Genomic DNA, 230,686 nt, shown 5'->3' with positions numbered 1-230,686 from the left:
TGATGTTAAACGGTTTTTAGACTGGTTTGATGCTTTACAGGTAGGTATCGCTGTTTAATCGATCAGTTACTTTCAAAGAAGAGACGGATCAATTAGATTTTTTAACGTTTCCGCATTAGTGTTGTGGATAGCTAGTTTGAGATGAATTAGCTTTATCTAGTCAAACGCATGCTTTTTTAGACCTTCAAGGGCGCTATTAATCTAGCGCCCTTTTTGTTTCCAGCCACTAACACGGTATATCGAGGTAAACCGTTGAATCAAATGTCTCTCAATGGGATATAGTTGGTATGGTTTGCCCCTCTCATTCCCTGTGTTTTGGGTAAGGGCGCTGCAATATTGATCGCAATCAACGTGATTAGCTGTTTGGGCTGACAAGCTTAAGAGACGTTAAATGTAGTTTATGCACAGTTAATTCTGTTGCAATAAATGAGATGTCAAGTTTTAGGTGGATTTCATGCATCAAAAATTACGCAAATCCAATTTGTTGATATTTAATAAAAAAATTATTTTTGTATAAAAATACTACAATTCAACGAAGAGTTAGGTTTTATCGAATCTGGGCGGTGTTATTTATAGCTTATGCACAAAGTTATACACAGGAATTGTGGAAAACAGTACAGACGGTTGATTGGCAAATTTGAATGCTGAAGCCAGCGGAAAAATCCAAAAAAAAAGGGTGCCTAATAAACGATTAAGCTCCCGCTTACCACAAGTGGGGGTAAGTAAGAGCGCATATTGATATGCTATCAACGAGAAAGCAAAACGATAATGTGACATAGTGTCACATATAATAAATATGGTTATTTAGCTAACGAATTGAATAAATCCCGGTAAGCTGTCAATCAAGCAGATCATTCGTTTAAGGAGCTATGATGTCTGAGCAAGCAAATTATATCCGTTGGTTTAATGAATTAACGATTGAAGATGTATCTCTCGTAGGCGGCAAGAATGCCTCGTTAGGCGAAATGTACAGGGAATTGACGCCGCAAGGCATCCAAGTTCCAAACGGTTTTGCCGTGACCGCGGAGGCTTACCGCTATGTGTTGGACCAAACGCATAGCTGGGAGGCGCTGCATCAGGCATTGGATGATTTAAATCCTGACGATGTCGCCGATCTTGCCAAACGTGCACGTAAAGCAAGGGAAACAATCTACGCCGCACCTTTTCCTGAAGACCTTGAGCAGCAAATTATCGAGGCCTTTAATCAATTGAAAAAACAGTATGGCGATGATTTAAGCGTTGCGGTGCGCAGTTCCGCCACCGCCGAAGATTTGCCGACCGCCAGTTTTGCCGGACAACAGGATACTTACCTGAATATACGCGGGGATCAGGCGCTGTTGGATTCCTGCAAGCGCTGTTTTGCCAGCCTGTTCACCGACCGGGCCATCCACTACCGGGTCGATCAAGGATTCGATCATTTCAAACTGGCCTTATCGATAGGTATTATGAAAATGGTCCGCTCGGATCTGGACGCCAGTGGCGTGATGTTTTCGCTGGACACCGAATCGGGATTCAAAGATGTGGTGTTTATTACCGGAGCCTATGGCCTGGGTGAAAATGTCGTGCAAGGCGCGGTAGACCCCGACGAGTTTTATGTGCATAAACCCACTTTTGAACAAGGCCATCGAGCGGTATTAAGGCGGACCTTGGGTTCAAAGAAAATAAAGATGGTTTACAGCGATGGACGCACCCGCGAATCTACCCGCAATATCGTGACCTCTGCCGAAGAACGCAATCGCTTTTGTATCAACGATGCCGATGTCCTGACTCTTGCCGATTACGCCATTAAAATAGAAAAGCATTACAGCGCCAAAGCAGGTCAGGCCAAACCGATGGATATGGAGTGGGCGAAAGACGGTCTTGACGGTACGTTGTATATTGTACAGGCGCGTCCAGAAACCGTGGTTTCCCAATTACGCGGCATGGTTCTGGAACAATACAGCCTTAACCAGAAAGCAGAGCCGTTGATCACGGGGCATGCGGTGGGCAGCAAGATTGCCACGGGCAATGCGCGGATTATCGATAATGTCGAGCAGCTAAGCAGCTTTAAAGCCGGGGATGTGCTGGTTGCCGATATGACGACGCCGGATTGGGAACCGGTCATGAAAATAGCTTCGGCGATAGTCACCAATCGTGGCGGGCGTACTTGTCATGCAGCGATTATCTCGCGCGAATTGGGCGTCCCGGCCGTTGTCGGCTGCGATAACGCCACGACGATGATTAAAAATAACAGCCCGGTTACGGTGTCGTGTGCCGAAGGCGATGCGGGCAAAGTTTATTCCGGTATTCTCGGTTTCGACATTAAAACCACTGATCTGTCGGAGCTGCAACGCCCGAAAACCAAAATCATGCTCAATATCGGCAATCCCGAACTGGCCTTTAAAACCAGCTTCCTGCCGAATGACGGTGTGGGATTGGCTCGGATGGAGTTCATCATCACCGAATACATCAAGGCGCACCCTATGGCGCTGATACACCCGGAGCGAGTGCAGGATGCCGGTGAGCGGGAGCAGTTGGCCCGATTAACGCGCAATTATGCCGGCGCTGAAGATTACTTTGTCCAGAAGCTGTCGGAAGGCGTCGGAACCATTGCCGCCGCGTTTTATCCCAAACCTGTCGTCGTGCGCATGTCTGATTTTAAAACCAACGAATACGCTACCTTGCTCGGCGGGCGCTGGTTTGAATTCGATGAAGCCAATCCGATGATTGGTTTTCGAGGCGCATCGCGTTACATCCACCCCGCTTACGCAGAAGGTTTTGCGTTGGAATGTAAGGCCATGAAACGGGTGCGCGAGCAGATGGGTTTAAGCAATGTGATTTTGATGATCCCATTTTGCCGCCGCGTACAGGAAGCCGAACGAGTGCTCGATTACATGGCGCAGCTCGGTTTGAAACGCGGCGAACAGGGACTGGAAATTTACGTGATGTGTGAGATTCCCAATAACGTCATTCAAATCGATGCTTTTTCCAAGTGTTTTGACGGTTTTTCTATCGGTTCCAATGACTTGACCCAGCTTACCTTGGGTGTAGACCGCGACTCCGCAATCATCGCCGAAGATTTTGACGAGCGCGACCCCGGCGTTAAGGAAATGATCCGTCTTGCCGTTGACGGTTCGCGGCGCAACGGCCGGCATTGCGGTCTTTGCGGACAGGCACCGTCCGACTATCCCGAGATGGCGGAGTTTTTGGTGGAGGTCGGCATAGACTCTATGAGTCTGAATCCAGATACCGTGCTACAGACGACGCAACGGGTGTTGGAAACTGAACGGCGTTTGGGACGGTAGTGATTTTTTTTCTGGGTCGGCCACATACTGAATTTGTCTATGCGTTTAGTTTTGATGCGAACGTCCAAACGGATACTTTGGAGTTTTAAACGCCTCTCGCGGCTGGAGAATCGTTCTCAACCTAAAACATTGGATTTGGGCGCTGTTGATTCATACTGAAAGTCGTCGGCGTTGCTGTTATTTTTTGTCGGACAGCAGAACAACTCTGTTCCTGCCTTCATTTTTTGCCCGGTACATAGCTTGGTCGGCGGCTTCGATCATGTCGGCGTATCGACCATAGCGCGGGCTATACATGGCTACGCCGATGCTGACCGTCATTATTTGACCATGAAACCGCTGACTTAGAATCTTGCCGCGACGCTCAATTTCCGATCGGATGCGTTCGGCGTAACCTTTGGCCCCGGCCTCATTGGTATTTTTAAGTACGAATAAAAATTCTTCTCCTCCATAGCGGCCGATGAAATCTCCTGGGCGGATTGAATGGCGCAAAATATCGGCAACAATCTTTAATGCATCATCCCCAGCCTGATGTCCGCAGTTGTCATTAAGCAGCTTGAACTTGTCTATATCGATAAAGCCAACGGCGATATTTGCCAGAATGGACGCATCCTCTTGAAAAGTCTCGACCAGGAAATTGTTGACCATTCGTTTATTGAACAATTGCGTTAAGTGATCGAGTTGCGCGTGCTTTTTCTCCTGGCCATATTGTTTGGCATTAAACATCGCAATCCCCAATTCATAGGCAATGGGCATGATTTCCGGCAGTAATTGTTCATGCATCGGTTTTTCTGACAGTGAATTATCGGCGTAAAGCAAACCGACCAGATTGTTATGATGTAACACGGGTATAGCGATAAACTCAGTAGTCTTCAAGCGTTGAATGATGGAATTACCAGGCTCTGTTTTGGCATTGATGATGACGGCTTTTTTTGCGCGTAAACAATTTAACAACAAACCGGAAATGCCGCTAATGTCGACTTCAAAGGGTTGCAGTTCCGTCGGCAATATTGATTTCGGCCACCAGTATGATGCAATCAGACAGCGGCGCTTAGGATCGATCATGAACATCATGCTGCGATCAAAAGAAAACTCGTCCTGTAATGCTTCTAACGTTCGGGGTATAAAGTCCTTAGGGTTAAGGCTGTGATGGGGCGCTGTCAAACAGGATGATTTCCTGTTGGATGTGTCGGCGGTAAAAGCTTTAGCCTCGCTTATCTGGCTTAGATTAATGGTTGCTTTGACCAGTGTGGCCCGTAACGTGGTTAAACCGGGCAGATGGGTATCATAGAATTCTTGAGTGCTTTGCATGTCCTGATCTACCTGTTGCAGTAGCGTTTCAAGATTCAGCCGGTCAATGCCAAGGGTTTGGAGCAAAGCGCTCTGTAATGTCGGGTGGCTATCGTAGTTAGCCGAGCCAATGCCCTGTATCCAGGCTATATAGTTTGCAAAGGCAACGATGGCGATTTCCGTTTTAAATTCTGCGAACCGTGAGGTTTCAGTCGGCTGGTTATGGTGACAGGCAACGATTGCGGTGACGGATGCCGGCAATTGCCATTCCAGACAAAAAACATGGCCCATGTCGGTATGCGTTATTCCGAAAAAGCTGCGTTCTTGTTCTTGGGTCGAATGTTTGTTATTGCCAATCGAAGCAATAAAATCACTGTAAGTCACGCGGCCATGGTTTTCCAGAACCACTTTGCCAATATCGTGGATAAGTCCTCCCGTGTAAACCAGATCCGGGTCAGGGTACTTAAGTGCGACGGCTATTCTCCTGCTCAATAAGGCTACATACAGGCAATGTTGCCAGAAAAATAATAAATCGAATGATTTTGTTGAGTTTTGTTGTGTCAGCTTGCTGTGAAATTGCAGGGTTAGTGCGAGTTGGCGCACGGTAGAAAATCCCAGCATGCTGACTGCGCGGTTAATCGAGGTTATTTTAGTAGGAAGGGCGTATGCAACGGAATTAACCTGATTTAGAATTTTTGCGGCCAACACCGGTTCTGTTTCTATCAGCTGGGATAAGCTCTCGATCTTGGTGTTGTCGTCATTGCTTAGCCTTAATAGCTTAAGGGCGACAGGAGATACAATGTTAAGGTGTTTGATTTCATCCTTCAGAATTGATTGAGCCGCTTTTTTTATGAGTTTGATATCGTCCTTGTCTTTGTCGGTCATGACATCTTCCTTATAGGCTGCGGTTTTATTGGTATGATGTAAGCGAAATCTGATGAATATTCAGGAAGATGCTGAGAGCGGCCGGTCAAATTTGAATGTTGGTTTGATCATAACATCAAAAACCAATTGCGATAACTGCCAAGTACAAAATTTTCTGAATACATAGCGATAGTTTACAATACTGACGATTATGTGGCCCTTACCGCTGGGGCGTAAGTAGAACGGATATAAATAATCGTATGAGAAAATTAAAATGCGCTGTTATCGGTACGGGTTACCTGGGCAAGTTTCACGCACAAAAATATGCGTCGCTGCCTGACTGTGAGCTGGTTGCCGTGGTCGATATAAATGAGGCGGCAGCGAAGGAAGTCGCCGAACAGTACGGTGCGACAGCGTTGACAGACTATCAGTCTCTGTTAGGTAAAGTCGATGCAGTCAGCATCGTTGTCCCTACGACGCTGCACCACAAGGTATCCAGGGATTTTCTGAATGCGGGCGCTCATGTGCTGGTTGAAAAACCGATTACCGTGACGGTTGCAGAAGCCGACGAATTGATCGCCATTGCCAAGGAAAAGAATCTGATTTTGCAGGTGGGGCATCTGGAACGCTTTAATCCGGCGGTATTGGGCCTGGACAAAGAAGAAAAGCCGCTGTTTATTGAATCCCACCGGTTGTCGCCGTTTAATCCGCGCGCCAACGATGTCAGCGTCGTGCTGGATTTAATGATCCATGACATCGACATTATTTTGGCCTTGGTCGATTCCGAGGTGGAACGCATCGACGCCAGCGGCACCGCGGTATTAACGCAAGGCACCGATATTGCGAACGCCAGGCTGCTGTTTAAAAACGGTTGTGTGGCCAATGTGACGGCCAGCCGGATCAGCATGAAGATGGAGCGCAAAATGCGCATGTTCAGGCCGTCTTCCTACGTCTCGGTGGATTTCCAGAACCGTATTTTAACCAAACACCGCACCGGTAAAGGCGAAATGTTCCCCGGTATTCCTGAAATAGAAACCGAAGAGTCGGTTTTTGAAAGCGGCGACGCCCTGCTCGAAGAAATCAAGCATTTCGTTAACTGCATCCATACCGGCGACAATCCGCTGGTTTCCGGTGAGGCGGGAAAAAGAGCGCTGGAAACAGCGATAGCCATTACCCGGTTATTAGGCGATAAATAACCAATTATAAAATTCTGTAACATGTTTTGTTAACCACGAAGAACACGAAGAACACGAAGTTTTATATTTCATTTTTCGTGGACTCTGTGCTCTTCGTGATAAATATATAGAACATATCAACGAAAGATTTCAAAAATAGATAATAGGCAACGAAACATGATACCAATGGTAAATCTTAAGGCTCAATACGCCGAAATTAAAGACGAAATTGAGCGCGGGCTGGCTGAAACAATCGAAAATTGTTCGTTTATATTAGGCCCTAATGTTCAAGCCTTTGAAAAAGAAACAGCCGAGTATCTGGGTGTTAAACATGCGATAGCCGTGGCGTCGGGAACCGATGCGCTACATCTTGCATTGATTGCCGAAGGCATCGGTGCAGGCGATGAAGTAATCACCACCGCTTTTACGTTTATTGCTACCGCGGAAGCCATCAAATATGTCGGTGCGATTCCCGTTTTCGTCGATATAGATCCAAAGACTTTTAATATCTCACCGGAAGCGATAGAAAAAGCCATTACGCCAAAAACCAAAGCGGTTATGCCGGTGCATTTGTTCGGCCAACCGGCGGATATGACGGCGATTAAGCAACTATGCGACCAACATAACCTGAAACTGATTGAAGATTGCTGCCAGTCGTTCGGCGCAAGCATCAACGGCAAACAAACCGGCGCTATCGGTCATGCTGCCGGCTTCAGTTTTTTTCCGAGCAAGAATCTGGGTGCATTCGGCGATGGCGGGCTGGTCGTCACCAACTCCGACGAGACCGCGAAAAAACTTAAAATGCTGCACAATCATGGTTCGGATGTCCGTTATTACCATGATGTGATCGGCTATAACAGCCGTCTTGATGAAATGCAGGCGGTGATATTAAGGGCCAAATTAAAACGTATCGACCAATACAATCAAGGCCGCCGTCATGTCGGGCGTCTTTATTCGGAGTTGATGGCCGATTTGCCGCTGACTACGCCGTTTGAAAATAGTCTGGGTGAACACGTTTATCATCAATACACCTTGCTGTGCGACCGTCGCGACGAGGTGATGAAGGCTTTGCAGGATAAGCAAATCGCCTGTGCCGTGTATTATCCCGTGCCTTTGCACCGGCAGAATGTGTTTAAACAGGAATATGCCAACGTCAGCTTACCGGTGACGGAATTTGTTGCGGCCAACTGTATGTCATTGCCGATTTGCCCGTTCCTTGAGGATGACTCGATCAGGGAGATTGTGAGTGTTATTCGGGATGTTTTGACGGCAGCGTAATAACAGTTGTCAACGAAAGACGCATAAAAACACGAAAACTAGGGTTGCAAAACAGTCAATCGCCATTCGGGTGCTGATTCCCAAAATGTTATTTATTTTTACCATGAAGATCGTGAAGGACTTGAAGATATATGTATTTGCTTCAGATGTTATATTGAAACGAATTCATAAAAACTAAGCTTTGCTTTGAGCAGGACACATAACCAATCGTCTTATACGAAAAATCGATTGGTCTCTTTCTTCATTATCTTCATGTCCTTCATGGTAATTAAGAATAAGTCATAAATTCTAATTCGTGCTTTTTGTGTCTGTCGTGGACGAAATGATTTTTCATATGAGCCTTGAACCTTGAATCCTTTAAAAATCCTATTCAGCGCCGGAGAGTCATCCGGCGACCAGCATGCCGCCAATATGTTCCTCGAACTGAAAAAACGGCAGCCGGACATTAAAGGTATCGGCATGGGCGGCGCAAAAATGGCTCAGGCGGGCATCGATATTCGCTATGACTCAGCCAATATCGCCGTCATTGGCGTGGTTGAAGTCATCAAACACTATGCCGAAATCCGCCGCGCGTTAAAATTGATGCAACAACTGGTTGCAAGCGAACGCCCCGACTTGCTGGTTTGCGTGGATTACAAGGAATTCAACTTCAAACTGGCGCGTTACGCCAAACAGCAGGGCATTAAAGTCTTATTTTACGTAAGTCCCCAGATATGGGCGTGGCGTCCGGGGCGGGTCGTGGCTTACGGCAAAGTTATCGATATGATGGCGGTGATCTTCCCGTTCGAGACGGCTTATTACGACGCCGAAAAAGTGCCGGTGCGCTACGTGGGACATCCCTCGGTAGATAAAGTCCATGCCCGTTACAGCAAAGATGAAGATTTAACCCGTTTCGGATTGGACAAAAACAAGCCGATAGTCGGTTTGTTGCCCGGCAGCCGCGCCAACGAAATCAAGCGCATGTTGCCGGTCATGCTGGCGGCTGCCGAAAAAGTGCAGTCCGGTTTACCCGGATGCCAGTTTATCTTGCCGCAAGCCGATTCAATCAGCGATGCGTTGCTTGAAAGCTATATCCGCCAGTCTCCGCTTAAAATCACGGTAATAAAAAATCAGCCTTATGACGTCATTCAATGCTGCGACGCGGTGATGACGACCTCAGGAACCGCGACGTTGGAAATTGCGTTGTTGACCGTTCCGATGGTCATTGCCTATAAGCTGTCTTCGGTCACCTACTGGTTGGGCCGATGGCTGGTGAATACGCCTTTTATAGGCCTGCCGAATATCGTGTCGGGCGGAAGCATCATCAAAGAACTGATCCAGCACGATGCAACAGCCGAAAACCTGTCGGTTGAAGTATTGCGAATCCTGACCGATAAAGCCTATGCCGATCAAATGCGCGAAAACCTGAATCAGGTTAAACGGCAGTTAGGGCAGGGCGGCGGTTCGAAAAACATGGCGCTGTTGGCCTTGGAGATGCTTTCGGTATCGGATTAGCGAGGGAGTGCAAGGCTTTGCCTGCAACACTGCGATGTGCTGCCCGCAGGCGAGGCAAAGCTTGGAATCCAAAATATGACAAAGTGCGAGCAAGCAAAATATAGAACAAAACGAGGGGGTAACTATGGAAATTTGGACTGCATTGAAATTGCTGGGCTATATGTTTTGGCCGTTTTTACTGATTTTTTTATACTACCTGTTTGATAGGAAAGGCTTTAAGAAGCAATTGGAGAAGTTCAAGCAAGACGGTTTTAAATAAAGCGCTAAACGACGCATTGAACGGTTTTATCTCTGATGCGTTGCCGTTATCTAATATCGGGGTACTGAGCTGTCGCAATCGCAAGACCAGGCATCGATTCCGCCGGTCAAATTTGCAATATTCTTAAATCCTGAATGGGAAAGATACATGCAGGCCTGTTGGCTGCGCACGCCATGATGGCAAATCACCACAATTTCCTGTTGTGGGTTCAACTCCCCCAGTCTTTGCGGAATTTGATTAAGCGGAATTAAAACGCTGTTTTTTATCCTGGCGTATTCAAACTCATTGGGTTCCCTGACATCCAGCAAAAACAGATGCGGTTCATTTTCGATTCGGGTTTTTAATTCTGATGCTGATACTTGTCTTATGGACATAGTCATCCCTTGTTAATAAATTTTTCTAAACGTTGCATGGCAACGGACATTCTATCGATAGACGTCGTATAAGCAAACCGGATATGGTGGTTTGCTTCATTGAGGCCGAAATCTTTCCCCGGCGTTACGGCAACGCCTTCAGCTTCCAGCAGATCCAGCGCGAACTGATAGCTGTCATCGGTAAATTTGGCGCAATTGGCGTAAATATAAAATGCGCCATCGGGTTTGATCGGGATTTCAAAGCCCAGGCGCAACAAGGCGTCATACAGAAAATCACGCCGCATTTCAAATTCGGCGCGTCTATGCTCCAACTCGGCCTGCGTGTGCTCGTCAAACGCCGCTAATGCGGCATATTGCGAATGGGTTGCGGTGGCGATAAATATATTCTGCGCCAGTTTTTCGGTCGCATCGACAAATTCCTCCGGTACGATCAACCAACCGACGCGCCAGCCGGTCATGCCGAAATACTTGGAGAAACTGTTGATCACAAACACATTGTCACTAAATTCCAGCGCCGATGAAGCATTTTCATCATAAACCAGGCCATGATAAATCTCATCGGAATAAAAGCAGCCGCCTAACTCGTTCACGGTGTGTACGGCCTGTTTCAATTGATCTGGAGCAATCAGCGTGCCGGTCGGGTTTGACGGCGATGCAATCAACGCACCTTTGGTGGCTTTGGTCCAATGCTGTTTGATCTGTGCCGCGGTCAGTTGATAACGGCTAGCCGCATCGACCGGAATGGTTCTGGCTTGGCCGCCGAACAACTTAATAAAATTGCTGTTACAGGGGTAACAGGGGTCGGCCATCAACAGTTCTTCTGCCGGATTAAGGCTTGTTCCCAGCGCCAACAGAAACGCCCCTGAGGCGCCTGGCGTTACGAAAATGCGTTCCTTGTCTACAGCGGCTGAATAACGCTGCCGATAAAACTCGGCTATTTTTTCACGCAGCTCGGACAATCCTGCCGCCGGCGTATATTTCACCTCGCCGGTTTTAAGTTGCCTGACGCCCGCTTCAACAATGGCCTGCGGCGTAGCAAAATCAGGTTCGCCGATTTCCATGTGAATGACATCCTTACCCTGTGCCTCCAATTGTTTTGCGCGCCGCAACAGCGCCATCACATAAAAGGGGGTGATCTCCTGAGTCCGCTTCGCCAGCCGTAAGTTCATTATAATTGACACTAATCACAAAAGAGGTGGATCATACCAATAAACCTTGCTATCCGGTTGCTATTCTGCTAAAAATGCGCGGTTTTATTTAATCTTGTCTTAGGAGTTAATGGATGACCGATAGTTCTAAAACTGGCGCATCACCTTTCAGTTTTAAGCCTTACCAAGAAACAGGGGGCGAAGAATATATGAATAGCGCTCAATTGAAACATTTTGAGACTATTCTTAAAAACTGGAAAGCTGAGTTAATGCACGAAGTAGACCGTACCGTGCATCACATGCAGGACGATGCTTCTAATTTTCCTGACCCTAATGACCGTGCGTCCCAGGAATCGGAATTCAGTCTGGAATTAAGGACCCGTGATCGCGAGCGTAGGCTGATCAAGAAAATTGACGAAGCCCTTAAAGAAATTGAATCGGGAGATTACGGTTATTGTGAGTCTTGCGGCATTGAAATCGGCATACGCCGTCTGGAAGCCAGACCTACCGCCACGTTGTGCATCGATTGCAAAACACTCGATGAAATCCGCGAAAAACAAATGGGTTAAGTCTGGATAAACAACCCATCATCGGCCGGTTTGCGCCTTCGCCTACCGGCCCTTTACACCTCGGTTCTCTTTACACGGCTCTTGCCGGTTTTCTTCAAGCCCGCTCACAACAAGGCCAGTGGCTTTTGCGCATTGATGATCTCGATACCCCCAGAAATGTACAAGGTTCCGCCGATGCGATTTTGGAAACTCTGGAAATCTTTGGTTTGCATTGGGACGGTACGGTTTATTACCAAAGCCGGTATATCGATATTTATAACGACATTATCAGCGACTTACAAAAAAACAAGCTGATCTATCCTTGTACATGCAGCAGAAAAGAACTGACAACCGGCGGTAGAGAGCAGGCGCGGCCCGATATTTACCCCGGCATTTGCCGAGACCGGCAAGCCCCGCCCGATGTCCCTCACGCATTGCGTATTAAGGCTGACAGCCGCATCATTACGTTTCAGGATGAGCTGCAAGGCCTGATTTCCCATAACCTTGCCGAGCAGGACGGCGATTTCATCGTAAAGCGCAAAGACCGGATTATCGCCTATCAATTCGCCGTAGTGATTGACGATGACCTGCAACGCGTTAACCATATCGTCCGCGGTTTCGATTTGCTGGATGCAACACCCAAACAGATCTACTTGCAGCAATTACTGGGGCTTTCCACGCCAGGCTATATGCATGTCCCGGTTATTGTCGACGAGCAAGGCTATAAGCTCAGCAAGCAGACGCAGGCAACGGCAGTCGACTTAACTGCTCCTCATCGCGTTATCTTTAAGTTGTTGGGCTTATTAAAGCAAAATCCGCCGGTTGAATTGCAACAAGCTCCGCTAAGCGACCAGCTTGGCTGGGCAATTGCGCATTGGAATCCTGATTTATTGAAACATGTTCATGCCGTTACTTCGGTTCCGCACAGGGCAGTTTAGCGGGAGAACAATATCTAAATTTAGGTTATGTGTGGATAGGACAGTAGAAGCCAATCGAGCGGCTTTTTTATAGGATTGAGGTGCCGCAATACTAAACAAATAAATAAGCAGAATACATCATAACCCGATTGCGGCCTTCCTGTTTGGCCCGGTACATTGCCTGGTCGGCGGCGGCTACCAGCGCGGTGAATTCCAATCCGGCATGAGTTGAATCAGCCACACCGATACTGATGGTGCTGCGCAAAATCTCGCCGCCGAATTCCATCACCATTCCTGCATAAGTTTGGCGCAGGCGGTCAGCCAATATCCAGGCATCTTTTTCGATGGTGGACGGCAGCAGAATACAGAATTCCTCGCCTCCGTAGCGGGCGAAGTAGTCGTCGCTGCGGATCGTTTTTTGCGCCACCGCAGCCAGACGTCTCAATACCTCGTCGCCCGTCTGGTGGCCGTAGCGGTCATTGATGGACTTAAAATGATCGACATCGATCATCATGATAGCCAGCGAATCGCCGGTACGGGTACAACGCGCCGACAGACGAACAGCTTCCTGTTCCAGGCTGCGCCGATTCAGCGCTCCGGTCAGCGCATCGCTTGCCGCCAGTTTTTGCAGGTCCGCGGAAAGCCGGTAATTCAGCATCAGCACGAATCCGAAAGCCAAGCACATTTGCGCCATGCTGCCGATAAAAAACGATATCGGATTGATCGGAGTTTGCAAATAAAGGCCGTAGCTATTCGGGGGGGAGAAAAAAACTATTATCGCTCTGATCAAAAACAATGTTGAAAGTATCGCGAATGTCGCGCCGGTAAACCAATACGCGGTACGCAACGGTTGTTCTATGCGGATCAGCAAGGCATGGGCGCAGGCTGCGTTGCACAAACCGAAAATCAAAGAATTGGCGACGGCGCGGGCTTGAATGTCGGGATGGAGAACAACGAACCAGATGCCCAGGATAAGCGCCAGTCCGGCCAGCAACCACGGAAGGTATCCATTGCATCGTCCCGTCTTGAATGTCTGGATGCCGTTGAATTGCAAGCCTACTCCCGCCATCGGCAATGTGGCGCCAAGCACCAGAGCCCAAGCGTCGCCGGGCGGTTCCATCTGGCTATAGGAAAAGCTTAGCCCCAACCCGATGCATAGGCTCCCCATTGCCCAGTGCTGTACTCCGCGGACGTTGCCGGCATGTAATCCCGCCAGGGTCAGCAGGCCGGAAAACATCAGGGCGAGTGCCGACATCATCACCATCATTGTGCGGATGTCGAGATTCATTGAGTTATCCGATAGACGGTGGAAATCCTAAATTGAGTATGCACAATATTCCTGATTACGCCCGTATTACAGGGCTTATGTTTCTGTGAAAGTTGTCGGCCCATTGATGCCCGGCGATGTGGGACGACATACCCAAATGACAGTAGGTTTGCCGTGTACATGACAGTTTCATTATATAGCAGGCGATTCATAATGACATGACAGAATAATGACAATGTGTAGGTATTAAAGCACATCTCGCATATTGCTGAGAATTAAACGGCTATAGCATACAATGATGTTTGGGCATCGGGTTGGCGCTTACTTTTTACTTTTTTGAGTCACGGGCATGAATGATTATTTAGGAAGTACACCGATACGTCGGCTGATTCCCGGTATTTTACTGGCCGGCCTGTTATGGCTGGGCTTTATGGTGCTGCGCGAGTTTTTGCTGACTCTGATCTGGGCGTTGATTATCGCCTATGTGGCATGGCCGCCATATCGCTATCTAAGACATAAGTTCAAAGATAATGCCGCGCTCAGTGCGGCGGTAATGACGGCGATTATTGCGACAGTAATCTTACTGGCCGTTTATTGGCTGGTCGCCATGTTGCAGAATGAACTAACAATTGCTTATCAAACCCTGATCGACGGCTTTAACCAGGATGCTTACCGCCTGCCGGATTTTATCAGACGCATTCCGGGACTGGGTGGCACGGCGCAGGAATGGTTGGACCGGGTGGCTGGCGACAGGGCGGCAGTGCTGGCGCAATTTGCCGCATGGGCGCAGCAGTGGTCGGGCGAATTCGCCAAATTCCTCGGCGGTATCGGCCGTTACGTTATAAAGTTAGGCGTCATCCTGGTTACGGTGTTTTTTTGCTTCCGTGACGGCGACGAGGTTGTTAAGCAGCTGCAACAAGGCCTGGTGCGGTTTTTGGGGGCATATCAGCACGTCTATCTGCAAGCCGCCGGACAGACGACCCGAGCCGTGGTTTACGGCTTGGTGCTTGCCGCGCTGGGGCAGGGTGCGCTGGCCGGATTGGGTTATTATGTCGCCGGAGTCCAGGCGCCGGTATTGTTTGGCGCGATGACCGCGCTGTTGGCTATGGTTCCGATGGGGGCGACACTGGTATGGATGCCGCTAAGCGTCATGCTGATATTGACAGAGCAGCATTGGCAGGGAATAGGATTGTTTCTCTGGGGATTCCTGGTGGTCAGTACGGTGGATAATGTGATCCGGCCGTTGGTCATTAGCGGCGCGGGCCGGATACCTTTTCTGGTGGTGTTGTTCGGCGTTCTTGGTGGGCTCACGACCTTCGGCGCAGTTGGGCTCTTTTTGGGGCCGGTGATTTTAGCCGTCCTGCTGGCCGTGTGGCACGCCTGGTTGAAGCAACAACAGACTGAAGAGCGGAAACAGGACGCGCCAGCTTCCCCGGATAGGGATGTTCGGCCCAACTGGCATACCCTGTCGGTTGAAAAAGCGCTCTCAACACAGGCTTCGGACGCCGCGGCCGGTTTGAGTTCAGGCGTAGCGACGGACCGGCAAAAGCGTTACGGGTTCAACCGGCTGGCCGAAAAACCGCCGCGCTCCGCCTGGTATGTATTGCTGGCCCAGTTTAAAAGCTTTCTTATTGTGGTACTGATAGCGGCGGCTGTCTTGGCCGCCGCTATCGGTGACTTAACGGACGGCATAGTGATTCTGGCCGTTGTGGTCATTAACGCATTGTTGGGGTTTTATCAGGAGTTCCAGGCCGAAAAATCGCTGGCGGCGCTTAAGAATATGCTCGCGTTGCGTGCCGAGGTGCGCCGTGACGGACGCACCGTTGAATTGCCGGCCGACCAGCTGGTGCCGGGCGATATAGTCATTCTGGAACCCGGCGACAAGATCCCGGCAGACGGCCGTATTATTTCCTGCCAAACGCTGGAAGTCGACGAGTCTTCATTGACCGGCGAGTCGGTGCCCGTTGCCAAATACGAGCAGGGGCTCGAACAGGCAACGATGCCGCTGGCCGAGCGCGGCAACATGCTTTATATGAACAATACCGTCACCCGCGGCCGAGCCAAAATGTTGGTGACCGCAATCGGGATGGATACCGAGATCGGTAAATTGGCGGGCCTGTTGTCGGAAGAAAAAGACGGCGAGACTCCGTTGCAAATACAGCTCGACAGCCTGGGCAAGCGGCTGGCCTTGATTGCGCTGGGGATCATCGGGCTCCTGATTGCGGCCGCCTTGTGGCGCGGAGAAGCCTTGGTGCGGATAGCATTCGACGCGATTGCATTGGCCGTGGCGGCGATTCCCGAAGGCTTACCCGCAGTAGTCACCGTCACCCTGGCTTTGGGGATGCATCGCATGGCCCGCCAACGCGCTATCGTCAAGCGTCTGGCCGCCGTGGAAACCTTGGGCTGCACCACGGTGATCTGCACCGACAAAACCGGAACCTTGACCGTCAACCAGATGACTGCACGGTCAATTTTCTATAAAGGCCGAAGCTATAAGGTCAGCGGCGAAGGCTATGAAACGGCCGGCCGGATTTTACCGGTTGGCGGCGGCAATGCAGTCGACGATTTGGCGGATTTACTGCTGCCGCTAGCGTTATGCAACAACAGCCGTTTGCAGGGCAAGCAGGTGGTGGGCGATCCGATGGAAAGCGCATTATTGGTGCTTGCGGCCAAAGGCGGTATCGACAAGAAACAGGCTCACTTGCAACTGCCGCGTATCGCCGAACTCCCTTTTGATGCCGAACATAAATTCATGGCGACCTTCCATCAAGACGGCGACCGGGTCAAAGTATTTATTAAGGGCGCGCCGGAAGTCTTGCTCAAACTGTGTAACTCGGTTGTTGATAGCAGTGGGAACCCGTTGCCGGTTGAGCCCGAAACGTTGCTGGCCCAAAATCAAATCATGGCGGGCACCGGTTTGCGGGTGCTGGGCGTCGCTGTTCGCACATTACCGGCGGGCGAGTTTAACCAGGATAATGACCTGTTCCAATATGTTCAGGAGCTTAGCTTTATCGCTCTGGTCGGTTTAATGGACCCGCCAAGGGCCGAAGCCCGCGAGGCCATCAAGCTATGCCAACAGGCCGGTATCGCGGTCAAAATGATTACCGGCGACCAGAAAGTGACGGCTTTTGCGATTGCGCAGGAACTGGGCTTGGCCGGTGAGGTGATCGAAGGCGAAGAACTGGCTCAGATGGACGACGGCGCTCTGGCGGCGCGTATCAATGCGATCGCCGTGTTTGCCCGCACCGCGCCGGAGCAAAAAGTACGGATCATCAAAGCCCTGAAAGCCGACGGTCATGTTGTGGCGATGACCGGGGACGGCGTCAACGACGCGCCCGCGTTAAAGAGCGCCGATATAGGCATCGCGATGGGCGTCACCGGCACCGACGTTGCCAGGGAAGCCGCGTCGATGATACTGACCGATGACAATTTCGCCACCATCGTCAAGGCGGTCAAAGAAGGGCGGGGCATTTACGACAACATGATCAAATTCGTCCGCTTCCAGCTGTCTACCAATATCGGCGCGATACTGACCGTCGTCGGCGCGCCGCTGCTGGGCATGCCGGTGCCGTTTACCGCCGTGCAATTGCTGTGGATCAACATCATCATGGACGGTCCTCCGGCCATGTCGCTGGGCGTCGATCCGGTTCGCGCCGGCAGCATGGACGAAGCGCCGCGCGACCCCGACGCGCGGATACTGTCATTACGGCGTTTCGGTAATCTGCTCGGTTATGGGCTGACCATGGCTGCCGGTACCTTAGGGATTTTGTATTACGGCCTGCAAACCGGTGAAAGTCTGCATGCCGCGACTTTGGCGTTCACCACCTTCGTGCTGTTCCAGGTGTTCAACGTGTTTAACGCCCGGTCGGAAAAAGGCACGAGCTTCAATCGGCATTTTTGCGCCAACAGATGGCTCTGGCTGGCACTATTTACGGTGATGCTGCTGCAAATACTGGTCATACACTGGCCGCCCGCGCAGCTGATATTCCATACCACGGCATTGACGCAGACGGATTGGCTGATGGCGACCGGTGTTGCCGCGTCAATACTGGTGCTTGAAGAACTGCGCAAAATGTTGCGCGCTGGGAGCGTTATGCGCGGACTGCAAATCCGTTTCTAAGGATCGTGCATGAAATAACTTGAGCAAATTTTATTTTTAAACCATGAAGCGCATGAAGGACATGAAGGATTTAAGTCGTCATGTCCTTCATGCGCTTCATGGTGATTGCTTAAATTAATTTATGCATGTTCCTAAGTTTTTTGCGGGTCTTGGCAAGGCTTATCTTTTTGCCCATGCAGTGTAAGCAATGGACTACATTATTTTCCTTAAAAAACAGTATGATGCTTGATGTTTGTTTGCTATAACATTCCGGCTGCCGGGTCGGTCTTTGTAAGCGTTATATTGACCGCCGGGACCATCAACCACTGACACTAAGGAACTCACTATGAATCCATATCGCACACTTCTGTTGAATCTCGGCAGTACCGCTTTGCTGTTGGCCTCGGCAACCGCATTCGCGGATCAGAACGCATTGCCGTCCGGCGGCTCGCCCACTAGCGTGTCGATCACCAATAGTTCAAACGCGCCGGTATACGCCAATATCGTGCTTGGACAACCGCCGGCCACATTGCCGCCGAATTGCAGCAACCTCGGCACGCAAATCCAAAGCCTTACCGACAGCAATCTGGTGTTCACTTCCAGCGTTGCCGGCAAGACTGTCAGCTTTACCCTGGTGCCCGGCGTCAACGACAAAGGCTCGTACCAAATGGCTGCCGGCGAGACGATTACCTATACGCCGCAGACCATCAGTTGCGGCAGCGCAAGTTGCAGTCCAGCCGTGACGTTCAACTATTTCTTTACCCCGACCGACGTGGGCTTCAAAGACAACAACGGTTGCAGCAACAGCACTTTCCCGAACGCCACTAACTTGGCCGAGGCTTCGATCAACTTCGGCGTCAACGGTTCTGTCGGCGCCGGTTGCGCCAATGCCGACGACACCGACATCAGCGCCGTCAATGGCGTCAACTCAATTCTGCAAGTCTCCACCCAGGATGCCGGGGGCAATCCGCAAACCGGCTGGCCCGCGTCCACCAGTCTTGCGAAGAACGCAGTGCTCGGCAAGAATGCCAATCTCCCCGGTGTGTTCGGATGGGCCGCCACCAACTGTAGCGGCAATCTGGCCAACTCCGGCTACCCCAATCCGACCAAGGCCTGCGCCGCACCCAAAATGGCGCCGCGCGCATCGAAAAAACATACTTGTACCACGCCAAACGGCACTCAGTACAAGGCGATCATTGGACCCAAGAAAACCTACTACTGCGATGAACGCAGCGACGCCGGCACCTGCAACAACCAACGTCAAGCCTACGTTACCGGCGGCAATGTGCAAATCCTTTATATCGGGCCGGCTTATTGAGTTAGTCCAGTCGGGTATGCTGTTTATGCCCGACATTCCCATGTTCCGAACATGGCGGCGGGCGTTCGCTTTTGCCCGCCGTCCCACGAAGCAATCAATCAGACAGTCCTACCGTCATAGCGGCGATCAATGCTCCAGATCCTGTTGCAGGGCCTGCTTCAATTCGTCTTTGGCATTTGTGTAGACATCAAACTGTCCGGGTGTCAGAACGCTGCGCAAGGTATCATCTTTCTGTTCCAAAATGGCTTTGATGTCGCGCATTTTAAGGAAACTGATGCCTGATCCTTTCAACACGGGTTCTATTTTTTCCGCATATTCCCGGTTGATTTCCTGTATCTTGGTAACCTCATCCTGAGAGAGGTTCAGCTTTGTTTTCATGAAGCGAGTTTGTGAGGCCGCTCTTTCTGTCGGCGTGGAGTTGAGCAGGTATGCCATATCTTCGGCATTTGCAATGGGAATGAACAGCGAAAGAAATAACGCAATTGCCAGTTTTGATGTGCGCATCATGTCTCCGCGTAGTTGATATTTATGGAAAAATGTTGATGTATCATTAGGAATATCCAAGACAATCGAGTTTGGCTTCTAATCAGCTTGTGACGATGAGCTTAAAAATTATTTTTACTGCGCCGTATAAAACCGTTTCCTGAAGAAAAACGCCACATTCACCAATGCAATCATCGCCGGCACCTCGATCAACGGCCCGATCACAGCCGCGAACGCCGCGCCGCTGTTGATGCCGAACACAGCCACGGCGACCGCAATCGCCAGTTCAAAATTGTTGCTGGCGGCGGTAAACGCCAGCGTGGCGCTTTTGCCGTAATCCGCGCCGATGGCTTTGCCCATCAGAAAGCTGACCAAAAACATCACCACAAAGTAAATCAGCAGCGGGATGGCGATTCTCAAAACATCCAGCGGTAATTGCACGATCAAATCGCCTTTCAAGGAAAACATCACGACTATCGTAAACAACAGGGCGATCAGGGTCAGAGGACTGATTTTCGGCACGAAACGCTGGTGATACCAATCCTTGCCTTTGGCCTTGATCAACACGAAACGGGTGGTGAAGCCGGCAATAAACGGAATGCCCAGATAGATGAACACGCTTTCGGCAATCTCAGCGATCGTGATGCTGACCATGCTACCCTGCACGCCGAATAACGGCGGCAATACGGTGATGAACAGCCAGGCATAAACACTGTAAAACAGCACCTGGAACACGCTGTTAAACGCCACCAAGCCTGCCGCATATTCGTTGTCGCCGCGCGCCAGTTCGTTCCAGACGATCACCATCGCGATGCAACGGGCCAGGCCGATCAGGATCAGGCCGGTCATATAATCCGGGTAATCGCGCAAAAACACGATAGCCAGTGCGAACATCAATACCGGGCCGATAACCCAGTTTTGCAGCAGCGACAGCGACAATATCCGCCAATTGCGAAACACATCGCCCAGTTCTTCGTAATGCACTTTGGCCAGCGGCGGATACATCATCAGGATCAAGCCGACGGCAATCGGGATATTGGTGGCGCCGACCGACACGGCGTTATTGACCTCGACGACCTCGGCCGGAAACAGAAAACCGATGCCGACGCCGATCGCCATCGCGATAAAAATCCATAGCGTCAGGTAGCGGTCAAGAAAAGATAAGCGGGCATTGGGGCAGTTGGGTGGGTTCATCAGGGTCTCCGAATAATGTGGCTTGCGCTTTGCTTTTGCAAGGGGTTGTTTGGTGTCATGCCGGTTTGCAACAGGCCGGGGCCGGTTCAAGTTGTACGACCTGATCTTCGCCAAACATCGGAATGGCATCCAATGAGTGGAAAGCTTCCCAGGCGATGCCTTGCGGATCAATCGTCCAGTATTTATCGGATTGCGCATAACAGCAGGCGGCTTGCATTTGGGCGGCGACAGGCAAGACCGCTGCGGTTAAGCTTTGCTCCACGCTATCCAGTTCAGCGCTCGATTCTACCTGTATGCCCAAATGATCCAGTCCCGGTTTGCGTCCCCGGCTGGAAATGGCGAAGTTGATGCGCGGATCGTCCAGCATCCATTTGGCGTAATCGGTTTCTAAAATGCCGGGCTCAGTTTGGAATAACGCCGTGTAGAAACGGATGTTCTCTTCAAGATCATTAACGGCGATGTGTATATGGAATCGTTTCATAGCGAATGCTCCGGGAAATTAAATTTGTAGGCTGCCGATTTTAGACGCCTGTTTCATGCACAAGACCGATGTCGTCGATGTGACGTTTCATGGTTATCGCGTCCAATTTGTCGATCGGCAGGCTGCAAAATAGCGATATACGCCGCTTGAGCAATAAATAAGTAATAAAGAAGGCTTTTTGTTGTTGCTCGACAGATCTAAAGAATCTTACAGGGTCCTCGACACCCCATTGGGCCGGCATTGGCTGACCGGGCCAATCCGGGCAAGGTTCGCCGGCGGTCTTGTCGCAGACCGTGAAAACGAAATCAAAGTGGGGCGCACCGTCGGAGATGAATTCATCCCAATGTTTACTGCGCAGGCCGACTGTATCGTAATTAAGGCTTTGCAGCAGATGGATGGATAACGGATTGACTTCACCGATGGGGTGACTGCCGGCGCTAAACGCCCGAAAATATCCGTTGCCCATCTGATTGAGGATAGCTTCAGCCATGATGCTGCGAGCCGAATTCCATGTACAGATAAACAGAACGTTGTAGCTTTTTTGAGTCATGTCAGCGTTCAGGATCGATTCGATTGTTACTGATCAATTCAAGCAAGCGTGCAACACCTACAGGTTCTTCTCTAAGCAGCGGCACGACGGCGTAGCGCGGGGCATATTTGTCGGCTACGTCCTCGATTTCCCGCAATTCATTGGCGGCGCGTTGGCGCAGCAGCGGCGAATGCACGGTCGTAGCCGCAACGCTGCTGTTGACCACCCAGGCCCAAGGCTCGATTCCTGCCCGGCGCAAGTCGGCTTGCAGGTTGGCGGCTTCCAGCACCGGCGTGGTTTCCGCCAAGGTGACAATCAGCACCTTGGTTTGCTTAGCGTCCTGCAATTTCATCATCGGCGTGCTGTAATGCAGACCGGAGTCGCCGATCTGGCGCGACACTTCGCGATGATACGCGCCGGTGGCGTCCAGCAGCAGTAAGGTATGGCCGGTCGGTGCGGTGTCCATCACCACGAACTTATGGCCGGCCTCGCGAATGATGCGGGAGAAAGCCTGGAAGACGGCGATTTCCTCGGTGCAGGGCGAACGCAAGTCTTCTTCCAGCAACGCTCGGCCGTGGTCGTCGAGCCGTTTGCCCTTGGTCTCCAGTACGTGTCGGCGGTAATGTTCGGTTTCGACGTGCGGGTCGATCCGGCTGACGGTTAGATTATCCAATGCGCCGTTCAGGGTTTCGCTCAAATGCGCGGCCGGATCGGAGGTGGTCAGATGCACCGGCAGTCCCCGACGCGCCAATTCAACGGCCAGCGCGGCGGCCAGCGTCGTTTTGCCGACTCCGCCTTTGCCCATCAGCATGATCAGGCCGTGGCCGTCGACCGCTATGTCATCGACCAGCGCTGAAAGACTGGGTTGGTTAATCTCGATCGGAGAATCGACAATGATTTGCCCTTGGACCGGCGCGTCAGACAGCAGTTGGCGAAGGGCGTCCACGCCCATCAGGTTAAACGGCTTCAACATGACTTTGTCGCAAGGCAAGGCCTGCAAGACTTCGGGGATGGCTTGCAGTGCGGATTGTTCGCGCTGGTAAATAGCCGCGGCCAACGGGTCGTTGGCGGTTTCGATATGAGGCAGGATGCCGTTGATGACCAGATACTGGCGCTGAAAGCCGATCGACGCCAGTTCTTCATGCGTGCGTGCGACTTCGCGCAAGGTGGCTTGCTGGGCGCGGGCCACCAGAATCAGCCGGGTGCATGTCTCATCCGCCAGCGTATCCACGGCGGACTTGTACTGTGCGCGCTGTTTTTCAAGTCCGGCCAGCGGGCCAAGGCAAGAGGCGTCGCCTTTGCCTTCTTCCAGAAAGCCGCTCCAGGCGCCGGGCAGTTGCAGGAGCCGGATGGTATGGCCTGTCGGTGCGGTGTCGAAAACGATATGATCGTAAGCGGCGGTTAGCGTTGAATCGGTCAATAACGCGGTAAACTCGTCGAACGCGGCTATCTCGGTAGTGCAAGCGCCGGACAGCTGTTCTTCAATGCCTTTAACGACCGAGTCCGGCAATATCTCCCGCACCGGGCCGACGATACGGTCACGGTAGGCTTGCGCGGCCGCTTGCGGATCGATTTCCAATGCCGCCAGCCCCGGCACCGACGCAATGGCGGCGATCCGGTTGCCGATACTGACGCCGAATACCTGGCCGACATTGGACGCCGGATCGGTGCTGACCAGCAGTACCTGTCGCCCGGCATCCGCCAGTTGTATGGCCGTGGCGCAGGCGATTGACGTCTTTCCGACGCCGCCCTTGCCGGTAAAAAACAAAAAGCGGGGCGGTTGCTCGAGAAATTTGCAATCGCTCATCGGCGTATCTCCAATAATGAGTTAACAGCAGCTACTGCCGCTGCTGCAACAACCGGACTGGCTTTTTTCTTCCACGGTGATGGCGGCCCAGCGGGCCAGTTCGGTACGGTTGGGATAGCGGCCGGCTAACGCGACTTCGCCATCGACCAGAATCAACGGTAAGGCCTCGGCGCCCGAACGCTCCAAAAATCCTTTGACTACGGAATTTTCGGCAAAGGCCATAGGTTGCTGCGCCAGATTGTAGCGCTCGATATTTGCGCCATTTTGCCTGGCCCAGTCCACATCGGCGGAAAAGCCGACTAACTGTTGATCGACGTCCACGCCGCAGACGCCGGTGCTGCAACATAATGCAGGGTCAAATACTTGAATTGTCGCCATGACAAACTCCTTAAAATTAGGGTAGCAGGGTGCCGATACGGTCCAGCTCGGCTTTCAGGCGCTCGCGGTCTTGCTGCAATTCATCCAGCGGTAAGGCCAGAAATTGCTCGATGCGATGACGCAGGATGCGGTAAGCGGTCATGAACGAAGCGTTGATTTCGTCTTCGCTGCCGGTAACGTGGGCCGGGTCTTCGACGCCCCAATGGCTGCGCAGCACCGGGCCCAGATAGGTCGGGCAGGTCTCGTTGGCGGCATTGCCGCAGACGCTGATCACGATGTCGGGTGTTACCGGCAGGTCGTTCCAGGATTTGCTGTAATAGCCTTCGGTCGAGATGCCTTCCCGGTTTAGCAGTGCCAGCGAGCGAGGATGCACCTGGCCGGTGGGTTTGCTGCCGGCGCTCATTGCCCGCCAGCCTTCAGGCGCCAGGTGGTTGAAAGTGGCCTCGCCGAGGATGGAACGGCAGGAGTTGCCGGTACAAAGAAATAGGACGTTCATAGTGATGGTTTATTGAGTGAGTCAAAGAAATTAGTCGGTGTCGCAGCAGGTTGACGCCGAACCGGCATCGAAACAATGCTCGGGATGACCGGTGCAGCATTCGGCGGTCAGATAATCGATCAGCGTCTGCATCACGGTTAAATTGGCCCGGTAACGCTGGTAGCGTCCTTCCTGGGTGACGTTGATCAAGCCGGCATGGGTCATCGCTTTCAGGTGAAACGACAGGTTGGTTGACGGCAGGGCCAATAACGAGGCGATTTCTCCGGCAACCAGACCGTCGGGCGCATGTTTAACCAGCAGCCGGAAGACATCCAGTCGGATGCCGGAGGCCAGCGATTCAAAAAGTGTAGTAGCAAGTTGTTTATCCATAGATTAACTATACAACAATGTTTGAAATATTAAAATAATAGTATTTTGGCAGGGCTGTAAGCGATCTGATTGGTTTACAAAAGAAGGGGGCAGAGCGGAGCAATGCTCCAGAGTGATCAAGCTTGAAGCCGGTTTACAGGAAGATCGCGGAGAAGTCGGCATTGCGCTGACTTTTTTGGCTATCAATTAAAAGAATCAACCGGGGGCGGACAACTCCAAAAGATCCAGCACATTCAATTTAATCGCCAGCCGCGTCAATTCAATATCGCTGGCAACGCCGAGTTTGCGCTTGATCAGGTAATGGCAATTACCCGCGGTTTTTGGGCTGATGTTCAGGGTTTGGGCAATTTCATCGTTGCTCCGCCCGTCGACCAGCAAACGCAGTATCTCGAATTCACGCACCGTCAATGTTTCCAGCGCGATACGTTCGCTGCCGAGTTTTTCCAGGGCCAAGGCCTGGGCGATGTCGGCGCTCAAGGCGTGCCGGCCGGCATATACCTCGTGTATCGCGCGTAACAACTCCTCGGGCTGGCTGCTTTTGGTCACGTAGCCCAAGGCCCCGGCCCGCATGGCCTGCCCAGCAAAACCGGGGTTTTGATGCATGCTGAACACCAGGATTTTGGCATCGGCGCGGCGTTGCCTGATACGGGCAATCAGTTCCAGGCCGCTGCTGCCGGGCAGGGAAATATCGGTAATTACCAGATCCGGCTGGAATTCCTTAAACAACCGATAAGCCTGAGCGCTATCGCCCGCTTCCGCAACCACTTGCAAACCGGGCTGCTTTGCCAGCAAAGAGCGGTAGCCTTCGCGGACGATGGCGTGGTCGTCGACCAGCAGAATGCTGATCATATGCTCGCCTCAGTCATCGGCAACCGGACTTCAACGATCAGGCCGTGAGGCTCTGCAATCGCCAAGCTCAGTCGTCCGTGCAAAGCGGCAGCCCGTTCACGGATGCCCAATAAGCCGATGCCGCCGGTATCGGTAAACGGTAATTCCGTGGCGATGCCATCGTCTTTGACGGTCAAAACCGCCGCCTCCGGGCTGATAGTTACGCCAATGCCGACGCCGGATGCCGCCGCATGTTTGGAAATATTGGTCAGGCATTCCTGGGTGATCCTAAACAAGGTTACCGCCTGGGCTTCCGGCAATGCTGCGCAATCGCCGTCGATGCTTAAACGGTAGCGGGTCTTGCCGCCGCCACGCCCATTCCAGCCTGCAACCAGGCTGTTGAGGCTGGCGGCCAAGCCCAACTCGTCGAACTCGGCCGGACGCAGCCGGCCGAGCAAGTCGCGCACACTACCCAGCATATGCGCGGTGATGCGGCTGATGTGATCGGCTTCATCGACCAAGTCTGGGCATTGCTGTGCCGCCGTTTGTTTGATGGACGCAGCAACGGCGTTGATAGCCGCCAGACATTGGCCGAACTCATCGTGCAGTTCCCTGGCCAAATAACGGCGCTCTTCTTCCTGAACATTGATTGATTTCACGATCAACTTTTGCCGCTCTTCCAGCAGCTGTTGCTGACTGGCCGCCAACTGGTTGATCGCTGAGCCAATACGTTGCCATTCATTCAGTTCAAACGGCGGCAGGCGGTAAGCCAGACGGCCTGTTTCCATGTCTTCCAAACCGGCGACGATGGTTTGCGCCGGTTTCAAGGCCCTGCTGATACTCAGATAGACCAGCAGGCAGACCGCCGAAACCGTAACGGTGGACAGCGTCATCAGGTTGCGGGTTTTATTCCAGGCTTCCGCTATTTCCAGCTCGGCGCTAGGCGTCACCGTTAGCGAGCCGTAAACCCGGTCACGCAGCATGATCGAGCGTAGCCCCGGCCTGCCGGGATTAAAAATCCGCCGGTAAATCTTTTCAAAGCCTGCCGGCCAATCGGCATCCACCGTTTTTGCGCCGTTGCATACGCTGTGCGACGCCGCACTGTCGGCAGCCGCATAAGCTACGCAAATGCCGGGCTGGCTGCCGTTTTGCTTCCATAGTTCGAAATCCGGAAACGGATTGGTGCGGCCAATGCCGGCCTCGATCAGCATCAATTGGGACTCCAGCTGCCTGCCCAGACCTTCGGCCATCTGCTTTGTCGCTTGTTCGGCCTGCCGGTGGCTTTGGTACAGCGAATAGGATGCGATCACCAGCAAGCACAGCAAGGCAACCATCGCGATACGGTACAGTAAATGCAGTTGTAGATTCATGGTATGCCTATGTGAGTGAATCCCGGAGCGTTGCATTCTAATGGTCGGCAACCCCGCTGAAAAGCATCGTCCGACAAGCGGGCAAATTGCCCGTGTTTTTCGGGCAAATGTCTGCTTACGACAAACCGGATAGTGCATAAGCTGTAGTTGTCTGATCAGTTCGGCAAAAACTACCTATTTACAACTTCTTTCAAGAGGACGCACACATGCCCAAACATTTTTTCGACGACAGCCACATCCAATGGCAAAGCCTGGCGGGTTTCGACCATTTGCACTATTCGATTCTGGATATCGACGAACATAACAAAATCATCGACGTGCTGTTTAAGTTTGCCGCGGGTCAGCAGATCGTTTTGCACAGGCACAAAGCCCTGAATAATCTCTTCGTAATCCAGGGAGAACATCGCATTTACAAAGCCGATGGAGAGCTCAAGGAAATACGGGCGGTCGGCAGCTACACCATCAGCTTGCCCAGCGATGAACCGCATCGGGAAGGCGGCGGCGATTGCGATGTCATCGTCTTTTTCAGCATTCGCGGCAGCGACGGCGTTCTCTACGAGATTCTTGACGACGAGCTGAATGTCATTGCGACGCTCGGCATGCAGGACTTTATCGGCTTACACAAAAACCAAATTCAGGGGTAAGCATTCAAGCGCTATCGATAGGGTTGAAACATTGTATGTAACTGATGTTACGCAGTTATTCGAATTTAGACTGCATTAACATTTTTATTATTAAAAGTGTCGCTACCGCGACAATTATCTGAATCGGGTTCTCGCACCCGAAGGCGAGTTACTTTCTTTTGCTTCGCCAAAAGAAAGTAACCAAAGAAAAGGCGACCCGGTTGCCGCTTACTTCCTGTGCTCCTCGCTTTTATCGAGGGTCAGCAGAAGGGGCTCTTGCCCCTCTGCTGACGTGCGGCATCCCTGCCGCACCCCTACGGGCTGTTCTCGATAAAAGCTCCGGTGCTCGGCGCGGCAGACGGGAGAAATACTATCCGTGCGTAACATCAGGTATGTAACTAAAATCATTCCCCAAAGAGATAAGGCACGGCTGGCAATCGCTCAAATCGGCGGCCTTGAATGCGATTTAACCGCTCATTAAATAGAGGAGTTCGCTCATGAACATCAATAAATTGGTTCTTTTCATTCTAGTCTTTAGCGTCTTGTTAACCGATGCGGCGACTGCTGCGACACGGATTGCCGTGCTTGATTTCGAGCTAAACGACATCACCTCCTTGCCCAATGCGCCGGCGGAACTGAAACGGACCGCATCGATGGCCCCCTTGTTGAGCAAGGCGTTAAGCCAAATAGATGCTTACGAGATCGTTCCTGTCGAAACCGGCATGCAAAAAGCCGCCAATGACAGTTTTGGCTATCTATTCCGTTTTCATGATCTGGCTGCGCAATTAGGCCGGCGACTCGGCGCAGACTGGATAATCGTCAGCCAGCACAGCAAACCCAGCTTTCTATTTTCTTATTTGTGGGTTTATTTAATCGACGTTAAAAAACAGACGGCCGTTGCCCGCTATGACATTGAGCTGAAAGGCAGTCATGAAAAAGTGACCGAACACGCGGTTGCGTCACTAGCCGGGAAAATCCAGGCGACGATTTCCGGTATTGACAAAAGATAGATCGAAACAAATTTTCAGGAAAGCGTGTTTAAAGGGTTCTCGCAAAGGAGATTGCAGATAAACAAGGCGCTATCGCTCACTGCGATCAACAAAGTCAGCAGCGGTCTTGGCGGCGATTTCGTAAGGCGCTAATGTAGAAAAGCGCTCAATCAAACCGCCTAAGTTGATTGACGAAACTTCTGGTGACGGCGATTTGCAACTGCTAATCTAAATTCACTATCTGCTACTGGAGAATGTGATGTTTAGCGCCCCCGAGTTTACTCCCGATCCCGTGCGTGAACGGCTGCTCAAAGCCGCTCTCGACAGTTTTCTGTCCGACGAATATCACAAGGTCACGACCCGCCTGATCGCAGAAAAGGCCGACGCCAATATTTCGATGATCCGTTACTACTTTGGCAACAAGGAAGGCCTGTACGAAGAGATGATCCGCGATACCCTGAATCCGCTGCTTAAGGCCTTGGACGGACAAATGCTGGACTCCGTTAATGGGTTTGAAGACTTCTTCAGGCTGTATTACGAAACGATGTCCAAATACCCTGAGTTTCCGAAGCTGATTCTGAAAATTCTGGCGCTTAACCAAGGACCGGGGAGGCGCTTTATCCAGCAGCTGTTGGAGCGCGGGCGCACACGCGGCGCTCAGAAAGTGCAAGACCTGAAATCCACCGGGCATGTCACCGCTTCATTAGACCCGGACATTGTGAGGATGGCGTTTGTCAGTCTGGCTATGATGCCCATGCTGCTGAAAGATGTTTTTGAAGAGCAGAGGGGGAAAGCAATGGATGCAGCATTTCTTGAAGAATTGGCTGGGTTCAATGGCCGTCTGTTTTTTGCCGGCTTGATGCCGACAACGACGGAATAACGGGAGACTTCCGATGTCGTTACAAAAAAATTCAGGTGCGGTTCGCCGCTTTGCAAAACTGATGAAGCTTGCGGCCTGGCTACAGGATATTCCCAACAAGATCACGCCGCCGCCATTCCGGCTCATCCAGATCGGTTCGGCGTTTTGGCAGTCTCGGGTGCTTTATGTCGCCACACGCCTGGATATAGCATCCGTGCTGGCGGATGAGTCTCTGGCCGTTGAAGCGGTTGCGCCACGCGTCTTCGCACAACCGGATGCGCTTTACCGTTTGCTGCGCATGCTGGCGTCCATGGGGATATTTGATGAAGTGTCGCCGCGGGTCTTCAAAAACAATGCGCTTTCCGCTTATTTGCGGGAAGACAACCCGAAGAATGTCAGAGCCATGATCCTGATGCACAACTCGATTGAGATGAGCGGGCCCTGGTATGAGCAACTGGAGCATGGAGTGCGTAGCGGGGAAGTTCCGTTCCAGCTTTCTCACGGCCGGGAACTTTATGCCTACATGGACGACCATGCCGAATTCGATGCGCTGTTTGCCCGCGCCATGGACAGTGTTGGCGCATTGACCGGCGACAGTTTCGCTACCGACTTCGATTGGCGGCGGTTTGATCGAATCATCGATGTTGGCGGCTCGAACGGAAGTAAATCATTGGCCCTGTTAAAGCGGTATCCGCATCTCACGGCTCTGGTGTTTGACCGGAACCGGGTTGTTCAAACGGCGGCAAGCCATTGGATTGGCAAAGAATCGCCGACTCTTCTGTCCCGGTTAACCTTCCAAGCCGGGGACTTGCTCGATTCGGCTCCCGCAGCCAAAAGCGATAAAGACATCTACTTGCTGAGCGCCGTTCTGCATGGGATGGATGACGGGAACTGCGTCAAAGTGCTGCGCAATCTGAGCACTGCAAGTGCCGGTACCGGTGCCCGCATTGCACTGATGGAATTGGTTGTTTCGGAATTGAGCGTCGATTTTTCCAGTACGGCTTTCGATATGCAGATGTTCATGGCTACCCGAGGTAGGGAAAGAACGCTTTCTGAATGGCAAAGCCTTTTCGATCAATCAGGATTGGCGCTTGAGGAGTTGGTAAGGCTCCAATCGCTTGGCAAGATACTGGTGCTGAGACCGAAGAATGGAATCAGCGCTTTCTAGGCATGGACCAACCGCCTTTTCCGGCTTGTCAATCAAGCAGGCTGACTTTATCGCCGACTTGGATTTGACCTCCCGCGCCGCAGGGAATCATCGCGATTGCGAAAGTCGGCTTATCCTGATTAAAAGCACGGGTCAGGGTTTTAAGGATCGGCAAGTCCCGTTTGCCGGAGCTGGGATTCGCCTGGGTAGCAAGACATCGGGTCTTCGGCATCGCAACGACGAAGTCAACTTGGCCGATACGAATCTTACGCTCCGTCCAGCTTTGCTCTTCCCAGGCAGCCAGGCCGTCGATAACGATGTTTGAGCGGAAACGAAGCTCGCTGAGATCGTGGTCGCCGACGGCGTCGCCGACAGCCGCCAAGCTTGCGCGGCTGTGCAGCGTTATCTGGCCCGCCTCGCTGTCCTGATAGCGGGGCGTAACGCCGTTGCCGACCAATCGCAACGGCAGCCGGTCCGGGTGAGCGGAAAGCGGATTTTCGTCCAGCTTGAGCACATACTTTTCGATAGCGGCGGCAATGTTCTTGCGGCCTTGTTGATCCAGAACGTCATTGACCAAAACGGTGTTATCCAAGCCGATGCTTAATCTGAGCGCCTTATGGTCAAAGCGGAGTCGAAGGCGAGCTATGCCGGGCGTGTTTACCAGGGCAATGAATTCGTGCTTTTTACTCCAGGCGTCATCCGTTGCGGTTGAATTGGCGAAGCGGAAGCCGAGAACCCGGTCGCCGGCGATTCGGCCTTCATCGAGGACGTCGACAACGTTACACGCTTCGGGCGTGAAACCTTTTACTGGATAACGATATAAGGCAACGACACGGGGCATAAGCCGGTTCCAGGGAGAGTAGTGTAGGTTGTGATAAACGAAGGATGCTAGGATTTAGAAAACCGGCTGATTTTTGTCTTCTTCAAGCCGTGTTTTTTCATCCAATTAGACAAATTAGCCCCGGTGGTGTTGTAGCGCTCCGCGATGGCTTTTTTGGTCATGCCGCTTTCCAGCAGGCGCTCTATTTCCGCCCGAAAGGCGTCCAGTTTACTCTTGCCGGGGCCTTTCGGGCGGCCAATCTTGATCCCTTGTGCTTTTTTTCTACACAAGCCTTTCTTGATTTTATAGGAAATCAAATCCCGCTCAATCTCTGTCGCCATCGAAAATGCCAGTGATATTTTGCTTTGAAGGCTTTGATCGAGTTGCCAATTGCCTTTGACGGAATAGACGTAGATTCCTTTGAATGTTACCAGCGATAAAATTTCCATGCATTCAAGCATGCTGCGGCCCAATCGAGAGAGTTCGGTCACGATGATGACATCGTTGGCTTGCAATTCGCCCAACAATCTGGCGATTTGGCGTTCCCGCCAAGGGATGCCGCCCGCGACAATCTCTTCAGTAAAATGCACTTTCCCAAGATCGTGCTGATTGGCAAAGTGGAGGATGTCCGTTTTGTTTTTTTCGAGGTTTTGAGCGCACGTCGATACCTGAGGCAAATAAGCAACAGTCTTCCGTGCTGATGATGCGGTCTGGCTTGGCATGTTTCACCTGATTCTCTTGTTGTTCATTCGATCGTTTCCGGTCAACTAAACAGTCAGGTCGAAGACTGACTGACATTGAACGCATCGGCATAAATATCCTTCATCGATGCGCCGGCCATAAAGGCGTTCCGCTTGGCGGTTTTGACCATTTCAGGATGCCCGCAAAGAAACACACGCCAGTTCTTCAGGTTGGGGATGTGCCGAAAAGCCACGTCATGAACCCGGCCGGCAGCAAAATGATGGGCTACGTCTCCGCCTGAAAGGCAAGGGATATAATCGAAATTCGGGTATTGCCTGACCAGATCGCGCAGCTCTCCGGTCAGGTAGAGTCCGTTTTGGTCGCGGCTGCCGTGGAACAACCGGATAGGGCCGGTATGACCCTGGCTGAGAGCGTCGCGGATGATGCCGTAGAGCGGCGCAAGCCCGGAACCGGTGCCGATCAGAACCAGACCCTGTTCGGCATTGCCGGGCGTGTAAAAACAGTCGCCGCCGGGACCGCGAATCTGGACCGTCTGGCCGGGACGCAATTCCTCATGTATCCAGCCGCTTACCCGGCCTTGCGGCAGGCGGCGGACATGGAGGTGAAGGTGGTCGTCTTCATGCGGCACGCTGGCCAGCGAGTAACTGCGGCCAACCGACTGATCCTGGAACAGGTTGATGAATTGACCGGCCCGGTAATCGATCGGCGCATGGCATTCGAGAGCGACATACATGATTTCCGAATTGAGCAATTTCAGGCTTTTGACGGTGGCCGGAATAACCGCCTGGATGTCATCGTCGTCAGGCAGCGCGACTTCAAGATCCGTGTCAGGATGACAAACGCAAGCGAGAAAATAGTTCTGGAGCTTCAGCGTATCTTTCAAGCCTTGCTGCGAAGCCTCAGGCGGCTTAGTGCCTCCGGTGGCGCGCATCAGGCAGGTCTGGCAGACGCCGCTGCGGCAGGAAAAAGGAACGGGTACACCGCGGTCGGTTAAACAATCCAGAACGGATTGGTTTTCACCCAGTTCGAAGTTGTCTTTTGCATAACGAATATTAGCCATGGCGGCGCACCTGTTTCTAGGGTCAAGACTTAGGATTTGGTTAGTTCATTTCCCGACATCGGGCGGGTAAAATTTTTCCGTTCGCCCTTCGATAAGGCTCTCCTGAACGTAGTCTAAGGGTTCAGCACGAACGGTTTAGGCCGAAAATAGTGATTTCGGGAGGTTTTTAACCAAGTCCTTAACGGTTCAGCACGTCGTTTCGTGTGCTTTCGGCGATGGCGGCAACCTGGGCTATCAGCTCCTCTTTTACGCCCAACTCGCGAAGCGTCGCGCCGAGGTCTTCGATCACCGCATCGACATGGCTGTCATTCAGGCCGCGCTCGACCAAGTGGGCATGACCGCGACGCATATCCAGGCCGCTGTAATTGTGCGGTCCGCCGAAAGCCATGGTCAGGAATGATTTTTGTTTTGCTGCCTGAGTTTCCATATTCACGCCTTCGAAAAAAGAGCTGATGCGGTCGTCGCTCAACACTTTGCGGTAAAAAATATCGACGGCGGCATTGACGGCGGCTTCGCCGCCCAATTTCTCGTACAAGGATTCTTGTTGTGACATATTTTTCTCCAAATAATTAAAAAGGTGTTTAAAATGCATCTTAAAAGTCACAGCTTGCAAAGGCGCTGTGGCAACTTGTGGATATAAGATGTATTTATAATGTATCTTATTGTCCGATTATTAAATCGTCAAGCTCTATCTTTCAGTTTTTTTAAGCATTAACTGAAAAGCGGGCTTGATTTGAAGGAGTATCAACTATGCAGCTTACGCAATTCACCGATCTTTCACTGCGCCTGCTGATTTATCTTGCCCGCCTGCCGGAACCGGGTATGGCGACGATTTCAGAGATCGCCGAGTATTATCAAATTTCCCGCAACCATTTGGTGAAGGTGGCGAATAGCCTGGCCAACCAGGGATTCATTATGACGACCCGGGGCAAGGGCGGCGGTATCCAGTTGGCCCGGCCCGCGTACACGATAGGCGTGGGCGAAGTGGTGCGGTTGACGGAACTGAACATGAATCTGGTGGAATGCTTCGACGCCACGACCAACCAGTGCCGGCTCACCCGCAATTGTTTCCTCAAGGCTACTTTATATGAGGCGCAGCGCGCATTCATGGCTGTGCTGGACAAATACACATTGGCTGACGCGGCCCGTTTCGGCTTCAACGTCGATCTGTCAATGGTGTCCGGCGATACGCCGTCATCATCCGCCTGACGCGCAGTATTATTGCGGCGCGTTAGCATTTTTAGCGCTTACTGATTCGGGAGCTTTGCAATTTGGCTCAACCGTATCGTTGTTTTGAACTAAATTGTTCCTAATGATCTCTTCTGCCTCGGCTTGCGCATCGGCCAGTTCAGCATTGTAGATGTCGGTCCGGTATTCCTGGGTGGAAACTGCTGCAAGCGACGCGCTCGGAGGCTGCTCCGATTTTCTGACGTCGATTGAGGTCGTGGTTGAAAGTCCGGGTCGAATCGGATTTTTTACTATCTCGTCTTCCCTCAATGCAATGCGCACGGGGATGCGTTCGACGATATGGATAAAATTTCCGGCGGCGTTGTTCGGGGGTAATAAGGCGAAAACACTGCCGGTACCGGGTACCAAACCTTCTACCGTTCCATGATAGATCTGGCTCTTTCCGTACAGGTCGACGGTAATCTCCGCCGGTTGGCCGGGACGCACCTTCGCTATTTCGGTCTCCCGCAAGTTCGCCTCTACCCAAAGGTGTTCGAGCGGCACAAGCGTCATTAACGGATCGCCGGGCTGAACCCGGTTGCCGACCTGGACCTTGCGCATGGACACATAGCCTGAAACCGGAGCATGGATTTGCTGCCGCGAATAGTCAAGATAGGCGCTGATGTATTTATATTTGGCGGCTTCTACGTCGGGGTGCAGGGTCCTGTCAGTCCCTCCCACTTTGGCTTCCACGGATTTGAGCTCGGCCTCGGCCTCCCGCATCTCGGCTTCCAGAGCCGCCATCTGGTCCTCGGCATTTTGCATGGCCTGCTCGGATACGGAACCGCTTGGCAGCGCCTGCCGTAATCGAAGCACATCGTGGCGCACCTTGGCCAGCCGGGCCGAATGAGCGATCAATTTTTGACACATTTGCCGGTGTGTCGCAAAAACAGCGCCTATCTTGCGCACTGCCTGCCCCAGTTCGCCGCGGCTTTGGCCTAAAACGGTCTGGGCGCGATGCTCATCGAGACGGACCAGCAGATCGCCTTTGTTCACATATTGGCTTTCCTCGACCAGGACCTGGGTGACGATACCCGTCGCATCAGCCTCGACAGGAATAAGGTTGCCGCTGATGAACGCATTATTGCTTACAACCCGGAAGCGGCAGTAGCGCCACCAATAACCGGTATAAATTAAAGCGCATACAGCCGTTACCAGCGCAACGGATAATAAATAACGGTTGCGGCGGGTACGAATAGTCTTGGGATGATTTTTCATAGGTGTTGTCGTGAAAGTTGTAAAATCCATCTCGTTTCCGCTCCGGGGCAAGCCATGATGACTTGAACACGGTTATTGCCGCCGGAGTGCAAGCTTTGCTTGCGCTTGCAGGCGAAGCCTACATTCCACAGTCTTTGCGTTGCCCCTTCTTCACGAGGCGTGGGCGTCTTAAAGATAGAATCGCCCACGACTTCGATTAAATCCGCCATGACAACCAGCCGGACTGTTTTGGCTCGGGTGTCTGTTCGGGCGTTTTAAGGTCGTTCACGTACCCGCCGCCTAAGGCTTCCACCAAATCGACGACAGCGGCCCGCTGGTCCGCTTCCAGAGCCTTCAAGGCGTATTCCTGGCTCAGTACGGCATGTTGATGCGCCAACAACGCCCGGCGATCATCCAGGCCGCTACGAAACCGTTGTTGAGCAAGATCCAGGTTTTCGTGTTGCGCAGACAGCAAGCGGCCATGCGCTTCGAGGATGGCCTGCGTCTGCCGCCAACGGCTCAGGCTGTCGGCCGCCTCCTGTACCGCATGCAGCAGAGTTTCATTGTATAGTTCGACCGCGCCGTCGTATTCCGCCCGTTGCGCGGATAATTCGCCGCGCAGGCGCCCGCCTTCGAACCAGGGCAGGCGCAGGCCCGGCGCGATTCCGTAGGAAAAACTGGAGCCGGAGAACAGCAGGTTGGCCAGAGAACTTGCCCCTTGCGTTGTAAACCTGAGGGCGTTGACGCCGACGAACGCCGTCAGGTCGATTGTCGGCAGGAAGGCGGCTTTGCCGGCCTTGATCCGTTGCGCCGACGCCTCGGCCCGGTACAGGGCCGAAGCAAGGTCCGGCCGATGACGAAGCAACTCCAACGGCAGCTTCGCCGGAAGCTGCATTTTTTCCGCTTTGATCGTCGTGTCTGTGAACAAGTTTTTAGCCGAATCCGGGTCGCCGCCGATCAGCCGGGCCAGCAGGTTGCGCTGAATATTCAACTGATCCCGTAATCCGGCTTCTCGTTTGTTGGCCTGTTCCAATTCAATGGCCGCCTGCTTCGCTTGATCGGCCGAATCCAGTCCCAGCCGCAGTCTGGTCTCGTCGATATCGAGCAAGCCGCGCCGTAACTCAACCATGGCATGCGTCAGATCGAGCTGCTGCCGCAACGCTATGCCATGGATGTAGGATCGCGCAATCGAGCCGGTCAGTTGAAGCAGGACTCCGGCTTGTTCCGCTTTCTCGGCGTCCGCCTCGCCCAGCGCCGCTTCCAGTAGAGCGCGGTTTTTCCCCCAGAAATCAAACTGGTAGCGTAAGCTTAAGGGCGTGATGAAAGCCGCAACGATATTCTCTCCACGCAGGGCCACGTTGTAACCGTTACCCGAAAAGCGCCCTGTTTCCACGCCCGCCGCCGCATCCAGGAACGGCAGCAGCCTCGCGCCCTCGACGCGCACCAATGCCTGCGCCTGACGCAAGCGGGCTGCCGCCGCTTTCAGGCTGGGACTATCCTTTAGAGCGGTAGCCATCAGGTTGTTGAGTTCGGCGTTGCCGAATTCCCGCCACCAGCGTTCATGCGGCCAATGTCCGAGTTCACTCCGGCCTGCATGGGATAACGCGTGTTCCATCGATGGGGTGTTCAGGAATTCGGCGGGCTTATCTCCGGGCGGTATCCAGGCGCAACCGGATATCATGAGCGTAAGCCCCGCGTAGCACCCAATAAGAAACGGTTGATTTGGCATGAATCGACGCGTCATAAATCCTCGATTATTTCTTCGGACCGGATGTCCGCCTGTTCCTGCTTCGGCGTTGGATGAGGCGCTTGGTAGGTGGGGTAAGCCAGCCACACCAGTCCAGCCAGTCCGATGAACAGGTAGCTTGCCAGCAGAAAAGCATCGTTTAATGCCAGCAGGGTCGATTGTTGCTTGATGACGGCCATGAGTTTGCCGTTGACCATGCTTTTATCGAGGCCTGCGGCGGCCAGCCGCGAAGAAAATCCTTGTATCGCATCGATGGAGGCGAACTGTCGTCCGCCGAAATGATCCGCAAGATCAAGACGATGAAAAGGCGTGCGGCGAAACAGCACGACCCCTTGCAGAGTGATGCCGATTGCACCGGCGGCAAGCCGCAGGAATCCCGCTTCTTCGGCCGCGCGTATCTGTTTATCGCCATGCAGCCCGTGCAGGGTTAGTTTGGTCAGCGGGGTGAAAAACCAGCCCAGAAAAAAGCCGAGCAGCAACATGGGCCAAAAAAGCCGGTCGAATGAGCCGGGATCATCGAACAGGCCTATCCAGAAAAAGGTAGCAGAGAACCCCAGAAGATTGAGGCAGGCCAAAAGGCGGGCATCCAGGCCTTGGGGCAGCTTGTGCATCAACAGATTTACCGGAACCGCAAGCAGGATCATCGGCAGGTAAGCCATGCCGGCCAGGAATGAAGAATAGCCCAGCAACACTTGCAGTTGGACGATGAACACCGACATAAGTCCCTGGATGGACAGGAATCCCATGAACAGGCAAATCACGCCTATCGTAAAATTACGGTGGGCGAAAAGACTCAGGTTGAAGACGGGATGGGCTTCATCGAGCTCCCAGATAATGAAACAGGGCGCTGCCACGATCAGGATGGTCAACAGCGTGGACAGCAGCGGCGAATCCAGCCAGTCGACATCATTGCCCTGGTTCAGAATGGTCTGTACGCCGCCGAGAATCAATGCCAACAGCGCAAAGCCGATGCCGTCGAAATGCGCGGGTTTGTGTTCAAATCCGCGCCCGGCAAGCAATGAGCCGGTAATCCCGGCGATAGCCAAGGCAAGCGGGACATTCAGGTAAAACAGGTAACGCCAGCCCAGTTCGTCGGCGATAAGGCCGCCTATCGGAAAGCTGATCGTAAAAGGCATCAGCGTAACCAGGCCCCATATTCCCAAGCCCAACATTTTCAGCTGATCGGAATATTCTTTCAGCAGCAGGGACTGTCCGGTATAGAGCGTAACGCCGCCTGAAAATCCGAGCAGAATGCGGGCCGGAACAAACAATTCTAGGGTATCGCTGACGGCGCACAGATAAGAAGCAAAGGCATAGACGACAAACGCCGCGACAAACAGGCGGTAGCCGCCGACAAAGCCTGACAGCCAGCGGGCGATGGGAAAGGCCAGGGCCAAAGCAATGATGAAATAGGTCTGGCCCCAGGTGGTAAAACTAAATAATACCCCGCCCAGGTCGCCGGCAACATGAGGCAGCAGCGCAATATAGGCGCCGACATTGAACAGTACGATCATGTGCCCGAGGCTGAGCACGACATTAAACAGGATGAAACGCCAACCGCGCAGGCGTTTAGCGTAGGCGATGGTCATGGGGCGAATCCGCGACGGTTGGTTGGACAGGCATGTTCAGCGGTAGACCGAGTTCGTTGAAATCCTGGGAAATCAGTTGCGCGCCCATCAGGGTGACGAGCCGCTTGAACTTTTCGGCGTCATGGTCGAGCAAGGTTTGCGGCGAGTCCTCGACAGAATAGGTTTTGGCGTTGATTCTTCCGATGACTTGCCGGGTGTTCGGGTCGACCAGTTTGACCAACACCTGCAAAGAGGATTGGGCGTCAAAAATTCTATAGTTACCGATGCCCACTTCCAATACCGCATCGACATGTTCCGGGGCAAGCCGCCGGTAATCAACGGACGATATGTCCTGGTTGTACCATTGTCCAATCGCGTTATGCCAGTTGGCGGGCGTTGCGTCACGGTCTTTTTCCGCGATAGGAAGGGGGTAGTAATGATCGCTGATAACCGCCTTGGCCTGTTTTGCCTTTAGCTGCGACACGGCTTCCTGCGCCAGCGCCAGAGTCGGCGACCAGTCGCCTTGGGCTGAGGTTATCGGTGCCAAGTGAGTTGCATCCAACGCCGGGTGGGAATCCGCGACGGGCATGCCGTCGTCATTGCCGACATAGCCGGCGATTGCCACGCCTCCGGGATTCCGGTAAACCTTTTTCTCCAGCAGCAAGGGTAAAGGCATGCTTTGAAACGGGAACTGCTCGTAAACGGGGCTCCGGGTTTCAATCAGGTCGGGAATGACCTCAAGGGGCGGCGATTCTACCGGCATCACCAGGAACGAGTGAATTTTCTGTAAATCAGTTGCCGACGGTTTGATTGCTGCGGCAAGGCAACCGCTCAATGCCAAAACCAATACCGGCAATACGCCGTAACTTATTAAATGCGTTATGCGAGGCTCAGGAAGCGGTAAAAAGGGTCGTCCAAAAATATGTTCATCGTCCGGGCTGATGGAAATAACGTCATGCTTGTTAGACAAGGATTGCTGAACATGAAACATTTTTTCTCCAGGCGGCTTAAGAGCGCCGGCATTTAAAGTAATAGGAATGATTTACCGACAGCTTTTTTTCAGGGCATCGGTTTCGATGCGGCTAATATTGGAACTTAGTCGAGTATTAGACAAACGATTTTTATTGGACATTAATATCGATATATCCGATATTAATGGGATGGACATAGATCAGATTAAAACCTTTTTGAGCGTGGTCGCCAATGGCAGCTTTCTGGAAGCGGCCGGCAGGCTGTATGTCACCCAATCGACCGTGAGCACCCGAATACAGAGATTGGAGGCCTATCTTGGCGTTACCCTGTTTGTGCGCAATCGCTCCGGCGCGGTATTAACGCTCTCAGGACATCGTTTTTTGCGCCATGCCAAATCCCTGCTGTTGACATTGGAACAGGCGCGGCATGATATTGGCTTGCCCAGCCGTTTTCGCGCCAGTATTACCGTGGGGACACGGATCGCCTTATGGGAAGAGCTGATGCCCAGATGGGTTGGGGAGATGCGCAAGCAGGCGCCGGATATTTCCATTCGCAGCGAAATCGGCTTTGAAGAAGATTTAATGCGCTCACTGGTTGAGGGCAGGATGGATGTCGGCATCATGTACACGCCGCAACATAGCCCCGGCCTTCAGATTGAGCATTTATTCGATGAAACGCTGGCGCTGTTCACGACCGACCCCGACAAACCCTGGCCGAATGACGATTACATTTACGTGGAGTGGGGACCGGCGTTTTACGCGCTGCACAGCAGCAGGTATCCCGATCTGGAAAGTCCTCCCCAAACGGTTAATATCGGCTGGCTGGGCGTGCAGTTGATCCTCTGCAACGGCGGTTCATGTTTCCTGCCTACGCGCATGGCCGAGCCTTTAGTCCAGGCCGGAAAATTGTTTCATGTAGCTGACAGTCCGCAATTCAGATTGCCGACTTATATGGTTTTTCCACGCAATAGCGACTCTATTGTGTTGCAGCAGGTGCTGGATAGCTTACGTTTATTGGCCGGGCGACAAAAGGCTATGAATTGAATCCAGTCCGGCCGATGGCGTCGGGGTTTGGCTCGTAAGATAAAACGGATTAGCCGGCTCCGGTACATAAAATGTCGCCTTATATTAAAGTGTAAAGATACGCGGAAAAACCAAGGTAAAAAGCCCGTTTACACTAATTTAGATTACAAAGTTGTGAAAACCGGAAAAATTCCACTAGAATTGTCGGCTAGTAAAAGACGGGACGGACTAGAATAATAAAAAACCGCGTCCTGATGTGTTATTTCACCCAGATAAGGAGATTTTCCTTTGCAAATTTCAAACGGATTTTTTATTCAATTCATTCGGTTAGCCGGGCCTTTTTGGCATTCTGAAAACAAGTCCACTATTCGCAGTCTGGCTCTGGCTTTATTGATGCTCACCGTGATGCAGATCGGCATTGCCGTCGTTATCACAATTTGGAGCGCGGATCTTTTCAATGCGCTTGAGCAGCGATCCATGAGCAGGTTATTTACCCAGATCGCTCTTATCGTGCTGATTTTTGCAGCCAATATAGCGGTTACCACCGCGCACTTTAAAGTTAAGCGGCGCTTGCAACTCGATTGGCGAAGCTGGTTAACACATCGCTTGATTAGCCAGTGGATGACCGATGGCCGTCATTACTTGGTTACACACATTCAGGGGGAGGGGGCGCACGATAATCCTGACGGCAGGATTGCCGAAGATATACGCATTGCGACCGAAGCCGCTATCGATCTTTGCCACTCCTTAATCTATTCTGTATTACTCCTTATCAGTTTTACCAAAATTCTTTGGACGCTTTCCGGTACCGTTACGCTTGATCTGCTGTTCTTTGAAATTCCCATTTATGGGCATTTGGTCTGGCTGGCTATGTTCTATGCGGCTTGTGCTTCTTCATTGGGTTGGTGGCTGGGCCGCCCCTATACCCTGGCGACGGACGCCCGGCAAACCGTAGAAGCCAATTTCAGGTTTGGTTTGGTCAGTGCGCGGGAAAACTCTCTGGCGATTGCGCTGGTGCATGGTGAAGCCAATGAAAGGACCAGATTTATCGCGCTTTTTAAGGATATTGTTCACGCTTGGCAGCGGCAAACCCATGCGTGGTCGCACCTGTTCATGCTCACTTCCGGTTATTCGGTGTTGTCGATGGCGTTCCCGATTCTGGTGTCTGCGCCGCGCTATATTCTGGGGGGGATCACGCTCGGTGCTTTGATGCAATCGGCCCAGGCATTTCAGCAAGCGGCTGGGGCCATGTCCTGGCCGGTCGATAATATGGCCAAGGTTGCAGAATGGCGGGCTTCGGTTGAGCGGGTGTTGGGGTTGGTTAATGGGTTGAGCCGTCTGGAGCAGGAAATCGCCCGCTATGATCCGCATCGCATTATTTTGAAAAAAACCGAACAGGATATTTTGCGTTTATGTGATCTGTGTATTATCCGGCTCGACGGCGTGGTGTGTGTATCGTCGATCAATACCGAAATCAGGCCGGGAGAGCGCGTATTGATTACAGGCAATGCTTTTACCGGTTCCAAATTGTTCAAGGCGATAGTCGGGCTCTGGCCGTGGGGGGAAGGCTCTATCGAGCTGCCGCGCGAGCCGGTGTTTTTTATGCCGCCGCGGCCTTATTTGCCGACTGGAACCTTGCGGGCGGCGATCTGTTATCCGTCGACCCATGCAGAATATACCGAAGCTGCGATTGCAGAAGCGCTTGAACTGGTCGGCCTGGAAGAATTGAAAGAGCAGCTCGATCACGAGGATAACTGGGCTGCTGCGCTTTCGCGCGAACAACAGCAGCGTTTGGGCGTGGTTCGTTTGTTGTTGCAGCGACCTAGTTGGATTCTGCTGCAAGAGGCAATGGACTCGCTGGATTCATCATGGGAAATGAAAATGCTGCGTTTGATAGCCCAAAGACTTCCTGAAGCCGCGATATTGACGATTACCAACGAACCGATGGCTGAGGACTTCCATCAGCGGCGGATTGCGTTGTAATTCTCCTGTCTTGTGTCCGGTTTAATGTAGCTACATCACCATACAGCTGAGCCGTTCGGAATTTAGCTAAATCTGGTTAAGTCTATGCTTACCGAAAGTTAAGCATAGGCTGACATACAGTGGACGCTTTTTTTGCCACAATCATTCCGCCACTCAATACAAAACCGGTAACTTGTGTTAGATATGAACTAGCCCCCTGGATAACGCCAAGCGCTTTAAACAGACTCTCAACAGACAAGTTATAGGTTAGCCAGTCGCCGTCAGAGCGATGTATGTTGGCTCCATTTAACTTTCAGAGGGGAATAACATGTCAGAACAAACTACACAGGAAAGGCTGGGCCTCGGGCTCTCAGGAGGCGGTCTTCGCGCCTCGTTTTTCCATATCGGCGTTTTAGCGCAAATGGCGGAACTCAATCTGCTGCGCCATGTAGAAGTTATTTCTACGGTTTCCGGCGGCTCGATTATCGGCGCGTTATATTACCTGCATCTCAAAAAACTGCTGGAGAGTAAAGCGGATGCGGATATTACCGATCGGGATTATGTGGAAATCGTTCGCAACATAGAAAAGGATTTTTTGGCGGCGACGGAAAAGAATATCCGCATGGCGACGTTTTCCAGTTTCGCTGCCAACTTCAGGATGCGCTTTCTGAACTATTCGCGTAGTGACCGCATCGGCGAGCTGTACAATGAATGGCTGTACCAAAACGTTCTGCAAAATGTGGGGAAGCCGGTAGAGATGCGAAACCTGAAAATACATCCCGGCGGCCGGATGGATTTTCACCCCAATAAGCACAATGCAGGCAGATCCGCAAAAGTTCCCATCCTGGTGCTCAATGCGACGGCCTTAAACACCGGACGCAACTGGCAGTTTACCGCCCAGACGATGGGCAAGCCTCCGATTCCCCCGAATGATCCTATCGATACAAAACCCATTCGTCTGCTCCAGGCGGAAGCTTATGACGACATCGTACCCCACCAACAAGACTTCCCGTTAGGTCTTGCGGTGGCGGCCTCGGCCTGCGTACCCGGACTATTCGATCCTATGGCCGTCAGCGGCCTGTACAATGATTTGCTGGAGAAGCAGGAAATACGCGCTCAGTTGGTCGATGGCGGCGTAAACGACAATCAGGGTATAAACGGTTTAATAACTAACGGTTGCACCTGCTTTGTGATCAGTGATGCTTCTGGGCAAATGGGTATTAAAAATAACCCGGATACCGGCGCTGTTTCAGTGCTGTTGCGTGTCTCCAGTATTCTGCAAGATCGTGTGCGTATCGAAGGCCTGCGACACCTGATGGACAGTCGAGGTACGCATAACGTTGCCTTCATGAATTTACGCAAGGGCGTAGAGATTAGGGAGATCCATTGGGTCGATCAGGATAGCAAGCAAGCGCCGGACACGGTGATCGAATCAACGTCTCCGAGTTTTGGCGTTGATCCCGGTGTGCAGGACAGCTTGTCGCAAATGCGCACCGATTTGGACGCGTTTACCGAGGTGGAAGCGTACTCCTTGATGTTGGATGGCTATCGCATGAGCCGGGAAGATTTAGAGCATTTTAAAAATAACGCACACTGTATGCGCGCCGCAAACCCCGGCAGTAACAGAACGCTGCCGGAAACACCGTGGAAATTCATGGAAATAGATCCTTGGATCAAAAATCCGACGCCCGATTATTGTCGGCAGCTGGAAATTGCCCAGTCCACCTTTGGTAAGGCTTTGATGTGCTTTGTTTGGCTTAGGATTGCGCTGTTGCTGTTTGTCGCCGGCGCGTTGTATTTCTGTTGGCCGTACCTTAAAGAGCTGCTGCTCAGCACCGTTTCGGTATATGTTCTGGTTGGTGCTTTTATTGTCTGGTTAATCAATAACCTGGCGCCCAAACTGGCGAGCACGTTTAGTTTTCTGGAGACTTTGCGTCCTTGGGCGGAAATAACCAAATCAGCCGTCAAAGCCGCTGTGCTGCTGCTGGGTACCATTTTCATCAAGTTTTATTTGTTATTTATTAACCCCTTGTATGTTGAGCAAGGGCGGGTCAGCAAACTTACCAAGCCCGGCAGCTGATTTCTCACCGCAAGTTGCCCCGTTCTCACGCGGTGCGTGGAGCGGGGACGCCATCAATACTTTTCCCCGTCTTTGTGCTCTAAGGTTTGACGATATATTCGTTATAACGTCTAATGTAGCCTTTCGCTTACATTAGACTTTATTCACGGCGTCGTTTTTACGCTATTTTCCCGCCAAGTCAGAGAGATTTAGAAATGAAAACACAGTTTCTATCAACTTTAGCCAATAACCCTCAAAACAAAAACAACAAAGGTTCGGCAACGCGAATATTCCGGTTTTGGACTGTTTTATCAGTATTGTTTTTAAGCATGTCGTTTTCTGCGCCCGGCTACAGCCACAGAGGCGCGCTTGATGAGGTTGATGTTTGCCGTATCCGGGTCGGTACCGAAAAAATCCACTTTACCGCTTATACACCGACATTTACCCAAAGCGAGGGTTATTGCCGGTTTATTCCCAATGTAGGTCTGACTAATCTGATTTTCGATTATGAAGGCAAGAAGCTCAGGGACGTGTCCGTAGAGTTTGAAGTGACTAAAGAGCCCGAAGGCACGCGCATTTTTTACCTGGAGCCGCAAAAAACCAAATCAGGATCGGTCAAGGCGGATATTGATTTTTCCAAATACGGCGCCGGCGATTATCTTGCCCATGTGACTATCCTTCATGACGGCGAAAAACTGGATACGCATTTGCCGTTTGTGGTCGGCGCCGAAGAAGACAAAACGCATTGGAAGCGGTATTTGTATATGCTGGTAGCCGTAGTGATATTGGTCGCTATAGGTATTACCGTATTAACTCGCAAATACGGGGATAAAGAAAATACCGGCCTTTGATAACCCGTCATTCCGATGCGATTAGCGTCACCAAATCGGTGACGCCCACGTCCAATCCCTGTTGCGACAGCAAGGTAGTCGCTTGGCCTCTGTGATGGGTCTGGTGGTTAAAAAAATGCAGCATCAGGCTGGCCAGGTTTTTGACCGCCGCTTCGCCTTTCATGTTGCGATAGGCGAGCTTATATTCCAGGTCTGATGTGTTGAGTTGTTCGCACCAGCCTATGATTGTGGTGTCCAAGTTCCGGCGTTCCGCGCTTAACGCCGTAAAATCGTCGAACAGTGTTTGCGCCAGGGCTTGCGGTTTTGGCATTGCGCGAATCTGATCCAGAGCGGGATGTTGCGCTGGATGTTCGGAAAAACGTTGCAGCCAGATAATGTCCGCCACCATGATATGGTTCAAGGTACCCAGCAGCGAACCGAAAAACGCCCCCCGGTCCCTGCCCAGCTCGTCGGCTGGCAATTGCGCGGCGGTGCTGTAGAGTTTGTCGTTCATCCATTGGTTGTAACGGCTCAATAAGCGTAAATGTTCAAGCATGGTTTTGCTCCTGTTGGTAAGTTCTGCAAAGGGTTTTTGCGGTTTCCCAATCTTCAGAGACGGTGAAAGTATTAAGAATTGGGCGTGCAAACCTAGGTTTTTACTCCAGTACTCATTTTAAAATCAATGGCTTAAAAATAATGGGGTGATTCTTAAGGCGGTTTTCACAGTCTTTTCAGATTGGGAGCTAGCGAAAGCGATGAATACTTGGCCTGCACCAGCAAATTAACCAATATCTGCTCATAAATATCGGACAGAATCTCCAAATCCTCTACGCCGATATGTTCATTGATTTTGTGGATGCTTTCATTGAGCGGCCCGAGTTCGATAACCTGGGCGCCGGTCGGGGCGACAAAACGCCCGTCAGAGGTGCCGCCGCCGGTATCGTCCAGCGTTTCAAAGCCGGTCACGGTTTTGATTGCGGCATGGGCCGCATCGATCAATACACCGGGCCCAGTCAGGAACGGATTGCCGGACAAGCGCCATTGCAGTTCGTAGTTAAAATCGTATTTGTCCAGTATCGCGCGGGTGCGTTGCTTGATGGCGTCTTCATCCAGTTCGGTGCAAAAACGCAGGTTGAACTGTACGTTGACGCTGCCGGGGATGATGTTTTCCGCGCCGGTTCCGGCGTTAATATTGGAAACCTGCAAGCTGGTCGGCGGGAAAAACGCGTTGCCGTGATCCCAGACTTCTTCGGTCAGGTCTTTTAGGGCCGGGGCGAAGCTGTGTATCGGATTGTCGGCCAGCTCGGGGTAGGCGACATGGCCTTGTATGCCTGCGATGGTCAATTTTGCGCATAAAGAGCCGCGCCGGCCGACGCGGATCACGTCGCCGATTTTTTTATCGCTGGACGGCTCGCCGACCAGGCACCAGTCTATTTTCTCGTTGCGCCGCTCCAGCACTTCGACGACCTTAACCACGCCATTGGTGGCGACGCCTTCTTCGTCGCTGGTCATCATCACCGCGATAGAACCCTGATGATCCGGGTGCTTGGCAATAAAGCGCTCGACGGCGGTGATAAAGCAGGCGATGCCGCCTTTCATATCGGCGGCGCCGCGGCCGTATAGTTTGTCTCCGATAATGGTCGGCTCAAATGGCGGCGAGACCCAAGCGTCCACAGGGCCGGTAGGCACCACATCGGTGTGGCCGAGGAAGGTCAGCAGCGGCTTGGCGTCGCCTCGTCTAAGCCAGATGTTTTGGGTGTCTTCAAAGTCCAGTCTTTCTTCATTGAAGCCCAGTTTGGTTAAACGCGCCGCCAGCACGTCCTGGCAACCGGCGTCTTTTGGTGTGACCGATTCGCGGCTGATAAGGTCTTTAAGCAGTTCCAGTGTGTCGCTCATATTCATTCGGTTTATTAGTTATCGGTTTTCGGCAAGCATCAACAACTTAAAACATATCACCACGAAGACACGAAGAACACGAAGAAAAGCAAGCTAAAAACTTCGTGTTCTTCGTGTCTTCGTGGTGAATTTATATGTTATTGAGCCGTAAGCCATATCCTATGGTTTTTTGTGCGTGGGAAGGCTTGCGGCATACCCATCATCCTTGGCGCTAAACCCCAGGATTAGCTTGTCGCCGACGTCTAAAATCGGGCGTTTAATCAGGGTAGGGGTTTCCAGCATCAGCTGCATGGCTTTTTCTTGGGTCAAGTCGCTTTGCTGTTCTGCGCTGAGCTGACGCCAACTGGTGCTGCTGCGGTTGAGCAGTTTGGTCCAGTCTAAATGCTCGGCGAAATGCTGTAACAGCTCAGGCGTCAAGCCATCGGTTCTAAAATCGTGGAACCGGTAAGCTATCCCGTTTTGATCCAGCCAGGTGCGCGCTTTTTTAACGGTGTCGCAGTTTTTTATACCGTAAAGTGTGTGGTTTTTTAGGCTTTGCAATTTACAATCTCCATGCGGAAGGCGCGTAACGCCTCACGAATTGCTGTTGTAATAGACGGATCGGCAATAATCCCGTGTTCATCGAGGTGTGAGCCGATAATGGGTAAGGTAATCGAGGCGGCTTCAACGACCTGAGCCGACATGACGGTCAGCGTTTCCTTTAGCGATGCCTGGGCGATAGTTGCTCGCGGAGACGCATTAAGTAAAGCAACCGGCTTGCCGACAAAAGCCTCGCTACCGACCATCCAGTCCAAGGCATTCTTCATGACTCCCGTTACGCCGTGAGCGTATTCCGGGCTGGCGATAATAACGCCGTCGGCTTCGAGCAGGCGGGCGTGAAAATCCGCAACCGGGGACGCATCGGTTATTTCAATATCGGGGTTGAATAGCGGCAGATTGTTCAGTCCGGTATAGAGTTCGACGCGAATATCGGCAGGCGCCAGGCAAACAACGGCTCTCAGCAGTGCGGAGTTCAACGATGCGGCGCGTAAGCTACCTGAAATAGCCAAGACTCTGACAATCGGCATCGCTGACTCCATAGAGATTTTACAATTGGCTGTTCAGTAATTCGTCAATGCTGGGCAACTGTTTGTCGGACTTGCAGCGGTTTTTATAAAGATCGACAAATTCCATAAAGGCTTGTTCCAGATCGGCCAGGATTTCCTCTTCGTTTTCACGCTCATCTTCGGGAACATCGGGCGAATCCAGGTACTCGTGTTGCAGGGCGACTTCGCTGTTTAAAGACAGCAAGGCGTAAATGACGGCATTGTTTGATATTTGTTCGCTCATAGTATGGGGCCTAGTTAAGTTATGGGTGGAAGTGTGCAGGTTAGCGTAGCGTAACCCAACATTTTGTTAAGTGATGCACTTTTAATCTGACGCGTTAGGATCTCTAAAACGAATGGTAAGGCCTTGTAAAAAGTTTCTTAAAATCTGGTCGCCGCATTCCCGGTGGTGTTTATGGCCTTTTTGCCGGAAAAAAGAGCTGAGCTCGCCTTTGGACAATTCAAAATCGGCCAACTTCAATGTGCTGAGCATGTCCTCTTCTTTAAATTCCAGCGCGATACGCAGTTTTTTGAGTATCGCGTTATTGGTTAACGGCTCCGGTTTTTTCACTTGTGCAGGCGGATTCTCCTGCTTGCCTCTTCGATAGATAATCAGGCCGTCTAAAAATTGCTCCATCAGCTTATTGTTAAGCGGAACGTAATCGGCTTCATTATCTTTTTTGAGCAGCTTGAGCAACTCGTCCCGGCTTATCTCAGCGCCGCTTAAGGCGAAGATTTCGATCATGGTCTGGTCTTTAAGCTCTAAAGCGTAGCGTACCCGGCGTAATACATCGTTGTTAATCATGGTTTGGTATCGGTGGGTTGTGTCGGTTGGGACGGCGGAAAGGATATTTGAGCCATCCGCGAGATGAACAGGGAAGGGTGCATGACGCAAACGCTTATGCACCCGACACAATTAATCCCTCAACAACTCATTGATGCCTGTTTTACCGCGGGTTTTTTCATCAACCTGTTTGATGATAACCGCGCAGTACAGGCTGTATTTGCCGTCCGCAGAAGGCAGGTTGCCCGAGACGACGACCGAGCCGGCCGGAATGCGGCCGTAGCTGATTTCGCCGGTCATGCGGTTGTAGATTTTGGTGCTTTGGCCGATGTAAACGCCCATCGAAATGACCGAGCCTTCTTCGACGACCACGCCTTCGACGATCTCGGAACGCGCGCCGATAAAGCAGTTGTCTTCGATGATGGTCGGGCCGGCTTGCAAGGGTTCCAATACGCCGCCGATACCGACGCCGCCGGACAGGTGAACGTTCTTGCCGATTTGCGCGCAAGAGCCGACTGTGACCCAGGTATCGACCATCGTGCCGCTATCGACATAGCCGCCGATGTTCACGTAGGACGGCATCAAGATAGCGCCGGGTGCGATGTAGGAACCGCGCCGGGCAACCGCGTTCGGTACCACGCGCACGCCGGCCTTGGCGAAATCGTCCTCGCTGTAGTTGGCGAATTTGCTGTCGACCTTGTCGTAATAGCGCGTGTTGCCGCCGTCCATCAGCCTGTTTTCGTTGATCCTGAACGACAACAACACGGCTTTTTTCAGCCATTGGTTGGTGACCCAATCGCCGCTGGTTTTTTCGGCGACGCGGGCCTTGCCGCTGTCCAATAAGTTGATTGCTTCTTCAACGGCAGAGCGCACTTCACTGGAAACAGTCGCTGGCGTAATGTCGGCACGGTTTTCAAAGGCGTCGTTAATGATTTGTTCTAGTTGTGACATGGTTCTTCTTATAAAGAGTTAAGGAAATTTTTGATGCGCTGCGCGGCTTCTATGCATTCATCCAGAGGCGCAACCAGTGCAATCCTGACATGGTTAAGGCCGGGATTAACGCCATCGCAGTCGCGGGATAAGTAACTGCCGGGCAGTACGGTGATGTTTTGCCTAGCAAACAGCTGTTTGGCGAATTCGGTATCGGAAATCGGTGTTTTCAACCAGACATAGAAACTGGCCGGCGGCTGGGTGACGGTGCAAACATCGCCGAGAATATCGATGAAAGCCGCGAATTTTTCGCGGTACAAGCGACGGTTTTCGACGACGTGCCGCTCATCCTGCCAGGCTTGGATGCTGGCGTGCTGGGTAGGCAAAGGCATCGCGCAGCCGTGATAAGTCCGGTATTGGAAATAGTGTTTCAATAGCTCGGCGTCGCCTGCGACAAAACCCGAGCGCAAACCCGGCGCGTTGGAGCGCTTGGACAAGCTGTGGAAAATGACGCAGCGCTTAAATGCCGTATTGCCCATGTTGTAGGCCGTTTGCAGCAAGCCCGGCGGCGGGTTGCTTTCGTCGTCGTAGATTTCGGTGTAGCACTCGTCGGAGGCAATCACGAAGTCATGCTTTTCGGCCAATTTCAGCAGCTTCTCGTGGCTGGACTGGTCGATCACCGAGCCGGTCGGGTTGCCGGGCGAGCAAATGTAAATCAGCTGGCAGCGTTGCCATATCTCATCCGGCACCGCGTCAAAATCCGGCAAATAACCGGAGTCTTCCAACGTGTTCAGATAATAGGGTTTAGCCCCTGCCAGCAAGGCCGCGCCTTCATAAATCTGGTAAAAAGGGTTCGGCATAACGACCACGGGCGCAACCTTAGTCGAATCGATCAGGCACTGGGCAAAGGAAAACAACGCTTCACGCGTACCGTTGACCGGCAAAACCTGAGTTTCAGCATTAACCGCATCGGCCGGGATCTGGAAGCGTCGGCTGATCCATCCGGCAATCGCCTGCCGGAGTTCCGGTATGCCTTTGGTGGTCGGATAGTTAGCCAAACCGTGCAAATGGGTTAACAGCGCTTCCTGGATTAAATGCGGCGTGGCATGGGTCGGCTCGCCCATAGACAGGGCGATATGCGACTTGTCTTTAGGCGGAACGACGCCTTGTTTAAGTTGCGCCAGTTTCTCGAACGGATAGGGATGTAAATGTTTTAAGTTCGGAGTCATCAACTTAGTTGCAATGCGGTTGTTTGCCTTGTGATTGGGCTTGCTGGAACAGTCCCATGGCTTGCGGCATGTGTCTTTCCAGGTCTTGAATGCGAGTGGCATGCGAAGGGTGAGTGGACATGAATTCTAGGGGTTGCCGGCCTTGCGATGCCTGTTCCATTTTTTGCCACAAGTTGATGCTTTGCCTTGGATCAAAACCCGCTTTGGCCATTAAATCGACGCCGATCATATCGGCTTCGCTTTCATGGGTGCGGCTGTAAGGCATCAGTATGCCGTATTGCGCGCCGAGGCCCAGCATACCGAGCGCCGTTTGGCCTAAGGCGGTTTGCGGTGCGCTAACTGCCTGGATGATGCCCATGCCTTGGCTAACCGCGAATTCCTGCGAGGCGCGTTCATTACTGTGCCGGGCGAGCACATGGCCGATTTCATGGCCGATGACCGCCGCCAATTGGTCCTGATTGTCGACCAGCGTGAGCATTCCGGTATGAACGCCGATTTTGTTGCCGGGCAGGGCGAAAGCGTTAGGCGAGGCGTCTTCAAACACCACGATTTCCCAGTTGCCGCCGGTTTCCTGGGTAATTGCCCCGGCAATGCAGTTCGCCAGTTGATTGTATTTACTGCTGGTGCTGATAGGTTTTTGTTTCTTCAGGTTATCGAAAGCCTGCAAGCCCATTTGATTGATTTGCGCATCAGGCATGAAAACAAGTTGGCTTCTGCCTGTAGGGCTGGTGACACAGGCGCTTAGTAAACAGGTAGCCAGAACGTGGAGTATTTTTTTGAACATAAAAAATGACCGGTAGTTTCTGATATAGCGGCCATTTTAACGTAAGTTTTTATCCGGGGTTTAAAAATGTAACTTCCCGTTAAGAAAAGCTTATCACCACGAACGACTACATGGGCAGATATTTTGCTCCATGCAAAATCTGCATTCCCCACATCCCTCTGGGTTATGCAGGAGGTAGAGCACCAACAGTAGGCGCTTTAGGCGATACAGGACACGAAGGACACGAAGAAATAAAACTTCGTGTCCTTCGTGTCTTCGTGGTGAATGATAAAAATCCGGTTGGTTAAAGACTTATTCCAGAATTTTGGCGAACATCGCATCATAATCTTCTTTCGACAACACACCGCTGACGCCTGTGCGTTGATGGGCCTTGTCGAAGAAATAGGTTCTGGGCAGTTCGCCATACCATTTAGGATCGATTTCAAATTGCAGTTTTTGGCTGTTTTCCTCGGCATAGACCCAGTTTTCAATCTCGGATAATTGGTTTTTTTCCAGGATTTGCTGAATCTGCTCGCTTGCTGATAATTCATCCGCCGCCAGCATGATCATTTTAAGTTCGGGCCTGCTTTTATGGATGCTGCTTAACAGCTCCATGTCTTTCAGGCAGGAAGGGCAGTTGATGGACCAGACCACCAGCATGAACGGCTGGTTGGCGTTGCTGGCCAATATTTGCTGATAACTTCCCGAGGTAAATGCAGCCGGAGCGGCTTGCGCCTGAATATTAAAAACGGTTAATAAAATAAACGTCAAGCCAGGGAAAAGTTTTTTTAAAGTCATGATTTGATTCCATGTGTCCAGATGAAAGAGTCTTTTTCGTATTCGTAACTGATCATTTTTTGCCCTTTAAGCGTGCGATTCGGTATCTTTCTTGACGATGTCTTTGATGTAATCGTTCAGGGATTTTCCTATTTCACCGGCTCGTTTTACCGCTTTTTCGTGTAGCTCTTCGCCTATCCGCACGTTGAAAGAACCTTTAAAGGTTTTTTTGGGTTCCATGCCGGTTTCTTTGCAGGTTTCCAGATAGCTGTCCACGGCAAGCCTGAATTCTTTTTCCAATTGATCAACTGTTTCGGCTTCGTAATTCACCAAGTCGCTTATGAATTCAATTTTGCCATGTAAACAACTGTCTTCTACGCTTACTTTGACGCTGCCTTGATAGCCTTTGTACTTAAAGTATTTCATTTGATAACCCCTTGCTCTTTTAACTTTTTGATGATGTCTTTCTTGATATATGTTTTTATGGTGTTCTGTGGGTGCGGACGGTGTAATTCGATGATTATTTTCTTTTCAAGATTTACGAATTTTATTCTGGAGCCATCGCCTTCAAGTTTTTTGTAACCCAGTCTCTTCAATAGGGTTAAAACCTCGCTCCATTTTGGAAATGGAGTATTGATGAATTGTTCTAATAGTTTTTCTAATTGGCTCATGTTTTGAGTTCGCAACTAAATTTTAGTTGCAAATATAGCATTTATTTTGACTGTCATCAAAATTCGATCTTGACTCTGATATAAGCATTGGTGTGTTTTGCCCGTGCTGTTTGTCTTTCATGTTGAAATATTCTTCCGGCTTTTTACCTCAGCGGGCATCGGCAATATGTGGTACAACATAATTCGACTGATTCTACCTGCTATGGCGGTTGGAAACAGAGCGTCTATTGCATCGAATTTTGATTTGGAAGATCATTGGGTAAACACAACCACCGGATAACACTATGGCGATAAATACCAACAGACCCACATCCCCGCATTTGCAAGTCTACCGACTGCCGTTAACCGGCATTATTTCCATCACTCACCGCATGACCGGGGTCATGCTCTCAGCCGGTTTAATTTTGTTCGTTTATGTTATTTCGGCGCTGGCGGGCGGCGCGGATTCATACGCCGCAATGCAAACTGTAATGAATCTGTGGTTGCTTAAACTGGTATGTTGGGGATTTGTTTACGCGCTGTTTTTCCACTTGTGTCACGGCGTCCGCCATTTGATTTGGGATGCCGGTAGTAGCTTTGACCTGGATACGCTAAACCGCTATGCCGTGATTGAACTGGTCGCTTCGCTGGTACTGACTTCGATAACTTTGGCGTGGGGGGCTTATGGACACTAGAACGCCTTTATCCAGGGTTCGGGGCTTGGGTTCTGCAAAAAGCGGAACCGCTCATTGGTGGATGCAGCGCGTCACCGCCGTGGCGTTGATTCCGCTGTCTTTTTGGCTGATCACGTTTCTGGGTTTGAGTTTGACCGCTCCTTATCAACAAACCGTAGACTGGCTGGCGTCGCCCGTTAACAGCGTCTGTATCGTGGCGTGGATTATCGCCGCTTTTTACCACGCCGCGTTGGGCTTACAGGTCGTTATCGAAGATTATGTCGCCGCCGAAGGCCCCAAGATTATCTCGATCTGGGCCGCCAATCTGGCTTTCTTGTTTTTGGCGATTGCGGCCTTGCTGGCCGTGTTTCGCATCGTATCGGTAGGGTGATTCATGGCCGCAGATTATAAAATTATTGAACATGCTTACGATGTCGTCGTGGTCGGTGCAGGCGGCGCGGGACTTCGGGCTACCTTAGGCATGGCGGAAAGAGGCCTTAAAACCGCCTGCATCACCAAAGTATTTCCCACCCGCAGTCATACCGTCGCCGCGCAAGGCGGCATCAGCGCCGCACTGGGAAATATGGGCGAAGACGACTGGCGCTTTCACATGTACGACACCGTCAAAGGCTCCGATTGGCTGGGCGATCAGGATGCTATCGAGTATATGTGCCGCGAAGCCATTCCCGCCGTGATCGAGCTGGAGCATTACGGCGTACCGTTTTCGCGCACCGCCGACGGTAAAATCTATCAGCGCGCGTTCGGCGGCATGACCACGCATTACGGCAAAGGACGGGCGCAACGCACTTGCGCTGCGGCCGATAAAACCGGCCATGCTATCCTGCATACCTTGTACCAACAGTCCCTAAAACATAAGGCCGAATTCTTCGTCGAATATATCGCGTTGGATTTGATCATGGAAGACGGCGAATGCCGAGGCATCCTGGCTTGGTGTCTGGACGACGGCTCTCTGCATTTGTTCAAATCGCAGATGACCGTGCTGGCGACCGGCGGTTACGGGCGCACGTTTTTTTCCTGCACCTCGGCGCATACCGTGACCGGCGACGGCAACGCGATGGCCTTGCGCGCGGGTTTGCCGTTGCAGGATATGGAGTTCATTCAGTTTCACCCGACCGGCATTTACGGCGCAGGCTGTTTGATTACCGAAGGCGTAAGAGGCGAGGGCGGTTACCTGACCAATTCGGAAGGCGAGCGCTTCATGGAACGCTATGCGCCGTCCGCCAAAGACTTGGCTTCGCGCGATGTGGTCAGCCGCGCGATGACTATTGAAATTGCAGAAGGCCGGGGCGTAGGGCCGCTGAAAGATCACATTTATTTACATATCGAGCATCTTGATCCGGCTATTATTCACGAACGCTTGCCGGGCATATCGGAAACTTCGAAGATTTTCGCCAATGTCGATGTGACCAAACAGCCGATTCCGGTGTTGCCGACCGTACATTACAACATGGGCGGCATTCCGACCAATTACAAAGCCGAAGTCGTAACCCTGAAAGACGGCGATCCCGATGCGGTGGTGCCGGGCCTGATGGCGATCGGCGAGGCGGCTTGCGTTTCCGTGCATGGCGCGAACCGCTTGGGTTCGAACTCGCTGCTCGATCTGGTGGTGTTCGGCCGCTCCGCCGCGATACGCTGTGCGGAATTGATCAAACCGGGCTCAAGGCAGAAACCGTTGGCGAGCAATGCCTGCGACAAAGCCATCGCCCGTTTCGATAAAATCCGCAATGCGAACGGCAGCCGCTCGACCTCCGACATTCGCCTGGACATGCAAAAAGTCATGCAAGCCAAGGCGGCGGTGTTCAGGACCGGTTCCACGCTGACCGAAGGCATCAACGCGATGGCGGAAGTCAGAAAAACCTTTGCCGATGTCAAAATAACCGATAAATCGTTGATCTGGAATACCGATTTGGTCGAAACGCTGGAGTTGGATAACCTGCTGAGCCAAGCCACCGTGGCAATCAACGCCGCAGGCAACCGCACCGAAAGCCGGGGCGGCCATGCACGGGAAGATTACCCGAAACGCGACGACGAAAACTGGCTGAAGCATACCTTGACCTGGCTGGACGGCGATCAGGTCAAAATCGATTACAGGCCGGTGCATATGTACACCTTGACCGACGAAATCGACGTAATTCCACCAAAAGAGAGGGTGTACTAATGGCTGAATTTACCCTGCCCAAAAACTCGGTGTTAATCAAAGGCAAAACCTTTAAAGCGCCGGAAGGCGCAACCAACATCCGCCGGTTTGAAGTGTACCGTTGGGACCCCGAATCGGGCGAAAACCCGCGCATCGATGCGTTCGAACTGGACATGGACAGCTGCGGCCCGATGGTGCTGGACGCGATCCTGAAAATCAAGAATGAAGTCGACAGCACCTTAACCTTCCGGCGCTCCTGCCGCGAAGGCGTGTGCGGCTCCTGCGCGATGACCATCAACGGTAAAAACTCGCTGGCCTGCACCAAAGCCATCGACTCCTATTCCGGCACGATCAAAATTTACCCGCTGCCGCATTTGCAAGTCGTTAAAGACCTGGTGCCGGATCTGAACCATTTTTATGCGCAATACGCCTCGATCAAACCGTGGATAGAAACCCAAACCCCAGCGCCTGCCGATTCCGAGCGTCTGCAAAGCAAGGAAGACCGGGAAAAACTCGATGGTTTATACGACTGCGTGCTGTGCGCCTGTTGCTCGACCAGCTGCCCCAGTTATTGGTGGAACAGCGAGCGTTACCTGGGCCCTGCTATTTTGCTGCAAGCCTACCGCTGGCTGGTCGACAGCCGCGACGAAAGCACCGGCGAACGGCTGGACGAACTGGAAGACCCGTTTAAATTGTACCGATGCCATACGATTATGAATTGCACCGATACCTGTCCTAAGGGCTTGAATCCGGCTAAGGCGATTGCCGAAACCAAGAAGCTGTTGGTGCAGAGAAAATTGGGCTGATGGACGAGCTGGCTCGATTAAAGTGGCAATGCCGACGGGGGACTAAGGAGCTGGATTTTTTGTTGAACCGGTATTTGGAAACGGGGTATTTGGTTGCGGATCAGGCGGAGAAGGCTTTGTTTGTTGAGTTGTTGGGATTTGAAGATGATGAACTGTCCGCAGTTTTAATGGCTGAGGCGGAAGTGCCGGAAGAAATGGAGGTTTTGGTTGGGAAGATACATAGTCAACTCTGAAAAAAGCGCCCCAACCATGCTTACAGACACCGAGACTCCGATCTCAGTCGGTAACAAGCTGTTAAACGGAAGCCATCTCAACGTTATGCATTTTACGTTCGGCTTCAGGATCGAATAGCGGTTTTAAGTAACAAATTTCATGCAAATGTTTTGATCGATGCCGAAGCTAAAATAGAGATTTATACTATGTCTGAAACCCTTATAGAAAAAATAACATCTGAAGTTTCCTCTTATTACGCCGCCGTTACTCAGTATCGTCCAAATAATGATCTTGCATTTCGAACTAAACTTCGCAGGACACTCCAAGCAAAGCTCGAACCTTACTTAGACGGCAAATTAATAGATTCGTTTACAGTTATCTGTGATGAAACTAATAACGATACGCGTGATGTAAAGCAACCTGTAAAGCTGGATGTTATCGTAAGAATATCCAAATCTTCGCCAAAACATATCATTTCGTTGCCTTCCGGGAAACCGAATCAGCAGGATCAAATGGCACTGAAAAAACGTAGTTCGTTATGGTACAAATCAATAGATAGCGGGGAATCATTATGGAATAAATTATTCGGTAAACCGGCGGAAAAAAAGAGTTAATATGGATTACCGGGTAGGGCGCATCGAGCCCCATTTCGAAGCTTAACCGTACTGGGGATGTTGATCCCCGACATGGATTGTTCGTTGGAATATTTTAAAATAACCTGTTGATTCTGGTATTTGTAAATGAAGCTGCAAAAAGGGTCTTGCGCATTTTCGTGACCGTTCAGGCTGTTCGGTAAGCATTGAACGTGAATTACACATTAAATTAGGTACTTATATGCAAACATTAAAAAAACAATTAAAACAAAATATGGCGTTGATTTTTATCAGTATTCTGCTTCCTGCTAATATTGCAATGGCGGCGACAGACCAAGCAGACCAAGAAAAACTGCTTAGGGCGCGCGTAAAGAACCTTGAGCAAGATACCGATCACTCAGCTCATGTAATGCCTATCGATAAGAAGCTGGAGTTTCATGGCGTTTTTTACGGTTATCTTCCTTGCAAAGACTGCGACGGCATTAAAGCGACACTGTCGTTAAAACAAAATAACAATTATCTGTTGGTGACTCAGCCGGCAAAAGAATCCTCAAGGGAATTTTATGAGAAAGGAAAATATACTTGGGATGAGGAAACCCATACCGTTGTTTTAACGCCGCGCACAGAGTCAACCATACGGCAATATCGTATTGAGAACGAAGGAACGCTGGTTCAGCTTAACAGCGATGGAACGAAGGTGGCAGGAGAGACGGATCGCTACACTTTACGCAGAAGCGATACGGTGAAGTCACGTGAGGTGCATATTCACTAAGATCAATATAGCTTGTTCCTGCCCGGCGCGAGGGAACAAGAAAAACGCCTCTATAGCCGAACAACAAGCCGGATAGGGAAGGCAGGAAATTATGCAAAAAAACAGCTACACAATAAGAACAATGGCCCGGCAAGAACTCGACATCGCGCTCGACTGGGCTGCCGAGGAAGGATGGAATCCGGGGTTGTACGATGCCGATTGCTTCTATGCCGCCGATCCAGACGGTTTCCTGGTTGGATTGCTCGACGATGAACCGATTGCAACGATTTCAGTCGTGAAATACGGCAGTTCGTTCGGCTTTCTCGGGTTATATATAGTCAAGCCGGAGTATCGCGGCAACGGCTACGGCATGCAGATATGGGATGCCGGGCTGGCGTTGCTTAGCGGCCGCACTATCGGCCTTGATGGCGTGCTCGCCCAGCAGGACAATTACAAAAAGTCGGGATTTACATTGGCCTATAGCAACGTTCGCTATCAGGGAGCCGGCGGCGGCCATTATCCGGCTGCTTCCGGTATTGCGCCGTTGTCCGCGCTGGCTTTTGATGATATTTGCGCATACGACCAGGCTTTTTTTCCGGGCAACCGCAGGGAATTCCTGAAGTGCTGGATAGCTCAGCCGCAAAGTACGGCGTTAGGCATTCTGCGCGACAACAAGCTGGCCGGTTACGGGGTTTTGCGTAGCTGCCGTTCAGGATACAAGGTGGGGCCGCTGTTTGCAGACAGCCCCGAGTATGCTGAACAGCTGTTCCTGGCTTTAAAATCACATGCCCCGGAAAACGCTCAGGTTTTTCTGGACATACCGGCAATCAATGCGGCGGCAGTCGATTTGGTGAAGCGGCATCAGATGATTGTCTCGTTCGAGACGGCGCGCATGTATACAGGGCAAAGCCCAGATTTGCCGATAAATCGGTTGTTCGGCGTGACCACTTTTGAGCTTGGCTGAGCGCAATTAGCAAAAATAGCCAGATCGGGTTTGTAAAATGCAGGGTTTCGCGGCAATGACCTAATCGGTTCCTCTATCTCTATCTTCCTGTGCCAAGCTCTCGGCTTCCGCGTTTTCGGCTTTGAACAGTTCGGAGATCAGCTCAATTTCAGCCGCGAATTGAGGCAGTGCGGGAATTTTCCAGGCTTTCCCTGAAATGCGGGATAGCAAGTTATTCAACCAGAGCCGGTTCGATCTCGCTTGTTGAATGATCAGTTTGCGGGATGCCTCGTCGTCGCTGACAATGGCAAAATCTTCCAGCCAGACTTCAATCGCTTCCGCTTCGCCGAGAAGCAGGATTTGAACATAAGCTGTTCGCGCGTCGAGGTCGAAATTAAAATCCTTTAATTCTGCAATGCCCTTAAGAATGATATTGGCTACCCATATGATCATCATATTGGGTGTCCATTTTATGGCTATTTTTATTAAACCGGCTTTAAAACTCATTTTTATCCTTTATTAGTTGCGTGTTAAGTTCTATAAGAAAGCGCTTCCCCAAGCAGCGTTCTGTGATTCGGCCGCTAAGCATAACTTAAAAAAAACTCATTGCAATCCTGCGAATGAACTTGCCAAAATCCGGGGTTACAGGCAATCGATTCCTTTCTCTGAAAACAAAGAAAAGTTTTAAGCAGGGCGCTTTTCGTCAGTCCGCCGGCGCATCGCATCATGTTCCGATTCAGGCGCAGAGCCGGAGTGTATACGGCGTCAGGCAGTTATTTAAGTCAAGATTGGCATTTTGCGGGCCGTCATATTCCTGTAATGAATATGTCATATTCTGGAGCAATACCTATCCGAACAGTCAGAATAGCACATGTCAATATTGCATAACGAACTCACCAAAATTCTCGACGGTAAGCAATTAACCCCCCATTTCCAGCCTATTGTTTCTTTATCCCAAAAGAAAATAATGGGTTACGAAGCGTTGATTCGCGGCCCCTCCGATAGCCCGCTGCACAGTCCGTTTAATTTGTTTGATACGGCTGAACGTTTTGATTGCAGCATAAAACTCGAATACATCTGCCGCGAGCTGACTATAAAGCGCTACGCCGCTTTAAATATTAAAGAGAAGCTGTTTATTAATGTAAGTCCTTCCGTTCTGCTGCAACCGGATTTCAAAAAAGGAGAAACACTTAAGTTTCTGGATCAATTCGGCGTCGATCCCCGCTTTGTGGTTATTGAGTTGACAGAGCATCAGCCGACTGATGATTTTCAATTAATGCGCGAAGCGGTCACCCATTACAGGAAAATGGGTTTTGAAATAGCCATTGACGATCTGGGCGCCGGCTACTCGGGATTAAGGCTCTGGTCGGAGTTACAACCTGAATATGTAAAGATAGATATGCATTTTATTCAAGGTATCAATAACGACCCGGTCAAGCTTAATTTTGTTCGATCTATTCAAAACATCGCCAGTTCTTTGAATTGCAATGTGATAGCCGAAGGCATCGAAACGGAAGAGGAATTTAAAGCGGTGGAACAACTCGGCATTACACATGCCCAAGGCTATTATTTTGCCAGACCCACGGCGATTCCATTGGAAAAAGTCGATGAATCGTTATTTGTTGTCAGCACCCAACCCAGTCAGCTTAACGCGACTAAAGCCTCTCATATCGCCCAATACATAAGGCCGGTTTCAGCGGAAACGGCCATCAGCGAAGTGATGAGTTTGTTTCATAACGAGAGCGACTTAACGATCTTACCCTTGGTTGATGACAATGTGGCGGCCGGCATTATTTTTCGCGACCACTTTCTATTCAAATTGTTTTCCAGCCGCTATGGCATAGAGTTGTACGGCAAAAAACCGATAAAAACATTCATAGAAAAAACGCCGTTAAGTTTCGACCAAAACACGCCGATTGAGTCGGTCAGTAAACAACTGACCGACTCAATGCGCAACGATCAGGCTTTTATTATCAGCAGTGACGGGAAATACATTGGCGTAGGAACGATACTGAAACTGCTTGAAGAAATTACCCGTCAGCAGATCCGCAATGCCAGACACGCTAATCCGCTGACCCTGTTGCCGGGCAGCGTACCGATCAATGAGCAGATCGACCAATTACTGGCCGCCAACATTCCGTTCAGTTTCGGCTATTTCGATCTTGATCACTTCAAGCCGTTTAACGACGTTTACGGCTACAGCGCAGGCGATAACATCATTAAGGCGGTTGCCGACACGCTGACTCGATACATACCCGCAGAGAGCGGTATGGTCGGACACATCGGCGGAGATGATTTTATTGTCATTTTCATGGGGCATGACTGGTTAACGCGTTGTGAAAATATTCTGGAGTCATTTGAAAACACGGTTCCTGCTTACTATACCGATGCCGATGTCAGAGCGGGCGGAATTCACGCTGAAAACAGGGCCGGAGAAAGCTGTTTTTTCCCGTTGATAAGCCTCTCAGTCGGCTTAGTCGACTCTATGTCAACCGCTCAGTGCCAATCCCATGTCGATATAGCCGATCTGGCGTCCGAAGCGAAAAAACAGGCCAAAAAAATTGATGGCAACAGTTACTTTATCAATCATCGCATAGCGCCAAAAACGCCGGAAAACCCTGAATCCTTTGCGCATAACCCCGTCGTAAAACTACATGTTGTCGGTTAACCCTGAAAACGCTTAAGTCCCGCATCAAGGTGTGGGAGCAGGTAATAATATTTAAAAAAGGATCTTAAAATGTCTGGTCATATCAGTTTTAAAGTTCGCATCTTATTCGGTTTTCTTGCCATCATCGGTTTGATGGCCATCATTGTTGCGGTAGGTTTGTTTAATTTCTCGCAGACTCAGCGCGACGTGGCGAGAGTCGATGAGGTTTTTCTGCCCAATGCGTTGCTGGCTGAACGAATGGCGATTTATACCGTACAGGTACAACAACTGTTCACGCAGATTTCAATTAACCAGGATCCCGATGGATACCGGGATGCGGAGAGGGCGGCCGAAGACTTTAAGCAGGGTATCGCCCAGTTCCGTGAGCGTCTGGCCGGAGAAAACCCGGCAAAAACAGCGAAACCGGCGGCTGATGTAAGCGTCCAGGCTACAACTCTGAATAACGTCGCCTCAATCGAAGCAAAAATGAAAGAATTGGCGGCTCTTGAGGCCGCCTTCGACTGGTATTACAGTGAAGGCAAGCGTATGAGTACGGTTTACGCTACCGAGGGAACCGATGCCGGCAATTTGGTCATGAAAGATTTCAATAAATTGGCGAAAAACTTACGAACGCAGCTGAACAGAATTAAAAACCAGGGTGTAAACGACGCAAAAAACAACGCCCATGCGATCACCGAATCAACCCGGCATGCGTCCACGATCATGCTGGTCATATCTTTGGCCGGTATCGGCCTGGGGTTGGGCATTGCTTTCTACCTAACGCATTATCTGGACAAGCGGCTGGGCATAGATCCTTATTTTGCCAAAGGAATTGCTTTGGAAATCGCCGAAGGTAACTTAACTCGGGATATTCAGCTTAATCAGAAAGACAGCAGCAGTTTGTTATATGCAATGAAGCACATGCAGCAGCAATTGTTGGACCGCATTACGGCGGAGCGTAAAGCGGCCGACGAAACCCTGCGGGTCAAGATTGCGTTGGACAGCGTCAGCACCGGGGTCATGATTGCCGATAATGACCGCAACATCATTTATGTCAATAAGTCGGTAATCGAAATTCTCGATAAATCCGAAACGGGAACTGACCGGCAGGCTTCAAAATTTTCTATCGATAAGCTGGTCGGCGCCAATATCGATGATTTCCATAACGATCCGTCCAGTCAGGCAAAAATGCTCGGTTCCTTAGCCGGAACCTATGAGGCCGAAATAATGATGGGCGGCCGTTCAATGGTCGTGATAGCCAACCCGGTCATCAATGAGCAAGGCCAGAGGCTGGGTACGGTGGCTGAATGGCATGACCGCACCGACGAGATCATGGCGGAAAATGACGTCGCCGCGATTGTCGGAGCCGCAGCGAGCGGTGACTTCAGTCAGCGCTTCGATCTGGAAGGCAAGGAAGGCTTTTTCCTCCATTTGGGCGAAGATATTAACCGTCTGATGCAGACCAGCGAAGCCGGACTCAACGAAATCGCGCGAGTATTGGGGGCGCTGTCCCGCGGCGACTTGACTGAAACTATCACCAGCGATTATTCGGGGACTTTCGGGCAACTTAAGGATGACGCCAACACCACAGTAGAAAAACTCAAAGACATTATCAGCCAAATCAAGGACGCGGCTGACGGCATTAACACCGGGGCCAAAGAAATCGCTTCAGGCAATAACGATTTGTCGCACCGCACCGAACAGCAAGCCGCCAGTCTGGAGCAAACCGCCGCCAGCATGGAAGAATTGACTTCCGCCGTTCGACATAATGCGCAAAACGCCCAGCATGCCAACCGGCTTGCCGTCGATGCATCCGATATCGCGGGAAAAGGCGTTGAAGTGGTTGATCGAGTCGTTGTGACGATGAATGACATCAATGAATCGTCGCACAAAATCGGGGATATTATTTCGGTCATCGACGACATTGCGTTCCAGACCAATATACTCGCCCTCAATGCCGCGGTAGAAGCGGCTCGTGCCGGCGAACAGGGCAGGGGCTTTGCCGTTGTGGCGGTGGAGGTGCGCAATCTTGCGCAACGCGCCGCGACCGCCGCCGGAGAAATTAAAGACTTGATTCACGATTCGGTAGACAAGGTTTCAGACGGCAGCAAGCTGGTTACCCAGGCGGGAACAACCATGAAAGAAATCGTTGCATCTATCAGCGGCGTTACAGACATGATGGCCGAAATTACCGCAGCCTCCGCGGAACAAGGTTCCGGCATCGAACAGGTCAATCAGGCTATCGCCCAAATGGACGACGTAACCCAGCAAAACGCCGCCTTGGTGGAACAAGCCGCGGCGGCAGCGGAATCGCTGGATGAGCAGGCGCAAAACCTGGTGGAAACAGTGAGCAGCTTTAAAGTGGATCATAGCTTCAGCAGTTCTTACCGGCTTATCGCTCATCCGGCTCCCGTCGCGACAAGCCGTAAAACGCCGCTGTTAACCACGGATGCCGATGTCTGGGAAGAATTTTAAGGAAAGACTGCAAATTGCTGCAAACAGGATTAGACCTGGGAATATCGGTCATCAGCCGGCCTGCTTCAAAGAAGCAAGAACGATAAGGGTATGTAGCATCTTTATATTAGATATTTTTATCTAATATTATCGTTTTATTGAATGTTGAGCCCTGTTTAAACTTTGCTCCGAGGTAAGCGATACGATTCAGGAGCCTTTGCACTGTGCGTAAATAGCCGTATCACAATTCAAGAAACGCATTAACGTAACTTCGCCGTGTTTTTTCCAAGGCTGAGGGGATTAGTAAAAAGAGTCTTGTTGGTGCAAGTTAACGAACATGCGCACAAAAACGAATTGCACGTGTCAGCCAAATGTAAGCAATCGCACACGTTTAATTTCATGGTAATGTTTATAACTAATTGTAATTTTTAGATAAATTTGAATGTTATTCTTGCCGGTTCTTTTGGCACAATATTCGCTTTAAATACTACGGAGGTTCCTGGAAATTGAATCGCGGCCTTATGAAATCCAGCAGCTTGAGGATGCAAACCGGCTCGAATCAGAAGAACCCTATGTTGTCATGAAACCTTAAACAGACGTTCATGCCTTTGTTATGTCGATAAGTTCTAATTTGTATTTGAAAACCCAACGCCATTTAAACGGAAAAGATATGTTTTCTATATGGCTTTCTCTAGGAGAATAAAAATGAACCTACTCAATTTTATCCAAAAAGAGCTGCATGCAGCATGGTATGAAGCGACTTATCCGTTATTTTCGGTCGACTCTGTGGATGACTGTTTTTATACGGAGCTGTCTAACTACTACCAGTCGATCAAGGGGAAAACTATCGATACCAATAGCGGCGAGTCGCTATTTTCAGCAACAACCGGTTGACTCAAAGATCCGGCGTCAATGGGTCCTAAGCACCGGTCCCGGTCGCCGGTTTTCAGTTAAGGACTTGGCTGCCGTTTAAATCTATAAGAATCAGGCGTCCGCATTAAAGCGGGGTCCTGATTCTGCGCGTTTGACTAAGGCTATGCGGGCGTTTTACCAGGATGCTTATTTTATCAAGGCTAGCTTGAGCGCCATAATCCAGTATACTTCGCAGGAACAACACGAATGAGTTATTGGGAGGTATCATGAAGCGCACGATCTTATTTATACTACTGCCGGTGGTCTTGGCGGGTTTGGTCTCGGCTTGCGATCAGGGGCGGAAAACGGAAAAGACGGGTTCGTCCGTAGTCAAAAAATATGCGAAAGCGACTCTGTTGGAAGGTACGGTCAGCAATGACAAGGGCGTGGTTAAAACAGGCACGGTGGAGGTAAGCGATGAAAACGGCCGTATTATCGCCCATGCGGCTGTGGATAACGGCCATTACAGTGTGGAAGTTCCGGTTAATACGATTTTGCCGATTCTGTTGACGTTTTCTTCCGAGTCGGGCGCGGAAAAATTAGTCGCCGCAGTCGTTCATGACTCGATTACGAAATATGAGATTAATCCATTAACGACTGCGATTGCAGCCGCCGCCAAAACGATGGGCGGTTATACCCACGCCAATATGATCCGCGCGGCGGAATCTGCGGCGCATGTTCCCGACGCCAACAAAACCACAACCGGCTGGCGCGGCGATCCTACCACCCAATACGGCGGCTGGCATTAACCCGGTTCAATTCTTCATGACTCCCAGAATCATTGCTATATGAGCCAGCTCGGCGGCGGTTGATACGTTAAGCTTGCTTCTTATTTGCGTACCGTAATTGGCGACGGTTTTATAGCCAAGGCAAAGTTCGTCGGCGATTTTATGGGCGGTCAGGCCTTTCGCCAGCAGCAGGAATACGTCGAACTCCCTGGCGGACAGGCTATCGACAATGGTCTGATAATCATCTGCGTCGCTATTGTGCAGAGGCGCGTTTTTCATCAAGCCCTGTTCGATATAAATCTCGCCGGCGGCTATTTTCTGTATCGCCTCTACCAGTATTCCGGGGGCGCTGTTTTTGGTGATATAGCCTTTGGCGCCGGCATTCATGGCCCTGTCCACATAAACCATTTCATCGTGAACGCTAAACACCAGTATTTTGGCGTTACTGTGACGGTTGCAGATACGGCGTATACTCTCCAGTCCGCCGATGCCGGGCATGGACAAGTCCAACACCATGACATCCGGCTGTTGTTCCAGATACAGCTGGCAGGCGGCCTCGCCGCGCTCGGCTTCGGCGATGACTTCAATGTCGTCCTCTGTCGATAACAGCATCCGAAAACCGGCGCGGACTACGGCATGGTCGTCGACCAGGATGACTTTTATCTTGTCTTTCATGATAACGGGATGGTTGCGATGATGCTCGTGCCTGATTGCGGTTGAGAGTGGATGGTCAATTCCCCGCCCAAACTGTTGATTCTTTCCTTCATGCCCAACAAGCCAAAACCGGTTTTTATCGTGTCGGCTGCACAGCCATGTCCGTCGTCGATGACTTGTAGCCGTAGCTCCGCTCCGGTTTTGGCTTGGTGATCGATTTTCAGGCTGATGGCGGCCTGCTTGGCTTGTGCGTGACGAACAATGTTGGTTAAGCATTCCTGCACGACCCTGAATATTTGAATGGTGATTTTTTGCTCCAGATGATCGACTTCGTCAGGGCAGGCGATAGTGAGTTTTAACTCGGGATTTCTAATCGCCCAGTGGTTTAACAGGTCTTCCATAGTGGCTTTCAGTCCCAGTTCTGTCAAGATCAAGGGGTGCAGTTGATGCATCATGGAGCGTACTACAGTCATTAAATGATCGCAGATAGAGACAATACTGTCAGTGGTTTGTTTGATGCCGGCAGATCCGGCTTGGGCGCGCCCGGCAGTCACAGCCATCACTTTAATCGCGGTCAGCGATTGGCCCAGTTCGTCATGCAATTCCTGCGACAGTCGTTGCCGTTCGTCTTCCTGTATTTCCAGGGTATGCTGGGTTAATGCCCGGTTTTCTTGCTGGCTTGCACTCAGCTCGCCGGTCATGTGATTGATGGCTTTGGCGATACTGTCATATTCCTGGATGGAAAAGTCCGGCAGTTTTTGGCTGTACTGTCCGGTCTCAATGACCTTGAGCGCGTCAACGATGACGGCGATGGACTTAAGCGCTTTATTGAAAGCCAGATTGACGGCCAAAAAGGTAAATAGCGTCAGCAGAAACAGAGAGCTGAAAAAGGCAATGCTTTCTTGCCAGACTTCGGTGATTTCATCCAGCGGGTTGGCCTGAATAATCAGGGTGATTTGTTCGCCGTTGAAGCTGGTGATTTGATGCTCAACTTGAGGATAATCGGTTGCAACCAGATTGATAAACCACTGCGGCGGCTTTTCGTCATTATTGGTTGGCCGGCTTTTATGAGCAAAACTGATGATTCGCCCGGAAGGCTCTTTGAGTTGAATGCTTAAATGCCGGGTTTGGTTCAGCGAATTGAATTTCGGCAGCCATTCGGTCTCATTAAACGGCGTTTGCGAGGCTTGGGAAAAACCGAAGGTTATCAGTTGTACGGCCAAATTGATTGATGAATCGACTTCTTTATTCACCGCATCGCGAGCCTGCCAGATGGCTATCGAGCTGCCCAGCATCAGAATACACAGGGTAGAGATCAAAATTCGTATGTTAATTTGGTAGCGTAGGCTCATGTGCGGGTGCTGAGAAATTTTGACAAATAGCGGTATTATTCATTTATAGACGTTTATTAGCCATAGGAAAAATTCTCTTTTGCAGTCATGTTGTTTTTAACTTTATTGTTATATCAGGATTTTCTGTAATTGAAAGGTAAAGCTAATACCCTTGAAAGCAACCTCCACATGCTAATACTTCAAACAATGATCAATTTAGAGTTGACAGTGGGGCGAGTAATCAGCATAATACGCGTCTCAGTAAGGCGCCCGTAGCTCAGCTGGATAGAGTACACGGCTACGAACCGTGCGGTCGGGAGTTCGAATCTCTCCGGGCGCGCCATACTGAGATAAAGTTTATTCCCCTGTAGCTCAGTCGGTAGAGCGGATGACTGTTAATCATTAGGTCGGCGGTTCGAGCCCGTCCGGGGGAGCCAAATAAGAGAAAGCCTTGCATGAAAATGTAGGGCTTTTTTTATGTCTCCAGTTTCCCTAGCAGTCCTGGCGGATTCAGGGCAATGACTAAGCCAATATTTTTTTTGTATCAGGTAAAATAGGCCTTTTTTGAATAAAGCAGTTTTCCAGTATCCAAAGTAAATGCCCTATTTTGTTTGAAATCGTTAAATATTCCGCCAATATTCTCATGATAATGATTTTTGCCATTCCGGGTAGGGAATATTAAAAGCCGTTTATTGTTTTATATTAATCACCTGTAAGTTGGAGTTTGAAATGATTGAGCTGAAAAAGAGTAAGAATTTTGCCGGTTCGGAAGGTCCGGTGGTGTTGGTGATTATGGATGGGATCGGGATTGGTAAAAATCCGGAAAGCGATTTTGTGAAACAGGCGAAGACTCCGAATCTGACTTGGCTGCATGAGAATGCCTTGTACACGGAGTTGCGGGCGCATGGCGTTGCCGTGGGACTGCCGGACGACGGGGATATGGGTAATTCCGAAGTCGGCCATAATGCGATCGGCTGCGGCCGTATTTTTGAACAGGGCGCGGCTTTGGTCGGCAAGGCGATTGCCTCGGGTGCTATGTATGCCGACGGTTCGGTTTGGCAGGAGCTCGTTTCCAATGTAAATCACAAAGCGTCGACGTTGCACTTTATCGGGCTGTTTTCGGATGGCAATGTACATTCCAACCTGAATCATTTGGAATCGATGTTGCGAAAGGCGAAGGAACAGGGTGTGAAGAAGGCGCGGATCCATGCGTTGATTGACGGGCGCGATGTGCCGCCGACGTCGGCATTGGACTATGTCGAGCGCTTCGACGCCTTCCTGAAAGAAATCAATGCGGACGGCACGGTCGATTATTGCGTCGCATCGGGCGGCGGGCGCATGAATATCACCATGGATCGTTATGACGCCAATTGGGATATGGTGAAGCGCGGCTGGGCGACACATGTGAAAGCGGAGGGCCGGACCTTTGCTTCCATGAAAGAAGCGGTGGAAACTTTCCGTGCTGAAAATCCGGGCATTTTGGACCAGGATTTACCCGCGTTTGTCATTGAACGCGACCGCGCGCCTGTGGGCCCGATTGTGGATGGCGACAGCGTTATTTTCTTTAACTTCCGCGGCGACCGGTCGTTGGAAATTACCAAAGCCTTTGAAGCGGATGAATTGAAGGAATTCGATCGCGGTCCGAAACCGGACGTGCTGTATGCGGGCATGATGCAATATGACGGCGACCTCGGGGTGCCGGCGCGGTATCTGGTGACGCCGCCTGCGATTGACCGCACGATGAGCGAGTATCTCTCCAATGCGGGAGTCAAACAGCTGGCTATTTCGGAGACGCAAAAATACGGTCACATGACCTATTTTTTCAACGGCAATAATTCGGGCAAGTTCCCGACTGAGACCTGGAAGGAAATTCCGTCCGATGTATGCCCGTTCGAGGATGCGCCGCGGATGAAAGCGGATGAAATTACCGATGTGGTGGTTCAGGCGATTGAGAGCGGGGAATATAAGTTTATTCGCCTGAATTTTCCGAATGGCGACATGGTCGGGCATACAGGCGTAGTTAACGCGGTAAAATTGGCTGTCGAAGCCGTGGATGAAAATGTCGGCAGGATTATGGAGGCACTGAAAAAGGCCAATGGAATTATGGTTTGCACGGCCGATCACGGCAATGCGGACGACATGTGCGAACTCGATAAAAAGACCGGCGCGCTGGTGCTGGATGAGCAGGGGCGGTGTAAACCGAAGACGGCTCATTCGTTGAATCCGGTACCTGGGATTGTGTACGATCCGTCGGGGGCGGCCAACGCCCGTTTGGCTGATGTGCCGGAGGCCGGCATTGCGAATCTGGCGGCGACGTGTATCACGCTGTTGGGCTTTGAGCCGCCGGAAGATTATGCCGCAAGCCTGGTGAAAGTCGGCTAAACACCTGGTGGGTTGGGCTTATAGCTCCAATTAATGGGCGCCCGCTTGCGGCCAGAACCGGCCATTCATTGAAGATTAACTTTGAATGGCTGGTGTTCGGAAGCTGTTTCTTATGCGGGTTGGCGTGTTATCCGATTTAGATCTTCGTTGTTCAATAATATCCGGCTCGGTTTTAGGGATTAGTGACCGCTTAGAGCCTCGGAACTCTTTCAGTAATATTTTTTAAGAAGCAATTCGGCTCATGCTGGAAGTCCCATTCTCTGTAATTAGATACGACTGCCCGCCTGCACGCCCCCTCTACCGGAAAGCTCTTGCCTGGCGGTCGTCTCGGGTGTTTCGGCACGCCTCTCCTTATTCCCGCTTTTGCTTTCTTGGGGCGGTACATGGCTCGCCAACATAGGCTCGGGCGCCTTCTGCATTACCGTTACCGGCAGGCCCAGAGCGGCCCAATGATAAAGCCATCCGGCATCCTCGGAAACATTCGGCCATCGCTTGTTTTGCACTTTGGTGGCCATGTTGACGCAGCCATGGCTGGCGGGACGGCCAAAACTATTGTGCCAAAACGCGCCGTGGAAGGCGTAGTCTTTATGGAAGAACTGCGTATACGGGACATCTTCCACTTCATAGAAACCACGCTGTCCCCGGCCGACATCGCTACGCATGGTCTTGTGGAGGTAGCGGTCATAGATGTAAAAAGAACCCGTCACCGTGGGGGTTTTGCTTTTGCCCGTGCTGACCTTGAAGGTACGGACCACTGCGCCATTTTCCACGGCGTCCACACGCTGGTTGTCCAGGTAAACGAAAAGCCGCCGGTCCGTGCCGGTGTCGAATTGCTCGATCAGGGCTTGCTGCAGCGCACCGCCTCGCACGCTTCTTAAGTTCTGCCTGTCGGCGCTGACTTCTATAGTGCTTGAGGCAGGCCATGCCGGATTGGGGGTGAATTTAAGTTGGTGCTGCCCAATCCAACTCCATTTTCCAGGGATAGCTTTGCCATCGCGGGTTCTCACCTGAAGATTGGCCGCGGTATTGGGCCGATCGGCCAACGGTTCGCTAAAGGTCACTTGCAATGGCAAAATTAAGCCTAAATTGGTCAATCCCCGGACATTAGTTGCGGTGGTAAGCGGAGGGGCGGTCGTCAATTCAAGGTTTAGCGGCGGCAGAGGGACGCCGGTGGTGGATTTATAGTTCAACTGGATCGCATAGCTGTGGTCTTGCGCATAATCGCCGGCCAGTAAACGGATGTTCTGTCCGGTAGCATCGGGTTCGGCACTCAATGTTATGTCGGCCGAAGCCGTGACTTCGGTCACTGGTCGGTCGAAATGCAGGGTTATTGATGCGTCTGGTTCCAACATTCTAAGCAAGGGTCCATCCAACTTCGGCACGGCGACCGTTGTGAAGTTAAATTCGTGGGTTTCGGACTGTCTGGACCAAGATCGCTCCGCCGTTACCTTAATCGTATGGCGAGTCCCGAAGGCCAGGGGAGAGGGCAGAGAGAGACGGGTTTTGTCCTTCGCCTCAAACAGGACTTTTCCGGTGTCGTCGAGTAGCTCGACCTTGGACAAACGGGCGCCCAAGCCCACCGCCTCCAAGGTGATGGTCTTGCGCGGATCGACTTCGTTGACGCTTTGAAAGGACGTCATGGAGAACCCGTAAGGCAGCATGTCTTGGCTGACAAAGGTTGCGTTCGGCTTGGTTTGCACGACTACCGCCAAAGCCATGGCCGCCGCGGCCAGCCAGAAGAGAAGTAATTTGACCTCACCAAAATAAGTGGCCATCTTCATAAAGTCATCTCGTACCCAAACTAGGTATATTCATTATTTAAGGCATCCCGTTCGGGGTGTCCAGGCAGAAAGCCGGTATTCAGTTAGTTTTATGCCCATTTCATCGTTCGTATTTTACAACAACTATCTCTGTCAGAAGAAAACCTTATAAACTAACCTGGCCTGCAATTCACATCGGATGGTTTTGGCATTCACCGGCAGTATACCCACGGCAAGAGGCCATCCCGTCTCAACGGCTATAGCCAATACGCTCCAGCCTTGGCTGCGAAGCTCCCGAACTTGCGGATATTTGGTGATTTTATCTAAACTATACCGGTGTTCACTTCGATTCCAGCGCACATTATGCAATCAACAACCAAAATCGTTGCCGGCTTGGCCTTGGCGGCATTGCTCGAAGCTTGCTCCGAACATAAGCCACTCATCGTCACGACTCCCACCGTCAAGCCCCAAATCCGGGCCGAACCGAAAATTTATTATACTCCGCCTTCCACGTTGCCTGGTCAACGGACTGTAGAGGATATACTGCAAGTTTACGGCGGATATGCGGCGCGCCAACTCATTCCCTACTTTGCCAAGGCTAGGGTCTCCTACCCTCCCAGAGAAGTCACCTTTATCGCCTTGAAACAGGAAAAGAAACTGGAACTATGGGCCAGAGACAGCGGCGAATTCCGTTTCATCCGTGACTACGATATCCAGTCCGCCAGCGGCGTGGCCGGCCCCAAACTGCGCCAAGGCGACAGGCAGGTGCCGGAAGGTATTTACCGTATTGAGGCGTTGAATCCCAACAGCCATTATCACTTGTCGATGAAAATAAATTACCCCAACGAATTCGACATCTTACATGCCTATCAGGAAGGGCGCGCCAATCCGGGTTCTGATATTTTCATCCACGGCAGGGCCGCCTCCATCGGTTGTCTGGCCATGGGCGATAAGGCGATAGAGGAACTTTTCGTCCTCACCGCGCAAGTGGGAGCCGAAAATGTGAAAGTCGTAATTGCTCCGCACGATCCGAGGACCTACCCTTTGGATGCTGAGTCCAAAGAACTTCCGAAATGGACCTCGGAACTTTATTCGATTATCTCCAGAGAAATTAAAGCGCTATCGACAGCGATGAAGTCGGCAAAAGTCGGGTTATGACATCATTGGTTAGCCGGTCTTACAGGGAAAGTCCGGCATGCGGATGCAGGGCTTGTTTACGCTCTTTGATCAGGGCTTTCCCGTCTTTATGCGGATGCTGCTTGGGTGCTGGAACAATGCCGGCATCAAATAGGCCCCGCCACGCGCCGTGAAGCGCGTAATGGCGTATTAATATCTTTGTTACGCAATTTTTAGCCGTCTTTCGTGAACGTTAGTCAATAGGCGAGCCGCTTTTCAAGCGGCATGAAACAGAATCCGCGGCTTTTTGTTGGAGTTGTTCCGTCAGCTCCATGATTTGCTGATCCAACATGAACCGCAGTTCCCATTCCATTGCCAGGTCGGCCGGCAGGCTGTCGATGCGGTGGTGTTCGGTGTAGCTTTGCTTAAGCAGCGCGTGGATGTCGGCAACCCCTGTCTGGGACTCCGGTTGCCGGCCTTGCAGTATTAACGCGGTATTCTCCAGAGCGCTTGTCAGCGCCGCGTCGAAAGCCCGGCTATGTTGTTGCAGCTCATCGGGAAAATTGCCGAATTGCTGGCCGCTTAGCAATCGATAGCGCCGCCTGATCTGTAACAAGCCGGACAAATTGCCGGCCCCTGTAATAACCGCGCTCAGCGCCGTTCTTTCGTTGACTTTGTGGGGCAATCTTGCATCCGGTTCCAGTATCGCGTGAACCACCAAATCCTGGGCGACAGCCAGATCTTTTTCTGTCGATAGGCGCAACGGCAAGGTGGACTTAAGCATCAGGCTCAGGTCCGGCAGCCGGGTTGTGAACTTGGCGAGTGTATGCAGTGCCGCTACGCTATGGTGGCGGGCAAGCACAACCGAACGTCGCGGCCATAGTGCATAGTCGAGTATTCCCATCACGGCTATGCCCAGCAAGATGCCGATCACCCGGTCGCGCGGCAGATAAAGATCGGTGACCTGGCCGAAATCGTGTAAAACGAACATTGCGAACGAAAACCCGAGCTGCCTGCCCATGTAGGCTATGCGTTCACTGCCGGAGGAAATCCAAGCCGCAAGAGCCCAGATCGGGGCTGTTGCAAGCGCAAAGCCGGCGATGGTGTCGAGCTGGGATTGGAACACCAGCACATAAAAGTAGGCGCAGAGTCCGCCGAGGATAGCGCCCGACACGCGTAATATCGACAGCCGGTAGTCGGCGCCCAGACTGGTTTGCGCCGCGACCAGGCAGGTTGGTATGGCGGTGTTGATATCCGGCCAGCCCAGGCTTTCCACGATCAGCGTGCAGAGTATGGCGCCCAGAGAAAATTTAATCCCGAATTGCAGACTGTCGGCATGCGTCGCCCAGAATTCATAACCCAACCAGGCCGGAAACCAGCCGGCTGTTTCGTTATCGTCGGTTTCGGCCTCGATGGCTTTAATGTCAGGCGAAGCTCCGGGATCATGCAAGTCGCGCATCAACCCGGCGATACGTTGCAGCGCGCGCCAAACGGCTGTTAACAGCGAAGGGTTGGTTGCCGGCGAATAATTGTGCAGCACGTCATCGACCAGCAGCGTGTCTATTTGCCCGGAAACATCGCGCGATTCTTCCACACCTTGCCGCAGCGCTGCACAGGCGCTTTGCAGCGCCAGATAGACATTTAATTTTTCCTGATTCATCGGTTGGGCGCGGTACTCCGCCGTCAATACCTGATCCAGCCAGATTGCCATCTGCCGCAGGCCGTCGATTTCAAGCAGCAGGGCAAGATAAGTATCATGCCGTTTATGCATGGCCGGATGTATCAGTTCCGCGTTTGCCAGCAAGCCCAGTACTTTGCCGAAGCTGCCGGGGCTGGAAAGTGTCGAGATGGCCCGCTTATGGATTTTCACGCCGCTGTCGGCCAGGCGCGCACTCAAGATGTGTTCCACTGCCGTGAGCTGTTCCGCGATATTCGCCTTCAGCTGCTTGCGCGGGTCTTGCGGTTTGATAGTCAGATGCACCGCTGTCCATGAGCCGATAGCGAGTACGCCAATGATCGGGATATTCCACAAGGCGTTATAGATGCCTTGGTCGGGAGCGCTTGGGCTATACAGCACAGCCACCGAATACCAGAGTGCGATGCCGGTAGGCCAGGCGATCAGGCGGGCATGAAACAGGGCGACAGCCAGTATGATGAAAGACAGGGGCAGCAACAACCAGGCATCGTTACCGGCCAACATCAGCGTAAATGCCGAGATCAAGGTGGTGACGAGGATATAGCCCAGCTGGCGCATGCCGAACGCCAGCGATTGACCGGTATTCGCATAGGCGTCGTAACTCAAGCATATCAGCAGCGCAATCGCCCCCAGCGGCGGCACATGCAGGGTTTGGCCGACCAGGACAATGATCAGCGAAACGATGAACAGGCGTAATGCGGCTACCCGACGTTCTGGAGAATCTTTGAGTTCAACCTTCAGGAATTGCGCCAGGCCGGTTCCGAACCAAAGTCTGCTGCGCCTTTTGTGAGGAACCGAAGCGTCGCCGCGGTTCATTGCGCAATCCGGGCTTTGCTGGTTCCTTGCTCATTGGTTGGCGAAAGCCCCGGAATTTCGGCGGGGCGATCCAGAACGGTGACAAAGGCGGTCATGCCCATGCGCAACGGATGTTCGGGGTCGCGTTCGTGTATTTCGATCCGCACCGGGAAACGGGACGCCAGGACGACCCAGTTCAGGGTGCGCTGAACCTCCGGCAGTACCCCTTGCTGCTTGGTATTATCGGGATAATTGGCCCAGCCGATACCGGTAACCACCCCACGGTAGCGCTTTCCCGGATAACCGACCAGGAACACGTCGGTTTCCTGACCGGGGCGGATGGACTGTAGATAGGTTTCTTTGAAGTTGGCGATGACATACCAGTGGCGGTCATCGACCAGCGCGAACATTTGCGTCCCGATCTTGGCGTATTCGCCTTCGCGTGTGTTCAGGTTGGTGACGTAGGCGTCGAAAGGCGCACGCACCGAACAGTATTCGACATCCAGTTCGGCGGCGGCAACGACCGCTTTGGCCGCTTCGATGCGGGCATTGACGTTGCCGACCTGGGCAATCAGCGATACGGCGCGGCGGCTATCGCTTTTGGCCTCGTCTATCGCGCTCCGGGCAGAAAGCTCCTTGGCTCGTGCATCCGCCAGCTCGGCGCGGGATGCGGCGTACTTGGATCGGGCCTGCTTGAGCTGGTCCGCCGTTACATATTGTTTCTCCGCCAATGGCTCAAGGCGTTCCAGATAGCTATGCAGATATTCATCCTCAGCCTCAATCCTGTTGACCTCAGCCTCGGCGGCGGCGCGTTGGTGTTCCAGCCGCTCGATGGCCAGTTCGGCGGAACCGCTGGAGGCTCGTCTTGAATCGACCTCTTTTTCCGCCACCAGTAATTCGGCCTTGGCCTGGGCCAGTTTGGCCTGGTAGGGGCGGGGATCGATCACATACAGCAGGTCGCCCTGTTTGACGTACTGATTGTCTTCGACGTGCAATTCTACGATGCGACCGCTCACTTCGGGCGCGATACCGACGATGTTGGCCCGCACCATCGCATCGTTGGTGCGGGGATGCTGGTAGTTGATGTGCCAGACCAACATTCCGGTCGAGAACGCTCCGAGCACGATTAATGTGCCGATGATGCGTCCCAGCATGATCCGTTGTTTAAGATTTACAGAATGATCGTTGTTTTCCATGATGGACGGCGCCCGTGTTTACGTCGAATAAAATAACAACCAGATGGCAAAAGTGCATAAGGCCCACAGGCTAGGCACAATTAACAGTGGCGGCCCCAGATACGGCGCCAGCCGGTGTCGCACCAATTGCCACATCAGCACCATGCTTGCCATCAGTCCGGCAAGGATACAGATAATCCAGGCAGGCCAGAACGAACCTTCAATACTCAACATCGGGTCGCAAGCCGTTAAAAGAACACTGAAAACGGCCGGAAGACCTATTTTCCGCAATCCCGGCATGAATCTCATAATTTGCACCCGAACCGGGAATTGAGCTGGAATAATCTTCGTAACAACATTTGATTTATTTTAGGCAGCGTATTAATCGGGTCATTAAGAAATCAATCTTTAGATGAAATTTAAAGGTATTAAATAAATTATTTGAGCACCCAATTTTGCTATTTTGAGTCCTCAATTGCCGGCGTCCTCTTTCAGGTAATGTCTGGTCTACAGGTATGCGGACTATAGACGACGAGGACTGTGTGAACAAGGGTTCCAGCGTATAAACTTTTTATTCTACACAATAAAGATAATGATACAGTGCATAAATGAATAATATATAAATGATACGCGTATTCCCCGGTATCATTGCTTTATTAAAGCAATGATATTGTTGAGCGGATATTAACTTAACTTTCCAAAATATAACTAAACTGACGATTGAACTAAGGTGTTTTTAAGTTTGCGAGAGTTACAGCGTTGTAAGTGCGCTAACGTTCTATCATTGTTGCTAGGCCTGCCGCGCAGTGCCGGCAGATTGGCGATACCCGCAATGATGGCGTTGACGGCTTGCGTGCCGCCGAGTGCGGTGCAGTTTGATGAACCCTATGTTGGGGTTCCGGTTGATCGTGCCGTTAATTGGCGCGGTTACGAAGCCGGAACAGGCGCGGAGCAGATAGCCATGTCTGGCCGCCTGCGCGAGGAAAGCCCGATCGATACCAAGACAATCTACGACCTGCCTGCGCTGGTCGATCTTGCCTTGCATGCCAACCCGGAAACCAGAGTTAGCTGGGAAGAGGCGAAAGCCGCCGCAGCCAGGCTGGAAAGGCATCGTAGCGCCTGGTATCCGACGCTGACGGCTATGGCGTTCGGGCAATATTTCAAAACCAGTTTTCCCATCCCCGGAAGCGCGTTGGTTAGCACGGGTTACTCCTCTGTCGGCAGCCTGGATCTGGCATGGACGCTGTTCGATTTCGGACGCAGGGAGGCCTTGGTCGATGCGGGCGCGCAGCGCCTCCGCGCCGCTAATTTTGCGTTCAACCGCAAGCATCAGGAAATTGCCTATCGGGTTGCCAGCAGTTTTTTTGCCTATCAGGCTACCCTGGCCAAGGTCACGGCGGCGCAGCAAACATTTGACGCAGCACAGGCGAATTCAGCTTCGGTTCAGGCGAAACTCGACAAAGGCCTGGCTACACGCCCCGATTTGTTGCTGGCGGTTCAGGAGCAGGCGAAAGCCAGTTATGACCTGCAAGATGCACGCAGCTCGGTGACTCAGACACATGCGGATTTAACTGCTAATTTGGGCATTTCGCCTTCTTATGCGCTGCAACTAATCGATTTAAGCAAGCTGCCGTTACCGGCAAAGCTGGTGCAGTCGGTCGAAAAAATTGTCGATCAGGCATTGGAACAACATCCCGATCTGATGGCGCGGCTTGCGGAATTGCGGGCACGCGAAGCGGAAGTCAAGAAGGCCAGGGCAGAGTTCTTGCCCAAGTTTTCCCTGGGCGGCAGTCTGGGTAATCAATACTGGGGGAATGTGCATACAAATCCGCCCGGCAATGAGAGTTATTCGGCAAGTAATGGGGTCGGCACAGCGATGCTGACGATGGAATGGACCTTGTTCGACGGCTTTGAACGCAGCAATGCGGTGCATGAAGCCGAGGCCAGGAAAGAGGCTTCGAAGGCCCAACTTGAGGCATCGCGCCTGGAAATCATGCGCGATATCTGGAAAGCTTATGCCGACACCAAAACCGCATTGGAAAAACGCGAGTTTGCATTAGCCTTGTTGAAAGCCGCCGAAGAATCTTATGCCGCGACAGAAGAATCTTATACCCACGGCTTTTCCACGGTGATAGAGCTGCTGTCCGCGCAAAAGGATTTGGCGCGTGCCCGTTATACCGAAATCGACAGCCGCGCCACCTTGCTACGATCCGCGGCAACCCTGGTTTATGCTTCAGGAGGACAAAGCCGGGAAGAGTCGAATATCGACAGCGAAACGATTGGCCGCCGTATTCCGTAACAAGCGGTGTGGCGGGATTCATTGATTTGAGCCGCTATCTAATACTGTCCTTTATAATGGCAATATCTTTCTCGAATATTTCTTGAGCCATGCCCCAAAACACATCTTTCCAACGCGCAGCAGACGCGCCCTCTTTGCCCACCGGAACCGTTAAGTTCATTTTGTACTGCTTGTCCGGTTTTCGGGGCTGGATCGTTTTAATGTTGCTTATGGAAACCGGGCAGGCGGCATCCAGCATTCTGGTGCCTTATGCGATAAAAGCCATCATGGATGGTGTTGCGCATTTGTCGGGTGCATCGGTGCTGGAAACTTTGCGTGCGCCGCTGTTGTTATTGCTGGGTTTGAATGTAGCGGAAATTCTGTTTAGCCGGGGCAGCGGTGCGGTATTGATTATTATGGGGCCGCGCTTGCGCCAGCGCACGACCAGAGCGATGTACGCCTATCTGCAATACCATGCGCCACGCTATTTCGGCAGCCATTTTGCGGGCGCTTTAGCCCATCGTATCAGCGAAACGGCGATGAGCGTCAATCACACGACATGGTCGGTGTTGTGCGATTTTTGGCCTATTCTGGTCACTTTTTCGGTTTCTATCGCGCTGTTATTAAACGTGCATCAAGGTTTGGGCCTGCTGGTTGCGGGCTGGGTATTGGCCTATGTGAGTCTTTCGTATTGGTTGGCGACGCGCTGCCAGCCTTATGCCCAGAGTTACGCGGCGACGCGCAGTTTGGTGAACGGCAAGATTGTTGATGCGGTGACCCATATTTTGAATGCCAAGTTATTTGCGCGCCTGCATTTTGAACGGCAGTATCTGGACGGTTTTTTGGAAACGGAAGTCCGGGCCGGGCGGCGCACTTTTTGGTATATGGAACGGGTGCGCTGGTTCCAGTTTATCGCCGCTGCGGCGCTGAAAATCGGCACGATTTACTATGCGCTGACCTTGTGGGACGGCGGCGTAATCGGCGTCGGCGATTTCACGATGAGTGTTGGACTGGCATTGTTGATCATCAGCGATGCGCGCAATCTGACCCGGCGTTTTTTGGAGTTTTTCGAATATGTGGGCAATGTCGCCAATGGCGTGGACACGATCGTTCAGCCCCATGAGATTATCGATGCGCCGGATGCGAAGCCGCTAAAAATCAGCCTAGGTCGGATTGAGTTTCGTAATGTGCGTTTCGGTTATGAGCCGAATCAACCCGTGTTCGACGGCCTCAATGTAGTCATTGAGCCGGGGCAGCGGGTCGGGCTGGTCGGTTTTTCCGGTTCAGGCAAATCGACTTTCGTTGGGCTGATGTTGCGCAATTATGAGCCGCAAAGCGGCCGGATTCTGATCGATGGCATGGATATTCAGCAAGTCCGGCTGGATTCGCTGCACGAACAGGTCAGCCTGATCCCGCAAGATCCCAGCTTGTTTCACCGCAGCCTTAAAGAAAATATCGGTTATGGCCGCCTGGAGGCCGACGATGAAGCTATCCAGGCGGCGGCGCGCATGGCGCATGCCGACGATTTTATCCGGGTGATGCCCGAGGGTTATGATTCGTTGGTCGGCGAGCGCGGGGTGAAGTTATCCGGCGGCCAGCGCCAGCGCATCGCCATTGCGCGGGTGATGCTCAAGGATGCGCCGATTTTGATTTTGGATGAGGCTACGTCCAGCCTGGATTCGCTAACTGAGCAAACCATTCAGGAAAACCTGGATCGCGCTATGGGCCGCAAGACGGTGATCGCCATTGCACACCGCTTGTCGACGATTGCGTATCTGGATAGGATCCTGGTGTTCGATCAAGGCCGTATCGTCGAAGATGGCGGGCATGATCAACTCCTGGCTCGGCAAGGCGTTTATTACCGTTTGTGGAGTATGCAGGCGGGAGGTTTCTTGCCGTTAACGTGAACTCCGGCGGCTATTGCTCGGCCGCTTTGCGATACCAATAGGCCGCCTTGGTGTCGTCCTGCGCTACCCCTTGACCGGTTTTGTATTTAACGGCGACATTGTATTGAGCATTTGCCTCGCCTTGTTCCGCGGCCTTGAGATACCAGTCAAACGCTTGGACGTAGTTTTGCGCTACGCCTTGACCCAGTTCGTACATAACGCCTAATTTGAACTGGGCTTTTGCGTGGCCTTGTTCCGCCAAGTCCCGATAAAGCGATAACGCTTCCTCATGCCGGCCCCGTTCTTGCAAATCATAGGCTCGTTCAAAGATAACGTTAGCATCCTCCGTGCTTGATGGAGGCGGTTGCTGTGTGTATTCGTCTGGTGTGCTTTGTTCTTGATCATCCTGCTGTTCGGTTTCGTTAAACCGCGTGCTTTTACTCTGCCGTCCGGCGTTAGCTTCCTGTTCCCGAATCCAGGCGTTATGCGCATTGCGTTTAACGGGATCGATTAATACCGCATAGGAAGCATTCACCAGCTTTATGATTCTTTCAGCTTCCTCATTGTCGCCTTGGAATTTATCAGGGTGAAAAGTCTGGCAAAGGGCTTTATAAGCCGCCCTGATCACACTGATGGGGGCGTCTCTTGTAACTTTCAGATTGTCGTAATGGGTGCGTATCTTGGCCATAACTGATTTCTTATTATTATTTTATTGTGAACAAATATCTTTGTGATTATAACTGTTTTCTATTGCCGTATTAACCGCAAAAACGCGGGGGTTCGGGGTCTGATAGATCGGATTTCCCTGCCGTCCAAGCCGCGCCGGTTGAATGCGCGTTGCGCAATATACCAATGATATTGTCTGCGTTTCAAATCAAGAGCCATCTATTAAAGATCGGGTCTAACAAGGGGATGCCGAGGTGGGCGTTTTTCCGGCTGATGAAGGCGGTCATGTAGGGTCGGCAACAAGTCAGGCCCGGCCGAATGTCCGCGCTGTTGCTCTCCTCGCTGGTATTCTAATCAACCGTCCATTGCACTAAGCCGCTGTATGACGTGGCAATAACAATCAAGCCGAAGGCTATGCGGTACCAGGCGAAAACAATGAAATCATGATGGCTGATGTAACGTAATAACGCCTTGATCGCCAATAGCGCGCTGAGAAATGCGGCGGCCAGTCCTGCGGCAAAATAAGGCGTGTCGGCCGCTAGGTCCAATAAATCGCGGTGTTTATACAAATCATAGAGGCTGGCGACAATCAGTGTCGGAATCGCCAAGAAAAATGAGAATTCGGTTGCGGCTTTGCGCGAAAGCCCGAACAATAAGCCGCCGATGATGGTTGAGCCGGACCTCGAAGTTCCGGGAATCAGCGCGAATGCCTGCGCGACGCCGAGTTTTAATGCATCCAGCGGCGTTAAGTCGTCGACTTCAAAGATGCGGGTTTTATGTTCCCGTTTTTCCGCCCAGATAATCACGAATGCGCCTACGATAAACGCCAGGGCTACCGGAATAGGCTTGAATAGCACGGCTTTGATGTATTTGCCGAACAACAGGCCCAGGATCGCTAGCGGCATGAAGGCAATTATCAGGTTAAGGGTGAATTTTTGCGCCTGTTTCGATCTGGGTAGACCGATAATGACTGTGGAAATTTTCGTGCGATATTCCCAGCACACCGCCAGGATTGCGCCGACCTGAATCACAACTTCAAATAGCTTGCCCTTGTCGTCATTAAAACTCAGCAAGTCGCCGACGAGGATTAAATGTCCGGTGCTGGAGATCGGCAAGAATTCGGTCAGGCCTTCAACAATGCCCAGAATGATGGTTTTAAGCGTTAAAATTAAGTCCATGTTTCATTAGTAATGTGGGTGGAAAATCAGTCGGTTCCGGTTTCGGAGGTTCTCTATTCATAATAAACCGCGAGGCCTTAAAAAAACAAACATCCGGCGAACAAAACCCGGATCGGTTCCCCCGCTTTCGGCGTCAAAATGACTAAAACGGGTGCATTGCCCCCTCCGCATTGTTTATACTATGTTCAATTACCGGAGTGCTTCTGGCCTTATTTTCACTATTTTAGTAAGATGCCGGGTTGCGCTATGCTCATACGCCCTATGGGTAAATTCAACTTATACCCAAAGGGCATAAGTTTCGTTTGAGCGGGCGAGCTGCTCAACTCAGCTTTATAATTTTTTAATCCGTGCATATCCGCCGTAACAGGATCAATCAATGACCAACAGTTTAATCTCAAAAATCACCGGACAGAATGACATCGATCCCGCAGAGACCAGGGAGTGGATTGAAGCGCTGCAAGCTGTGCTGGAACATGATGGCAGCGAACGCGTACACTTTCTGATTGAGCAGCTGGTCGCGGTCACCCGGCATGCGGGACTCGACATCCCTTTCAGCGCCAATACCGCCTATCTTAATACGATTCCAGTCTCTAAACAGGCGCAGTTTCCCGGTGACGTTACTATAGAACACAAGATTCGCGCCTATGTCCGTTGGAACGCGATGATGATGGTGTTAAGGGCGAATAAGCACACCAACGTCGGCGGCCATATCGCCAGTTTCGCTTCGGCGGCCACTTTGTATGATGTCGGCTATAACCATTTCTGGCATGCGCCATCGGATCAGCATGGCGGCGACCTGGTTTTTACTCAAGGGCATTTAACGCCGGGCGATTATGCCCGAGCCTTTTTGCAGGGACGGTTGACGCTGGAACAGATGGATAATTTCCGTCAGGAAGTAAACGGTAACGGCTTGCCGTCTTACCCGCATCCCTGGCTGATGCCGGATTTCTGGCAATTCCCGACGGTCTCTATGGGTCTTGGCCCGATTATGGCTATTTACCAAGCGCGTTTCATGCGCTATTTACAGGATAGAGGGTTTGCCGATACTTCGAATCGCAAGGTCTGGAGCTTTCTTGGCGATGGCGAAACCGACGAGCCGGAATCGTTGGGCGCTATCGGCATGGCCGGACGGGAAAAACTGGACAATCTTATTTTTGTGATCAACTGTAATCTGCAGCGCCTGGATGGGCCGGTGCGCGGCAACGGCAAGATTATCCAGGAACTGGAAAGCGAGTTCCGCGGCGCCGGTTGGAATGTGATCAAGCTGGTTTGGGGGCAACGCTGGGATGCGTTGCTGGCGCGCGATAAAGACGGGTTATTGGCGGCCCGTATGATGTCCTGCGTCGATGGCGACTACCAAACCTTCAAGGCTAAAGACGGGGCCTATGTGCGCGAGCATTTCTTCAATACGCCGGAATTAAAAGCGATGGTTTCCGACTGGTCGGATCGCGACATCTGGGAACTTAACCGAGGCGGACATGACCCGGTTAAAGTGTTTGCCGCTTTCCAGGCGGCGGTGAATCATCAGGGCCAACCGACCGTCATCCTGGCTAAAACCATTAAAGGTTACGGCATGGGCGCATCGGGAGAAGCCCAGAATATCTCCCATCAACAGAAAAAAATGAGCGAGATTTCGCTGACCAACTTTCGCGATCGTTATGGGTTGCCTGTCACTGACGAAGAGATGCAGAAACTGCCTTATCTGAGTTTTGCTGAAGGCTCGAAAGAACTGGCCTATATGCAGCAGCGCCGTCATGAACTGGGCGGCCATTTGCCGTCCAGAAGGGAAAAATCCTATGCGCTGGATGTGCCGGTGTTGAGCGATTTCAAGGCGTTGCTGGAAGCCAGCGGCGAAGGCCGCGAAATCTCCACGACGATGGCTTTCGTGCGCCTGCTTAATATACTGGTCAAAGACAAAAATATCGGCAAACGCATCGTGCCGATTGTTCCCGACGAGTCGAGAACTTTCGGTATGGAAGGCATGTTCCGGCAGTTGGGCATCTGGTCGCAGGTTGGACAATTGTACACACCGCAAGACGCCGATCAGCTGATGTTCTACAAAGAAGATAAACACGGGCAGGTGATGCAGGAAGGCATCAATGAAGCAGGCGGCTTGTGCGACTGGATTGCGGCGGGTACTTCGTATTCAACTCATAACGTGCCGATGATTCCGTTTTTTATTTACTACTCCATGTTCGGTTTTCAGCGAGTTGGTGATTTAATCTGGGCGGCAGCGGATCAACGCACCCGCGGTTTTTTAATGGGCGGCACGGCGGGCAGGACTACACTGAACGGCGAAGGTTTGCAACATGAAGACGGACACAGCCATTTGATGGCGGCGACCGTACCCAACTGCGTGTCCTACGATCCGACTTATGCCTATGAACTGGCGGTGATTATCCAAGACGGTTTACGGCGCATGTATGTCGAACAGGAAGATGTGTTTTACTACATCACCGTGATGAACGAAAACTACGAGCATCCTGCGATGCCTAAAGGCGTTGAGCTGGACATACTCAAAGGCATGTACAGCTTTAAGAAAGGCGCTAAAAAGAAAGCGCCCAGGGTTCAATTGCTGGGTTCAGGAACGATTTTCCGCGAAGTCGAAGCTGCGGCTGAGTTGTTGAGCAATGACTGGGGCGTGGAAGCCGATTTATGGAGTTGCACCAGCTTTACCGAATTGGCCAGAGACGGCCAATCCTGCGAACGCTGGAATCGCCTGCATCCGGCCGAAACAGCCAGACAATCCCATGTCGCCGGCTGTCTCGCCAACGCACAAGGTCCGGTGATAGCCGCGAGCGATTATACCCGCGCCTTTGCGGAACAGATTCGCGCCTATATTTCCGCCCCTTACACCGTTTTGGGTACCGATGGTTTCGGTCGTTCGGATACGCGCGAAAATCTGCGCCGGTTTTTCGAGGTAGACCGCTACCATGTGGCGATTGCAGCGCTAAAAAGCTTGGCGGATTTGGGGCAGTTTGAAGCCGCCAAAGTGGACGAGGCTATTGCCAAATACGGCATCAACCCTGATGCAGCAGCTCCCTGGCTAATCTAACGGAAGGACAAAAAATGGCTTTTTTGATTGAAATTAAGGTTCCCGATGTCGGCAATGTCGCAGATATCGATGTAGTAGACGTATTGGTTAAACCGGGCGACGAGGTAAGCTTGGAACAAACCCTGGCTGTGCTTGAAACCGACAAGGCCAGCATGGACTTACCCTCCAGTGCGGCGGGTACGGTGCAGGAATTGTTTATCAAACCCGGCGATAAGGTTTCTGAAGGGACGCTGATTGCGACGGTATTGGCGAGCAGCGAAGAAGTGAATGTCGCAAAGCCGCAAGAACCGGCGCAGCAAGCAGCGGCACCAGCGGAAGCAACAGTGGAAAAAACGCCGGAACCCGTCAGTCAACCGCTTATTGTTACGCCTGAGCCTGCGCCGGAAATCTTACCGAGCGCCGTTTCTGCCGTGGCGGCACACGCCACGCCGGCTGTCCGGCTTTTCGCCCGAGAATTAGGCGTCGATATACAAAAAATAACCGCCGGCAGCGGCCGTAAGGGACGCATCGTAAAAGACGACGTGAAAAACTTCGTCAAGAAGGTCATGGCTGAAAGTGCGGTCCAAGGCGGCAGCGGAATCCCGGCAATGCCGGCTGTCGATTTCTCCCAATTCGGCGAGATAGAAGAGCAGAAACTCAGCAAGATAAAACGCCTGACCGGGCAAAACCTGAGCCGCGTGTGGCTGAACCTGCCTATGGTCACCTACCATGACGAAGCCGATATTACCGAAATGGAAGCGTTCCGCGTTGCGCTGAATGCCGAAAAATCCAAGGACGACGTCAAAATCACCGGCCTGGTCTTTATCATCAAGGCGCTGGTTGCCGCGATGGAACAGTTCCCGCAATTTAACGCGTCATTGTCTGCCGACGGCGAAAAACTGATCTTCAAGAAATATTTCAATATCGGTATCGCGGTCGATACCCCCAACGGCTTGGTGGTGCCGGTGCTGCGCGATGTCAACCGCAAAGGCGTCAACGAATTAACCGCCGAACTGGCCGAGAAAAGCAACAAAGCCCGTCTGGGCAAGCTGATGCCTGCCGATATGCAAGGCGGCTGCATCACTATTTCCAGTCTCGGCGGTATCGGCGGCACGGCATTCACGCCGATCGTCAATGCGCCGGAAGTGGCGATACTCGGCGTTACCCGCGCCAAAATGCAACCGGTCTGGAATGGCAAGGAATTTATACCGCGCCTGATGTTGCCCCTGGACCTGACTTACGATCATCGGGTGATCGACGGTGCTGAAGGAGCGCGTTTTATGGCTGCCGTCAAACAGTATTTGGGCGACATTCGCCGTTTATTGCTTTAATCAAGGAGGATAATATGGATACTAATCCAGCGATTAACGAATCTGTGGTACATGCGGAAGTTCTGGTATTGGGCGGCGGCCCCGGCGGCTACACGGCGGCATTCCGCGCTGCCGACTTGGGCAAGCAAGTGGTATTGATCGAGCGCTATCCGGCGCTTGGCGGCGTATGTCTTAACGTCGGCTGTATTCCATCCAAAGCCTTGCTGCATGTCGCGCAGGTCATTCACGAAGTCGATGAGTTCGAGCAGCACGGCCTGAGTCACGGCAAGCCCAGCTTCGATATAGACAAAATTCGTAGCTGGAAAGAAAGCGTTACCAAAACCCTGGTTGACGGCTTGGCTCGTCTGGTAAAACAGCGTAAAGTGACTCTGATCCAGGGTACTGGAAAATTCACCTCATCCCACACGGTCGAAGTGAAAACCGAAACAGGCGTAACAACCGTCAGCTTCGATCAGGCGATTATTGCGGCCGGATCGCACCCTACTAAAATCCCTATTTTTCCGCATGACGATCCGCGGCTGTGGGATTCGACCGATGCACTGGAATTAAAAGAAATCCCCAAAAAACTGTTGATTGTCGGCGGCGGAATCATCGGGCTTGAAATGGCTACGGTTTATCATGCATTGGGATCGGAAATCAGCGTGGTCGAGCTGATGGACCAGATCATTCCCGGCTGCGATAACGATCTTGTCACGCCGTTGTATCGGCGCATTAAAAAACAATATCAGAATATCTGGCTGGAAACGCGGGTTGCCGCAATTGAAAAGCACAAAGACGGCTTGAAAGTTTCTTTTGAAGGCAAAGGCGCGCCGGAGTCGGCCATCTTTGATGCGGTGCTGGTAGCCGTCGGGCGCAGACCTAACGGCAAGAAGATTGGCGCCGATCTGGCCGGCGTTAATGTCGATGAAATCGGTTTTATTGCCGTCGATAAGCAGCAGCGGACCAATATCCCGCATATTTTTGCGATAGGCGACATAGTCGGTAACCCGATGCTGGCGCACAAAGCCACTTATGAAGGCAAAATTGCAGCCGAAGTTGCGGCAGGTTTGAAAGCTGGATTCGATGCCTTGACCATCCCCGCTGTCGCCTATACCGACCCTGAAGTCACCTGGATGGGGCTGACTGAAAACCAGGCCAAACAGCAAGGCATAGACTATGACAAAGCGGTTTTCCCTTGGGCGGCCAGCGGACGCTCGTTGAGTCTGGGGCGGAAGGAAGGCTTGACTAAAATCCTCTGCGAAAAGGAAACCGGCAGAATTCTAGGTGCAGGCATGGTCGGCCCCAATGCCGGTGAATTGATTGCCGAAGCGGTGCTGGCTCTGGAAATGGGTGCCGATGCCGAAGATGTCGGGTTGACCATTCATCCGCATCCAATGCTATCGGAAACCTTCGCGTTCGCCGCCGAAATGATCACCGGTTCGATTACCGATCTTTATATAAAGAAATAGCAATTATGTTGCGCTGCTGCCCGGCTTCGTCGATGCAGCAGCGCAAATCTCAGAACGTGTGAATGATGAAATTTATTAATACCACACTGAAACTAATTTCCGGCACTCGGCTTTCCATCCGCATTCTGCTTCTTTACACATGCTATTGATTTCAGAGCGGAAACAAGGGTAATGCTCAGTAGCATTTTGAATTGTCCGAACAAGTTCTATGTCTGAAAACAGACCAGCCGGGTTTGGAATTCCGATGAACGCCGCCAACTGTTGCAAGCTTAAAACCGTCATCGGACCGTCTTCTTCCAAAATTGAAATATACAGAGCCACCAGCATCTTGTAATACTCTATTTCAGCCTCTAACCAATCGGCCAATTCTTTGCCGGGTTCAAATGCTCTGGCTTCCGCTTTGTAATAAGCGGCTTCTGAAATCCATTGATGCTGGTTAATAGACTTTACTGCATGATTTAGCATTGTTTCGAACCATGGTTGCTTGTCTTAATGGATGTTTTGCAGGGCTTCGATACGCTCTTCTAACGGCGGATGGCTCATAAACAGTTTGTGCGCGCTGCCGCCGCTAATGCCGAAAGCCGCCAGTTGTCCAGGCAGGTCTTGCGGTTCATATTCGCGTTGCAAGGCGCGAAGAGCGCCGATCATTTTGCCCCGTCCGGCCAACTGGGCGCCGCCCGCATCGGCTTTAAACTCACGGTAGCGCGAGAACCACATGACCAGCATTGAGGCCAGGAATCCCAAGGCAATTTGCGCGGCCATCTGGGTGATGAAATAGCCGATGCCATGATCCCGCTCGTTTTGAAGAATAACACGGTCGACAACATGGCCGATGATGCTGGCAAAAAAGTAAACGAAGGTATTTACCACGCCTTGCATCAGGGCCATCGTAACCATGTCGCCATTGGCGACATGAGTGATTTCATGGCCGAGCACCGCTTCAATTTCATCGTTATTCATATGTTGCAGCAAGCCCGTACTGACTGCGACCAACGCACTGTTTCTGTTCATGCCGGTCGCAAAGGCATTGGCTTCTGGAGCTTGAAAAATACCGACTTCCGGCATGCCGATGCCCGACTGTTGAGCTTGTTTGGCGACAATATTAACCAGCCATTGCTCGGTCTGGTTTTGCGGTTGGCCGATAACCTGAACCCCCATAGCCTGTTTTGCCGTCCATTTCGATATCGCTAAGGAAATGAACGACCCGGTCATGCCAATGATTGCCGAAATAACCAGCAGCGCGTTAAGGTCGAGATTGATACCCTGAGCATCTAAAGTGCCGGTTAAGCCCAAAAGGCTAAAGACAATGCTAATTACAACCATTATTGCGACATTGGTCGCCAGAAAAAGAAAAATACGCATCATATTTAGGCCTGCTATATCAAAATTGTGACTGAAGAAAACAGTTTGGAACTATGTCTTTGGAATGGTGATGGTTAGTACACCGTTACGGTATGCAGTCTCCATTTTTGCCGCGTTGGCAGGTTAACACCCGTTGAAATTGGCCGATGAAACGCTCCCGGTATCGGTATTGACCGTCTTTGCCATCAGCTTCATCCTTTGCGTGTTCTGTTTTGATTGAAATACGCAGAACCTGATTTTCCAGCTTTATGTCTATTGATGAGTCATCGGCGCCGGGCGCATTCACGGTCACAATATAGCGATCCGGTTTTTCCTGTAAATCCACGTCGAGCGTTGTGCTAAATGAGTTGGATTTGATATTTTCGGGTTAGCACTTGGCACAGCTCAGAAAGGGCGGTCTTAACTGGCCACCCTTTACGGACTAATCAATGTTGATGTTTTTGCGCTTGCTTTTTTCGGTTTTAGGAATAGTCACTTTCAATATTCCGTCTTTGAACGAGGCTTTTGCGTTGTCGCCATCGACATTGTCGGGCAAGGACAGTGTGCGCTGGAATTCGCCGCGCGTTATTTCGCGGCGAAAGTATTTGCCTTTTTCACCTTCCTTTTTGTCTTCCTTAGTGGAAGAGCGGATGGTGATGGTTTGGTTGTTAACAGATACATGCAGATCTTCTTTTTTGAAGCCCGGCAACGCAGCCTGAACTTCTATGTCGTTGTCGTGATCAATAATATCAACTTTCGGGAATCCTTTTTCCACGCTTACAGGGAAATTCCAGTCTAACAGTCTGGGCCACCTGCGAGAAAGAAAGTCGTCAAAGAAATTATCAAATGAAATCAAATCGCCGGCCGGTGAGTCGGCCATTAATTCCGTGCTTTTCTTTATGTTTTGTGTATTGGTTTTCATAGCATTCTCCGTAATATGGTTCGATCTATCATTCCCATCCGTTATCCGGCCCGGAGTAGCTGAGCTTATGTTTAGTCGCGTATTCAGCACACAAACTACTGCTCAGCTCAAGCCACTTTTCAAGTGCATGGTTAGGTGTGGAGCCGCAGCTTTCGGTTTTGTAACGGGTAATCTCAGTAATTCGGGTATAGCAATCAGGAAGATTGACCGGTAAACCGGATTCATTAAGATTTATTGTCTTTTCAAGTTGTTGACTGATTGCAATCATTTTCCACCTCGCTATTGAGGGGGCTTACATCTCTTGTGTTGAACATGAAATAAAAGCACTGGTAGCCATTCTATATAGAATGGTGGGAAAAAATATTGGTACAAACACTTATCCTTACTCGTTGTGCGCTTTTATCCTGGGTGCTTTTTTTACACCCAGGATAGTTTTGTGGAATCAAAATGCGGACTACTTGACTTCGATGGTTTTGCGTTTGCTTTTTTTTGTTTTAGGAATGGTAACTTTCAATATTCCGTCTTGGAACGATGCTTTTGCGCTGTCAGCATCGACATTGTCAGGCAGAGACAGAGTACGCTGAAACTCGCCTCGGGTTATTTCGCGGCGAAAATATTTACCTTTTTCCTCTTCTTTTTTCTCTTCCTTGGTTGTCGTGCGGATAGTGATGGTCTGGTTGACAATCGACACCTCCAGATCCTCTTTTTTTACGCCCGGTAACGCAGCATGAACCTCTATGTCATTATCGTGATCCAGAATATCGACTTTTGGAAAGCCGGTTTCCGGTAGGGTAGGCGCATTCCAATTCAGCAAGCCAGGCCATCTGCGCGAGAGAAAGTCATCAAAAAAACTGTCAAACTCATCAAATGACACTAATCCGCCGCGTGATGTTTTGGGCGATATTTCAGAACCTTTTTTTGTCGCATCTATTTCTTTAGTTGTCATAACTTACTCCATTAATATCTTTTTAAAATTAAAACATTGTTTTAAACGGATTGTGCCTTACATAAGACAATGGGGTTTACAGTAAAAACGCCTGCTCTCTGCCTTATACCGGTCTTCAAGGTTTAAACCCTCTGCTTTCTGCGTTGTAATAGGCAATTTCAGTGAAGGCATATAGTTCCGCAGTCTTCGGCGGGGTTTGAAAGTTTTTTAGCAGTTGCCGCCATTTTTATCTCGGTATGTTTAAATATCGTTTTATGAAATAAATACCGTGGCAATTATTCTAAATATAAAAACGGTAAAAAATATTGGTACAACTACCTAGCAAGCCATGTTAGCGGCGAAGCCAAGCCAGTTGGGCTCCAAGCCTTCCTGTTTTCGAAAATGTGGTTTAATGACACCATCCATTCATCGGTTCAACGTCAAATAGAGGAAAAAATGTTTAAGAAATGTTATGCGGCGCTATGGTTAGCGCTTGTTTTTGGCGTTACGCAGGCTTATGCGGATGGCTCCAGGGCCGCAATCGCCAGTGCGCATCCGTTGGCGACCGCAGCCGGGTTTGAAGTGATGGAGAAGGGTGGCAATGTTTTCGATGCGGCTGTCGCTGTCAGTGCAACATTGGCGGTTGTCGAACCTTCCGGTTCCGGGTTGGGCGGCGGCGGTTACTGGCTGTTGCACCGTGAACAGGACGGTTTTGAAACCATGATCGACGGGCGAGAGACAGCGCCGTTAGCGGCTCACCAAGCTATGTACCTGGACAAGGCGGGCAAAGTGATCCCCCGTTTATCGCTTGACGGCGCGTTGGCTGCGGCTATTCCCGGCATGCCTGCGGCGCTGGTGCACCTGTCGGAAAAATACGGACGCTTGCCGTTGGCGGAAAGCCTGCAACCTGCGATCAGGGCGGCAGAGAGCGGTTTTGCAATCGGCGAGAAATACCGGAAGTTGCTTAAGTTCAGGGTTGAGGTGATAAAAAAGCACCCAGAGACTGCACAGATTTTTTTGCCCGACGGCAAGGTCCCCGAAGCTTATTCGATAATCAGGCAGCCGGATTTGGCCTATACCTTAAAGCAACTGGCGGCCTCGGGCCGGGACGGATTTTATGGCGGCGAGATCGCCGATAAACTGGTGGCGGGCGTCAACGAGGCCGGCGGCATCTGGACCAAACAGGATCTTGCATCCTATCGGGTGGCTGAGCGGGAGCCGGTAAAGGGCAGTTATCGCGGCATAAAAATCACCAGCGCCGCGCCGTCGTCATCCGGCGGTATCGTGCTGATCGAGGCCTTGAACATTTTGTCGGGCTACGACTTGAATCAGGCCGATGAACAGACCCGAAAACATCTTATTGCCGAAGCCATGCGCCGCGCTTATCACGACCGGACCTTATACATGGGCGATTCCGATTTTATCGACATGCCGGTTAAACGCTTGCTGAATGAAGATTATGCGGCCGGATTGCGCAGCAGTTTGCGTGCTGACAAGGCATTGCCCAGCGCGATGATGTCGGGCGAAATTCAGCCGCAGCCCGAGGGGATTAACACCACGCATTTTTCGATTATTGATGAAGAAGGCAACCGGGTTGCGGCGACGCTTAGCATTAACTTTCCGTTTGGCGCGGGATTGGCTGCGCCCGGCACCGGCGTGTTGTTGAACGATCAAATGGATGATTTTGCCAGCCGGCCGGGAGTAATGAACGGCTACGGCCTGGTCGGCAGTGTCGCCAACGTAATCGCGCCGGGTAAACGTATGTTGTCCAGCATGACGCCCACTTTTCTCGACGACGGCCATAAAGTCGCGGTGCTGGGAACACCCGGCGGCAGCCGGATCACTACGATGGTACTGCTAGCCGCTCTGGATTTTGCCGAAGGCAATGGGCCGGACTCATGGGTGCAAGTGCCGCGTTTCCACCATCAATTCATGCCTGACGTGATCGAATATGAGAAAGGGGCCATGACAGCGGGCGAGCTTACCGGCCTGGCCGCAATGGGGCATCAACTGAAAGAGGCGCGCTATAACTACGGCGATATGCAGGCCGTGCAATGGAATAAAACCACGCATCAGCTGGCAGCGGCGAGCGATCGGCGGGGCGAAGGGCGGGCCGCTGTCGGGCATTAGGCAAGGATTATGCCTTGAATACTGATACTGTAGAAATATGGCATGGCGATATTGCCGCCGAGTACGCCCATTACCAAAACTATTGGCGCGTTCTCGATGCCGTCGAGCAAGCCCATGCCGGAAAATTTAACAACGACGTGCTGCGCAGGCGTTATGTCGTAGTGCGCGGCCGGTTAAGACACGTATTAGCCGAAACGCTTAATCAGCCGCCGGACAAGATCAGCATAAAAAAAGCCGAACACGGCAAACCCTATCTGGCCGACACGCCGGAGCTGGCGTTCAATTTGTCGCATTCGGCCGGCACGATGGTCATTGCCGTAGGCTGGAACTGCCGCTTGGGCATAGATATAGAGGATTACAAACCCAGAAGCAGTCTGGCTGCGCTGGCCGATAAATGTTTTGCCAAAGAAGAAATCACATATTGGAGCCGGCTTTCGGAAGCTGAAAAAACAGCCGGGTTTTACCGCTTCTGGACGCGCAAAGAGGCCTTCGTTAAGGCCACCGGGCGCGGCATCGCCTTAGGGTTAAATCACTGTGTTATCAATCCTGAAAACCAAACCGAATTTTTAAGGGTTCCTGCCGGTTGCGGGCAGGCTTCATCATGGCATTTGCGGGATATTGCTTTGGGGCCGGGCGCTTGCAGCGCGTTAGTGACGGACAAGGCTATTGCCGAAGTCAAGCTTATAGAATTGGCGTCATTGAAAACGGAATATATGGTTTAAGGGGGAGGGACCCCGTTCCAGCGACCGCTTGGAACGGGGAGTAGTTACCTACCTTTTTTCGTCGGCCTCTTCGCCGATTTCCCATGCTTCGGTTGAGACTTCAATAATCTTACCGTTAGCCGCATTGACTTCAACTTTGGTTTCTACCGCTTTGTCGTTGACTATATCAATTTCATAGCTGGCATCGCCGTTTTTTTCTATTTCGTATTCAACCTCCTGAACAGTGCCGGGGTGGGCTTTAAGTGCAATATCTACGGCTTCTTTTTCCGTTATTTTAGCGTTTTTCTTGAAAGCTTCGTCATCAGCTTTGCTGACTTCACTTTCCGTTTCGGTGATTTTTCCGGTTTTGGCATCGCACATGAATTCCCATTCAACGCCGCTGGAATCCTTGATTTCAAATTCATAAAAAGGTTTGCCGGCTACATTCAATTTTTCCAGCTTGATGAATTCGCCGGTTTTTTGTTTTTGTATGGCGGCAATACATTTATCCATAGGCTGCCCCGCTGCGTAACTGGAGACGGATGTTGCAAGACCAAGGACTAGGGTACAGCTCAGGATTGTTGTTTTCATGGTTTTCTCCTAAAAATGAAAGCAGGTAGGTATTATGGAAAAACGGTTAAATCCTCGACACAGGGAATAATGATTGATCCTGCGAGTAAAGGCATTGTTTTTCCAATATGACAATGATAACGCTCTATCTAGCTTTCCGACGAAGTTTTTTGTTTTCGCCCCATGTACCGTCTTACCAGAAAGTCCCCGGTTGCAGCTGTTCGGACTTACCTGTCAGGGCTTGCTTGCTCTGTTTATGCAGCAGTAAATACACTTTTTCGGCAGCTTTTTGCTCGGCTTCTCCCCAATGTTCAATGTTACCGGCGCAATAGTTTTGGCGCAGGTGCTTCCGGGTTGTTTCATCATCTATCTTGGTCAATGGGATGATTTTTTGCCACGCGGCATCGGAACTGCACAGCGTTTGCTTGGCTTGTTTGCCGGCGTCGAAAAATTGCCTGAGCGCCTGTTTATGCTGATCCGCCCAACTTTGTTTAAATAGGTAGCCGAGATTGGCGACAGAGTCCGAAATTCCCAAGCCTTGCAAAATACTGCGGCCGTCAATCAGCGTCCGATACCCTTCCGCCTCAAGCCTTGCAGCAAAGTGCCAGTAATTGAGCACCGCATCAATCCGGCCTTGCTTAATCTGTTCATTAAGCAGCGGCGGCGCGGCAAACACCTTTTCCACCGACGCATCGAGGTCCATATCCAGCTGCTGTTTCGCCAGGGTTTGCAGCAGCAGCCAGTTTTTATCCAGCTCGCCGCCGGCTATACCTAAGCGTTTACCTTTAAGATCCTGCAAGGAATGAATGCCGCTATCTTTTGGCACCATCAGCACGCCCGAAATATCCGAATAAGGATAAAAGGTGAAATCAGCCCCTTTTTCGCGCAAGCCGGACACCCAAATCCAGTCGGAAACGATGATGTCGACCGCCCCGGATTGCAACGCGATCTTACCGGCTTCCGTATTGGCGACATGGTGAATGTCCAGCTGAACATCAGCCTGCTTGGCTTTCAACTCATCCTGCAATGCGGGCAACTCCCACTCTACCGTACCGCCCGACTGAACGCCGATGCGGATAACGGTTTTTTCCGCCGCAAAGCCGTTAGCAGACAACAACAGACTCAACAGTAAGACTTTAAATTTCATGGCAACAATCCTGGTAAAACAAAAAATAAAAGATAACTCTCGTTCCGGTGCGCATCGTTATATCCCACCCCGCGGAGCCTCACGGTTCCCTTGAGCGTAGCCGAAGATCGGGGTGTAAAAGGTATTTAAGGAATCAGCTGATAACGGGAGTGCGGGTTTTGCCTGCAAGCGCATTATGTTGTTAATGATTCAAACTGTATCGACTTGCGTGTCATCGGATTGTCGGTAATAACTGTAAGCAATGGCAATGGCCGCAAGCGTAATTAACTGCCAGATATAACTGTCGAAATAAGCGACACAGATGGCTATAAGTCCTAGAAATATCGCAGTAAAAATAGATTGCCAGCCTGTTTGTATGCCATCCAGATAAACCGTTAAGGCCAGCACTAGCAGCACAACCAAATCGCCTTCTTCATGATAGAGTCTTCCAGTGCGCTGATAGGCATAAATGATGATTGCCACACACAAGCCGCCTGTCCAATGCAGCAGCGGGCGGATAAACTTTTTGAGATTATCTGGATTGTATTTGTATTGATAATAGCCCGGAGCGATGGCTATACCGCTAAATAAAAACATGATCACCAACCAAATATCGTGGGTTTTATGCAGATAACTGTAATCAATGTAGGCGCCGAGTAACGATAAAACTAATCGTAGTGTAAAAAGATTATGGGTTGAGAGCAGGTTTTGTTTGTTCATTTACAGTACTCAATAAGATAGATAACTAATGCTAGTTGCCGTTTTCCATTGTCCAGATTGGGAACCGGCGATTTATTTACGACCGGAAAAGCGGACGGAATTTATACAGCTTGGGCAGATAGACAAGGCTTAACAGCAGCAATGCCAATAATGCCGGTTGCCAGCGAATATCGCTTTGCACGACTTTTTCAGTCGCCAGTTTCGGGTTTTGTAATGCCTGGTTAAGGTTTTTTAAGTCGGTTAAGCGGGCGTAAGCCAAACCGGATTCGGCGGCCAGTTTTTCCAAATAAGTTTCGTGCAAGGCTGTTAAATGCTCGTTGCCGGTGGCGGCTTCGCTGCCGAATGGGGCATTGCGCGCGTTGTAGCCTTTGATTTGCGACGGGTCCAGATTCGATTGTCCGAACGTAGAACGGTGCGGCACATCGTCCCGTGCATAAAATCCGGTTTGTTTGCCCAGGCTGTCGAACTTGGGGATAGGCACAGCCTGCAATCCGCCGGCACCGATGATCATGCCTTTTGCTTGGCCCTTTACCGCTGAAAAATCGGCTTGGTAATTGGGATTAACGGGCGGTGCTTCCTGTCCGTCGGTAATGAAGATCACCGAACTGTCGCTTTTTTGCAGCATTTCCAACGTGCTCAGCAAGCCTTTGGCGATATTGCTGTCTGCGGCCCAGGCCATGCGCCAGTCGACTTTGCCGATCGCGGTGTCTATTTCCGTATAAGCGGAGCAAACTTCCAGCGGCTCGAATAACAGGGTTGAGCGCCTTTCGGTGAACAGGCCCAGGCCGACTTTGGATTCGCATGGCAGTTTTTGCAACAGTTCGCGCAAGGTTTGCTTGACAAAATGCAGGCGGCTGACGGCTTGGTTGTCTTGTTGGTAGTCGGTCGCATTCATGCTGCGGGTAATGTCGATAATAAAGGTGTAGTTATAGGTTGGTGTTTTTTGTTGCTTGCTGGGGTATAGGAACAGCACCAGCATCGCTAAAACTGCCAGCAGAAGGCACCAGGTTCGATAATCTTTTAATGGTTTGTTCATTGTTTTTCCTCGTTCCCACGCGCCGCGTGGGAATGCCGTGCAGGACGCGCTGCGTCCCGTATTTGTGCAATGTGTATTTTTATATACTGATCGTGATTCGCGGCGCAGCGCGCCTCGACTGCGTTCCCACGCGGCGCGTGGGAACGAGATATAAACCCTTCGTGCTCTTCGTGTCTTCGTGGTGAATAGTTATGATTAAGGCAAACCACGCGGAAACCCCGGTACTGTCGTCCACAACTGCGATTTTTGGTTCTTAAGTTCGTCGTCCGGCATGTCGACCCTGTCCATTTCCGGCAGTAAACGCATGGCGACTTCAAGGTTGTATTTGGCATCCCAATCGCCGCTGTTTAACGCCAAAGACTGCCGGTAGGCCTGTTTCGCCAATCCGGCCAAAGGCATTGCTTCGTTGATATTCATGGCTAAGGCCTGCTGTATGGCTTGTTCCAGATACAGGTTGCCGAGGTTGTAGCGGGCTTTGGCCTGGAAGTTCCGGCCGCCTTTATCCATAACCAGGCTGAGGGTCGACAAGGCCTCGTCGTAGCGGTGTTTTTGCTTGAAATAAAAAGCCCGCGCCAGTCTCAACTCCGGCTCGCCGCTGATCACTTTATTAACGGCCACATCTTTTCCCGAAACCAATTGTCGGATTAAGTCATTGTTTTGATGGATGCCGTACAACGCGCCGGCGCTGTAAACGAAAGCCGCTAAACTGAGCGCCAACGCGGCCCACAGCGTTATATGCCTGATCGTTCTTATCATCGTTTGACCTCAAAAAATTTAACGCCGAGCAGAACCAGCAACAGGAAGGCCGCTACGCTGTAGCAGACTGCCGATAAATCCTGTTTGGGAATGCGTTCGATATAGTGCATTGGCAGGTTCTCCAGCTGGTTGATGTCGGCAATCGCCTGCTTTAACGCGTCCGGGCTTTCCGCTTCATAAGCCTGATAGGGGCTGCCGAGCCCCAGAAAAAATTTGTGCAGGTACAGTTCGGGCATAGCCCCAGCGTTGTCGTCCCGGCTGTCTTCAGGCTGGTCGAAAATGCCGGGGCTGCCCGCCGTGCGCAGGAAAATCCAGTACAGGCGGACTTGTTGTTGTTTAAACCATTCGCGCAATTTCTGTTCGCTGTCGTGATCGATCGCCGCCGCGCCGTCCGAAACCAGCAGCACGATACGCGAGCCGGTGACCGGTTGTTGTTCAAAAAATGAGATAGCCATCCCTAAGCCTTTGCTGACATGGGTAAAACCCAGTGCCGGTGTCGCGGTCGCCGCAATCGCCGCCTGCACCGCGTTTTTGTTTTCGGTCAGCGGCATCACGAATAGCGGCGAAGTGCTGTATTCCGCGACCCCGATCAAATCGTTTTGCCGCTGTTTGACAAAATCGGTCAATAGCCGCCGCGCCGCCGTGGCCTTGGATTCATCCGAGCCGTTCGGCGCGCGTCCGGCGAATGTGTTATCCATGCTGCTGCTGCGATCCAGCAATAACACGATATGCGCGCCGTGGCCGATCCTCTCTTGGCTTTGTTCGGTGCGATGCAGGCCCGCGATGCCCAGCACTAATCCGGCGATTGCCGCGACGGCGCACAGCCGAAGACAGCCGACGACAACAGCCGACAGCGTGTCGCGGGGTATCAACGCCGTCCACGGAGCGGGGCTGGTGCGCATGCCGCTATTGAACAGCGGCAACAGGGCCAGTAACAGGCCTGTTAAAGCCCAGGGGTTATTAACCGCCAAATTCATCGGCTGCCCCGTTCGATTTTACGGCATTGCTCGCAGAGTTCTTTTAGTTGCTGCAAGTCCTGTGCTACGGCAATCATGGCGTCGGAAAAAAAGTAACGATTGGAGTAGTTGAAAAACCAAGCCAATTGGGAATTTATTTGCAGATACTGCGGGTTGCGCCGGTAAAATTCGCCCAGCCGGTTAAGGAACAGCGGCTGGCCGTTGAGGCTGTTCAAGGCGTGGTGGACAACGGTCAAAGCCTGCTCCATGTCGGCTTCAGACAATCCCGCCAGTTTGCGCAAGGTTCGCTTGAACAAGGTGCGCTGCGACATGCCGGAAAAGCATCCGTATAAGTAAGCCAGATAGACCGCTATCAGTACGGCGACGCTCAGGCTGGCGGCCAAGCCGTACAAAGCCTGGGTGTTCGCCAATAACGGCGGCGGACTGTCCGGGCGCATGTATTCGCCCTGTTCGCTTTGGCGCACCACCAATTCCCTGAGCGGGGACAGGGTAAAAGTCCAGGCGGGGACGTTTTGGCTGATGCTTTTTTCGCCCTGACTGAGCTGCACGGTAAAGCCGGGCAGGGTTAACGATTTAACCTCCAGCGGCGCGTAAAAGACCTGGTACAGCAAGTCGATTTGATAACGCTGTCCTGTTTGTTTAACCGTGACCCGGTTCAGGTTCAACCAGCGGTTGATTTGTCCTTTGGCCGGTAAACTGCCGGGTTGCAAACTGATGCCCGAACGGGTTTCGATAATAATGCTCTGGGGAATTTCATCGCCGTTAACGTAACCGAACGGGCGGGGCGTTTCGACGTTAAAATAGCTGACCGGCTCGTCGATCGAGCCGGAACAGCCCAGCAGCGACAACACCATGATTAACAGGATTCTCATGCGACCCTCTGCTGCAAATGACGATTAACGGTTTGGGTGCTGTAGCCTTCGGTAATAAACAACGGTTCGCTGCCAAAGGCCCTGAAGATATGTTTCAGGTCGTGTTGGCGCTGCCGGTAGGCGGCGACTATTTTTTGCCGCAATGCCGGACGCATGAACAGCGTGCGGGTCGAATGGCTTTCCATGTCCTGGAAAGAAATCAGGCCCCAATTGGGCAAGGCCGCGTATTCATCCTGATTCCACAACACCAAGGGGATCACGTCGTGAGCCTGTAGCGAACCTAATACGGCGCGCAACTGAGGCAGCGGAAAATGGCAGTCGGACAACAAAAACACCAGCGAGCGCTCGGCAGGCATAAAAGCCAGCGCATTTTGCAGCCCGTTTGCGCTGCCGCTAAAGTTAAGACGTTCCAGTTGTTTTGCCAGCGCCGACACCCGTCCCAAGTGCTGGCCGGCGGGAAGCAGCCAGCGCTGCTCGATACGCTCGGTACAGCCGATAAAGCCGAATTTGTCGCCGTAATCGAAAGCCGAATGGGCGGCGGTCAGCAAAAACCGGAGCAGGGTTTGTTGTTTGTCGGCATAGCCCATCGAGGCCGACATATCGGCAATCAGATAGACGTTGACGGAGCTTTGCTGCTGATAGACGCGTACCCGGTACGACGAAAACGGGTCGAGCACGCTGGCGCGCAAGTCTATGCGTCTGGGGTCGGGGCTGGCAATAAGCGGCTCATGGCGCTTGAACAGCTGTCCGGCGCCGATCATTTGTCCGGGATGCGCTCCCGGATAAACGGAACTTGATTGCCAGGGTAAGCGGTAATGTAGCGTTTCGGTCATGGCTTGGTTTTTTACGATGTTTTTTGTTTTATGTATTAAAACGAATGCTATGCGTTGTAGGGTGTGAAAGCCGTTCGTGCTGAGCCCTTCGGCTACGCTCAGGAGAGCCTTGTCGAAGCATGAACGGCTTTCACACCTCTCATCCCTTGGTTGAGCATTCCAAAATCCCGTTCGCCCTGAGCCTGTCGAAGGGTGAGCGGGATTTTGGAATGCTCACCACGAAGGACACGAAGAAAAAAACATAACTAAGCGGGACAGGGTTTGAAACCCCGTCCCCAACGTTTTACGATGCCTGAGCAAAGTGGTTATATTTAGCTAACGCCTTACGTTTCGGACGGGGCAGCATGCTCCGTCCGGCTCAACACGAAGAAAAAAATATAAAACTTCGTGCTCTTCGTGTCTTCGTGGTGACGTTTTTTTTATTAAGGCGCAGCCACCTGGTCCAAAATCCCCTCGATCAATTCGGGCAGCAGCTGTTCTTTCCTGTAGGCATACATCGGGTTTAAAAACAGCCGGTGCGTCATGCAGACCGGAAAAACCGCTTGCAGGTCTTCCGGCAGCACATGATCACGCTGTTCCAGCCAAGCGCGGGTTTTGGCGGCGCGGATCAAGTAACTCATGCCGCGCGGACTGGCTCCGGCCATTAACAATTGCGGCATTTCGACATCGCTTAATTGAACGCCGTATTGTTGCGGTTGGTGCGTAGCTTTCCATAAACTCAGCGCGTAAGCATGGAGTTTAGGGCTGGTCTGTATATGTTGCTGCAGCGTTTGCGCCAGCTCATTGAGCCGGTAATAAATACCGCTGTTAGCGACTCCTGCAACCAGCCGGTCGGTATCGTGAAAACGGGGATTGAACATCAGCTCGTCCAGCTCGGTATCGCCACTGGGCATATCGATATTGATTTCCATCATGAAGCGGTCTTTGGCGGCGGCCGGCAGCTCAAAGGTTTCTTCCTTCTCGACGCGGTTGCGGTCGGCAAAAACCTGGATGTGCGGAAAATGATAGTCGCGGTTAAAGGCGTTGATGCTGCGCTCGGCCATCGCCCTTAACAGCAAGGCGTGGACTTGCGGGCGGGCGCGGTTGATTTCGTTGAAGAAGAAGGTGGCGAGGGTGTCGCCGTGTTTCAGCAAAGGCCCCGGATCGACGCACGGACGGCCTTGTTCGTTTAAATAGGTGTAATAGATCAAGTCGGCGGGCATCAAGTCAATGGTGCCTTCAATCCGCTGGTAATCGCCGCCCAAACCTTGGGCAACCGCTCTTAACAACGTGGTTTTACCGACGCCGACATTGCCTTCCAGTAATACATGGCCTCTGGCGAAAACGGCCAGGATGATATTTCTGACCGCAGGTTGCAGGCCGATAACGGTTTGATTGATTTGTCGTTCAAACTGTAACGCTTGCTCGCGCCAGTCGGTGAGTTGGGTGTCTGTGTTCATTTTAGTTTTGTGCTAGTTCCCAAGCTCCAGTTTGGGAATTCGGTAGTGGAAGCTCCAGCTTCCCGTCTCGCGAAGCTGGAGCTTCGTCCTCTGGGTTCCCAAGCCGGAGCTTGGGAACCAGCGTAAAAAAAGGGCATAAGATACAAACAGACTCACAAAGGGGACGAAAAGTGGAATGCATTTATGCCCAAAACAATGGCTATTCGATGTCGTCTACGTCATAAACAAACTTGCCGGTCTTGGCCAAATGTTCCTGGCGCTTTTTATTGCGCGCTTCCATTTCCACAACCGATTGGGCTTGTTTGTTGAGTTCGTTGACATCGTGTTTCGGGTCATACTTGCTGCCCGCCACTTTTTCCGGGTAACCCGGTTTGGGTTCCCAGCAAACGCCCGGTTCGCTGCAATTCTGACCGTCGTAAGCGATAGCGGAATAGGACAGCGCCGCCAACACGACGCCTGCATTAATTAAAAGCATTTTTTTCATCTGTGTTTCCTCTCTATTTTAACCATTTGGCTTTTTTAGGATTACCTGTGTAGATGTCCCGTATCCAGGACATAATCATCAGCATTTCATCGGTTGATAGATTGACGTATTGCGGCCCCATCATGCCGCTGGCGCCGCCGAACAAGATTTCAAACAAGCCCTGATCGGTAGCGGCAGACGGATAGGTCCAGTAATCGTCCGCCAGTCCGGGCCCCAATTTACCTTCGGCTTCGTGGCCGTGACAGCCGGAGCAGGCGGTCAAATAAAGGTCATGGCCCTTTTGTATGACTTCTTTATTACCGTTATAAGGGTTCTTGCCCGTTTCCTTGAATTGATTGAAAACGGCTTCGTTGCCGCCCGATTTGGCGACGCTCATATCCAGCGGCGCGCCGGTAATGGCGTTACGAAAGGTTATTTCCGCTAAAGCCGCCGAGCTGATCAACATCAGGCTGGCAGCCGATGCGGCTAATAATTTTTTTCTGTTCATTTGTCAGTCCTAATTTCTTTATGATTTTCTAAGGCGCATCGGGTTCAGCAACCAAAGGGATGCCTTCCGCTTCCAGCAACTCGGTTATTTCGTCTCGATGATCTTCAATAACTTTGTTCAACTGAGCCAGCAAGGTTGAATCGTTTTTTCGAACCCCCATCGATGTACTGAAATGAAAGTCGACTTTTTGTCCGTCCGCACGAACATTGTCGTCAGGAATCATCGTCATCACCAACGGTGTGGTCGAGGCTTTGACATAACGCGCCGCAGACGGCCCCCAAAGAGAGGCGATTTCGGCATGGCCCGATGAAATCTCGGAGACCAGTTTCGAGGTTTCATATTTGATGTACTGGTTGCGCCTGGATTTAAAGCCCACCAATTCCTGTGAATAATTGAACATATCGTTATAACGCCCGATAGCCTTCATCATCACTTCCGGCGGCGTGCCGGGCACAAAAGCGATGCGTTGCGCCTTGCGTAATGCCTCGCTATCCCAGTTTTTTAGGTCCAGGTTGTCGGCTTCACGCGAGATGAAAACGTAGCCGGACCGGTAGTAAGGTTGGGTGGTCAAAACGCGGGGATCGCCTTTATCAACACCTATCGCTACATCGCACAGTCCTTTATCCAGCGTGTCCCGTATGTAATAACGCGGGTCGCTCCAGTAAACGTATTCGACTTTTCTGTTCAGCGCTTTGCCGACCAGTTCCGCCAGTTTATTTTCAAAGCCTTCGCCCGCCTTATTGGAATAGGGCATTTCGTCTTCCGCGGCGCAGACCTTCAGCGCTTTGTTTTGTTCGGCCTGGGCTTGGGGGATTGCCAAACAGCCACCCAAACACAAAGCCGTTATCAAAAACTTGTTTATGTGCATATTTACTCTCAATCAATGCAGGATTAAAAACGTGATGCCATTACAGATGTCACTGTAGGGAGTGGTTTTAGCCCCAACCTGTTGATTTAAGCAGTGCAAAGCCCTCTCGGCAATTACTCCTGCATCCGTGCAGTCGTCCACAGGGAGAGGGTTGGGTGAGGGAAAATCAAAATAAGGAAAAGGACTTATTTGAATCCCCTCATCCCAGCCTTCTCGGCAATTGCTCCTGCATTGCTCTACTACCTACATCCATGTAGGCATCCCTGAGGGAGAAAGGGCGCACTCCTAAATAGCGGCTAAGGTTCCTTCTACACGCAGTTTTAATAACCTAATGCAAAGACCATCACACCGCCGCCTTGTTGAGTGTAGTGCGCCAGTTCCTTAAACGCACCGACTGCACCCAAACCTGCGGTAGGGTCTTGCAAGTCGAACACTAAACCAACGCCGGGCCAACCGCCGACACCGTAGTAAATCGCCACATATTGCTTGCCTTTATGTCCGAAGGTAATCGGATGGCCGATAACGCCGGAAGGCAGTTTGAATTTCCACAATTCTTTTCCGTTCCGTGAATCCAGCGCTTTGATGTAGCCGTCCAAGGTGCCGTAGAAAACCAGATCGCCCGCCGTTGCGGTAGTGCCGCCCCAGACGGCGAATTTTTCCTGGATTTCCCATTCGAATTTACCGGTTACGGAGTTCATCGCTTTAACTTGGCCCAAGGTGCCTTTAGGCCCCGGATACATGTTCAGCGTCGCGCCGACAAAGAACTGACCTGCGCGGTAAGGCAGCATGAACGGTTCCCAGTCCATGCAGATATGGTTGGTACCCATGAAGAACAGTTTTTTGTTCGGATCGTATGATTCGATGCCTTGGTTGTGATAACCCATCGCGGATGGACAAATGCCTTTGGCTTCATGATCCATGTGGGTCGAAAACTCGGGATCGCGAATCGGCAGGCCGGTTTTTAAATCGACTTTTTTAACCCAGTTGACGGTATCGTCGATTTTAAACGCGTTGACCAAATCGCCGTTTTCACGGTTCAGGGTATAAACCAGACCGTTGCGGTCGGGGTGGGTCAGCAGTTTGGTCATTTTGCCGTCAACCAGCTGTTCCGATAAGCCCATGTAGTTGACGCCGGCGTAATCCCATTCGTCATGCGGCGTTTTTTGATAGCCGAATTTCGCCTCGCCTGTGTTGATGTCGCGGCCCCAGATGGTCATCGTCCATTTGTTGTCGCCAGGACGCATGGTTTCATTCCACGGCGCGGGGTTGCCTGAGCCGTAATAGAGCATGTCCAGGTCGGGATCGAACGCATACCAGCCCCAGTTGGTGCCGCCGCCGATTTTCCAGGCGTCGCCTTCCCAGGTCTTAAGACCCAAACCGAATTGGCCGTAATGCGGGTTGGCGCTGTTAAAATCCTTGGCCAGTTTGATGTCGGCATCGGGACCTGTAGCGTAAACGCGCCAAGCCTGTTTGCCGTCTTTGATGTTATAGGCGGTGGCGTAACCTCTTACACCCAGTTCCGCGCCCGAGCTGCCGACAATAACCTTGTCTTTAGCGACAAAAGGCGCGACGGTCAGTGTGGAGCCCATCGCAATATCGGAATTTTCCATTTTCCACAACAACTCGCCGGTCTTCGCGTTTAACGCCACGATATGGCCGTCCAGCTGATTCTGGAAAATAGTCGCCGGGTAACCGTCGCCGGCGGGCGCGTATGCCAAGCCCCGGTTGACCACGTCGCAGCACGCTACGGCGCGGGCGGCCGGGTTTTGTTTAGGCTTGTATTCCCACAGGATTTTGTCCGGCTGATCCAGGTCGATCGCGAAAATATTGTTAGGGAAGGGCGTATGCACATACATGATGCCGTCAATAACCAGCGGTCCGCCTTCATGCCCGTTCAGTACGCCCGTAGAAAAAGACCAGACCGGCTGTAGATGCTGGACGTTGTGCGCGTTGATCTGCGTCATTTCGCTAAAGTGGGTCGCACCGTAGTCTTTGGTCTGCATGACCCAGTTAGTATCTTCTTTTGACAGTCGATCCAGGGCTTTATTGGCTTGTGCCGGTATCGAAACCGAAAACAAGGCGCCGCTACAGACAGCGGATGCGACAGCGGTGCGGGTGAATTTGGAAATCCGCATAGTTCCTCCAGAGTTATGAATGTTGTACTTATATAAAGTCATAAAGCCAGCCCGTGCGTATCAATAAGGTTTAAGTAAGATAACTAGCTTTCTTGATCAAAACGCTTGCAACACCTTATTGAAATGCAGGGCTGAACAGGCGCTCATGGTACGGGAGCGGGTGCATGCAGCGTTACGGAATAAGCCCGGAAATCGGCGGGAAAAATCCCGTAATAAACCGGGAAAATATCCTGTCTCCGGTTGAGATAAAACGGGAAAAGCTCCTATCGATTTGCCGTTTATAAACAGGCATGATGGTCTTTTTGACGCGTTAAGGAGCAAAGTAGTGGCGGGTAAGATTAGTGTGTTGTTGGTGGATGATCATGCCGTGGTTCGGACGGGCTACAAAGCTTATCTTTCCTTGTCCGATAAGATCGGACAGATTTATGAGGCGGACCGGGGCGAGACGGCTTGCCAAATGTACAGCCAATATCAACCGGATATTGTGGTAGTGGATTTATCGATGCCGGGCATAGGCGGTTTTGAGAGCATCAGGAGGCTGATCAACCGTGATCAGCATTGTAAAATCCTGGTATTCAGCATTCACAATGAATTGGTTTATGTGACGCGGGCGCTTGCGGCCGGAGCGAAAGGCTATATCACTAAAAGCAGCGTGCCTGAAACGCTGATCACCGCAGTGTATAAAATAGCCCAGGGCGGCACTTATGTTGATCCCGAGATTGCCCAGCAACTGGCGGTTTCGATGGCTGGAGAGCAGGACGAATCGGAGAAAATCAAGCTGCTTTCGCCTAGGGAATTCGATGTATTCTGTTTGCTGGCGAACGGTTATACTGTCAGAAAAGCGGCGGAAAAACTGTGTTTGAGCTATAAAACGGTGTGCAACCACGGTACCGTGATCAAGGAAAAAATGGGCGCGGAAACGTTGGCCGAGTTGACTTTGTTGGCAAGTCGGCAAGGGCTTATTGAAATTCGCGAAAATTGAAATAAAAGACGAAAGACGAAAGACGAAAGACGAAGGGCGAAAAACATCTTTCGTCATTTGCCTTTCGCCTTTTGCCTATAAATATTTTTTATTTTTCCAGCTTTTGTTTTAGTCCCGCCAAGCCGTTCTTAAAGAACTCATTCATCGCTTTAACCGCGGCAGCGTCATTCAAGTTTTCGGGTGGCGTATTGCCGGTGTCGCCACGGTAGAAGCGGCTTTTTAGTGTAACCACGCTGGTGTTGGCGTCGTTGCCCGGCGTTACTTGAAGGTTGATGGTATAGGAGCTGGCCGGAAACGCCGTTACATTTTCGGTTTTGAGGCGGTAATTGTATTCATGATCTTTATCGCTGTAAAAATCCAGGTTCTCCACGAGCTGTCCGCCGTTTTGCAGGGTGATGGTCCGGGCGCCGTCGGAGGCGTTTTTGCCATCGCCCGAGCTTGCTTTGACGTCAGGATGCCAGCTGGCAATGGCGTCAAATTGCTTGATCGCATTCCAGACGGCGTCTACGGAAGCATTGATAGTGATGCTTTCTTTGGCTTTTTGCGGGGTCGGTCCGTGGGCAACAGAAGTTACGGGGAATAAGAGGAAACTCAATAATATTAAGGGTAAACGGTTCATGTGATTAATGTCATTATTAAAATAACCTATTATTCATGGCTTCGGGTAAAAGACATCGGGTAACTTTCCCGATAACAGTCGGGAAATTTTCGTTTTTTATGGCTTCTGGAAACGTCCGATGCTTTGTTGCGGCTGTATGAGCGGGGCAAGGGTGCGGAAAAAGATGTTAAAATAGCAACAGGGTGGCATGAAAAAAACCGCCGCCAAACAAATCCAGACCGAACTTTACTAACGAAATAATATCAAATGAGTATAAAAACACGTTTTGCCCCGAGCCCAACCGGTTATCTGCATGTAGGCGGCGCTCGCACTGCCTTGTTTTCCTGGCTTTATGCGCGCAAGCATGGCGGAAAATTTATTTTAAGGATCGAAGATACCGATTTGGAGCGGTCAACTCAGGAGTCGGTCGATGCCATTTTGGAAGGCATGACCTGGTTGGGGCTGGAATATGATGAGGGACCTTTTTATCAGACTCACCATTTTGATCGGTATAAAGAAGTTATTCAGCAGTTGCTGGATCAGGGCGATGCCTATTATTGCTATTGCAGCAAGGAAGAGCTGGAGCAGCTGCGTACCGAGCAAATGGCGAACAAGGAAAAGCCGCGCTATAACGGTAAATGCAGGGATTTGTCGGGGCCGAAAGGCGACCGGGAAGCGGTCATCCGCTTTAAAAATCCGGTTGACGGCGCGGTCACAATTCCCGATTTGATTAAGGGCGACATTGTCGTTGCCAACAAAGAACTGGACGACCTGATTATCGCCAGGGGCGACGGCACGCCTACCTACAATTTAACGGTGGTGGTCGATGATATGGATATGAAGGTCACGCATGTTATTCGCGGCGACGACCATATCAACAACACGCCCAGGCAGATGAACATTCTTAAGGCTTTGGGCGCGGAACTGCCCAAATACGCGCATTTGCCGATGATCTTGGGGCCTGATGGCGCCAGATTGTCTAAGCGTCACGGTGCGGTCAGCGTGATGCAGTTTCGCGACGACGGTTATCTGCCCGAGGCCTTGCTGAATTATCTGGTGCGTCTGGGGTGGTCGCATGGCGATCAGGAGATTTTTTCCATCGATGAAATGGTTGAGCATTTTGCGTTGGAAAATGTCAATGTATCGGCGTCTGCATTCAACACCGAAAAACTGTTATGGTTGAATCACCAGTACATTATGAATAGCGATCCGGCGCATGTGGCGCGTCATTTAAGCTGGCACATGGGCGAGCTGGGTATTGATCCTTCCACCGGCCCCAGTCTTGTCGACATAGTCAAGGCGCAGCGGGAGCGCTGCAAAACACTGGTTGAAATAGCCGCCGCCAGCGTTTATTTCTATAAGGATTTTGACGCTTATGATGAAAAAGCTGCGAAAAAGAATTTTACCACCGGCTCGGATGAAGTTTTGGCGCGGCTGCACGATGAATTTGCCGAAGTGACCGAATGGAACGGCGAAGCCTTGCACCAGATTGTGGTGAATCTGGCCGAAACCATGTCATTGGGTTTAGGCAAGGTGGCTCAGCCTTTGCGCGTCGCTGTCTGCGGTTCAGCGGTTTCGCCGGCGATTGATATAACTTTGTCGTTGCTGGGCAAAGAAAAAACCTTGGCTAGGATACAACGTGCTATAAATCATATAAAAAATTTAAATTAGTATTGGACTGAATAGAGAAATGCTGTAGAATGCCGATTTTCAGCTTAGGGGCCATAGCTCAATTGGGAGAGCGCAACACTGGCAGTGTTGAGGTCAGCGGTTCGATCCCGCTTGGCTCCACCAAAAGGCTGATTAAACCAGTTCTAGTCCCCATCGTCTAGTGGCCTAGGACACCGCCCTTTCACGGCGGTAACGGGGGTTCGAACCCCCCTGGGGACGCCATTTATAAAATCTATGAAAATGGACTTTCTATGACTTCTGAAAGTCATAGAAAATAGCAGTTTTTTTTTAAGTTGAGCATAGGCTGACTAAACCAGTTTTAGTCCCCATCGTCTAGTGGCCTAGGACACCGCCCTTTCACGGCGGTAACGGGGGTTCGAACCCCCCTGGGGACGCCATTAATAGAAGGGTTATCGGAAATGATAACCCTTTTTTTTATGCCCGCCGGTTTGATTCCGGCAATAGGCATCGCGCAATAATCTTTATCTAAAACAGCGGTTGTTCTATAAAATAGAGCTTCCGTCATTCGTAATGATTGTTGTCCGCATGCACACGCATAAATTAAGTCTACTGAAACACGAGCACGATTTTTCAGCCATTAATAAGAAAGGGGAGCGGCGAACCAAGCAGGTTCTTGTGCTGACCTTTTTAACCATGATAGTGGAAATAGCCGCAGGCACCGTGTTCGGGTCGATGGCGCTGCTTGCCGACGGCTGGCACATGGGGACGCATGTTGCGGCTTTCATAATCACTCTCATTGCCTATCGCTATTCCCGCGTTCATGCGCATGACCATACTTTTGCGTTCAGCCCTGGAAAAGTAGGCGTTTTGGGCGGATATACCAGTTCCGTTGTTCTGGGTATTGTGGCCTTGATCATGCTGGTTGAGTCGGGGCAACGCATAGTTAATCCCCACATAATTCACTTTGATGAGGCCATCGCCGTTGCCGGCTTCGGTTTATTCATTAATCTGGTTTGTGCGCTACTGCTTAGAGATCACCATCATCATGATCATAGCCATGATCACGCTCATCACCATGACCAAAATCTTAAAGCGGCTTACCTGCATGTCCTTGCCGATGCATTAACTTCGGTGCTGGCCATTGCCGCGCTGACATTAGGTAAATATTACGGCTGGCGCTTTCTGGACCCGGTTATGGGCATTATCGGTGCGCTGATTATCATGCAATGGGCCTATTCTTTGGTTAGAGAAACCAGTCCGGTATTACTGGATGAAAGCATCGCGTTGAAACATAAGCTGGCTATCATGGAAAAAATAGAAAATGACGCAGACAACCGAATTTCAGACTTGCATATCTGGCGGGTAGGGCCGGGCCACTTCGCCATAATTATTTCTCTGGTGTCGCATGACCCCAAAGCGCCGGAATATTATAAGGACCTGTTAAAAGAGATCGTGGGCATTAATAAACTGTCGCATATTACCGTCGAGGTAAATAAATGCGCTGGAGATTTTTGTATTCAACAAGAATGATGGTTTTTTGGGTGGCAACGCGTAACTTGATTTAAAAAGCGAACAATGATGAATATACAAATGCGTAAAGGATGGGCTTGTTGCCTGATTAGCGTGGCGCTGCTGAGTTGCACTGCGTCAGACGGCGTCAAGCCTGAGGCAGTCAAGTCCAAGAACGTCATCATGATTATTGGCGACGGCATGGGGCCGCAGCAAGTCGGGCTATTACTGTCTTATGCCAGACAGGCGCCGCACAGCGTTCTTGCCGATCGCACTACCGCGTTAGACCGTATGATGGAACGGGGACGATTGGGTATTTCGCTGACTTATACCGCCGATACATTGGTGACGGATTCTGCGGCGTCAGCGACGCAATTGGCGACCGGGAAATTTGCCGGTGCGGAAATGTTGGGTTTGGATAAAGACGGCAACCCACAGGAAAATATTATCGAAAAAGCCAGGCGTCTGGGTAAAGCGACCGGTCTGGTTTCAGATACGCGTATTACTCATGCAACTCCCGCCGCCTTTGCCGCGCACCAGACGCACCGCAGCCAGGAAAACAGCATCCCGGAAGATTTGTTGGCAACCGGCGCGGATGTGATGCTGTCGGGCGGCTTAAGTTATTGGCTGCCCGAGCAGGCCAATGACAAAAACTCAGCTCTGCATCAGCAATTGGCGCAGATGACAGGTAATAGTATTGAGATCAAATCATCGCGTAAGGATGCTAAAAATCTGCTGACCGCCGCGCAACAACAAGGCTATGCGCTGGCGTTCAACAAGGTGCAACTCCAACAGGCCACAGGGAAAACATTAGGTTTGTTTGCCGATTCCGGCATGGCGAATGGCATAGTCGAAACCCAAAACCGCAAAGATGCCGGGCATGTCCAGCCGACGTTAAAAGAAATGTCCATGCAAGCCTTGGAGATTCTAAGCCGTAATGAACAGGGATTTTTCTTGATGATTGAATCCGGCCAAATCGATTGGGCCGCTCACCGTAATGATACCGGTCTGCTGTTGCATGAAATGCTGCGGTTTAATGACACTTTGAACGCCGTGCTGGATTGGGCGGAAAATCGGCAGGATACGCTGATCATCGTCACCGCCGATCATGAAACCGGCGGTTTCGGCTTTAGTTATTCCGGCGTAGACATTCCCAAGCCGCACAGCCTGCCGGGAGCCGCATTTGCCGGTGGAGCATTATTCCAGCCCAACTTTAATTTCGGCGATCCTTCGGTTTTGGACAAGATTTATGCGCAACAACTAAGCTATCACGACATTTTCAGCCAGTTTGACCGGTTACCTAAAGACCGGCAAACACCGTTAAAACTGACCGAGCTGGTTAACCGCTACACGGAATTTAAGATTACCGAAGCGCAAGCGGTAAAAATCCTGGCAACCGAGGCCAATCCGTTGTATCGGGCAGGGCATACCTCTCTGGGCGAGAAAACGGTACCGAAAATGGAAGTCAACGGCGAGTTCTTCGTTTATCAAAAAGAGAATCGTGAAAACCTGTTGGCGCAGGCTGTCGCCGCCAGTCAGCAGGTGGTTTGGGCGACCGGGACTCACACCAGTACTCCGGTGTTTGTTTTTGTAACGGGGCGGGAGCAAGTCACACAGCCCTTTGCTAAAATCCTGCATCATACCCGCTTGGGGCAATTGGCGATTGACGCTTTGCATTAGCAGCGGTTCGTTCACGAAAGACACGATGTGTTTATTTCAACGTTGATAACCGTCCGCAGCTTGATGCTTTGTTGAATATTCTTGCCGATCACACACATTATTGCAGTGTCATGAAAAGTTCATCATAGCGTCATTATATTGTAACGTAGCCGGTTCAGAATAACCCGTTGAATTATTTACAAAGGGTTATTCCGTATGAACAAATCGACACCGAATAATTTCAATATAATGACGGCCTCAGCGGCTATGATTGTTTTCGGTTTGTTGGTGACTTGGGGTGTTGAACTGTTTGTCAAAACAGTGTTTCGATTGGGTTAAGCCCGCGCAAATTACAACCATCCCTTCCGTTTAAAAAACCAATAAGGCGCGAGCCCCGACAGTACCATTAAGCATAGTGCGCCGGGATAGCCCAGCTGCAAATTGAGTTCCGGCATATGTTGGAAGTTCATGCCGTAAATGCTGGCGACCAGAGTAGGGGGCAGGAATACCACGGCGGCAATCGAAAAGATCTTAATAATCTTGTTTTGGGTGATGTTGATAAAGCCTTGGGTCGAGTCCATCAGGAAGTTGATTTTATCGAACAGGAATGTGGTGTGGGACATCAGCGTATCTACGTCGCGCATGATTTCCCGCGCCGTTTCCTGTAACTCGGGATGATTGCGCAAGTGCCGTTGCAGAAAGGATATGGAGCGTTGCGTATCCATCAGGCATAGACGAATCTTTCCGTTGCTGTCTTCCAGTTTGGCCAGTTGGTCGATCGCATTTTCAAGGTCGGAGTCTATTTCTTCCAGCACCAAATAACTGACTTCTTCCAGTTTGCGGTGAATGTCTTCCAATGCGTCGGCGAGGTTTTCCACTTTTTGCTCGAACATCAGCACCAGCAGTTCCTGCGGAGAATGGGCGGCTACTTGCCCGCGTCGCGCGCGCATGCGCAGCAGCCGGAAATCGGCTAGCGCACCTTCGCGCAGGGTGATTAAGCGCTCGCTTTGCAAGATGAAAGCGACGGTCGCCGTGCTGTGCCGTCCCTCGCTTTGAGCAAGAAACAGGGAGCGTACATGGACGCCGGTATGATCGGTAAAGTAACGCGCCGAAGACTCGATTTCCTCCACATCATCCGATTCGGGTAGCGTTGTGCGTAAAAATGCTTGCAGCTGAGCGCGCTCGCTGTCGCTGGGATCGTGGGCGTCAATCCAGGCGGCTTTGGCGACTGCTTGCTTGAATTGATCTTCCGGCGGCGTTTGTTCTTTGAGTCTGCCGTTGTCGAAATTGAATAGTCGTAGCATTAATGTTTTTCCGTTTTTTTATTATTCAGGCAAGCTGTCCGGGCGAACCAGCGCGACTAACTTGGCGCAGCCTTCGGTCAGGTCTGTCCAGCCGCCTTCAAAGGCAAGTTGGGCCAAGGCGGCGGTAGGCAGATGTTTTCCGTTAGCCGATAACGGAACCGAGCTGGGGATTAATTTTAATAACAAATCTTCCAATCCCGGGTTGTGCCCGACTAATAGCACCCGCCGTTCATGGCAGCTGGTTTTTAATACGGTAAGCAATGTCTTAGCATCTGCCTCGTAAATGCGTAAGTCACAGATGATAGACGATTCGTCTATGTCTAACTGCCGGCAAACCCGCTGCGCGGTTGTCAGAGCACGCGTCGCGGGAGAGCTGAGTATGATGTCGGGTATCAGGTGCTGTTCGCGCAACCAGCGTCCGACCCGTTTGGCGGCACGCCGTCCGCGTTTTTTTAAGGGGCGGGAAAAATCATCCATATCAACCGGCCAATCTGATTTGGCGTGCCGTAACAATAAAAGTTCGTGGGTCATAAATATTTCTGTTAATGAGGGCTGATATTTGGACGTTTTGGCGCCTGCGATACTATAGCAGTTAATTTTTACAATTCTATTAAATCAAACGCAAAAAAACACCTGAAGCGTAGTTAATACAAGGCATTCGGAGCGTTAGTATCTTGGCCGGGCGGGTAGTATTGGGTAGTATTACTTATTGATTGCAAGGGTTGGTTGCTATATCCTACAGACGATTATGCAATATCAACTGGTTTTTTAAGTTAGTCAACGAATAATAAACTGAGGTGAGCCATGTCAATAAAAGAAGATTTTGAGAAATTATTGGAAAGGTTGCAAGTAGAACGCGACGAAATCAATTTAAAACTGCATCTGGCTTCCATGGAAGCCAAGCAAGAATTTGAAGAAGCGGAAAAAGAATGGCACAGTTTAAAAATTAAAGCTGCTGAAATAGCGGACGAGTCGATAGAGACTTCCGAAGAATTTATAGACAAAGCCAAAATAGTCGGTGAAGAACTTAAACGCGCCTACAACCGTATTGGCAAGCGCCTGGCCGATTAAGCTGATATAGAAACTTACAGGATTAACACTCTCTTGCACTCCCTTGTTTAAGGGGGTGCGTCTGGATTTTTTACAGGGCGGTAAATTCATAATCTATTTTTTTCTGGTTTCAACATCTCAATCAGGCTCATAGAAAATTCCTGCTAACATGCTCTTTAATCGGCAAGGAGAATATTATGAGTTTTTCACGTTGGGCGCTGCTGGCTTTCATTGCCGCTTTGGTTGCGGCGTTTTTTGCGTTTGATCTGCAGCACTATTTAACCCTGGAAATGCTTAAGTTGCAGCAGGCGGCTATCGAAGCTTATCGAGCCGACCATCCTGTTTTGGCGTCTGTTGTTTATGCGTTGATTTATATCGCAGTGACCGGTTTATCCTTGCCGGGCGCCACTGTTCTGACGTTGGCCGGCGGCGCTGTTTTCGGTTTGCTGTGGGGAACGTTGATTGTCTCTTTTGCATCCACGATCGGCGCAACACTGGCTTTCTTGGCGGCCCGTTTCTTGTTTAGCGAGGCGGTTAAATCCCGTTTCGGCGATCGCCTGAATCTTATCAATAAAGGTATGGACAGACAGGGAGCGCTCTATCTTTTTACGCTGAGATTGGTCCCGGTTTTCCCCTTTTTTGTGATTAATCTGGTTATGGGCTTAACCAACCTGAAAGCACAAACTTTCTATTGGGTCAGCCAAGTAGGCATGTTGGCCGGGACGGTGGTTTATGTCAATGCGGGGACTCAGCTGGGCAAGCTGGAGTCATTGTCGGGGATTTTGTCGCCAGGCCTGATCGGCTCTTTTGCGTTATTGGGTGTTTTTCCGCTGTTGGCCAATAAGATCGTCGAAGCCATCAAGGCGAACAAGGTTTATGCGCAATGGGTGAAACCAGCGCGCTTTGACAGCAATATTGTAGTGATAGGCGCAGGCTCTGGAGGATTGGTGACCGCTTACATAACGGCTGCGGTCAAAGCCAAAGTTACCTTAATTGAAAAACATAAAATGGGCGGCGATTGCCTGAATACCGGCTGCGTGCCGTCCAAAGCCTTGATCCGTTCCGCGAGGTTGCTGGCCCAGATGCGCCGGTCTGCGGATTTCGGCATCAAAAAAGCCGACGCCGAAGTGAATTTCGCCGAGGTAATGAGCCGGGTGCAATCGGTTGTTAAAGCCGTCGAGCCGCACGATTCCGTGCAGCGGTATACAGACCTTGGCGTGGAGGTCATTGAAGGCGAAGCAATGATTATTTCACCCTGGGAAGTTCAGGTGAAAACAGTCGGCGAGTCCCGCATTATCACCACGCGTTCGATCGTCATTGCCGCCGGAGCACGCCCCTTCGTCCCGCCGATTCCCGGCATCGAGCACATCGGTTATCTGACCTCCGATACGGTTTGGGATTTGCGCGAATTGCCCAAGCGGCTGGTCGTGCTCGGCGGTGGGCCTATCGGTTGCGAGCTGGCGCAAAGCTTTGCCCGCTTAGGTAGCGAGGTTACCCAGGTCGAAATGTTGCCGCGTTTATTGGTTCGGGAAGACTCGGAAGTCTCGGAAGCCGTGATGGCGACATTTCGCCTGGAAGGCATTCATGTGCTCGTGGAACATACCGCCAAAGGATTTATTATTGAAAGCGGTGAAAAAATCTTGCTTGCCGAGCATGACGGTAAAGAGCTGCGTATTCCTTTTGACAATTTATTATTGGCTATCGGCCGGGTCGCCAATATCCAGGGTTACGGCCTTGAACAGCTGGGCGTTGAAATCTCGGCCGGCCGCGCGATTGAAATTAATGAATTCCAACAAACCAATTACCCGAATATATTTGCCTGCGGCGATGTATCCGGTCCGTTTCAGTTTACCCATACCGCCGCTCACCAGGCTTGGTATGCGTCGGTGAATGCATTGTTCGGCAGCTTTATCAAGTTTCGTACCGACTATTCGGTGATCCCCTGGGCGACTTTTACCGATCCTGAAGTTGCGCGGGTCGGTCTTAACGAACAGGATGCGAAGGCAAAGGGCGTCGTTTATGAGCTTAGCACTTATCATCTTGACGACTTGGATCGTGCGATAGCCGATGGCGTGGCGCACGGTTTCGTCAAGGTATTAACCGCGCCGGGCAATGACCGGATTCTTGGCGTGACCATTGTTGGGGAGCAGGCGGGTGAGTTGATCGCCGAGTTCGTGCTGGCGATCAAGCACAATATCGGTTTGAATAAGTTGTTGGGCACCATCCATATTTATCCAACGCTATCCGAGGCTAACAAATATGCGGCGGGCGTCTGGAAGCGTAATCATGCGCCGAAAGGCTTGCTGTGGTGTATCGCCCGTTATCACGATTGGCGTAGACGGTGATTGCAGATATTAATCGAGGCGACTTTTGTCTATAATCGGGACAATTTTAGACCCGTGCCGAACAATGCAAATAAAACGTTGTTATTTCCTCATCAGGTTCAGGTTCCAGTTAACAGGAGTAACAATTTGAACCCAAAGCACAAGATTTTATTTGCAGGCGATCCTCATGGAGATTTCAAACCGCTGATCGCCGCAGTGCATCAATACAAACCCGAAGCCGTCGTGTTGCTGGGCGATTATGACCTGGAAATGCCCTTGGAGGTTTGCCTGCAGGACATTGTCGGTTTGACCCAAATCTGGTGGATTGCCGGGAATCATGATTTTGAAACGCCCAGCAAGCATAAACACCTGTTTGATTCCGCTCTGGCCGATAAGGGATTGCATTTGAAAGTCACGGAAATAGCGGGACTCAGAATTGCCGGTTTGGGCGGTATTTTCTTGGGCCGGGTCTGGTATCCGCCGCAGCAGCCTAAATGGAGGAATAAGCAGCATTATCTGCATAATCAGCCCGCCCATACCAGACATACGGCGATGTCATTAAAATACAAGGGGGCTATTTGGCATGATGAGTTTGAAGCGTTAAAAACGCTGAAAGCGGATATTCTGGTGACCCATGAAGCGCCGGGCGCTCATCGGCACGGCTTTGATGTGATTGGCGAGCTGGCCGCCGCGATGGGCGTGAAAAATATCTTTCACGGCCATTTGCATGAAAATTATGCAGCCATTGTTAAGAACAACATCAAGGTAGTCGGCGTGGCGGACAGGGCTGTCGCCGATTTGATGGGTAATTGTTTAGTCCCACCATTAAGTGGTCTGGTTTAATAGTAAAAATAGCTGGCATTTTCCGGTAAAAATTGGGTATAGCCTCGAAAGGAGGTATGCGCCCAATAGCGCGTAATTTGAGGTTGAAGTTATAGTTAATGCGTCTTCAGTGCCTCGAGCTGTCATAATGGAAACGTTTGACAGTGTTTACCTTGATCTTTGATCTTTTTGTTCATGGCTTCAGCCAGCAGATTGTAACTGAACTCGACACCGTTGTCGGTCAGGATTTTTACGATCTTGAAAGGATACTGCGCCAGCGTTTGCCGCAGAAATTCGGCGGCGGTTTCCATACGCTTGTTGTCGTGCAGTTCCAAATAGACGTAGCGCGTGGCCCGATCGATAGCGACGAGTCGGTACGGTTCCACCACTAACGCCACTGTTTCAATCGGCGATGGGACGCACTATACCACCCTAGCCAGTTTTGCGGAAAGCCTGCAACAGATAGTTGCAGAGCTATAATATTTGCCGTGACCCTTACTGACGGATACCGATGAAGTGTGGCGAAGGGGTATCCAACGCCACCTTAAATTCGTTAAGACTACTTTTTAATAAAGTAATAATAGCCGCCGAATTTTCCTTTTAAAGTCATGCTGTTGTCGTCTTTCGCCTCTAAAGAAAACACGTCAAACCTGTTGTTACCCAAAAGAGCGACTTTTAATTTACCGTCTTCTATTTCGTAGTTTACCGGCGGTTGATCATAGAATTTTCCTTCGCGCGGAATATGTAGGATCGTTACTTTGCCGTCTTTAAATATCCAGGTATCTTCCCTCGGAATGGCTTCTTTATCGGTTAAAGAGTTTTTGGTGGATTGCAGCTTCCAGGTACCCTCGACTTCTGCTTTGGATTGCAGGGTAATATCGGCATAAGCAGCGCCGGTAAATACGGATAAGGTCAATAATATTGCCGCTAGATTTATTCTTTTCATGTTCACTTTCCTGTTTTAATGTAAGTAATCCTAAAAAACCGGCCGGCGCTGTACGGGTCTCTATCTATATCAGGTGAATCAGCTATTAGCTGAATGCCTTTCATTGAAGCCCCAAGTATTTTTAATGCCAAATGATTTTTTGAGGATAAGGGATCGGTGCGCCGTTGTGGAAAACTAAAGCTTTTTTATACCGGGTATCAATCGATCCAATCACTTCGGGGATGCGCCAAGCTTGAAAGCGCTGTTCGATACTTCCGTACCGAAGTCCAGTATGCGCCGGAAATGGCCGAAGCAACAGCGGTTTATTATGTAGTGCTGGAGAAGACTGTTTTTAATGGTTGTTATTCATGAGGTTGTCTTCGTTTAACGGGTGATTATTGCTAATCACATGTGTGAACAGCCGGGACTTGACTCACTATTTTGACAATAAACCACCACTGAAAACCTATCCCCAAAAGCACGGCGATATGCAGGATTTCATGGGGGCCGATTATGCCGGGAAGTATTGTTAATTGTTGGTAGTATTCAATAATTGCCCCTACCGTATAGAAAATACCGCCGAGCACGAACGGCCGGATAAAAGCAAAGCCATATCTTCGCCAAAGATGAACCCCCATTAGAAGTCCCATCCATCCAAGTCCCAGATAGAAAGACAAACCGAACCATTCCGGTATTGTTGTAAAAAAAATTGTTTTTACGATAAGGCCGCTGATGGCCAGGACCCAAACGATAGCGAGAAATCCCCATCTTAAAAATCCGGTAAAAAGAATACAGTGTATGGGTGTAAAGGTGCCGGCGATGACTAAGAAAATAGCTGCATGGTCGAGTCGTTGAAAAACCGTATGCGCTGCTCCGGTTGTCGGCAACAAATGATAAATGCCACTGACCAATAATAAAAAAATACAGGAACCGGAAAATACGGCCAGTGAGATGATGCGAATAGTCGGCCCTTTTTCTTGTCGAAGCATGAGGGTGGCCTGATAAGCAAAGAAAATTGCTCCCAAAAGATGAGTTATTGAACTCAAAGGGTGAGTAAAACCAAGTATCGGATAAATAGCAGACATAGTAAAAAACACCTCCAACCTTATCTTGTCGTGCCGTTAAAGAAATAATATTCCCACATTTGATTACTTTGCAAGGTCATGATTTACTTGCCGTATTTAGGTAGTTGATAGTTCGGCTTACTGCTTGAAATCAGCCGGTTTTGTCCATTAAATGGTTTGATTTTTTCCGTATGCTCAGATGAAACTTGATTTTTTATTCATTGCGCCGCCAATGCCAACGCTTTTTCTGTATTCCTGATCAGGATAGGTAGGGATGCAGGTAAGCGCAGGTTTTGAATGGTGTGGTCCGCTAAAATGAAAATAGGGGATCTGTCGGGTGATGGACGCATCTGTATTACGAAAATTTGGAACAGCTGCGGTCATCCGAGCGAATGAATCGGAAACGAGAACTGCCGTTTGTTTGGAACAAGACGCCTCAATTTGAAGTGGGGAAAGCCCACGTTATTTTTTAGTCACTCTGTTATACTCTTTGAATATCCCGAGCTCAAAGGTAATTCCGGGATGCTTTCCGCAAGTGCCATTTTCGGCCTGTATACCTCTTCTCACGAAGTGTTGTGTCCGTTCGATCAGAACATTTTCCTGATGTACAACCCTTTCCCGATGAGAAGAAATCCCTATGCCCGGTTACCATGTCAAGTACCAGACCGTCACTGTTGGCGGTACGGACTATCTGATCCGTTCTTTGTCAGATCTCCAGCAATATTCTGACCCGCTAGGCGAAGCCGAGCTTGCCGGTATCTCACCGGCCAGTTGGCCGTTATTCGGTCATTTATGGCCGTCAGCGCGGGTACTGGCTTTGGCTATGCATACTATTGAGCTGACCGGGAAACGCATTCTGGAAATCGGCGCCGGTCTCGCTCTGGCAAGCCTAGTCATCCATCGTCGGGCAGGAGACATGACCGTCAGCGATTGGCATCCTCTGAGTCAGGCTTTTTTGAATGAGAACCTGCTGCTGAACAAACTGGGGCCGCTGAAATATCATGCAGGAAACTGGGAGGCAAACAATCCTGAGCTGGGTCAGTTCGACTTGATCATCGGCAGTGATGTCCTTTATGAGCGGCAGCAGCCCGGCCAGCTTGCCGGTTTCATTGACCGTCATGCCGGGCCGTCTGCACAGATCATTATCGTTGACCCGGATCGCGGCAACCGTGTCGGTTTTTGCCGGGAAATGGCTGAACTCGGTTACGGCTTTACTACGCGACGTGCCGATCATGTGATGGAAAACGGCGATCCGTTTAAGGGGCGTTTCCTGACCTTTGCCCAAGCGCTGGCGCTGGAGCCGTCATGATTGGCCGCGACAATGTTCTTTGGTTGCAGTTCTGGCGTGACCGGCGAACCGATTTTCACCAGCAAACGGTGAATCGGCTACTGACCAAATTTTGGCCCAGTCTTGATCTGGCAAAAGGCAGTCGGGTATTTGTACCGCTCTGCGGCAAGAGTTTGGACATGATTTGGCTTGCCAAGCAGGGGCATGAAGTCATCGGCGTTGAGTTGAGTCCTATTGCGGTACGGGCTTTCTTTCGGGAGAACCATCTGAAGCCTGTCCGTCGGCAGGTTGGTAAATTTACGCTATGGAAACATGGGAGACTCAGCATTTTATGCGGTGATTATTTCTCATTGACCGAGGGCGATCTGGGGCCGGTTGATACGGTTTATGACCGGGCAGCGCTTACCGCCCTGCCGGAAGACATCCGTCGGCGCTATATTGCCCATTTGAGTTCGATTGTTGCGGAAACCGCCAAGGTTTTTCTGCTGACCACGGAGGATGCGGAAGAAAAACAGAGTCCAAGCCAAGCTTTTGGCGTTGCCGAAGAGATCAAAACATTGTATTCGGAGACTTACGAGATCGACTTGGCCCACGTTGAGAGCGCGTTCGAGATTAACCCGGAATTGCCGGATAAGCCCCCGGAACGTATCGAATACAAGGTCTATCGACTCTCCGGCAAAGCTGCCGGGTGATGTTACAGAAGAGACTGCGACACTACTTTTTAATAAAGTAATAATGGCCGCCGAATTGTCATGCTGTTGTCGTCTTTTTCCACTAAAGTAAACAGGTCAAACCGGTTCTAATTGCCGAACCGTTAGAGCGCGAAGTGAATCCAGATATTGGATATGGCATAATTAACAAGCACATCCATTTGTTCTCGATTCAGTCAGGCTGGTTATGACGCTGCCAAATCTGTAAAATAAAAGCAGCTGCGAAAAAATGTCAGGTGATTTTTTGACGCGATTTTTCTAACAATAATAATTTACGGAATAATAATTATGTGTTTTAGTGCAAATATGTCTCTTGGCCTGGGTTTGGTTGGACTGGCCGCGTCTACTGTTACTTTTTTGGATAAAAGTGAACCGTTTTGGGTTCGGGTTGCACGGTTTTACGCCATTTTTCATTTTTCCCTGATGGAATTTATTCAGTATTTCGCTTATCCGGTGGCGGATCAGTGCGGCTATGGCGCCAATCAATTATTGAGTGAACTTTCAACTTACCATATCAGCTTGCAGGCATTGGCGATTATGCCTGCGTTGGCGACTTATTCGTCCGACAAAACCGCGCTGAAGAAGGCGACCATCACCGGCGTAATCCTCAGTTCGTCATTTTTGGTTTTCAGTTTTCTACCTAAAGAATGGCAACTATTCGATATTGCGCCGAATTTTATCGGCAATATGATCTCGTGCCTGTTCATTGGCCAATACCATATCGGCTACCACATCGGCAGCGCGTTCGGCTTGCTGGTTACCTGGGGTTCGTTGTTTGGTTTGGCGGCCAGCGGTTTTGTCTGGAAGGATAACTGGCGTATCGCTACCTATCATTTCGTCATGGCGATTATGACGCTGTTTATGCCGCAATGGATATTCGGCGTATCAACCGGCGAAGCGGCGGCAATGTATTGTTTTTATTCGATACCGATCACTATCAGCTTTATGCCGCAATTTAAAAAATTCTTCGCCGCACAGAATGTCATAGAAGAAGAGCGTGAATACGCCTGACAGGAATAATGGCGAGGGTGTGGCGGGGCAGGGTAGCTATGCGCTCTGCCACTGCTCCTCAGTTTAGGCGGCTAGCGCTTAAAATCAGCCAGCTTCGCCAATAAATAGTCTAAATCTTTGCCGGTATGCTCGGCACAGACCTGCAACCTGATTTCCTGCTCGCCTTGAGGAACAACCGGGTAATTCAGGCCGGTAACCAGAATATTGTTCGCCAATAAATGCGCGGCCAAAGCCGAGGTTTTTCCGCTATCCCTGATCAGGACCGGCACGATAGGATGCTCTCCCGGCAAGGTTTCAAATCCCAGTTGTTCAAGTCCCGATCTAAGGCGGGCGCTAAATAGCCGCAACTTTTCCAGCAGTTGTAAACCTTCATCATTGGTAACAATGTCTAAAGCTGCGCCGGCTGCGGCCGCTTCGGCCGGCGTAATCGGGTTTGAATAAATGTAAAACGGCGAGGTTTCCCGCAAGTAAGCTATCGCCGCCGAGCTGGAAACGACATAGCCGCCGTTAACGCCGAAAGCTTTGCCTAGCGTTGCAATCAAAATATCCGCCTTGGCCTCGGTATATTCTTCCGTACCCCGGCCGGCACGCCCAAAAGCGCCAACGCCGTGAGAATCATCGACTAGGGTGATGATCCCTTCTTCATACGCTCCTTCATGCCGTTTACAGCAGGCGTTTATTCTATCGAGAGGTGCGTAATCGCCGCGCATGCTGAAAATTCCGTCAGTGACCACGCAAACGCGCTTGACCCGGCCTTTGTAGGCCTCAAGGATTTTGTCCAGGGCAGTCATGTCCGCATGAGCATAAATTTCTTTGCCGGCGGGATGGGATAAGCGTATCGCGTTGATAATACAGTTGTGATTCAGCGCATCGCTGACAACTAAAGTATCGGCGGAAATAAACTGGGGCAACACGCCCGTCACCGTCGTATAAGCGGAACTGAACAGCATTGCCGATTCGCGGCCGTGAAACTCGGCCAGTTTTTGCTCCAGTTCAATATGCGGCCGGTAAGTGCCGCTGATAAAACGAACCGCTCCGGGGCCGGTGCCGAGTTTTTCAGCGGCTTCAGCCTCCGCCTTGATAACCTGGGGATGCATCGCAAGCCCGAGATAGGAATTGGAATTCATGCGCAAGAAAGCCCGGTCTCCGCACCCTTCAAGAAAATAGCGGGGGCCGAAACCGTCAGCAGCGGCTTTCATGCCGGTAATGACTTTTTCATTACCTTTGCACAGGCCTTGTTGTTGTAATTGGGTTAATTTGCCGGTGAGCAGCGGTTCTAATTTTTTCAGTGACATAAACGCCTCCGGTTATTTGAGCGTGATTTTTTCCAGCATGTCCTTGACCATCGCCGGCAAATCGAATTGAGCCTGCCAGCCCCATTCGGCTCTGGCGGCGCTGTCGTCCATGTGTCTGGGCCAGGAATCGGCAATCGCCTGGCGTAATGGATCAAGGTTGTAAGCGATTGTGAAGTCTGGAATATACTTTTGTATTTCCGCCGCCAACTGCTGCGGGGTAAAGCTCATCGCCGTCACATTAAACGCGTTTCTGTGCTTTAGCTGCGTACTGTCCGCTGTCATCAAGTGAATAGCCGCATCGATCGCGTCGGGCATGTACATCATATCCAGTTGCGTATCGGCTTGGAGGAAACAATCATAATGTTGCGACTTTATTGCCGCATAAAAAATATCCACCGCATAATCGGTGGTGCCGCCGCCGGGTGGGGTTTTGCTGGAAATCAGCCCCGGATACCTTAAGCCGCGTACATCGACGCCAAAGCGATGATAATAATAATCGCACAGCAGCTCTCCTGAAACCTTGCTGATTCCGTAAATGGTCGTAGGCCGCTGAACGGTGTCCTGCGGCGTATCCATAGGCGGAGTTTCCGGGCCGAAAGTGGCTATGGAGCTGGGGAAGAACAACGCGCATTGGTGTGTTCTGGAGGCCTCCAGTATATTGATCAAACCGTTCATATTGACGTCCCACGCCAGCTGAGGCTTTTGTTCGGCAACGGCGGAAAGCAGGGAGGCGAGATGAAATATCGTATCGATATTATATGTCTTTATAACTTGATTGAGGGCGGCCGCATCGCGGACATCCAGGCTGCAATAAGGTCCCGGTTGGGTTAATTCGTCCTGGGCCGGTCTCTTGTGTCCGGCAGCCAGCACATTCTCCGCGCCGTATCGGTCGCGCAAGGCTATCGTTAATTCGGAGCCGATCTGCCCGGTTGCGCCGGTTACCAGTATTTTTTTCATCAACACCCTTCGTTGTTTTTTAAGGTTGGACATGGGTATAGGATACGCCACCCAGCGCCGACAGCATTCAACAATCCGCGCATTGTGTATTTTTGCGGCATTGAACGCTTACGACGATTTTTGGCGGATCGATTCATCAAGCAACTCGTATGAAGTGACGCGATACGGCGGCGTCAGAGCCTTTAAATCCACTGTGTTAAGCTTGCGTTAAGTTACCGATATGCAAGATATATTCAAATAGCTCAGATTAAACAGAGGGTTATTTGATATGTGGGGTTTTTATGGTCATCATCTTCAGTAAGGAAAAATAATATGAAAACAGTAATGAAGCTATCAATGATTGCGCTGGCTTGCAGCCTGATTACGGCTTGCGCAACAAATTCGGATATCGAAGATTTACAGTCGCAAGTTAACGGCTTGGACGGTTCTGTTAAACAAGCATCAGCCGATGCAGCCAGTGCGCAAACGACGGCCGCCGATGCGGCGGCAAAGGCAGGGGCCGCAGAAACCGCAGCCAAGCGGGCTGCTCAATTATCTCAAGACGCCAATAACAAATTGGATAAAAAATTCAAAAAATCAATGAGAAAATAAATCATTGCTGCTTTTGAGCGGAAAAAGTCCCGTGGCTATGCTGTGCGTATACTATGGGACTTATTTGACGGCTACGTGTCGATTTGAGACGGCGGCGGCCGGCTGAAACTGCCAATACAGGGTGACAATAAATGTCGAGCTGCGCTATGCTAGTCCGCCTGTGCGCTTTTATATCCGAATTCCGAATGCCCTAGCGGCTCCCCTCCACACATTAATGCCGGCATCAAGATCATGAAACGAATTTTATCCCTGTTCATTTTTTGCCTCGGGACTGTCCCTTATCCGGTAGTAGCCGATATTGACGCTCAGCCGGGGATAGCGGCCGCTGAACTTGAACGCGAAATTCATCAACAGATAAACCGTGAGCGGCAAAAGCACGGCCTGCCCCAATTGAATAACGATGAGTTGCTCGCGGCCATCGCCCGTCAGCATAGCCGCGACATGGCGCGTTATCATTTTTTTAACCACACGAATTTGCAGGGGGAAGGTCCCGTCGAGCGGGCTAAAAGGTTGGGATGGGACAGGAAAAAGCAAGCCGACGCCAATACCTGGGCAATCGGTCCGGGCGAAAACATATTTATGAATCATCTTTACGATAAGGTCATTACGACCAAGCAAAACGGTGTTGCGGTAAAAAAGGAATACGTCTGGAAAACCCCGGAAGAAATCGCACAATCGACCGTACAGGGATGGATGGACAGCCCGCCGCACCGGAAAAACATTCTGTCGCCGAAATACGATCAACAAGGTATCGGAGTCACTATTTCAGGACACGAAGTTTATGTGACGGAGGACATGTTTTAACTTCATGGTATTTGGATACCGGTGTAGGCGGATTCGAAATATGAAACAATCGGCGGCCAGCAAGCCGAGTTGCTGTCACGGAAAAGCAGTTTACAAAATAGCCGCGTTAACTATGTTTTCAGAATCGATCGAGCCTGTCTTTATGAAGCGACTCTATCAAGCGATTATTTTAGCGGGCTGCATTATCAGTCAGCCAAGTTTTGCCTCTTCCTGTACGCAAGGCGATTTTACCCATATCTGGATTTCTCCGCGCGTAGTAAAGGCGGGGGCGCCGATTAATGTCATGGCTGTGTCAGGCTCTGAAACTATTACCGAATTGGTATTAACCCATCCCAAGGGTGAAAAGCAGGTATTAAATGCAACGGCTAATGATGGGATGCCTTGGCATTTATCGGCGCAGATTGACAAACTTGACGAAGGCCGTTATCAATTAGAGGCCAAAGATAAAGACACAACGCTGGCGTGCCGTGAAGTTTTTAACGGCGATAACGGCACTGGAGAACACGCAGTCTGGAATGACAGTTATGAAGCCTTTTATTCGGCCTGGATAGAACGGCTTTTCGATGCACCGGTTGATCAAAGCCTGAGTTTTCGATCCCTGGAGCCTGTTTTACGGGATTCAGGACGTAATTTTCTGCACAATTATTTAGCTTTGAACGAAGACAAAGCGCTGCCTGCAACGCCTGATTGCGCCGATTTTCCGTATTTTCTCCGCAGCTATTTTGCCTGGAAAAACGGATTGCCATTCAGTTATCGCGCTTGCAGTCGCGGCACAGCCAAAAAGCCGCCTGTGTGCAATTCCGCTACAGTCAGCACCGATTTTGTACAACAAATCGCACCGCCTGCCAAATTTAAAGCCTTAAGCCATACTTTAATGGATGTTGTGCAGTCAGGAAATGGCCGCACCGCGCTTGCCGGCGAAGAAACCGATTTTTATCCTGTGGCGTTACGGCGCGAGACGTTGTGGCCGGGCACCATTTATGCGGACCCATACGGCCATGTGCTAGTGCTGGTGAAATGGGTGGCGCAAACAGCCGACAGTCCGGGTATTTTATTTGCGGCCGACGCCCAGCCGGATAATTCCATCGGCCGGAAACGGTTTTGGGAAGGCACCTTTTTGTTCGCTAATTCAGGCAGTGCGGGGGCCGGTTTTAAAGCTTTCCGTCCCCTTGCGAATAACCGCACGCTGTTGAGTAATGACGAGTTGCCGGACTATTCGATTGAACAGGCAGTGTTGGAGCCTGACGATTTTTACGCACAACTTTACAAGCTGATTAATCCTGACGGCTTGAATGCGAAACAGGCTTACGAGGCGACGTTAACCGCGTTGGTGGAACAACTGGAAACGCGGCGGCAATCGGTTGAAAACGGTGAAAATTATTTTCGTAAAAAAGCCAATACAATCGAGATGCCGAAAGGTGTGGCGATTTTTGAAACGATCGGTCCGTGGGAGGATTACGCCACGCCATCGCGTGATATGCGATTGTTAATTGCTATCAATGTCTTGCTTGGTTTCCCTGAAAAAGTCGTCCGTTATCCTGAGCTGTTTAACCTGACGGCTCAATCCGCAGCACAGGTTAAAACCCGGATAGAGCAACTGCATGAAAAACTGACTGCGGAGAAAAAGATTCGGTATGTACGCAGTAATGGCGAACCTTGGGAGCTTTCGGTAGCGGAGATATTGAGGCGCAAAGCAGCATTCGAGATGGCTTATAACCCGAATGATTGCGTCGAAATCCGTTGGGGGGCCAAAGCGGGCACAGAAGAATATACAAGTTGTAAACGGCACGCGCCGGAACAGCAGGTTAGACAAATGGCAGCGGTACGCGACTGGTTTCGCTATACCAAACGCCCCCCGCGCTGAGTTATTAGTTACAGCCGGTAGGATGGGTAGAGCGAAGCGAAACCCATCAAATACCCTTGGGGAAAACCGATCAACGCAACGAATCAATGCCAAGATTCGCCAACTCATCCGCCCTGTCATTATCTTTGTCGCCCGAATGGCCTTTTACCCATGCCCATTCGATGTTATGCCGTTGAATGGCGGCGTCCAGTCTGCGCCAGAGGTCTTCATTTTTAACCGGGCTTCTGGTGGCCGTTTTCCAGCCGCGTTTTTTCCAGTTGCTCATCCATTCGGTAATGCCTTGCAGCACATATTTCGAGTCGGTATTCATCTGCACGGAACAGGGTTTGGTCAGGGTTTCCAGCGCCTGGATTGCAGCCATCAGCTCCATGCGGTTGTTGGTGGTGGCGGGGTCGCCGCCGTAAAGTTCCTTAACGTTTCCTTTGTAGCTGAGGATAACGCCCCAGCCGCCCGGTCCGGGGTTGCCTTTACAGGCGCCATCGGTATAAATAATGACGGGATCAGTCATGTCTGTTTTTCTGTGTTGTTGGTGTATTAAGCGGATTTGCCAGAATTAAGCGGGGATTTAGCGCGGTTACAGGCGTCAATGGAATCAGGTTGTAGCGGCGCTTGATGGCCCTAATCGCATAGGCGGTCGATGTGAGTGAGTATCCACGGGTTATAAATTTACCGTGAGTCGATTTTACCGTATCCAAGCTAAATTCCGACGATACGGTGACTTCAAAATTTAACAATTTTAGCCAGTCCAAAACCCTGGGTCGGGAAATAAAGTGTCCTCCCCAGGAATCGGCCATTTTTTTATCCCACAAATACTGGTATCGAACCCATAGACTCCAGGGATTAAAATTCAGCATGACCAATATGCCTTCCGGCTTTAAAACACGCTCCACTTCACGCATGGTTTGAAACCGGGAAGCGTCAAACTCCAATAAATGCGGGATGATGATCATATCGACAGAATTGCTCTGCAAGGGCAGGCTGTGCGATTTGGCCTGGATTTTTCTTGCTTTATCGCAGCCCAGGCTTTTGGCGTCCAGTATCGTAAAATTTTTGTACAAAGAGCAGTCGATAAATTCGCTTTCCCAACCTAAACCGCCAATCTGCAAGATGGTCTGCTTGCAACTGACGGTAATGGACCGTTGAATATAGTCGGCTTCAAGCTGCTGTAACAGCTTGCCTCGAGGGGTTTGATACCAGGCAAATAAGAAATTACGTTTCATGGGCGCATTTTATACTATCTGACTTTGATGATTTTCAATAAAAACAAGCTATAATGATAGCATTCTAATAATAAACTTTATTCTTAAAAGGCTTAGATGATGAGCGTTAACTTTAACAGGTCGGGTAAATTTTTATCACTATTGACCTTTTTAATCGTAACAGGCTGCTCTACAACGTCAAAAGACTCTTTTAACGATAGGCCGCCAGATACCTCGGAAACCGATAACAGCTATGTGAGGCATTCCCTCCATCCGTTCGGCAAACAAAAATACACGGTACCGGCCAAGTATAAGAACACGGTTTGGGAACGGTTAATATCATTATATTCTCTGCCCCAGATTGAAAATGAACGGATCGACCGCGAGTTAAACTGGTATTTGCGGCATCCTGCGTATCTTGCCAGAGTTCAGCAACGGGCGGAACCTTATTTGCATCTGATACTCGATGAGATAGAAGCCAAAAATATCCCCGGCGAGCTGGCTTTGCTGCCTATCGTTGAAAGCGCCTTCCTGCCGGAAGCCTATTCAAAAAGCGACGCGTCGGGACTTTGGCAATTCATACCGGCTACCGGCCGTCTGTACGGTCTCCAGCAAAACGCTTGGTACGACGGTCGCCGCGACGTTTACGCCTCAACTAGAGCGGCGACGGCTTTTCTCAAACATTTGGGCGAGACTTTCGATGGCGACTGGCATCTTGCTCTGGCATCCTATAATTACGGCAAAGGTAATGTAAGAAAGGCTATCGAAAAGAATGAAGATCTCAAGCGGGCGACTGATTACTGGTCGTTGGACCTGCCGAAGGAAACGGCGGACTATGTGCCGCGGTTGCTGGCCATAGCGCGAATATTTGCGAATGCCGACAAATACAACGTTAATTTGCAACACATCCCCAACAAGCCTTACTGCGAGCTTGTCGATGTCAAATCCCAATTGGATTTAAACAAAGCCGCGGAGCTGGCTAATACGCCGCTGAACGAGTTTTTAAAATTAAATCCCGGTTTTAACCACTCGAGCACCGCACCGCAAGGGCCGCATCATTTGTTGATCCCGGTCGCCAAGGCGCAAACATTCAAGCAAAACCTGGCTCAGTTGCCTTATGACCAACGGGTCGATCAAAATCGTTACCATGCTGAGGCGGCGGCGCAAATCCGCCATGATCAAGTTCAGGCTATCCCAAGCTTGCATAAGGTTAAGGCGGGGGAAAGCTTGGTATCGATCGCCGACAGGAACAATACGACCCCCCAATCGATTCGTCAGGCCAACCATTTAGCGGGCAATTCCATCCATTCCGGCATGCTTTTAAAAATGCCGACGCCGCAAAATTCGGCGCAGCACGTCGCCACAACGGCTAAAAACAATTCCGTCGGCGCACAGGTCTATGTCGTAAAAAAAGGCGATACGTTCTGGAATGTTGCGCAGAAATTTTCGGTTAGCGTTAACGACATTCAAAGTTGGAACAAAATTTCTCCAAAATCGTCACTGGTTTTAGGCCAGAAGATCATTATCAAGGCTGCGCATCAACAGGCTCAAGCCTCATCGGCGGGAATCCGCACGATTAATTACACGGTTAAGCCGGGCGAAACCTTGGCGCAAATTTCGCGTAAATTCAACGTCTCAATTACGGATTTGCGCAAATGGAATCCGTCAGGCGTATACAATTCGCTGACTCCCGGAAAAGTATTGAAAGTAATTATTGACGCTTGATTTGCGCTGACTGCGTAATGCTTAAATCTTGAGTTTTTATACCTTCCCCTCGCTGAGAAGGCCGGTTGCGTCTATGCCTTAACGCCCGACTAATGCAGCGTTTAAAGTATCCACTAAAGCGCTATTGCCACGGGCTTTGACATATTCAATCACCACCGGAATAAATTGTTGCACCATCGCAGGCGACATGCCCTGCTGCTGAAAAGCGGAAACCAGTGAAATCAAACTCCCCGCCGTTCCGCCCGAAGCTCCCGCTAGAGAAGATAAACGCCCCGCCAAACCACCTTGCTGCGCTAGAGCGGGTACGGCCGCCCCCAACATGCCTTGCATGCCCGGAACCGATTGTTCCAACTGGGCGAATGAATCTGCCTGCATCTTGCTTTTAGCGATCTGAAACAAAGCGCCAGCGCCCCCTTGAGCCTGGGCCGCCGTCACGCCTGTTCGCTGCATCAATAATTCGGTCAAACTGCCGGCTTGCACAGCCTGAGCCGCATTCACGGCCTGTTGGCTCTGCTGCAATGCTTGGCCGGTATTATTGGCATGACCATTGATGTCATTATTGACGGCATTGAGCACATCTTTCCAGCCTGCGGCGCCGGCATCGTTGACCGACGCCATAGAAAAAACCAGTGATGCGGATAACGATAGCATTATTTTTTGCTGCATGTTTTTTCCTCTGCTTGAGTTTAAGCACTGTTTGAAAAGCCGATAATATCGAATAAAACATAGACTGTAATTAAGAAATCTACACTGAAAAGATTGCGGCGGCTTCAGTCGCCATGCCGCAAGCCTTACGGGGTGGGTATCCTGCGCTAAAAATCCAAATTTGCCGTCGAATAAAAGCTCAATTACACTAGCCGACAGGGAGAATAAGAATTAGACAAATGGGCGTGGGCCGGTAAATTCGGCACAAAGAACACGCGGCTACTGCTGGATTTTGCATCTCAATTCAGTCTACCTGTTCGCGTATCTGACATTTTTCATAAGGTGTGCATTAGCACTATCCATAAGGAGAATACCATGGCACAAGAAAAAGATTACTTAAAAGACCCGTTCGGCAATGCCGTTTCCGACATTGTCAAAGGCATTGACCGCGATGTGGAGCGGGGGGAAGACGTCTTGATGTTGGGATTAGGCATCGTCATGTTGTCTTCCACTTTTGCACCGGTAGCGCCGCCGACGGTTCTTTTGCCGCTGGTCGCTCTTACTTTCGCTGTTTCTGCGGGTTTTGCCCGGATCAATTATCACAACATGGAGCGGAAACTCCTGCAATCAATGGCGCAGCTTGACGGCCATGACAAAATCATCCTGCACCCGATTGCGGCTGTTTTTGCCGAGTATCCGATGCATTCTTTAGCCGAGTCCTTCAATCCTTTAAAGAATCTGAAGCGGACCTGGAAGAGTGCGCTGGGTGGCATTTTGATTAATCCGCTATGGATGCCGATTTTCTATGTAATGGGCATGCAGATCAATGAAGAAAAAAATCTCGGTGTTTTGAATCGGGCTATCATCGGCGTTGAGCAAAAAATGGCGTCTTTATCTTCCGTTGTTTAGTTTGTGACGGTTTATTCAAAGCCAAGCCTCGGTTAATGCAGCAAACTTTTTGTTTTACCGGGGCTTGTCTAGCAAATTAACCTGGACATCCATATTATTCAAAATACAGCCCTGGCCGAATTGGTGGAATATCGAAACATCAGCCGCATCGCGCCCATAAGCAATAATCACCCTGCCGCCGCGCAAATCGTTTTGGGTCGGATCAAACGAGTACCAGCGGCCGCCGATATAGGCTTCAAACCAGGCGTGCAAATCCATCGGTTCAAGCCGATACAAATAACCCACCACCAGACGCGCCGGTATGCTGATGCTGCGGCATAAGGTTATCGCCAGCTGCGCAAGGTCTCTGCATACCCCATAGCCCCGGTTATGAACCTCGACTGCCGATAGCGGATAGTCGCTGGAGCCGGGAATGTACTGTATGGTATTGCGAACCCAGTCCGTGATTTTGCCGGCCTGATCGTAACCCGGCGGCGCATCGGCGGTTATCTCTCTGGCAAGATTGCCAAACCGGTCCGATTCGCAGTAGCGGCTCGGCAACAGATAAGGCAAAACGCGGTCTGGGAGATTCTGGATTTCAACAAAATAGGCACCGGGCGCACTATCGATATATTCCCCCGTGATGACTTCAAAAGAGGTTTGGACGCTAAATTCTCCGGGCGGAGCGACCAGGCGTTGACAGAAGTTGCCATAGTTGTCTTTACTCTCGGTGATCTGTACGCAAGGCTCAACGATATAACGGGAGCTTGTAATCTTTTGTTGTGCGCCGTTCAATGGGCGCAGCATTAAAATCAGGGCTGTCGGGGCCTCTATCTGGAAACGAAGATCGCAGCTTACTCTCAACTTCATATTAATTTGTCGCATCAAAACCCCATGTTGGGCATCCATTTACTCAATACAAAGCAATAACCGAACCAATATGCCGCGTCGAGCCGCGCAAGGCGCTATTGCGAACCTGTCGATAACATGCGCGAGTGATTTCAGTGCAAAAAACAGGATTTCGCCCAAATTGGTGCAAATCATCACGAAGATGTTTGCCGCATTTTCGCGTTAAGCGTTATTTTCCACAAGTAAACGGTAACAGCATGATGTCGTTTGCGCCCGCAACTGGCGTAATCGCTTTTTGAACGCAGCGTGCGTCCGAGTAGTCGTCAAAAAGGACGCGAAATAGCGTAAACTATGGCGCATTAATTGCTCGTCATTATGTAACCTAGAGGTTTATAGCGGTGGCTCGATACGATAGGGCGGCTAGCTTAAAGCCTATTTCCAAAATCACGCTATTCACTGAACATGAAATCGAGTCAACACGATAAACTGGACGCTTATTTTCAACAGGTACAGGACATCATTCTGAGCCGCCAGGATTGGGTGAGCGGCTTGTTGCCGGCCAGTACCGCCGTCAATGTGCACGGCAATTATACCGATGCCTGGGTCAGGGATAATGTCTACAGTATTCTGGCGGCATGGGGACTGGCGCTTGCTTACCGGCGCGACGAAGACAGCCTCGTTGAAAAAAGCGGGCGCGCTTATCTGCTTGAGCAAAGCGTCGTCAAGCTGATGCGCGGGCTGCTGACGGCGATGATGCGCCAGGCGGCCAAAGTCGAGAAATTCAAGCACACGCAGAACCCGCTCGATGCCTTACATGCCAAGTACGATACAAAAACGGGCGACGTGGTCGTGGGCGATCATGAATGGGGGCATTTGCAACTGGACGCCACGTCTTTGTTTTTACTGATGCTGGCGCAGATGACGGCATCCGGCTTACGCATCGTATTTACCATCGATGAAGTCAATTTTGTGCAAAATCTGGTTCACTACATCAGTCGAACCTATCGCACACCGGACTACGGTATCTGGGAGCGCGGCCACAAAACCAACCACGGCATTGCCGAATTAAACGCGAGTTCAATCGGCATGGCGAAAGCCGCGTTGGAAGCGCTGTCCGGTTTTAATCTATTCGGCAAGGACGGCGGGCAGGCATCTGTCGTGCATGTGATCAGCGACGACATCGCCCGGACGCGCATTACCCTCGAATCGCTGTTACCCAGAGAGTCGATTTCTAAAGAGACCGACTCAGCGGTGCTCAGCATCACCGGATTTCCGGCTTTCGCGATTGATAATCAAATTCTCAGGGCAAAAACGGAAGCGATTATTTGCGAAAAGCTGGAAGGACGATACGGCTGCAAACGCTTCTTGTTAGACGGCCACCAAACAGCGATAGAAGATAGTCATCGCCTCTATTACGATCCGCATGAACTGAAGCAATTCATGGACATTGAATGCGAATGGCCGCTGTTTTTCACCTATTTACTGCTCAACAACTTATTCACAGGCGGTAGCGAAGCCGCCTTGCGCTATCGCGCTAAATTGGAAAGCCTGCTGGTTGAACAAAATGGCAGGCAATTATTGCCGGAACTTTATATCGTCCCAAAAGAGTTAATTGCAGCGGAAAAAGCCAATCCACACAGTCAGGAACGGGTACCGAACGAAAATGTGCCCCTGGTTTGGGCGCAAAGCCTGTTCATACTGGGCTGTCTTATTCAGGATGGTTTGCTCGGCATTGACGACATCGACCCTTTGGGACGGCACAAAATTGTTAAGCAGGCTCAGGATTGCAAGCTGCAAATCCAGTTGCTCGCCCAGGACGAAGCCGTACAAAACAGCTTGATGAATTTAGGCATTCAAACGCAAACACTCGCCGAAATAGCGCCTATCCAGATAAGGGAAGCCTCAGAACTGGCCGAGGCATACACCCATGTAGGCCGGAACGACCGTATGGGCTTAACCGGCAGGCCGTTGAGACAGTTGCGGACCATGGCGACCTCCAAAATGTATGTGCTGTCCGGTGAGCGTCTGCTGTTTTTACCGCAGTGCCTCAGTCAGAAAGGTTTTTATCTGGCGATGGACAACCGCTTGGTCATACAGCGCTTGCGCCTGGAACTGGCATATGTTCATAGACATTGGGACAGGCCGGGCAATCCCCTGGTTGTTATGACGATAAAACATAATATGTTGGACAGCCATAACCGCGAGGTTCTGATTGAATTCATCAAAGAACTGCAGCAAGGCTCCACCTTGGGTATTCCCCTGCAACTCGGAACGCTTTTGGAGTTTGCGGCAACATCGAGTTATGAAAAAATTGATTACCTGCATGATTTTCAATTCTCCAAAGCTTCCTGGAAGGACGCTGAACGGCCCTTTTTTCGAATATTGCCGATAGATACCGCTCCGCCGGGGCCGCTGGATACGCAAATATTGACGGCATGGGACATCAGCGCCGACGGAATACTGATCGAGCAACTGAAAACCAACGCCAATCTTTACGCGCAACTTGAAGTCTTAAGCTTACTGAGTCTTCGTCACGGCCTGGATTACGACACAGGATTATCGGCGATGGACGGCGCTGCCGGCCTTGTGCGCGACTTGCTGGAAGAAATCTATGCGCGGGCAGGGGACCAACACGCCTGGTACATCGTCAGGCGCTGTGCCGGATTATTGGGTAAATACGATATAAACCTGGAACAGGCGGCCACCGAGATACTGGTGCGTCAACATGCGCTGACACTAGGCCGCGCCTACAGCGGAAGGGCGACTTTGAACCGTCCGGCCGATTCGTCTGAAATCTTGCAAACCATTCGCGCCTACAATAATAACGATGCCAGCGAACATATCATTATTCAGGAGTTGGTCATTTATTTGGGCATGTTAATCAAATCCAACCCGGAATTGTTCACCGATATGCATACAATACGCGTCGGTCATATCATGCAGTTGATTATCATCAGGCAAAAGCGCGAATCCGGCGGCAGCACGATAGATCAGGCTTTTAACGAAATTCTTGCTTTACCGCCTTACCGGTTATTCGAGAAACTAAAGGAAACGCTAAAAGACTATAGCAAGACCGAAGATCAATTGGGTTTAGCCGAAACGCTGCACTACGAAGGCGATTCTCGAGAGTTGAGCCGTGCGCGGTTTTCAAACAGCATGGAGCTGAAAGGCCGTATAGGAACGGACTGGTATCATTGGCGCGAACAGCAAGGCAGCGTCGGCAGGGAAAATGATGCGTTTTTCGCCAATGTCTGGGACATCCTGCATCATTGCAACGGCTTGGTGATAGGCGACAAACTTAACAGTAAAAACCGGCTGGATAGCGAGAATACCCTGGCGCAGATGACGGCGGGCGAGCAAAGTTTCAAGCTATACGTCAATCATGTGCTTAACAAGATTCAAGCCCCGGTCTATCGCCAGTTGACGGTAGAGGCGCTAAAAGCAATGGCGTCTATTTTCCGGGAAAATGCATCCTTATACATAGACGACACCTTATTAACAGACATTATTATCGGTCATGCAGTAAAAATCGGCTGGCTGCAATCCCACCCTGAAACCAAAGAAACTTACGACAATCACGTATCGTTCGCGTGGCAGGCGTTTTACCGGCTGCCACCGCACCATGTCGCCAACTGCATCCTTGATGCTTTAATATATCTGCTTAACAAGGAACCGCAGTTGGAGTCTGTGGAATCCTGACCGTACAAACTATAGTGTACGGTCAGGTTGTAATTATCCGTCCACTTTTCAATGACGGCGGTTCCAAAAAGGCGCATCAGGCCAGCGTTGTTCCTGGCGATAATACTCATGCCGCGTCGTCAGGTAAGCATCGAATTCGCGATTCATCAGCGCGTAATACCGGGCAATGCCGGTTTCGTCATTGCGCAGAAAGTAATCGGCGATGGCGTAGGAAGCAAATAAGCCCGACCTTATCGCCTTGATGATCCCTTGTGAAGATAAGGGATCGAAGCTTGAAATCGCATCCCCTATCCCTAGAATGCCAAACGGATAAGCGGAACCGAAATTGCGGGAAGCGGCGGACCAAAATGCAGGCGGAGCCAGCGGCCGGCATGAAGCGATCAAAGGCTGTATATGACGGGTTTCGGCTAAACATGCCATCCAGGCAGGCAATTGAGAGACACGCAACTGGCGTGCAATATCCGCATCGGTCATCAACATGGCGACTCTGCGGCTGCCTGGAATCGCAGCGCTATACCACCAACCGTCGCGGAACGATTCGATCACGGCGGCATCGGCTCCGGGCGCATCCGGTACAGATTGCCGCTCAAAAAAAACCGCGCAGGCCACCAACTTGTCGATTTTGACCGAAGGGATTTTTAATAAGCGCGGCAGCAATGCGCTACGCCCGCTGGCGTCGATAACAAAACGCGCGGCAAACTTGCCTGCGGCACCGCAATCGATACGCCAGCCCTGTGCGCAAGGGCTCAACGAACGCACGGTCGCGGTTAGCGGTTTGGCGCCAAGGCGAGTGGCTTCGTCGGCCAGCATGCGGTCGAAACGGTCGCGATCAAGCCGCCAACCGGTGTTATGTACATAGAGAAAGAATTCGTTACCGATCAGTTCCTGCCCGCCCCAAGCGCTCAAAGTATGAAAAGAAGGGCAGTGGTCCGCCTGAATAAAAGCGGGTCCTAAACCTAGATGATCGAGAAAAGGTTTGATAGGCGGAGGGACAGACTCGCCGACGCGGAACGGCCTATCGCGTCCCGCATCGGCGAGGCAGACGCGCAGGTGCGGGGCGATTTGGCTCAGCGAAATCGCCGCCGCAGCACCCGCAGGTCCTGCTCCAACTATAAAAACATCGACGCCGGCGTCAATCAAATTTGACCGCATAGAAAGAGGCCACGACACCGGCGGGCGACACCGTGCCCGGCTCGCTACCGGAATGCGGGATGGTGCGAATCACCGAGCCTACCATCGCAGGCCGCTGCTGCACGCCATTCGGCCAATGAGGAACAAGGTAGCCTTGGTAATCATAGATCCATTGCTCGCCTCCGACGACGCCGACCCCTTGGAAGCGGGCATGCATCGGCGAGCCGTAATCCCTAGAACCTTTTAACGCCAATGACCAGCCCGGCCCGCCGATAACGCCGGTCAGTATTTGCATAGGGCCTTCGTTAATTTCTATGACGCCTTGACCGAACTCCAGGTCATTGAACGCCAGTTTCAAATCAGGGTCGTTTAATAAGCTGCGATAGCTCCATTTGCCAACGAACGGATTGTCAATCATGATGATATTCCTTTTAGGTTAAGTGTTTTTGTTAGGGTTGAGTGGATCTTGGAAAAACAAGTATTCGCTTCCTTCGCGTTCGATGCTGTAAAAACGGGCGTCTTCCGGGCCGGTTGACGGCACTTTATCGCTATCGGGTTGATAAGGGTTTTTGATAATGAAGCCCAACTTCCACCAATCGCTGACCATTTTTAAATCGCCCGCGTTGGTCTGCTGAATGCCCCGGCTCCAGGTGGTCCAGGTGACCGTCGGCTGGCCATTGTCGAAACCGGTCAATTCATTGGATTGCAGCGGTCTATGGGCCGGCCACCAGAGCGTGTCCCAAACCTTTTCCTCTCGCGCCATCTGTACGTTGTTTCCGCTGGCCGGGGAAATGTTATTCCAGTCGGCGTAGGTGATATTGATCGATTGGGTGGTGCATTCGTTAAAATCCGCCTGCCAGGGAACGCCTGAATATTTGGTCAAGTCGCCCGGTTGCAGGCCGGCGGCGAAGTCGTTGTCCTGGCTCAACGGTTCATCGATGTTGAAGTTCATTTCATTGATGACATGCGTGGATTGACGGACAGAGTTGGCTTGGGCCGCGGACTGCAAAAAATCGGACAGGCTGCGGTCCGCCTTGATCCGGTAGGGCGTCCAAAAAATAGCCGGATTGCGCATCACCCAAGACAGTTCGCCGCCTGGGCAAAATGCGCCGCCCAAGACATTGCTGAGTATGCCGCGGTCTAATCCGTTCCCTGTCTCCGGTAACGTTGAAGAATAAGGAAAGTACACCGGATAAGTTGCCGGATCGATCCAGCCTTCTTCCATTTCGTTGATGAAGTAACCTTCGGCCCATTGCTTCAGAATAAACAGCTGGTAATCGGTCAGTCTTAAAAACTTGGTCACCACTTCATTGGTCAACGGATTGTCGCCGCATAACAGCGGCATCAACGGCAGATTATGCACCCGGCTGCCGACTTTATCCTCGACCCTGAACTCGTTATCTTCCCCGCTACGGCGCATTAAATCGAAGATGAAGGTGCGCATCGGCCCGTAAGGATCGCATTCCTTATGATTGGGCTTAGGACGCGTTCCGGTATAGGCTTCACCCAAAGAGGCGTCGCGAGAAATATAGGCCGCCGCCTCCGGGGCAAGTTTTTTATCAGCCTTGTTTTTATCGCATTTAGGCGTCATGCCCAGCTTATTGGGATCGAAAGTGCCGCGGTTTTCCTGGTCGTGCGGAAAATTAGACTGGGCCAACACGTCGCAAAGGTACAAAAACTCGTTAGGCCTGAATAAAATCGGCCAGATGTCCCGGTAAAACCACGGCTTATAGGCTTTGTTCCAGGTAAGACGGCTATCCAGCCACTGGCTTAGCGCGGTCTGGTCGTGAAGGGGTATGGTTTCCGGGTTGTCGAAGCTGCCTATCCGACCGTAAATGCGCGTATCGGCGGCGAAATTGCGCAACGACAAATCGTATTGCACGTCGTCCATGGTCACCATGTCGAGAATTTGCGGCACGAAGCGCGGATAGCCTACGACGACCCAGGCCGGGTATTCCACATCGATGTAGCGTATTTGCTCAACCTGTTCGGAATACATCACTAATCTGGCCATGACCGGCCCGTCGGAAATATCGTCGTACCAGCCGTCATTGTTGGAAAAGTCGGTGATATGCGGCTCTCCCGGCCCGGATTTCTCGCTGCCGGAGTTGCCTAAACCGCCCAGCACCAAAAGCCTGCCGGTGTCGTCGGTCAGTATCTCGCCCAGCGTGTCTATATCGTTCGGCTGTAAACCTTTAGGGGGGAAAGTCGCCGCATAAACGCCGTTACCGGAACGGTCGAAACTCGCCCTGCGCAAATTGGTGCCGTTCACGCTGCGCGGACCCGGATCGATAATCAAACGGTCGCGGTTTTGCTCCGCAGCGTTACGGCGCGGGTGATCGGCGGTATAACCGTGTTCGCCGGAACGGGTATTGAACTCGTACCAGGAGGCTTTTTTATTGGCCAGATAAACCCGCCATTGAATGTCGACCAGGGTGCCGCGGTTGCCGCCGCCTTCAACGTGATCGCCGAGTTTCAACGGACGGCCTTCCGGGCTCGCTTCGTCAAAGGCGAAAACCTGGAAACGGGCGGCTTGGCGTTTTATGCGCCCGTTTTCGTCCTTGAATTTTTTCACGAATACCGGGCCGGAAAGATCCGCAGATAAAACCGGATTACCGGCCTCATCGCACGCAATCGGCATTCCGGCGGGTGTTTCAGGCGCAATGTAAAATTCGGTTTCACTGTTGCCTAAGCGAGCGATACCGATGCCGGGATATATTTTATAAATAGCCACTAGATGATCTCCTGCAATCAATCGAGAAAGTTCAACGATACGCCTTCCAGTTTGAGAAGGTCGGTATCTTCCGCATAGTCGGCGCCGATTACCACGAGCGTAATCTGCAACTCGCTGACGTTGCTTGCGAGCAGTTTTTTGGCGCACTCCGTGACGTCGATCCGATGATTGCGCGGTGCATTGTGGCTGCGTGTTCTATGGTCGTGATCGCGCGCCCTGGGCGGCGGCGTGTCGCAGTGGCCGGGGCCGCCATAACAGGCGCCGTGGCCGAAGATGGACAGGTAGCCCGCATAATGCGGATTGCCGTCCAATTGCGTTTGCGCATCGGCTCCCGGCTGGTTGAGAAACGCGCGGACGAAACAGGAACGCGATAATTGCGGCACCCAGTGCAAGCGGATCTCCGCTTTACGGAAGCCTTGAGTCACTTCATTTATCGGTATCGGCTGGGAAATAATGCGCCCAACCGCAGCATCAAGCCCGACCGGAATGAAATAAGAGCAGCGCATGTATTCATAGCCGAAGCGCGCCGTATCCAGCATGTCTTGAACGGTGTAATTCCAGGGCGATAAAATGGCGTCCAAATCGGTCGGTATGCTGCTCGGGTTAAGCCGTTGCCATTCCGACCAGATACGGTCTACATTGACGTGAATCGGCCAGAAAACCGGGTCGTATGATGCGGTCAGGTTGCTGAACATGTCGCCGTATTGCGGCTGAGAGTACAAATCGGAACGGCTGTGTAACGCGCGTCCGCCGACCCGAACCATTGAGTTGCGCTTTTCGCCCAGCAAGGCTTTTGCAGGGCGGGAAGAACTTGCAAGTTTATGCGCATCATAGGACGCGCCCTCGCCATAATCCGGGTTCATGCCTCCGGTCCAGATATGCATGGTGTTGTGCGGGTTCTGGTCGAGAAAGCCGAAGGCGCTGTCGTAAATGCTGCCGCCGCCGAAGTCCCTGAAATTGTTCAGACTCATAATCTGGCGAATATCTTCTGCGGAAGGGTAGTGATAGTGAATCGCTTGGTTGATGGTCTCGCCGCCGTATTCCGCGGGATAACGCAACGGATAGAAGAACGGATTGGAAGCGAGTAAAGCATCGATCATTCTTTGCCGGTTTTCGTTCTGCGGATCAGGCGTCAGGTACTGGTAACCGATAACGTTGTAAACATAACGGAAGAACAGGCTTTGCGAAGTAAAGCGCTGCCTGTGCTTGGCCATGTGCAGGAAAGCCAGTTTTTGCTCTTCGGATGGCGCGGGTTTGAGTTCGGCTATCAGTTTTTCCGCCTGAGCCACCGTCAAAAACGCTTGAAAAGACTTGGGGATAATCCAGCCTTTCTGGGCGCATTCCGGCCGATATTGCGGCATCACCCAATCCCAATAAGGCAGCATGATGTCAGGGTCGTAATCTTGCAGGTCTTGCTCGAATTCGTAAAGGTAAGCCCTGTGCCAAGGCAGGAAGCGTTCCCAGCCATGCTGGCAGTGGTTTTGATGGTACAGCGCCTGATTGTTATAGCTGCGCACATCTTCAGGCCATTTATTGAGCTTATACAGATGGCGAAAGGCATCGCCCAAACGTTTGAGTTCAGGTTCGGTCATGCAATCAAGGTTGACGCGCTGTTTTAATTCTCCGGGCCGGCTGGGGCTCCGAGTCCCTGCAACCGCCACATTCAGTTCGGCAATTTCCCGTACCGATAATCCCGACGGCAGGGCTTCTGCCTGTATGCTGAGTTCTATCGTACTGGCGTGGTCATCAGCCGGGCAGCCGTCGTCGATCCAATCGCTGATATATTCAATGTCCTCCGGCGATACCGCTATCCCGCCCCAAGGCAAACGGGGAAATTGCGAACCGTCGAATGGCGATTCCCCTTTTAATCCGCGTATCAACGCCGATGCGGCGCCCCGATGGCAGTCGCTTTGATCGGCCTTGTGGCCGCAACAGCTGGAAGCGGGTTTCGGTGCGATCAGGCCTATATCGTAAATAACGGCTTTTTTCAGTTGCTCAGCGCCGCGATCCCAAAATCGCCCTATCCCGCCATAGTCCGCCTGGCTGTCTTTAGCGGCTTCATTCAATATTTCTCTTACGCGTTCATAGCGCGTAACGTTGACTTGTTGTTCTGACATATAAAATCCTCTCAATAGTACCGGCTGAGAACGTTAAATCGCAGCCGGTACTGATGGAACGTAGCTTAATGATGATGGGGGAGACGCGTGCCGTCGGCGGTATCTACCACTTCTTCGATCTCCATCATGCCCAGGTCTTCATGGTCGAGAATGTGGCAATGCATGACGAATTGGCCGATGAAGTCCGTGTATTGGGTATAAACGTTGGTGACTGCCGGGCCTTGCACCAGTAACGTGTCTTTCCAGACCAGTTCGGGATTGCCGTCCGGCCCGGTTCTGGACCATTGGAACGGATTGACATGGATATGAAAGACATGCGGCAAAGGAGGAATCGGATTAGCTACGCCGGTCGGATCGCCCACTGTTGTCAGCGACCACATATCGGTCGCGTTGAGCGACAGCTGCCTTATATTGCCGGGACTGAAAGCACGGTAGTTGACCTGGAAATAGTTCCGGTTAGGATCTGTTAAGCCTTGGCCGAGTTTGTACACGACTTCTTGCACGCCGTTGGCTGTTTTGCTCAGGTCTGTATTGCCGAACGGCGCTAGATGAGCCATTTCCTCGCTGGTCGGTAAGGCCATGTCTTCGGTTTCCTCTGTCACCCGGAGTATGGCCAGTAAGTTTTCAGGTTCATCCGCTTGGCGCAATGATTTGGCTGATGATGTCGATTGATCGATAATCGGGTAGTCGCCCGGCTTTGTGCTTGCCTTGATCAGTACATCGCTACGATAGCCGGGCTCCAGGTCGATGGGGGTTCCTGCTTCCCAGGTGTCGATACGTCCCAAATAGTTGCCGTCCAAGGCAATCTCATGCAGATCGTGGTCTTTGACCGCAAACTGAATGGATTCACGGAAAGCGGTGTCGACCAAGCGCCAACGCTGTACTTCGCCGCGCTTCATGGTGATGATGGGGACAAGCTGCCCGTTGATGGTAATGCGGCGTTTTGAACAGGGCCAGGTTCCATAGTTGCCTGAGGCCTTACTGCAATCTTTCGGATTAGGCTTGGAAGGGCCGGGGAACAGTGTTGTAATCCTGTCGAGCTTTCCTTCTTCGTTATACAGAATGGTTTGCAGCATAAAAATCTTTTCGCGGGCATTGGCCGCCAACAAGGACTTGGGCGTGGTTGCGGGATTGTCAGCGACGATAATTGCACCGCTCATGCCGCTGCCTACCTGAATCGAAGTGGAACCGTGGGCGTGGGCGTGATACCAATAAGAACCGATAGGGTGAGTCGAGGGCACTTTAACTTCATAACCGAACTTGTTTTGCGGCTCGATGGCTATCAGCACATTGTCGCTGTTACCGGTCGGCGAAACGTGCATGCCGTGATAATGTAAATTGGTGGTATTAAATGAAGCGGGTGTCGTGGCGAGATAAGCGTGCTGGTTCTCTTGCTCGAATTGTCTTCGAATTTGATCAGGCGTTTCCTTGGGTAACTGGTTATCCAGTTTCAGGTTTATGGTATCGCCTTGTTTGATGCGTAACGTCGGTCCCACCAATTGCCCATTGTAAGTGCGTAAAGTCAACGGACACCCTCCCAGCGAAGTGGTGCGCGGATCGGTGTACTTTACCGACATATCGGTATTCAAGCTGCCGTTGACCGAGACGATTTCCGGCGGATTTTGGAACGGTTTGTTGCCGTATTGAGCAGGATCGATGTTCTTGTATGCGCAAGCGCTATCGTTGGCCGCATTGACCGATGGCGTAAACAGCGCCAGCAATAGAGCTCCCAGTAGCAGCGGCAGCGGCGATGCATGTCCCTCTGAAGGATCAGGCAATTGTTGAAGATTATGTGTCGTTAGTTTCATATTCCGTCCCTTCGTTATTATTAATTAGAAATTGATTTGGGATGACAGCTATGGCCTACGTGTTTTTACGCAGTGTCGGCTCAGAGCATATAGAAAGAAACCGGCGCTGTATGTCGGTTATAGCTTAATGTTTGATAGTCGCAGGCTTACAGCTAAAGCATAAGGAATACAGGCGCTTATAAATCTATGTAAATCAACGGTTAAACGATTTTTTTTAGGCGGGAGTTACCTGTATTGATTTGAAAATAATGCAAAGAAGTCATTGATTTTCTTTATATCGGCTAGATCCAGCGCTTATCCGGTCTTTGCCGGAAAGATTCTAACGGTGAGTTTTTTCCCGTTTCTTGGTAATGCGATGCCGGAGAAGAGGTTTTGCTTGAGACAAACGGCTCCAATTACAGTTTTTTGGCTGTTGGGAATGCTTAATTGAGAGTGGAAGGCTTGAGGCGCCGTTGTAATTATTCAACAGCGTTATCGAGGGAACGGCTTGAAGCGCCGCTCCTCAAAGAATGAAAGAATGCAAATATTCAAATCTTATCTGTATTCCACTGTATTTTGACAGGGCGGCGCAGATACGCGTTTCTTTTTCCAATTTACAAATCGACCCGCATGGCTTTCGATGCCTGTTTATTGAGGCCGGGCAGTGCAGCTATCGCTTCCCGAAGCTTGTTTTCCCAGCTGCGCCGAAGTTGCAGCAGATAATCGTCATCGTCATCAAAGCAATAATACTCATCAAAACTGAAACTGTTTTTGCGGTACATGAGCATTTCTACCGGTGGCCCGACACTGGCGTTGCTGCGGATCGTCGAGTCCATTGACACCAGACAGCAGCGCGCGGCTTCGTCTATGGGCGTACCCAGCTTAAGGAACCGGTCCAGTATCGGTTTGCCGTATTTACTTTCACCGATTTGTAAAAACGGCGTGTTGGCTGAACTGGTTATGCTGTTGCCTTCGGCATACACCATAAAAGCGCCGTGCGGCTCATCGCCGATTTGGCCGGCTAAAATAAAACTGGCCGACGGGTTAAACGCCGATTGTCCTTCGGGGTTGATATGCTGCTTTTGTTTTTCGACGCTGACATGACCCAGGTAGGCCGCCGCCTCGGACAAGCACTCGACATTATTGAGATTGACGCCGGCATTCTTGATCTTATCGCGGTGCAGCTGCTCCAAAACGGCTTGAGTGGTGGCAAGATTACCGGCGCACAGTAAAACAATCTTGCGGTCATCGTTGGTTTTAAAGGCATGCATTTTGCCGTGGGTACTGACGTTATCAATACCGGCGTTGGTTCTTGAGTCGGAAACCAGAATAAGTCCTTCGTCGATAGAAGCGGCAATACAATAAGTCATAAAAACATTCGGTTTGTTGTGTTTAAAGATACTTTTAAGCCATTATCCAACAAAGCAACGCCAACGTCTACGCCAGTTAAAACAGGTCTGGCGGTCTTTAATCAAGTGGAAGCTCCGCATGCAAGAACCAGAGGTACTCATCGTGGTTAGAGAGCGGCAGCCTTGCCTAGCCTGTCATTAATTGCTCGCCATGCTTCCGTTTGCGGAGGTTGTTCTATCAGAATGATATCGAGTTGCAAGTTATCCAACTCTCGTAGCGCCGTATAAAAGCTTTGCGCATAGCTAGCGGCTTGTTCGGGTAAGCGCAAAATACGGACTTGACCGGTTTCAGCTATGTCCAGCCGATAGTTCAAAACACCAATTTTCTTGCCTGCGGCAGTTAAATGCTGAATCCTGTCCGGCAGCAATTCCGCCCGGCATCGCATGGCCGGTGTGGCTGGCGCATAATGTACCGCCATCATGCCCGGCGCACGGATTTCTTCCGATATTTCCGGGGCCGGTGCGGCTGGCGTTGACGGCGTTAACAGCTCAATCTGCAAAACGGCTTCAATTTGCTGTTGGGTGATATGTCCCGGCCTGAGCAATCTCGGCTTGCCGCCGCTTAAATCGATAATCGTCGATTCAACGCCGACCCGGCAAGCGCCGCCGTCCAGAATCATATCAACCGCATCGGCCAGTTCTTCGCTGACATGTAGCGCTTGAGTCGGACTGATCCGGCAAAAGCGATTGGCCGATGGTGCAGCGATCCCGCCGCCAAAGCTTTTTAACAAGGCCAGCGCAACGAGATGATCGGGCATGCGCAGACCGACCGTTTGCTGGCCTCCGGTAACCGTCGGAGATACTCCGGCTTTTTTGTTCAAGATCATTGCCAACGGGCCCGGCCAGAACCGATGCGCCAGCTTTAATGCGGCTTCAGGCACGGTGGCGGCCCAATCGCCAAGACTGTCAATATCGGCGATATGCACAATCAACGGATGATCTGTCGGTCGTCCTTTGGCTTTAAATATAGCCGCGACGGCTTCAGGATTGCCTGCATCCGCGCCAAGGCCGTAAACCGTCTCGGTCGGGAACGCGACCAGACGGCCTCGTCTTAATAAGTCAGCCGCATGATTAATCGCGTCAGCATCGGCAATAACGGGCTTGATGCTATTTTTACTCATGAACAGGGTATTATCTCAATCAGCACTTCCTCGGGGTTAGCCGGTTCGCCTTTAACCACATGCACGGCTTTAACGGTTCCGGCTATCGGTGCAGTCACTTCCGTTTCCATTTTCATCGCTTCGGTGATTAAAACGGCTTGCCCCGCAACCACTTGCTGACCGACTTTGACCAACACTTCGAGAATGTTGCACGGCATATTTACCGCCACATCGCCTTCCGCCGAAGGCTTGGCGCGCTTACTGGAAATCGCGCTTTTAACCGCGCCCTGTGTGCCGCCGTCCAGGACTATTTCGTCCAATGTTTCAACGACAATCTCCTCTGGAACGCCGTCCACCATGAAATAAAAATGCCGTAAAGTCTGGTTTTTCGGGCCGGCGCCGGTGACTTTGACGTGATAAGACTCGCCGTGCAGCGCCACATTAAACTCGGTAGGCGCTTTTTTAACACCGTCTATCGCTTTCGCCTCGATCTCCAGCGGCTCAGGCACTAAAGCGCTATTCGAGCGCTGTTCTAAAAACAGCCGACCCACTTCAGGAAACATCGCATAGCTCAGCACGTCTTCATCATTAAGCGCCAGCTCGCCGATTTCCTGGCGCAGACTATTAAACTCCGGCTTGAGCAAATCGGCAGGGCGGCAGTCGATGACGTCTTCGTTGCCGATCGCGCGATTTTGCAAGTCGCGGTCAACGGCTGCCGGGGCCTTGCCGTAACCGCCTTGCAGATAACGCTTCACCTCATTGGTAATGGTCTCGTAACGTTTGCCGGTCAGCACATTCAGTACGGCTTGGGTGCCGACGATTTGCGAGGTGGGCGTGACCAAAGGCGGATAGCCGAGGTCTTTGCGCACCAGCGGGATTTCTTTATACACCTCGCCGATGCGATCCAGGGCATTGCGTTCTTTCAGTTGATTGGCCAGATTGGAAATCATGCCGCCGGGCACCTGAAACACATGCACCTGGGTGTCGATGCCGGTGAATTCGCTCTCGTAACGATGATATTTTTTCCTGACCCCGGCAAAATAACGGTTTACGTTTTGTAGTTTATCCAGATCCAGGCCGGTGTCGTAATCCGTACCGCGCAACGCCGCGACCAGGCTTTCGGTCGGCGGATGGCTGGTGCCGCCCGACCACGACGAAATAGCCGTATCGATATGCCGACAGCCGGCTTCGATGGCTTTGAGCTGGCACATTTCCGCCAGTCCCGAAGTTGCATGGCAATGCAGATGCAGCGGCAAATCTATCTCGTCTTTAAGCGCCTTGACCAGTTCGCCTGCCGCATACGGCGTCAGCAACCCGGCCATGTCTTTAATCGCAATCGAATCGCAGCCGAGCTCCGCCAAGCCTTTGCCCAACGCGACAAAACCGGCCACGTCATGCACCGGGCTGGTGGTGTAGCAAATCGTGCCTTGCGCATGTTTACCGGCGGTTTTGGCGGCTTCTATCGCGGTTTTAAGGTTGCGGATGTCGTTAAGCGCGTCGAAAATCCTGAACACATCCATGCCGTTTTCGGCGGCTTTGGCAATAAACGCCCGCACCACGTCGTCCGAATAATGCCGGTAGCCGAGCAGGTTTTGCCCGCGCACCAGCATTTGCAGCCGAGTTTTAGGCAGGGCCGCTTTCAGTTTAGTTAAGCGCTCCCAGGGATCTTCTTTCAGGAAGCGCAAGCAGGCGTCGAACGTCGCGCCGCCCCAGCATTCCAGGGACCAATAGCCGATCTCGTCGAGCATCGCGCAGGCAGGCAGCATGTCTTCGGTGCGCAATCGGGTAGCGATTAAAGATTGGTGCGCGTCGCGAAGAATAACGTCGGTAATATGAACTTTTTGCATCTGTTTTTCCTTGAATTACAAACCGGTATGAGCAGCCATCACTGCGGCGATAACGCTGGCCAACACTTCGGGCCGGGGTTTATTGGAATAATTGACCAGCTCCGGGTATTTATCGACAAAGCCGGTATTAAAGGCGGCGGCCCGAAACTCGGGATGGCGCAGAATTTCCAGGTAATAGGGAATAGTGGTTTTAATGCCGAACAAGCCCATGTCTTTTAACGCCCGTTCGCCGCGCTTGATCGCGTCTTCCCAGGTCATCGCGCTGACGATCACCTTGGCCAGCATGGAATCGTAATAAGGCGGTATTTCGTAGCCGGTATAAATCGCGGTGTCGGTACGCACGCCGGGGCCGCCGGGCGCATAGTAGCGGGAAATCCGGCCGAAACTGGGCAAGAAGCCGTTTTGGGGATCTTCGGCATTAATCCGAAACTGGATCGCATAGCCGCGCCGGACAATTTCGTGTTGTTTGAAACGCAAGGTCAATCCGGCGGCCACCCGTATTTGCTCTTCGACGATGTCCACGCCGGTCACCGTTTCGGTAATGGTATGCTCGACCTGAACGCGGGTATTCATTTCCATAAAATAAAAACGATCCTTATCGTCGAGCAAAAATTCCACGGTACCGGCATTGGTATAACCGACGGCTTTGGCGGCAAGCACCGCAAGACCACCGATGTATTGGCGTTGCGCTTCGTCCAGCTGCGGAGACGGGGCGATTTCGATCAGCTTTTGATTGCGCCGTTGGATGGAGCAGTCGCGTTCGTAAAGATGGATGGTATTGCCGTGATGGTCGGCCAACACCTGGACTTCAACATGCTTGGGGTTAATCACGCATTTTTCCAAAAATACGTCGGCGCTGCCGAAAGCTTTGGTCGCCTCGGAAATAACCCGTTGGTAATTGCGCTGCAATTCCTCGGCATTGTCGCAGCGCCTTATGCCGCGCCCGCCGCCGCCCGAGGTTGCTTTAAGCATGACCGGGTAACCGATGGTTTCGGCCACCACAAGCGCCTGTTCAACATTGTCCAGATTGCCGTCGGAGCCGGGCGTTACCGGAATGCCCGCCGCAATCATCGCTTTTCGGGCTTCGGTCTTATCGCCCATGCGGTGGATCACATCCGCATCGGGGCCGATGAAAACAATGCCGCGCTCTTTGCAGATCCTGGCGAATTGCGCGTTTTCGGACAGGAAGCCGTAACCCGGATGAATCGCGTCGCAACCTGTCGCCGCAGCCAAATCGACCAACGCATAAACGTTAAGATAACCGGCTAAAGGCTCGCTGCCGATGCAATAAGACTCATCGGCCTTTTTTACATGCAGCGCAAAACGATCCGCATCCGAATAAATGGCGACCGAGCGTATGCCCATTTCGGCACAGGCGCGGATGATGCGCACCGCAATCTCGCCCCGATTGGCAATCAGGATTTTACGTAACATAAGCGTTTATTCCTTGTCAAAACTTGCCGATTGCAAGCTGGAAAACACCAAATCTTCCAGAAACCTTACAATTTCCGCCTCATCTTTATTTTTGCCGAAGTCGGTCAGCGACGGCAGATGATTCATAAAAAAATTCTGGAAATGCGCCACTTCAATAATGGTGGACGCTAATGATTTCGGGTAAAGGTATCGGGGGTTACACTCCAAAATCATATTGCCGATAACCGCGCAAAGATCCTTGTAGGGTTTAAACAAGTGATCCTTGTTATCTTCGGATACCCGTTTGTTCAAATAAGCTTTGGTGCCTTCGGTAATAATGATTTGGTGAAGGAGGCTTTCATCGACGTAACTGGTTCTGATGTCGTCTTCCACCGTGGTAGCCAACAAATTAATGACCCTTTTTAGCTTAACAACCGGGTCGTTAATGTTGTTGGTCTGAAAGCTAACCTGATATTCAAGCCAGCTCCAATACCAGGCGGTAAGATAGATCAGCAGCCTATGCTTGTTTTCAAAATACCGGTAAATGCCCGCCTCGGTTGTGCCGATAGCTTCCGCCAGTTTTTTGAAGGTAAAGGCTTCAAACCCGTTAAGGTGAATTAACTGAATGCTGTGCAGAATGATTTTTTTGCCCAGCTCGGATTGCTCGGGATTTCTGAGAAATAATTTTTCATTCATTTTAATTTGCAACTGTATTTCCATAGATTTCCGATGTGGCTTGTTTTCTGACTATTAATGCATTTGATCCGGTTGCTTTAGCACGTTCTACGCGCATTGCAAAAAATGATAGCTGAAAGTATTGCAATTTGTAAAGATAGTATTACTATCTTAAATAAATGGTTTTGCTAGTTTTGTTTTTATTCTAAATCGTGAGCAGAGTATGAAAGAATCTTTACCGTTACATAGCAACAAGGACGAATCTCCCGGTTTTTTGCGTGGAGCTTTAATGTGGCGGGGTTCGGTTACGCCGCGTATTTTTTTCAGCCTGCTGTTAATGACTTGTTACTGTTTGTTAATAGTTGCATTGGATCAATACTGGCGACCTTTACCGCATCTTGCCGTGACTCCGTTCGAATATACCGGCGTGGTGCTCGGTTTGGTTCTGGTGTTTCGAACCAATGCAGGTCACGAACGCTGGTGGGAGGCTCGGAAATTATGGGGAGGCATTGTTAATCAAAGCAGAAACATTGCCATCGAGGCTTTAAGTTACGGCGATATTTTGAGTATCGGTTCTCAAGAGGGGAGGTGGCGTAAAGAAATGGTGAAGTGGACCGTTGCATTCTCATTTGCAGCGAGAGAATCCTTGCGCAACGGCAAAAACTTCGATGATTTAACCGATTTACTGAGCGAGCAGGAGCTTGATGCGCTGACATCCGCTGCACACATGCCGCTGTTTGTTGCCGGTAAAATAGCGGAATTATTGCAGCAGGCACGGCTTAGTCGTCATATCGATGGCTTTGTCTTTATGGAAATGGAGAGTCAACGGATTTTGCTGATCGATCACATCGGGGCTTGTGAAAGAATCCTGAAAACGCCCATGCCATTGGTTTACGCAATCAAAGTCAGACGATTCATTTTGATGTTCTTATTATTACTGCCGTTTTCATTAATAGAAAATTTGGGCTTCAGCGCGGTATTTGTTTTTTTCCTGGTGGCTTATCCATTGCTGTCTTTGGACAGAATTGGTATTGAGCTGCAAAATCCATTCGACACCAAGAATTTAAGCCACTTACCCTTGCATACTATTTGCGACACTATAAAACTTCATTGTCTGGCATTGCTAAAACAGTCGCAGCCACAGTAACCCATACTGGATTTTTCGATAAAAACCACTAGCAACGCAAGATTGAAAAACCTATCGGTTAAAACCAAAAAGCTTTTGTGTTATTCCAATCTAAGCACATCCACAGACACCGATAGGGTATGCTGTCCGCCGCCGAAGGCTATACCTTTTAGTGGCGTGACATCGGTGTAATCGCGGCCCCAGGCCAACGTGATATGCTGGTCGAACGGCACTTTATTATTGGTCGGATCGAATTCCAGCCAACCGCTACTCGGCACATAAACCGCAAACCAGGCATGCGATGCATCCGCTCCGACCAAACGCTGTTTGCCCGGTTCCGGCTGGGTTTCTATATAGCCGCTGACGTAACGCGCCGCAATACCGAAAGAGCGCAAGCAGCCAATCGCCAGATGGGCAAAATCCTGGCATACGCCGCGGCGGGAATGCAGCACGTCGGATAACGGCGTGGCAATCGTGGTCGTGCTCGGGGCGTAAGTAAAGTCGGCATGGATGCGCTGCATCAGATCAGCCACCACCTGCACCAAGGGCCGGTTGGGCAGAAAAGAGCTTTGTGCGTAATCGGCCAGTTCGGCGCTGGTGCTCACCAGCGGAGAGTCCAGCAGATAAAGCTTGGCATCCAGCTGCTCATCACCGAAATCCTGCGGTACACACTGATTTTGTGGCAGCGATTGCCCCGGCGCTCCCTGCAACTGGTCGCGCACTTGCTCCCACGTCAGCGAACCGGCCAAATCGCCGCAGCTTGGCTTCGGAAACACGCTGACGTCACTGACCGCAGTGACCGTCAAGCGTTGATGCGCTTGTTGTACGGCGAAATAGGCCACACGGTTGCCGAAGAAATCCAGGCGTTCGTGGAAGTCGTTAGGCTCGGGACTGATCTCAAACCGGCTGCCGTGGCATTGTTGGCGCCAGAAATCGCGGGGTTGCAGCCGGGCTTCATTTTGGCACAAGCCGACTAACTGGCTGTATTGGTACAGAGTGCTGTGGGTGATGCGGTATTTCACGGTTCATCCTCCGGCTGGGTCGGCGTCATCAGTTGCGGCATTTGAGAGTGGCTGAAATAAGCCTGAGCGAGCACTTCGTAAAGCCGCCACAGCCTCTCCGTCATCGCCGACAACACGCTTTCCAGTTCGGCGTAAACGCCCGTCTCGCCATCAACTTTAACCAGCTCGGACACCTTGACCAAGCGCAAATCGGTGTAGGCTCTGAGTATCAGACATTCTTCTTCGCTCAACTGACCCTTGCCGCGTTCCCTGGGCAATGCGCCGATATGATCGGATAACTGGCGCAATTGATAGGCCAGTGAGCGGGGGTGGGCCTCATCCAACAGCAATAACGCCAATACCATCGGCAACTGGATGAATGAGCGGTAGCGGCGCCGGTAAATGCTCAAACTGTCGGTGGAGACCAATACCGCTTCCAGCAGCTGGTTTTGCAGACTCGCCTCGTGACACTGCACCACCGTGGCGCGCAGCAAAGCGACCAAGGCCAATGCCTGTTCCAGGCGGCGGCCGCTATCGAGCATCAGCCAACCGGCTTCGCGGGTCATGCTTTCAGTGGTCAAGCCGATAAATGCGACAAAACCGGTAATTAAATCATCCAGATTCTTTTGCAGTTGTTCCTGATCGCACTCGCCATTGACGACCCGTTGCTGCCAGCGCCGTTGAATATTATCGACGCAACGCCAGGTATCCTGGGACCAGACATCGCGAATGCTGAACGCGGTTTGAGCGAATGCTTGAATGTTGGCGGCCAGCGTTCCGGCGCGATGGGCATTTTTGGCGAGCGCCAGCAAGTCGTTGAAGGGCTCTTTCAGTGCCGCCGCATCGCCCCGGATGAAGCCCGGATAGGTGCCGGTGACTTGAGTCATCGCGCACAACAATACGTTCAGGCACTGGCTGCCCGATGGATCGTCAAATTCACGAATTTCCGTTAACTTCAACAATATCGTGCGCATCAGGCGGGTAGCGGCTTTGATGCGCTCCAGATACCGTCCGACCCAAAACAGGTTGTTGGCGGCGCGGCTGGTTAAGGGTTCGGCGGCCGCGGACAGGATTACATCCCGGCCGGGTTGAAACCACAAGCTGACCTGCTTGTCCGGCTCATCGGCCAACACCCAGGTGTCTTTGCTGACTCCGCCCGACTGATTGGAAACGATAAAATCGTTTTGCTGGCGGGCGACCCGGGTCAGCCCGCCGGGCATCACTTGATAGCCGTCGCCGCCGGCGACCGCAAAGCTGCGCAACACCGCAAATCGCGGCTCAATATGGTGGTCGATAAACGCGGGTACCGTAGAAAAACTGACCTGCTCCTGGCCGACATAACAATACGGCTTGGCGATAATGGCGGCGCGTAAACGTTCTTTTTCCTTACTGCTCAGCAAGCCGCCGAACAGGGTGCAATTCCCTGAATTGCGATTGACCGGCTTGATCACCAGCCGGTCAAGATTTTGCAGCACAAAATCCCGCTCGCGGCGCTGGCCGCACCACCAGGTGGCGATTGAAGGCAGCATCAATTCCTGGTTTAAAAAATACCGCGAGAGCCGGGGCAAAAACGCCAGTAATCCGGGGTTTTCCAGTACGCTGCTGCCCAAAGGGTTGGCAATCGCCACATGGTTTCGGCGCACGGCTTCGAGTAATCCGGCAGCCCCCAAGCGGGAAGCGCTGCGCAGTTCCAGCGGATCGCAGAAAGTGTCGTCGACGCGCCGCAAAATAACGTCAACCGGTTGCAGGCCATCCAGGGATTTAAGCCAGACTCGGCCGTCGCGCACGGTCAGGTCGTCGCCCTGGACCAGGGTGAAGCCGAGGTAAGACGATAAATAGGCATGCTCAAAATAGGTTTCATTCAGCGACCCCGGCGTAAGTATGACTATTCTCGGATCTTCCTTGTTATGCGGCGCAATATCAGCCAGTCCCTTGCGCAAGGCCTTAAAAAAACCGGAAAGCCGGTGTACTTGCATGTCCCGGAAAACGTCAGGAAGTACGCGCGTCATCACGGTGCGGTTTTCCAACGCATAGCCGATGCCGGAAGGCGCCTGGCTGCGATCATTCAACACCCACATGCGGCCGTTATGGCCACGGGCAAGGTTGGCTGAATGAACAATCAGTTGGCGTTGCAGCTGGGGCAGGGCGCCCATGCAAGGATGCAAAAAACCGTTGTGCGCCATCACCAGCTCACTGGGCAGCAGGCCTTTTTTTAACAACAGTTGTTTGCCGTAGATGTCTTTTAAAACAAGATTCAGCAGCTCGGCGCGCTGTTTAAGGCCTGCTTCAATAAGCCGCCATTCTTCACTGCCGATCGGCAGCGGAACGGGATCAAGCCGCCAGGGCCGCGAGAGTTTTTGCGTATCGCCGTAAACATTGTAAGTGACGCCGTTGTCTCTTAACAGGCGCTGGGCCTCGCGGCGGCGCAACTCCAGCTGTTCGCGGCCCAGAGCCGTCATGGCGCCCATAAAGCGTTCCCAGTGAGGCAACGCTTTATTGTCTTGGGCAACCATTTCATCGTAAACGCCAAGTTGGGTGGCGTAAAACTGCGCGCCAATAGCGTTGGCTGATTCGTTCACGTTGCGGCCTGTTGCCCTGTAATTAACGGGTAGATAATGAGTTTATGATTCCCCTGATGACACTGCACGATGAATAAAAAAGGCGAAAGACGAAAGGCGAAGGGCGAAAAAAACCACCGTTCAGCTTTCGCCTTTCGCCTTTTGTCTTTCATTTTATTAGTCAAACCCGTGTCATCCGGGTCATTACGCATTCATCAACTACCCGCGACATCAAGGCCGTTGTTCAATATTTTGATAGTGGCGTAACGGCTCTCCCACATAGATCTGACGGGGACGGGTAATGACCACTTGCTCGCCGTGCAGCATTTCACGCCAATGCGCCAACCAGCCGGGCATACGGCCGATAGCGAACAACACGGTGAACATATTGGTAGGTATGCCTGCGGCCCGAAGAATCAATCCCGAATAAAAATCGACATTCGGATACAGTTTCCGGGAGATGAAATAGTCGTCGCTTAAGGCGATTTCTTCCAGTTTTTTGGCAATATCGAATAAAGGATCGCTGACGCCCATTTTGCTGAATAATTTGTCGCATTGTTTTTTTAATACCATTGCGCGGGGGTCAAAATTCTTATAAACGCGATGGCCGAAGCCCATCAATCGGCTGGTTGAGTTTTTGTCTTTTGCCTGATTGATAAATTCGGTGCCGTCGCCGCCGGCGGCATGTATCTGCTCAAGCATTTGGATCACTTGCTGGTTGGCCCCGCCATGTCGCGGTCCCCAAAGCGATGAAATGCCTGCCGACGCCACCGCATAGACATTCGCCATACTCGATCCCGCGGTACGCACCGACGAGGTGCTGCAATTTTGTTCATGGTCGGCATGCAGGATCAGGAACATATCGATGGCGCGGACAATATCGTCATCCAGTTGGTAATCCCGTACCGGCGATGAGAACATCATATTAAGGAAGTTGCGCACATATTTGAGTTTGTAGGACGGATAAATCAGCGGTTCGCCGATCGATTTTTTATATGAAAAAGCCGCGATAGTGCGTACCTGTGAAACCAGGTTGATAACGACCTGCATTTCGGTAGCGCTGTCGAGCCGGTCGGGAAGCGGGTAAAACGTCGATAATGACGCCACCATGGTCGCCAAAATCCCCATCGGATGCGAGCCGCGCGGGAAGCCGTTAAAAAAATGATGCATGTCTTCGTGAATAATCGAAGACTCATTGAGATTGGTCGAAAACTCCAACAGTTGCCGGCTGTTGGGTAACTCGCCGTTCAGCAGCAGATAGGCCACTTCAATAAAACGTGAATTTTCGGCCAATTCCTCGATAGGATAACCGCGATAACGGAGTACGCCTTTCTCGCCGTCAATATAGGTGATCGCGCTTTCGCAACTGGCCGTATTGCCGTAGCCTTCATCCAGGGTCACGTAACTGCTTTGACTGCGCAACTTGGAGATGTCGATGGCTTTTTCACCCTCGATCCCTATCAAGGTGGGCAATGAGTAGTTTTTGTTATCCAGCGTCAATACCGCCGGGGGTAACTGCTTCAATTTATCGGTCATTTTAAGTCAATCTCCAAATCTGTTGGCGTTGCCATCAGTTAATGAGGGTTCGCTGTGCGTACCTTCGGCGTTCAATGGTACGCACAGCATACCCTACGCGGTTATATCTGCACACGCCGGCATTATTCGCTCCGGTGTCGCAAGTCCATTGTAAACGGATATTCGCGACTTGGCTCTTCAATGGGCGGCGCCATCGGCCTTGGCGCGGCTTCGCTGGCGCTGAATTTTGTTATGGCCTGATAGTCGGGCGGCGTTACCATCGGCGGACGCACAACCGGGCCGGGCGTGTGGCCGAAGTCCCAAAAGCGGGTCACGCGCCGCGCCTCGGCTTCATAGCTGTTCACCGGAAACGTATCGTAACTGCGGCCGCCGGGATGGGCGACATGATAAGTGCAGCCGCCTACCGAATGCCCATTCCAGGTATCAATCACATCGATCACTAACGGCACATGCGGGCTGATAGTGGGATGTAACGCGGAAGGCGGCTGCCAAGCCCGGTAACGTACACCGACAACATATTCGCCTTTGCGGCCGGTGTTGCGCAATGATAACCGTCTGCCGTTACAGGTCAACACATAACGGCCTTCGGTAAAGCCGGTCACTTTAATCTGCACCCGCTCTACCGATGAGTCGACATAGCGCGCGGTACCGGTGCTGCCGACTTCTTCGCCCAGCACATGCCAGGGTTCAATCGCAAAACGCATTTCCAGGTCAATGCCGTCTATCAGGGTGTTGCCGTAACGGGGAAAGCGGAATTCGAAAAACGGCTCCAGCCATTCCAGTTCAAACCCGTAGCCGGCCCGTTGCAAGTCTTTAGCGACCTGTTTCATGTCTTCGCGGACATAATGAGGCAGCATAAAGCGGTCATGCAATTCGGTGCCCCAGCGGATTAAATCGTGTTTGTAGGGTTCGCGCCAAAACCAGGCAATCAGCGCACGCAATAGTAAGGTTTGCACCAGCGACATCCGGGCATGCGGCGGCATTTCAAAGGCGCGCAATTCCAGTATGCCCAAGCGTCCGGTCGAACTGTCCGGCGAATACAGTTTATCGATGCAGAACTCGGAGCGGTGCGTATTGCCGGTTATATCGGTCAGCAGGTGCCGTAACAAGCGATCCACCAGCCAAGGCGCAGGCACTTCGCCTTCCGGCATTTGTTGGAACGCGATTTCCAGCTCATAAAGCTTTTCGTCCCGGCCTTCATCGACCCGAGGCGCCTGGCTGGTCGGGCCGATAAACATGCCGGAAAACAGGTACGACAAGCCGGGGTGATGCTGCCAGTAAGTCACCAGACTGCGCAACAAGTCGGGACGGCGCAGCAGCGGGCTGTCGGTCGGCGTCTCGGCGCCCATGGTGATATGGTTGCCGCCGCCGGTTCCGGTATGGCGGCCGTCGAGCATGAATTTTTCCGTACCCAATCTGACTTGGTGGGCTTGCTCATAAAGAACGGTGGTTTTGTCGACCAACTCCTGCCAACTTTTCGACGGATGGATATTCACTTCGATCACGCCGGGATCGGGCGTCACCATCAAACGCTCCAGGCGGTAATCCCTCGGCGGTTCGTAACCTTCCAGCACCAGCGGAATTGACAGGTTTTCCGCAGTGGCTTCGACGGCGGCGACCAGCTCCAGATAGTGTTCCAGCGAAGTCAGCGGCGGCAGAAAGATATGTACGCGGCCTTCGCGGGCTTCGACGCAAACCGCGGTATGGGGTACTTCCACCTCGACGCTTTGATCATCGCCAGGATCCTGCTCGCCAAGCCCCGGATGATCCTTGAGTTCTTTCTCCATACGGCTGTAACGGCAGGCGACTTCGCCGTAATAATCGCCGAGTTCAAGCAGCGCCTCAAACAGACTTTGCTGTTCCTGGCTGTCGCGTTTGTCCGGGGCAACCCAGGGCAAACTGTTTAATGGCAAACGCACGCCCATCGGCGAGTTGCCCGGAATCAAAAACAGCGGCCCCCGGCGAAACTCCCAGGGGCCGCTTTGCCATTTTTGTTGGCTCCAATCCCATTTGATAGGCAAGGCAAACCCGGCGGGGCCGCCTAAACCGGCATCCAACAGTTGAGTCAGGGTCTTGCGTTCAATCGAATCTTTCAGATTGCTTTTTAACGGATCGATATTGTCCGGCAGCGTCCCTTCCTGCCAGAGGTAGTAAAAGCTGTCTTCAAAAGCCGTCTTGATATAGCGCGGGTGCAGGCCTAAGCGCAAAGCCAATTGCTTCAGGACGGACTCGGCATGCTCAACCGTATGGCCGTAATCTTTGGTAACGTCGGCCAGCAACGCGGGATTGCGCCAAACCGGCACGCCGTCTTTGCGCCAGAAGACGCCGTATTGCCAGCGCGGCAACGCTTCGCCCGGATACCATTTGCCCTGTCCGTAATGCAGCATTGCGCCTTTTGCAAATTGGTCGCGCAAACGTTGGGTTAGCTCATTGGCCAGTTTGCGTTTGTGCGGGCCGTCGGCATCGACGTTCCACTCCGCGCCTTCCATGTCGTCAACCGAGACGAATGTCGGTTCGCCGCCCATAGTCAGGCGTACATCGTCAGCCAGCAATTGGCGGTCAACCTGCCGGCCCAGCGCGTCAATGCGGAGCCATTGTTCATCGGTATAGGGCTTGGTGACGCGCGGGTCTTCATGCAGGCGCAGTACTGTGTTGCTGAATTCAAACGCCACTTTGCACTTATCGGTGCCGCCGGTGACCGGAGCGGCGCTGGAGGGATTGGGCGTGCAGGCCAGCGGAATGTGGCCTTCACCGGCCAGCAAGCCGGAGGTTGGGTCAAGCCCTATCCAGCCGGCTCCGGGGATATAGACCTCAGTCCAGGCATGCAGGTCGGTGAAATCCTGTTCCGGCCCGGATGGGCCGTCCAGCGATTTGACATCGGCGGTCAGCTGCACCAGATAACCGGAAACAAAGCGCGCCGCCAGCCCCAAATGGCGCAGTATTTGCACCAGCAACCAGGCCGAATCCCGGCACGAACCGCTAAGCTTGGTTAGCGTTTCTTCGCAGCTTTGAATGCCGACTTCCATACGGACGTTGTAAGCAACCGTCTGAAAAACCTTACGATTAAGGTCAACCAGAAAGTCGTTGATGTTGCGTTGACCGAGGTCAAGATCGGCCAGCCATTGTTTGAGTAACGGCCCTTGCTCGGTGATTTCCAGATAAGGTTGCAATTCCTTAAGCAAGAGTTCATCATATTTGAACGGATAATATTCCGCATACTCTTCGACAAAGAAATCGAAAGGGTTGATCACCGTCATATCGGCGATGACTTCCACCTCAACGCTGAGTTTACGGCATTTTTCCGGGAACACTACCCGAGCCAGGATGTTGCCGAACGGGTCCTGCTGCCAGTTGATGAAATGATTTTCCGGCTCGATGCGCAAGCTATAGCCTTTAATCGGCGTCCGGCTATGCACCGCCGGGCGCAACCTGAATACATGCGGCGACAAGGATACCGATCTATCGAAGTTGTATACGGTTTTGTGACGGATGGCTACCCGAATGGTCATGATGTGTTCCTATTGCCGAAGCATTAAGCGTTACAAAAATTTCTTAGTGTTGAGTCATTGAACATGAATCGTTTTTTGCGCTTCGGCCTGTATCCGCAACAATTCTTCTTCGATGCCCGCCGCATGGGTCAGTTCGGCGACGTTATCTTTGGTAAAGAAGCCCTGAAAGCCGCCGAAGCGCTGCACATATTCGATAATCAGCGAGGAATGCTCTGAGGCGCTGGAAAAAATCTGTTTTAAGCCTTCGTCTTTGGAGCCGACGACATCCAGCAAAAAGCTTTTGCCTTGCTCGCGAATCGCATCGACCACAAACTCGATGTTCTCTATACCCTGCTGATTGCCGTCTTTAACCGCCAGTGCAATATGGTGCAGTCTTGGCCCGTAATTGCGCACGAAATTCTCGGTCGGCGACGGGAATATCTTGAAATGATTGACAAAATAAGGCGTGTTGTTGGCGGTGAACACCTTGGCCGGGCTATGCAGCTCATCGGCATAATGGATGCTTTTGGTGACATTGGTCGATGAGTTCTGGTCGACGATGTCGAACGAACCCCAGTAGTAATAACTGGACAGCGACAGCCATTCCAGGATCGCCACCTCCCGGTTTTGGCTGTAAATACGGGTCGCCAGATGATCCACCGGCAAAATCAGTTCGGCTATACCCAAGGTCTTTTGCCGGTATTTCGCGGTATCGCAGGCTTGCTGGACGTCGTAGCGGATGCTGCTGACACCCAATGCATAAACGCGCGGCTCCTCGGGTTCCCGTTCCCAATAGGCGACAATGTTATGGGTATACGGTGACGGTTTAGTGATCGCCATGTTGCCCGGCAGCTCCAGTTTACGGACCTCGTCCTGGGTAAAAAACCGGAAGCCCCGGCGCTGCTGCAATTTAACCACTTCGTGCAGATTGGTTACCCTTAAAATTTCTCCGATGTAGCGACTGTGCGGCTTGCTTGAGCCGATCGGGAAAACCTCGTTCAGGCTGCGAAAAATGCCCTTAATGTCGTCGTTTTTTACTTCACGGATAATCAGGTCCGGGGCCGTCATATCAATGCGCAATACATGGGTCCAATGCGACTCGCTTTCCAGCGTGACCAGGTAATGGTAAGGCGACATCAGGCATAATTCCGCAATGTACTCAATTGATTTTCCGGGCTCGACGGTCAGCATAATCGCATCGATTTCATGAATCATGTCGCTTAAGCCCAGGCTGTCGCGCTCTTCGAGCAATTTGCCCAGGTATTCGTTAAAGAAAGCTGAGTTTTCTTTGTCGCCTTGAACGGGAAAAGATAAGGAGCGGCTGGTGGCTGGCATGGTGTGTTCTCTACAAGTTGTATCGTCTAAAAATAAAGCAAGCTCCATACCAAGTGATTAATCAGACGGGGTAAGCTTGTTGAGCGCATTCAACAGTACATTGATACCGCACCTATGCGCGGCATGGATAGCGTTGAACAATTCAAATTGCACCAAAATAGAGCAATTAAGGCCCAAAATAGGATGGCTAAAGCCGTTTGTCTGAGCCTCGTAACCGCATTGAGTATTCCAAAATCTCGTCCGCCACGCGCTTGTCGAATGGGCTTAGGGATTACGGCATGCTTGTTCAATGGCTGAGTGTGTATATGCAGGCCATACTTCAACAAGGCTTTCCGCGCGCACAGAGTGGGCTTCCGGCTTATTTGATAGGGAGTAAGCAAACGGTGCGCTATGTTTTGGGGCGTAAAGATTGAGTTGGCGTTGAGTAAAAAATGGCATAAATCATGCTGTTTTTTCATTGAAGCCAACTAGCCTTATAAAATGCCATGAAATCAATCTGGGAAAACTACAAAACCGAGAGTGCTTACGATGAGCTCATGTGTTCGGAGTTCCAACCGAGGCAAGTGAGTTACCGCTTGTGCCAGTATTTAAACTCGCTCAATCAGGGCGATATTGATAAGCGCAAGATAGCCGCCGAACTGGCTATTTTGGAAATGGGCATCAGTTTTACGGTCTACAGCGATGAAGGCAATATAGACCGGGCCTGGCCGTTCGACATTATTCCCCGCATCATCAGCTCTACGGAATGGCGCGTTATAGAAAAGGGTTTAAAGCAGCGTTTAACCGCCTTAAACTGCTTTATATCGGACGTTTACGATGAACAAACATTCATTAAAGACGGCAAAATGCCGGCCGAAATTATCCATAGCTCAAAAAACTTCCGCAAAGAATGCGTCGGCATGAAACCCCGCCATAGCGTCTGGGCAAATATTTGCGGCACCGATTTGGTGCGTGACCGGGACGGCGTTATGTACGTGTTGGAAGATAATTTGCGGGTTCCTTCGGGGGTTTCCTACATGCTGGAAAACCGTGTTATTACCAAGCGGGTGTTTCCCGAGCTGTTGCAGGATATAGATATTTTGCCTATCGACGACTACCCCAGCCGCTTGCAGGACATGTTGGCGTCGCTTGCGCCCGAGCACATTAAAAAGCCGCAAATTGTGGTGCTGACGCCCGGCATCTATAACTCCGCTTATTTTGAGCACGCCTACCTGGCCCAGCAAATGGGCGCGCAACTGGTCGAGGGCGGCGATCTGGTGGTCAATGACGACGATTGCGTCTATATGCGCACCATCGAGGGGCTGGAAAAAGTCGATGTTATTTACCGGCGCATCGACGATGATTTCCTGGATCCCGAAGTATTCCGCAAAGATTCGGTTTTGGGCGTTCCCGGATTAATGCGCGCCTGGAAAGCCGGCAACGTCTCTTTTGCTAATGCGCCGGGAGCCGGCGTTGCCGATGATAAAGTGGTTTATGCCTATGTGCCGGAAATGATCCGCTATTACCTCAATGAAGAACCGATCTTGCCTAATGTGAAAACTTACCTGTGCGATAACCCCGAACACCTGAAATATGTGTTGGCGCATTTGCCGGAACTGGTGGTCAAACCGGCTAATGAGTCAGGCGGCTACGGCATGCTGGTGGGGCCGCATGCGACAAGCCGGGAAATAGCCGCGTTTCGGAAAATCATCCAGGAAAATCCCCGTAATTATATTGCCCAGCCTACCTTGGCGATTTCTACAGCGCCTACTTTATGTAACGGCAAACTCGAACCCCGGCATATCGACCTGAGACCGTTTATTTTGCAGGGCGAAAACACCTTTGTGACCGCCGGAGGTTTAACCCGGGTAGCGCTAAAAAAGGGCTCTCTGGTGGTGAACTCCTCGCAAGGCGGCGGCAGTAAAGACACCTGGATTATCAATATGGAGCGTAGCTAATGTTATCCCGTTCAGCAGAGCGCCTGTATTGGCTGGCGCGTTATCTTGAACGCACTGAAAATATCGCCAGACTGGTCAGTGTGCATATGAATCTCTTGATGGATTTGCCTAACGGCGTTGAAATGGGTTGGCAGCAGCTTGTTCGGATCAATGCCTCAAGCCGGCAATTCTATGAAAAATATACCATTGCCAACGAGCGCAATGTCACCCGGTTTCTTTTAACCGATGCCGGGTATATGGGGTCTTTGTTTTCGTCTTTAAGCGCGGCCAGAGAAAATATCCGCACCTCCAGGGATTTGCTGCCCGATGAGGCCTGGGAGCAGGTCAATGAAATGTACCTGTTTGTAAGAAATCATATGGAGTCGGTGCATCACCGCAGCAACCGGATTGCCTTGCTTGACGAGATTCTCAAAGGTTGCCAGCGCTTTACCGGGCTATTGTCGGGTTACATGAGCCACAATCATCCCTATCGATTTATTCGGCTGGGCAAAAACATTGAACGCGCCGATATGACCAGCCGTATTCTGGACTTGGCCTCGTTGCTGCTGGCGGAGTCGCGTAGCGATGAAATGCGCCAATATGAGACTATTCTATGGGTGAATATATTAAAGTCGCTCAACGCCCAGTTAATGTACCGGCAGCAGGTCAGAAGCAGTGTGAATGGCGATGATGTGCTCAACTTTTTGTTGCTGAACACGATTTTGCCGCGTTCGGTCGGTTGTTGTATTGCTGAAATTGCCGGATGCATCAATGATCTGCCGAATAACGATACGCTGCCGGAAGAACTGGTTGTATTGGGGGCTTATGTGCAAGCTATCGATACCCGGAACACGACCCAAGAACAATTACGGGACATTCTCGATGACCTGCAAAACAAGTTGGGCGAGTTGCACGACCGGATAGCCCACAATTGGTTTATGCAGGGCGTTATCGAATAAGCCGTTTACGGTTTAACGCGGCAAGGCGCGGTGGCCGGGCGTCACTCCAGCCATTCGATAATGTGGTCTTCCAGGTCATCGATTTCAGATTCCTTCATCGCGTAACTGCTGATTGAAACACCGGCATCCTGGACGCTGTCGGCGCTTTTCGACAGCAGGGGATGCCAGTCCGGCAGTTCCTCTCCATCGCTCAATAAGCGGTAAGCGCAGGTTGCCGGCAGCCAGTTGTATTCGGCAAAGTCGTGTTGTTTCAGGTCCAGGCATTCGGGGACTAATTGGGTGCGCTCGGCATAACGGGTGCAGCGGCAGGTGTCCAGGTCGATCAGGTTGCAGACGACGCTGGTAAAGTAGATGTCGCCGGTGTCTTCGTCTTCCAGTTTATGCAGGCAGCATTTGCCGCAGTTGTCGCATAATGACTCCCATTCTTCGGTGGTCATTTCGGATAGTTTCTTGGTTTTCCAAAAGCTCATGTAGTTTGCTCGTTAAAGAGGCTGAAGTTAGATTGATTAATTCACCACGAAGACACGAAGGACACGAAGTTTTTACCTTGGGTTTTTCTTGTGTCTTCGTGGTGATTTTTTAGATTACTGCATAACATCAGTTCCCAAGCAGCTCCCATACCGGCTTGACGTTCTCCGGCAACGGCGCAAGACGCCCTAATTCCACCCATTGGTTGGCCGGGCTGTGGAAATCGGAACCGACCGAACCGGCCAGTTCAAAGCGCTTTGCGTAACCGGCGACCAATTTTATTTCATCGCTGTTATACCGGCCTGTCACAACTTCTATGCCGAGTCCACCAGCCTCCTTGAATGCGGCCAGCAGGCGTCTCATCCAGCTGGCGGTCAGCTTGTAGCGCAAAGGATGCGCCAGTACCGCAACGCCGCCGGACCCAGTGATCCAGTTTACCGCCAGCTCCATTTCAGCCCAGATTGTGGCTACATAAGCGTCTTTGCCGGCGCCAAGATAACGGTCGAACGCTTCCTGCTGGGTGGATACATGGAATTGCGAAAGCAGGAAGTCGGCGAAATGGGTGCGGGTGATCATGCCGTTTCCGGCGGCTTTTTTGACGGCCGCCAGCGCGCCGGGAATGCGTTTTTTCTCCAGTTTCTCAGCGATTTTTTCGGCGCGTTCGGTGCGCATGATTTGCAGGTTGCGGGTGGCCTCGGCAAGCGGCGGATAAGCCGGGTCTATGCCTAATCCCACGATATGAAAGCATTTGTTCTGCCAACTGGTGGACAGTTCGATGCCGGGTATTAATTCAATGCCCGCCGCGGTTGCCGCAACCTGGGCTTCACTGAGTCCTACTACGGTGTCGTGATCGGTTAACGCCAGCGAGGTAACGCCGTGTTCATGGGCGCGCTGCACCAATTCCGTGGGCGATAATGCGCCGTCTGAGGCGTTAGAGTGGCTGTGCAGGTCGTAAGTTTCAGTCATGGATATTAGGTTAAAGGTGCAAGGTTAAAGGCGGCTTAAGGGCGTTATTATTCTATGCGCCTTTCGTCCGCCTCACTGATACTCGCCATAAAGTTTTGCATAAAGGCCGTTTTGGCTGAGCAGGGTTTGATGTTGTCCGTGCTCGCAGATTTGGCCTTGTTCAAAAACGTAAACATGATCGGCCTGTTTAACGGCGCTCAGGCGATGGGCAATGATGATCGTCGTGCGGCCGGTTAAGAATTCCGTCATGGCCTGGTGCAGTTTGTGCTCCGTCTCGCTGTCCAGCGCCGAGGTGGCTTCATCCAGGATGACCACTTTGGGATCGGCGACGATCATTCTGGCAATGGCCATGCGCTGCCGCTGGCCGCCGGACAGCCGCATGCCTTGCCTGCCGACGATGGTGTCCAGCCCTTGCGGCAGATCCTGCACGACGTCGGCTAATTGCGCGATAGCCAGCGCATTCCGTAATACGGCATCGTCGGCCGGTTTACCCAACGTCAAATTGGCGCGGATGGTGTCGTTGAACAGGACGGGGTGTTGCAGCACGGTGACGACATTTTCCCTGACCACTTCCAGGCCGATGCGGTCGATGGGCACATCGTCGAAATAAATCTGGCCGCTGTCGGGCGGGTAGAGGCCGATCAGGGTTTGAATCAAGGTCGATTTACCGCCGCCGCTGGCGCCGACCAGCGCGACTTTTTCACCGGCTTTGATTTTTAGCTGGATGCCGTCGAGTATTTTTTCCTCGCCGTAGCTGAAATGAAGATTATCCACGCGCAATGAGACGGTTTTTTTGTTTAAGAACGGGTTCTCAAGGTGAGGGTAATGCGGCTCCTGTTTCAGCGCATTAAGCCGGTTGATGCGGATTAATGCGCCTTTGGCGGCATAAAAGGCGTATTGGATGCTCAATATTTCCTGCACCGGAGCCATCATGAACCAGAGGTAACCGAATACGGCGAGCATTTGCCCGATACTGAGATCGGAATAGAACACCATCAGCATCGCACAGGCCCGGAAGATGTCGAAACCGAACAGGAATACCAGGAAACTCATGCGGGTTGCCGCATCGCTTTTCCAGGCGAAAGCGGTTGAAAAATCCTTGACCGATCGGGCCGACTCAATCAGTTGCTGGCAATAATGTTTCTCGCGGTTGCTGGCGCGTATTTGATGGATGGCTTCCAGGGTTTCGGTCAAGGATTGCTGGAAAACCTCGAAAGCGGAGTTTTCCTTGGCTTTAAGGTCTTTGACGCGCGAGCCGATTACGCGGGTGAAGTAAATGACCACGGGGTTCAGTAGTAAAATAAATAAACCCAATTGCCAATGCATCCATAATAAAACGACGGCGGTGCCGATAACGGTCAGGGCGGCCACCAGCAGTTTGCTGACCGTCGTGCCGATAAAGGTGTCTATCGTATCGAGGTCTTTAATCAGGTAATTCGCTACGGTGCCGGTACCCAGGCTTTCGTATTCGGACATCGAAATGTTTTGCAAATGGCCGATCAGGTCTGCGCGGATGCGGAACACGATGTCTTTGGCGATGCAGGAAAACTGCCGGGACTGTATGATGTTAAAAATAATCGCAATGATGCGCAGGATAACGCTGATCAGCAAAATAACGCCGATATAAAGGATCGGTAGTTGCCAGGTGACAGGGAACAGCTGGTTTACGGTCTGAATGATAATGCCGGGTTTATGCAATAGAACTTCATCGACCAGCAACGGCATCAGCAAAGGCACCGGTACGCTGGCAATGGTGGCCAGGATGGCGATAAAATGGGAAGCAATCAGTTCTTTTTTGTGTTCTAAAGCAATTTGATAAATAGTGCTCCAGCTGTAAGACTGTGTGGCCTGTTTTGATTGCACGGGATTAGATAAGGATGTTTGCATGAGCGCTTGATTATATCTGTCTGAAACATCTTTAGGAATATATTTGCTGTGAGTGAAATATGAAACACCTGTCTGGAAAATTATTGCTGTGTCTGGTTCTTTTTTCCGGCGCAGTGCTCGGCAATAGTCTCGACCGGCAAAGAAGCGATTTTTTACAGGCGGAAAGGGCGCTTGCTCAGGGCAATAATGCCGAATTTATGCGCATCAGCGCCGCCTTGATCGATTATCCCCTCTATCCTTATCTGCAATACCAGTGGCTTAAAGATAATTTACAACAAGAGGACCGTATTCCGGCTTTTTTGGCGACCTATAACGACACCCGTTATGCCGGATTATTGAGGATCAAATGGCTGGATTACTTGGCTAAGAATGAGCGCTGGAACGATTTTATCCGGCATTATAGTGTGCCCGCCGCAAACGAGAATACCGCCCTTAGCTGCCAGTACAATCTGGCGATCTACAAAACCGGCAATCAACAGCAGGCGTTGAATGAGGCCAAAAACATCTGGCTTACCGGGGATTCGTTGCCGGAGGAATGCGATCCGCTGTTATCGATATTGATGACGTCGCCCGGTTTTACGTCGGATCTGGTTTGGCGGCGCTTTGAGCTGGCCCTGGACAAAGATAATGTCTCGGTGGCCGAATACGTGCGCCGTTCGTTGGATGCGGCGGACCAGGATGTTGCCGATGGTTGGCTGCGGGTACACCAAAATCCCGCTTTAATTGAAAACAGCGGCTTTTTTAATGCGCAAATGGGGCGGCTTTTCGCTCATGGTGTAACGAGGCTGGCAAAGTCTGATTTGAACCGGGCCGTTGAACTTTGGGACGATAGAAAAAACTCTTTCCAGATAGATGCTCAAACTGCCGGGAAAGTAGAGCGCAGTCTGGCGATTGCGTTGGCGCGCAGCCGAAACATCAGCGCCTATCAACGTCTTAAGCAATTGCCGGTTGTTGACGCGGAAGTCAATGAATGGAAAGTCAGGGCGGCTTTGCTGGAACAAAACTGGCAGCATGTTGCGGAGGCGTTGGCGGGTTTGACGGCTCAGGAACGGCAGGATCCTAAATGGCAGTACTGGCAAGCCAGAATGCTGGATAAAACCGGGAACTCTTTGCAGGCGCAGGATGTTTACAATAGGCTCGCCGAAGACCGGAGCTTTTATGGATTCTTGGCCGCCGACACGGTTAATAAGCCTTATCAACTCTCCAATAAACCGGTGTTTCTGGCTGGGAATGAGCTCGAAAATCTTGCCAATGAAGCCGATTTTAAAGTGGTTAAGGAGCTTGATTTACTGAACAGGAATGTGGAAGCCGAGCGTCAATGGTGGTATGCAGTAAAAAAATTAAGCAAGGAGCGGCGCATGATCGCGGCCAAATTGGCCCAGCAATGGCATTGGGATCAAATCGCCATTACTACGATGGTTAAAGCCGATTATTGGGACGATCTGGCGTTGCGCTTTCCGGTTTATTATTCGGGCCAGATTCATGACCATGCCTACCGGCAGAACCTCGATCCGGCCATTGTTTTCGGCCTGATTCGGCAGGAAAGTATTTTCAACAAGGACGCCGAGTCGTCTGTCGGCGCGCGGGGCTTGATGCAAATCATGCCGAAAACGGGCATGCAGATCGCCCGCGAGCTAAAGGAAAAATGGCAGTCGGATCAAAGCCTGTTCAATCCCGATGTTAATGTTAAATACGGCGCTTTTTATTATAAGAAACTGCTGAAACAGTTTCATGGGCATTTCGTATTGGCAGTCGCCGCTTATAATGCGGGGCCGGGGCGTGTCGCAAAGTGGTTGCCGGGTGCCGTGGCTATGCCTGCGGATATATGGGTAGAAACTATCCCTTATCATGAAACCCGGAAATATGTCTCTTCAGTTCTGTCCTATGCGATTATTTATCAGCAACTCATACTCGGTAATTGCTCCATGCATTACTCTACCTCCTGCGTCCCGGCAGTCGAAAGAAAGGGCTTGAAGATAAAAGAATTGATGCTTGATGTGCTGTCCGGCTAAAAATTGAGCTGATTTTTTTTGATGTCTGTTAGATAATGTGCAATTTAGAATAATAATAATTACGTTAAGGTATATAAAAGATTATGGGGAAACAGCACAGTTTTACGCGCGAAGAATTGTTGATGTCCGGCAGGGGAGAACTGTACGGACCGAAAAATGCGCAATTACCTCTGCCAAATATGTTGATGATGGATCGCATTACCTATATATCTGATGAAGGCGGTAAATACGGGAAAGGCGAGATCGTTGCTGAGCTGGATATTAAGCCTGATTTATGGTTCTTCGACTGCCATTTCCAAGGCGACCCTGTAATGCCCGGCTGCTTGGGGCTGGACGCGATGTGGCAGTTGGTTGGCTTCTTTTTGTGCTGGATGGGCGGTCCCGGTAAAGGCCGCGCTTTGGGTGTGGGTGAAGTCAAATTTACCGGACAAGTATTGCCCACCGCTAAAAAGGTGACTTATCGGATCGATTTAAAAAGATTGATAATGCGGAAGTTGGTTATGGGTATCGCTGACGCCACCATGGAAGTCGATGGCAAAGTGATTTACGAGGCTACCGATTTACGGGTCGGTTTGTTTACTTCCACAGAAGATTTTTAGAGGCGTTAACAATGAAAAGAGTCGTAGTAACCGGTTTAGGAATTGTTTCCAGCATAGGGAATAACCGAACAGAGGTTGTCGATTCCCTAAAGGAAGGCCGCTCAGGAATTACTTTCGCTGACGTTTATCAGGAAATGGGTTTCCGCAGCCATGTCCACGGACCCATCAACATAGATTTAGACGCATTTATCGACCGTAAAATAAAACGTTTTATGGGCGATGGCGCGGCGTTCAACTATATTGCGATGCAGCAGGCGATTGACGATTCCGGCCTGGACGAGTCCGAGGTGTCGAATTTCAGAACCGGTCTGGTGATGGGTTCGGGCGGGCCTTCAACCTCAAACATCGTTGAAGCGGCCGATATTTTGCGCGAAAAAGGCATCAAAAAAGTCGGGCCTTATATGGTGCCCAGAAGTATGTCCAGCACGAATACCGCATGTCTTGCGACGCCTTACAAAATCAAAGGCGTTAATTACACGATCAGTTCAGCCTGTGCGACCAGCGCTCACTGTATCGGCCATGCGATGGAGTTAATCCAGATGGGCAAGCAGGATGTGGTGTTTGCCGGCGGCGGCGAGGAAGTGCATTGGACGATGTCGATGTTGTTCGATGCGATGGGCGCGTTGTCGTCCAAATACAATGACACGCCGAGCACAGCTTCAAGACCTTATGATGAAACCCGTGACGGTTTTGTGATCTCCGGCGGCGGCGGTGTTTTAGTGATTGAAGAACTGGAACATGCCAAGGCGCGCGGCGCGAAAATTTATGCTGAACTGACCGGTTACGGCGCAACTTCCGACGGTTACGACATGGTTCAACCTTCAGGCGAGGGCGCGGTGCGTTGCATGCAGCAGGCGATGGCGACTATCGGCGGCAGCAAGATCGATTACATCAACGCCCACGGCACCAGTACCCCGGTCGGCGACACCAGGGAGCTTGAAGCCTTGCGCAATGTGTTCGGACAGGATAACGTGCCGCTAGTCAGTTCAACAAAATCACTGACGGGGCACGCATTGGGCGCGGCGGGCGTTAATGAGGCGATTTATTCGTTGTTGATGATGGAAGAAAACTTCCTCAGTGCCTCGGCCAACATCACCCAGCTTGACCCGGGCGCTGCTGGCATTCCGATCGTGCGTGAACGTAAAGACAACATCACGTTAAACACGATTATGTCGAACAGCTTCGGCTTCGGCGGCACCAACGCTACACTGATTTTCCAGCGCTACAACGGCTAACGTTTTTGTTTGGAAACATGCAGAAATAAATTTAAGCTTTTACCCTGAAGAGCATGAAAGGCATGAAGGATTTAAGTCTTCATGTCTTTCATGCTCTTCATGGTTAAAATAAAACTATATCAGTGGGCAACGGTCCTCGAACCCCGCATTGTAGGATTAGACGGATTTTTTTATCCGTGTTGAACCGTCCAATCCGTTTCATCCGTGTTCTATTTATATAACATCTACTGACCATGTCAGATCCAAACCAAAAATCCAGAACTCAATTCAACAAGCTGCAAAAGAAATTGCGGCACACGGTCGGCGATGCGATTGCCGATTACAACATGATCGAAAATGGCGACAAGGTCATGGTGTGCCTGTCCGGCGGTAAGGATTCCTACACCCTGCTGGACATCCTGATGCATTTGCAGAAAACCGCGCCGGTTGAATTCGAACTGATCGCGGTCAACCTGGATCAGAAGCAGCCCGGATTTCCCGAACATGTGTTGCCGGAATATCTGGCGTCGCTGGGCGTGCCGTACCATATCATCGAAAGAGACACTTACAGCGTGGTCAAGCGGGTCATCCCCGAGGGCAACACCACCTGCGGCCTGTGCTCGCGCTTGCGCCGCGGAACCTTGTACGGTTATGCCGAAGCCAACAACGTCACCAAAATAGCCTTGGGTCATCATCGCGACGACATTCTGGAAACCTTTTTCCTGAATATTTTTTACGGCGGCAAATTAAAAGCGATGCCGCCCAAGCTGTTAAGCGACGACAAAAAAAATATTATCATCCGGCCGCTGGCGTACACCCGTGAAAAAGACATTGAGCGCTTGGCCGCGTTTAAAAACTACCCGATTATCCCGTGCAACTTGTGCGGCTCTCAGGAAAACCTGCAACGCCAAGCGATGAAAGTCATGCTGAACGCTTGGGATAAACAGTTTCCGGGGCGCCTGGAGACCATTTTCGCCAGCCTGCAAAATGTCGCGCCTTCGCAGTTGGCCGATACGCAGTTATTCGACTTTGCCGGACTAACGCGCAGCCAGCAAGCCGTTGAAGAACAGGCTATGACATTTATCGCCAGGGATGGTGTGTATGCCGTAAACCTGCCGGGAGCAGGTTCGGCGATCGCCAGGGATGGTGTGTCTGCCGCTAGCCAGTCGGGAACTGGCGCGGCGAATGCCGGGTTGGACGTATTGGCTCAGTGACCGGTATTGTCCTGTTTACCGATTTTGGGCCGTCCGGCCCTTATATCGGGCAAATGGAATCGGCGATACGGCAGACAGCCCCGAATGCGCCTGTTATTAACCTGCTGAGTAATGCGCCGACAGCCGATCCGCGTTTAAGTTCCTACCTATTGGCTGCATTGCGGCACAGTTTTCCTGTAAACAGTATTTTTCTGGCGGTCGTTGATCCCGGTGTCGGCGGCGAACGCAGAGCCGTGGTTTTGCAGGCCGACGGACAAGCGTTTGTCGGGCCGGATAACGGCTTGTTGAATACCGTCGCCGTTCAGGCTCAAAACACGCAATGGTCGGAAATTACCTGGAGGCCGGAGCATTGCTCGATGAGCTTTCACGGCCGGGATCTATTCGCTCCCGTTGCCGCAAAGCTGGCTATCAATGCGGCGGATGATTTGTTGCGGCCATTTGACCGGGATGATTTAAGCGATTGGCCCGAAGACTTGGCGGAAGTGGTTTATTTCGATTATTACGGCAATGCGATGACCGGCTTGCGCTACCGTGCGGCCTTTTCCGGCAAGACTCTGACGGTCAACGGCATTGCTGTCAAACAGGCCGACACTTTCGGTGACGTCGAAGAACAGCAGGCTTTCTGGTATAAAAACTCCAACGGTCTGGTCGAGATTGCGGTCAATAAAGGCCGGGCAAAGCGGCAACTGGGGCTTCAATTGGGAATGGAAATCTCTGTCCCAATAGTCTGAAGCCGGTAACTCGGGATGAACCGCCCCGGCTAATAGTTTATAATCACCCCTATTAAAATTTTCATCGACTGGCGTTTATATGCGCTTGGTCTCGACTGTCATTGGTTAAATACACTTCATGCAAGAAATAAATCCGATCAAAAACAAAATAGCCGACTTAAAAAGCCGTGGCGATGCCCTTAGGAGGTATCTTTGACTTTGACGTCAAGAGTGAGCGTTTAGTCGAAGTTTTAAGAGAGCTGGAAAACCCAAAAATCTGGGATAACCCGGAAGAAGCACAAGCCTTGGGTAAAGAGCGCGGCCAGCTGGAAGTCATCGTTAATACCATTAATGACCTGGAACGCGGCCTTTCTGATGCGGAAGAACTGCTGTTGATGGCGGTCGAAGAAGACGATGAGGAAACCGTTGAAACAGTCGTCGATGATCTGGCGCACTTTGAAAAAAGAGTCGCGGACCTGGAGTTTCGCCGGATGTTCTCCGGGCAAATGGACGCCAATAACGCCTTTTTGGACATACAGTCGGGCTCCGGTGGCACCGAAGCCCAAGACTGGGCTTCGATCATCGAGCGCATGTATTTGCGCTGGGGCGAGCGTAAGGGCTTTAAAACCGAGTTGATCGAAGAATCGCAAGGCGACGTCGCCGGCATTAAAAGCGCCACGATCAAGTTCGAAGGCGAATATGCGTTCGGCTGGTTGCGCACCGAAACCGGCGTGCATCGCCTAGTCAGGAAATCGCCGTTCGATTCGGGCAATCGCCGCCATACCTCGTTTGCGTCGGTATTCGTATCGCCGGAAATTGACGACGACATCGACATCGACATCAATCCCGCGGATATTCGTGTCGATGTATACCGCGCCAGCGGCGCGGGCGGCCAGCATATCAACAAAACCGAGTCGGCCGTGCGGATGACCCACAATCCGACCGGAATCGTCGTGCAATGCCAAAGCGACCGCTCGCAGCATAAAAACCGCGACACCGCGATGAAGCAATTGAAAGCCAAGTTGTACGAGCTGGAAATGCGCAAACGCAGCGAATCGGCCCAAGCGCTGGAAGACACCAAGTCGGATATAGGCTGGGGCAGCCAGATCCGGTCCTATGTGCTGGACCAATCGCGGATCAAGGATTTGCGCACCAGTGTCGAAACAGGCAACACCCAGGCGGTTCTGGATGGGGACCTGGATCAATTTATCGAGGCCAGCTTGAAGAGCGGCCTGTAAAAGTAAAATTAAACAAAAGAGTTAACAAAAAATGTCAGAAATCGAGCACGACGAACAGGAACAAATCAGGCAACGCCGCAGCAAACTGAACGAGTTGCGCGAGAACGGCGGCATTGCTTTTCCTACCGATTTTCGCCGCAATGTGGTGGCCGGCGAACTGTTGGCCGAATACAGCGAAAAATCCAAGGAAGAGCTCGAAGCAGAACCTTTGCGTGTGAAACTGGCCGGGCGGATGATGACCCGCCGGGTGATGGGTAAAGCCAGTTTCTGCCATATTCAGGATATGTCCGGCAAAATTCAGCTTTATGTGACCCGCGATGCGCTGCCCGAAAGTTTTTACAACGAACAGTTTAAGAAATGGGATATAGGCGACATCGTCGGTGCGGAAGGCGTACTGTTTAAAACTCAGACCGGCGAACTCAGCGTCAAGGTCGATGACATTCGTTTGCTGACCAAAGCCTTGCGCCCGTTGCCCGAGAAATTCCACGGCATTGCCGATCAGGAAATCAAATACCGCCAGCGTTACCTGGATTTGATTATGAGCGAGCAATCGCGCAATACCTTTTTGATCCGTTCCAAGGTCGTCGCCTATATCCGTCAATTCCTGATTGAGCGCAACTTCCTGGAAGTTGAAACGCCGATGATGCAAATGATCCCGGGCGGCGCAACGGCGCGTCCTTTCAGGACATTCCATAACGCGTTGGACATGGAGCTGTATCTGCGTATCGCGCCGGAATTGTATTTAAAGCGCCTGGTCGTCGGCGGTTTTGAGCGGGTGTTTGAAATCAACCGCAACTTCCGCAACGAAGGTTTATCGACGCGGCATAACCCGGAATTCACGATGCTGGAGTTTTATCAGGCTTACGCGGAATACGGCGACTTGATGGATTTAACCGAAGCCATGCTGCGCGGCGTCGCGATTGAAGTGTTGGGGCAAACTACGGTTACTTATCAGGGCGAGCAATACGATTTCGGCAAACCGTTCGACCGCATGACCGTGTTCGAGTCGATCCTGCATTTTAATCCCGACTTAAAAGCGGAAAATATCGCCACCCGCGAAGCCGCCGTTGAAGTCGCCAAGAAGCTGAATATTCCGGTCAAGGATGGTTACGGTTTGGGCAAAATCCAGATCGAGATATTCGAAAAAACCGTCGAAAGCCGGTTGATGAATCCGACCTTCATTACCGCGTATCCGGTTGAAGTATCGCCATTGGCAAGGCGCAACGATGACGACCCGCATGTCACCGACCGCTTCGAATTTTTTGTCGGCGGACGGGAAATCGCCAACGGCTTCACCGAGTTGAACGATGCCGAAGACCAAGCCGCGCGCTTCCAAAAACAGGTCGAAGAAAAAGAAGCCGGTGACGATGAAGCCATGCATTTTGACGCCGATTATATCGTCGCACTGGAACACGGCATGCCGCCGACAGCGGGCGAGGGCATAGGCATCGACCGTCTGGTCATGCTGTTTGCCGATGCGCCGTCAATACGCGATGTGTTGCTGTTTCCGCATATGCGGCCTAAGGGTTAAGATCGCCTCGGCGTTGACTTAAACCGTTCGTGCTGAACCCGTCGAAGCATGAACGGTTTAAGTCGTTGCGCGAAATGCCCTTCGACAAGCTCAGGGCGAACGGATTTGAGTGTAATTAAAAACTGTCCTTCAACCGCCTAACCTCCGCAAAAACCTCCACCGGCTTTTTGCCCACCATGTTAATCGTTTCCTGCAACGCCAAGCTGTCTTCCCTGAAAAACGGGTTGGTCGCTAATTCCTGCGCTATCGTCGACGGAACAGTCGGCAAGTGCTTTGCCCTCAGCTGATTGACGATCTCCATTCTTTGCTGTAATTGCCGGTTATCAGGCTCAACCGTTAACGCAAACCGGCCATTGGCTTGGGTATATTCGTGAGCGCAATAGATTTGAGTCGATCCGGGCAATGCCTTTAATTTCTGCAACGAATGCCACATCTGTTCGGCGGTGCCTTCAAACAACCGGCCGCAGCCCATCACAAACAACGTGTCTCCGCAAAACAACATGTTGCCGTCTGCAAAATGATAAACAACATGGCCGCTGGTATGGCCGGGAGTCGATATGACTCTGGCCGAATGCTTGCCGAGCGTTATCGCATCGCCGTCAACAACGCCGCGATCGATGCCGGGGATTCTATGCCGGTCCGAAAGGGGAGCAATAACCGTGCAGCCGGTTTTTTGTTTCAGCTCCAGATTGCCGCCGACATGATCGCCATGATGATGAGTATTCAGAACAGTGGTGAGCCGCCAGCCTTTTTGATCCAGAACATCCAAAACCGGCTGGGCGACAGCAGGGTCTACCACAGCGGTTTCACCCGACACCGGGTCATGAATCAGGTAAATGTAGTTATCGTTTAAGACGGGGAGTTCAAGGATGGTTAACATGTTTTTAAGCCCTTACTAACGTTAAATTAAAGATTTATAGGTGAGTCACCCTAGCAAAATCATCAGACGGATGGTGCAATAAATCTTACCGAATACGGAATAATTGGGAAATGGTATCTTATTTGTTTGTATAGCATGTTTTTCTGCTTTACACTTAATTTAATTCAAGTAAAACAATGAATTATTTAATTTTAACCATGTCTGTACGACATCTGAAATAGATTGTTGGATATATGTTGCCGTATATATGGCTTTAAACCTAAAGGAGCGTTAGTGTGCAAGAAAAACTGCACCATTTAGCCAGTGAAATTGATCAGGCGTTAGACAATGGTGATATAAAAAAGCTTCAAGATGCATTGAATAAAATTGAAGAGCTTTCAACCAAAGAAATTACCGGTTTGTATGCAGCTCAACTATATTTCTTTGCTGCAAATTGCTATGCGGGAATTAGGCAGGCTAATGGAAATGCTGATAGCTGGGCTTGGAGTAGCCCCAATGTAGAAAAAGAAATTTATTGTCTAAGACTTTCATTATCTGAATGTTATTTAATACCGTTTGAGCAAGATCAGTCTGACTTAAGGTTTAGGGTTGGTACAAACTTGGCGAATGCACTTAATCATGTTGGTCGATTTGCTGAAGCTATAGAAATTTGGGATGAAGTTTTAAATCAGCATCCGAGATTTGCAATGGCAATTTCAAACAGGGGGCATTGTCTGTGTTGGTATGCAAGACACTTATACGATACAGGACATCAACCAATATTTCTTCATGAAGCCTACAAATCCATACAAATTGCTTTGACACTAGGTGTAGAAGAGCATGCTGTTTCTGAGATCCTAGAATGGTTGGAATATCTAGGTTCCCTTGGTAATTGGGATGCTTTCAGCTTTGAACCAGAAAGCGGATCTAGGGGCCGATCTAAACTAGAAAAAAAATATCGAACTTGGTGTTTGGAGCGTAGGCTTTTTCTTAATCCATTAAATGATCTAGGGGCGGTAGATATTGCTGCTAATGATGCACTTACATTTCCATCAATTGTCGTATCTAATGATGAAGTCTCTTCAGCGCCGCCTGAAGTTTATGGGATATATAATCAATTAAAACAAGAATATGTATCTGCACGCTATATACTTTTTGAAGCAATAGAAGAATCTAGTAAAGGTATTCATTTTTCAGATAAACGAGTCAAATTGTACAATACGCTAGATTATCGTTATTCCCGTCTATGGGTCGAAAAGCTAAAAATGGCTTTTCTTGCCGCTTATGCTATATTCGATAAAATCGCATATTTAATAAATGAATATTGGAATCTAAATCTTCCCATAAAAAAAATTAGTTTCGATACCGTATGGTTTGAACGTGCCAATAAAGAGAAGGGACTTGCAGCAATTTTTGCTAATTCCGAAAATTGGCCATTGAGAGGGCTTTACTGGGTAAGCAAAGACCTATACTACAAAGCAGATTCTAGCCAACCGATGGAACCTGATGCCCGCCACTTGAACTATATTCGTAATCATATTACTCATAAATATCTGAAAGTTCATGACCATATACTTTGTGACACGAGTAATTGGCGTGATAAAGAAGGGCATGAATTGTCATATCCGATCAGTGATCGCGAATTAAAGCAGCAGGCTATAAAGTTACTTAAGCTCGTGCGTAATGCACTGATCTATGTTTCATTGGCAGCACACAGTAATGAATGTAAAGCTAGGGAAAAAATTGGTGAAGGATTGATAGGAGAAATGCAATTGTTTGAAATCGGTGATCGCTATCGGCTATAGTTTTAACAAATTTTTCTAGCTGGATGATGGGGATATAAACAACATACCTGACCTACCGGTTGTCAAAAACGCTGCCTTTAGGTTCAACAAATAAAACTTAGAGAAAATATATGAAATTTAATGTGACAATCGATCGAGGCGAGGATGGCATTTGGGTCGTCGAATGCCCAGCCATCCCCGGTTGTGTTAGCCAAGGCCAGACTAAGGATGAGGCGTTAGAAAATATCCAGGATGCAATATACCAGTGCCTCCAGGTTCGCGCTGAGCGTGGATTGCCTTTGACTATTGAGACTCGGCAAATCGAGGTCGCAGCATAATGCCGCCTTCGCTTCCCGTTCTCAGGGGACGCGAGGTTGTTATCGTATTCGAATCACTGGGATGGCAGGTTGCGCGGCAGAGTGGAAGCCACATCATTATGGTCAAGGAAGGAGAAACAATCACTTTGTCTATTCCCGATCATCGGGAGGTTGCAAAAGGAACGCTAAGAAGCCTAATTAATCATGGGTAACCCCCCGGCAGAGCCGGGGGGTTACCCATGATTAATTAAACCTGTTTTAGAGCGTCGCCATCCTTTAGGTGGCGCATATTTAACCCGCTTTGAGCGGTTCACATATACAAGCCTCCGGCTTTGCCGGAGGTATTTTGACTCGCATGGCGGGTTTGACAGTAGCCGAGTTTATGGCTGCGCTGTAGGTTAGATAGGCGTTAGCCGAGTAGATTAGGTAACTGTTTCGTCTCCTGCATTTCGGCATCCGGTGATGGGGCAAAGTCGAGTAGGTCGGGCAACAGCTTTTTCGTTGCCCGACGTTCAGGTGTTCGATTACGGGAGAGCTATAGATAAACCTCAAATCTTTGTTTTTTTGAAACGGAAATGTCGGGCATAAACAGCATGCCCGACCTACATAACTACTACTCAAAAAACCGCTTCAAATACTCCCCCGTGTGCGAAGCCGTATTCTCGGAAACCTGCTTAGGCGTCCCCTCAGCAACCAGCGTTCCGCCGCCGTCGCCGCCTTCCGGTCCCATGTCGATGATCCAGTCCGCAGTCTTAATTACATCCAGATTATGCTCGATGACGATCACGGTATTGCCGTGATCGCGCAGAGTATGCAACACACCCAACAATTGCTTGATGTCGTGGAAGTGCAGGCCGGTGGTCGGTTCGTCCAGGATGTACAAGGTCTTGCCGGTATCGCGCTTGGACAGTTCTTTGGCGAGCTTGACCCGCTGTGCTTCGCCGCCGGACAGGGTGGTCGCATTCTGCCCCAGCGTGATGTAGCTCAAGCCTACCTCGACCAGAGTTTGTAATTTGCGGGCCAGCACCGGCACGGGTTTGAAAAACTCGGCCGCATCTTCGACGGTCATGTCCAGCACTTCATTGATGGTTTTGCCTTTGTAGCGTATCTCCAGCGTCTCCCGGTTGTAACGTTTGCCGTGGCAACTGTCGCAATGGACGAAAATATCCGGCAAAAAATGCATTTCGACTTTAATCACGCCGTCGCCTTTGCAGGCTTCGCAGCGGCCACCTTTGACGTTGAAGCTGAACCGGCCGGGCGTGTAACCGCGCGAACGCGCTTCCGGCGTCGCCGAAAATAATTCGCGTATCGGCGTGAACAGGCCGGTATAAGTGGCCGGATTCGATCTGGGCGTCCGGCCGATCGGGCTTTGGTCTATATCGACGACTTTGTCGAAATGCTCCAGGCCTTCAATCGCGTCGCAGGGTGCGGGAATGACGCCGGCGCGGTTGATTAACCGCGCCGCATGGCAGTACAAAGTATCGTTAACCAGCGTCGATTTGCCGGAACCGGAGACGCCGGTCACGCAGGTCAGCAGGCCGATAGGGAATGCAATATCGACGTTCTTCAGGTTATTGCCGTGCGCATTGCGGATAACGATCTGTTTGTCTTTATCGACGGGCGTCAGTTTTTCGGGAAAGGTAATGCCGATTTTCCCCGATAAATATTGGCCGGTTAACGAGTCCGGGTTGTTGATAATGTCTTCCAACGTGCCTTGGGCAATGATCTGCCCGCCATGCACGCCTGCGCCGGGGCCTATATCGACGATATGCTGGGCCGAGCGGATTGCATCCTCGTCATGCTCGACCACGATCACGGTGTTGCCCAGGTCGCGCAGGCGGAACAAAGTGTTCAGCAGACGCTGGTTGTCGCGCTGATGCAGGCCTATCGACGGCTCGTCCAGCACGTACATCACACCGACCAGACCCGCGCCGATTTGGCTGGCGAGGCGGATGCGCTGCGCTTCGCCGCCGGATAGCGTGTCGGCGCTACGATCCAGCGTCAAATAGTCGAGGCCGACATTGACCAGGAATTCCAGTCGCTCCTGGATTTCCTTGACGATTTTTGCCGCAACTTCGCCGCGCTTTCCGCTTAGGTTAAGCTGCGAGAAGAAATCCAATGATTTGCGGATCGGGAAACGAGTCAGCTGGTGCAGCGGTAAGTCTTCAACAAATACATTCCTGGCCGAAACATTAAGTCTTGCACCCTCGCAAGCGTTACAGGGTTTGTTGGACAGATATTTGGCCAGTTCATCGCGCACCAGTAGCGAATCGGTCTCATGGTAACGCCGATCCATGTTGGCGATGATGCCTTCAAAACTGTGGCGTCTCTTCTTGACCGATCCGGTTCCGGCCATGAATTTGAATTCAATCTCCTCATGGCCGCTGCCGTACAGAATGATGTCCTGATGTTCTTTGGACAGTTCCGAGAACGGCGCTTCCGGGTCGAAGTTATAGTGCTTGGCCAGAGAGCAGATGATCTGGTAGTAATAGGCGTTGCGCCGGTCCCAGCCGCGAATCGCGCCGCCGGCAAGGCTGATGTCGGGGTTATGGATAATCAGCTCGGGATCGAAATGCTGGCGCACGCCCAGGCCGTCGCAACTGGTGCATGCGCCTTTCGGGTTGTTGAACGAGAAGATGCGAGGCTCAAGTTCGGACAGCGAGTAGCCGCAATGAGGACAGGCGTAACGCTCGGAAAACATCAGTTCGGTCGCATCATCGATGCAGGCGGCGATCGCAATGCCGTCGGCGATGCGCAGGGCCGTCTCGAAGGATTCGGACAGTCGTAAGGCGATGTCGTCGCGAATCTTGAAGCGGTCAACGATGACCTCGATGGTGTGTTTCTTTTTTAAATCCAGCACCGGCGGCTCGTCCAGGTCGTACACCGTGCCGTCAATCCGGGCGCGGATGAAGCCCTGTGCGCGCAGGTCGTCCAGCAGTTGGATATGTTCGCCCTTGCGGTCGTTGACCACCGGCGCCAGCAGCATCCAGCGCTGGTCGGGCGCTTGCGACAGCACATGATCGACCATCTGGCTGACGGTTTGCGCTTCCAGCGAGACATGATGTTCGGGGCAGCGCGGCGTACCGGCGCGGGCATAGAGCAACCGTAAATAATCGTAGATTTCGGTGATGGTGCCGACCGTGGAACGCGGGTTGTGCGAGGTGGATTTTTGTTCTATGGAAATGGCCGGGGACAAGCCCTCGATATGGTCGACATCGGGTTTTTCCATCATCGACAGGAACTGGCGGGCGTAGGTGGAAAGGGATTCCACGTAGCGCCGTTGCCCTTCGGCATAAATGGTGTCGAAGGCCAGCGACGATTTGCCCGAACCGGACAGCCCGGTGATGATGATCAGTTGATCTCTGGGCAGGTCAAGATCGATATTTTTCAGGTTATGCGTTCTGGCGCCACGAATGCTAATCGTATCCATTAAATAATTCCGGCAATTTCAACAACCGTATAATATACGAGCAAAGCCGCATGAACACAAACGGCGCACACTAGCGGTTTTAAATAATGATCAACGCATTAAATTCATTCGTTTTCAAATATATTCGATTCATTGAAATGGTCGGCGTGCTGATGCGTATTTTCAGCTTCTCGCTGGTCAGTTGGATGGGCCCGGAAAGTCCGTTTATGTTTGTCTGGGCTTTTAACACCACGGATGCGGTGATGCTTTCCTGGTTTCGATACTCAAGAAGGACAGCGCCTATACCTTGCTGAACGTGTTTTGGATTATGGTCGGTATTGTCGGCATGGTTAGGGCCAGTCACATTTCATCTGTTGATTTTAAAGCCATCTGGTTGGATTTATTGACGCAGATTACAGCGCTGTTTAGTTAAAGCACAAATGAGCGGGTGCGATAAATAAAGCTTGTTATAATGCACGCCATTAAAATAATGAGATAAACCACCGGCTTAGTAAGGTTCGCAGCGCTTACCTATGCTGACGCTGGAAAACGGTGCGCGAGGCGTGCCCAACATTTCTTGATAATTCTGGTTCAAAAGGAGAAGCTGGTTTTGACAACAATGCAGGACATTACAAGTTCGATGACTTCATCGGAAAAACGCGCTACATGGTCGCTGGCAAGCATTTACGCGTTGCGGATGCTGGGGCTGTTTATGATTTTGCCGGTGTTATCTTTATTCGCCGAGCAGCTTGAGGGCTCAACGCCTGCCTTGATCGGTCTGGCGATGAGCATTTACGGTTTGCCCCAGGTTCTGTTGCAAATCCCTTTCGGCCTGTTGTCGGATCGTTTCGGCCGTAAAAAAATGATCATTATCGGCTTGGTGCTGTTTTTTATCGGCAGCGTGATCGCGGCGCTGTCGACGACCATTTACGGGGTTTTGGTGGGCAGGGCTTTCCAGGGCGCCGGTGCGGTTTCGGCCGTCATTATGGCCTTGGTGGCCGATTTGACCCAGGAGGTTCACCGCACTAAAGCGATGGCGATTATCGGCATCAGCATCGGCGCGTCGTTCGGCGTCGGCATCATAGCCGGGCCCGTTATTTCCGGCTTCGGCGGTGTACAGGGCGTGTTTGGGGTGACTGCGGTGCTGACCTTGTTGGCTATCTTGGCGATTATTTTTGTCGTACCCGATCCGCAAAAGTCCAAATTGCACCGGGATGCGGAAGTCGTGCCCGAGGAAATGCTGCATGTGCTGAAAAATCCTGATCTGTTGCGCCTGAATTACGGCATCTTTACCTTGCACCTGATTTTAATGGCCATCTTTGTCGTGGTGCCGTCATTGATGAGGAAGGCCGGATTAGTGGCGGGGCATGAATGGATGGTTTATTTGCCGGTGTTTGTTATTTCAATGACATTCGCGGTGCCGTTCATCATCCTGGCAGAAAAGAAACGCAAAATGAAGCAGGTGTTTCTGGGCGCCATTGCGGTGCTGGTCATGGCTGAATTGGGTTTGTCGGCAGTTCAACAAAATTTGGCCGGGATTATCGGTTTCTTGTGGCTGTTTTTTTGCGGTTTCAACCTGCTGGAGGCGACATTGCCTTCCTTAATATCGAAGACTGCGCCGGCTGATTTGAAAGGCACCGCGATGGGCGCTTATTCAAGTTCGCAATTCATGGGGCTTTTCATGGGCGGGCTCGTCGGCGGCTGGTTTAACGGCCGGTTCGGGGTTAGCGCGGTGTTCTTGTTTTGCGCCGCTGCCGCGTTCAGCTGGTTGCTGGTGTCCTTATGGATGAAGCCTCCGCGCTATGTGGCGAACCTGTTGATAGCGCTGGAACAACTCAGCGAGCAGGACGCCAACGAATTTGCTGCCGAAATGCTTAAACTGAACGGTGTAGAGGAAATCACGCTGCATTATGAAGAAGCATTGGCTTATCTTAAAGTCGATAACCAGCAGCTGGATAAAGATCAATTGCAAGGTTTGATCGCGCAATACGTCAACGCATAATCGCGACAACAAGGGGAGAGATAGATGCTTAATAAAGTGATGTTGATAGGAAGGCTGGGTGCAGACCCGGAAGTTCGTTACATGCCGAGCGGCGGGGCCGTTACGACGCTGAGTCTGGCGACCTCCAGGCGCTGGAAAGACCGGCAAACCGGCGAGCGCCGCGAAGAAACAGAATGGCATCGGGTGGTAATGTTTAATCGTCTGGCCGAAATCGCCGGCGAATATTTAAAAAAAGGCAGTCAGGCCTATATCGAGGGCCATATTCGCACCCGAAAATGGCAAGCTCAGGATGGCCAGGATCGCTATACGACCGAAATCGTAGCCGATTCCATGAACATGCTGGACAGCCGTAGCGGCGGCACTTCCGATTTTGGCGGCGACCATGCGCAGGGCGGATATTCCGCGCCATCATCGAAACCCGCCAGCCAGCCGCAGCAATCGACGCCGCAAAGCAGTCCCGGTTCCATGCCGCCGCCACCAAATTATGACGATTTCGATGATGATATTCCGTTCTAGGGTATACCCAATGTCGTATAGTTAAGCCGTTCGTGGTGAGCCCCATTCGGTAAACTCATGACAGGCTTCGACAGGCTCGGGGCGAACGGAACAAGTCGTAACTGATGTTACGCAGTTATTCGAATTTAGACTGCGTTAACATTTTTATTATTAAAAGTGTCGCTACCGCGACAATTATTTGAATCGGGTTCTCGCACCCGAAGGCGAGTTACTTTCTTTTGCTTCGCCAAAAGAAAGTAACCAAAGAAAAGGCGACCCGGTTGCCGCTTGCTTCCTGCGCTCCTCGCTTTTATCGAGGGTCCGCAGAAGGGGCTCCTACCCCTCTGCTGACGTGCGGCATCCCTGCCGCACCCCTAACGGGCTGTTCTCGATAAAAGCTCCGGTGCTCGGCGCGGCAAACGGGAGAAATACCATCCGTGTGTAACATCAGTTTTGTAAATATAAACACATAAGGCTTTGTCCTTCATGATTTTTTAATCACTCTTTACCCTCTGTGAACAGAGGCTAGGCCAAGCGATGATTGCATGTTCGCAAATGATTCACCTGCGCTTTTATCGCCTGAACCGGACAAATAAAATAAACGGAATTCATGAACAAAGACCAACTCAAAAAGCTTGAAGCCGATTTGTGGAGCGCGGCGGACAAGCTGCGCGCGAACTCAGACCTCAAAGCCAGTGAATACTCGACCCCGGTGCTGGGGCTGATCTTCCTCAAGTTTGCCGACAATAACTATCGCCGCCATGAGGCGGAGATCATCGCCGAATACCAGGAACTTAAAGGCTCCCGCCGCGAGAAACCGGTTTCTGAAATCGCGATCGAGAAATGCGGCTTTTACCTGCACGACCATGCGCGCTACGACTACCTGCTGAACCTCCCGGAAGAAAAAGACATCGCCAAGGCGCTCAAGGAGGCGATGAAGCTCATCGAGGAATACAAGCCCGAACTCGAAGGCGTGCTGCCCAAGGACGAATATGCCGCGCTGACCCGCACCGACAAGACCCTGCCGCAATCGCTGCTGCGCACCTTCGCCGACATACCCGCCGATGCCACCGGCGATTTGTTCGGCCAGATTTACGAATATTTCCTGTCCGAATTCGCGCGCAGCGAAGGCCAAAAGGGCGGCGAGTTTTTCACGCCGCGTTCCGTGGTACGGCTGATGGTCGAGATCATCGAACCGCACGGCGGCAAAGTGTTCGATCCCGCTTGCGGCTCCGGCGGCATGTTCGTGCAGTCTGCCCAGTTCATCGCGGAACACCGCAAAGAGCTGAAAGGCTCGGAAAGCGGCGTGTACGTCTGCGGCCAGGAAAAAACGCGCGACACCGTCAACCTCGCCAAAATGAACCTCGCGGTCAACGGCCTGCGCGGCGAAATCAAGCAGGCCAACACCTACTACGAAGACCCGTACCAAAGTTTCGGCGCATTCGATTACGTGCTCGCCAATCCCCCGTTCAACGTGGACGACGTGAGCCTGTCCAGCGTGGAGAAAGACAGCCGCTTCAACACCTATGGCATCCCGCGCAACAAATCGAAAGTGAAGAAAGCCGACGAAGGCAAGGAAACCGTGCCCAACGGCAACTACCTGTGGATCAACCTGTTCGCCACCTCGCTTAAAGACCAAGGCCGCGCCGCGCTGGTCATGGCGAATTCCGCATCCGATGCGCGCCACTCCGAAGCCGACATTCGCAAGACGCTGATCGAACAGAACCTGATCTACGCGATGCTGACGCTGCCCTCGAACATGTTCTACACCGTCACGCTCCCGGCCACGCTGTGGTTCTTCGACAAGGCCAAGACCGACGACAAAATCTTGTTCATCGATGCGCGCAACATCTTCACCCAGATAGATCGCGCCCACCGCGAATTCAGCGAAGAACATATCCAGAATATCGCAATCATCAGCCAGTTGCACAAAGGGCGGCGCGACAAATTCGTCCAGCTGATAGACCGCTATTTCGCGGCAGGCATGCAGCGTCTGGTCGAGAACAAAACCAGCGTCGAACCCGTCTGTGCGCAACTGCTCGAAGTGCTGGATGATGCAGGTGGCAAGCAGGCCGTGGGCGAACTGGTGCAGCAATGGGCGAGGCTGGCGAAACTCAAAACCCGCTACGCGCAATACCGGGAAAAACATGCTGATGAGACAGCCGTGGACAAGAAGAACAAGGCGCAGCAGCAATTGCGCGAGGCGTTCGATCCTTTCTTTGCCGCGCTGCATGAAGGCTTGAAACATTTGGACAAGGTCGTGCGTAAGCATGAGAAGCAAGCGGCCGAACAGGCGCAGGCAGAAGGAAAACGCGGCACCACCGACCGCAAGACCAATGCTCTCAAGGGCGCGTTGGAAGAATTGCACAAGGAAGTAAAGAGCGCCGAAATCTTCTACCAGCACATCCACTGGTTGCAGGAACGCTTTCCTAAGGCGGAATATGAAGATGTCACCGGTCTGTGCAAGCTCGCCAGCCCGGCGGATTTGCAGGAGCAGGACTATTCGCTGAATGCCGGGCGCTATGTCGGTGTAGTGATTGAGGAGGATGGTAAGACGGAAGAAGAGTTCATTGATGAGTTACTGGCGATGAACGAAGAACTGACCAGCCTGAATGGTTCGGCGCGAGAGTTGGAGGTAGTGATAGGTCACAACATAAAGAACTTGGTAGGTGAATCATGAGTTCTTTTAATGCTTTCCCAATTGGCTGGCATGTTAAAGAAATTGCAGATGCCGATATAACTATCATTGATGGTGATCGCGGTGCGAATTACCCAAGCAAGGATGAATTTGCTAACGAGGGGTATTGCCTGTTCTTGAACACAGGGAATATTAAAAATGATTGTTTTGATTTTTCATCCTGTGATTTCATCACTGAAAATAAGGACGCTCTACTTCGCAAAGGAAAACTGCGTAGAAAGGACGTTGTATTAACCACCAGGGGAACTGTTGGAAGTGTTGGTTTCTTTCACAACAATATTTCGTATGAGCACATAAGGATTAACTCCGGCATGGTAGTTTTAAGGTGTGCCGAGAGCGTATCTCCTTACTATTCCTATCACCTATTCAAATCTCCACTGCTTAAAACGCAGTATTCGTTGTATTCATCCGGGGCAGCTCAGCCCCAGCTACCCATAAAAGATCTAAAGCGAATCAAACTCCCGATACCTCCACTATCTGTTCAAGAAAAAATCGCGGCGATTCTCTCGGCGTATGACGAGCTGATCGAAAATAACCAGCGGCGCATCGTGCTGCTGGAAAAGATAGCCGAGGAAATCTACTGCGAATGGTTCGTTCGCCTGCGCTTCCCCGGCCATGACAAGGTGAAGGTCATCAAAGGCGTGCCGGAAGGCTGGAAACTGGTGAAATTGGAGAAAGCATTTGATTTTACTGGCGGCGGCACCCCAACAAAGGAAGTCAGTCGTTATTGGGATGGCGGGGACGTGAATTGGTTTACACCTTCAGACATTACAGGCGCGAATGGCATTTTTCTGGAACGGTCTGGTAACCAATGTACCGAGGAAGGTTTCAATAAGAGTTCAGCCAAGATGTTTCCGGCATATTCGGTGATGCTAACAAGTCGTGCCACCATCGGTGCTGTCGGAATCAACCTAACTCCAGCTTGCACAAACCAAGGATTCATTACTTGCATCCCGAATGCACAGTATCGTTTATCGTATCTGTATCACTGGATAAAACTGGCGAAGCCGCATTTTGAGTTGCTGTCCGGCGGAGCAACCTTTGCCGAATTGACGAAAGGTACTTTCAAAAAGATTGAAATTCTTACTCCGCCCGAAAAGCTAGTAGAAAAATTCGATGAGCTTGAGTCCCCGATCTTCAAAGCTATTGAGAGGTACCATAGACAGAATACCAAGCTAATCGCGACTCGTGATCTATTACTTCCTCGCCTCATCTCCGGCAAACTCTCCGTCGAAAACCTCGACATCCAGTTCCCGCCCGGCATGGAGGAGGTTGATCATGCAGTCTGAGATTACTCTGTTAAAGTGCCCAAGAATTAAAGAAGTAGGCCGGAATAAGTCGGTTCGAGCGGTAGCGAGAACTGGCGTTTCCGGCAGAAATCCCCAAATTCGCCGGAAACGCCACCTCGCGCTATGCGCTTGGATGGCCTTATTCCGGCCTACTCCCGAGCTGGCCATTGCTGAGTCCATGCCAATGGTGACGATCTTGAGTAGACTTGTGCATAAAAACGAGAGCTTGGGAAGGCGCATAAATTCCGACGTCCAGTTCCTGCCCGGCATGGAGGAGTTCGCTCATGAGCACTGACCACCAACAGCCCGTGACGGCAAGCGGCAACTTGCTCGGCGATATCCGTGCCATTCTTTTTCAGGCGCGGCAGAAGGCTTATTCGGCAGTCAATTTCGCCATGGTGGAATCATACTGGCACATAGGCCGCCGCATCTTCGAGGAGGAACAGCAAGGGCAGCAGCGCGCGGAATATGGCGCGAGTATTCTGCGCGAATTGTCGCGCAGCCTGAGCGGCGAATTCGGCAACGGCTTTTCTTATTCCAACCTGAAAAACTTCCGCCAGTTTTTCCTTACCTATCCCGATTATGGAAAAGGCTACGCACTGCGTAGCCAATTGAGCTGGACCCATTATCGCCTGATCATGCGGGTGGAGAATCCCTCGGCGCGGGACTTCTACATGAACGAGGCGGCTGATCAGAACTGGAGCTCGCGCGTTTTGGAACGTAATATCAATACGCATTTTTACGAGCGCCTGTTGACTTCGCCCGATAAGCGGGCTGCGCTGGAAGCGGCGGGCGCATCCGAACCGCACCAGCCGGGCGACTTCATCAAAGACCCTTACGTGCTTGAGTTTCTGGGCATCCCGGAAAGTCCGGCAACCTTGGAGCGGGACATCGAGCAGGCCATCATGGACAACCTGCAAAAATTCCTGCTGGAGATGGGCAAGGGCTTTGCCTTCATCGGTCGCCAGTTTCGCATCAGTACCGAAACCAGCCACTTTTACATCGATCTGGTTTTTTACAATTACCTGCTCAAGTGTTTCGTGCTGATCGACCTCAAGGCGGGTAAGCTGACGCATCAGGATGTCGGGCAGATGGATATGTACGTGCGTATGTTCGATGATCTCAAACGTCAGCCTGACGACAACCCCAGCATCGGCCTCATTCTGTGCTCCCAGCACGATGAAACGGTGGTGCGTTACTCGGTGCTCAAGGAGAGCGAGCAGTTGTTCGCGTCGAAATACCGGCTGGTTTTGCCGACGGAAGCAGAGTTGAAAGCGGAGATGGAGCGGGAGTTGAGGTTGTTGCCGGAGATGAAGGGTGCTGATAATGAATGACGAAGTAACCGTAGTGTGGGCTACGCCCACCATGACTGCCCTGTGCCCTTCGATGTTGCTCAGGAGAGCCTTGCCAAAGCGGTCTGGCATAGCCAGACAAGGCTTCTAGCTCTTATGCCTAACTTCATTTCCGAAGACCAAATCGAGCAAGCGCTGGTGCAGAAGCTCCAGCATCTGCACGGCTTCGACGCGCTCGACTGTTACACGACTGACGCGGAAGATTTGAACGACGGCTCGAACCGCGCCAACAAGCGAAATGTGATTTTGTCCGACCGGGTGCGGGAAGCTGCGATTCGCCTGAACCCGGACATCCCGGAAACAGCCATAGACAGCGCGCTGGAAAAATTGCTCGACCGGCGGCAGGCAATGACTTTGATCGCCGCGAACCGGGAAATCTACGGCCTGCTGCGCGACGGCATCCCGGTGGAATTCGACAACGCGCAGGGTGTGCGGCAGCAGGAGCTGGTGCGGTTGCTGGATTTCAACGCGCCGGACAATAACCGCTACTTGGCTGTCACCCAGCTCTGGATCAAGGGCGAGCGCGGCTTCCGCCGCCCGGATGTGTTGCTCTACGTCAACGGCATTCCGCTGGTGTTCATCGAGCTGAAAAACTCGAACGTGAAGTTGCGCAACGCCTATGACGACAACCTGACGACCTACAAAACGGAGATTCCACAGCTGTTCCTGACCAATGCTTTTTGCGTGCTGTCCAACGCGATGGAGACCAAGGTGGGCAGCATCACGGCGGAGTGGGAGCATTTTTTCAACTGGCTGCGCGCGGATGACGAGAAGCAGAAGATCGACCGCGCCGCGATACGCGAACAGGGCATCAGCCTGGAAGGCGTGATTGAAGGCTTGCTGCCAGGGCAGCGGCTGCTTGATTACGTGGAGAATTTCATTCTCTACTACAAGGACAGTTCGAAGATTATCGCGCAGAACCACCAGTTCATCGGCGTGAACCGGGCCTACGACGCCTTTCTCAGGCGCGATGAGCTGGCGGGCAAGCTGGGTGTGTTCTGGCACACGCAAGGCTCGGGCAAGAGCTTCTCGATGATTTTTTACGCGCGTAAAATCTTCCGCAAACAGACCGGCAATTTTACTTTTGTGGTGGTGACGGACCGCGACGATCTGGACGGGCAGATTTATCGCAACTTCCTGAACACGCGCACGGTCAGCGAGGCCGAAGCCGCGCAGCCCAAGAACAGCGAGGAGATGCGCAAATTCTTAGGGCAGCACAAGCGCGTGGTGTTCACGCTGATCCAGAAATTCCGCTGGGACAAGGGCCCGGAATATCCTGAGCTTTCGCCAAGCAACGAAATTATCGTGATCGTGGACGAGGCGCACCGCACGCAATACAAGTCACTGGCGGAGAACATGCGCAAGGGCTTGCCCAATGCGAACTATCTGGCGTTCACCGGTACGCCGCTGTTGGGACGCGAGCGCAAAACCAATGCGTGGTTCGGCGGTTATGTTTCGGAGTACAACTTCCAGCAGTCGATGGACGACGGCGCGACGGTGCCGCTGTTTTACGAAAAGCGCGTACCGGAGGTGCTGAACCAGAATGAGGGCTTGAGCGAGGAGTTTTACCGGATTTTGGAGGACGAGAGTTTGGACGAAGCGCAACAGGCTAAGCTGGAGAAACGTTTTGCCAAGGAGGTCGAAGTCATCAAGCGCGACGACCGTCTGGAGAAAATTGCGCGGGACATCGTCTATCACTTTCCCCGGCGCGGCTATCTGGGTAAAGGGCTGGTGGTGTCGATAGACAAATTCACCGCCGTGAAGATGTACGACAAGGTGCAGCGCTTGTGGAAGGAAGAGATTAAAGAGTTGCGGGGACGCATCAATAAATCAGCTAACGACGTTGAGAAGAGGCGACTGAGCCAGATCGTTGACTACATGCGCGCGGTGGAAATGGCGGTGGTGGTCAGCGAAGACGCGGATGAAGAGAAGAAGTTTGCGGATCAGAAGCTGAACATCAAGCCGCACCGCGAGCGTATGAACAAGCAGGAGCACGGCCACGACATCGAATTCAACTTCAAGGATGAGCATGATCCGCTGCAACTGGTGTTCGTCTGCGCGATGTGGCTGACGGGCTTTGATGCGCCGACGCTTTCGACGCTGTATCTCGACAAGCCGATGCAGGGCCACACCCTGATGCAGACCATCGCCCGCGCCAACCGAGTCACGTCGTGGAAGATCAATGAGGTGGAGAAGCGCAACGGCGAGATCGTGGATTACTACAACGTGTTCCGCAACATGAAGCTGGCGCTGAAGGATTACGCGCAAGGCGGTGATGAGATTGATCCGCCGGTCAAGGAAAAGGCGGAGCTGTTCCGCCTGCTGGACGATGCGATTGAACAGGGTTTGGTGTTCTGTCACGAGAAAGAGGTTGCGTTGCGCGAGGTCTTGGACAGCGAGGATGTGTTCAGCAAGCTCGGGCGGTTTAAGTCATTTGCCGACACCTTGCTGGCGAACGACGAATGGCGCAAGGGTTTCAACGTGTACGAGAACACCATCACATCATTGTATGAAGCGTGCAAGCCGGAAGTGCTGGGAAGCGGCAAGGGGCGCGAGGTTGCAGTGTTCCAGTATTTGCGTGGGGTGATAGACAGTCTCGTCGAGCAGAAGGACATCGACGCGATCAGCCTGAAGATCGCCGAATTGCTGGATGAGAGTGTGGTGGTGAACGACTCGGAGGCATTCAAGGTGCGGCAATACAGCGCGGAATACCGGATCATCCAGAAGGGTAAGACCTGGGATCTCAGCAAGATCAACTTCGATAAGCTGCGCGAAGAGTTCAAGCAGGCAACCTACAAGAACATTGAAATCGCCGACCTGCGTGCTTTCCTGCAACGCAAGCTGGAGCTGATGCTGCAACAGAATGCGACGCGCACCGACTTTGCTCAGCGCTTGCAACAGATTATCGATACCTACAATTCAGGCGGCTCATCCACCGAGAACTCTTATGAAGACCTGATGAAATTCACCGAAGATTTGCGCACGGAAGACGAGCGGCACATTCGCGAGGGCCTGTCAGAAGACGAATTGGAACTGTTCGATCTGCTGAAGAAAGACAAAATGACGCAGGAGGAAACGCAGAACGTCAGGTTGGCGGCCAAATCTTTGCTGCACCGTTTGCTAGACGAGCATCCCAAGGTGCTGGTACAGGATTGGTATAAGGATACGCAGACCCAAAAGCAGGTGCGCTCTGCTGTCGAGAAGGTGCTGGACACCAATCTGCCGGAAAGCTACGACCGGGTGTTATTCCGGGAGAAGTGCGACAACGTGTTTTACCTGATGCTAGACTATGCCTGTCACGGCAGGAAGTGGGTGGCTTAGTGAATGAAGGTAATGCGAACAGGGCGCCACCGTTTTAAATTAAGTCTTTGGGAGTGGTTAAAGCCGTCTGCAATTCCCTCCGTAAACTTTAAATCTCCAAAAAACGCTCAAATTCCTCCAGCGGCATTGCCTTGCCGAGCAGGTTGCCCTGATAGGCATGGCAGCCGTGACGTTTCAGGAATGCGCGTTGCTGTTCCGTTTCCACGCCTTCGGCAATGATGTCCATGCCTAGATTGTTGGCCATGCCGATGATGGTTTGCACGACCACCGTGTCGGCAGGTTTGATCCCGATGTTGCGCACGAAAGACTGGTCGATTTTAAGTTGATCGAATGGCAGTTGCGTCAGGTAGGTCAGTGATGAATAGCCGGAGCCGAAATCATCCAATGAGAAGCCCACGCCGAGTTCTTTGAGTCTCTGCATTTTGGTAAGGGTGTCGTAGATGTTGTCGAACACCAGGCTTTCGGTAAATTCGAGTTTGAGTCGGTTTGCGTCGATTGCGGCTTTGTCCAGCAGGGTGCATATTTGCTCGATAAAACCGATGTGATGAAATTGACGCGCACTGATGTTAACGGCAAGCTGTAAATGCCGGGTGTGTGCATGATCTTGCCACAATTTAAGTTTGGCGCAGGCGGCTTCCAGTACCCAGCGCCCAATAGACTCTATCAGTCCGCTTTCTTCAGCCAGTGGAATGAACTCCAGCGGCGAGATAAAGCCGCGTTCAGGGTGTTCCCAACGCAACAGCACTTCGGCGCCGATGGTGAGGCCGTCGTGGCGCGCTTGTCGCTGAAAATAGAGTTTGAGTTGATTTTTCTCCAGTGCAAAGCGCAAATCCGCTTCCAGGGAGGCGCGAGCCGTAACCGTCTCTTGCATGTCCTGATCGAAGAAGCGCAAGGTGTTGCGGCCTGCGGCTTTGGCGCCATACATGGCGGTATCCGCCCGTTTCAGCAGTGTATTGATAGTATGCTGATGATCGATGTACAGTGTAATGCCGATGCTTGGGGTGCTTTTGTACTCGTGGTTGCTGAGTTGAAAGGACTGATTCAATGAAATAAGGATTTTCTCGCCGATGGTCTTGGCTTTTGCGGTGGCTTCTTCTGTATTTTCGCTCAGGTCTTCCAGCATTATTATGAATTCGTCGCCGCCTTGGCGAGACACGGTGTCGCCCTCTCTTACGCAGGCAATAAGGCGCTTTGCGACCTGTTGCAATAGGATGTCGCCCATATCGTGGCCCAGATTGTCATTAAGCGATTTGAAGTTATCCAGGTCAATGAATAGCAATGCGCCGTATTTTTCACTGCGCGAACTGGCCGCCAATGCTTGCTGTAATCTGTCCAGCAGCAGTCTCCGGTTCGGCAAGGAAGTCAACGGGTCGTAGTAGGCCAGTTGCTTGATTTCTTCTTCCGAGGCTTTGCGTTCGGATATATCGGTATGTAAACCGACATAGTGAGTGATGACGCCTTCGCTGTTTTTCACCGCGTTGATGGTCAGCCATTTGGGATAGATCTCACCGTTTTTGCGCCGATCCCAGATTTCACCCTGCCAGGAACCGGTACGATTGATACAGTTCCACATTTCGGCGTAAAAGGTCTCGTTGTGGCGCCCCGAGTTGAGGATATGCGGCGTCCGGCCTATCAGTTCGTCGGCTCTGTACCCGGTGATGTCGGTGAAAGCCCGGTTGACCTGTAAAATCACTTTATCGGCGTCGGTGATCATGATGCCTTCCTGGGCCTCAAAGGCGACGGCGGCTAGGCGCAATTGCTCTTCGGCATACACGTTTTTGCTGATGTCGGTCAGCGTAATGCGTAGCGCCGGGGTTTTGTCTTCAGTCATTACCGGCAGGCAGTCCAGATGGGCATGAAAGTGACTGTCGCCGCGTTTCAGCAGCAGTTCAAAATTTTTCAGTTCTCCCTCGTGTCGGAGGGCGGATTTGAGCAGAAGATGCCAGCGGTCGCTATCTTGATGCGCGACCAAAGTTGCGAGCTGGCAGTTGAGCAGATTATTGCGTTCCAGTCCGAACAGCCGGGCGGCGGTAAGATTGAGTTCGACAATCCTGCCGTCAGGGGCGAGGGTAAGATAGCCAACGGGGGCGAACTCATAAAGGTCCAGGTAACGGTTATGGGCTGTTTCCAAGGCGGCTCTGATGCGCTGTAACTCTTCGTTTTGCATCTCCAGTTCAATTTGATGCGCCCGAAGCTCGTTCAGCAGTTCTTCTACGGAATGAGACGGCGGCCCGGCCGGCCGGTCTCCGGTCTCTGTATGCAGCTTTGGCCGTTGTTCCATTTCGGTGGGTTTGTTTGGCACGTAAGCTCCTTACTGTCTATACAACCGACGCGGCTAAAAAAGCGGCTGTTGTCATATTTAACTGTCTGTAGCATAGGAGGATCGGTGTCGCCAAGCAATAAGCGTAATTACTTAGCGGGCGAGTCATCTATTGGTCCGTGACCTGGTTTTGATGCGCCGGAGCGATGAACAGGTTACGGTCTATCTTCGTGACTGTTGATGACGCAAATAGAAAATGCCGATGCCTGTAAGTAATCGCGATAAAAGTCAATGAATTGATTACGCATGATTTTTGCGTTATTGCATTTGTTAAAAAGACTTTCCGGTAAGCCTCGCTGCTGTTGAGAATGCCCGGTTTTTGTGGTTTAATGCCAGCGTTTTACGTCTTAATGCGCCTCTTGTTTTATTTGTATTTGAAATGAAAGGATGGTTTCGCCGCAACTTGATTGGAGAGCAGGCTATTAACTATGCAATTTATTATTAAAAAAGGTTTGGATCTACCGATTACCGGGGAGCCTGAACAAGTTATTGAGGATGGCAATAAGGTTAAGTCCGTTGCTATTCTGGGAACAGATTATGTAGGTATGAAGCCTACAATGCTGGTTAGCGAAGGTGATGAGGTCAAACTTGGGCAGATACTCTTTGCCGACAAGAAGAATCCCGGCGTGAACTTTACTTCGCCCGGAGCGGGTGTCGTTAAGTCCATTAATCGCGGCGCCAAGCGGGTTTTGCAGTCTGTTGTGATAGAACTGAAAGGAACGGCGCAGGAGTCGTTTGCAAAATACAAGGCTTCCGAATTAAATGATTTGTCGGCAGAGCAGGTTAAAGAAAACCTGTTGGCGTCGGGGCTGTGGACATCGTTACGCACACGCCCTTACGGCAAAGTCCCTGCTGTAGACAGCAAGCCCCGTTCTATTTTTGTTACCGCAATCGATACCAGTCCGTTAGCCGCAGACCCTGCGGTTATCATTAAGGATCGAGGCGATGATTTTGCCAATGGCTTGGCGGTTATCGCCAAGCTGACAGAAGGCAAGACATACGTTTGTAAGGCGACCGGCGCCGATATTGCCACCGGTAATGCGCCGGTAACCGTTGCCGAGTTTTCCGGTCCCCATCCTGCCGGGCTGCCCAGCACTCATATTCACTTGATTGATCCGGTCAGCATCGATAAGTTTGTCTGGCACCTGAATTATCAGGCGGTGATCGCAATCGGCGCGTTATTTACCACCGGTAAAATCAATGTCGAACGCGTAGTTTCATTAGCCGGGCCTACGGTTAAAAAACCACGATTGATTCGTACCCGTGTCGGCGCCAACACTAACGATTTGGTTGCAGGTCAATTGGAAGAAGTCGAAAACCGGGTGATTTCCGGTTCTGTGCTGTACGGACATCTTGCGGCGGATTGGGCGGCCTTTTTGGGTTGTTACAGCACTCAAGTTTCAGTATTGCAGGAAGGTCGCGCTCGCGAGTTATTCGGCTGGATTGTTCCAGGCAAAAACAAATACTCGGCGCTCAATGTTTACACATCCAGCGTTGATCGTAAGTTGAACCGTAAGTTTCCATTAACAACCGACAAAAACGGCAGCAACCGGGCGATTGTTCCTGTTGGCGTTTATGAAGCCGTCATGCCGCTGGATATTTTGCCTACACCGCTGTTAAAAGCGTTGGTAGTAGGTGATTCCGATCAGGCTCAATTATTAGGCTGTTTGGAATTGGATGAGGAAGATGTGTCCTTATTTACGTTTGTGGATCCCGGTAAACACGACTTTGCTCCTGTTTTGAGAGCGAACTTAACTAAAATTGAGAAGGAAGGATAATGTCGCCTAGAGAAATTTTAGACAGCATGGAGCCGCATTTCACCAAGGGTGGGCGGTTCGAAAAGTATTACGGCCTCTACGAGATGGTCGATACTTTTATCTATACGCCGGCTGATGTGACGCGCGGCACCACGCATGTTCGTGACGGCAATGACCTGAAGCGAACCATGACTTTTGTCGTGATTGCAACGTTTTTTTGTATTCTGATGGCCTTGTATAACACCGGCTATCAGGCCAATTTAGCTATGGCAAATATGGGCTTGGAACAAGCTCAGGATTGGCGTCGTATTCCGATGATGATCTTCGGCTACAACACGGCCAATCCGTTTTCCAACCTGGTTCACGGCGCCTTGTATTTTCTGCCTATTTATATAGTTACGTTGGCTGTCGGCGGCGTGTGGGAAGTATTGTTCGCGACCGTTCGCGGTCATGAAGTGAACGAAGGCTTTTTGGTGTCTTCAATGTTGTACACATTGATTATGCCGCCCGATATGCCTTTATGGCAGGTGGCCTTGGGTATTTCTTTCGGTATCGTTATCGGCAAGGAAGTATTCGGTGGCACCGGTAAAAACTTCTTGAATCCTGCGTTAACCGGACGGGCGTTTTTATATTTTGCGTATCCTGCGTCTATTTCGGGCGATGCCGTCTGGGTTGCGGTTGACGGCTATACAGCGGCGACGCCTTTAGGTTTGGCGGCGAACGGCGGTCTTGATGCGGTTTACGCGGCTAATTACAGCTGGATGCAAAGCTTTTTCGGCTTTGAACCGGGCTGTCTGGGCGAAACTTCAACACTGGCTATTTTTATCGGCGCGGCATTTTTGTTGTACACCAAGGTGGCTTCGTACCGCATCATGGGCGGCGTATTTGCCGGTATGGTGGCGACTTCGTTGCTGTTCAATGTGATCGGCAGCGACACCAATCACATGTTTGCGATCCCCTGGTACTGGCATTTGACGATGGGCGGCTTCGCTTTCGGTATGGTTTATATGGCGACCGATCCGGTCAGTGCGGCGATGACCGATACCGGCCGCTGGATATTCGGGGCTTTGGTCGGGACTATGACGGTTTTAATCAGGGTTGTTAACCCGGCATTCCCGGAAGGTATTATGCTGGCAATTCTATTTTCCAACATGTTCGCGCCTACGATTGATTATTTTGTCATTCAGGCCAATATCAGAAGAAGGGTGAAGCGTCATGCTTAATGAAAATACTCAAAATGCCGGTCAAGGAAAGCTTTGCGCTGCGCTTGAGAAATGTGAACATTATCAAAAGTTTCGTGCGGCGCTTGATAAGTGCGAGCATTACCAAAAATTTAAGGCTTACTGCGTCAAGGTTCTGGCCTTAAGCAATGATAGCCTAGAAAAAACCATCGCCATTGCGGTGGCATTATGTTTGGTTTGCGCGGTATTGGTATCGATGGCGGCGGTTGCCTTAAGACCGCTACAAGTCAATAACAAAGAACTGGACATGAAAAGAAACATCCTGGATGTTGCCGGTTTGCTGACTGAAGGCAGTGATATTGATAAAGCCTTTGCGGAAAGGATCGAATCGAAGCTGGTTAATCTGGAAACAGGCGATTATGTGGATAGCATGAACGCCGACGAGTACGACCAACGCAAAGCGGCGAAAGATCCTGCGCAAAGCGTCGCGATTCCTAAAGACAAAGACATTGCGCATATCCGTGTTAAGGCGAAAGTCGCTAAAGTCTTTTTGGTGAAAGAGGGCGGTGCAATCAAATCGATTATTTTGCCTATCAACGGTTATGGATTGTGGTCGACTTTGTACGGCTTTTTATCTTTAGATCCCGATGGTCAAACCGTACAGAGTATCAATTTCTATGATCAGGCGGAAACTCCGGGATTGGGTGGTGAAGTGGTTAATCCTACTTGGCGTGCGTTATGGAAAGGTAAAAAAGTCTATGCCGAAACGGATCAGCCTTCCCTGGAGAAAGGCTTGATAGAAGAAGCTGATATAGGTGAGCCTGCGTTGAGCTTGATTAAGGGCGCGGTTGATAACACCAAGCCAGGCTCTGAGTATCAGGTTGACGGGCTTGCGGGCGCATCGCTGACCAGCACCGGCGTAACCAATTTAATTAGATATTGGATGAGTAAAGAAGGCTTTGCGCCGTATTTGGCAAAAGTCAGAACGGTTAAAGGAGCGAAATCATGAGCGAAATTTTAAATGACGAAACTAAAAAAGTATTGATCGAGCCGCTGATTGAAAACAATCCCATCACCTTGCAGGTGTTGGGTATCTGTTCGGCGTTGGCGGTTACTTCACAAATGTCCACTTCGCTGATTATGGCGTTGGCATTGACGATGGTGACGGCATTTTCCAGTGCGGCAATCAGTGCGATTAGAAACCATATTCCCAGCAGCATACGGATTATCGTGCAGATGACCATTATCGCTTCTTTGGTTATTGTGGTGGATCAACTCTTGAAAGCGTTTGCTTATGAAATCAGCAAGCAATTATCGGTGTTTGTCGGTTTGATTATTACCAACTGTATCGTGATGGGGCGCGCTGAAGGCTATGCGATGAAAAATCCGCCTTTGGAAAGTTTTATCGACGGTATCGGTAACGGCTTGGGCTACAGTTTGATTTTGATTATCGTGTCTTTTGTCCGTGAGCTATTGGGCTCGGGCAAATTGCTGGGGATTGAAATCTTGCCTTTGATAAAAGATGGCGGCTGGTATCAACCCAATGGTTTGATGTTGTTGCCTCCTAGCGCATTCTTTTTAATCGGTCTGCTTATTTGGGCGGTGCGCCAATGGAAACCGGGGCAACGGGAACAAGTGGAATTTAAAATTATGTCGATTGCTCACGGTGAAGGAGGGCATCACTAATGGAAGCCTATATCAGCCTATTTATAAAGGCCGTATTTATTGAAAACTTGGCGCTGTCCTTCTTTTTGGGCATGTGTACTTTTATCGCGGTCTCGAAAAAAATATCCACTGCAATGGGTTTAGGCATTGCGGTTATGATGGTGCAAATTATCACCGTGCCTGCGAACAACCTGATCTATCACGCGCTGCTAAAAGAAGACGCGCTGTCATGGATGGGCGTTAAGGGCGTGGATTTGAGCTTTTTGGCGCTGTTAAGCTGTATCGGCGTGATTGCCGCTTTAGTACAGATTCTGGAAATGATTTTAGATAAATTCTTTCCGGCCCTGTACCACGCGTTGGGTATTTTCTTGCCTCTGATTACAGTAAACTGCGCCATTTTGGCGGGTAGCTTGTTCATGATCGAGCGCGACTACAATTTTCCTGAAAGTGTCACTTACGGCGTTGGCAGTGGTTTTGGTTGGGCGTTGGCGATCACCGTTATGGCGGGTGTACGCGAGAAACTCAAATACAGTGATATACCGGCCGCCTTACAAGGCCTGGGCATTACTTTTATTACCGCGGGTCTGATGTCGCTTGGCTTCATGGCTTTTTCTGGCATCCAACTTTAAACAGGTCACAACATGCTTGAAATTCTTTTAGGGATTATTCTTTTTACGGGCATTGTTATCGCGCTGGTATTTGTCATAATCGGTGCGAAAAACAAATTGGTCGCAGAAGGCGATGTGGAAATTCTGATCAATGACGAAAAGAAAATTCATGTGCCTGTAGGTTCGAAGTTATTAACCGCGTTGGCGGATAACGGTTTGTTCGTTTCATCGGCTTGCGGCGGCGGCGGTACTTGCGGGCAATGCAAGGTGAAAGTCAATTCAGGCGGCGGAGAAATTTTAGCCACTGAATTAAGCCACATCAGCAAACGGGAAGCGGCTCACGGAGAGCGTCTTGCTTGTCAGGTTTCGATTAAGCACAACATGGACATTGAAGTCGAAGACAGTGTCTTCGGCGTCAAAAAATGGGAATGTACGGTTAAATCGAATCATAACGTTGCGACTTTCATCAAGGAGCTGGTGCTGGAGTTGCCGAAAGGCGAAGAAATCAACTATCGCGCCGGCGGTTACATTCAGATCGAATGTCCTCCGCACGTTTCCAAATACAGTGATTTCGATGTCGAAGAACGCTTCCGCGACGATTGGAATAAGTTTAATTTGTGGCGTTATGTCTCTACCGTAAAAGAGCCTGCATTGCGCGCTTATTCGATGGCGAGTTATCCTGAAGAAAAAGAAATCATGCTGAACGTGCGTATTGCGACACCGCCTCCAGGCGCGCCGGATACCGTACCTCCAGGGATCATGTCTTCTTTTATCTTTAACCTGAAGCCCGGCGATAAATGTATTGTTTCCGGTCCTTACGGTGAGTTTTTCGCTAAAGACACTCAAAACGAGATGGTCTTTATCGGCGGCGGCGCGGGTATGGCCCCGATGCGTTCGCATATCTTCGATCAATTACGCAGGCTGAAATCCAAGCGTAAAATGAGCTTCTGGTATGGTGCGCGTAGTAAGCGGGAAATGTTCTATGTAGAAGATTTCGACATGCTGGCCAAGGAAAATGATAATTTTGAGTGGCATGTTGCGCTGTCTGACCCGTTGCCGGAAGATAACTGGACGGGCTATACCGGGTTTATTCATAATGTTCTGTTTGAAGAATACATTAAGAATCATCCGGCGCCGGAAGATTGCGAGTTTTACATGTGCGGACCTCCGATGATGAACTCGGCGGTGATCAAGATGCTGTTGGATAATGGCGTAGAGCCGGAAAATATCTTGCTGGATGATTTCGGCGGATAAGCAATCTTGAGATTCTATCTTTTTTTTAAAGCTTGTTTTTCGCAAGGATAGAATCGGAAGCATCAAATCAAACGAGGAGTGCGGCTAGTACCACTCCTCGTTTTTTTATTGTGGGCCTTTACAAACTTTACGGGGTGATACCATGGCTTATTTTCTAGTGACTTTTGTGTTTATGGCTGTTGTTGTTGCCATTATGGCGGTAGGTGTTATCTTCGGTAGACGCGCTATTAAGGGGTCATGCGGCGGAGTGGCGAACGGCGGTGATTGTGTTTGTGTGGAAAAATGTGATAAAAGAAAGAAAATGGATGCGGAGGCTCGTTTAAATCAGGGATTGTAGGCTGGCTCTAACTATCCGGTGCTTCTTTTTCGGTTGTTGGGCTACGCTGTAAAGCTTCCGGTTTTTATAACAACAATCAGGAGTTCACGATGCTGGCAAAAATTGCTGTTGCAGATTACATGTCGAAAAGATTGGTTACGCTTGCCAAGGACGCCAATATAGTCGACGCCGTAAAAAAATTACTGGATCATAAAATCACCAGTGCTCCGGTTGTCGACCAGAGAGGCCAGTTACTGGGTATGTTTTCGGAAAAGGACGTCATGAGAATTGTTTTGGAGGCGGTCTACAACCAAAGTATGAGCGGCAAGGTTGGCGACTATATGAGCACGGAAGTCGTTAGTGTCGACGCCGAGGCCAGTATTGTCGATTTGGCTGAGAAGTTTGAACAGACGTCGGTCAGAAGTCTTCCTGTTTTTCAGGATAATGAGTTGGTTGGAATTGTCAGTCGTACAGATGTCTTAAGGGCTTTGGCTTCAAGCAATTAAGGTTGTCAAGCTGGGCGCAACGGCTCCTGCAATATAGGCATCGCCTAAAGCCTCTTGGGGTTTCATTGCCCGCAATGGTCGAAAATAATGAGTGGTACGCAAACCTTTTATTGGCATGACTACGAAACATTCGGTACGGATCCTAGAAGAGACAGGCCTGTTCAGTTTGCCGGGATTCGTACCGATTTTGATTTCAATATCGTAGACGATCCTTTGGTTGTCTACTGCAAACCGGCGGCAGACTGCCTTCCTCATCCCGAGGCCTGTTTAATTACCGGAATCACCCCTCAGTTAGCCGAGCAAAAAGGCGTTTGCGAAGCCGAATTTATTCGCCTGATTCATCAGCAATTGGCTCAGCCCAATACCTGCACTCTTGGCTATAACAGCCTTCGTTTTGATGATGAAGTTACCCGGAATTGTCTCTACCGTAATTTTTATGATCCCTACGCAAGGGAATGGCAAAATGGCAACTCCCGCTGGGATCTGATCGATGTGGTCAGGGCGGCCAGAGCCTTGCGGCCTGAGGGTGTTGTATGGCCGGTTAACGAACAAGGCGGTCCCAGTTTCAGGTTGGACCAGCTTACTCAGGCTAACAATATAGCCCATGAGGCGGCGCATGATGCGCTTTCGGATGTCTACGCAACCATCGCGATCGCCAAGCTGGTCAAACAAGCGCAGCCTAAACTCTACCAGTTTCTGCTTCAACATCGGATCAAAGCCGAAGCTCTTAACTTGCTTCAGTTTGGCAGTTTTAAGCCGGTGGTGCATGTTTCAGGAAAATATCCCGCATCTAAACATTGTTTAGCCATAGTGCTTCCTGTTTGTAAGCATCCTGCTAATACTAACGGCGTGATCGTCTATGATTTGTCCATTGATCCCGGGCCTATGCTGGAGCTGTCCGTCGGGGAAATTCAGCAAAGAATTTTTACGGCTACCGCCGATCTGCCGGAAGATGTGGCAAGAATTCCGCTAAAAACCGTGCATATCAACAAATGTCCTGTCTTGGCGCCAGTGTCTGTTATCAGGCCTGAAGATGCGCAGAGGCTGGAAGTCGATCTGGCGCTGTGCTATGCCAACATCGATAAGATTAAAGCGGCTATCGGATTGGCTGATAAGGTGGCGGCAGTTTTTAGCGGCCAAAACTACGCCGAACAGGGCTCCGATCCTGATTTGGAAATTTACAGTGGCGGTTTTTTTTCTGAAAGCGATAAAGGTCAAATGTTTAAAATCAGAAATATGCAACCAAGGCAATTAGCGGACTCTACATTCAAATTTATCGATAGCCGGTTGCCGGAAATGTTGTTTAGGTATCGTGCCAGAAATTACCCGGAAACCTTGAGGGCTGATGAGCTGCAAAACTGGAATGCGTTTTGTGTTAGCCGGTTAAGCAGGCGTCAAACGGGTTCCGGTATTGTGCTTGATGATTATTTCAGTCGATTAGATGAGTTGCGCCGAGACGAAAATGTAAATAGGGAAATCATTAATGCTTTGGAGGATTATGCGTTTGAGAAAATGCGCAAATTTGGAATTAAACAGGCTGGGACAGCGTAATTATTAGTATATAGAAGCTAAAGTAATAAATAGCTTGCTAAATCCTGAGAATGCCCTATAATGCACAAATCAATCGCGGGGTGGAGCAGCTTGGTAGCTCGTCGGGCTCATAACCCGAAGGTCGTAGGTTCAAATCCTGCCCCCGCTACCACATAGGACTGCATGGATGCAGGAGTTAGAGCGCCGCATGAAGCGGTTGCCGAGAACCCCATTTTGGGGTTTTTTGTTTTCTGGGCTTTGGTGATTTGGAAGTCTGTAGATGATTGTCAATGGAAGAGCCTTAGGCTCTTTTTTTTTGTGCGAAAGTAAGTGAGGAAAAAATGAAACAGGCTCCTGAGCATTTGGTTAGTCTGATTGAGCCAATTGTTGAAGGTTTAGGTTATGAATGCGTAGGTATTGAATATAATCCTCATCCTAGGCATGGTCTGTTAAGAATCTACATCGACAGCGAGAACGGAATTCTTGTTGATGACTGCACTAAAGTCAGTCATCAAATCAGTGGGGTCATGGATGTCGAAGATCCCATTCAAGGGAATTATCAGTTAGAGGTTTCTTCACCGGGTGCGGACAGGCCTTTTTTTAAAGTGAGCCAGTTCGAACGCTATGTCGGCAGCGTGGTTTTGGTGAATTTATTTAAAGCCATCGATGGCCGCAGAAAAATTACAGGCCTGATAGAAAAAGTTGAAGGCGATATTGTTACGCTTCAGGACAATGGTCAGGTTTTTGAGGTTCCATTTGCCGCGATGAGCAAAGCGCGGTTGGTGCCTGAGTATTTAATTGAAAAAGGAGGACGCAGTGGCAAATAAAGAAATTTTGTTGGTGGTTGATGTTTTTTCTAATGAAAAGGATATTGAAAAAGAAATAGTTTTTCAGGCTATAGAATCAGCATTAGAAGCGGCTACAATCAAGCGCCACGCAAATCAAATCAAAGCCCGTGTCAGCATTAACAGAAAAACCGGCGACTATGTTACTTATAGGGTCTGGGAAGTGGTTGATGCCAACAATCAAATTGACGGTGATGTGGAGTTTCCGGAAACGCAAATACTGCTGGAAGTTGCAAAGCTTGATAATCCCGATGTTAAAGTCGGCGATTTGATCGAAGAAGAGATCGAGTCTGTCGATTTCGGACGTATCGCCGCACAAACCGCCAAACAGGTTATCATCCACAAAGTCAGGGAAGCTGAGCGCAAGAAAATTGTCGATGCTTATAAGAGCCGCGTGGGCGAACTGATTACCGGTATCGTAAAACGCATTGAAAAAGGCTGCGTCTACCTGGATTTGGGTGGACATGTGGAAGCTTATATCGCTAAAGAAGATATGATTCCTCGGGAAGCGATTCGTATCGGCGACAGAATCAGGGGTTATTTAAAGGATGTGCGTTCAGAGCCTCGCGGCCCGCAATTGTTTGTCAGCCGGACCGCACCGGAATTGCTGATTGCGCTGTTTCGTCTTGAAGTGCCTGAAGTCGGTGAAGGCTTGATTGAAGTGATGGGCGCTGCGCGTGATCCGGGTTCCAGAGCCAAGATTGCCGTCAAAGGCAATGATCCAAGATTGGATCCGGTCGGCGCTTGCGTCGGCATGAGAGGATCGCGAGTCCAGTCGGTTTCGAATGAACTGGCCGGAGAGCGCGTTGATATTATTCTTTGGAACGCAAGCGATGCTCAGTTTGTGATTAATGCGATGTCGCCGGCTGAAATCCAGTCTATCGTCGTTGACGAAGACAAGCACAGCATGGATTTGGCGGTAAGCTCGGATAATTTGTCTCAAGCTATAGGCCGTGGCGGACAGAATGTGCGTCTTGCAACACAGTTAACCGGTTGGGAACTGAATGTCATTGACGCCTCTAAGGCGGAAGAAAACAGCGAAGCCGAGGCTGACAAGATAAAGCAGTTGTTTGTCGAACAATTGGATATCGATGAGGATATTGCATTGATTCTGGTTGAAGAAGGTTTCAATACGGTTGAAGAAATCGCCTATGTTCCGGTCAGTGAAATGCTGGAAATTGAAGGTTTTGACGAAGAACTGGTGAATGCGCTCAGAAGCCGTGCTAAAGACGCTTTGTTGATTAGCGCTATTGCCGCTGAAGAAAAAATAGAAACGGCCGAGCCCGCACAGGACTTGCTGGAAATGGAAGGTATGGACAGGGATTTGGCTTATGACCTGGCCAGTCAAGGTATTATTACAATGGATGATTTGGCGGAGCAATCGGTAGACGATTTGTTGAATTTTCCAGGAATGAATGAAGATCGGGCGGCAAAATTGATTATGAAGGCGCGTGAGCCTTGGTTTGCTGAGGAATAGGCGAGTAGGTAAGGGGTTGAAATGAGTAATAAAACGGTACGGCAATTAGCTGAGGTAGTGAAAATACCTCTGGAACGATTATTAGAGCAACTGAAAGAAGCAGGATTATCTGCGAGTGCCCCTGATGATGTCATCAATGAAGACGAAAAGATGCAGCTACTCGCGCATTTGCGCAAACGCCATGGTAAGGATGAAGGTGCGGCCGAAGGTTCGCTGAAACGAGTGACGTTAAAGCGCCGGACTGTCAGTGAGCTTAAGCAGGCAAGCGTACCAGGCAGCACTACCAAAACGATCAGCGTTGAAATCCGCAAACAGAAAACTTACATAAAACGCAGCGAAGTAACCGAGTCTGACGAACAAAGGAACTTGGAGTTAGCCAAGCAAGCTGTTAAAGGGCAGGTTGCGCCGCAAACTGAAAGTTTTCCTACAGCGGAAGAGCCGGTAAAGGCGCAAGAAACTGTTTTGGAGCAAAAGAAAGAAGCCGCTGTTGCGCCGGAAGCTACGCCTGCTGTTGAAGAGCAAGTAACTGCCGAGCCTGAAGTTGAACATATTGCTTCCCAGCCGATTGAGACACTTTCGCCATCCCTGGCAGTTGAAGAAGAAGCTGAAGTCTCGCCGGTATTGGATCTCGAAGCAGAGACCGACTATGAATCATTGGTTAAAGCCAAAGAATCGACAGAAGCCAGAAAAAAACAACACGAAAAAGATCTTCGTCTTGAAGAGTCGATCAAAAGAAACGCTGAAAAAGTAAGGCAGCAGGCATCAGCCAAGCAAGAAATCCTGCATAGAAAAAAACAGGAAGAAAGTTCGCGTGCCGGCGCTGGCGGCAGAGACACCAAGAAAGCTAAGAAAAAAGGTAAGAAGACTGAGCGCGTCAATGTGAAGCCAGAAGGTAAACATCAGTTTGAAATGCCGGTTGAGCCGATCATAAAAGAAGTCACCATTCCGGAAATGATTATTGTGTCCGATCTTGCGCAAAAGATGAGCGTTAAGGCCGCCACGGTGATTAAGCATCTGATGAAGCTCGGTATTATGGCGACTATCAATCAAAGCATAGACCAAGAAACCGCGGTTATTTTAGTTGAAGAAATGGGTCACAAAGCCATCATGCAGAGTGATGACGATCTTGAGCAGGAAATGCTGGCTGAGGCGCAGGCAGACGATGATAATCGTGTGGAATTGCCCAGAGCGCCGATCGTTACCATTATGGGACATGTCGATCACGGTAAAACCTCGCTGCTGGATTATATCCGTAAAACCCGTGTTGCAGCCGGTGAGGCTGGCGGTATTACCCAGCATATCGGTGCCTATCAGGTAAAAACCGATCACGGTTCGGTGACCTTTTTAGATACACCGGGTCACGCCGCATTTACTGCAATGCGCGCCAGAGGGGCCGATGTTACCGACGTGGTCATTGTCGTAGTCGCAGCCGATGACGGTGTTATGCCGCAGACCAAGGAAGCGGTCGAACATGCCAGAGCCGCCAATGTGCCGATTATCGTCGCAATCAACAAGATCGATAAGCCCGACGCGAATCCTGACAAAGTGATGCAGGAACTGTCCAATATTAACGTGTTGGCCGAAGAGTGGGGCGGCGATGTGCAATTCCTGAGAATTTCGGCAAAAACCGGCGAAGGTATCGATGACTTGATCGAAGCGTTGATTGTCCAGACTGAAATCCTTGAATTGAAAGCGCCTGTCGAAGGTGCGGCATCGGGTATTGTTATTGAATCAAGGCTTGATAAAGGCCGCGGTGTCGTGGCAACGGTGCTGATTCAAAAAGGTACGCTGGAAAGCGGTCAAATGGTGCTGTGCGGTCATGAATACGGCCGCGTTAGAGCCATGTTCAACGAGAACGGCGTGTCGATTAAAGAAGCCGGGCCTTGTGCGCCGGTTGAGATTCTGGGGCTTTCAGGCACACCGAATGCCGGTGATGAATTCCTGGTAGTACAAAACGAGCGCATCGCTAAAGATTTGGCCAAGCACCGCGAAGACCGCAAGAAGCTGTCCCGACATGCGGTGCAGCAAGCCTCTAAGCTGGACGAAGTATTCTCCAGAATGACGACCGGTGAAATCGCCAGTGTCAATCTGGTGCTTAAAACCGATGTTCAGGGCAGTCTGGAAGCGTTGCGCAGCTCTTTGGTCGGTTTGTCGAACGACGAGGTCGAGGTCAAGGTCGTCTTCGGCGGCGTCGGCGGCATTAATGAAGGCGATGCGAATTTGGCGTTGGCTTCCGGTGCGATTCTGATGGGCTTTAATGTCCGGGCCGATGCGACTGCACGAAAACTGATCGAAGAAAAAGGCATTGACCTGCATTACTACAGCATCATTTATGAGGCGATCGATGAGGTTAAAAAAGCCATCAGCGGCATGTTGGCGCCTGAAATTAAAGAACAGATCGTCGGTCTTGCCGAAGTGCGCGATGTATTTAAATCGCCGAAATTCGGCGCGGTTGCCGGTTGTATGGTCGTTGACGGGTATGTGAAGAGAAATCTGCCGATACGGGTTCTGCGTAATAACGTGGTTATCTTTGAAGGGCAATTGGAATCTTTACGTCGTTTTAAAGACGACGCGAACGAGGTCAAAATGGGCATGGAATGCGGTATCGGTGTAAAAAATTACAACGATGTACAGCCCGGCGACCAGATCGAAGTGTTTGAACGTATCGAAGTGAAGCGGGAACTGTAAACCTCATGGCAAAAGAATTTGGTCGTAACGCCCGTGTATCATCGCAGATGCAGAAAGAGCTTTCTTTTATCCTGCAACGTGATATTGATGATTCCAGGCTGGGCTTTATTACTATCAATGAAGTTGTAGTCACCAAGGACCTTGCCGTTGCCAAAGTGTACGTCACGGTATTGAATGTCGACGAGCAGGGCAAGCGCGCTAATGTTAAAGTGCTGAACGAGCTGGCGCCTGTAATCCGGCACCAATTAGCCAAAAGGATGCGCTTGAGGCATATCTCCGAATTGCGGTTTTATTACGATGATTCGTTTGATACCGGCATGCGCGTTGCGGAACTGTTAAGCGACTTGGATAAACCGATTGATTCCGATCAGGACAAGCAAGACGAAGGTTAGGCTGCATGAGTAAACGCAAGTCCGGGTGCAATATTCACGGCATAGTGTTGTTGGATAAGCGCTTGGGCGTATCTTCAAACAGAGCCTTGCAGGAAGTCAGGCGCTTGTTTAACGCCAATAAAGCCGGGCATACCGGTAGTCTCGATCCTCTGGCTACGGGTTTGTTGCCGCTTTGTTTCGGCGAAGCGACTAAAGTATCGGCGCTAATGCTGGACGACAACAAGCGTTACCGGGTTGTGGTTCAACTCGGGATCATGACCGATACCGGCGATGCCGAAGGCGCGGTGATAGAAACCAAGCCGGTGCCTGAACTGTCCGTTGACGAAATCCTGGCCTGTCTGGAAAAGTTTACCGGCGAAATCGATCAGGTTCCGCCGATGTATTCGGCTTTGAAACAGAACGGTAAAAAGCTGTATGAACTGGCGCGGGAAGGTAAAACCGTCGAGCGCAAAGCCAGGCGCATCACCATATTCGAACTTAAGCTGCTGGATTTTTCCAAAGATCGGTTGACGTTGGACGTGTTTTGCTCAAAAGGCACTTATATCCGTTCGCTGGCCGAAGACATCGGCCACGACCTGGGCTGCGGCGGCACGGTAAAGGAATTGCGCAGGCTGGAAGCGGGCCAGTTCAGTATTAAAAATGCCAGGACCATCGAACAGCTGACGGCAATGGACCGGCAAAGTTTGTTCCAATGCCTGATTAATGTCGATAAACCGCTGGAAGCTTTGCCCTCCGTGCAGTTGTCCGGTGAACAGACAATCTGCATAAAACACGGTCAGACACTCGACCTTTTGGCGCTGCCAAGCACAAGCCCGGAAGCGAAGCAAGGTACGGTGCGCATGTATAATGACGCGGTGTTTTTAGGCTTGGGAGAAATGCGTTTGGATGGTAAACTAGCGCCGAAGAAGTTGTTCAATATGAGCAACGATCCTGCCTGATCTATACGTCCAGGCAGAAAGAATACACCTGTTTCTACACCCTATCGCGGAAACAGTGTACATAAGGAGTCGCCGGTTGGCGGCTTTATTTTTTTAATTTTTAATCTAAATAGGGATTACAAATGCCATTTACTGCAGAACAAAAAAAAGCGGTCGTAGAAGAATATCGTCTGTCCGAAACCGACACGGGTTCGCCTGAAGTACAGATTGCTTTATTGACAGCGCATATCACCCATTTAACACCGCACTTTGCAGAACACAAAAAAGACAACCATTCGCGCCGCGGTCTGTTGCGCATGGTTAATCAGCGTCGTAAATTGCTGGATTATCTAAAAAATAAAGACGGCAACCGTTATCGTTCTCTGATTGAACGTCTCGGTTTACGTAAGTAACAGTACAAAGAAACGGCACAACCTCGGTGCCGTTTTTGCTGTAGGTCGGGCCTACCCTAGCGCTCAACAGCGATTAGCGTAGCCCGCAAACAATCCTCAACTAACCTCGCAAAGGAACCTTATAGTGAATCCTATCAGGAAAGAATTTCAATACGGCGATCGACTCGTTAAATTAGAAACTGGTGAAATAGCGCGTCAAGCAGACGGCGCTGTTATGATCGACGTCGATGGTACAACGCTGTTGGTTACCGTCGTCGGTAAAAAACAGGCAAGTGGCGGCGACTTTTTTCCATTGACTGTTAACTATCAAGAAAAAGCTTACGCAGCCGGTAAAATACCGGGCGGCTTTTTCAAGAGAGAAGGTCGTCCCAGTGAACAAGAGACTTTAACGTCCCGTTTGATTGACCGTCCTATCCGTCCTCTTTTCCCAGAGGGCTATACCAACGAAGTCCAGATTATTGCAACCGTCGTATCGTTGAATCCTGAAGTTAATCCCGAAATTCCCGCTTTATTGGGCGCCTCTGCCGCCTTGGCTGTTTCAGGATTGCCTTTTAACGGCCCGGTAGGCGCAGCCACAGTAGGTTATAAAGACGGCGGCTATTTATTAAATCCAAGCCCTGACGCATTAAAAGAGTCGCAACTGGAATTGGTCGTTGCGGGAACCGCGCATGCGGTATTAATGGTCGAGTCTGAAGCCGACAATTTGTCGGAAGAAGTGATGCTGGGTGCGGTTTTATTCGGCCACGAGCAAATGCAGGTTGCGATTAACGCCATTAACGAATTTGCAAATGCTGCCGGTGCGGGCGTCGTCGAGTGGGTGGCCCCTGAAGTTAACACCGAACTTAAAAAACTGGTCACTGACGAAGTTGAAGAGGGCATTAAAGCTGCTTACCAAATCGCCGAGAAACTGGTCAGACAGGAAAAACTGAAAGAGATCAGGGATGTCGTGGTTGAAAAACTGGTGGCTAACGGCGAGTATGTAGAAAACGACATACGCGGCATTATCGAACACCTGGAATACCGCATTGTTCGCAACGCGATTCTTAACGAAGGTAAACGTATCGATGGGCGCGATTTGGACAAAATCAGGCCGATTACGATTAGAACGGGCGTATTGCCAAGAACCCACGGATCGGCATTATTTACCCGCGGCGAGACTCAGGCTATCGTGGTTGCAACACTGGGAACACAGCGTGATGCCCAAATCATCGATGCATTGGCCGGCGAGTACAAAGAGCCGTTCATGCTGCACTACAATTTCCCTCCGTACAGCGTTGGCGAAACCGGTTTTGTCGGCTCGCCAAAACGTCGCGAGATCGGTCACGGCCGCTTGGCGAAACGCGGCGTTGCCGCCGTATTGCCTAATATGGATGAATTTCCGTACACCATCCGCGTGGTTTCCGAAATCACCGAATCCAACGGCTCAAGCTCTATGGCCTCGGTTTGCGGCAGCAGCTTGGCGTTAATGGATGCTGGCGTGCCGATTAAATCGCCGGTTGCCGGCATCGCGATGGGCCTGATTAAAGAAGGCGACAGCTTTGCGGTATTGTCGGACATCATGGGCGATGAAGATCACTTGGGCGATATGGACTTTAAAGTCGCCGGTTCAGTAGACGGTATTACCGCGCTGCAAATGGACATCAAAATCGATGGCATCACCGCGGAAATCATGAAAACGGCTCTGGACCAAGCAAAACACGGTCGTTTGCATATCCTGGGCGAGATGAATAAAGCCTTGTCCACCACGCGTGAAGAAATGTCCGATTTCGCACCGCGTATCATCACCTTCAAAATCGATCCGGCCAAAATCCGCGAAGTTATCGGTAAAGGCGGCGCAACCATCCGCAGCATCACCGAGCAGACCGGAGCGAGCATTGATTTGACTGATGACGGTATCGTGAAAGTGGCATCCGTTGATAAGGCTGCCGGCGAAGAAGCGCGCCGGCTGATCGAAGAAATCACCGCTGAAGTTGAAGTCGGTAAAACTTATGAAGGCAGAGTCGTCAGATTAATGGACTTCGGTGCTTTTGTTACCATCCTTCCCGGTAAAGACGGCTTGGTTCATATCTCGCAAATTTCGGACGAACGTGTCGATAAAGTCAGCGACAGGCTCAATGAAGGCGATGTGGTCAAAGTCAAGGTGCTTGAAATAGACCGTCAAGGCAGAGTCAGATTGAGTATGAAGGAAGTCGACGCGGAATAATCCGCAGTTATTGCCGTTCTTAACAAAGAGCGGCTTAAGGATATAAAAAGGGATTGTGATTGGTCACAATCCCTTTTTTCGTTTACTCATGCTGGAAAGTAAAGTCCAGGGAGAGTAAAAAATATCAAGCTTTTTGTCAGGATCAGTTAATCCGGTGACTTGAAAGTATCAGGCAAAAAAAAGCGCCCTAGTCGAGAAAATAGGGCGCTGAAGGTACAACACTCAGGAAAGAGGTGAGGAGAAGCTACTAAACTTGTAAATGAATAAGCATTAACTATGCCAATTTATTATATCTTTATATTTCAGTAAGTTGAGCTATTTCTGGTAATTATTCATGTAGCATTTGCACCAAAAATAGCAGTTCATCCGTATTAACTGACCGGAATCAGTGCATTTTCTACTGATTTTTCCAGTCCTGTCCGGTGTGGATATGAATGGGTGGTTGAGTGCGCCTAAATTGGATGTTCCTTTGATGCGAAAGACGTCTTAAGTTGAGGGGGAAGTTTTTAAATATCATTTTTCCATCGACTACCGGAGTGATCATATGGAAAATAAGCTAAACTAATACGCTATTGTGTGTTTCGGCTTTCTCATTCGGTATTTTTTATTGCATCTGAGGCATCGTTCCTTCTACATTAGCCAATCACTGACAAAACTATATGCCATTTTTTTCATACAAAGGCCGTAACAATAAAGGCGAGCTGGTTAAAGGCGTGTTGGAGGGGCCTGATCGTAGTGCAATCGCAAAACAGGTTTTCAATCTCGGCATTACTCCGGTTGAAATCCTGCCCGGCTCAGCGCCTTCCCCCGAGAGCAATCTGTCGATTAATCTGTTTCAAGAGAGTATAGAACTGGTTGATGTGATGATGTTTTGCCGGCAAATGTACACCTTGCTCAAAGCCGGTATTCCTATTATGAGTGCACTGAATGTTCAGCTGACATCGATCAGAAATAAAGCATTTGTCGAGGTGATTTCCGAGGTTCGCGCGAGTCTTGATAGCGGCCACGAGTTATCCGCCGCGCTCAACCAGCATCCGAAAGTATTCAACAGTTTTTATATCAGCATGATACGCGTCGGCGAAACTACCGGCATGCTGGACAGGGTATTTCTGCGTCTGGTCGATTACCTGGAATTTGAAAAATTTATGCGGGAGCAGATCAAGGCGGCGTTGCGCTATCCTACATTTGTCATGGCGGCGATGGTTGTGGCGATTGTTGTCATTAACCTGTTCGTTATTCCCGCATTTGCCAAAGTGTTTGCAAATATGGGGGCGGCGTTACCGTTAATGACTAGGGTTTTGTTGGGCTTTTCTGATTTTATGGTGACCTCGTGGCCGTATTTGCTGGTAGGTATCGTGGTGGCGGGATTGCTTTTTCGCGCCCATGTCACATCAATTAACGGTAAATATCAATGGGACAGCTTTAAATTAAAAATTCCTATTGCCGGTGCAATTATCCACAAGGCAAGCATGGCGCGTTTTGCCAGAACCTTTGCGCTGTCCAGTAAAAGCGGCGTGCCGATCATGAGCACATTAACCCTGGTGGCGCAAACCGTCGATAACGACTTTATCGCGCATAAAGTGGAGCAAATGCGCCAAGGCGTCGAGCGCGGCGAAACGATTTTGCGCACAGCGACTAATGCCGGCATCTTTAATTCCTTGGTGCTGCAAATGATTGCCGTTGGTGAAGAATCGGGTGCATTGGATGATTTGATGGAAGAAATTGCCGACATGTATCAGCGCGATGTCGAATATGAAATTAAAACTTTGGGGGCTAGAGTAGAGCCGATTATGATCATATTTTTGGGTGTGCTCGTGCTTATTCTGGCTTTAGGTATTTTTCTGCCGATATGGGATCTTGGCAGAGCGTCGTTGCACAAAACCTAGCTATGAAACCGAAAATAAAACTATCGCAATCCGGTGCAAGCCTTTTTGGCTTTGCAATTTACATCAGCATTGTTTCCATGCTGACCTTCGGTTTGACGTCTGCTCTTAATCGCGTGCAAGGCCGAGCCGAGACGATAACGATGGAAGCCGACTTGGCCAATATGCGTTGGGAGTTGCGCGAACTGTGGGTTCACCGTAATGCGACCGGGCAATCGTTTTCCGCCGGCGAGATAGAAAATCTCAATCCGCTGCTGCTGTTGGGCGGGCGTCCGAACAATTATAGCGGCGAGTTCGCAGAAGCGCCTGCGGGCGTTCGATCTGTCTGGTATTTCGATACTAAAGCCAAGCGCTTAGTGTATGTTTTTAGCGATGGCCGTCAAATACGCTACCGATTGACCAGCACCGCCAAGCTTAATCGCGCTTCACAGGGCGCAATGGGCGGGGTGGATTTGGCGCCTGATTAAGAGGGGGCGGAGCCTCATAAATCTTAAATTGCTGCATAACAACGTTTAAACCCATGAAAAAAACTATATGACACAAACGGTAAGGTGTAGAATTTCCATATGTCGAACTCTGCGAAAATAACTAAAATGTTTAAATCAAAAGGTTTTACCCTGGTTGAACTGATCATTGTCATCGTCATCCTGGCCATATTGGCGGCGGTAGCGTTGCCGCGATTGACCAATTTGCAGCTTGATGCCCGTATTGCCAAGCTTAATGCGGCGCGCGGCAGCGTTGCGGCCACCTCGGCTATGGTTCATGCCACCTTGTTTGCCCGCAACGGTAGAGCCGATACGGCGGCTTGCCCTGCCGGCGGCGGTACGGCTAACAACTCTACCAGTGGAACAGGTACTCTGTGTAGTGAGGCAGGCATTATTAATCTGGTTAATGGTTACCCTGCGGTTACCGCAATAGGTACATCTGGAGGCATATTGACTGCCGCAGGCCTGACAACCGTATTTAATCCAAGTCTGACAGAATTGCAGGCAGAAGGTTATGACTACACGGTGTCAGGAACGACGGCGACTTTTCAAGTTCGCGGCGGCAGTTCTCCGGCCAACTGCTCATTCACCTACACCGAACCCGTTGCTAATGCCGCCCCTGTTATCAGTATTGTGACCACATCAGGATGTTAGTTTATTGTCTCTCGGTAAATACCGAGAGGCTGTGTGGATTTTTAAACCGAATATATCCTTAACGCCATGGACATATTGAATCAAGTTCTGCTGCAATCATCGCTGATGTTTTTCTTCGGTGGCAGCATTACGGGTATTCTGGTGGGAGTAGCAATGCTGCTTAAGCCTGAACAGTTGATGCGTTTGAATCAGCAGGTTTCCCGCTGGATCTGCACTGAAAAAATCGCCGTGCAGCTTGATTGTCGGCGGCGGATAGAGCCTTTTATTTACCGGCATCATCGTCTGATGGGGGCGGGTGTACTGATCGGGGCCCTATTTGTGTTGCATACTTTTCTGTTTCGCTACAATCTTAGAGTCATTTCAACGTTGATACCTGAGAAGTACTGGTGGTTGTCGGATGCTCTGGTGTCATTGCTACTGATCGGTAGCCTGTTGGCGGCGCTGATTGGTGGTGTCGTGTTGAGCAAACCCAGTCTGCTGCGCGATATTGAGGCATCGGCCAATCGCTGGGTTGGTACAGAACATGCGTCGTCCTGGCTCAACAGAAATCATCATTTTATCGAGCGGATTTTATTTAGCTACCACCGGCTTTTCGGTGCATGCATCTTGACCGCCAGTCTATATGCTTTTGTCGCGCTCAGGTGTTATTTATTTTGCGGTGCAGAGGGGTAGAAAAGTTGTAAATTTTTAGTGATTACATTACACTAATACAAGAGCTGCGGCTCTAAGACTATAGGCCGAGGCCTTAACTTTTTTAATAAGAGATAATTATGAACACACAATTTAGAAAGGCTCAATCAGGTTTTACTTTAATCGAACTGGTTGTCGTTATCGTAATTCTGGGTATTTTGGCGGCGACGGCGTTACCGAAATTGCAGTCTTTGGATGATGATGCCAAGAAGGCTGTGTTAGATGGAACGATCGCCGCAATTCAATCGGCGGCAGCAATTTCCTATGCCAAACAAAAAACCGCTAATGCGTTTTCAGTTATAAGCGATCAAGTCATTTTGCCGGCAGGCGTAACCATTTCAACAGCAACATGCAGCGGAGCCGTTACCTATACTAGCGGTGGTATAACTAAATCGTTTTCTCTTGATTCTTCTGTTTGTTCTGGATAATGGCTAAACGGCCTTGAAATTCGTTTCAATCTCAAAAAGGGCGTTCGCGCCCTTTTTTGTCATTGCCGCCTTGCTTTGCTTATTGCAGACATCTCGCTACATCGATTTTCTTTTCTGGTGGTTGGGCTTATGCTTATTGGCAGCATTGGCTTGTTTGCAGCAAGAGCGGCTTTTTACGCTGTCATGGATTAATTCCGCATTAATCGGCTTTTGCCTGCTGTTGTTTACTAATACGTTGTATCTCAATCCCGCCTATTACGCTGGCGGCATTTATTTCCCCTTTACACTGTTGATTGCTTTTATTGTCGCTTCGTACCGCCCTGTCTGGCTGACGCAAACAGGCTTTAAGATATTTTGTGCAATTGTTGCCCTGATTGCTGTTTGGGCGCTGGTGCAATGGCTGACCGGCTGGGGATTTTTGAGTGGAAAAAGCGCGCGCTCCGTGGCGCTGTTTTCGAGCACTAATACCTTGGCGACGATGCTTAATCTCGGTTTGATGCCGGTTCTCGGCTTTTACCTGCTGGGGCGCGGCGGGCGCGGTGTGTATGGGTTGACGTTGTTGCTGTTTGCAGGATTACTCACAACGCAAAGCCGTGGCGGTTACTTGGGGCTATTGTCAGGCATTTTGTTTTTTATAACCTTTGTCGGGCAAACTTCAGTCGTTGAACAGTGGAGGCGTTACCGGGCAGTAGCGGTCGGCTTCCTCGCCGTTTTGGTTTTTTTTAAATTTTATGCCTGGCTGGGGCTGGCCAGCTGGAGCATGGATCCGGTTTTCGCCACGCTCAGTCATGGCGATACCTCAAACCGTTGGGAAATATATCAGGTTGCTTGGCGGGGCCTGGCCGAGCAGTTGTGGCTGGGAATCGGCTATTATAATTTCGGCTATTATTTTGAAGCTCATAAAGTACCGCCATTTCTCGATAGACGCATAATTTTCGTTCACAACGACTATCTGGAATTTGCGCTGGAAACCGGCCTGTTGGGCTTGGGTTTGTTTTTGTTACTGATTGCTGCGGTGTACGGACAATTGTTCAAATTCCGGCAGCAGGCAATGGCTAGGCAGTGCTTGCCGCTTATCTTGTCTGCGGCAGCCATCACCTCGATGTTGGCTCATGCGTTGGTGGACTATCCTTTTTATATTCCGGTGTTGATGGCTGTTTTTGGAGCTTATCTGGGGATTATCAATCAGCAACTCATCGATATGGGCGCAACTCATTGGCAGTTGCCGAAAATATCGGCGCAACATTTTTTAGGTTTGCGTTCCGGTTTTATCGGTAACGCACTGGCGATCGGTCTGGTGGCATGGTTGAGCTTGCCCGCTCTTGCCTTGGGTGCAGCCAATTACAGTTCGTACCGATTGCTGATCGGAGACGCGCAGCACGCCTTGTTTTGGAGTGGCGTTGCGCGGACTTTGCAGCCGCTAACTGCTAGTTACTACTGGAAAGAGGGCATCATTTGGCGGGATCAGGGCGTTGCCCAGAACAGGCCAGAGCTGCTGGATAAGGGTAACGCCGTTTTTAGCCAAGGATTTGAAGTTAACCCGCTTGAAGTCAATAGTTTGCTGGAGAAAATCGCTCTGCATCGCCAATACGGAAGCATGCTTAAACAACCGGCTTCACATCAGGACATCATGGCCTGGATCAATTACGTCAAAAGCCGGCAACCGAATTCGGATGAGGCTCAAATCGAATACGTGCATTGCCTGGATTTTGTCGGGGAGCACGCCAAAGCGATCGAGCAAGCCAAGATACTGATGGGTAAACGGCCGCAGTCAAAACCGGTACAAAAACTGTTTGAATCGGTGTCCCATGAGTAAGCGATGCAACGGCTTTTCGCTGATAGAATTGATCGTGATCATGGTTATCATGGGTATATTGTCGGCCTATGCCTCGTCCCGGATTAATTTTACGAGTCATTCGGCCGCCGGTTGCGTTGAGACCGTCAAAGCCTCCATTAGAATGGCTCAGAAGCTGGCGATTGCGCAACGAAGCGCGGTAACGGTCAACGTGGGCGACGCTTGCGAAGTGACTGTCGGCGGCGAAAACTACCCGGCGTTGACCGGCGTTAACGTCGCTTATTCCGGCGGCGTGAGCAATCCCGAAGACTTGACTAATCCCGGCAACGTGACTTTCAATGGACTAGGGCAGCCGTTTCTGGACGTGGCAGCACCGATGTTATCGGTACCGATGACATCCGTCAGAATTTTTACCATATCCGGCGGTGATGTGGTTCGCTATGTTTGCCTGGAGCCCGAAACGGGCTATGTGCATCAGGGAGTCGAAAACTGTGTTTAACCGTCAACAAGGCTTATCGCTGATAGAATTGGTTATATTCATGGTCATCGTCGGCGTGGCGATGGCGGGGGTTATTGCTTCGATCAATTACAACGTACAGCATTCAGCCGACCCGGTGGCTAAAAAGCAAGCGCTGGCCATTGCGGAAGCGTTGCTGGAAGAAATCGAACTGATGCCGTTTACCTGGTGTGACCCGGACGACGCCAATATCGAGACGGCAAGCAATTATACTGAATGCGCCGCGTTGTCAGAGAACAACACTGCGCCGGAACCCGGCGAGACACGTAGCGGCCTCACCCCCTTCGATAATGTCAATGATTACAACGGTTACTGCATGGCAACCCCCGGCTGTCCGGTAGCGAGCATTCGCGACATCACCGACGCGATAATTCCAGAGCTGGATGGATACACGGCCAGTGTGGCCGTCGCTGCCAGCGATTTGGGACCTGTCGACAGCAGCATCGCACTCGCCAGCGGCGCGGCCTTGCACATCACCGTCACTGTCACCGGTCCCCTCGATACAACCGTGGTGTTGGAAAGTTACCGCACCCGCTATACGCCGCAGGAGTCGATGTGATGCTATCCCGCAACCGCAGCCAATCCGGCTTCACCCTAATTGAAGCCGTCATGGTGATAGTGATTACCGGAATAATCGGTGTATTGGCAGCCGGCTTTGTCAGGCCCTTAGAAGGCTATTTTGATACGCTCAACCGCGCCGACCTGTCCGATACGGCGGATACCGCTTTACGGCGCATGGCGCGCGATATACGTCTGGCGTTGCCGAACAGCGTAAGAATAAATATTTCCGGCAACAGCCGCTACCTTGATTTTTTGGCGACTACCGGCGGTGGTCGTTATCGTGCCGCGCTTGATGCGGGGGCGGGGGATATTCTCGATTTTATCGCTGCCGACACCAGCTTCGATGTACTGGGGCCCCCCGTAACTATCGCAGCCGGAGACCAGATTGTGGTGTCTAACCTGGGCGATCCCGGAGCGGACGCCTACGAGGGTAATACGCTGAGCACACATGTCCGCCGCGCCGCTTCGGTTACCGGAACGGTTGCCAATGTGTCAATTACTTCAACCAATCCGCTGCCGCACGAATCGCCCGCGCAGCGCTTCCAGATTGTCCATGAACAAGTACGCTACCTTTGCGATTTAACGACAGGCAGGCTCATCCGTTACGCAGGATTTCCCATTGCGCCGCCGGCCGCGCAAGTGCCGGTCGGGGGAAGCAACGCATTATTGGCATCGGGGGTGACGGCATGCAGCTTTACTTATGCGCCTGGGTCCGCCCAACGTTCAGGTTTGGTTACCATCAGCCTCACGCTATCCAATAATTCCGATCCGCTAGACAATGTGACCTTACTGCATCAGGTTCATGTCCAAAATGTGCCGTAATATGAAACAGCGCGGATTCAGTCTGGTCATGGCGATTTTCCTCATTGTAGTCTTAGGCGGTATCGCCGTTCTGGTTGGCCGGGTGTCTACGATGCAACACCACAGCAGCGCACTGGATGAAGAAGGAGCGATGGCCTATCAGGCGGCCCGCACAGGGATTGAGTGGGGCGTTTATCAGGCTATTCAAAACACCAGTTGTGCGGCGCTCAGCCAATTCACCCTGCCATTGACAGTGCCGATGACCGCAACGACTCCTCAAAGCACGGTTAATTATACCGTGACAGTGGCGTGTGCGCTGACGCCATGGACTGAAGGCGCAACTGCTTTCAATGTGTACCAAATTACCGCCACAGGGGCTAACGCCGGTGTCGGAAACTACCGCGTTGAACGTCGATTAACCGCAACCGTATCAAAATGATTGCCGGGAGGGGGCGGCTTGACCGCATCGCAGGTAAAATAACAAGGTACGCGGGGGGAGCGAACTGCATCGATCGCGAACTCGAAATGACAAAGCACAATTGACGAAGCCGGAACAAGCGAGAGAGTAAAAAATGCATAGCATGATGATCTGGAAAAATAGAGTCTGTTTCAGTGTGTTCCGTTTTCTGCAAAACTACAGCGTTATATCCGTTGCAAGAAGATGCGTGCTTATTCTTGTTGCAATGGCAATTTTTTTATCGTCTCAAAATGCGGCAATGGCTGCGGTTGCGTATGGTGCTAGCGGCAGCGCCGCTACCGGCAGTACATCGCTATCGGTTTCGTATCCAAGCGGCATCGCAGCCGGTCATTTGCTGGTGCTGGTCGTCGGCAATAAGTATCCCACCAATGGTCCGGCAACGCCGTCCGGCTGGACATTGGTTGCAAACGGCCAAGGATCGGGCGGACTTGGTTCAGCGGGTGGCGATAGAGGGACAGTCTACAACACCGTTTTTGTCAAAGAAGCGCTCGGTTCCGAGTCCGGCAATCTCTCGGTAACGCTCAGTTCCGCCAACAGTTCGATGGCGCGGATGTTTCGGTATACCAAAGCCTCCGGTGCGACCTGGAGTTATGCCGCCACGAACGGGAGCGATAATACGGCTGGAACTTCATGGTCTGTCACCGGTGCAGCTAATCCGGGGATTACTTCCGGGGACGTGTTGATTGTAGGAAGCTCGGTGAACGGGAATAGGATCAACAGCTGGACTGAATCCATTTCCGCCGCGGGCGCAACTTTCGGAGCTACTACCGAGAGAAACGATACCAACAGTAGTACCGGAGACGATATGGCGCTCGTCGTCTCGGAGCATTCCGTGACCGGCGGAACCGCCACTGCCGCTCCCGTTTATACGATGACTGGATCCGGTGGATCCGCGAATACAACTAGCCCAACAGGCGCATCGGTGATTTTGCGGATCAGGGAGCTCGCTCCTGTCAATTGCACCAGCCAAGCTACCGGCAACTGGAATGCGCCATCAACCTGGACGCAATGCCGTAGCGGTATTCCACTGGCCGGCGACAGTGTGACCATCGCAAACACCCATAACGTGACGCTGAATGTCAACACGCCTACGCTGACTACGTTGACCATCAATTCCGGCGGCACCCTGACCAATACCGGCAGCAACGCCATCACCCTCAGCGGTGCGCTCAGCAATGCGGGCACCTATTCCGGCGGCAGCGGCGCTGTTACTTTCGGAAGCAGCTTCACCAACACCGGCAGCTATTCCGCGGGCAGCGCCACGACTACGCTGACCGGCAATTTCAGTAACAGCGGCACATTGACTGCGGGTACCGGGGCTTGGATATTTTCGGGCAGCTCGGCGCAGTCGCTGACCGGCGCTACCGGCTTCAACAACCTGACATTAAACAACGCCGCAGGTCTTACGCTGAATAATGACGTTACGGTTTCCGGTACATTGACGTTAACCAGCGGAACATTCTCTGTCGGGGCGCACACATTGACGCTCAATGGCCCGTCGATTGCCGGCACGCCGGCTAATTTGTCGGCGACGTCGTCTTCCAGCCTGTCTTTCGGCGGCAGTTCGACCGGCGTAACCGTACCCGCCAACGTCACGGCGCTGAATAATCTGACGGTCAATAACACCAACGGCGTCACTCTCGGCGGCAGTTCGGTTACCACCACGCTGAGCGGCACGCTGGCGCTCGATGCAAACACGCTGACTACAGGCACGAACACCTTAACCTTGGCTGGAAATTGTACATCCGGCGGAGGAAACGGCAGTCTGACCCGCACCAGCGGCTACGTTGTCGGCAACCTGAAGCTGACATTCCCGGCCGGAAACAGCGCTTGTATCTACCATGTCGGCGACAGTATCGGTTACTCCCCGGTCACGGTAAATATCGCTGTCAGCGTCGCCGGTACTCTGTCCGGGCGCGCCGATGCTTACGATCATCCCGATACCCTGGCCGGAGCTTCCGGTATCGACGAGACAAAAAGCGCAAACCACTACTGGACATTAACGGCAGGGACATTAACCACGACCGGTTATTCCGCGACTTTCCGGTTTTGCGCCAACTCCGCTTCATGCACGGCTACCGAAGTCGATACGGGAGCCAACACCGGCAGTTTTATCGTCGCGCAAAAGAACGCGGGTATCTGGTCGACAAAGACCGTCGGCACCAAGAACGCTTACTCCACGCAGGCTACCGGCATTACCGTTTTTGGTGAATTTGCCGTCGGCGAAATTTCCACCAACAACTGCTTTAACGATACGTTTACCGGCGCGAACGGCTCTTCTCCTGGAAGCAATTGGTCAGTCGGCTACCAAAGCGGGACTTTTGGAAACCCAGTCATTTACGGTAACCGGCTGCGGCTGACCAATGCTTCAGGCACTGCCGCCACTTGGGCAACGCTGCAAAGATTGTTCCCGGGAGCGGGCAACAAGATTACTTTAGAATTCGATTTCTTCGCTTATGGCGGGAACGGCGGCGACGGCGTTGCCGTGGTTCTGTCCGATGCCTCCGTGGCGCCCGAGGCCGGCGCTTTCGGAGGATCTCTCGGCTATGCCCAAAAAAGCAACCCAGGTTCCGATTGTACGACGGTCGGCGGTTGTCCCGGATTCGCAGGCGGCTGGCTCGGAATTGCGCTAGACGAATTCGGCAACTATTCGACCAATACCGAGGGCCGCTTCGGTGGCTATGCGACAGGAATCTCACAAGCAATAGCCGTGCGCGGCTCCGGTTCTGGCATGTCGGGTTATCGTTACCTGCTGGGAACCGGTACGCTGAGTCCTGAGCTTGACGACAACAATGATGCGAGTCCTCCTCATCGCTACCGGGTCGTTGTCGATCACACGGACGGTGTTCACGCCTGGACTTCAGTGGAGCGCGACACCACCGGCGGAGGCACGGCCTATACGCCCCTGATAGGCTGCCCGCCGGGGATAACCGGCGGTTGCACGGCTTTCGATGTCAAGGACCCTGGGTATAGCCAGAATGCGGTCCCTTCTTATTGGAATTTGTCCTTTACCGGCTCCACCGGCGGCGCAAACAACATACACGAAATTGATTCGCTGAAAGTTTGTACCGTTCAGGGGCTTGCCAGCCCGGTCCTTCACCATATTCAAATCGAACATGGGGGAACGGCCTGTACGGCCAATGCTGCGACTGTGGTAATCAAGGCTTGCGCCAATGCGAATTGCGATGCGCTTTATATGGGCAGCGTGACGACCACGCTGACCACGACGGGGGGGACATGGTCACCCACATCGCCAATTACTTTCAGCGGCGGTCAAACGACGGTCACTTTGACAGACGGCACTTCGCGCTCGGATACTCTGGGCGCAACCGGAACTTCGCCGACTGCGAGTAACGCGACGCAGTGTTTCAACGGCGCGACGGAAACCTGCGCTTTGACCTTCGCCACTTGCAGATTTGACGCGATCGAGGTCGGAGCCGCCGCGACTACGCCGATTTATACCAAGATGGCGAATACGGCTTTCAGTCTGGATGTATTGTCCAGGAGTTCTTCCAGCCAGACATTGACCGCTATAGAACTGGTGGATCTTAGCAGCGGCACATGTTCCAGTCCGGCCTCCGTATTATCGCCGGTGACAGTGACCGGCGGCAGTTTCAGCTTCAGTGGTAATCAGCGCAAGACATTCAGTTTTACCTACAACAATGCCGCGCCTAATGTTAAGGTGCGCTTAACGACTTCCGGCCCCGTGTATTCATGCTCGTCGGACAACTTTGCGATCCGGCCCCAGGGTTTTTCATTGGCGAGTAACGCCACGCAGACAGGCAGCAGCGGCGCTCCTGTGTTTCGGGCGGGATCGGATACCTTCTGGTTGGACGCGACAGCGCTATACGGTTCAACCACGACCACCCATTATACCGGTATACCCAAGCTGAACCTTAACACGGGAATGACCACGACAACATTAGCTCATGCCGGTGTTCTTGGTTCTACTGCATTTGAAGCCGCCGAGAATGGCGTTGCCAGGGCAGGCAGCCTGACCTATTCCGAGGTGGGGAATTTCAGTCTTGCTCAGTACGCAGTTTATGACGATACCTTTGCCGAGGTGGACTCAGTAAAAGGGGAATGCACGTCATCTTTTAGCAATACGTTGTCTAACAGCCGATATTCCTGCCAGTTCGGATCATCCGCAGCGGGAGCGTTTGGCCGTTTCGTGCCCGATCATTTTAGGGTCTCTGCTGCGGTAGATAATGCTTGTACGGATGAGGAACATACCTACATGGGGCAGCCTATTCCGCTGTCCACAGCCATTGTGGCTCAAGCCGAAAACGCGGCGAATGGCGTGACGCAGAATTACGCCGGAGCTTACGCGCCCGGTACGATCGCTTTCGGCGCCGAGAATGGCGACGATGGGACGAATTTGTCTTCGCGCCTTACTTTTTCCACTAATGGCGGCTGGGCTTCCGGCGTCTACACGCTGACGAGCGTAAACGGTACGTTCATGCGGCCAGGGGCTAACGTTGCCGATGCTACATGGGGTTCTTTCGAGTCCTTGAATGTTGGCCTGACGGTCAATGATAACGATGTGTCGACAGTACCCAAGGTCAAGGACGCCGATATGAACCCTGAAGCTGCCGGCGGCAGTGTTTTTACTTACAAAGAATTTACCGGGAGTCCGTTAAATATCCGTTTCGGCCGTCTCAGTCTGCAAAATGCCGCCGGCTCCGAATTGCTGGCCCTGCCTATGCCGTTGACGGCTGAATATTGGAATGGCGGTGCTTGGGTTGTGAATACAGCGGACAGCTGCACCGCGCTAACCGCTCCTACGGTAGGAAACGGCTTGACGCTTAACCTCGCCAATAGCGGGACGACGGCGGCTACGTTGAACAACCCCTTGGTATCCGGTGATGCGGGTTTTACTCTAAGCGCTCCCGGCGTGACGCACGGCGGTTTCGCCGATGTGGTCATTACCTCTACTCCGGCTTGGCTGAAATTTAATTGGGATGGTTTGGATCAGGGCGATGATGGCGACCTGTTCGACGATAACCCAAGCGCCCGCGGCACTTTTGGTATTTTCAGAGGCAACAATAATTTTATTTATACCCGCGAACTTTATTAACTGATGTTACGCAGTCTTTATTGGTTGAGGAAAAGCGTCGCTAACGCGACGGTTATTTGAATCGGGTTCTCTCAGCCGAAGGCGAGTTACTTTCCGCTACGAAACCGTCCCTGGTTTTCGCTCTCCGGGCCGGCCTTATCGGCTCCTACAAAGCTTAATTTAGGAACGTGCATGAAATAACTTGAGCAAGTTTTATTTTTCATTTTTTAACCATGAAGGACATGAAGCGGCATGAAAGGTTTAAGTCTTCATGCTCTTCATGGTAATTGCCTAAATTA

Annotated in this window: 198 protein-coding genes and 6 tRNA genes (1 of these 204 cut by a window edge); 107 read left to right on the top strand and 97 right to left on the bottom strand. The window is 51.1% G+C overall.

The features are described 5' to 3' along the window. Positions 1-58: the 3' end of an MBL fold metallo-hydrolase gene (locus tag V3O24_RS17880; RefSeq protein WP_104422500.1), read on the top strand. The gene continues 671 nt to the left of window position 1, outside the view; the window shows 58 of its 729 coding nt (coding positions 672-729); its start codon lies off the left edge, out of view; the stop codon is at positions 56-58. Positions 59-872: 814 nt separating this feature from the next. Beyond that, positions 873-3,284 (top strand): phosphoenolpyruvate synthase, encoded by a 2,412-nt coding sequence (ppsA, locus tag V3O24_RS17875; protein WP_104422501.1) that lies wholly within the window; start codon positions 873-875, stop codon positions 3,282-3,284. Between the two features lie 177 nt (positions 3,285-3,461). Here ppsA and V3O24_RS17870 read toward each other — a convergent pair whose 3' ends face one another. Then, positions 3,462-5,456: an HDOD domain-containing protein gene (locus V3O24_RS17870; RefSeq protein ID WP_331308243.1), complete on the bottom strand. Its 1,995-nt coding sequence runs from the start codon at positions 5,454-5,456 to the stop codon at positions 3,462-3,464. A gap of 239 nt (positions 5,457-5,695) precedes the next feature. On the opposite strand from V3O24_RS17870, the gene V3O24_RS17865 reads away from it, so the two are divergent. The 4 genes from V3O24_RS17865 (at position 5,696) to V3O24_RS17850 (ending at position 9,641) form a co-directional block, all read left to right on the top strand. After that, the gene (locus V3O24_RS17865) at positions 5,696-6,631 is read left to right on the top strand and encodes a Gfo/Idh/MocA family oxidoreductase (RefSeq protein ID WP_104422503.1); all 936 of its coding nucleotides are present in this window, start codon (positions 5,696-5,698) and stop codon (positions 6,629-6,631) included. 156 nt (positions 6,632-6,787) lie between these two features. Next, complete coding sequence (locus V3O24_RS17860; RefSeq protein ID WP_331308242.1) at positions 6,788-7,888, top strand: DegT/DnrJ/EryC1/StrS family aminotransferase; 1,101 nt, start codon at positions 6,788-6,790, stop codon at positions 7,886-7,888. Between the two features lie 348 nt (positions 7,889-8,236). After that, the gene (gene lpxB, locus V3O24_RS17855; RefSeq protein WP_331308241.1) at positions 8,237-9,382 is read left to right on the top strand and encodes a lipid-A-disaccharide synthase; all 1,146 of its coding nucleotides are present in this window, start codon (positions 8,237-8,239) and stop codon (positions 9,380-9,382) included. A 124-nt stretch (positions 9,383-9,506) separates the two neighbouring features. Beyond that, positions 9,507-9,641, top strand: coding sequence for a hypothetical protein (locus tag V3O24_RS17850; RefSeq protein WP_258076545.1), 135 nt, complete (start codon positions 9,507-9,509; stop codon positions 9,639-9,641). 50 nt (positions 9,642-9,691) lie between these two features. On the opposite strand, the gene V3O24_RS17845 is transcribed toward V3O24_RS17850, so the two are convergent. Further along, positions 9,692-10,015, bottom strand: a complete 324-nt coding sequence (locus tag V3O24_RS17845; RefSeq protein WP_104422506.1) for a rhodanese-like domain-containing protein — start codon at positions 10,013-10,015, stop codon at positions 9,692-9,694. A gap of 2 nt (positions 10,016-10,017) precedes the next feature. Further along, positions 10,018-11,184, bottom strand: coding sequence for a pyridoxal phosphate-dependent aminotransferase (locus tag V3O24_RS17840; protein WP_331308240.1), 1,167 nt, complete (start codon positions 11,182-11,184; stop codon positions 10,018-10,020). 113 nt (positions 11,185-11,297) lie between these two features. On the opposite strand from V3O24_RS17840, the gene dksA reads away from it, so the two are divergent. Next, positions 11,298-11,732 carry an RNA polymerase-binding protein DksA gene (dksA, locus tag V3O24_RS17835; RefSeq protein WP_104422508.1) on the top strand — a complete coding sequence of 145 codons (435 nt, stop codon included), beginning with the start codon at positions 11,298-11,300 and terminating at the stop codon, positions 11,730-11,732. A gap of 2 nt (positions 11,733-11,734) precedes the next feature. Beyond that, positions 11,735-12,649, top strand: a complete 915-nt coding sequence (gene gluQRS, locus V3O24_RS17830; RefSeq protein ID WP_331308252.1) for a tRNA glutamyl-Q(34) synthetase GluQRS — start codon at positions 11,735-11,737, stop codon at positions 12,647-12,649. Positions 12,650-12,740: 91 nt separating this feature from the next. On the opposite strand, the gene V3O24_RS17825 is transcribed toward gluQRS, so the two are convergent. Continuing rightward, positions 12,741-13,916 carry a GGDEF domain-containing protein gene (locus V3O24_RS17825; protein WP_104422510.1) on the bottom strand — a complete coding sequence of 392 codons (1,176 nt, stop codon included), beginning with the start codon at positions 13,914-13,916 and terminating at the stop codon, positions 12,741-12,743. 328 nt (positions 13,917-14,244) lie between these two features. Between V3O24_RS17825 and V3O24_RS17820 the strand changes: the two genes are divergently transcribed. Next, on the top strand, positions 14,245-18,015 hold the full coding sequence (locus tag V3O24_RS17820) for a calcium-translocating P-type ATPase, PMCA-type (protein ID WP_331308239.1): 3,771 nt from the start codon (positions 14,245-14,247) through the stop codon (positions 18,013-18,015). A gap of 325 nt (positions 18,016-18,340) precedes the next feature. Further along, complete coding sequence (locus V3O24_RS17815) at positions 18,341-19,312, top strand: hypothetical protein (RefSeq protein WP_331308238.1); 972 nt, start codon at positions 18,341-18,343, stop codon at positions 19,310-19,312. Between the two features lie 126 nt (positions 19,313-19,438). On the opposite strand, the gene V3O24_RS17810 is transcribed toward V3O24_RS17815, so the two are convergent. The 10 genes from V3O24_RS17810 to V3O24_RS17765 form a co-directional block, all read right to left on the bottom strand. Next, positions 19,439-19,819: a hypothetical protein gene (locus tag V3O24_RS17810; RefSeq protein ID WP_331308237.1), complete on the bottom strand. Its 381-nt coding sequence runs from the start codon at positions 19,817-19,819 to the stop codon at positions 19,439-19,441. A gap of 111 nt (positions 19,820-19,930) precedes the next feature. Next, on the bottom strand, positions 19,931-20,989 hold the full coding sequence (gene arsB, locus V3O24_RS17805; RefSeq protein ID WP_331308236.1) for an ACR3 family arsenite efflux transporter: 1,059 nt from the start codon (positions 20,987-20,989) through the stop codon (positions 19,931-19,933). Positions 20,990-21,044: 55 nt separating this feature from the next. Then, positions 21,045-21,470 (bottom strand): ArsI/CadI family heavy metal resistance metalloenzyme, encoded by a 426-nt coding sequence (locus V3O24_RS17800; protein WP_331308235.1) that lies wholly within the window; start codon positions 21,468-21,470, stop codon positions 21,045-21,047. Positions 21,471-21,510: 40 nt separating this feature from the next. Beyond that, positions 21,511-22,020: an arsenate reductase ArsC gene (locus V3O24_RS17795; RefSeq protein ID WP_104422516.1), complete on the bottom strand. Its 510-nt coding sequence runs from the start codon at positions 22,018-22,020 to the stop codon at positions 21,511-21,513. A 1-nt stretch (position 22,021) separates the two neighbouring features. Beyond that, positions 22,022-23,806 (bottom strand): arsenical pump-driving ATPase, encoded by a 1,785-nt coding sequence (gene arsA, locus V3O24_RS17790; protein WP_331308234.1) that lies wholly within the window; start codon positions 23,804-23,806, stop codon positions 22,022-22,024. A 21-nt stretch (positions 23,807-23,827) separates the two neighbouring features. After that, positions 23,828-24,184: an arsenite efflux transporter metallochaperone ArsD gene (gene arsD / locus V3O24_RS17785; RefSeq protein WP_331308233.1), complete on the bottom strand. Its 357-nt coding sequence runs from the start codon at positions 24,182-24,184 to the stop codon at positions 23,828-23,830. A gap of 16 nt (positions 24,185-24,200) precedes the next feature. Beyond that, on the bottom strand, positions 24,201-24,680 hold the full coding sequence (locus V3O24_RS17780) for an arsenate reductase ArsC (RefSeq protein WP_104422519.1): 480 nt from the start codon (positions 24,678-24,680) through the stop codon (positions 24,201-24,203). A gap of 30 nt (positions 24,681-24,710) precedes the next feature. Further along, on the bottom strand, positions 24,711-25,049 hold the full coding sequence (locus V3O24_RS17775) for a helix-turn-helix domain-containing protein (RefSeq protein ID WP_104422520.1): 339 nt from the start codon (positions 25,047-25,049) through the stop codon (positions 24,711-24,713). 195 nt (positions 25,050-25,244) lie between these two features. After that, positions 25,245-25,898, bottom strand: coding sequence for a response regulator transcription factor (locus V3O24_RS17770; protein WP_331308232.1), 654 nt, complete (start codon positions 25,896-25,898; stop codon positions 25,245-25,247). Further along, on the bottom strand, positions 25,895-27,247 hold the full coding sequence (locus V3O24_RS17765) for a histidine kinase (RefSeq protein ID WP_331308231.1): 1,353 nt from the start codon (positions 27,245-27,247) through the stop codon (positions 25,895-25,897). The genes V3O24_RS17770 and V3O24_RS17765 overlap by 4 nt, the downstream gene beginning before the upstream one ends. Positions 27,248-27,453: 206 nt before the next feature. On the opposite strand from V3O24_RS17765, the gene V3O24_RS17760 reads away from it, so the two are divergent. From V3O24_RS17760 to V3O24_RS17745, 4 genes are all read left to right on the top strand, one after another. After that, entirely contained in the window at positions 27,454-27,891 is a 438-nt protein-coding gene (locus tag V3O24_RS17760) for a regulator (protein ID WP_331308230.1), read from the top strand. Positions 27,892-28,367: 476 nt separating this feature from the next. Further along, positions 28,368-28,880, top strand: coding sequence for a DUF2380 domain-containing protein (locus tag V3O24_RS17755; protein WP_331308229.1), 513 nt, complete (start codon positions 28,368-28,370; stop codon positions 28,878-28,880). Between the two features lie 238 nt (positions 28,881-29,118). Next, positions 29,119-29,739 (top strand): TetR/AcrR family transcriptional regulator, encoded by a 621-nt coding sequence (locus V3O24_RS17750; RefSeq protein ID WP_331308228.1) that lies wholly within the window; start codon positions 29,119-29,121, stop codon positions 29,737-29,739. A gap of 13 nt (positions 29,740-29,752) precedes the next feature. Further along, a complete protein-coding gene (locus V3O24_RS17745; RefSeq protein WP_331308227.1) occupies positions 29,753-30,886 on the top strand; it encodes a methyltransferase in 1,134 nt (377 codons plus the stop codon). A gap of 28 nt (positions 30,887-30,914) precedes the next feature. On the opposite strand, the gene V3O24_RS17740 is transcribed toward V3O24_RS17745, so the two are convergent. The 4 genes from V3O24_RS17740 to V3O24_RS17725 all read right to left on the bottom strand — a co-directional run bounded on the left by V3O24_RS17740 (position 30,915) and on the right by V3O24_RS17725 (position 34,000). Next, positions 30,915-31,706: an MOSC domain-containing protein gene (locus V3O24_RS17740; protein ID WP_331308226.1), complete on the bottom strand. Its 792-nt coding sequence runs from the start codon at positions 31,704-31,706 to the stop codon at positions 30,915-30,917. 47 nt (positions 31,707-31,753) lie between these two features. After that, positions 31,754-32,407 carry a recombinase family protein gene (locus V3O24_RS17735; protein ID WP_331308225.1) on the bottom strand — a complete coding sequence of 218 codons (654 nt, stop codon included), beginning with the start codon at positions 32,405-32,407 and terminating at the stop codon, positions 31,754-31,756. Between the two features lie 53 nt (positions 32,408-32,460). Next, positions 32,461-33,447, bottom strand: a complete 987-nt coding sequence (locus V3O24_RS17730) for an FAD-binding oxidoreductase (RefSeq protein WP_331308224.1) — start codon at positions 33,445-33,447, stop codon at positions 32,461-32,463. 178 nt (positions 33,448-33,625) lie between these two features. Then, positions 33,626-34,000: a group 1 truncated hemoglobin gene (locus tag V3O24_RS17725; protein ID WP_104422666.1), complete on the bottom strand. Its 375-nt coding sequence runs from the start codon at positions 33,998-34,000 to the stop codon at positions 33,626-33,628. A 197-nt stretch (positions 34,001-34,197) separates the two neighbouring features. On the opposite strand from V3O24_RS17725, the gene V3O24_RS17720 reads away from it, so the two are divergent. Beyond that, positions 34,198-34,656, top strand: a complete 459-nt coding sequence (locus V3O24_RS17720; protein WP_331308223.1) for an Rrf2 family transcriptional regulator — start codon at positions 34,198-34,200, stop codon at positions 34,654-34,656. Between the two features lie 9 nt (positions 34,657-34,665). Here the strand turns inward: V3O24_RS17720 and V3O24_RS17715 are convergent, their stop codons facing one another. The 4 genes from V3O24_RS17715 to V3O24_RS17700 form a co-directional block, all read right to left on the bottom strand. Further along, on the bottom strand, positions 34,666-35,892 hold the full coding sequence (locus V3O24_RS17715; protein ID WP_331308222.1) for an HlyD family secretion protein: 1,227 nt from the start codon (positions 35,890-35,892) through the stop codon (positions 34,666-34,668). A 196-nt stretch (positions 35,893-36,088) separates the two neighbouring features. Then, on the bottom strand, positions 36,089-37,552 hold the full coding sequence (locus V3O24_RS17710; RefSeq protein WP_331308221.1) for an efflux transporter outer membrane subunit: 1,464 nt from the start codon (positions 37,550-37,552) through the stop codon (positions 36,089-36,091). A gap of 59 nt (positions 37,553-37,611) precedes the next feature. Then, positions 37,612-39,207: an MFS transporter gene (locus V3O24_RS17705; RefSeq protein WP_331308220.1), complete on the bottom strand. Its 1,596-nt coding sequence runs from the start codon at positions 39,205-39,207 to the stop codon at positions 37,612-37,614. After that, positions 39,188-40,177, bottom strand: a complete 990-nt coding sequence (locus V3O24_RS17700; RefSeq protein ID WP_331308219.1) for a hypothetical protein — start codon at positions 40,175-40,177, stop codon at positions 39,188-39,190. Before V3O24_RS17700 ends, V3O24_RS17705 begins: the two co-directional genes overlap by 20 nt. Positions 40,178-40,310: 133 nt before the next feature. On the opposite strand from V3O24_RS17700, the gene V3O24_RS17695 reads away from it, so the two are divergent. The 4 genes from V3O24_RS17695 to V3O24_RS17680 all read left to right on the top strand — a co-directional run bounded on the left by V3O24_RS17695 (position 40,311) and on the right by V3O24_RS17680 (position 46,052). Further along, on the top strand, positions 40,311-41,201 hold the full coding sequence (locus V3O24_RS17695; RefSeq protein ID WP_331308218.1) for a LysR family transcriptional regulator: 891 nt from the start codon (positions 40,311-40,313) through the stop codon (positions 41,199-41,201). A gap of 267 nt (positions 41,202-41,468) precedes the next feature. Next, a complete protein-coding gene (locus V3O24_RS17690; RefSeq protein ID WP_104422535.1) occupies positions 41,469-43,163 on the top strand; it encodes an ABC transporter ATP-binding protein/permease in 1,695 nt (564 codons plus the stop codon). A gap of 307 nt (positions 43,164-43,470) precedes the next feature. Next, entirely contained in the window at positions 43,471-45,222 is a 1,752-nt protein-coding gene (locus V3O24_RS17685; RefSeq protein WP_331308217.1) for a patatin-like phospholipase family protein, read from the top strand. A gap of 194 nt (positions 45,223-45,416) precedes the next feature. After that, positions 45,417-46,052 carry a hypothetical protein gene (locus tag V3O24_RS17680; RefSeq protein WP_104422537.1) on the top strand — a complete coding sequence of 212 codons (636 nt, stop codon included), beginning with the start codon at positions 45,417-45,419 and terminating at the stop codon, positions 46,050-46,052. Positions 46,053-46,059: 7 nt separating this feature from the next. On the opposite strand, the gene V3O24_RS17675 is transcribed toward V3O24_RS17680, so the two are convergent. The 12 genes from V3O24_RS17675 to V3O24_RS17620 form a co-directional block, all read right to left on the bottom strand. Beyond that, positions 46,060-46,587, bottom strand: coding sequence for a DinB family protein (locus V3O24_RS17675; RefSeq protein WP_104422538.1), 528 nt, complete (start codon positions 46,585-46,587; stop codon positions 46,060-46,062). Positions 46,588-46,751: 164 nt separating this feature from the next. After that, the gene (dapE, locus tag V3O24_RS17670; protein ID WP_331308216.1) at positions 46,752-47,927 is read right to left on the bottom strand and encodes a succinyl-diaminopimelate desuccinylase; all 1,176 of its coding nucleotides are present in this window, start codon (positions 47,925-47,927) and stop codon (positions 46,752-46,754) included. Positions 47,928-48,086: 159 nt separating this feature from the next. Further along, positions 48,087-48,467, bottom strand: a complete 381-nt coding sequence (locus V3O24_RS17665) for an ArsC family reductase (RefSeq protein WP_331308215.1) — start codon at positions 48,465-48,467, stop codon at positions 48,087-48,089. Beyond that, on the bottom strand, positions 48,455-48,994 hold the full coding sequence (locus tag V3O24_RS17660; protein ID WP_331308214.1) for an NADPH-dependent FMN reductase: 540 nt from the start codon (positions 48,992-48,994) through the stop codon (positions 48,455-48,457). Before V3O24_RS17660 ends, V3O24_RS17665 begins: the two co-directional genes overlap by 13 nt. A gap of 19 nt (positions 48,995-49,013) precedes the next feature. Beyond that, positions 49,014-49,256, bottom strand: coding sequence for a hypothetical protein (locus V3O24_RS17655; RefSeq protein ID WP_104422542.1), 243 nt, complete (start codon positions 49,254-49,256; stop codon positions 49,014-49,016). Positions 49,257-49,337: 81 nt separating this feature from the next. Further along, positions 49,338-49,817 (bottom strand): DUF1456 family protein, encoded by a 480-nt coding sequence (locus tag V3O24_RS17650; RefSeq protein ID WP_104422543.1) that lies wholly within the window; start codon positions 49,815-49,817, stop codon positions 49,338-49,340. 111 nt (positions 49,818-49,928) lie between these two features. Then, positions 49,929-50,747 (bottom strand): 2,3,4,5-tetrahydropyridine-2,6-dicarboxylate N-succinyltransferase, encoded by an 819-nt coding sequence (gene dapD / locus V3O24_RS17645; RefSeq protein ID WP_331308213.1) that lies wholly within the window; start codon positions 50,745-50,747, stop codon positions 49,929-49,931. Between the two features lie 8 nt (positions 50,748-50,755). Then, positions 50,756-51,955: a succinyldiaminopimelate transaminase gene (gene dapC, locus V3O24_RS17640; protein WP_331308212.1), complete on the bottom strand. Its 1,200-nt coding sequence runs from the start codon at positions 51,953-51,955 to the stop codon at positions 50,756-50,758. Positions 51,956-51,959: 4 nt separating this feature from the next. Then, positions 51,960-52,739, bottom strand: a complete 780-nt coding sequence (locus V3O24_RS17635) for a M48 family metallopeptidase (protein ID WP_331308211.1) — start codon at positions 52,737-52,739, stop codon at positions 51,960-51,962. Positions 52,740-53,030: 291 nt separating this feature from the next. Then, positions 53,031-53,516: a hypothetical protein gene (locus tag V3O24_RS17630; RefSeq protein WP_331308210.1), complete on the bottom strand. Its 486-nt coding sequence runs from the start codon at positions 53,514-53,516 to the stop codon at positions 53,031-53,033. 66 nt (positions 53,517-53,582) lie between these two features. Then, entirely contained in the window at positions 53,583-53,921 is a 339-nt protein-coding gene (locus tag V3O24_RS17625; RefSeq protein WP_104422548.1) for a type II toxin-antitoxin system HicB family antitoxin, read from the bottom strand. Next, positions 53,918-54,166, bottom strand: a complete 249-nt coding sequence (locus tag V3O24_RS17620; protein ID WP_104422549.1) for a type II toxin-antitoxin system HicA family toxin — start codon at positions 54,164-54,166, stop codon at positions 53,918-53,920. Before V3O24_RS17620 ends, V3O24_RS17625 begins: the two co-directional genes overlap by 4 nt. 284 nt (positions 54,167-54,450) lie before the next feature. On the opposite strand from V3O24_RS17620, the gene sdhC reads away from it, so the two are divergent. The 8 genes from sdhC (at position 54,451) to V3O24_RS17580 (ending at position 60,304) form a co-directional block, all read left to right on the top strand. Next, the gene (gene sdhC, locus V3O24_RS17615; protein WP_331308209.1) at positions 54,451-54,840 is read left to right on the top strand and encodes a succinate dehydrogenase, cytochrome b556 subunit; all 390 of its coding nucleotides are present in this window, start codon (positions 54,451-54,453) and stop codon (positions 54,838-54,840) included. After that, entirely contained in the window at positions 54,830-55,210 is a 381-nt protein-coding gene (gene sdhD, locus V3O24_RS17610; protein ID WP_331308208.1) for a succinate dehydrogenase, hydrophobic membrane anchor protein, read from the top strand. Before sdhC ends, sdhD begins: the two co-directional genes overlap by 11 nt. A 3-nt stretch (positions 55,211-55,213) precedes the next feature. Beyond that, positions 55,214-56,998, top strand: a complete 1,785-nt coding sequence (gene sdhA, locus V3O24_RS17605) for a succinate dehydrogenase flavoprotein subunit (protein ID WP_331308207.1) — start codon at positions 55,214-55,216, stop codon at positions 56,996-56,998. Further along, positions 56,998-57,783 (top strand): succinate dehydrogenase iron-sulfur subunit, encoded by a 786-nt coding sequence (locus V3O24_RS17600; RefSeq protein WP_331308206.1) that lies wholly within the window; start codon positions 56,998-57,000, stop codon positions 57,781-57,783. Before sdhA ends, V3O24_RS17600 begins: the two co-directional genes overlap by 1 nt. Next, the gene (locus V3O24_RS17595) at positions 57,783-58,016 is read left to right on the top strand and encodes a succinate dehydrogenase assembly factor 2 (protein WP_331308205.1); all 234 of its coding nucleotides are present in this window, start codon (positions 57,783-57,785) and stop codon (positions 58,014-58,016) included. The genes V3O24_RS17600 and V3O24_RS17595 overlap by 1 nt, the downstream gene beginning before the upstream one ends. Positions 58,017-58,166: 150 nt before the next feature. Further along, positions 58,167-58,610: a hypothetical protein gene (locus V3O24_RS17590; RefSeq protein WP_146083307.1), complete on the top strand. Its 444-nt coding sequence runs from the start codon at positions 58,167-58,169 to the stop codon at positions 58,608-58,610. A gap of 220 nt (positions 58,611-58,830) precedes the next feature. Beyond that, positions 58,831-59,361, top strand: a complete 531-nt coding sequence (locus V3O24_RS17585; protein ID WP_104422556.1) for a copper resistance protein NlpE — start codon at positions 58,831-58,833, stop codon at positions 59,359-59,361. A gap of 91 nt (positions 59,362-59,452) precedes the next feature. Beyond that, positions 59,453-60,304 (top strand): GNAT family N-acetyltransferase, encoded by an 852-nt coding sequence (locus V3O24_RS17580; RefSeq protein ID WP_331308204.1) that lies wholly within the window; start codon positions 59,453-59,455, stop codon positions 60,302-60,304. Between the two features lie 60 nt (positions 60,305-60,364). Here V3O24_RS17580 and V3O24_RS17575 read toward each other — a convergent pair whose 3' ends face one another. After that, positions 60,365-60,739 carry a hypothetical protein gene (locus tag V3O24_RS17575; RefSeq protein ID WP_331308203.1) on the bottom strand — a complete coding sequence of 125 codons (375 nt, stop codon included), beginning with the start codon at positions 60,737-60,739 and terminating at the stop codon, positions 60,365-60,367. Positions 60,740-61,154: 415 nt separating this feature from the next. Here V3O24_RS17575 and V3O24_RS17570 point away from each other — a divergent pair, with 415 nt between their 5' ends. From V3O24_RS17570 to V3O24_RS17555, 4 genes are all read left to right on the top strand, one after another. Further along, positions 61,155-62,951 (top strand): bifunctional diguanylate cyclase/phosphodiesterase, encoded by a 1,797-nt coding sequence (locus V3O24_RS17570; protein WP_104422560.1) that lies wholly within the window; start codon positions 61,155-61,157, stop codon positions 62,949-62,951. 69 nt (positions 62,952-63,020) lie between these two features. Then, entirely contained in the window at positions 63,021-65,405 is a 2,385-nt protein-coding gene (locus tag V3O24_RS17565) for a methyl-accepting chemotaxis protein (protein ID WP_331308202.1), read from the top strand. Positions 65,406-66,089: 684 nt separating this feature from the next. After that, entirely contained in the window at positions 66,090-66,278 is a 189-nt protein-coding gene (locus V3O24_RS17560) for a hypothetical protein (protein WP_104422562.1), read from the top strand. Positions 66,279-66,523: 245 nt separating this feature from the next. Then, entirely contained in the window at positions 66,524-67,045 is a 522-nt protein-coding gene (locus V3O24_RS17555) for a hypothetical protein (protein WP_104422563.1), read from the top strand. Between the two features lie 6 nt (positions 67,046-67,051). On the opposite strand, the gene V3O24_RS17550 is transcribed toward V3O24_RS17555, so the two are convergent. Next, a complete protein-coding gene (locus tag V3O24_RS17550; protein ID WP_104422564.1) occupies positions 67,052-67,699 on the bottom strand; it encodes a response regulator transcription factor in 648 nt (215 codons plus the stop codon). Beyond that, on the bottom strand, positions 67,696-69,030 hold the full coding sequence (locus V3O24_RS17545) for an ATP-binding protein (protein WP_104422565.1): 1,335 nt from the start codon (positions 69,028-69,030) through the stop codon (positions 67,696-67,698). Before V3O24_RS17545 ends, V3O24_RS17550 begins: the two co-directional genes overlap by 4 nt. 245 nt (positions 69,031-69,275) lie before the next feature. On the opposite strand from V3O24_RS17545, the gene V3O24_RS17540 reads away from it, so the two are divergent. The 3 genes from V3O24_RS17540 (at position 69,276) to gpmI (ending at position 71,391) form a co-directional block, all read left to right on the top strand. Beyond that, positions 69,276-69,352: transfer RNA gene (locus V3O24_RS17540), tRNA-Arg, on the top strand. A gap of 18 nt (positions 69,353-69,370) precedes the next feature. After that, a tRNA-Asn gene (locus V3O24_RS17535) sits at positions 69,371-69,446 on the top strand. 292 nt (positions 69,447-69,738) lie between these two features. Further along, on the top strand, positions 69,739-71,391 hold the full coding sequence (gene gpmI, locus V3O24_RS17530) for a 2,3-bisphosphoglycerate-independent phosphoglycerate mutase (RefSeq protein ID WP_331308201.1): 1,653 nt from the start codon (positions 69,739-69,741) through the stop codon (positions 71,389-71,391). 266 nt (positions 71,392-71,657) lie between these two features. Here the strand turns inward: gpmI and V3O24_RS17525 are convergent, their stop codons facing one another. Next, positions 71,658-73,172 carry a L,D-transpeptidase gene (locus V3O24_RS17525; RefSeq protein WP_331308200.1) on the bottom strand — a complete coding sequence of 505 codons (1,515 nt, stop codon included), beginning with the start codon at positions 73,170-73,172 and terminating at the stop codon, positions 71,658-71,660. 342 nt (positions 73,173-73,514) lie between these two features. On the opposite strand from V3O24_RS17525, the gene V3O24_RS17520 reads away from it, so the two are divergent. Continuing rightward, positions 73,515-74,309: a L,D-transpeptidase family protein gene (locus V3O24_RS17520; protein WP_104422568.1), complete on the top strand. Its 795-nt coding sequence runs from the start codon at positions 73,515-73,517 to the stop codon at positions 74,307-74,309. Between the two features lie 211 nt (positions 74,310-74,520). Here V3O24_RS17520 and V3O24_RS17515 read toward each other — a convergent pair whose 3' ends face one another. From V3O24_RS17515 to V3O24_RS17505, 3 genes are read right to left on the bottom strand one after another with little or no spacing between them, the layout of a single operon-like run. Beyond that, positions 74,521-76,779, bottom strand: coding sequence for an FUSC family protein (locus tag V3O24_RS17515; protein WP_331308199.1), 2,259 nt, complete (start codon positions 76,777-76,779; stop codon positions 74,521-74,523). Further along, positions 76,776-77,954 carry a biotin/lipoyl-binding protein gene (locus V3O24_RS17510; protein WP_331308198.1) on the bottom strand — a complete coding sequence of 393 codons (1,179 nt, stop codon included), beginning with the start codon at positions 77,952-77,954 and terminating at the stop codon, positions 76,776-76,778. The genes V3O24_RS17515 and V3O24_RS17510 overlap by 4 nt, the downstream gene beginning before the upstream one ends. Positions 77,955-77,972: 18 nt before the next feature. Beyond that, complete coding sequence (locus tag V3O24_RS17505) at positions 77,973-78,242, bottom strand: YtcA family lipoprotein (RefSeq protein WP_331308197.1); 270 nt, start codon at positions 78,240-78,242, stop codon at positions 77,973-77,975. A 475-nt stretch (positions 78,243-78,717) separates the two neighbouring features. Between V3O24_RS17505 and V3O24_RS17500 the strand changes: the two genes are divergently transcribed. Next, entirely contained in the window at positions 78,718-80,232 is a 1,515-nt protein-coding gene (locus V3O24_RS17500; RefSeq protein ID WP_331308196.1) for a TolC family protein, read from the top strand. A gap of 34 nt (positions 80,233-80,266) precedes the next feature. Here V3O24_RS17500 and V3O24_RS17495 read toward each other — a convergent pair whose 3' ends face one another. After that, positions 80,267-80,392 (bottom strand): hypothetical protein, encoded by a 126-nt coding sequence (locus tag V3O24_RS17495; protein WP_331308195.1) that lies wholly within the window; start codon positions 80,390-80,392, stop codon positions 80,267-80,269. Positions 80,393-80,432: 40 nt separating this feature from the next. On the opposite strand from V3O24_RS17495, the gene V3O24_RS17490 reads away from it, so the two are divergent. After that, the gene (locus tag V3O24_RS17490; RefSeq protein ID WP_331308194.1) at positions 80,433-82,118 is read left to right on the top strand and encodes an ABC transporter ATP-binding protein; all 1,686 of its coding nucleotides are present in this window, start codon (positions 80,433-80,435) and stop codon (positions 82,116-82,118) included. Between the two features lie 10 nt (positions 82,119-82,128). Here the strand turns inward: V3O24_RS17490 and V3O24_RS17485 are convergent, their stop codons facing one another. Then, positions 82,129-82,785 carry a J domain-containing protein gene (locus tag V3O24_RS17485; RefSeq protein WP_331308193.1) on the bottom strand — a complete coding sequence of 219 codons (657 nt, stop codon included), beginning with the start codon at positions 82,783-82,785 and terminating at the stop codon, positions 82,129-82,131. Positions 82,786-83,113: 328 nt separating this feature from the next. Further along, positions 83,114-83,941 (bottom strand): undecaprenyl-diphosphate phosphatase, encoded by an 828-nt coding sequence (locus V3O24_RS17480; protein WP_331308192.1) that lies wholly within the window; start codon positions 83,939-83,941, stop codon positions 83,114-83,116. Positions 83,942-84,317: 376 nt separating this feature from the next. Between V3O24_RS17480 and aceE the strand changes: the two genes are divergently transcribed. Genes aceE through lpdA form a run of 3 tightly spaced genes read left to right on the top strand, consistent with a single transcriptional unit; the run spans position 84,318 to position 89,754 of the window. After that, positions 84,318-86,996: a pyruvate dehydrogenase (acetyl-transferring), homodimeric type gene (gene aceE, locus V3O24_RS17475; RefSeq protein ID WP_331308191.1), complete on the top strand. Its 2,679-nt coding sequence runs from the start codon at positions 84,318-84,320 to the stop codon at positions 86,994-86,996. A 14-nt stretch (positions 86,997-87,010) separates the two neighbouring features. Then, the gene (gene aceF / locus V3O24_RS17470; RefSeq protein ID WP_331308190.1) at positions 87,011-88,306 is read left to right on the top strand and encodes a dihydrolipoyllysine-residue acetyltransferase; all 1,296 of its coding nucleotides are present in this window, start codon (positions 87,011-87,013) and stop codon (positions 88,304-88,306) included. Between the two features lie 14 nt (positions 88,307-88,320). Beyond that, positions 88,321-89,754, top strand: coding sequence for a dihydrolipoyl dehydrogenase (lpdA, locus tag V3O24_RS17465; RefSeq protein WP_331308189.1), 1,434 nt, complete (start codon positions 88,321-88,323; stop codon positions 89,752-89,754). A 75-nt stretch (positions 89,755-89,829) separates the two neighbouring features. On the opposite strand, the gene V3O24_RS17460 is transcribed toward lpdA, so the two are convergent. The 6 genes from V3O24_RS17460 to V3O24_RS17435 all read right to left on the bottom strand — a co-directional run bounded on the left by V3O24_RS17460 (position 89,830) and on the right by V3O24_RS17435 (position 92,963). Continuing rightward, positions 89,830-90,219 carry a DUF2934 domain-containing protein gene (locus V3O24_RS17460; protein ID WP_331308188.1) on the bottom strand — a complete coding sequence of 130 codons (390 nt, stop codon included), beginning with the start codon at positions 90,217-90,219 and terminating at the stop codon, positions 89,830-89,832. A 24-nt stretch (positions 90,220-90,243) separates the two neighbouring features. Continuing rightward, positions 90,244-91,119 carry a protease HtpX gene (htpX, locus tag V3O24_RS17455; protein WP_331308187.1) on the bottom strand — a complete coding sequence of 292 codons (876 nt, stop codon included), beginning with the start codon at positions 91,117-91,119 and terminating at the stop codon, positions 90,244-90,246. Positions 91,120-91,201: 82 nt separating this feature from the next. Next, the gene (locus V3O24_RS17450; protein ID WP_258076552.1) at positions 91,202-91,441 is read right to left on the bottom strand and encodes an Hsp20 family protein; all 240 of its coding nucleotides are present in this window, start codon (positions 91,439-91,441) and stop codon (positions 91,202-91,204) included. A 96-nt stretch (positions 91,442-91,537) separates the two neighbouring features. After that, a complete protein-coding gene (locus V3O24_RS17445) occupies positions 91,538-92,017 on the bottom strand; it encodes an Hsp20/alpha crystallin family protein (RefSeq protein WP_104422580.1) in 480 nt (159 codons plus the stop codon). Between the two features lie 28 nt (positions 92,018-92,045). Then, a complete protein-coding gene (locus tag V3O24_RS17440; RefSeq protein WP_104422581.1) occupies positions 92,046-92,285 on the bottom strand; it encodes a hypothetical protein in 240 nt (79 codons plus the stop codon). 186 nt (positions 92,286-92,471) lie between these two features. Continuing rightward, positions 92,472-92,963 (bottom strand): Hsp20/alpha crystallin family protein, encoded by a 492-nt coding sequence (locus V3O24_RS17435; protein WP_104422582.1) that lies wholly within the window; start codon positions 92,961-92,963, stop codon positions 92,472-92,474. A 435-nt stretch (positions 92,964-93,398) separates the two neighbouring features. Between V3O24_RS17435 and ggt the strand changes: the two genes are divergently transcribed. Both ggt and V3O24_RS17425 read left to right on the top strand, forming a co-directional pair. Continuing rightward, positions 93,399-95,072: a gamma-glutamyltransferase gene (gene ggt, locus V3O24_RS17430; protein ID WP_331308186.1), complete on the top strand. Its 1,674-nt coding sequence runs from the start codon at positions 93,399-93,401 to the stop codon at positions 95,070-95,072. A gap of 14 nt (positions 95,073-95,086) precedes the next feature. Next, positions 95,087-95,794: a 4'-phosphopantetheinyl transferase superfamily protein gene (locus tag V3O24_RS17425; protein WP_331308185.1), complete on the top strand. Its 708-nt coding sequence runs from the start codon at positions 95,087-95,089 to the stop codon at positions 95,792-95,794. Between the two features lie 48 nt (positions 95,795-95,842). Here the strand turns inward: V3O24_RS17425 and V3O24_RS17420 are convergent, their stop codons facing one another. The 13 genes from V3O24_RS17420 to V3O24_RS17360 form a co-directional block, all read right to left on the bottom strand. Next, positions 95,843-96,364 (bottom strand): PepSY domain-containing protein, encoded by a 522-nt coding sequence (locus V3O24_RS17420; protein WP_331308184.1) that lies wholly within the window; start codon positions 96,362-96,364, stop codon positions 95,843-95,845. Positions 96,365-96,536: 172 nt separating this feature from the next. Next, positions 96,537-97,490 carry a transporter substrate-binding domain-containing protein gene (locus V3O24_RS17415; RefSeq protein ID WP_331308183.1) on the bottom strand — a complete coding sequence of 318 codons (954 nt, stop codon included), beginning with the start codon at positions 97,488-97,490 and terminating at the stop codon, positions 96,537-96,539. A 189-nt stretch (positions 97,491-97,679) separates the two neighbouring features. Continuing rightward, positions 97,680-98,189 (bottom strand): hypothetical protein, encoded by a 510-nt coding sequence (locus tag V3O24_RS17410; RefSeq protein WP_104422587.1) that lies wholly within the window; start codon positions 98,187-98,189, stop codon positions 97,680-97,682. 76 nt (positions 98,190-98,265) lie between these two features. Next, positions 98,266-99,225 (bottom strand): vWA domain-containing protein, encoded by a 960-nt coding sequence (locus V3O24_RS17405; RefSeq protein WP_331308182.1) that lies wholly within the window; start codon positions 99,223-99,225, stop codon positions 98,266-98,268. A gap of 195 nt (positions 99,226-99,420) precedes the next feature. After that, complete coding sequence (locus tag V3O24_RS17400; protein WP_331308181.1) at positions 99,421-99,981, bottom strand: MxaK protein; 561 nt, start codon at positions 99,979-99,981, stop codon at positions 99,421-99,423. Further along, positions 99,978-100,958: a vWA domain-containing protein gene (locus V3O24_RS17395; RefSeq protein ID WP_331308180.1), complete on the bottom strand. Its 981-nt coding sequence runs from the start codon at positions 100,956-100,958 to the stop codon at positions 99,978-99,980. Before V3O24_RS17395 ends, V3O24_RS17400 begins: the two co-directional genes overlap by 4 nt. Beyond that, a complete protein-coding gene (locus tag V3O24_RS17390) occupies positions 100,955-101,830 on the bottom strand; it encodes a nonribosomal peptide synthetase MxaA (RefSeq protein WP_331308179.1) in 876 nt (291 codons plus the stop codon). The genes V3O24_RS17395 and V3O24_RS17390 overlap by 4 nt, the downstream gene beginning before the upstream one ends. Next, positions 101,827-102,663 (bottom strand): MxaS protein, encoded by an 837-nt coding sequence (locus tag V3O24_RS17385; RefSeq protein WP_331308178.1) that lies wholly within the window; start codon positions 102,661-102,663, stop codon positions 101,827-101,829. Before V3O24_RS17385 ends, V3O24_RS17390 begins: the two co-directional genes overlap by 4 nt. A gap of 422 nt (positions 102,664-103,085) precedes the next feature. Continuing rightward, positions 103,086-104,102, bottom strand: a complete 1,017-nt coding sequence (locus V3O24_RS17380) for a MoxR family ATPase (RefSeq protein WP_331308177.1) — start codon at positions 104,100-104,102, stop codon at positions 103,086-103,088. A gap of 199 nt (positions 104,103-104,301) precedes the next feature. Continuing rightward, entirely contained in the window at positions 104,302-104,586 is a 285-nt protein-coding gene (locus tag V3O24_RS17375) for a methanol dehydrogenase [cytochrome c] subunit (RefSeq protein ID WP_104422593.1), read from the bottom strand. Positions 104,587-104,599: 13 nt separating this feature from the next. Further along, positions 104,600-105,073: a cytochrome c(L), periplasmic gene (gene moxG, locus V3O24_RS17370; RefSeq protein ID WP_331308176.1), complete on the bottom strand. Its 474-nt coding sequence runs from the start codon at positions 105,071-105,073 to the stop codon at positions 104,600-104,602. A gap of 28 nt (positions 105,074-105,101) precedes the next feature. Then, positions 105,102-105,941, bottom strand: coding sequence for a methanol oxidation system protein MoxJ (gene moxJ, locus V3O24_RS17365; protein WP_331308175.1), 840 nt, complete (start codon positions 105,939-105,941; stop codon positions 105,102-105,104). Positions 105,942-106,261: 320 nt separating this feature from the next. Then, positions 106,262-108,076, bottom strand: coding sequence for a methanol/ethanol family PQQ-dependent dehydrogenase (locus V3O24_RS17360; RefSeq protein WP_104422596.1), 1,815 nt, complete (start codon positions 108,074-108,076; stop codon positions 106,262-106,264). A 325-nt stretch (positions 108,077-108,401) separates the two neighbouring features. Between V3O24_RS17360 and V3O24_RS17355 the strand changes: the two genes are divergently transcribed. Beyond that, the gene (locus V3O24_RS17355) at positions 108,402-109,058 is read left to right on the top strand and encodes a response regulator transcription factor (RefSeq protein WP_104422597.1); all 657 of its coding nucleotides are present in this window, start codon (positions 108,402-108,404) and stop codon (positions 109,056-109,058) included. Between the two features lie 88 nt (positions 109,059-109,146). Here V3O24_RS17355 and V3O24_RS17350 read toward each other — a convergent pair whose 3' ends face one another. Continuing rightward, positions 109,147-109,677, bottom strand: a complete 531-nt coding sequence (locus V3O24_RS17350) for an SRPBCC family protein (protein ID WP_104422598.1) — start codon at positions 109,675-109,677, stop codon at positions 109,147-109,149. Between the two features lie 246 nt (positions 109,678-109,923). Between V3O24_RS17350 and gltX the strand changes: the two genes are divergently transcribed. The 6 genes from gltX (at position 109,924) to V3O24_RS17320 (ending at position 114,477) form a co-directional block, all read left to right on the top strand. Then, a complete protein-coding gene (gene gltX / locus V3O24_RS17345; RefSeq protein WP_331308174.1) occupies positions 109,924-111,327 on the top strand; it encodes a glutamate--tRNA ligase in 1,404 nt (467 codons plus the stop codon). A 47-nt stretch (positions 111,328-111,374) separates the two neighbouring features. Continuing rightward, positions 111,375-111,450 (top strand) — tRNA-Ala (locus V3O24_RS17340). A gap of 23 nt (positions 111,451-111,473) precedes the next feature. Next, positions 111,474-111,549: transfer RNA gene (locus tag V3O24_RS17335), tRNA-Glu, on the top strand. 100 nt (positions 111,550-111,649) lie between these two features. After that, positions 111,650-111,725, top strand: a tRNA-Glu gene (locus V3O24_RS17330). Between the two features lie 148 nt (positions 111,726-111,873). Further along, a complete protein-coding gene (gene dmeF, locus V3O24_RS17325) occupies positions 111,874-112,818 on the top strand; it encodes a CDF family Co(II)/Ni(II) efflux transporter DmeF (RefSeq protein WP_104422670.1) in 945 nt (314 codons plus the stop codon). 60 nt (positions 112,819-112,878) lie between these two features. Next, a complete protein-coding gene (locus tag V3O24_RS17320; protein ID WP_219820766.1) occupies positions 112,879-114,477 on the top strand; it encodes an alkaline phosphatase in 1,599 nt (532 codons plus the stop codon). Positions 114,478-114,806: 329 nt separating this feature from the next. Here the strand turns inward: V3O24_RS17320 and corA are convergent, their stop codons facing one another. After that, on the bottom strand, positions 114,807-115,760 hold the full coding sequence (corA, locus tag V3O24_RS17315; protein WP_104422601.1) for a magnesium/cobalt transporter CorA: 954 nt from the start codon (positions 115,758-115,760) through the stop codon (positions 114,807-114,809). Between the two features lie 21 nt (positions 115,761-115,781). Continuing rightward, positions 115,782-116,291: a histidine phosphatase family protein gene (locus tag V3O24_RS17310; RefSeq protein WP_104422602.1), complete on the bottom strand. Its 510-nt coding sequence runs from the start codon at positions 116,289-116,291 to the stop codon at positions 115,782-115,784. 273 nt (positions 116,292-116,564) lie between these two features. Here V3O24_RS17310 and V3O24_RS17305 point away from each other — a divergent pair, with 273 nt between their 5' ends. The 3 genes from V3O24_RS17305 (at position 116,565) to V3O24_RS17295 (ending at position 119,977) form a co-directional block, all read left to right on the top strand. Continuing rightward, positions 116,565-116,831: a hypothetical protein gene (locus V3O24_RS17305; protein WP_104422603.1), complete on the top strand. Its 267-nt coding sequence runs from the start codon at positions 116,565-116,567 to the stop codon at positions 116,829-116,831. A gap of 176 nt (positions 116,832-117,007) precedes the next feature. Then, positions 117,008-119,155: an FAD-dependent oxidoreductase gene (locus V3O24_RS17300; RefSeq protein ID WP_331308173.1), complete on the top strand. Its 2,148-nt coding sequence runs from the start codon at positions 117,008-117,010 to the stop codon at positions 119,153-119,155. 126 nt (positions 119,156-119,281) lie between these two features. Then, entirely contained in the window at positions 119,282-119,977 is a 696-nt protein-coding gene (locus V3O24_RS17295; protein ID WP_104422671.1) for a metallophosphoesterase, read from the top strand. Positions 119,978-120,099: 122 nt separating this feature from the next. On the opposite strand, the gene V3O24_RS17290 is transcribed toward V3O24_RS17295, so the two are convergent. From V3O24_RS17290 to V3O24_RS17280, 3 genes are all read right to left on the bottom strand, one after another. Then, positions 120,100-120,342 carry a hypothetical protein gene (locus V3O24_RS17290; protein ID WP_331308172.1) on the bottom strand — a complete coding sequence of 81 codons (243 nt, stop codon included), beginning with the start codon at positions 120,340-120,342 and terminating at the stop codon, positions 120,100-120,102. A gap of 173 nt (positions 120,343-120,515) precedes the next feature. Continuing rightward, positions 120,516-120,902 carry a hypothetical protein gene (locus V3O24_RS17285; RefSeq protein WP_104422606.1) on the bottom strand — a complete coding sequence of 129 codons (387 nt, stop codon included), beginning with the start codon at positions 120,900-120,902 and terminating at the stop codon, positions 120,516-120,518. Between the two features lie 380 nt (positions 120,903-121,282). Next, on the bottom strand, positions 121,283-121,966 hold the full coding sequence (locus V3O24_RS17280; RefSeq protein ID WP_331308171.1) for a hemolysin III family protein: 684 nt from the start codon (positions 121,964-121,966) through the stop codon (positions 121,283-121,285). Between the two features lie 616 nt (positions 121,967-122,582). Between V3O24_RS17280 and V3O24_RS17275 the strand changes: the two genes are divergently transcribed. From V3O24_RS17275 to V3O24_RS17265, 3 genes are all read left to right on the top strand, one after another. Next, complete coding sequence (locus V3O24_RS17275; protein WP_331308170.1) at positions 122,583-123,254, top strand: SAM-dependent methyltransferase; 672 nt, start codon at positions 122,583-122,585, stop codon at positions 123,252-123,254. Then, the gene (locus tag V3O24_RS17270) at positions 123,251-123,925 is read left to right on the top strand and encodes a thiopurine S-methyltransferase (protein WP_104422609.1); all 675 of its coding nucleotides are present in this window, start codon (positions 123,251-123,253) and stop codon (positions 123,923-123,925) included. The genes V3O24_RS17275 and V3O24_RS17270 overlap by 4 nt, the downstream gene beginning before the upstream one ends. A gap of 306 nt (positions 123,926-124,231) precedes the next feature. Further along, a complete protein-coding gene (locus V3O24_RS17265; RefSeq protein ID WP_331308169.1) occupies positions 124,232-124,954 on the top strand; it encodes a DUF5765 domain-containing protein in 723 nt (240 codons plus the stop codon). Positions 124,955-125,025: 71 nt separating this feature from the next. On the opposite strand, the gene V3O24_RS17260 is transcribed toward V3O24_RS17265, so the two are convergent. Both V3O24_RS17260 and V3O24_RS17255 read right to left on the bottom strand, forming a co-directional pair. Then, on the bottom strand, positions 125,026-126,249 hold the full coding sequence (locus V3O24_RS17260; protein WP_331308168.1) for an aminotransferase class I/II-fold pyridoxal phosphate-dependent enzyme: 1,224 nt from the start codon (positions 126,247-126,249) through the stop codon (positions 125,026-125,028). Positions 126,250-126,261: 12 nt separating this feature from the next. Further along, positions 126,262-127,206: an NAD-dependent epimerase/dehydratase family protein gene (locus V3O24_RS17255; RefSeq protein WP_331308167.1), complete on the bottom strand. Its 945-nt coding sequence runs from the start codon at positions 127,204-127,206 to the stop codon at positions 126,262-126,264. Between the two features lie 312 nt (positions 127,207-127,518). On the opposite strand from V3O24_RS17255, the gene V3O24_RS17250 reads away from it, so the two are divergent. From V3O24_RS17250 to V3O24_RS17240, 3 genes are all read left to right on the top strand, one after another. Then, the gene (locus tag V3O24_RS17250) at positions 127,519-127,797 is read left to right on the top strand and encodes an Lpp/OprI family alanine-zipper lipoprotein (protein ID WP_331308251.1); all 279 of its coding nucleotides are present in this window, start codon (positions 127,519-127,521) and stop codon (positions 127,795-127,797) included. Positions 127,798-128,028: 231 nt separating this feature from the next. Beyond that, the gene (locus tag V3O24_RS17245; RefSeq protein WP_331308166.1) at positions 128,029-128,601 is read left to right on the top strand and encodes a CAP domain-containing protein; all 573 of its coding nucleotides are present in this window, start codon (positions 128,029-128,031) and stop codon (positions 128,599-128,601) included. Between the two features lie 142 nt (positions 128,602-128,743). Beyond that, positions 128,744-130,465 (top strand): hypothetical protein, encoded by a 1,722-nt coding sequence (locus tag V3O24_RS17240; RefSeq protein ID WP_331308165.1) that lies wholly within the window; start codon positions 128,744-128,746, stop codon positions 130,463-130,465. Between the two features lie 70 nt (positions 130,466-130,535). Here the strand turns inward: V3O24_RS17240 and rnhA are convergent, their stop codons facing one another. Beyond that, positions 130,536-130,973, bottom strand: coding sequence for a ribonuclease HI (rnhA, locus tag V3O24_RS17235; RefSeq protein ID WP_104422614.1), 438 nt, complete (start codon positions 130,971-130,973; stop codon positions 130,536-130,538). Then, on the bottom strand, positions 130,966-131,685 hold the full coding sequence (locus V3O24_RS17230; protein WP_104422615.1) for a methyltransferase domain-containing protein: 720 nt from the start codon (positions 131,683-131,685) through the stop codon (positions 130,966-130,968). Before V3O24_RS17230 ends, rnhA begins: the two co-directional genes overlap by 8 nt. A gap of 234 nt (positions 131,686-131,919) precedes the next feature. Between V3O24_RS17230 and V3O24_RS17225 the strand changes: the two genes are divergently transcribed. Continuing rightward, positions 131,920-133,389, top strand: a complete 1,470-nt coding sequence (locus tag V3O24_RS17225) for a LysM peptidoglycan-binding domain-containing protein (protein ID WP_331308164.1) — start codon at positions 131,920-131,922, stop codon at positions 133,387-133,389. A gap of 78 nt (positions 133,390-133,467) precedes the next feature. Here the strand turns inward: V3O24_RS17225 and V3O24_RS17220 are convergent, their stop codons facing one another. After that, on the bottom strand, positions 133,468-134,055 hold the full coding sequence (locus V3O24_RS17220) for a DUF2780 domain-containing protein (RefSeq protein WP_331308163.1): 588 nt from the start codon (positions 134,053-134,055) through the stop codon (positions 133,468-133,470). A 354-nt stretch (positions 134,056-134,409) separates the two neighbouring features. Here V3O24_RS17220 and V3O24_RS17215 point away from each other — a divergent pair, with 354 nt between their 5' ends. Next, positions 134,410-134,943 carry a hypothetical protein gene (locus tag V3O24_RS17215; RefSeq protein WP_331308162.1) on the top strand — a complete coding sequence of 178 codons (534 nt, stop codon included), beginning with the start codon at positions 134,410-134,412 and terminating at the stop codon, positions 134,941-134,943. 54 nt (positions 134,944-134,997) lie between these two features. Here the strand turns inward: V3O24_RS17215 and V3O24_RS17210 are convergent, their stop codons facing one another. Further along, positions 134,998-135,807 carry a transglutaminase family protein gene (locus tag V3O24_RS17210; RefSeq protein WP_331308161.1) on the bottom strand — a complete coding sequence of 270 codons (810 nt, stop codon included), beginning with the start codon at positions 135,805-135,807 and terminating at the stop codon, positions 134,998-135,000. A 426-nt stretch (positions 135,808-136,233) separates the two neighbouring features. Between V3O24_RS17210 and V3O24_RS17205 the strand changes: the two genes are divergently transcribed. Next, the gene (locus V3O24_RS17205; protein WP_331308160.1) at positions 136,234-139,470 is read left to right on the top strand and encodes a glycoside hydrolase family 15 protein; all 3,237 of its coding nucleotides are present in this window, start codon (positions 136,234-136,236) and stop codon (positions 139,468-139,470) included. A 48-nt stretch (positions 139,471-139,518) separates the two neighbouring features. Here the strand turns inward: V3O24_RS17205 and V3O24_RS17200 are convergent, their stop codons facing one another. The 10 genes from V3O24_RS17200 to V3O24_RS17155 form a co-directional block, all read right to left on the bottom strand. Beyond that, entirely contained in the window at positions 139,519-140,622 is a 1,104-nt protein-coding gene (locus tag V3O24_RS17200) for a tryptophan 7-halogenase (RefSeq protein WP_331308159.1), read from the bottom strand. Next, positions 140,603-141,019 (bottom strand): hypothetical protein, encoded by a 417-nt coding sequence (locus V3O24_RS17195; RefSeq protein WP_104422621.1) that lies wholly within the window; start codon positions 141,017-141,019, stop codon positions 140,603-140,605. Before V3O24_RS17195 ends, V3O24_RS17200 begins: the two co-directional genes overlap by 20 nt. A gap of 18 nt (positions 141,020-141,037) precedes the next feature. Next, the gene (locus V3O24_RS17190; protein WP_331308158.1) at positions 141,038-143,335 is read right to left on the bottom strand and encodes a LodA/GoxA family CTQ-dependent oxidase; all 2,298 of its coding nucleotides are present in this window, start codon (positions 143,333-143,335) and stop codon (positions 141,038-141,040) included. Between the two features lie 17 nt (positions 143,336-143,352). Then, a complete protein-coding gene (locus V3O24_RS17185; protein ID WP_331308157.1) occupies positions 143,353-145,452 on the bottom strand; it encodes a tyrosinase family protein in 2,100 nt (699 codons plus the stop codon). A gap of 65 nt (positions 145,453-145,517) precedes the next feature. Next, positions 145,518-147,260, bottom strand: coding sequence for a multicopper oxidase domain-containing protein (locus V3O24_RS17180; protein WP_104422624.1), 1,743 nt, complete (start codon positions 147,258-147,260; stop codon positions 145,518-145,520). A gap of 593 nt (positions 147,261-147,853) precedes the next feature. After that, a complete protein-coding gene (locus tag V3O24_RS17175) occupies positions 147,854-148,609 on the bottom strand; it encodes a peptidase (RefSeq protein WP_104422625.1) in 756 nt (251 codons plus the stop codon). Between the two features lie 146 nt (positions 148,610-148,755). Then, positions 148,756-149,769: an L-threonylcarbamoyladenylate synthase gene (locus tag V3O24_RS17170; protein ID WP_331308156.1), complete on the bottom strand. Its 1,014-nt coding sequence runs from the start codon at positions 149,767-149,769 to the stop codon at positions 148,756-148,758. Continuing rightward, positions 149,766-151,595 (bottom strand): sodium-extruding oxaloacetate decarboxylase subunit alpha, encoded by a 1,830-nt coding sequence (gene oadA, locus V3O24_RS17165; protein WP_331308155.1) that lies wholly within the window; start codon positions 151,593-151,595, stop codon positions 149,766-149,768. The genes V3O24_RS17170 and oadA overlap by 4 nt, the downstream gene beginning before the upstream one ends. A 15-nt stretch (positions 151,596-151,610) precedes the next feature. After that, a complete protein-coding gene (locus V3O24_RS17160) occupies positions 151,611-153,029 on the bottom strand; it encodes an acetyl-CoA carboxylase biotin carboxylase subunit (protein WP_331308154.1) in 1,419 nt (472 codons plus the stop codon). 6 nt (positions 153,030-153,035) lie between these two features. Further along, positions 153,036-153,704: a TetR/AcrR family transcriptional regulator gene (locus V3O24_RS17155; RefSeq protein ID WP_331308153.1), complete on the bottom strand. Its 669-nt coding sequence runs from the start codon at positions 153,702-153,704 to the stop codon at positions 153,036-153,038. 202 nt (positions 153,705-153,906) lie between these two features. Between V3O24_RS17155 and V3O24_RS17150 the strand changes: the two genes are divergently transcribed. Beyond that, entirely contained in the window at positions 153,907-154,830 is a 924-nt protein-coding gene (locus V3O24_RS17150) for a bestrophin family ion channel (RefSeq protein ID WP_331308152.1), read from the top strand. An 80-nt stretch (positions 154,831-154,910) separates the two neighbouring features. Here V3O24_RS17150 and V3O24_RS17145 read toward each other — a convergent pair whose 3' ends face one another. The 5 genes from V3O24_RS17145 to V3O24_RS17125 form a co-directional block, all read right to left on the bottom strand. Next, a complete protein-coding gene (locus tag V3O24_RS17145; RefSeq protein WP_331308151.1) occupies positions 154,911-155,831 on the bottom strand; it encodes a transglutaminase family protein in 921 nt (306 codons plus the stop codon). Further along, positions 155,828-158,389: a circularly permuted type 2 ATP-grasp protein gene (locus tag V3O24_RS17140; protein ID WP_331308150.1), complete on the bottom strand. Its 2,562-nt coding sequence runs from the start codon at positions 158,387-158,389 to the stop codon at positions 155,828-155,830. The genes V3O24_RS17145 and V3O24_RS17140 overlap by 4 nt, the downstream gene beginning before the upstream one ends. A 210-nt stretch (positions 158,390-158,599) precedes the next feature. Further along, positions 158,600-159,904, bottom strand: coding sequence for a citrate synthase (locus tag V3O24_RS17135; RefSeq protein WP_104422634.1), 1,305 nt, complete (start codon positions 159,902-159,904; stop codon positions 158,600-158,602). A gap of 122 nt (positions 159,905-160,026) precedes the next feature. Further along, entirely contained in the window at positions 160,027-163,413 is a 3,387-nt protein-coding gene (locus tag V3O24_RS17130) for a transglutaminase family protein (protein WP_331308149.1), read from the bottom strand. A 54-nt stretch (positions 163,414-163,467) separates the two neighbouring features. Continuing rightward, positions 163,468-164,727: a hypothetical protein gene (locus tag V3O24_RS17125; RefSeq protein WP_104422636.1), complete on the bottom strand. Its 1,260-nt coding sequence runs from the start codon at positions 164,725-164,727 to the stop codon at positions 163,468-163,470. Positions 164,728-165,212: 485 nt separating this feature from the next. On the opposite strand from V3O24_RS17125, the gene V3O24_RS17120 reads away from it, so the two are divergent. Both V3O24_RS17120 and V3O24_RS17115 read left to right on the top strand, forming a co-directional pair. Continuing rightward, positions 165,213-166,664: a circularly permuted type 2 ATP-grasp protein gene (locus tag V3O24_RS17120; protein WP_331308148.1), complete on the top strand. Its 1,452-nt coding sequence runs from the start codon at positions 165,213-165,215 to the stop codon at positions 166,662-166,664. Next, the gene (locus V3O24_RS17115; RefSeq protein ID WP_104422638.1) at positions 166,664-167,602 is read left to right on the top strand and encodes an alpha-E domain-containing protein; all 939 of its coding nucleotides are present in this window, start codon (positions 166,664-166,666) and stop codon (positions 167,600-167,602) included. The genes V3O24_RS17120 and V3O24_RS17115 overlap by 1 nt, the downstream gene beginning before the upstream one ends. 41 nt (positions 167,603-167,643) lie before the next feature. Here V3O24_RS17115 and V3O24_RS17110 read toward each other — a convergent pair whose 3' ends face one another. The 3 genes from V3O24_RS17110 to V3O24_RS17100 all read right to left on the bottom strand — a co-directional run bounded on the left by V3O24_RS17110 (position 167,644) and on the right by V3O24_RS17100 (position 170,923). Next, complete coding sequence (locus tag V3O24_RS17110) at positions 167,644-168,072, bottom strand: YcgN family cysteine cluster protein (RefSeq protein WP_104422639.1); 429 nt, start codon at positions 168,070-168,072, stop codon at positions 167,644-167,646. A gap of 127 nt (positions 168,073-168,199) precedes the next feature. After that, positions 168,200-169,036, bottom strand: a complete 837-nt coding sequence (locus tag V3O24_RS17105; protein WP_331308147.1) for a PHP domain-containing protein — start codon at positions 169,034-169,036, stop codon at positions 168,200-168,202. Between the two features lie 72 nt (positions 169,037-169,108). After that, the gene (locus V3O24_RS17100) at positions 169,109-170,923 is read right to left on the bottom strand and encodes an ABC transporter ATP-binding protein (protein ID WP_331308146.1); all 1,815 of its coding nucleotides are present in this window, start codon (positions 170,921-170,923) and stop codon (positions 169,109-169,111) included. Between the two features lie 59 nt (positions 170,924-170,982). On the opposite strand from V3O24_RS17100, the gene V3O24_RS17095 reads away from it, so the two are divergent. The 7 genes from V3O24_RS17095 (at position 170,983) to lysS (ending at position 179,441) form a co-directional block, all read left to right on the top strand. Then, positions 170,983-172,935 carry a transglycosylase SLT domain-containing protein gene (locus V3O24_RS17095; protein WP_331308145.1) on the top strand — a complete coding sequence of 651 codons (1,953 nt, stop codon included), beginning with the start codon at positions 170,983-170,985 and terminating at the stop codon, positions 172,933-172,935. Positions 172,936-173,018: 83 nt separating this feature from the next. After that, the gene (gene fabA / locus V3O24_RS17090; protein WP_104422643.1) at positions 173,019-173,534 is read left to right on the top strand and encodes a 3-hydroxyacyl-[acyl-carrier-protein] dehydratase FabA; all 516 of its coding nucleotides are present in this window, start codon (positions 173,019-173,021) and stop codon (positions 173,532-173,534) included. 11 nt (positions 173,535-173,545) lie between these two features. Next, entirely contained in the window at positions 173,546-174,769 is a 1,224-nt protein-coding gene (gene fabB / locus V3O24_RS17085) for a beta-ketoacyl-ACP synthase I (RefSeq protein WP_331308144.1), read from the top strand. Positions 174,770-175,002: 233 nt separating this feature from the next. Continuing rightward, positions 175,003-175,962, top strand: a complete 960-nt coding sequence (ttcA, locus tag V3O24_RS17080) for a tRNA 2-thiocytidine(32) synthetase TtcA (protein ID WP_258076555.1) — start codon at positions 175,003-175,005, stop codon at positions 175,960-175,962. Further along, entirely contained in the window at positions 175,959-176,693 is a 735-nt protein-coding gene (locus tag V3O24_RS17075; protein ID WP_331308143.1) for an SAM-dependent chlorinase/fluorinase, read from the top strand. Before ttcA ends, V3O24_RS17075 begins: the two co-directional genes overlap by 4 nt. Before the next feature lie 118 nt (positions 176,694-176,811). Further along, positions 176,812-177,910 (top strand): peptide chain release factor 2 gene (gene prfB / locus V3O24_RS17070; protein WP_104422646.1). Its coding sequence is split into 2 segments (ribosomal slippage): positions 176,812-176,886 and positions 176,888-177,910, totalling 1,098 coding nucleotides; the frame shifts between segments, so codons are not numbered across the junction. A gap of 31 nt (positions 177,911-177,941) precedes the next feature. Next, on the top strand, positions 177,942-179,441 hold the full coding sequence (gene lysS / locus V3O24_RS17065; RefSeq protein ID WP_331308142.1) for a lysine--tRNA ligase: 1,500 nt from the start codon (positions 177,942-177,944) through the stop codon (positions 179,439-179,441). A 115-nt stretch (positions 179,442-179,556) separates the two neighbouring features. Here lysS and gloB read toward each other — a convergent pair whose 3' ends face one another. Continuing rightward, a complete protein-coding gene (gloB, locus tag V3O24_RS17060) occupies positions 179,557-180,321 on the bottom strand; it encodes a hydroxyacylglutathione hydrolase (protein ID WP_331308141.1) in 765 nt (254 codons plus the stop codon). A 275-nt stretch (positions 180,322-180,596) separates the two neighbouring features. Here gloB and V3O24_RS17055 point away from each other — a divergent pair, with 275 nt between their 5' ends. Further along, positions 180,597-182,105 carry an LA2681 family HEPN domain-containing protein gene (locus tag V3O24_RS17055; RefSeq protein ID WP_331308140.1) on the top strand — a complete coding sequence of 503 codons (1,509 nt, stop codon included), beginning with the start codon at positions 180,597-180,599 and terminating at the stop codon, positions 182,103-182,105. A gap of 316 nt (positions 182,106-182,421) precedes the next feature. After that, positions 182,422-182,613 (top strand): type II toxin-antitoxin system HicA family toxin, encoded by a 192-nt coding sequence (locus V3O24_RS18985; protein WP_348529995.1) that lies wholly within the window; start codon positions 182,422-182,424, stop codon positions 182,611-182,613. A gap of 401 nt (positions 182,614-183,014) precedes the next feature. On the opposite strand, the gene uvrA is transcribed toward V3O24_RS18985, so the two are convergent. Both uvrA and V3O24_RS17045 read right to left on the bottom strand, forming a co-directional pair. Then, positions 183,015-185,831 (bottom strand): excinuclease ABC subunit UvrA, encoded by a 2,817-nt coding sequence (uvrA, locus tag V3O24_RS17050; protein ID WP_331308139.1) that lies wholly within the window; start codon positions 185,829-185,831, stop codon positions 183,015-183,017. A 79-nt stretch (positions 185,832-185,910) separates the two neighbouring features. After that, entirely contained in the window at positions 185,911-186,174 is a 264-nt protein-coding gene (locus V3O24_RS17045; RefSeq protein WP_331308138.1) for a hypothetical protein, read from the bottom strand. Positions 186,175-186,429: 255 nt separating this feature from the next. Between V3O24_RS17045 and V3O24_RS17040 the strand changes: the two genes are divergently transcribed. The 6 genes from V3O24_RS17040 to V3O24_RS17015 all read left to right on the top strand — a co-directional run bounded on the left by V3O24_RS17040 (position 186,430) and on the right by V3O24_RS17015 (position 196,967). Continuing rightward, positions 186,430-187,812 (top strand): MFS transporter, encoded by a 1,383-nt coding sequence (locus tag V3O24_RS17040; RefSeq protein ID WP_331308250.1) that lies wholly within the window; start codon positions 186,430-186,432, stop codon positions 187,810-187,812. 24 nt (positions 187,813-187,836) lie between these two features. Further along, a complete protein-coding gene (locus tag V3O24_RS17035; RefSeq protein ID WP_331308137.1) occupies positions 187,837-188,328 on the top strand; it encodes a single-stranded DNA-binding protein in 492 nt (163 codons plus the stop codon). Between the two features lie 589 nt (positions 188,329-188,917). Further along, positions 188,918-190,987, top strand: coding sequence for an N-6 DNA methylase (locus V3O24_RS17030; RefSeq protein WP_331308136.1), 2,070 nt, complete (start codon positions 188,918-188,920; stop codon positions 190,985-190,987). After that, entirely contained in the window at positions 190,984-192,294 is a 1,311-nt protein-coding gene (locus tag V3O24_RS17025) for a restriction endonuclease subunit S (protein ID WP_331308135.1), read from the top strand. Before V3O24_RS17030 ends, V3O24_RS17025 begins: the two co-directional genes overlap by 4 nt. A 284-nt stretch (positions 192,295-192,578) precedes the next feature. Continuing rightward, complete coding sequence (locus tag V3O24_RS17020) at positions 192,579-193,628, top strand: PDDEXK nuclease domain-containing protein (protein ID WP_104424611.1); 1,050 nt, start codon at positions 192,579-192,581, stop codon at positions 193,626-193,628. A gap of 114 nt (positions 193,629-193,742) precedes the next feature. After that, on the top strand, positions 193,743-196,967 hold the full coding sequence (locus V3O24_RS17015) for a type I restriction endonuclease subunit R (protein WP_331308134.1): 3,225 nt from the start codon (positions 193,743-193,745) through the stop codon (positions 196,965-196,967). An 88-nt stretch (positions 196,968-197,055) separates the two neighbouring features. Here the strand turns inward: V3O24_RS17015 and V3O24_RS17010 are convergent, their stop codons facing one another. Next, a complete protein-coding gene (locus tag V3O24_RS17010; protein ID WP_331308133.1) occupies positions 197,056-199,269 on the bottom strand; it encodes an EAL domain-containing protein in 2,214 nt (737 codons plus the stop codon). 446 nt (positions 199,270-199,715) lie between these two features. On the opposite strand from V3O24_RS17010, the gene V3O24_RS17005 reads away from it, so the two are divergent. From V3O24_RS17005 to V3O24_RS16870, 28 genes are all read left to right on the top strand, one after another. Beyond that, a complete protein-coding gene (locus V3O24_RS17005) occupies positions 199,716-201,065 on the top strand; it encodes a Na(+)-translocating NADH-quinone reductase subunit A (RefSeq protein WP_104424614.1) in 1,350 nt (449 codons plus the stop codon). After that, positions 201,065-202,267 (top strand): NADH:ubiquinone reductase (Na(+)-transporting) subunit B, encoded by a 1,203-nt coding sequence (locus V3O24_RS17000; protein WP_331308132.1) that lies wholly within the window; start codon positions 201,065-201,067, stop codon positions 202,265-202,267. The genes V3O24_RS17005 and V3O24_RS17000 overlap by 1 nt, the downstream gene beginning before the upstream one ends. Beyond that, positions 202,260-203,234 (top strand): Na(+)-translocating NADH-quinone reductase subunit C, encoded by a 975-nt coding sequence (locus tag V3O24_RS16995; protein WP_331308131.1) that lies wholly within the window; start codon positions 202,260-202,262, stop codon positions 203,232-203,234. Before V3O24_RS17000 ends, V3O24_RS16995 begins: the two co-directional genes overlap by 8 nt. Further along, positions 203,231-203,911, top strand: a complete 681-nt coding sequence (locus V3O24_RS16990; protein WP_104424617.1) for an NADH:ubiquinone reductase (Na(+)-transporting) subunit D — start codon at positions 203,231-203,233, stop codon at positions 203,909-203,911. The genes V3O24_RS16995 and V3O24_RS16990 overlap by 4 nt, the downstream gene beginning before the upstream one ends. Further along, a complete protein-coding gene (nqrE, locus tag V3O24_RS16985; protein ID WP_104424618.1) occupies positions 203,911-204,519 on the top strand; it encodes an NADH:ubiquinone reductase (Na(+)-transporting) subunit E in 609 nt (202 codons plus the stop codon). The genes V3O24_RS16990 and nqrE overlap by 1 nt, the downstream gene beginning before the upstream one ends. Before the next feature lie 12 nt (positions 204,520-204,531). Next, positions 204,532-205,752, top strand: a complete 1,221-nt coding sequence (nqrF, locus tag V3O24_RS16980; RefSeq protein WP_104424619.1) for an NADH:ubiquinone reductase (Na(+)-transporting) subunit F — start codon at positions 204,532-204,534, stop codon at positions 205,750-205,752. Between the two features lie 142 nt (positions 205,753-205,894). After that, positions 205,895-206,089, top strand: coding sequence for a (Na+)-NQR maturation NqrM (gene nqrM / locus V3O24_RS16975; RefSeq protein ID WP_104424620.1), 195 nt, complete (start codon positions 205,895-205,897; stop codon positions 206,087-206,089). An 89-nt stretch (positions 206,090-206,178) separates the two neighbouring features. Beyond that, positions 206,179-206,574 (top strand): CBS domain-containing protein, encoded by a 396-nt coding sequence (locus V3O24_RS16970; protein ID WP_104424621.1) that lies wholly within the window; start codon positions 206,179-206,181, stop codon positions 206,572-206,574. An 87-nt stretch (positions 206,575-206,661) separates the two neighbouring features. Next, on the top strand, positions 206,662-208,125 hold the full coding sequence (gene sbcB, locus V3O24_RS16965; RefSeq protein ID WP_331308130.1) for an exodeoxyribonuclease I: 1,464 nt from the start codon (positions 206,662-206,664) through the stop codon (positions 208,123-208,125). Between the two features lie 74 nt (positions 208,126-208,199). Further along, a tRNA-Met gene (locus tag V3O24_RS16960) sits at positions 208,200-208,276 on the top strand. A gap of 169 nt (positions 208,277-208,445) precedes the next feature. Beyond that, positions 208,446-208,931 carry a ribosome maturation factor RimP gene (gene rimP / locus V3O24_RS16955; protein ID WP_104424623.1) on the top strand — a complete coding sequence of 162 codons (486 nt, stop codon included), beginning with the start codon at positions 208,446-208,448 and terminating at the stop codon, positions 208,929-208,931. After that, entirely contained in the window at positions 208,921-210,426 is a 1,506-nt protein-coding gene (gene nusA / locus V3O24_RS16950) for a transcription termination factor NusA (protein ID WP_104424624.1), read from the top strand. Before rimP ends, nusA begins: the two co-directional genes overlap by 11 nt. A 21-nt stretch (positions 210,427-210,447) precedes the next feature. Beyond that, the gene (gene infB / locus V3O24_RS16945) at positions 210,448-213,114 is read left to right on the top strand and encodes a translation initiation factor IF-2 (RefSeq protein WP_104424625.1); all 2,667 of its coding nucleotides are present in this window, start codon (positions 210,448-210,450) and stop codon (positions 213,112-213,114) included. A 5-nt stretch (positions 213,115-213,119) separates the two neighbouring features. Then, positions 213,120-213,506, top strand: a complete 387-nt coding sequence (rbfA, locus tag V3O24_RS16940; protein ID WP_104424626.1) for a 30S ribosome-binding factor RbfA — start codon at positions 213,120-213,122, stop codon at positions 213,504-213,506. Between the two features lie 5 nt (positions 213,507-213,511). Beyond that, complete coding sequence (gene truB, locus V3O24_RS16935) at positions 213,512-214,444, top strand: tRNA pseudouridine(55) synthase TruB (RefSeq protein WP_331308129.1); 933 nt, start codon at positions 213,512-213,514, stop codon at positions 214,442-214,444. Between the two features lie 122 nt (positions 214,445-214,566). Then, complete coding sequence (gene rpsO, locus V3O24_RS16930) at positions 214,567-214,836, top strand: 30S ribosomal protein S15 (RefSeq protein WP_104424628.1); 270 nt, start codon at positions 214,567-214,569, stop codon at positions 214,834-214,836. Between the two features lie 124 nt (positions 214,837-214,960). Further along, the gene (pnp, locus tag V3O24_RS16925) at positions 214,961-217,039 is read left to right on the top strand and encodes a polyribonucleotide nucleotidyltransferase (RefSeq protein ID WP_104424629.1); all 2,079 of its coding nucleotides are present in this window, start codon (positions 214,961-214,963) and stop codon (positions 217,037-217,039) included. 659 nt (positions 217,040-217,698) lie between these two features. Beyond that, positions 217,699-218,925: a type II secretion system F family protein gene (locus V3O24_RS16920; RefSeq protein ID WP_104424630.1), complete on the top strand. Its 1,227-nt coding sequence runs from the start codon at positions 217,699-217,701 to the stop codon at positions 218,923-218,925. Between the two features lie 2 nt (positions 218,926-218,927). After that, complete coding sequence (locus tag V3O24_RS16915; RefSeq protein WP_331308128.1) at positions 218,928-219,389, top strand: hypothetical protein; 462 nt, start codon at positions 218,928-218,930, stop codon at positions 219,387-219,389. A gap of 126 nt (positions 219,390-219,515) precedes the next feature. Beyond that, the gene (locus V3O24_RS16910; protein WP_104424632.1) at positions 219,516-220,061 is read left to right on the top strand and encodes a prepilin-type N-terminal cleavage/methylation domain-containing protein; all 546 of its coding nucleotides are present in this window, start codon (positions 219,516-219,518) and stop codon (positions 220,059-220,061) included. 66 nt (positions 220,062-220,127) lie between these two features. Continuing rightward, the gene (locus V3O24_RS16905) at positions 220,128-220,733 is read left to right on the top strand and encodes a hypothetical protein (protein ID WP_331308127.1); all 606 of its coding nucleotides are present in this window, start codon (positions 220,128-220,130) and stop codon (positions 220,731-220,733) included. A gap of 98 nt (positions 220,734-220,831) precedes the next feature. Beyond that, complete coding sequence (locus tag V3O24_RS16900; RefSeq protein WP_331308126.1) at positions 220,832-221,179, top strand: type II secretion system protein; 348 nt, start codon at positions 220,832-220,834, stop codon at positions 221,177-221,179. Positions 221,180-221,261: 82 nt separating this feature from the next. Beyond that, positions 221,262-222,995 (top strand): O-antigen ligase family protein, encoded by a 1,734-nt coding sequence (locus V3O24_RS16895; protein ID WP_331308125.1) that lies wholly within the window; start codon positions 221,262-221,264, stop codon positions 222,993-222,995. After that, positions 222,988-223,473, top strand: coding sequence for a type II secretion system protein (locus V3O24_RS16890; RefSeq protein WP_331308124.1), 486 nt, complete (start codon positions 222,988-222,990; stop codon positions 223,471-223,473). The genes V3O24_RS16895 and V3O24_RS16890 overlap by 8 nt, the downstream gene beginning before the upstream one ends. Further along, positions 223,466-224,050, top strand: a complete 585-nt coding sequence (locus tag V3O24_RS16885; protein WP_331308123.1) for a prepilin-type N-terminal cleavage/methylation domain-containing protein — start codon at positions 223,466-223,468, stop codon at positions 224,048-224,050. The genes V3O24_RS16890 and V3O24_RS16885 overlap by 8 nt, the downstream gene beginning before the upstream one ends. Continuing rightward, positions 224,050-224,874, top strand: a complete 825-nt coding sequence (locus V3O24_RS16880) for a type II secretion system protein (protein ID WP_348529996.1) — start codon at positions 224,050-224,052, stop codon at positions 224,872-224,874. Before V3O24_RS16885 ends, V3O24_RS16880 begins: the two co-directional genes overlap by 1 nt. A 1-nt stretch (position 224,875) precedes the next feature. Further along, positions 224,876-225,292, top strand: coding sequence for a hypothetical protein (locus tag V3O24_RS16875; RefSeq protein WP_331308121.1), 417 nt, complete (start codon positions 224,876-224,878; stop codon positions 225,290-225,292). 133 nt (positions 225,293-225,425) lie between these two features. Continuing rightward, positions 225,426-230,408 carry a DUF6701 domain-containing protein gene (locus tag V3O24_RS16870; protein ID WP_331308120.1) on the top strand — a complete coding sequence of 1,661 codons (4,983 nt, stop codon included), beginning with the start codon at positions 225,426-225,428 and terminating at the stop codon, positions 230,406-230,408. Positions 230,409-230,686: the final 278 nt, after the last annotated feature.

The organism is Methylobacter sp. Wu8, assembly GCF_036440755.1.
GTDB lineage: Bacteria > Pseudomonadota > Gammaproteobacteria > Methylococcales > Methylomonadaceae > Methylobacter_A > Methylobacter_A tundripaludum_A.
Note: the sequence above shows the minus strand (reverse complement) of the source record. Positions and strands in the feature narration are given on the sequence as shown.

Coding starts and splice junctions, on each gene's coding strand:
- ppsA (WP_104422501.1), top strand. CDS start 873: ATGTCTGAGCAAGCAAATTATATCCGTTGGTTTAATGAATTAACGATT.
- V3O24_RS17870 (WP_331308243.1), bottom strand. CDS start 5,456: ATGACCGACAAAGACAAGGACGATATCAAACTCATAAAAAAAGCGGCT.
- V3O24_RS17865 (WP_104422503.1), top strand. CDS start 5,696: ATGAGAAAATTAAAATGCGCTGTTATCGGTACGGGTTACCTGGGCAAG.
- V3O24_RS17860 (WP_331308242.1), top strand. CDS start 6,788: ATGATACCAATGGTAAATCTTAAGGCTCAATACGCCGAAATTAAAGAC.
- V3O24_RS17850 (WP_258076545.1), top strand. CDS start 9,507: ATGGAAATTTGGACTGCATTGAAATTGCTGGGCTATATGTTTTGGCCG.
- V3O24_RS17845 (WP_104422506.1), bottom strand. CDS start 10,015: ATGTCCATAAGACAAGTATCAGCATCAGAATTAAAAACCCGAATCGAA.
- V3O24_RS17840 (WP_331308240.1), bottom strand. CDS start 11,184: ATGAACTTACGGCTGGCGAAGCGGACTCAGGAGATCACCCCCTTTTAT.
- dksA (WP_104422508.1), top strand. CDS start 11,298: ATGACCGATAGTTCTAAAACTGGCGCATCACCTTTCAGTTTTAAGCCT.
- V3O24_RS17825 (WP_104422510.1), bottom strand. CDS start 13,916: ATGAATCTCGACATCCGCACAATGATGGTGATGATGTCGGCACTCGCC.
- V3O24_RS17820 (WP_331308239.1), top strand. CDS start 14,245: ATGAATGATTATTTAGGAAGTACACCGATACGTCGGCTGATTCCCGGT.
- V3O24_RS17815 (WP_331308238.1), top strand. CDS start 18,341: ATGAATCCATATCGCACACTTCTGTTGAATCTCGGCAGTACCGCTTTG.
- V3O24_RS17810 (WP_331308237.1), bottom strand. CDS start 19,819: ATGATGCGCACATCAAAACTGGCAATTGCGTTATTTCTTTCGCTGTTC.
- arsB (WP_331308236.1), bottom strand. CDS start 20,989: ATGAACCCACCCAACTGCCCCAATGCCCGCTTATCTTTTCTTGACCGC.
- V3O24_RS17800 (WP_331308235.1), bottom strand. CDS start 21,470: ATGAAACGATTCCATATACACATCGCCGTTAATGATCTTGAAGAGAAC.
- V3O24_RS17795 (WP_104422516.1), bottom strand. CDS start 22,020: ATGACTCAAAAAAGCTACAACGTTCTGTTTATCTGTACATGGAATTCG.
- arsA (WP_331308234.1), bottom strand. CDS start 23,806: ATGAGCGATTGCAAATTTCTCGAGCAACCGCCCCGCTTTTTGTTTTTT.
- arsD (WP_331308233.1), bottom strand. CDS start 24,184: ATGGCGACAATTCAAGTATTTGACCCTGCATTATGTTGCAGCACCGGC.
- V3O24_RS17780 (WP_104422519.1), bottom strand. CDS start 24,680: ATGAACGTCCTATTTCTTTGTACCGGCAACTCCTGCCGTTCCATCCTC.
- V3O24_RS17775 (WP_104422520.1), bottom strand. CDS start 25,049: ATGGATAAACAACTTGCTACTACACTTTTTGAATCGCTGGCCTCCGGC.
- V3O24_RS17770 (WP_331308232.1), bottom strand. CDS start 25,898: ATGATCAGCATTCTGCTGGTCGACGACCACGCCATCGTCCGCGAAGGC.
- V3O24_RS17765 (WP_331308231.1), bottom strand. CDS start 27,247: ATGAATCTACAACTGCATTTACTGTACCGTATCGCGATGGTTGCCTTG.
- V3O24_RS17760 (WP_331308230.1), top strand. CDS start 27,454: ATGCCCAAACATTTTTTCGACGACAGCCACATCCAATGGCAAAGCCTG.
- V3O24_RS17755 (WP_331308229.1), top strand. CDS start 28,368: ATGAACATCAATAAATTGGTTCTTTTCATTCTAGTCTTTAGCGTCTTG.
- V3O24_RS17750 (WP_331308228.1), top strand. CDS start 29,119: ATGTTTAGCGCCCCCGAGTTTACTCCCGATCCCGTGCGTGAACGGCTG.
- V3O24_RS17745 (WP_331308227.1), top strand. CDS start 29,753: ATGTCGTTACAAAAAAATTCAGGTGCGGTTCGCCGCTTTGCAAAACTG.
- V3O24_RS17740 (WP_331308226.1), bottom strand. CDS start 31,706: ATGCCCCGTGTCGTTGCCTTATATCGTTATCCAGTAAAAGGTTTCACG.
- V3O24_RS17735 (WP_331308225.1), bottom strand. CDS start 32,407: ATGCCAAGCCAGACCGCATCATCAGCACGGAAGACTGTTGCTTATTTG.
- V3O24_RS17730 (WP_331308224.1), bottom strand. CDS start 33,447: ATGGCTAATATTCGTTATGCAAAAGACAACTTCGAACTGGGTGAAAAC.
- V3O24_RS17725 (WP_104422666.1), bottom strand. CDS start 34,000: ATGTCACAACAAGAATCCTTGTACGAGAAATTGGGCGGCGAAGCCGCC.
- V3O24_RS17720 (WP_331308223.1), top strand. CDS start 34,198: ATGCAGCTTACGCAATTCACCGATCTTTCACTGCGCCTGCTGATTTAT.
- V3O24_RS17715 (WP_331308222.1), bottom strand. CDS start 35,892: ATGAAAAATCATCCCAAGACTATTCGTACCCGCCGCAACCGTTATTTA.
- V3O24_RS17710 (WP_331308221.1), bottom strand. CDS start 37,552: ATGATATCCGGTTGCGCCTGGATACCGCCCGGAGATAAGCCCGCCGAA.
- V3O24_RS17705 (WP_331308220.1), bottom strand. CDS start 39,207: ATGACCATCGCCTACGCTAAACGCCTGCGCGGTTGGCGTTTCATCCTG.
- V3O24_RS17700 (WP_331308219.1), bottom strand. CDS start 40,177: ATGTTTCATGTTCAGCAATCCTTGTCTAACAAGCATGACGTTATTTCC.
- V3O24_RS17685 (WP_331308217.1), top strand. CDS start 43,471: ATGTCAGAACAAACTACACAGGAAAGGCTGGGCCTCGGGCTCTCAGGA.
- V3O24_RS17680 (WP_104422537.1), top strand. CDS start 45,417: ATGAAAACACAGTTTCTATCAACTTTAGCCAATAACCCTCAAAACAAA.
- V3O24_RS17675 (WP_104422538.1), bottom strand. CDS start 46,587: ATGCTTGAACATTTACGCTTATTGAGCCGTTACAACCAATGGATGAAC.
- dapE (WP_331308216.1), bottom strand. CDS start 47,927: ATGAGCGACACACTGGAACTGCTTAAAGACCTTATCAGCCGCGAATCG.
- V3O24_RS17660 (WP_331308214.1), bottom strand. CDS start 48,994: ATGCCGATTGTCAGAGTCTTGGCTATTTCAGGTAGCTTACGCGCCGCA.
- V3O24_RS17655 (WP_104422542.1), bottom strand. CDS start 49,256: ATGAGCGAACAAATATCAAACAATGCCGTCATTTACGCCTTGCTGTCT.
- V3O24_RS17650 (WP_104422543.1), bottom strand. CDS start 49,817: ATGATTAACAACGATGTATTACGCCGGGTACGCTACGCTTTAGAGCTT.
- dapD (WP_331308213.1), bottom strand. CDS start 50,747: ATGTCACAACTAGAACAAATCATTAACGACGCCTTTGAAAACCGTGCC.
- dapC (WP_331308212.1), bottom strand. CDS start 51,955: ATGACTCCGAACTTAAAACATTTACATCCCTATCCGTTCGAGAAACTG.
- V3O24_RS17635 (WP_331308211.1), bottom strand. CDS start 52,739: ATGTTCAAAAAAATACTCCACGTTCTGGCTACCTGTTTACTAAGCGCC.
- V3O24_RS17630 (WP_331308210.1), bottom strand. CDS start 53,516: ATGACTTTAAAAAAACTTTTCCCTGGCTTGACGTTTATTTTATTAACC.
- V3O24_RS17625 (WP_104422548.1), bottom strand. CDS start 53,921: ATGAAATACTTTAAGTACAAAGGCTATCAAGGCAGCGTCAAAGTAAGC.
- V3O24_RS17620 (WP_104422549.1), bottom strand. CDS start 54,166: ATGAGCCAATTAGAAAAACTATTAGAACAATTCATCAATACTCCATTT.
- sdhC (WP_331308209.1), top strand. CDS start 54,451: ATGGCGATAAATACCAACAGACCCACATCCCCGCATTTGCAAGTCTAC.
- sdhD (WP_331308208.1), top strand. CDS start 54,830: ATGGACACTAGAACGCCTTTATCCAGGGTTCGGGGCTTGGGTTCTGCA.
- sdhA (WP_331308207.1), top strand. CDS start 55,214: ATGGCCGCAGATTATAAAATTATTGAACATGCTTACGATGTCGTCGTG.
- V3O24_RS17600 (WP_331308206.1), top strand. CDS start 56,998: ATGGCTGAATTTACCCTGCCCAAAAACTCGGTGTTAATCAAAGGCAAA.
- V3O24_RS17595 (WP_331308205.1), top strand. CDS start 57,783: ATGGACGAGCTGGCTCGATTAAAGTGGCAATGCCGACGGGGGACTAAG.
- V3O24_RS17585 (WP_104422556.1), top strand. CDS start 58,831: ATGCAAACATTAAAAAAACAATTAAAACAAAATATGGCGTTGATTTTT.
- V3O24_RS17580 (WP_331308204.1), top strand. CDS start 59,453: ATGCAAAAAAACAGCTACACAATAAGAACAATGGCCCGGCAAGAACTC.
- V3O24_RS17575 (WP_331308203.1), bottom strand. CDS start 60,739: ATGATGATCATATGGGTAGCCAATATCATTCTTAAGGGCATTGCAGAA.
- V3O24_RS17570 (WP_104422560.1), top strand. CDS start 61,155: ATGTCAATATTGCATAACGAACTCACCAAAATTCTCGACGGTAAGCAA.
- V3O24_RS17565 (WP_331308202.1), top strand. CDS start 63,021: ATGTCTGGTCATATCAGTTTTAAAGTTCGCATCTTATTCGGTTTTCTT.
- V3O24_RS17560 (WP_104422562.1), top strand. CDS start 66,090: ATGAACCTACTCAATTTTATCCAAAAAGAGCTGCATGCAGCATGGTAT.
- V3O24_RS17555 (WP_104422563.1), top strand. CDS start 66,524: ATGAAGCGCACGATCTTATTTATACTACTGCCGGTGGTCTTGGCGGGT.
- V3O24_RS17550 (WP_104422564.1), bottom strand. CDS start 67,699: ATGAAAGACAAGATAAAAGTCATCCTGGTCGACGACCATGCCGTAGTC.
- V3O24_RS17545 (WP_104422565.1), bottom strand. CDS start 69,030: ATGAGCCTACGCTACCAAATTAACATACGAATTTTGATCTCTACCCTG.
- gpmI (WP_331308201.1), top strand. CDS start 69,739: ATGATTGAGCTGAAAAAGAGTAAGAATTTTGCCGGTTCGGAAGGTCCG.
- V3O24_RS17525 (WP_331308200.1), bottom strand. CDS start 73,172: ATGAAGATGGCCACTTATTTTGGTGAGGTCAAATTACTTCTCTTCTGG.
- V3O24_RS17520 (WP_104422568.1), top strand. CDS start 73,515: ATGCAATCAACAACCAAAATCGTTGCCGGCTTGGCCTTGGCGGCATTG.
- V3O24_RS17515 (WP_331308199.1), bottom strand. CDS start 76,779: ATGAACCGCGGCGACGCTTCGGTTCCTCACAAAAGGCGCAGCAGACTT.
- V3O24_RS17510 (WP_331308198.1), bottom strand. CDS start 77,954: ATGGAAAACAACGATCATTCTGTAAATCTTAAACAACGGATCATGCTG.
- V3O24_RS17505 (WP_331308197.1), bottom strand. CDS start 78,242: ATGAGATTCATGCCGGGATTGCGGAAAATAGGTCTTCCGGCCGTTTTC.
- V3O24_RS17495 (WP_331308195.1), bottom strand. CDS start 80,392: ATGAACTTAACGGTTCCGGTGGGCAAAGAGGGCGCGTCTGCTGCGCGT.
- V3O24_RS17490 (WP_331308194.1), top strand. CDS start 80,433: ATGTTGCTTATGGAAACCGGGCAGGCGGCATCCAGCATTCTGGTGCCT.
- V3O24_RS17485 (WP_331308193.1), bottom strand. CDS start 82,785: ATGGCCAAGATACGCACCCATTACGACAATCTGAAAGTTACAAGAGAC.
- V3O24_RS17480 (WP_331308192.1), bottom strand. CDS start 83,941: ATGGACTTAATTTTAACGCTTAAAACCATCATTCTGGGCATTGTTGAA.
- aceE (WP_331308191.1), top strand. CDS start 84,318: ATGACCAACAGTTTAATCTCAAAAATCACCGGACAGAATGACATCGAT.
- aceF (WP_331308190.1), top strand. CDS start 87,011: ATGGCTTTTTTGATTGAAATTAAGGTTCCCGATGTCGGCAATGTCGCA.
- lpdA (WP_331308189.1), top strand. CDS start 88,321: ATGGATACTAATCCAGCGATTAACGAATCTGTGGTACATGCGGAAGTT.
- V3O24_RS17460 (WP_331308188.1), bottom strand. CDS start 90,219: ATGCTAAATCATGCAGTAAAGTCTATTAACCAGCATCAATGGATTTCA.
- htpX (WP_331308187.1), bottom strand. CDS start 91,119: ATGATGCGTATTTTTCTTTTTCTGGCGACCAATGTCGCAATAATGGTT.
- V3O24_RS17445 (WP_104422580.1), bottom strand. CDS start 92,017: ATGAAAACCAATACACAAAACATAAAGAAAAGCACGGAATTAATGGCC.
- V3O24_RS17440 (WP_104422581.1), bottom strand. CDS start 92,285: ATGATTGCAATCAGTCAACAACTTGAAAAGACAATAAATCTTAATGAA.
- V3O24_RS17435 (WP_104422582.1), bottom strand. CDS start 92,963: ATGACAACTAAAGAAATAGATGCGACAAAAAAAGGTTCTGAAATATCG.
- ggt (WP_331308186.1), top strand. CDS start 93,399: ATGTTTAAGAAATGTTATGCGGCGCTATGGTTAGCGCTTGTTTTTGGC.
- V3O24_RS17420 (WP_331308184.1), bottom strand. CDS start 96,364: ATGAAAACAACAATCCTGAGCTGTACCCTAGTCCTTGGTCTTGCAACA.
- V3O24_RS17415 (WP_331308183.1), bottom strand. CDS start 97,490: ATGAAATTTAAAGTCTTACTGTTGAGTCTGTTGTTGTCTGCTAACGGC.
- V3O24_RS17410 (WP_104422587.1), bottom strand. CDS start 98,189: ATGAACAAACAAAACCTGCTCTCAACCCATAATCTTTTTACACTACGA.
- V3O24_RS17405 (WP_331308182.1), bottom strand. CDS start 99,225: ATGAACAAACCATTAAAAGATTATCGAACCTGGTGCCTTCTGCTGGCA.
- V3O24_RS17400 (WP_331308181.1), bottom strand. CDS start 99,981: ATGATAAGAACGATCAGGCATATAACGCTGTGGGCCGCGTTGGCGCTC.
- V3O24_RS17395 (WP_331308180.1), bottom strand. CDS start 100,958: ATGAATTTGGCGGTTAATAACCCCTGGGCTTTAACAGGCCTGTTACTG.
- V3O24_RS17390 (WP_331308179.1), bottom strand. CDS start 101,830: ATGAGAATCCTGTTAATCATGGTGTTGTCGCTGCTGGGCTGTTCCGGC.
- V3O24_RS17385 (WP_331308178.1), bottom strand. CDS start 102,663: ATGACCGAAACGCTACATTACCGCTTACCCTGGCAATCAAGTTCCGTT.
- V3O24_RS17380 (WP_331308177.1), bottom strand. CDS start 104,102: ATGAACACAGACACCCAACTCACCGACTGGCGCGAGCAAGCGTTACAG.
- V3O24_RS17375 (WP_104422593.1), bottom strand. CDS start 104,586: ATGAAAAAAATGCTTTTAATTAATGCAGGCGTCGTGTTGGCGGCGCTG.
- moxG (WP_331308176.1), bottom strand. CDS start 105,073: ATGAACAGAAAAAAATTATTAGCCGCATCGGCTGCCAGCCTGATGTTG.
- moxJ (WP_331308175.1), bottom strand. CDS start 105,941: ATGCACATAAACAAGTTTTTGATAACGGCTTTGTGTTTGGGTGGCTGT.
- V3O24_RS17360 (WP_104422596.1), bottom strand. CDS start 108,076: ATGCGGATTTCCAAATTCACCCGCACCGCTGTCGCATCCGCTGTCTGT.
- V3O24_RS17350 (WP_104422598.1), bottom strand. CDS start 109,677: ATGAACCGTTTACCCTTAATATTATTGAGTTTCCTCTTATTCCCCGTA.
- gltX (WP_331308174.1), top strand. CDS start 109,924: ATGAGTATAAAAACACGTTTTGCCCCGAGCCCAACCGGTTATCTGCAT.
- dmeF (WP_104422670.1), top strand. CDS start 111,874: ATGCACACGCATAAATTAAGTCTACTGAAACACGAGCACGATTTTTCA.
- V3O24_RS17320 (WP_219820766.1), top strand. CDS start 112,879: ATGCGTAAAGGATGGGCTTGTTGCCTGATTAGCGTGGCGCTGCTGAGT.
- corA (WP_104422601.1), bottom strand. CDS start 115,760: ATGCTACGACTATTCAATTTCGACAACGGCAGACTCAAAGAACAAACG.
- V3O24_RS17310 (WP_104422602.1), bottom strand. CDS start 116,291: ATGACCCACGAACTTTTATTGTTACGGCACGCCAAATCAGATTGGCCG.
- V3O24_RS17305 (WP_104422603.1), top strand. CDS start 116,565: ATGTCAATAAAAGAAGATTTTGAGAAATTATTGGAAAGGTTGCAAGTA.
- V3O24_RS17300 (WP_331308173.1), top strand. CDS start 117,008: ATGAGTTTTTCACGTTGGGCGCTGCTGGCTTTCATTGCCGCTTTGGTT.
- V3O24_RS17285 (WP_104422606.1), bottom strand. CDS start 120,902: ATGAAAAGAATAAATCTAGCGGCAATATTATTGACCTTATCCGTATTT.
- V3O24_RS17280 (WP_331308171.1), bottom strand. CDS start 121,966: ATGTCTGCTATTTATCCGATACTTGGTTTTACTCACCCTTTGAGTTCA.
- V3O24_RS17275 (WP_331308170.1), top strand. CDS start 122,583: ATGCCCGGTTACCATGTCAAGTACCAGACCGTCACTGTTGGCGGTACG.
- V3O24_RS17270 (WP_104422609.1), top strand. CDS start 123,251: ATGATTGGCCGCGACAATGTTCTTTGGTTGCAGTTCTGGCGTGACCGG.
- V3O24_RS17265 (WP_331308169.1), top strand. CDS start 124,232: ATGTGTTTTAGTGCAAATATGTCTCTTGGCCTGGGTTTGGTTGGACTG.
- V3O24_RS17260 (WP_331308168.1), bottom strand. CDS start 126,249: ATGTCACTGAAAAAATTAGAACCGCTGCTCACCGGCAAATTAACCCAA.
- V3O24_RS17255 (WP_331308167.1), bottom strand. CDS start 127,206: ATGAAAAAAATACTGGTAACCGGCGCAACCGGGCAGATCGGCTCCGAA.
- V3O24_RS17250 (WP_331308251.1), top strand. CDS start 127,519: ATGAAAACAGTAATGAAGCTATCAATGATTGCGCTGGCTTGCAGCCTG.
- V3O24_RS17245 (WP_331308166.1), top strand. CDS start 128,029: ATGAAACGAATTTTATCCCTGTTCATTTTTTGCCTCGGGACTGTCCCT.
- V3O24_RS17240 (WP_331308165.1), top strand. CDS start 128,744: ATGAAGCGACTCTATCAAGCGATTATTTTAGCGGGCTGCATTATCAGT.
- rnhA (WP_104422614.1), bottom strand. CDS start 130,973: ATGACTGATCCCGTCATTATTTATACCGATGGCGCCTGTAAAGGCAAC.
- V3O24_RS17230 (WP_104422615.1), bottom strand. CDS start 131,685: ATGAAACGTAATTTCTTATTTGCCTGGTATCAAACCCCTCGAGGCAAG.
- V3O24_RS17220 (WP_331308163.1), bottom strand. CDS start 134,055: ATGCAGCAAAAAATAATGCTATCGTTATCCGCATCACTGGTTTTTTCT.
- V3O24_RS17215 (WP_331308162.1), top strand. CDS start 134,410: ATGGCACAAGAAAAAGATTACTTAAAAGACCCGTTCGGCAATGCCGTT.
- V3O24_RS17210 (WP_331308161.1), bottom strand. CDS start 135,807: ATGCGACAAATTAATATGAAGTTGAGAGTAAGCTGCGATCTTCGTTTC.
- V3O24_RS17205 (WP_331308160.1), top strand. CDS start 136,234: ATGAAATCGAGTCAACACGATAAACTGGACGCTTATTTTCAACAGGTA.
- V3O24_RS17200 (WP_331308159.1), bottom strand. CDS start 140,622: ATGCGGTCAAATTTGATTGACGCCGGCGTCGATGTTTTTATAGTTGGA.
- V3O24_RS17195 (WP_104422621.1), bottom strand. CDS start 141,019: ATGATTGACAATCCGTTCGTTGGCAAATGGAGCTATCGCAGCTTATTA.
- V3O24_RS17185 (WP_331308157.1), bottom strand. CDS start 145,452: ATGTCAGAACAACAAGTCAACGTTACGCGCTATGAACGCGTAAGAGAA.
- V3O24_RS17180 (WP_104422624.1), bottom strand. CDS start 147,260: ATGAAACTAACGACACATAATCTTCAACAATTGCCTGATCCTTCAGAG.
- V3O24_RS17175 (WP_104422625.1), bottom strand. CDS start 148,609: ATGACTTATTGTATTGCCGCTTCTATCGACGAAGGACTTATTCTGGTT.
- V3O24_RS17170 (WP_331308156.1), bottom strand. CDS start 149,769: ATGAGTAAAAATAGCATCAAGCCCGTTATTGCCGATGCTGACGCGATT.
- oadA (WP_331308155.1), bottom strand. CDS start 151,595: ATGCAAAAAGTTCATATTACCGACGTTATTCTTCGCGACGCGCACCAA.
- V3O24_RS17160 (WP_331308154.1), bottom strand. CDS start 153,029: ATGTTACGTAAAATCCTGATTGCCAATCGGGGCGAGATTGCGGTGCGC.
- V3O24_RS17155 (WP_331308153.1), bottom strand. CDS start 153,704: ATGAATGAAAAATTATTTCTCAGAAATCCCGAGCAATCCGAGCTGGGC.
- V3O24_RS17150 (WP_331308152.1), top strand. CDS start 153,907: ATGAAAGAATCTTTACCGTTACATAGCAACAAGGACGAATCTCCCGGT.
- V3O24_RS17135 (WP_104422634.1), bottom strand. CDS start 159,904: ATGACCGATAAATTGAAGCAGTTACCCCCGGCGGTATTGACGCTGGAT.
- V3O24_RS17130 (WP_331308149.1), bottom strand. CDS start 163,413: ATGACCATTCGGGTAGCCATCCGTCACAAAACCGTATACAACTTCGAT.
- V3O24_RS17125 (WP_104422636.1), bottom strand. CDS start 164,727: ATGCCAGCCACCAGCCGCTCCTTATCTTTTCCCGTTCAAGGCGACAAA.
- V3O24_RS17120 (WP_331308148.1), top strand. CDS start 165,213: ATGAAATCAATCTGGGAAAACTACAAAACCGAGAGTGCTTACGATGAG.
- V3O24_RS17115 (WP_104422638.1), top strand. CDS start 166,664: ATGTTATCCCGTTCAGCAGAGCGCCTGTATTGGCTGGCGCGTTATCTT.
- V3O24_RS17110 (WP_104422639.1), bottom strand. CDS start 168,072: ATGAGCTTTTGGAAAACCAAGAAACTATCCGAAATGACCACCGAAGAA.
- V3O24_RS17105 (WP_331308147.1), bottom strand. CDS start 169,036: ATGACTGAAACTTACGACCTGCACAGCCACTCTAACGCCTCAGACGGC.
- V3O24_RS17100 (WP_331308146.1), bottom strand. CDS start 170,923: ATGCAAACATCCTTATCTAATCCCGTGCAATCAAAACAGGCCACACAG.
- V3O24_RS17095 (WP_331308145.1), top strand. CDS start 170,983: ATGAAACACCTGTCTGGAAAATTATTGCTGTGTCTGGTTCTTTTTTCC.
- fabA (WP_104422643.1), top strand. CDS start 173,019: ATGGGGAAACAGCACAGTTTTACGCGCGAAGAATTGTTGATGTCCGGC.
- fabB (WP_331308144.1), top strand. CDS start 173,546: ATGAAAAGAGTCGTAGTAACCGGTTTAGGAATTGTTTCCAGCATAGGG.
- ttcA (WP_258076555.1), top strand. CDS start 175,003: ATGTCAGATCCAAACCAAAAATCCAGAACTCAATTCAACAAGCTGCAA.
- lysS (WP_331308142.1), top strand. CDS start 177,942: ATGTCAGAAATCGAGCACGACGAACAGGAACAAATCAGGCAACGCCGC.
- gloB (WP_331308141.1), bottom strand. CDS start 180,321: ATGTTAACCATCCTTGAACTCCCCGTCTTAAACGATAACTACATTTAC.
- V3O24_RS18985 (WP_348529995.1), top strand. CDS start 182,422: ATGCCGCCTTCGCTTCCCGTTCTCAGGGGACGCGAGGTTGTTATCGTA.
- uvrA (WP_331308139.1), bottom strand. CDS start 185,831: ATGGATACGATTAGCATTCGTGGCGCCAGAACGCATAACCTGAAAAAT.
- V3O24_RS17040 (WP_331308250.1), top strand. CDS start 186,430: ATGCAGGACATTACAAGTTCGATGACTTCATCGGAAAAACGCGCTACA.
- V3O24_RS17035 (WP_331308137.1), top strand. CDS start 187,837: ATGCTTAATAAAGTGATGTTGATAGGAAGGCTGGGTGCAGACCCGGAA.
- V3O24_RS17030 (WP_331308136.1), top strand. CDS start 188,918: ATGAACAAAGACCAACTCAAAAAGCTTGAAGCCGATTTGTGGAGCGCG.
- V3O24_RS17025 (WP_331308135.1), top strand. CDS start 190,984: ATGAGTTCTTTTAATGCTTTCCCAATTGGCTGGCATGTTAAAGAAATT.
- V3O24_RS17020 (WP_104424611.1), top strand. CDS start 192,579: ATGAGCACTGACCACCAACAGCCCGTGACGGCAAGCGGCAACTTGCTC.
- V3O24_RS17015 (WP_331308134.1), top strand. CDS start 193,743: ATGCCTAACTTCATTTCCGAAGACCAAATCGAGCAAGCGCTGGTGCAG.
- V3O24_RS17005 (WP_104424614.1), top strand. CDS start 199,716: ATGCAATTTATTATTAAAAAAGGTTTGGATCTACCGATTACCGGGGAG.
- V3O24_RS17000 (WP_331308132.1), top strand. CDS start 201,065: ATGTCGCCTAGAGAAATTTTAGACAGCATGGAGCCGCATTTCACCAAG.
- V3O24_RS16995 (WP_331308131.1), top strand. CDS start 202,260: ATGCTTAATGAAAATACTCAAAATGCCGGTCAAGGAAAGCTTTGCGCT.
- V3O24_RS16990 (WP_104424617.1), top strand. CDS start 203,231: ATGAGCGAAATTTTAAATGACGAAACTAAAAAAGTATTGATCGAGCCG.
- nqrE (WP_104424618.1), top strand. CDS start 203,911: ATGGAAGCCTATATCAGCCTATTTATAAAGGCCGTATTTATTGAAAAC.
- nqrF (WP_104424619.1), top strand. CDS start 204,532: ATGCTTGAAATTCTTTTAGGGATTATTCTTTTTACGGGCATTGTTATC.
- nqrM (WP_104424620.1), top strand. CDS start 205,895: ATGGCTTATTTTCTAGTGACTTTTGTGTTTATGGCTGTTGTTGTTGCC.
- V3O24_RS16970 (WP_104424621.1), top strand. CDS start 206,179: ATGCTGGCAAAAATTGCTGTTGCAGATTACATGTCGAAAAGATTGGTT.
- sbcB (WP_331308130.1), top strand. CDS start 206,662: ATGAGTGGTACGCAAACCTTTTATTGGCATGACTACGAAACATTCGGT.
- rimP (WP_104424623.1), top strand. CDS start 208,446: ATGAAACAGGCTCCTGAGCATTTGGTTAGTCTGATTGAGCCAATTGTT.
- infB (WP_104424625.1), top strand. CDS start 210,448: ATGAGTAATAAAACGGTACGGCAATTAGCTGAGGTAGTGAAAATACCT.
- rbfA (WP_104424626.1), top strand. CDS start 213,120: ATGGCAAAAGAATTTGGTCGTAACGCCCGTGTATCATCGCAGATGCAG.
- truB (WP_331308129.1), top strand. CDS start 213,512: ATGAGTAAACGCAAGTCCGGGTGCAATATTCACGGCATAGTGTTGTTG.
- rpsO (WP_104424628.1), top strand. CDS start 214,567: ATGCCATTTACTGCAGAACAAAAAAAAGCGGTCGTAGAAGAATATCGT.
- V3O24_RS16920 (WP_104424630.1), top strand. CDS start 217,699: ATGCCATTTTTTTCATACAAAGGCCGTAACAATAAAGGCGAGCTGGTT.
- V3O24_RS16915 (WP_331308128.1), top strand. CDS start 218,928: ATGAAACCGAAAATAAAACTATCGCAATCCGGTGCAAGCCTTTTTGGC.
- V3O24_RS16910 (WP_104424632.1), top strand. CDS start 219,516: ATGTTTAAATCAAAAGGTTTTACCCTGGTTGAACTGATCATTGTCATC.
- V3O24_RS16905 (WP_331308127.1), top strand. CDS start 220,128: ATGGACATATTGAATCAAGTTCTGCTGCAATCATCGCTGATGTTTTTC.
- V3O24_RS16900 (WP_331308126.1), top strand. CDS start 220,832: ATGAACACACAATTTAGAAAGGCTCAATCAGGTTTTACTTTAATCGAA.
- V3O24_RS16890 (WP_331308124.1), top strand. CDS start 222,988: ATGAGTAAGCGATGCAACGGCTTTTCGCTGATAGAATTGATCGTGATC.
- V3O24_RS16880 (WP_348529996.1), top strand. CDS start 224,050: ATGCTATCCCGCAACCGCAGCCAATCCGGCTTCACCCTAATTGAAGCC.
- V3O24_RS16875 (WP_331308121.1), top strand. CDS start 224,876: ATGAAACAGCGCGGATTCAGTCTGGTCATGGCGATTTTCCTCATTGTA.
- V3O24_RS16870 (WP_331308120.1), top strand. CDS start 225,426: ATGCATAGCATGATGATCTGGAAAAATAGAGTCTGTTTCAGTGTGTTC.